General features: G+C 43.8%; 149 protein-coding genes, 3 tRNA genes and 3 pseudogenes. 101 read left to right on the plus strand and 54 right to left on the minus strand.

Annotated features, from left to right (window positions below; translation table 11 throughout):
- Positions 1–108 precede the first annotated feature (108 nt).
- From ACYRYG_RS03355 to ACYRYG_RS03365, 3 genes and pseudogenes are all read left to right on the plus strand, one after another.
- Positions 109–390, plus strand: a pseudogene (locus tag ACYRYG_RS03355) (lysophospholipid acyltransferase family protein); the annotation flags it as partial.
- A gap of 97 nt (positions 391–487) precedes the next feature.
- A complete protein-coding gene (locus ACYRYG_RS03360) occupies positions 488–1,483 on the plus strand; it encodes a GNAT family N-acetyltransferase (protein ID WP_293419330.1) in 996 nt (331 codons plus the stop codon).
- A 38-nt stretch (positions 1,484–1,521) separates the two neighbouring features.
- Positions 1,522–1,965, plus strand: a complete 444-nt coding sequence (locus ACYRYG_RS03365) for a hypothetical protein (RefSeq protein ID WP_293425737.1) — start codon at positions 1,522–1,524, stop codon at positions 1,963–1,965.
- Positions 1,966–2,450: 485 nt separating this feature from the next.
- Here the strand turns inward: ACYRYG_RS03365 and ACYRYG_RS03370 are convergent, their stop codons facing one another.
- The gene (locus ACYRYG_RS03370; RefSeq protein ID WP_293431959.1) at positions 2,451–3,467 is read right to left on the minus strand and encodes a TQO small subunit DoxD; all 1,017 of its coding nucleotides are present in this window, start codon (positions 3,465–3,467) and stop codon (positions 2,451–2,453) included.
- A gap of 590 nt (positions 3,468–4,057) precedes the next feature.
- Entirely contained in the window at positions 4,058–5,395 is a 1,338-nt protein-coding gene (gene dgt / locus ACYRYG_RS03375) for a dGTP triphosphohydrolase (RefSeq protein ID WP_293418208.1), read from the minus strand.
- 110 nt (positions 5,396–5,505) lie between these two features.
- Between dgt and dut the strand changes: the two genes are divergently transcribed.
- The 4 genes from dut (at position 5,506) to ACYRYG_RS03395 (ending at position 10,534) form a co-directional block, all read left to right on the plus strand.
- Positions 5,506–5,943 (plus strand): dUTP diphosphatase, encoded by a 438-nt coding sequence (gene dut, locus ACYRYG_RS03380; protein ID WP_293418210.1) that lies wholly within the window; start codon positions 5,506–5,508, stop codon positions 5,941–5,943.
- A gap of 38 nt (positions 5,944–5,981) precedes the next feature.
- Positions 5,982–7,763 carry a tetratricopeptide repeat protein gene (locus ACYRYG_RS03385; protein ID WP_460197613.1) on the plus strand — a complete coding sequence of 594 codons (1,782 nt, stop codon included), beginning with the start codon at positions 5,982–5,984 and terminating at the stop codon, positions 7,761–7,763.
- Entirely contained in the window at positions 7,741–8,661 is a 921-nt protein-coding gene (lolB1, locus tag ACYRYG_RS03390) for a lipoprotein insertase outer membrane protein LolB1 (protein WP_460197614.1), read from the plus strand. Before ACYRYG_RS03385 ends, lolB1 begins: the two co-directional genes overlap by 23 nt.
- Positions 8,662–8,722: 61 nt before the next feature.
- A complete protein-coding gene (locus ACYRYG_RS03395) occupies positions 8,723–10,534 on the plus strand; it encodes a murein hydrolase activator EnvC family protein (protein ID WP_460197615.1) in 1,812 nt (603 codons plus the stop codon).
- Between the two features lie 24 nt (positions 10,535–10,558).
- Here ACYRYG_RS03395 and ACYRYG_RS03400 read toward each other — a convergent pair whose 3' ends face one another.
- Positions 10,559–11,620, minus strand: a complete 1,062-nt coding sequence (locus ACYRYG_RS03400; RefSeq protein WP_460197616.1) for a M20 family metallo-hydrolase — start codon at positions 11,618–11,620, stop codon at positions 10,559–10,561.
- Positions 11,621–11,852: 232 nt separating this feature from the next.
- Between ACYRYG_RS03400 and ACYRYG_RS03405 the strand changes: the two genes are divergently transcribed.
- The 5 genes from ACYRYG_RS03405 to ACYRYG_RS03425 all read left to right on the plus strand — a co-directional run bounded on the left by ACYRYG_RS03405 (position 11,853) and on the right by ACYRYG_RS03425 (position 18,086).
- Positions 11,853–13,661, plus strand: a complete 1,809-nt coding sequence (locus tag ACYRYG_RS03405) for an AMP-dependent synthetase/ligase (protein ID WP_293418220.1) — start codon at positions 11,853–11,855, stop codon at positions 13,659–13,661.
- Between the two features lie 71 nt (positions 13,662–13,732).
- Positions 13,733–14,854, plus strand: a complete 1,122-nt coding sequence (gene prfB, locus ACYRYG_RS03410) for a peptide chain release factor 2 (RefSeq protein WP_460197618.1) — start codon at positions 13,733–13,735, stop codon at positions 14,852–14,854.
- A gap of 30 nt (positions 14,855–14,884) precedes the next feature.
- Positions 14,885–15,034 carry a hypothetical protein gene (locus ACYRYG_RS03415; RefSeq protein ID WP_293418224.1) on the plus strand — a complete coding sequence of 50 codons (150 nt, stop codon included), beginning with the start codon at positions 14,885–14,887 and terminating at the stop codon, positions 15,032–15,034.
- Positions 15,034–15,537, plus strand: coding sequence for a CYTH domain-containing protein (locus ACYRYG_RS03420; protein WP_293418226.1), 504 nt, complete (start codon positions 15,034–15,036; stop codon positions 15,535–15,537). The genes ACYRYG_RS03415 and ACYRYG_RS03420 overlap by 1 nt, the downstream gene beginning before the upstream one ends.
- Before the next feature lie 302 nt (positions 15,538–15,839).
- Positions 15,840–18,086 carry an inorganic phosphate transporter gene (locus ACYRYG_RS03425; RefSeq protein WP_460197620.1) on the plus strand — a complete coding sequence of 749 codons (2,247 nt, stop codon included), beginning with the start codon at positions 15,840–15,842 and terminating at the stop codon, positions 18,084–18,086.
- Positions 18,087–18,144: 58 nt separating this feature from the next.
- Here ACYRYG_RS03425 and ACYRYG_RS03430 read toward each other — a convergent pair whose 3' ends face one another.
- The 3 genes from ACYRYG_RS03430 to ACYRYG_RS03440 form a co-directional block, all read right to left on the minus strand.
- Positions 18,145–19,557 (minus strand): sensor histidine kinase, encoded by a 1,413-nt coding sequence (locus ACYRYG_RS03430; RefSeq protein WP_460197622.1) that lies wholly within the window; start codon positions 19,555–19,557, stop codon positions 18,145–18,147.
- Between the two features lie 103 nt (positions 19,558–19,660).
- On the minus strand, positions 19,661–20,353 hold the full coding sequence (locus ACYRYG_RS03435) for a response regulator (protein ID WP_293424736.1): 693 nt from the start codon (positions 20,351–20,353) through the stop codon (positions 19,661–19,663).
- An 80-nt stretch (positions 20,354–20,433) separates the two neighbouring features.
- Entirely contained in the window at positions 20,434–20,649 is a 216-nt protein-coding gene (locus ACYRYG_RS03440) for a hypothetical protein (RefSeq protein WP_293418234.1), read from the minus strand.
- A 495-nt stretch (positions 20,650–21,144) separates the two neighbouring features.
- On the opposite strand from ACYRYG_RS03440, the gene ACYRYG_RS03445 reads away from it, so the two are divergent.
- The 3 genes from ACYRYG_RS03445 to ACYRYG_RS03455 all read left to right on the plus strand — a co-directional run bounded on the left by ACYRYG_RS03445 (position 21,145) and on the right by ACYRYG_RS03455 (position 25,143).
- Positions 21,145–22,506 (plus strand): sodium-dependent transporter, encoded by a 1,362-nt coding sequence (locus ACYRYG_RS03445; RefSeq protein WP_293418236.1) that lies wholly within the window; start codon positions 21,145–21,147, stop codon positions 22,504–22,506.
- Positions 22,507–22,630: 124 nt separating this feature from the next.
- Entirely contained in the window at positions 22,631–23,983 is a 1,353-nt protein-coding gene (locus ACYRYG_RS03450) for a sodium-dependent transporter (protein ID WP_293418238.1), read from the plus strand.
- A gap of 230 nt (positions 23,984–24,213) precedes the next feature.
- Entirely contained in the window at positions 24,214–25,143 is a 930-nt protein-coding gene (locus tag ACYRYG_RS03455) for a ComEA family DNA-binding protein (protein WP_293418240.1), read from the plus strand.
- A 19-nt stretch (positions 25,144–25,162) separates the two neighbouring features.
- Here the strand turns inward: ACYRYG_RS03455 and metE are convergent, their stop codons facing one another.
- On the minus strand, positions 25,163–27,493 hold the full coding sequence (metE, locus tag ACYRYG_RS03460) for a 5-methyltetrahydropteroyltriglutamate--homocysteine S-methyltransferase (RefSeq protein ID WP_460197625.1): 2,331 nt from the start codon (positions 27,491–27,493) through the stop codon (positions 25,163–25,165).
- A gap of 205 nt (positions 27,494–27,698) precedes the next feature.
- Between metE and ACYRYG_RS03465 the strand changes: the two genes are divergently transcribed.
- Positions 27,699–28,178, plus strand: a complete 480-nt coding sequence (locus ACYRYG_RS03465; protein WP_293418244.1) for an Lrp/AsnC family transcriptional regulator — start codon at positions 27,699–27,701, stop codon at positions 28,176–28,178.
- Between the two features lie 149 nt (positions 28,179–28,327).
- Here ACYRYG_RS03465 and ACYRYG_RS03470 read toward each other — a convergent pair.
- Together ACYRYG_RS03470 and ACYRYG_RS03475 are read right to left on the minus strand one after the other, a co-directional pair.
- Positions 28,328–28,400, minus strand: a tRNA-Pro gene (locus ACYRYG_RS03470).
- Between the two features lie 131 nt (positions 28,401–28,531).
- Positions 28,532–29,860, minus strand: a complete 1,329-nt coding sequence (locus tag ACYRYG_RS03475) for a UDP-N-acetylmuramoyl-tripeptide--D-alanyl-D-alanine ligase (protein ID WP_293427283.1) — start codon at positions 29,858–29,860, stop codon at positions 28,532–28,534.
- A 178-nt stretch (positions 29,861–30,038) separates the two neighbouring features.
- On the opposite strand from ACYRYG_RS03475, the gene folP reads away from it, so the two are divergent.
- From folP to ACYRYG_RS03500, 5 genes are all read left to right on the plus strand, one after another.
- On the plus strand, positions 30,039–30,875 hold the full coding sequence (gene folP, locus ACYRYG_RS03480; RefSeq protein WP_293424742.1) for a dihydropteroate synthase: 837 nt from the start codon (positions 30,039–30,041) through the stop codon (positions 30,873–30,875).
- Positions 30,876–31,024: 149 nt separating this feature from the next.
- The gene (gene cdaA / locus ACYRYG_RS03485) at positions 31,025–31,804 is read left to right on the plus strand and encodes a diadenylate cyclase CdaA (protein WP_293424744.1); all 780 of its coding nucleotides are present in this window, start codon (positions 31,025–31,027) and stop codon (positions 31,802–31,804) included.
- A gap of 302 nt (positions 31,805–32,106) precedes the next feature.
- A complete protein-coding gene (pta, locus tag ACYRYG_RS03490) occupies positions 32,107–33,156 on the plus strand; it encodes a phosphate acetyltransferase (protein ID WP_293427237.1) in 1,050 nt (349 codons plus the stop codon).
- 45 nt (positions 33,157–33,201) lie between these two features.
- Positions 33,202–34,416 (plus strand): acetate kinase, encoded by a 1,215-nt coding sequence (locus ACYRYG_RS03495; RefSeq protein WP_293424748.1) that lies wholly within the window; start codon positions 33,202–33,204, stop codon positions 34,414–34,416.
- Positions 34,417–34,641: 225 nt separating this feature from the next.
- Positions 34,642–35,691 (plus strand): sugar kinase, encoded by a 1,050-nt coding sequence (locus tag ACYRYG_RS03500; protein WP_460197626.1) that lies wholly within the window; start codon positions 34,642–34,644, stop codon positions 35,689–35,691.
- 117 nt (positions 35,692–35,808) lie between these two features.
- Here ACYRYG_RS03500 and ACYRYG_RS03505 read toward each other — a convergent pair whose 3' ends face one another.
- The 4 genes from ACYRYG_RS03505 to ACYRYG_RS03520 all read right to left on the minus strand — a co-directional run bounded on the left by ACYRYG_RS03505 (position 35,809) and on the right by ACYRYG_RS03520 (position 40,035).
- A complete protein-coding gene (locus ACYRYG_RS03505) occupies positions 35,809–36,594 on the minus strand; it encodes a hypothetical protein (protein WP_460197627.1) in 786 nt (261 codons plus the stop codon).
- Between the two features lie 7 nt (positions 36,595–36,601).
- Positions 36,602–37,531 carry a hypothetical protein gene (locus tag ACYRYG_RS03510; protein ID WP_460197628.1) on the minus strand — a complete coding sequence of 310 codons (930 nt, stop codon included), beginning with the start codon at positions 37,529–37,531 and terminating at the stop codon, positions 36,602–36,604.
- 428 nt (positions 37,532–37,959) lie between these two features.
- Positions 37,960–38,787: a hypothetical protein gene (locus ACYRYG_RS03515; RefSeq protein ID WP_460197630.1), complete on the minus strand. Its 828-nt coding sequence runs from the start codon at positions 38,785–38,787 to the stop codon at positions 37,960–37,962.
- A 294-nt stretch (positions 38,788–39,081) separates the two neighbouring features.
- Positions 39,082–40,035, minus strand: coding sequence for a hypothetical protein (locus ACYRYG_RS03520; RefSeq protein WP_293427249.1), 954 nt, complete (start codon positions 40,033–40,035; stop codon positions 39,082–39,084).
- A gap of 1,394 nt (positions 40,036–41,429) precedes the next feature.
- On the opposite strand from ACYRYG_RS03520, the gene ACYRYG_RS03525 reads away from it, so the two are divergent.
- Entirely contained in the window at positions 41,430–41,573 is a 144-nt protein-coding gene (locus ACYRYG_RS03525; RefSeq protein WP_460197632.1) for a BsuBI/PstI family type II restriction endonuclease, read from the plus strand.
- A gap of 150 nt (positions 41,574–41,723) precedes the next feature.
- Positions 41,724–42,380 carry a hypothetical protein gene (locus ACYRYG_RS03530; RefSeq protein WP_460197633.1) on the plus strand — a complete coding sequence of 219 codons (657 nt, stop codon included), beginning with the start codon at positions 41,724–41,726 and terminating at the stop codon, positions 42,378–42,380.
- 432 nt (positions 42,381–42,812) lie between these two features.
- On the opposite strand, the gene ACYRYG_RS03535 is transcribed toward ACYRYG_RS03530, so the two are convergent.
- From ACYRYG_RS03535 to ACYRYG_RS03545, 3 genes are all read right to left on the minus strand, one after another.
- Positions 42,813–44,081: a PDDEXK-like family protein gene (locus ACYRYG_RS03535; protein ID WP_460197634.1), complete on the minus strand. Its 1,269-nt coding sequence runs from the start codon at positions 44,079–44,081 to the stop codon at positions 42,813–42,815.
- A 232-nt stretch (positions 44,082–44,313) separates the two neighbouring features.
- Positions 44,314–44,592, minus strand: coding sequence for a hypothetical protein (locus ACYRYG_RS03540; protein WP_460197635.1), 279 nt, complete (start codon positions 44,590–44,592; stop codon positions 44,314–44,316).
- A 476-nt stretch (positions 44,593–45,068) separates the two neighbouring features.
- The gene (locus ACYRYG_RS03545; protein ID WP_460197637.1) at positions 45,069–46,037 is read right to left on the minus strand and encodes a hypothetical protein; all 969 of its coding nucleotides are present in this window, start codon (positions 46,035–46,037) and stop codon (positions 45,069–45,071) included.
- A 762-nt stretch (positions 46,038–46,799) separates the two neighbouring features.
- Between ACYRYG_RS03545 and ACYRYG_RS03550 the strand changes: the two genes are divergently transcribed.
- The gene (locus tag ACYRYG_RS03550) at positions 46,800–47,228 is read left to right on the plus strand and encodes a coiled-coil domain-containing protein (RefSeq protein WP_460197638.1); all 429 of its coding nucleotides are present in this window, start codon (positions 46,800–46,802) and stop codon (positions 47,226–47,228) included.
- Positions 47,229–47,719: 491 nt separating this feature from the next.
- Positions 47,720–49,150: a hypothetical protein gene (locus ACYRYG_RS03555; RefSeq protein ID WP_460197640.1), complete on the plus strand. Its 1,431-nt coding sequence runs from the start codon at positions 47,720–47,722 to the stop codon at positions 49,148–49,150.
- Between the two features lie 50 nt (positions 49,151–49,200).
- Here ACYRYG_RS03555 and ACYRYG_RS03560 read toward each other — a convergent pair whose 3' ends face one another.
- Positions 49,201–49,626, minus strand: coding sequence for a DUF6398 domain-containing protein (locus ACYRYG_RS03560; RefSeq protein ID WP_460197642.1), 426 nt, complete (start codon positions 49,624–49,626; stop codon positions 49,201–49,203).
- A 280-nt stretch (positions 49,627–49,906) separates the two neighbouring features.
- Between ACYRYG_RS03560 and ACYRYG_RS03565 the strand changes: the two genes are divergently transcribed.
- Entirely contained in the window at positions 49,907–51,043 is a 1,137-nt protein-coding gene (locus ACYRYG_RS03565; protein WP_293432381.1) for an AAA family ATPase, read from the plus strand.
- Positions 51,044–51,533: 490 nt separating this feature from the next.
- Entirely contained in the window at positions 51,534–52,523 is a 990-nt protein-coding gene (locus tag ACYRYG_RS03570; protein ID WP_460197644.1) for a redoxin domain-containing protein, read from the plus strand.
- On the opposite strand, the gene ACYRYG_RS03575 is transcribed toward ACYRYG_RS03570, so the two are convergent.
- Positions 52,518–53,777 carry an oligogalacturonate lyase family protein gene (locus ACYRYG_RS03575; RefSeq protein ID WP_460197646.1) on the minus strand — a complete coding sequence of 420 codons (1,260 nt, stop codon included), beginning with the start codon at positions 53,775–53,777 and terminating at the stop codon, positions 52,518–52,520. The genes ACYRYG_RS03570 and ACYRYG_RS03575 overlap by 6 nt on opposite strands.
- A 439-nt stretch (positions 53,778–54,216) precedes the next feature.
- On the opposite strand from ACYRYG_RS03575, the gene ACYRYG_RS03580 reads away from it, so the two are divergent.
- From ACYRYG_RS03580 to ACYRYG_RS03600, 5 genes are all read left to right on the plus strand, one after another.
- Positions 54,217–57,144, plus strand: a complete 2,928-nt coding sequence (locus ACYRYG_RS03580; RefSeq protein ID WP_460197648.1) for a DUF4450 domain-containing protein — start codon at positions 54,217–54,219, stop codon at positions 57,142–57,144.
- Positions 57,145–57,474: 330 nt separating this feature from the next.
- A complete protein-coding gene (locus ACYRYG_RS03585; protein WP_460197649.1) occupies positions 57,475–58,914 on the plus strand; it encodes a sulfatase-like hydrolase/transferase in 1,440 nt (479 codons plus the stop codon).
- A 260-nt stretch (positions 58,915–59,174) separates the two neighbouring features.
- Positions 59,175–61,238 (plus strand): glycoside hydrolase family 127 protein, encoded by a 2,064-nt coding sequence (locus tag ACYRYG_RS03590; RefSeq protein ID WP_460197651.1) that lies wholly within the window; start codon positions 59,175–59,177, stop codon positions 61,236–61,238.
- Between the two features lie 45 nt (positions 61,239–61,283).
- Positions 61,284–63,113, plus strand: coding sequence for a right-handed parallel beta-helix repeat-containing protein (locus tag ACYRYG_RS03595; protein WP_460197653.1), 1,830 nt, complete (start codon positions 61,284–61,286; stop codon positions 63,111–63,113).
- 48 nt (positions 63,114–63,161) lie between these two features.
- Positions 63,162–65,336 (plus strand): alpha-L-rhamnosidase-related protein, encoded by a 2,175-nt coding sequence (locus ACYRYG_RS03600; RefSeq protein ID WP_460197655.1) that lies wholly within the window; start codon positions 63,162–63,164, stop codon positions 65,334–65,336.
- Between the two features lie 91 nt (positions 65,337–65,427).
- Here the strand turns inward: ACYRYG_RS03600 and clpB are convergent, their stop codons facing one another.
- Positions 65,428–68,019 carry an ATP-dependent chaperone ClpB gene (gene clpB / locus ACYRYG_RS03605; RefSeq protein WP_460197656.1) on the minus strand — a complete coding sequence of 864 codons (2,592 nt, stop codon included), beginning with the start codon at positions 68,017–68,019 and terminating at the stop codon, positions 65,428–65,430.
- Positions 68,020–68,323: 304 nt separating this feature from the next.
- Between clpB and ACYRYG_RS03610 the strand changes: the two genes are divergently transcribed.
- The 3 genes from ACYRYG_RS03610 to ACYRYG_RS03620 all read left to right on the plus strand — a co-directional run bounded on the left by ACYRYG_RS03610 (position 68,324) and on the right by ACYRYG_RS03620 (position 75,942).
- A complete protein-coding gene (locus ACYRYG_RS03610; protein ID WP_460197657.1) occupies positions 68,324–73,882 on the plus strand; it encodes an alpha-2-macroglobulin family protein in 5,559 nt (1,852 codons plus the stop codon).
- Between the two features lie 80 nt (positions 73,883–73,962).
- A complete protein-coding gene (locus tag ACYRYG_RS03615) occupies positions 73,963–75,033 on the plus strand; it encodes a DUF1573 domain-containing protein (RefSeq protein ID WP_460197659.1) in 1,071 nt (356 codons plus the stop codon).
- Positions 75,034–75,057: 24 nt separating this feature from the next.
- The gene (locus ACYRYG_RS03620) at positions 75,058–75,942 is read left to right on the plus strand and encodes a 4-hydroxy-3-methylbut-2-enyl diphosphate reductase (protein ID WP_293416459.1); all 885 of its coding nucleotides are present in this window, start codon (positions 75,058–75,060) and stop codon (positions 75,940–75,942) included.
- 11 nt (positions 75,943–75,953) lie between these two features.
- On the opposite strand, the gene cmk is transcribed toward ACYRYG_RS03620, so the two are convergent.
- Entirely contained in the window at positions 75,954–76,646 is a 693-nt protein-coding gene (gene cmk / locus ACYRYG_RS03625) for a (d)CMP kinase (protein ID WP_460197661.1), read from the minus strand.
- Between the two features lie 284 nt (positions 76,647–76,930).
- On the opposite strand from cmk, the gene ACYRYG_RS03630 reads away from it, so the two are divergent.
- From ACYRYG_RS03630 to ACYRYG_RS03645, 4 genes are all read left to right on the plus strand, one after another.
- Positions 76,931–77,905 (plus strand): polyprenyl synthetase family protein, encoded by a 975-nt coding sequence (locus ACYRYG_RS03630; RefSeq protein ID WP_293416408.1) that lies wholly within the window; start codon positions 76,931–76,933, stop codon positions 77,903–77,905.
- Between the two features lie 9 nt (positions 77,906–77,914).
- The gene (locus ACYRYG_RS03635; RefSeq protein ID WP_460197663.1) at positions 77,915–78,715 is read left to right on the plus strand and encodes a TatD family hydrolase; all 801 of its coding nucleotides are present in this window, start codon (positions 77,915–77,917) and stop codon (positions 78,713–78,715) included.
- Positions 78,716–78,851: 136 nt separating this feature from the next.
- Positions 78,852–78,939, plus strand: a tRNA-Ser gene (locus ACYRYG_RS03640).
- Between the two features lie 257 nt (positions 78,940–79,196).
- On the plus strand, positions 79,197–79,703 hold the full coding sequence (locus ACYRYG_RS03645) for an Lrp/AsnC family transcriptional regulator (protein WP_293416410.1): 507 nt from the start codon (positions 79,197–79,199) through the stop codon (positions 79,701–79,703).
- A 115-nt stretch (positions 79,704–79,818) separates the two neighbouring features.
- Here ACYRYG_RS03645 and ACYRYG_RS03650 read toward each other — a convergent pair whose 3' ends face one another.
- From ACYRYG_RS03650 to ACYRYG_RS03660, 3 genes are all read right to left on the minus strand, one after another.
- Positions 79,819–80,301, minus strand: a complete 483-nt coding sequence (locus ACYRYG_RS03650) for a dihydrofolate reductase (RefSeq protein WP_293421826.1) — start codon at positions 80,299–80,301, stop codon at positions 79,819–79,821.
- 66 nt (positions 80,302–80,367) lie between these two features.
- Positions 80,368–81,162: a thymidylate synthase gene (locus ACYRYG_RS03655; RefSeq protein ID WP_293416413.1), complete on the minus strand. Its 795-nt coding sequence runs from the start codon at positions 81,160–81,162 to the stop codon at positions 80,368–80,370.
- Positions 81,159–82,454: a methyltransferase RsmF C-terminal domain-like protein gene (locus ACYRYG_RS03660; RefSeq protein WP_293427495.1), complete on the minus strand. Its 1,296-nt coding sequence runs from the start codon at positions 82,452–82,454 to the stop codon at positions 81,159–81,161. Before ACYRYG_RS03660 ends, ACYRYG_RS03655 begins: the two co-directional genes overlap by 4 nt.
- A 100-nt stretch (positions 82,455–82,554) precedes the next feature.
- Here ACYRYG_RS03660 and ACYRYG_RS03665 point away from each other — a divergent pair, with 100 nt between their 5' ends.
- The 3 genes from ACYRYG_RS03665 to ACYRYG_RS03675 are packed head-to-tail and all read left to right on the plus strand — an operon-like array spanning position 82,555 to position 84,414.
- Entirely contained in the window at positions 82,555–83,436 is an 882-nt protein-coding gene (locus ACYRYG_RS03665; RefSeq protein ID WP_293427498.1) for a DUF6249 domain-containing protein, read from the plus strand.
- Positions 83,437–83,480: 44 nt separating this feature from the next.
- Positions 83,481–84,026, plus strand: a complete 546-nt coding sequence (locus ACYRYG_RS03670; RefSeq protein ID WP_293416419.1) for an RNA polymerase sigma factor — start codon at positions 83,481–83,483, stop codon at positions 84,024–84,026.
- Entirely contained in the window at positions 84,010–84,414 is a 405-nt protein-coding gene (locus tag ACYRYG_RS03675; protein WP_293421832.1) for a DUF5056 domain-containing protein, read from the plus strand. The genes ACYRYG_RS03670 and ACYRYG_RS03675 overlap by 17 nt, the downstream gene beginning before the upstream one ends.
- Before the next feature lie 60 nt (positions 84,415–84,474).
- Here the strand turns inward: ACYRYG_RS03675 and ACYRYG_RS03680 are convergent, their stop codons facing one another.
- The 8 genes from ACYRYG_RS03680 to ACYRYG_RS03715 form a co-directional block, all read right to left on the minus strand.
- Positions 84,475–85,488, minus strand: a complete 1,014-nt coding sequence (locus ACYRYG_RS03680) for a hypothetical protein (protein ID WP_293416422.1) — start codon at positions 85,486–85,488, stop codon at positions 84,475–84,477.
- 4 nt (positions 85,489–85,492) lie between these two features.
- On the minus strand, positions 85,493–86,866 hold the full coding sequence (locus ACYRYG_RS03685; protein ID WP_460197666.1) for an MBOAT family O-acyltransferase: 1,374 nt from the start codon (positions 86,864–86,866) through the stop codon (positions 85,493–85,495).
- Between the two features lie 8 nt (positions 86,867–86,874).
- Positions 86,875–87,117, minus strand: coding sequence for an acyl carrier protein (locus ACYRYG_RS03690; RefSeq protein WP_293416425.1), 243 nt, complete (start codon positions 87,115–87,117; stop codon positions 86,875–86,877).
- A 576-nt stretch (positions 87,118–87,693) separates the two neighbouring features.
- A complete protein-coding gene (locus tag ACYRYG_RS03695; RefSeq protein ID WP_460197667.1) occupies positions 87,694–90,030 on the minus strand; it encodes a TonB-dependent receptor in 2,337 nt (778 codons plus the stop codon).
- A 34-nt stretch (positions 90,031–90,064) separates the two neighbouring features.
- Positions 90,065–90,400, minus strand: coding sequence for a hypothetical protein (locus tag ACYRYG_RS03700; RefSeq protein WP_460197669.1), 336 nt, complete (start codon positions 90,398–90,400; stop codon positions 90,065–90,067).
- A 213-nt stretch (positions 90,401–90,613) separates the two neighbouring features.
- The gene (locus ACYRYG_RS03705; protein WP_460197670.1) at positions 90,614–92,746 is read right to left on the minus strand and encodes a DNA topoisomerase 3; all 2,133 of its coding nucleotides are present in this window, start codon (positions 92,744–92,746) and stop codon (positions 90,614–90,616) included.
- A gap of 183 nt (positions 92,747–92,929) precedes the next feature.
- Positions 92,930–94,138 carry a nicotinate phosphoribosyltransferase gene (gene pncB, locus ACYRYG_RS03710; protein WP_294732053.1) on the minus strand — a complete coding sequence of 403 codons (1,209 nt, stop codon included), beginning with the start codon at positions 94,136–94,138 and terminating at the stop codon, positions 92,930–92,932.
- 121 nt (positions 94,139–94,259) lie between these two features.
- Complete coding sequence (locus ACYRYG_RS03715; RefSeq protein ID WP_293416433.1) at positions 94,260–94,814, minus strand: isochorismatase family protein; 555 nt, start codon at positions 94,812–94,814, stop codon at positions 94,260–94,262.
- 447 nt (positions 94,815–95,261) lie between these two features.
- On the opposite strand from ACYRYG_RS03715, the gene ACYRYG_RS03720 reads away from it, so the two are divergent.
- Genes ACYRYG_RS03720 through ACYRYG_RS03730 form a run of 3 tightly spaced genes read left to right on the plus strand, consistent with a single transcriptional unit; the run spans position 95,262 to position 97,959 of the window.
- A complete protein-coding gene (locus ACYRYG_RS03720) occupies positions 95,262–95,990 on the plus strand; it encodes a (Fe-S)-binding protein (RefSeq protein ID WP_293416435.1) in 729 nt (242 codons plus the stop codon).
- The gene (locus ACYRYG_RS03725; RefSeq protein ID WP_460197672.1) at positions 95,987–97,387 is read left to right on the plus strand and encodes a lactate utilization protein B; all 1,401 of its coding nucleotides are present in this window, start codon (positions 95,987–95,989) and stop codon (positions 97,385–97,387) included. The genes ACYRYG_RS03720 and ACYRYG_RS03725 overlap by 4 nt, the downstream gene beginning before the upstream one ends.
- Positions 97,384–97,959 carry a LutC/YkgG family protein gene (locus ACYRYG_RS03730; protein WP_293416439.1) on the plus strand — a complete coding sequence of 192 codons (576 nt, stop codon included), beginning with the start codon at positions 97,384–97,386 and terminating at the stop codon, positions 97,957–97,959. The genes ACYRYG_RS03725 and ACYRYG_RS03730 overlap by 4 nt, the downstream gene beginning before the upstream one ends.
- 96 nt (positions 97,960–98,055) lie before the next feature.
- Here the strand turns inward: ACYRYG_RS03730 and purT are convergent, their stop codons facing one another.
- From purT to ACYRYG_RS03765, 7 genes are all read right to left on the minus strand, one after another.
- Entirely contained in the window at positions 98,056–99,240 is a 1,185-nt protein-coding gene (purT, locus tag ACYRYG_RS03735; protein WP_293416441.1) for a formate-dependent phosphoribosylglycinamide formyltransferase, read from the minus strand.
- A 20-nt stretch (positions 99,241–99,260) separates the two neighbouring features.
- Positions 99,261–99,572, minus strand: coding sequence for a hypothetical protein (locus ACYRYG_RS03740; protein ID WP_293416443.1), 312 nt, complete (start codon positions 99,570–99,572; stop codon positions 99,261–99,263).
- A complete protein-coding gene (gene rfbB, locus ACYRYG_RS03745) occupies positions 99,556–100,719 on the minus strand; it encodes a dTDP-glucose 4,6-dehydratase (RefSeq protein ID WP_293416445.1) in 1,164 nt (387 codons plus the stop codon). The genes ACYRYG_RS03740 and rfbB overlap by 17 nt, the downstream gene beginning before the upstream one ends.
- 37 nt (positions 100,720–100,756) lie before the next feature.
- Entirely contained in the window at positions 100,757–101,266 is a 510-nt protein-coding gene (locus ACYRYG_RS03750; protein WP_460197674.1) for a metallophosphoesterase family protein, read from the minus strand.
- Complete coding sequence (locus ACYRYG_RS03755) at positions 101,263–101,928, minus strand: cytidylate kinase-like family protein (RefSeq protein ID WP_460197675.1); 666 nt, start codon at positions 101,926–101,928, stop codon at positions 101,263–101,265. Before ACYRYG_RS03755 ends, ACYRYG_RS03750 begins: the two co-directional genes overlap by 4 nt.
- Before the next feature lie 17 nt (positions 101,929–101,945).
- Positions 101,946–103,364, minus strand: coding sequence for an MATE family efflux transporter (locus ACYRYG_RS03760; protein WP_293416451.1), 1,419 nt, complete (start codon positions 103,362–103,364; stop codon positions 101,946–101,948).
- Between the two features lie 186 nt (positions 103,365–103,550).
- Positions 103,551–104,906 (minus strand): MATE family efflux transporter, encoded by a 1,356-nt coding sequence (locus ACYRYG_RS03765; protein WP_293416453.1) that lies wholly within the window; start codon positions 104,904–104,906, stop codon positions 103,551–103,553.
- A gap of 275 nt (positions 104,907–105,181) precedes the next feature.
- Between ACYRYG_RS03765 and ACYRYG_RS03770 the strand changes: the two genes are divergently transcribed.
- From ACYRYG_RS03770 to trmB, 5 genes are all read left to right on the plus strand, one after another.
- Complete coding sequence (locus ACYRYG_RS03770; RefSeq protein WP_293425666.1) at positions 105,182–106,588, plus strand: S8 family peptidase; 1,407 nt, start codon at positions 105,182–105,184, stop codon at positions 106,586–106,588.
- Between the two features lie 71 nt (positions 106,589–106,659).
- Positions 106,660–107,958 carry an exodeoxyribonuclease VII large subunit gene (gene xseA, locus ACYRYG_RS03775; RefSeq protein WP_294077082.1) on the plus strand — a complete coding sequence of 433 codons (1,299 nt, stop codon included), beginning with the start codon at positions 106,660–106,662 and terminating at the stop codon, positions 107,956–107,958.
- A gap of 52 nt (positions 107,959–108,010) precedes the next feature.
- A complete protein-coding gene (gene xseB, locus ACYRYG_RS03780; protein ID WP_293419874.1) occupies positions 108,011–108,217 on the plus strand; it encodes an exodeoxyribonuclease VII small subunit in 207 nt (68 codons plus the stop codon).
- A 180-nt stretch (positions 108,218–108,397) separates the two neighbouring features.
- Entirely contained in the window at positions 108,398–109,414 is a 1,017-nt protein-coding gene (locus ACYRYG_RS03785; RefSeq protein WP_293419871.1) for a branched-chain amino acid aminotransferase, read from the plus strand.
- A gap of 118 nt (positions 109,415–109,532) precedes the next feature.
- Positions 109,533–110,303, plus strand: coding sequence for a tRNA (guanosine(46)-N7)-methyltransferase TrmB (gene trmB, locus ACYRYG_RS03790; RefSeq protein ID WP_293419868.1), 771 nt, complete (start codon positions 109,533–109,535; stop codon positions 110,301–110,303).
- Positions 110,304–110,337: 34 nt separating this feature from the next.
- On the opposite strand, the gene ACYRYG_RS03795 is transcribed toward trmB, so the two are convergent.
- On the minus strand, positions 110,338–112,227 hold the full coding sequence (locus ACYRYG_RS03795) for a glycosyl hydrolase 115 family protein (protein ID WP_460197678.1): 1,890 nt from the start codon (positions 112,225–112,227) through the stop codon (positions 110,338–110,340).
- 380 nt (positions 112,228–112,607) lie between these two features.
- On the opposite strand from ACYRYG_RS03795, the gene ACYRYG_RS03800 reads away from it, so the two are divergent.
- The 6 genes from ACYRYG_RS03800 to ACYRYG_RS03825 all read left to right on the plus strand — a co-directional run bounded on the left by ACYRYG_RS03800 (position 112,608) and on the right by ACYRYG_RS03825 (position 122,792).
- The gene (locus tag ACYRYG_RS03800; protein ID WP_293419859.1) at positions 112,608–113,711 is read left to right on the plus strand and encodes an Mrp/NBP35 family ATP-binding protein; all 1,104 of its coding nucleotides are present in this window, start codon (positions 112,608–112,610) and stop codon (positions 113,709–113,711) included.
- 57 nt (positions 113,712–113,768) lie between these two features.
- Positions 113,769–114,362 carry an RNA polymerase sigma-70 factor gene (locus ACYRYG_RS03805; protein WP_460197679.1) on the plus strand — a complete coding sequence of 198 codons (594 nt, stop codon included), beginning with the start codon at positions 113,769–113,771 and terminating at the stop codon, positions 114,360–114,362.
- A 69-nt stretch (positions 114,363–114,431) separates the two neighbouring features.
- Positions 114,432–115,436, plus strand: coding sequence for a FecR family protein (locus ACYRYG_RS03810; protein WP_293419853.1), 1,005 nt, complete (start codon positions 114,432–114,434; stop codon positions 115,434–115,436).
- Between the two features lie 228 nt (positions 115,437–115,664).
- Positions 115,665–118,871 (plus strand): SusC/RagA family TonB-linked outer membrane protein, encoded by a 3,207-nt coding sequence (locus ACYRYG_RS03815; RefSeq protein ID WP_460197680.1) that lies wholly within the window; start codon positions 115,665–115,667, stop codon positions 118,869–118,871.
- A 12-nt stretch (positions 118,872–118,883) separates the two neighbouring features.
- Positions 118,884–120,596 carry a RagB/SusD family nutrient uptake outer membrane protein gene (locus tag ACYRYG_RS03820; RefSeq protein WP_460197682.1) on the plus strand — a complete coding sequence of 571 codons (1,713 nt, stop codon included), beginning with the start codon at positions 118,884–118,886 and terminating at the stop codon, positions 120,594–120,596.
- A gap of 498 nt (positions 120,597–121,094) precedes the next feature.
- Positions 121,095–122,792, plus strand: coding sequence for an alpha-amylase family glycosyl hydrolase (locus tag ACYRYG_RS03825; RefSeq protein WP_460197684.1), 1,698 nt, complete (start codon positions 121,095–121,097; stop codon positions 122,790–122,792).
- 25 nt (positions 122,793–122,817) lie between these two features.
- Here ACYRYG_RS03825 and ACYRYG_RS03830 read toward each other — a convergent pair whose 3' ends face one another.
- A complete protein-coding gene (locus ACYRYG_RS03830) occupies positions 122,818–123,330 on the minus strand; it encodes a hypothetical protein (RefSeq protein ID WP_460197685.1) in 513 nt (170 codons plus the stop codon).
- Between ACYRYG_RS03830 and ACYRYG_RS03835 the strand changes: the two genes are divergently transcribed.
- The 13 genes from ACYRYG_RS03835 (at position 123,316) to ACYRYG_RS03895 (ending at position 144,120) form a co-directional block, all read left to right on the plus strand.
- Entirely contained in the window at positions 123,316–123,522 is a 207-nt protein-coding gene (locus ACYRYG_RS03835; RefSeq protein WP_460197686.1) for a hypothetical protein, read from the plus strand. The two genes, ACYRYG_RS03830 and ACYRYG_RS03835, sit on opposite strands and share 15 nt — an antisense overlap.
- 131 nt (positions 123,523–123,653) lie before the next feature.
- Positions 123,654–124,589, plus strand: coding sequence for a tyrosine-type recombinase/integrase (locus tag ACYRYG_RS03840; RefSeq protein ID WP_252761874.1), 936 nt, complete (start codon positions 123,654–123,656; stop codon positions 124,587–124,589).
- A gap of 890 nt (positions 124,590–125,479) precedes the next feature.
- Positions 125,480–126,664 (plus strand): purple acid phosphatase family protein, encoded by a 1,185-nt coding sequence (locus tag ACYRYG_RS03845; RefSeq protein ID WP_252761981.1) that lies wholly within the window; start codon positions 125,480–125,482, stop codon positions 126,662–126,664.
- A 53-nt stretch (positions 126,665–126,717) separates the two neighbouring features.
- The gene (locus ACYRYG_RS03850; RefSeq protein WP_460197687.1) at positions 126,718–130,029 is read left to right on the plus strand and encodes a SusC/RagA family TonB-linked outer membrane protein; all 3,312 of its coding nucleotides are present in this window, start codon (positions 126,718–126,720) and stop codon (positions 130,027–130,029) included.
- 15 nt (positions 130,030–130,044) lie between these two features.
- Positions 130,045–131,820, plus strand: coding sequence for a RagB/SusD family nutrient uptake outer membrane protein (locus ACYRYG_RS03855; protein WP_293429963.1), 1,776 nt, complete (start codon positions 130,045–130,047; stop codon positions 131,818–131,820).
- Positions 131,821–131,917: 97 nt separating this feature from the next.
- A complete protein-coding gene (locus ACYRYG_RS03860) occupies positions 131,918–132,919 on the plus strand; it encodes a family 43 glycosylhydrolase (protein WP_293429966.1) in 1,002 nt (333 codons plus the stop codon).
- An 81-nt stretch (positions 132,920–133,000) separates the two neighbouring features.
- Positions 133,001–134,512 (plus strand): alpha-N-arabinofuranosidase, encoded by a 1,512-nt coding sequence (locus ACYRYG_RS03865; protein WP_460197688.1) that lies wholly within the window; start codon positions 133,001–133,003, stop codon positions 134,510–134,512.
- Between the two features lie 29 nt (positions 134,513–134,541).
- The gene (locus ACYRYG_RS03870) at positions 134,542–135,564 is read left to right on the plus strand and encodes a glycoside hydrolase family 43 protein (protein ID WP_293443205.1); all 1,023 of its coding nucleotides are present in this window, start codon (positions 134,542–134,544) and stop codon (positions 135,562–135,564) included.
- Between the two features lie 36 nt (positions 135,565–135,600).
- The gene (locus tag ACYRYG_RS03875) at positions 135,601–137,391 is read left to right on the plus strand and encodes a DUF6057 family protein (RefSeq protein WP_293429975.1); all 1,791 of its coding nucleotides are present in this window, start codon (positions 135,601–135,603) and stop codon (positions 137,389–137,391) included.
- A gap of 12 nt (positions 137,392–137,403) precedes the next feature.
- Positions 137,404–138,873 (plus strand): TolB-like translocation protein, encoded by a 1,470-nt coding sequence (locus ACYRYG_RS03880; RefSeq protein ID WP_293429978.1) that lies wholly within the window; start codon positions 137,404–137,406, stop codon positions 138,871–138,873.
- Positions 138,874–139,304: 431 nt separating this feature from the next.
- Entirely contained in the window at positions 139,305–140,372 is a 1,068-nt protein-coding gene (locus ACYRYG_RS03885) for a glycoside hydrolase family 2 TIM barrel-domain containing protein (protein WP_293443202.1), read from the plus strand.
- A 101-nt stretch (positions 140,373–140,473) separates the two neighbouring features.
- Positions 140,474–141,613 carry an aldose epimerase family protein gene (locus tag ACYRYG_RS03890; RefSeq protein WP_460197690.1) on the plus strand — a complete coding sequence of 380 codons (1,140 nt, stop codon included), beginning with the start codon at positions 140,474–140,476 and terminating at the stop codon, positions 141,611–141,613.
- Positions 141,614–141,921: 308 nt separating this feature from the next.
- Positions 141,922–144,120, plus strand: a complete 2,199-nt coding sequence (locus ACYRYG_RS03895; protein WP_460197691.1) for an alpha-N-acetylglucosaminidase — start codon at positions 141,922–141,924, stop codon at positions 144,118–144,120.
- Here the strand turns inward: ACYRYG_RS03895 and ACYRYG_RS03900 are convergent.
- Positions 144,104–145,564, minus strand: a complete 1,461-nt coding sequence (locus ACYRYG_RS03900) for a hypothetical protein (RefSeq protein ID WP_460197693.1) — start codon at positions 145,562–145,564, stop codon at positions 144,104–144,106. The genes ACYRYG_RS03895 and ACYRYG_RS03900 overlap by 17 nt on opposite strands.
- A 218-nt stretch (positions 145,565–145,782) precedes the next feature.
- Here ACYRYG_RS03900 and ACYRYG_RS03905 point away from each other — a divergent pair.
- The 4 genes and pseudogenes from ACYRYG_RS03905 to ACYRYG_RS03920 form a co-directional block, all read left to right on the plus strand.
- A pseudogene (locus ACYRYG_RS03905) lies at positions 145,783–146,124 on the plus strand (thrombospondin type 3 repeat-containing protein); the annotation flags it as partial.
- An 81-nt stretch (positions 146,125–146,205) separates the two neighbouring features.
- Positions 146,206–146,811, plus strand: a complete 606-nt coding sequence (locus ACYRYG_RS03910; RefSeq protein WP_460197694.1) for a DUF3826 domain-containing protein — start codon at positions 146,206–146,208, stop codon at positions 146,809–146,811.
- Positions 146,808–149,828 carry a DUF6298 domain-containing protein gene (locus tag ACYRYG_RS03915; protein WP_460197696.1) on the plus strand — a complete coding sequence of 1,007 codons (3,021 nt, stop codon included), beginning with the start codon at positions 146,808–146,810 and terminating at the stop codon, positions 149,826–149,828. The genes ACYRYG_RS03910 and ACYRYG_RS03915 overlap by 4 nt, the downstream gene beginning before the upstream one ends.
- Positions 149,829–150,108: 280 nt before the next feature.
- Complete coding sequence (locus ACYRYG_RS03920; RefSeq protein WP_460197697.1) at positions 150,109–150,672, plus strand: RNA polymerase sigma factor; 564 nt, start codon at positions 150,109–150,111, stop codon at positions 150,670–150,672.
- 488 nt (positions 150,673–151,160) lie between these two features.
- Here the strand turns inward: ACYRYG_RS03920 and ACYRYG_RS03925 are convergent, their stop codons facing one another.
- The 4 genes from ACYRYG_RS03925 to ACYRYG_RS03940 all read right to left on the minus strand — a co-directional run bounded on the left by ACYRYG_RS03925 (position 151,161) and on the right by ACYRYG_RS03940 (position 156,168).
- Positions 151,161–152,123: a M23 family metallopeptidase gene (locus tag ACYRYG_RS03925; protein WP_293418965.1), complete on the minus strand. Its 963-nt coding sequence runs from the start codon at positions 152,121–152,123 to the stop codon at positions 151,161–151,163.
- A gap of 573 nt (positions 152,124–152,696) precedes the next feature.
- The gene (recG, locus tag ACYRYG_RS03930; RefSeq protein ID WP_293418962.1) at positions 152,697–154,799 is read right to left on the minus strand and encodes an ATP-dependent DNA helicase RecG; all 2,103 of its coding nucleotides are present in this window, start codon (positions 154,797–154,799) and stop codon (positions 152,697–152,699) included.
- A 76-nt stretch (positions 154,800–154,875) separates the two neighbouring features.
- Positions 154,876–155,577: a 2-C-methyl-D-erythritol 4-phosphate cytidylyltransferase gene (locus ACYRYG_RS03935; RefSeq protein WP_293418960.1), complete on the minus strand. Its 702-nt coding sequence runs from the start codon at positions 155,575–155,577 to the stop codon at positions 154,876–154,878.
- A gap of 24 nt (positions 155,578–155,601) precedes the next feature.
- On the minus strand, positions 155,602–156,168 hold the full coding sequence (locus ACYRYG_RS03940) for a DJ-1 family glyoxalase III (protein ID WP_293432534.1): 567 nt from the start codon (positions 156,166–156,168) through the stop codon (positions 155,602–155,604).
- Positions 156,169–156,255: 87 nt separating this feature from the next.
- Here ACYRYG_RS03940 and ACYRYG_RS03945 point away from each other — a divergent pair, with 87 nt between their 5' ends.
- The 10 genes from ACYRYG_RS03945 (at position 156,256) to ACYRYG_RS03990 (ending at position 175,130) form a co-directional block, all read left to right on the plus strand.
- Positions 156,256–157,089 (plus strand): NAD kinase, encoded by an 834-nt coding sequence (locus tag ACYRYG_RS03945; protein WP_293418954.1) that lies wholly within the window; start codon positions 156,256–156,258, stop codon positions 157,087–157,089.
- A gap of 31 nt (positions 157,090–157,120) precedes the next feature.
- The gene (locus ACYRYG_RS03950) at positions 157,121–158,806 is read left to right on the plus strand and encodes an ABC transporter ATP-binding protein (protein WP_298671887.1); all 1,686 of its coding nucleotides are present in this window, start codon (positions 157,121–157,123) and stop codon (positions 158,804–158,806) included.
- A 139-nt stretch (positions 158,807–158,945) separates the two neighbouring features.
- A complete protein-coding gene (locus tag ACYRYG_RS03955) occupies positions 158,946–159,971 on the plus strand; it encodes a LacI family DNA-binding transcriptional regulator (protein WP_293418948.1) in 1,026 nt (341 codons plus the stop codon).
- A gap of 78 nt (positions 159,972–160,049) precedes the next feature.
- Entirely contained in the window at positions 160,050–161,366 is a 1,317-nt protein-coding gene (locus ACYRYG_RS03960) for an MFS transporter (protein ID WP_293418945.1), read from the plus strand.
- Between the two features lie 117 nt (positions 161,367–161,483).
- Entirely contained in the window at positions 161,484–164,159 is a 2,676-nt protein-coding gene (locus tag ACYRYG_RS03965; RefSeq protein ID WP_460197699.1) for a 4-alpha-glucanotransferase, read from the plus strand.
- Between the two features lie 131 nt (positions 164,160–164,290).
- Positions 164,291–166,204, plus strand: a complete 1,914-nt coding sequence (pulA, locus tag ACYRYG_RS03970; RefSeq protein ID WP_460197700.1) for a type I pullulanase — start codon at positions 164,291–164,293, stop codon at positions 166,202–166,204.
- 42 nt (positions 166,205–166,246) lie between these two features.
- Complete coding sequence (locus ACYRYG_RS03975) at positions 166,247–168,124, plus strand: glycoside hydrolase family 13 protein (RefSeq protein WP_293418939.1); 1,878 nt, start codon at positions 166,247–166,249, stop codon at positions 168,122–168,124.
- Between the two features lie 229 nt (positions 168,125–168,353).
- Positions 168,354–171,320, plus strand: coding sequence for a two-component regulator propeller domain-containing protein (locus ACYRYG_RS03980; RefSeq protein ID WP_460197701.1), 2,967 nt, complete (start codon positions 168,354–168,356; stop codon positions 171,318–171,320).
- Between the two features lie 257 nt (positions 171,321–171,577).
- Positions 171,578–173,773: a SusC/RagA family TonB-linked outer membrane protein gene (locus tag ACYRYG_RS03985; protein ID WP_293421902.1), complete on the plus strand. Its 2,196-nt coding sequence runs from the start codon at positions 171,578–171,580 to the stop codon at positions 173,771–173,773.
- Entirely contained in the window at positions 173,745–175,130 is a 1,386-nt protein-coding gene (locus ACYRYG_RS03990; RefSeq protein WP_294728936.1) for an arabinan endo-1,5-alpha-L-arabinosidase, read from the plus strand. The genes ACYRYG_RS03985 and ACYRYG_RS03990 overlap by 29 nt, the downstream gene beginning before the upstream one ends.
- An 848-nt stretch (positions 175,131–175,978) precedes the next feature.
- Here the strand turns inward: ACYRYG_RS03990 and ACYRYG_RS03995 are convergent.
- From ACYRYG_RS03995 to purL, 3 genes are all read right to left on the minus strand, one after another.
- Positions 175,979–176,551 carry a chromate transporter gene (locus ACYRYG_RS03995; protein ID WP_460197702.1) on the minus strand — a complete coding sequence of 191 codons (573 nt, stop codon included), beginning with the start codon at positions 176,549–176,551 and terminating at the stop codon, positions 175,979–175,981.
- Positions 176,552–176,624: 73 nt separating this feature from the next.
- Positions 176,625–177,173 (minus strand): chromate transporter, encoded by a 549-nt coding sequence (locus ACYRYG_RS04000; RefSeq protein ID WP_293420137.1) that lies wholly within the window; start codon positions 177,171–177,173, stop codon positions 176,625–176,627.
- Between the two features lie 166 nt (positions 177,174–177,339).
- On the minus strand, positions 177,340–181,101 hold the full coding sequence (gene purL / locus ACYRYG_RS04005) for a phosphoribosylformylglycinamidine synthase (protein WP_293420140.1): 3,762 nt from the start codon (positions 181,099–181,101) through the stop codon (positions 177,340–177,342).
- Positions 181,102–181,552: 451 nt separating this feature from the next.
- Between purL and msrB the strand changes: the two genes are divergently transcribed.
- Positions 181,553–182,542 carry a peptide-methionine (R)-S-oxide reductase MsrB gene (gene msrB, locus ACYRYG_RS04010; RefSeq protein WP_293427549.1) on the plus strand — a complete coding sequence of 330 codons (990 nt, stop codon included), beginning with the start codon at positions 181,553–181,555 and terminating at the stop codon, positions 182,540–182,542.
- 71 nt (positions 182,543–182,613) lie between these two features.
- On the opposite strand, the gene ACYRYG_RS04015 is transcribed toward msrB, so the two are convergent.
- Positions 182,614–182,688: transfer RNA gene (locus tag ACYRYG_RS04015), tRNA-Val, on the minus strand.
- Between the two features lie 221 nt (positions 182,689–182,909).
- On the opposite strand from ACYRYG_RS04015, the gene ACYRYG_RS04020 reads away from it, so the two are divergent.
- The 7 genes from ACYRYG_RS04020 (at position 182,910) to ACYRYG_RS04050 (ending at position 189,837) form a co-directional block, all read left to right on the plus strand.
- Entirely contained in the window at positions 182,910–183,767 is an 858-nt protein-coding gene (locus ACYRYG_RS04020; RefSeq protein ID WP_460197704.1) for an OmpA/MotB family protein, read from the plus strand.
- Between the two features lie 224 nt (positions 183,768–183,991).
- Positions 183,992–186,028: a Sec-dependent nitrous-oxide reductase gene (gene nosZ, locus ACYRYG_RS04025; protein WP_460197705.1), complete on the plus strand. Its 2,037-nt coding sequence runs from the start codon at positions 183,992–183,994 to the stop codon at positions 186,026–186,028.
- An 8-nt stretch (positions 186,029–186,036) separates the two neighbouring features.
- The gene (locus tag ACYRYG_RS04030; protein ID WP_460197706.1) at positions 186,037–186,660 is read left to right on the plus strand and encodes a hypothetical protein; all 624 of its coding nucleotides are present in this window, start codon (positions 186,037–186,039) and stop codon (positions 186,658–186,660) included.
- Positions 186,661–187,104 carry a nitrous oxide reductase accessory protein NosL gene (locus tag ACYRYG_RS04035; protein WP_460197707.1) on the plus strand — a complete coding sequence of 148 codons (444 nt, stop codon included), beginning with the start codon at positions 186,661–186,663 and terminating at the stop codon, positions 187,102–187,104. It abuts the gene before it with no gap.
- On the plus strand, positions 187,077–188,351 hold the full coding sequence (nosD, locus tag ACYRYG_RS04040; protein ID WP_460197708.1) for a nitrous oxide reductase family maturation protein NosD: 1,275 nt from the start codon (positions 187,077–187,079) through the stop codon (positions 188,349–188,351). The genes ACYRYG_RS04035 and nosD overlap by 28 nt, the downstream gene beginning before the upstream one ends.
- Positions 188,352–188,377: 26 nt before the next feature.
- Positions 188,378–189,082: an ABC transporter ATP-binding protein gene (locus tag ACYRYG_RS04045; RefSeq protein ID WP_460197709.1), complete on the plus strand. Its 705-nt coding sequence runs from the start codon at positions 188,378–188,380 to the stop codon at positions 189,080–189,082.
- Complete coding sequence (locus ACYRYG_RS04050) at positions 189,070–189,837, plus strand: ABC transporter permease subunit (RefSeq protein WP_460197710.1); 768 nt, start codon at positions 189,070–189,072, stop codon at positions 189,835–189,837. The genes ACYRYG_RS04045 and ACYRYG_RS04050 overlap by 13 nt, the downstream gene beginning before the upstream one ends.
- A 32-nt stretch (positions 189,838–189,869) precedes the next feature.
- Here the strand turns inward: ACYRYG_RS04050 and ACYRYG_RS04055 are convergent.
- The 3 genes and pseudogenes from ACYRYG_RS04055 to ACYRYG_RS04065 all read right to left on the minus strand — a co-directional run.
- Positions 189,870–190,370, minus strand: a pseudogene (locus tag ACYRYG_RS04055) (YitT family protein); the annotation flags it as partial.
- A 405-nt stretch (positions 190,371–190,775) separates the two neighbouring features.
- On the minus strand, positions 190,776–191,372 hold the full coding sequence (locus ACYRYG_RS04060) for an L-2-amino-thiazoline-4-carboxylic acid hydrolase (protein ID WP_460197711.1): 597 nt from the start codon (positions 191,370–191,372) through the stop codon (positions 190,776–190,778).
- 19 nt (positions 191,373–191,391) lie between these two features.
- Positions 191,392–191,604 carry a 4Fe-4S binding protein gene (locus ACYRYG_RS04065; protein ID WP_294075484.1) on the minus strand — a complete coding sequence of 71 codons (213 nt, stop codon included), beginning with the start codon at positions 191,602–191,604 and terminating at the stop codon, positions 191,392–191,394.
- 436 nt (positions 191,605–192,040) lie between these two features.
- Here ACYRYG_RS04065 and ACYRYG_RS04070 point away from each other — a divergent pair, with 436 nt between their 5' ends.
- The 8 genes from ACYRYG_RS04070 to ACYRYG_RS04105 all read left to right on the plus strand — a co-directional run bounded on the left by ACYRYG_RS04070 (position 192,041) and on the right by ACYRYG_RS04105 (position 200,156).
- Positions 192,041–193,249, plus strand: coding sequence for an NADP-dependent isocitrate dehydrogenase (locus ACYRYG_RS04070; protein WP_293429286.1), 1,209 nt, complete (start codon positions 192,041–192,043; stop codon positions 193,247–193,249).
- 268 nt (positions 193,250–193,517) lie between these two features.
- Positions 193,518–194,219 (plus strand): leucine-rich repeat domain-containing protein, encoded by a 702-nt coding sequence (locus tag ACYRYG_RS04075; RefSeq protein WP_460197712.1) that lies wholly within the window; start codon positions 193,518–193,520, stop codon positions 194,217–194,219.
- A gap of 85 nt (positions 194,220–194,304) precedes the next feature.
- Positions 194,305–196,362, plus strand: a complete 2,058-nt coding sequence (locus ACYRYG_RS04080; protein WP_460197713.1) for an RNA degradosome polyphosphate kinase — start codon at positions 194,305–194,307, stop codon at positions 196,360–196,362.
- 23 nt (positions 196,363–196,385) lie between these two features.
- Positions 196,386–197,336, plus strand: coding sequence for a Ppx/GppA phosphatase family protein (locus ACYRYG_RS04085; RefSeq protein ID WP_293424753.1), 951 nt, complete (start codon positions 196,386–196,388; stop codon positions 197,334–197,336).
- Positions 197,337–197,538: 202 nt separating this feature from the next.
- On the plus strand, positions 197,539–198,093 hold the full coding sequence (locus ACYRYG_RS04090; RefSeq protein ID WP_293421935.1) for a sigma-70 family RNA polymerase sigma factor: 555 nt from the start codon (positions 197,539–197,541) through the stop codon (positions 198,091–198,093).
- Positions 198,090–198,599 carry a hypothetical protein gene (locus tag ACYRYG_RS04095; protein ID WP_460197715.1) on the plus strand — a complete coding sequence of 170 codons (510 nt, stop codon included), beginning with the start codon at positions 198,090–198,092 and terminating at the stop codon, positions 198,597–198,599. Before ACYRYG_RS04090 ends, ACYRYG_RS04095 begins: the two co-directional genes overlap by 4 nt.
- A 50-nt stretch (positions 198,600–198,649) precedes the next feature.
- Entirely contained in the window at positions 198,650–199,120 is a 471-nt protein-coding gene (locus tag ACYRYG_RS04100) for a Spy/CpxP family protein refolding chaperone (RefSeq protein WP_293421941.1), read from the plus strand.
- Positions 199,121–199,385: 265 nt separating this feature from the next.
- Positions 199,386–200,156 carry a hypothetical protein gene (locus ACYRYG_RS04105; RefSeq protein WP_460197716.1) on the plus strand — a complete coding sequence of 257 codons (771 nt, stop codon included), beginning with the start codon at positions 199,386–199,388 and terminating at the stop codon, positions 200,154–200,156.
- Between the two features lie 47 nt (positions 200,157–200,203).
- On the opposite strand, the gene ACYRYG_RS04110 is transcribed toward ACYRYG_RS04105, so the two are convergent.
- Positions 200,204–201,379, minus strand: a complete 1,176-nt coding sequence (locus tag ACYRYG_RS04110; RefSeq protein ID WP_460197717.1) for an aspartyl protease — start codon at positions 201,377–201,379, stop codon at positions 200,204–200,206.
- A 246-nt stretch (positions 201,380–201,625) separates the two neighbouring features.
- Between ACYRYG_RS04110 and ACYRYG_RS04115 the strand changes: the two genes are divergently transcribed.
- Both ACYRYG_RS04115 and ACYRYG_RS04120 read left to right on the plus strand, forming a co-directional pair.
- Entirely contained in the window at positions 201,626–202,186 is a 561-nt protein-coding gene (locus tag ACYRYG_RS04115) for a sugar O-acetyltransferase (RefSeq protein WP_293421951.1), read from the plus strand.
- Between the two features lie 276 nt (positions 202,187–202,462).
- Positions 202,463–202,594 carry a hypothetical protein gene (locus ACYRYG_RS04120; protein WP_293421954.1) on the plus strand — a complete coding sequence of 44 codons (132 nt, stop codon included), beginning with the start codon at positions 202,463–202,465 and terminating at the stop codon, positions 202,592–202,594.
- A gap of 606 nt (positions 202,595–203,200) precedes the next feature.
- On the opposite strand, the gene ACYRYG_RS04125 is transcribed toward ACYRYG_RS04120, so the two are convergent.
- Positions 203,201–203,384, minus strand: a 184-nt coding sequence (locus ACYRYG_RS04125) for a hypothetical protein (RefSeq protein ID WP_460197718.1), incomplete at its 5' end; no start/stop codon positions are given.

Consider the following 203,384-nt stretch of genomic DNA (forward strand, 5'->3'; position numbering starts at 1 on the left):
GCCTAAGCCAATAGCCGCAGACAGCATACCGCAGCCTGCTTATTCTTTTATTGTGTCAAAACAAATAAGTTAAACCTGAATAGCCGATTTATAGGCTGTTCGCAATAAAAACATTTTCGAATGAAAAGTGTAAAATACCATAGGGACGTGGTGCCAATTCATTTTAGCGGACAGAATTCCAAAAAAATCTACCGGATAGCAGAAGTCTGTAGCTTTTTGCATCTCAAATTTAATTTTGCAATGCTGTTCCTCGTAGATGAAATGTATAAAAATGTTGGAAAGACTTTTCACATCTCCATTGGGAAGCCGATCCCTTGGCAAACTTTCGACAAGAGCAAAACTCCCAAACAGTGGGCTAAATATGTAGAAGATGTTGTATATCGACTCTGATGATACCAACCTTCGGTATGGTATACAAAATCATAAGTTCAGACGCTGAAGGCTCATGTTCCTTGAGCACCGGGAAATCTTTAAATAATAACCAATAATGGAAGAACAGATTATTCAACCGATCAGTAGAGAAGTTCTTAAAAGCGAGTTGACTCCGGATAAGAAACTTCGCACAACCAATAAAAGCCATAATGATATCTATATCATTACGGCCAATGATTCTCCTCATGTCATGATGGAGATTGGGCGATTGAGGGAAATCGCATTTCGAACTGCTGGCGGTGGAACGGGGAAGTCAATGGATATTGATGAATATGATGTAGGGGACAACTGCTATAAACAATTGATAGTCTGGAATCCGAAATCCGATGAGATTATCGGTGGCTACCGCTATCTTGCCGGTAAGAACTGGAAACTGGATAGTAAGGGACAGCCGAAAGTGGCCACCAGCCACATGTTCCATTTCTCTCAGAAGTTCCTGGAAGAATATATGCCGTGTACGGTAGAGCTGGGGCGTTCTTTTGTGTCTTTGGATTATCAGAATGTGCGTAAAAATACGAAAAGTATTTTTGCCCTTGACAATCTCTGGGACGGGCTGGGAGCTTTGACGGTTGTCATCCCGGATTTGAAGTATTTCTTCGGAAAGATGACCATGTACCCTTCTTTCAGCAAGAAAGGCCGTGATCTGATTCTCTATTTTCTCAAAAAGCATTTTGAAGACAAGGATAAGTTGATCGTCCCTTATTCTCCTTTGGAAGGCGTGACTCCGGAAAGTGAGTTGAAAGCAGTTTTAACGGCAGATAACTTTAAAGAAGACTATCGCAATCTCAATCATGCTGTCCGTGGCTTGGGATATAATATTCCACCTTTGGTGAATGCTTATATGGGATTGAGCCCTACTATGAAAGTGTTCGGGACGGCCATCAATCATGAGTTTGGTGAGGTTGAAGAAACAGGAATTCTCATTGCTGTAGATGAGATCCTTCAGGAGAAACGGGTGCGGCATATCAATAGTTATATCAAGGAGCATCCTGAAGCCTTGGATCTCTCAAAAGGAAGAAACTCAATGTTCTTCCTCCATAAGGAAAAATAAAAGGAATAGATAATCCTTTAATGATAGGAGAATAGATTATGGATAAGATTAAATTGGCTATATTCACGTTGTTGGCTCTTCCAATGAGCGTTTCAGCGCAGTCGACGTATGAGCATATCAGTGCTCTGCCTCAAGATACGATTATCTCCTCTCCGAATACGGTCAGTGCTTCTGAGTTGGAATCAGCAGCTGGACTGACCCCTGAGGAGAAGGCATATCGGGATAGATTCATCTCTGATTTGCAGACAACGGGGCAGAAAATCAATGAGAATGCGGAGGTGTGGCAACAGGAAACTGCTAAGCGGGGTTACCCGAAGAAGAAAACGGTTCAGGAGAAGGCCCGGCTCGTGGACCATTATATTTTCTTGCTGAGTACCCAACTTTCGGATTCCCGTCTGAACCGGTTTATTGATAAACAAAAGGTTCAGGACAAAATCACGTATTGGCAGAACTACCGTCAGGCATTGAATAAATTGATGTAAATCGATAATGCTCTGTGGGTAATTCTAAAGTCCTTGACTTTGACGCCTGATTCCGGGCGGTATAGTCATGGAGGAGCAATATGCACCATTTTGGGGGGTCAAAATGCACCATATCGGTCACAATTGACTATCGTCGTAAGAATCAGTGACTATGATACTTTCTTATCGTTAAAAACCAACAATATAATTTGAACTTAATTCTTATTGGTCTTGATGAAAGGAATAAGGGTGGATCTTTTTGCAACCTGTCTCACGATAGCTTGCAAAAAGAGAGCCACCAAATTTAATCTAATACTATAAAAACACGTTGGCAAATATATGAATTTTGTTTTATATTTGCAAGTTCTTCAACGATATTTTGAAAATTTCAAACTTGACCGATGATTTAGTTTCCTCTTTCAGGAGCGGAGTATTCTGATATGGGTAGGAGCCTGTGCTCTGCCTTCATGCTGTCTTTCCCAAAAAGGGCTCAAGAGGATGTTTAATCAGTAGGTGATGGACTGGGACCATTTGATCCCGCTTATGTCTGTGAGAACCAATTTGTAAGTTCCTCTTTTCAGGCTTGATAGTTCATGACTTTTTAGTGTCAATAGGGCCTTTCCTCCTAAAGGAATAACCAGACTATGCTTCCCTGGTTTTACTTGTGCCAGATAGTAATTGTCAATATCCTCTTTGGGAAAATGGGACAGTTCCTGACCATCCTTGCTGAGGAGAATATGGCCAGCTGCATCCTGTAGTTGGATGCCGATGAGAAAAGCACCGTAGACGTCTACTCCTTCGACCCTAAATACTGTAAATGAAAGTTGGTGGCTGTTCAGTCGGGCGTCGGATATTTCTACTACTGGTTTGACCGATTTGTTATGGAGCTTTCCCCATACGCCATTATGAAAGTATTGGTTGGTAAACAGGGTCATTGAAAAAATGATAACTGTTCCCCAGATAGTGATATATTGAAGAGCCTTACCTTCAATGGGGAGTACTCCTGAACCCAGCCAACTGAATAGTCTGGACTGTGTTGCCGGAAAATGGTTCTGCAAAAACGTATCTAAGGAATATTTGCCTCCTCCGGTGAAGAATAAAGTAAACCCGGAAGCCATTCCGAGGATGCCGATCTGCCATTCATCCAGACAGGTCGTGCCCAACCATCCGGCTCCCAGTAATATCCCTGTAGCCAGAAGGAATACTCCGACACTCATGAGACGGGTCATGAAGCCGAGCATCATGCTCAGTCCCACGATAGCTTCAATAAGGGTGAAGATAATCATTGCCCAGAACAGAACATTGGGTGTGGATACCAGATATTCGATGATGGGCTTGATCCCCAGTGCATTTGGCAGGAAATGATTGAATTTCTCTCCGATATAACCGGCGGTTTGAGGGTCTAATTTGTTTTCTAAAACGAGTCTTCGCCAGAAAGCTGAAAAATAAGTCCATCCGATGACTAGTCTTAAGGCCAGGGTGAACGTTCCCGAAAGGGAATATAATTGTGATAATTGTTTCATGAAAATTGAATTGTTAATGTAAAAATGATTGCAGAATAAATGGGGAGAGGTAATGATTACCTTTCCTGATAAGTCATGGAATGGACTTTAAATAATTATCTTTCGGAAGAGTAGAAAGAACGGAACATTTTCTGAAGTGTTCCCGGGGAATGAATAAAGGCGCGGGGAAAGTCCTTCTGCGCCCGATAGCACCATGAGAGGTTGTGAATGCAAGAAACAATGATCGGCTGAAAACTTATGCTGTTGACTTGTTCCCTTATTGGAAAAAGCGACCAGGCATGTTCTCGAACTTTTGTAGTTATCAGTTTGATCTGTGGTATTTACAGGAATATTCAGGAATACCTTCATCTGGCGCTTCATCGGGCAGGAGAGGCATACCAATAAAGCTATTGGCAACAAGATCAGACGTGAGATAATCCTTTTATGCATGAGGTGAGAACTTGAAAAGTTCATATCAATCATTATGATTTACAAATATAGTGCTTTTTCAATGGACTCCAAAATTTTATCGGATAAAAAAGACTTTAAACGTATTCTGCCTGTAACTAGCAAACGAGAGGTACGCCATGCCCCGTATGGTAAGGGCAGGGTCAGACAATGGGCAAACTGATTCCGTTCACCTTTTGATAGAGGTCAAGAGCATAAACATCTGTCATGCCACTGATGTAATCAAGAACAGCCATAACCCGTTTTTCTATTTCCTGACTTTCAATGTCATACTGGCTGCTCACCCTCCGAAGGAGCTGGCGGGAGTAGAACTTGTCTGGGTTGACGACTGCACCGATGAAAACACGCATAAGCGTTTCCATGATCTTATAACCGGAGAGCTCAATATCCAGCACGGGTCTGCTGTTATAAATCTTCTGATACGAGATTTCCTGACATTGCTGATAAGCCTGTCTTTGTGGGTTCGGAATATTTTCTATGAGACTCCCCGTGAAAGTGCCTGCGAGCAGTTCGTCTTCATGTTTTACAAAAGTATCTACACAGGCCTTCTCCAGGGTGCCGATGGCGCAGGCCCTCATATAGACTACCTGTTCGTTCTCATCCGTGATCCCTTCCTTTTGGATTCTGAGAAGGATATGCTCACGGGTCTGTGGATCAAAAAAATTCAAGAGGAGATCACGCGTTTCTTCATAGGAAAGAATCTTCAGTTTGTGGGAGTCTTCAATGTCCATGATCTCATAGCAGATGTCATCAGCAGCTTCTACAAGGTAAACGAGCGGATGACGGGCATAGCAGAGCGGATGGGCGGGTTTTGACTTACAGATAATTCCCAGTTCGGTAGCAATTTTCTGATAGGTCTCTTTCTCGAAAGCGAAGAACCCGAATTTGCCGTGCATACCGGCGAGAGAACTCTCAAAGGGATATTTGACGACACTGGCGAGCATAGTGTAGGTCATATCAAAACCACCTGCACGACGGCCGATAAAACGATGCGTGAGGAGTCGGAAAGCATTTGCGTTACCTTCAAAATGAGTAATATCATTCCAGAAAGCAGAGTTTACTACAGACTGTAACTCCTTACCTTCGTTTTCTGTGAAGAAAGTCTGAATGGCTTTCTCCCCGGAGTGTCCGAAGGGGGGATTCCCCATGTCGTGTGCCAGGCAGGCTGCCGAGATGATCGTTCCGATCTCTTCGAAAAGGGTTCCGCTGAGTTCCGGATGCTTCTTTTTCAATTGATGGCACACATCATTTCCCAGCGACTGGCCCAGGCTGGAGACTTCCAGGCTATGGGTCAACCGGTTGTGTACAAATACGGAACCTGGCAAAGGAAAAACCTGTGTCTTGTTTTGCAACCTTCGAAAAGGTGCCGAATAAATCAGGCGGTCGTAGTCACGCTTGAATTCTGAACGATCATCGTGACGTTCGGCGTGTTGGTGCTCCTGCCCAAGTCGCTTGTTGGAAATCAGTTGTGTCCACTTCATGTCGCAAAAGTAATGTAAAAATTCGATAAAAGTTATCTTTTTCACTTGAAAAATGCAGTTATGTGGGGGGAATTCTGTATTTTTGCAACTAAAATGTACTTTAAAGAGGTATGGTAGATATTAAAGTCGTAAACAAAGGGTGCCAGCAGTTGCCGGAATATGCGACGGCATTGAGTGCGGGGATGGATCTTCGCGCGGATATAAGAGAATCAGTTCTACTTCATCCTCTGGAGCGCAGGTTGATCCCTACCGGACTGTTCATCGCCCTTCCTGCCGGATTTGAAGCACAGATCCGCCCGCGTTCGGGATTAGCATTGAAGTATGGCGTCACAGTCTTGAACAGTCCGGGAACAGTGGATGCTGACTATCGGGGAGAGCTGAAAGTGTTACTGGTCAATTTCTCTCATGAGGATTTTGTGATCCATGGAGGTGAGCGCATTGCCCAGATGGTCATCGCACGTCATGAACAGGCTCGTCTCGTAGAAGTGGAAGATTTAGATCAGACAGAGAGGGGTACGGGTGGTTATGGCCATACAGGTGTGCAATAGGGATTATATTAACATAGGGGATAGGTTTGGGCTTGAATATGAAATATCGTTTATTCGTTGTTGTTGCAGCTATGCTGATGGTAGGAGCGACCTTGCAGGCCTCTCCTCGCAGAAATGAAAAAGTGGTTCCGACGGCCGTATCCAGACTTTCCCGGAATGACCAACTTCGTTTCGAGTATTTCTATGTTGAGGCAGCACGCCAACAGTCGGCGGGACACTATGATGCTGCTTTTGACCTGCTCCAGCATGCTTTGTCAATTGATCCTGATGCTTCAGAGGTCTATTTCGGATTGTCGTCTTATTATTCGGCTATGAAAAACGATTCAGTAGGATTAATTTGCCTGGAGAAAGCGGCGAAGTTGAATCCTGCAAATACCACTTATATGGAAAGATTAGGTGAGTATTATATCGGAACGCAGAATTATGATCGGGCTATCCGGACTTATGAGGATCTCTGGTCACATGATCATGATAATACAGATGCACTGAGTATCCTTTCCCAACTTTATCAGCAACAGAAAGATTACCGCAAAGAGTTGGATGTCATCCGTCGTCTCGAACTTGAGGAGGGCACTTCCGAGCGTCTTACCCTTGCCAAGATGAGCGTCTATGATCAGATGAATGATAAAAAACAGGCTTATAAGGAATTAAAATCGCTGGTGACGCACCATCCGAATGATGTGAATTACAAGACGATGCTGGGCAACTGGCTGATGCAGAATAACCGGACGAAGGAAGCTTATGGCCTTTTCATGGATGTGCTGAAAGATGAACCGAATAATAATATGGCCCAGACCTCTTTGTATGATTATTATAATACCACTCATCAGGAAGCACAGGCACAGGTCTATCTTAACCGGCTTCTGATGAATAAGGATACTCCTGCGGAAACGAAGGGATTGCTGATGCGTGCTTACATCCAGAAAAATGAACAGGAAGGGGGAGATTCTACTAAGGTCCTTGCACTGATGGACAGTGTCCTGGCTTACCCTCAGAAGGATGCAACTATTGCCCAGTTGAAAGCTGCTTATATGAGCATTAAGAAGATGCCCGAAGCTCAGGTTACCAAAGCTTTCATGAAGGTTCTGGAGATTGCACCGGATGATGCCTCTGCACGTCTGCAGGTTATCCAGAGCCTTTGGAACAGGAAAGATTATGATGGTGTCATCGCCTTATGCAAGCCAGCCCGGGAATATAATCCTGACGAAATGGCATTTTACTATTTTGACGGTCTTGCCTATTATCAGAAGAAGGATGATGATGCGGCGTTAGATGATTTCCGTCGTGGAGTATCTCAGATCAACTCCCAGAGTAATCCGGATATGGTCTCTGATTTTTATGCTATTATGGGTGATATTCTTAATGCCAAAGGCCAGTATAAGGAAGCTTATGCAGCTTATGACAGTTGCCTGCAGTGGAAACCTGATAATGTTCCGTGTCTGAATAATTATGCTTATTACTTGAGCTTGCGGAAGATAAATTTAAAAAAAGCGGAGGAGATGAGCTATAAGACAGTGAAGGCTGAACCCAAGAATGCTACTTATCTGGATACCTACGCTTATATATTGTTCGTGGAAAAACGCTATTCGGAGGCTAAAATTTACATTGATCAGGCAATGGCTAATATGGATTCAACTTCTACGAGTGAAGTTATTCCGGAACATGCCGGTGATATTTATGCTTTGTCGGGCAATATGGATAAGGCTGAGATGTATTGGAAACAGTCGTTGAAAATGGGGAATAAGAGTAAATGCCTTCAGCGTAAGATAAAATTGAGGAAATATATTAAAGATACAGATGAAAAGAATACTATTCATTAATACATTCGCATTGTGCCTGTTGGTGCCTTTATCTTCTTTCGGGAATACAGAGAGGGTTGCAACCAGAGGGGGAGCTAAGAAAGCAGAGCCCTCTATGCGGATCTCGGATCATTCGGATCAGGACTCAGGGCCGACTTTAGCTGTCAACAAACTTACATTTGTCCAGAAAGTGTCAGATAACCGGGTGTATGCCAGTAATATTGTAGGACACATGTCCTTCCATATCCAGTCTGAAGACAAAGATATTACGGTACCGGGCTATTTGCGTATGCGTAAAAATCAGGTTATCCGTTTGCAATTTTGCCTGCCTTTTATCGGGACTGAGGTTGCCCGGATTGATTTCTATCCGGATTCTGTCTTGATCATAGACCGTTACCATAAGCAATATGTGAAAGCCGGTTATCGCCAGGTTCCCTTTTTGCAAAAACAGGGAATATCCTTTTATTCCCTTCAGGCTTTGTTCTGGAACCAACTCCTCCTGCCGGGCAATCAGGAGGTCTCCGAATCAGATCTGAAAAAGTTTGACGTGAACCTGAATGTGACTTCTGAGAACCTGCCAGTTACGTATCAACGTGGTCGGATGAATTACCGGTGGATGGCTGACCGGATGAACGGCAGGATCAATGAGGTGAATATTGACTATGACGGTCGTCAGGACGGTAAAACCGATTTAGATGTCAAATATGGTAACTTCCAGAGTGTGGGCGTAAAATGGTTCCCGGCAATCCAGAATTATACCATTAATACGAATGCTACCCAGAAGGCTCATACGGTAAAGATGGATATAGAAATGGATGAGGTCACGACAACTGATAAATGGGAGACCAAGACCCCAGTCCCTGACCGTTATAAACAGGTTCCCGCAGATGACGTCTTGAGCAAGATCATGAATATGTAAGGGCGATGATAGGAATAGATCTATTTATCAAACTGAATTGGTATAAAATCATAGAGTTGTAATGAGAAGATTACTGTTGATATTGTTGGTCTTATCGTTTCCTTTGTATCCTTATGCCCAGAACCGGCATCAGAAGACGAAGGAGAAAACAACAGTTACGGTAAAGAGTTCGGCTAAGCGTAAGGTTGTCCGGAAAGGGAGCACGAAGGGGCAACCGGAAAGGAAAAACCATAAGAACAGGCGGAGGGTGATCGTCACTAATGCGTCTATTCGTGGCTTGCAGGGACAGCGTGAAGCTATCCAAAGAAAGATCAAGCAACAGGAAGCAGCTTTGCGGGCTAATCAGAATGCAGTGCATCAACGGTTGCAGAACCTGATGCTCATCAATGGTGAAATCGATCAAAGTCAGCAGAAAATAGAAGGTATTCAGAAAGATATTAACCATATTAATGGAAATATAGGCATTCTCAAGGGACAATTAAGAACCTTGGAACAGCAGCTCCAGGATCGTAAGAATAAATATATCAGGAGTATGCGCTATATGTCCCGTCATCACAGTGTGCAGGACAAGTTGATGTTTATTTTCAGTGCTAAGAATTTTGCGCAGATGTTTCGTCGTTTACAGTTTATCCGGCAGTATTCTGCCTATCAGAAGGCACAGGGTAAAATCGTGGAGGCCAAGCAGCAGGAAGTCAATCAAAAGCATTATCAGTTGGTCAGGGTAAAAGGACATAAGAATGTCCTTTTGTATAAGGGAAAGGTTGAGAAGAGCAACTTACAGGTGAAGCATGGCCAACAGCAAGAGGTGGTAAACAGTTTGCAGAACCAGCAGAAGACGATTCAAGTAATTATCTCCCAGCAGCATAAGAAAGATGCGGTCTTGAATGCTCAGATAGATCGTCTGGTCGCTCAGGAGGTGGCCCGTGAACGGGCCGCCGCTGCTGCCGAAGCCCGCAAGAAAGCTGCTGCCGCTTTAGCTGCAAAGAAAAGGGCACAGATTCTGGCACAGAAGCGCGCCGCTGCAGCGGCTGCAGCGCGGGAGAATGCACTGAGAATAGCCCAGGCGAAGGCTCGGGAGGCTGAATTGAGGGCTCAGGCTGCAGCGGCCGCCCGTGCTGCGGCAGAAGCTCGTGAAGCAGCCGCAGCAGCAGCCCGCAAGAAAGCTGCAGATGATGCTGCCCAGGCGGCGGCTGCCCGTGAGGCTCAGGCTGACGCGGCGAGGAAAGCACAAGCTGCAGCTGCTGCACGGGTTGCGGCAGAAGCTCGTATAACTCAGGCTGCGGCGGCTAAAGAGGCTGCAATGACCGCTGCTCGTAAGGCAGCGGCAGATCAGGCTGCTCGCGAAGCTGAGGCTGCTCGTGTGGCCGCTGAACGTAAGGCTCAGGCTGATGCAGAAAGAAGTAAGAAGGAAATAGCTGTAGTTGCACAACAGGAACAGGATGCAGTTAATCTGACGACAGTTGACCGGATGATGAGCAATGGCTTTGAAGCAAACAGAGGTCGGCTGCCGATGCCGATTACTGGTAATTATCGTATCGTAAGCCATTTTGGACAATATAACGTAGCAGGATTGAAAGGGGTTACCCTTGACAATAAAGGTATTAATATCTTAGGGGGATCAGGGGCGATGGCCCGTTCCATTTATGACGGGGAAGTAAGCTATGTATTCAGTTATGGAGGATCAATGGTCGTGATGGTTCGTCATGGTGCTTACATCTCTGTCTATTGTAATTTGAAGTCTGTTTTTGTCCATAAGGGAGAACGGGTACGTACGCGTCAGCCGTTGGGAGTTATCGGAACGGATCATATCCTTCAGTTTCAGTTGCGTAAAGAGACTGCAAAACTGAATCCTGAACTCTGGTTAGGACGGTGAGGTCTGGCGATAAGGAGGATCAGGTTAAAAGTTTGCCTGGTCCAGTAATCTGACATAAGTGTGAATGGCATCAGATAATTCTTCTGTTGTGATATATTCGTCCGCGGAATGACTACGGGAAGATTGACCGGGGCCAAGTTTAAAAGAGGGGAAGTTCATCAGAGCCTGGTCACTGAGAGTAGGAGAGCCGAAGGGTTTCATTCCCAACGCAACGCATCTCTGGATGATAGGATGCTGGGGATTGATCCGGGAGGATTTTAATCGGAAGGAATGTGCTTTGCATTCACTGCTGAGATGCCGGTCGATAAAGTGGTAAACTTCTTCATTGTCATAAAACTCATTAGTTCGTACGTCAACGAGTGCTGTACAAAGGTCTGGAATAATGTTGTGCTGGGTGCCTGCGTGTAGAACGGTAACGGTCATCTTGGTAGGTCCGAGAAATGGACTGACTTTTTTGAATTGATAGTCGCGTATCCAGACCAGATCATCCAGCATTTTGTAGATGGCATTTACTCCTTCATTTCTGGCTGCATGGCCACTCTTCCCATGGGCAATAATATCCAGGACCATTAGTCCCTTTTCTGCCACTGCCGGCTGCATGCCGGTTGGCTCACCTACGATCGCCAGATCTACAGAAGGCAGGAGAGGGAGGACTAGACTTATTCCCTCTTTGCCGGAAATCTCTTCTTCTGCTGAAGCCAGGTAGATGAGATTATAATTTTGAGGCTTTGCCGATAAGATCCGGAATACTTGTAGAAGAGAGGTCAACCCGCCTCCACAGTCGTTTGCCCCCAAGCCATAGATGCGGTTCCCTTCCACTGTCGGCTTGAAAGGTGGTTTGGTCCATGAATCTACTGGTGTGACAGTGTCTATATGTGCATTGAGAAGAAGAGTAGGACGGCGCTCCTGCCAGTCTGGCGCACAAGCCCATACATTGTTCTTCTTACGATGAGAACTGAAGCCATATTTGTGGAGAGCTTCTTCTATAATACAGGCAGCCTTTTCTTCATCTTTGCTGATGGAAGGCGTAGCAATAAGTTCTTTCAGAAGTTCCAGAGTCTCATGTGTATAATCTTCTGTGTTCATTTGGTAAGAATTAAAATTATCTGCCCTGATGATCTTGTATAGCCTGGCTTAGTCCATCAGATTTTTTATTTATAGGATAAGTGAATGCTATAATTGTCATTTTCATTCTGCAAAGTTAAGAAAAAGAATGGAACTGATTTGTTCGGCTGTGAAGAATTCAGAAAAAAGGAGCTTTTTATTTTGTGTTCTTGCTGATTTCGCTTATCTTTGCATATATAAAGAATAGACTTATATGCAAACAAGATGTCATCTTTCAGTGCTGATTCATAAACAGGCCAAAAAGTATGGGGATCGACCAGCCTTGACTTTTCGGAGTTTTGGGAGTCTGCAATGGAGATCCGTTTCATGGAATCGGTTCTCCCTCAGGGTGAAGCAAGTCAGCAATGCTTTGTTGAATCTGGGTGTGAAACCCCAGGAGAATATTGCTGTTTTCTCACAGAACTGTGTCCAATATCTCTACACTAACTTCGGCGCATACGGTGTACGTGTAGTCACGATACCACTCTATGCCTCGAGCAGTGAGCAGCAACTTCAATATATCATTGATGATGCTCAAGTACGTTTTATTTTTGTAGGTGAGCAAGAACAATATAATAAGGCTCATCGTGTCTTTGCACTTTGTCCCTCGTTGGAGCACATCATCATTTATGATCGTAGCGTAAGAATTTCTACCCATGATCCAAACGCACTTTATTTTGAGGACTTTTTGAAATTGGGCGAGAATCTGCCCCGCCAGTCAGAGGTTGAGGCTTTATGGACTCAAGCTAGTATGGATGATGTTTGTGATATTCTCTATACGAGTGGAACAACGGGTGAAAGTAAGGGAGTGATCTTGACGTATAAGCAGTATGATGCTGCTTGTAAGGCGAATGATGCCTGTGTCCCGATCAGGGATAAAGATCGTGTGATCAATTTCCTGCCATTTACCCATATCTTCGAACGCGGATGGGCCTATTTATGCCTGACAGAAGGTGCCCAGTTGATTATTAATACATATCCTAAAGAGATCCAAGAATCCATGCAGGAGACCCATCCTACCTGTATGTGTTCCGTACCTCGCTTTTGGGAGAAAGTTTATATTGCGGTAAAAGACAGGATGGACCATTCCTCCTCTTTACAGAGGAAGATTTTCCAGTATGCACTGGCTGTGGGGTATAAGCGGAATGTGTCCTGCAAGAGCAGGGGGAAACGTGTGCCGGTCACTTTGGAATTAAAATACAGAGTGCTTGACAGGACAATCCTCAGCCTGGTGCGCAAGCAACTAGGATTGATTCATCCGAATATCTTTCCTACGGCAGGAGCATACGTTTCTCCTGAAGTGGAAGGATTTATCCATGCCATAGGTCTCTTCATGGTGGTAGGATATGGCTTGACAGAGAGTCTGGCTACAGTTTCTTGTATATTCAAGAACAAGCCGTTTACGATTGGTTCTGTAGGACGTCCGATCAATAGTATCCAGATCAAGATAGGTAAGGATAATGAGATCCTTCTCAAGGGGCCGACGATCACCAAAGGCTACTATAAGCGTGATAATATTAATGCTATTGCTTTTGATGAAGAAGGTTTCTTCCATACCGGTGATGCGGGGTATATGAAAAATGGGGAGCTTTTCCTTCAGGAGCGTATCAAGGATCTTTTCAAGACAAGTAATGGTAAGTATATAGCTCCTCAGCAGATAGAAGCGCTTCTGCTGGTAGATAAATTCATTGATCAGGTGGCGATCATCGCTGACCAGAGAAAATTCGTTTCTGCATTGATCGTGCCTGAATTCAGGATTGCAGAAGAGTGGGCCCGTAAACATAAGATCCCATTTGGCTCTCGTGAAGATTTGTGTGCAAATGAGCAGTTTAATGAGATGATGATGGACCGCATCTCAACTCTTCAGCAGACGCTGGCTCCCTATCAGCAGATTAAACATTTTACGCTTCTTCCGCACCATTTTTCAGAAGAATCAGGCGAGCTGACCAGCACGTTGAAATTAAAGCGGCCTGTGATCACAAAGAATTACAAAGCGATTATTGATAAGATGTATGTCAGTTGATATTGCTGGAAAGGTGAACTGGTGAACAGCCGTAAGTGGAATGAGATAAATAAGGATTTGAGGAATAGTAAATGATTACAGTTGATCAACTGAAAGATGTGCAGGAGCGTGTAGATGCTTTGCACCGTTATTTGAATATTGACCAGAAGAAAGTAGAATATGAAGAGGAACAGTTGCGGACTCAGGCTCCTGATTTCTGGAATGATCCCAAACGGGCTCAGGCTCAGATGATCAAAGTCAAGGACATTGAAAAATGGCTGAAGGACTATAGAGAGGTCTGTCAGGATGCAGATGAATTGAAACTGGCTTGTGATTTCTACAAGGAAGAAATGGTTAGTGAAGAGGAAGTTGAAGTTGACTATGCCAAGGCGATTAAGGATATTGAAGCATTAGAGTTGAGGAACATGCTGCGTCAGAAGGAAGATCCGATGAGTGCTGTGATGAAAATCAATTCCGGAGCGGGAGGTACAGAAAGTCAGGATTGGGCTTCAATGCTTATGCGTATGTATATGCGCTGGAGTGAGGCTCATGGCTATAAGGTGAAGATTACCAATGTCCTGGATGGTGACGAAGCGGGCATTAAAAGTGTTGAGATGACCATTGAGGGAGAGTATGCTTATGGTTATTTAAAGAGTGAAAATGGAGTTCATCGTTTGGTCAGGGTCTCTCCATATAATGCCCAGGGGAAACGGATGACAAGTTTTGCCTCCGTATTTGTCTCTCCGTTGGTTGATGATACCATAGAGGTTGATGTCGATCCAGCCAGGGTGTCTTGGGATACGTTCCGTTCCAGTGGAGCAGGTGGACAGAATGTGAATAAGGTCGAATCTGGTGTCCGGCTGAGGTATCAGTATGAAGATCCTGATACAGGTAAAAAGGAAGAAATCCTGATTGAGAATACGGAGACTCGTGACCAACCTAAAAACCGGGCTAAGGCCATGTTGCTTTTGAAGAGTCAGTTGTATGACCGTGCGATGAAGAAGCAAATGGCCGCCAAAGCGAAGATTGAGGCCGGAAAGAAGAAGATTGAGTGGGGGAGCCAGATCCGTAGTTATGTCTTTGATGACCGCAGGGTGAAAGACCATCGCACAGGTTTTCAGACGTCTGATGTGGATTCTGTGATGAACGGGAAGATAGATGGCTTTATCAAAGCGTATTTGATGGAATTTCATGCCACGGAGGGAGAGAACTGATGATAATAATCACCTAAATAATATAAGACTATGAGTAGTAACAAGGCATTAAGAAAATCGAAGCACGAAGCTTATGAGAAGAAGCAGGAAGATAAAGGCAAGTTAGTGATCTACCTTATTTTCGGGGGCCTGATTATCCTGGCCATTATTTTTATGATCGTCACTTTTTCCAATAACTGATGAGTGGACTGGAGATAGAGAGGAAATTCTTGGTTAAGAAGGGCAACGCCTTTCGGCAGGCTGCCCTTTCCAGCAGTCACATCCGCCAAGGTTATATCCCGTCTGAAGGAGCCACAGTGCGCATCCGGATACGGGATGAAAAGGCTTATCTGACCATCAAGGGGAAGTCGGTAAATCATGGAATGACCCGGTATGAATTTGAGAAGGAAATTTCACTTGATGAGGCTGAACATCTGCTGGTACTTTGTCAAGGCGGGATTATAGATAAGCGTCGTTATCTGGTCCCTTCTGGCCATCATACTTTTGAGGTGGATGAGTTTTATGGCGATAATCAAGGGCTGGTCATGGCTGAAGTGGAGTTGGGTTCAGAAGATGAAGCTTATGTAAAACCGGATTTTATCGGTCAGGAAGTGACAGGTGATCCACGTTTCTATAATTCTCACATGCTTCTGCATCCCTTTTCAGAATGGAAAGATACAATCCCTGAGGATTTCCGGCATTGAGCAGATGCTGGTTTTGAAATCCGTTTCATGATTGGAGAATTAGATCATGATCTTTTGTAAGTAGAGCTGACTGTTAGACTGTGGAGATGAATATGGCAGAATATCTTGAGACTGTCTAAGGGTTAGGCTCTTGTGTCTCCTTTTAAGGGGTTCTGTTGGGTATTCAGGTTGGTTACGATTATCGTTTTTTGCTTTGCCTTAGGGGTAGACATTGCTTATTGTAACATGATTGTAACTTATGTTTAAACGTCTTGTCATATTTATGACATACCTTTGTAACGTCAAACAGTAATAAGATTAGTATGAATATTTATTTGTGCATCTTGATCTTTCTGCTTTGCCTGGCAGTTTTTGATCTTCTTGCAGGTGTGAGTAATGATGCGGTCAACTTTCTTCAACCGGCCGTGGGAGCACGGGTCGCCAAGTTTCGCACGATTCTCCTTACCGCTTCTTGCGGCGTGATCATAGGAGCTTTTATGTCTTCTGGAATGATGGATGTAGCCAGACATGGAGTAATGATGCCTGACCATTATTCCTTTAATGAGGTGATGACTATCTTCCTTGCCATGATGGTGACAGACGTCATGGTCTTGAATGCTTTTAATTCTCTGGGATTACCCACATCTACCACTGTATCAATGGTATTTGAACTTTTAGGCGGGACTTTTGCACTGGCAACAGTGAAAATAGCTCATAACCATTCCCTCTCTTATGGTGTCCTGTTGAATTCTGATAAGGCTTTGAGCATGATCATAGCCATTTTCCTGTCTGTGGCTATTGCTTTCTTTTTTGGGGCTGTGGTCATGTGGATTACGAGGATTTTCTTTACCTTTAGTTATAAAAAGCATTTAAAGCATCTGATTGCTGTTTTTGGCGGGATAGCTTTTACCGCCCTTGCCTATTTTATTTTCATGAAAGGACTGAGTTCAAGTCCTTATCTGTCTGACCCGGTGAGAGACTATATCAATGGAAATATCAAGTTAATTCTGTTTTGTACTCTCATTATATCCACAATTGCCATGGAGATCCTCTATCTCTTGCATGTGAATATATTCAAAGTTATCGTACTGATGGGTACTTTCTCGCTCGCAATGGCTTATGCTAAAAATGACTTGGTAAGTCTGATAGGGGTGCCTCTTGCCGGCCTGAGTTCTTATCAGGACTATATAGCTCATGCACACGGCATAGCTCCGACAGCTTATATGATGAAATCTTTGATGTCCAGTGCAGCACCTCCTCTTATTTATCTTTTGATCGCAGGTGTGATCATGATTATCGTTTTGGGGACATCTAAGAAGGCCAAGCGTGTCATTAAAACTTCTGTAGACTTGTCGCGTCAGGATGAGGGTGAAGAGATGTTCGGAAGTTCAAGGGTAGCACGTTCACTGGTGCGTTTTGCGCAGAATACAAGTAATTTTATGAAAAAGATCTTACCCCCTAAGGTCCTTTCCTGGATTGATTCGCGTTTTGACAAGAAAGATGTGATTTTGACTGATGATAAAGCTGCATTTGACCTGGTACGGGCTTCCATTAATCTGGTGTTGAGTGCCATGTTGATTACGATCAGCACGAATCACAAACTTCCGCTTTCTACTACTTATGTTACCTTTATGGTGGCCATGGGCTCTTCTTTGGCAGACAGGGCCTGGAGCCGGGAGAGTGCGGTGTTCCGTGTGACAGGAGTCTTGAGCGTGATCGGGGGATGGTTTATTACTGCCGGGGTGGCATTTATTACTGCTGCGGTGGTATGCCTGATCATGTATTATGGGGGCTTCCCGGTGCAGTTGATGTTTATGTGTCTCGTCATTTTCCTGTTGATTCATACCAATCGCAAAAATGCGCAAAAGGCAAAGAGGCAGGCTGAGGAAGATGATTCTTTTCGTCTGATGATGCGTACCAGAGATCCGGAACTGGTTTGGGATCTCTTGAAGAAACAGGTCAGCCATACTCAGAGTTTTGAGAATCGTTTTGCATTAAAGGAATACAATCAGATACTCAACGGATTGACGAATGAGGATGTGAGGAGCTTTCATCATGCAAACAAAGAGTTGAAGGCAGAACAGAATAATCTGAAGAAATATCGCCGGCAGGAGATGTTGGGACTGAAGAAGAGTCCGCCAAACATAGCTATAGAACGGAATACATGGTTTCATCTAGGCGCTAATGCGAGTCAGCAGTTTCTCTATAGTCTTCGACGTATGCTGGATCCTATCAGAGAGCATGTAGCCAATAATTTCAGTCCATTGCCTGACAGTTATGTCAAGGAATTCCAACCTATGCAACAGCATATCAATAGTCTGATGAGAAGTACGGAAAAGGAAATCTCCTCAGGTCATTATGACAATTATCGTGAGATTCTGGCTGAGGCGGATGATTGTAAGGATAAACTGTCTGTTCTCCGGAAGAGGCACCTTTATCGTATGCAGGAAGGCAATGAAAGTCAGATGCAGATCAACCTGCTGTATCTTAATGTGCTCCAGGAAAGTCAGGAATTCCTAAGTGTGATGAGGCACCAACTCAGAGCTACAAAGAAATTTATGGAAAACTGATCCTCATAAGGGGTATGGCCAGAGGCGTTCCCTCCGTTGATTTCCCTTTTCTCAAAAACTATATCTTTAGCGAAAAATCAAATCGAAGGCCTCCTTCCGGATTATTTCTTACCCTGATCGTTCCATCATGCAAGAGTACGGCGTTTTTAACAATAGCCAGTCCTAATCCTGTCCCTCCCATCTTCCGGCTGCGGCCTTTGTCTACGCGATAGAAACGTTCAAATAGGCGGGGAAGGTGTTCCGGAGCCACGCCGACTCCGTTGTCCTTAAAAGTGAAGTGCCATTTGTTGCCTTGTAATTCACTCTCCAGTAGGATAGTCGTATTCTCACCGGCGTATGAGATCGCATTATCGGTGAGGTTGCGGAAGATGCTATAGAGTAGTGAGCGGTTGCCCTGGACTTTGACATTATCGGGAAGTTGATCAATGAAAGTCATGTTTCGTTTCTCTAATGATAAGGCTGTTTCTTTCTGAATATCCTTGATCATCTGGGAGATGTCTACCGTTTCGAAATCAAACATTTCGGTTGAGGCATCGTCCAACCGGTTCAGCGTAGAAATATCATGCAGAAGACTCGTCAACCGTTGGCTCTGGGCATAACAGCGTCTGAGGAATTGATCTTTCATAGGAGCGTCAATTTTAGGATTATCCAGAATCGTTTCCAGATAACCTTGAATACTCGCCACTGGCGTCTTCAGTTCATGCGCAACATTTTGTGTCAGCTGACGTTTCAATATACCCTGTTCCTTACGTGTGTTGCGTAGATTCTTATACATTTTGATGATCCTTTCTGCGATTTCGCCAAGTTCATCATCAGGGAAAGCTGCCAGGTCTTCGACATCCAGGCTCTCATTATGTTCCGCCCGGTAGGCAAAGGTGCGGAGTTTATCTACATTTGAATTCAGGCGGTTCATGAATCGATAGAGAAAAGTCGTCAGGATGACAAGAATACCAAGTGCAAACCAGAGATAAAGTCGGTTAGTCCTTAGTGATTTGGACAGTTCATTATTGTGAGGAAGGGCACTGCGGATGATCAGATGTTCCCTGGGGAAATAAGTCGCTGAATAGAAATAATCATGCTGAAGGGTCTTGCTCTTTCTTTCTACTGTTATGCTTGCCCCCTTGGCTAAGGCCTGTCGGACTTCCGCGCGATTGGAATGGTTCCCCATCTTCCGGTAATTTTTATTCACATTGTCAAAGATTACTTTTCCCTTATCTGTAATCAACGTGACCCTCAAATCTTTTATCGGGTGAGTGTGGACATAGTCGGAAACGCTTTTTTCTGAATGGTTGCCGATATATTTTAATGCTTCATTCATGCGCCCGTTATAGTCTTGCAGTCGTTGATTCAAATAGGCTATCTTGTACTGTTTCTCGCGCACTTGCTGGAACGCGATGAATGCAGCAGCAAAAGCGAGAAATATTGCTAATACGCTATAGAATAATTTTTTCCCAAGAGATAGTTTGTGCATGAGCAAGAATATTAAAGGTAGGGATTTCCCGATAATGGATCAACAATGGTTGATGTTACAGGGGAAATACGATTAACTGGAAATGTATCTTGAAGGTTCGGCGTTATGCATCAAAATAGTAACCGAATCCCAGGCGTGTTACGATATATTTGGCATAAGGACCAACCTTCTTTCTCAGCCGGGTGATATTGACATCCACTGTTCTGTCAAGTACCATTACGTCTCTGGGCCAAACACGATTGATCAGTTCCTGCCGGGAAAACACTTTTCCTCTTTCATTCAGCAAGAGATGCAACAGCTCAAATTCGGTCTTTGTAAAAGGTACATTCTTACCCTCTATAGAAACGGTCTTTTTGTCCAGATTCATCAATAGCCCCTGATAACTGAGGAGTTGGGACTCATCTGTTTTCCCCTTTTCCCTGGTCCTGCGGAGGACGGCACGGATTCTGACCAGTACTTCACGGATGGAGAAAGGTTTGGAAATGTAGTCGTCAGCCCCCAGATTAAAACCTGTAACCGTGTCATTTTCGGCATCTTTCGCAGTTAAGAAGATAATGGGTATATGGGCTGTCTCCGGATCCTCTTTCAGTTGTTTGGCCATAGCGAACCCAGACATTCCACCCATCATTACGTCCAGTAAAAGGAGCTGAAAAGACGAGAGGTTCTTGTCTAAAGCTTCTTCTGCTGAATTAGCTGTTTCCACTTCGTAACCTTCTGTCTCCAGATTGAACTTGAGTATTTCACACAAGTCTTCTTCGTCATCTACAACGAGTATTCGAGCTTTATTATCATCCATCAAAATACTTATTATTATCTGTATGCAAAGATACAATTATTTTTTCTAAGACACCTGCTTTTTTAACGGGTATCATTTATTTAAAGTAATGAGAGGAGCCGGGCTGCAGCAAAATTTTCGGAAGGATCAACCCTTCTCTGATTCCGGTACTTTACAGGCTGTGCTCCTCGATACATTCCATCTTTCTTGCCTGAATACCTCTTTTCAGATAAAAACGGAATAATTTCCATAATGATACACATTTGTCTGGAAAATGCTGCATCTGATAATGCTATTGCTGACTCTTCCTTATACATTTTTTGTTCCTTTAAATGCAAAAATAGAGATGAGATGTGAAGTCTGTGTAAAGAAAGTGTTACAATTTGATGACATTCAATAATAATCCTTTTTTGTCATCTGAATGTAACGGATTCTAAAAATTACTGTAATAGGACAAGACCCTTTCCTTGAAAAATGAGATAGAAAATGAATCATTGAAGTAATAGTTTGTTTTCAAAATAAAAGAGAATTTGAAAAAGAGAACTTAAAATGAACGGATTTTATGCTAAAGTTCCCTTTTCTTTTTCAGAATCTTCTTTTCCCTATTAAAAAGTGCGAATCTGTCAGTATTTTGCCGATTTCTTTTAATATGCTGATAATGAGAACTTTGGCATTTCCATAAAACTCCTGAAAGCTTGAATTTTAACTTTAATTCTAATAGAGAAGACACTTTTGCTTTCTATTTGCTTGAAAAATGAGATATTTTTTGTAATTTTGCAGTGTTTTGACAAAATTAATTGATAGATTGAAAAATGCCTAAAGAAGAGAGAGCAAGTTTCGGAAGTAAATTGGGAGCCATTTTGGCTACGGCAGGTTCTGCTGTGGGCTTAGGGAATATATGGCGATTTCCTTACATGACGGGTAAGGATGGTGGTGCTGCCTTTATACTGGGTTATATCGTTTGTGTAGTTATCCTGGGAGTACCTTGTATTATCAGTGAGTTTATTATCGGTCGTCATGGTGCTGCGAATACAGCCCGGGCCTACAGTAACTTGTCTCATGGTACTTCCTGGAAACTCGTTGGGTATTTCCAGGCATTGACGGGCTATCTCATAACCGGTTATTATGCAGTGGTAGCAGGCTGGTGCCTGAATTATCTATATGCATCCTTTATGGGGCAGTTGAAAGGTGATCCGACTTTTGTCGTAAATTATTTTAAGGTTTTCTGTGCCAATCCTGTCCGTCCAATATTCTGGACGGTGATTACCTTTCTGATCACTCATTTTGTCATCGTACATGGCGTCAGAAATGGTATCGAAAAGGCTTCTAAAGTGATGATGCCTATGCTGTTCATCCTTTTACTGGTAGTGGTTGTCATATCTTGCCTGCTGCCAGGAGCTGAAAAGGGGATCAGTTTTCTCTTCAAACCTGATTTTGCTAAGATGAACGGTAATGTCTTTTTGGATGCAGTGGGGCAGTCCTTCTATTCATTAAGTATAGCGATGGGCTGTCTTTGCACTTATGCATCTTATTTTAGCCGACAGACCAATCTGACAAAATCGGCAGGACAGATCGCTTTCATTGATACTGCCGTAGCTATTCTTGCCGGACTGATGATTTTCCCTGCGGCGTTTTCTGTGGGAATCAGTCCGGATAGTGGTCCTTCTCTGATATTTATTACTTTGCCGAATGTTTTCAACGAGGCTTTTTCCGGGGCGCCTTTTTTAAGATGGCTTATCTCGTTGTTTTTCTATGGCTTGCTGTTCCTTGCAGCCTTAACGTCTTTAATTTCTCTTCATGAAGCCAATACGGCTTTTGTATATGAAGAACTTCATATTTCCAGAAAGAAGGGGGCAATGCTGGTTACCATCAGTTGTTGTATAATTGGTGCCCTTTGTTCTTTGTCTCTGGGCAAATCAACGGCTCTGACTTTTGGCGGAAAACCATTATTTGATTGGTTTGATTTTGTTACCGGGAATATTATGCTGCCTGTAGGTGGATTCCTGATGTGTCTTTTCCTGGGCTGGTACCTCCCCAAAAAAGTTGTTAAGGATGAATTTACGAACTGGGGGACTCTGTCTTCCCGTTTCTTTAATGTTTATCTGATCGCTGTTCGTTTCATTTGCCCATTATTGATTTTAGCAATCTTCCTGCATCAGTTTAAGGTGTTCTGATAGAAAAAGTATGAACCATAATGGGGAAATCATTATCGACTGACTAATAATACTTCGTTGAAGTGAGAGTTGGTGGAATATTCGGAATAAGGTGAGCATATAACCTGATAAATTGTAATACAACATGGAACGAGAAAAATTTGGAAGTAAGATAGGAATGATCCTGGCTACAGCCGGTTCGGCTGTAGGATTAGGTAATATATGGCGATTTCCTTATATGACAGGACATGATGGCGGGGCAGCCTTCATCCTGACTTATATTGGTTGCGTACTTGTTTTAGGTATACCGGGGATTATCAGTGAATTTGTTGTCGGCAGGCATTCTGCTGCAAATGCTGCCAGGGCTTATCGCAAGATGTCGCATGGAGGTCCGGGGGGGATCATCGGATATATAGGTATTTTTACTTCTATGATGATTCTGGGCTTTTATGCAGTAGTGGCCGGTTGGTGCCTGCAATATCTTTTTGCTTCCATTTTAGGCCAGATTCATGGGAATGCACAAGAGGTGAATACTTATTTCCAGAGTTTTACTGCTAATCCTTTACGGCCTGTGTTCTGGACGATAGCATTTCTTTTGCTAACGCATTTTGTCGTAGTCAAAGGAGTGCGTAAAGGCTTGGAAAAGGCTTCCAGCATCATGATGCCTCTACTGTTTCTCATGTTGATCCTGATCGTGATCGTCTCCTGTTTGCTGCCACACGCCTCCCGGGGTATTCTGTTCCTTTTCAAACCGGATTTTTCAAAGTTGACTCCTCATGTCATCTTTGATGCCTTGGGACAGGCTTTTTTCTCGTTGAGTTTGGGATCGGCATGTCTTTGTACGTATGCTTCTTATTTTAACCGTCAGTCTAAATTGGCTACTTCCGCTTCTCAGATCGCATTGATTGATACCGGAGTTGCTATTCTGGCCGGACTGATGATCTTTCCTGCAGCTTTCTCTGTAGGGATTAATCCGGATAGTGGTCCCGCCTTGATTTTCCTCACTCTGCCCAACGTGTTCCAACAAGCTTTTGGATCCGTTCCGGTGATCGGATATATAGTCGCGGTCTTATTTTATGCGTTACTAGCACTAGCTGCCCTTACCTCTACAATCTCTATGCATGAGATCGGGACGTCCTTTTTCTATGAGGAATTTCATCTGACCAGGAAGAAGGGGGCTTGGATAGAGACGATTATCTGCTGTATCATCGGTGTCTTATGTTCTTTGTCAAGTGGAGCGGTGCCGAGCCTTAAATTGTTTGGAATGTCTTTCTTTGATTTTTGTAATAATCTGACTTCTGACATTCTATTGCCTTTAGGTTCTTTCTTAACGTGTATCCTTATCGGGTGGTTCGTACCTAAGAAAATCGTGAAGGATGAATATACTAACTGGGGAACACTCAAGGGCCGAACGTTCAATCTCTATTATTTTGCTGTACGCATATTATGCCCGTTGTGCATCCTGATTATCTTTTTGCACCAACTTGGTATACTATAGTCTTTTCTCCTGCGTTATTCCTATAGTATCCTTCACGGCCATGACTGTTGGAAGGAGCACGCTCGAGGGATGATAACTGTAGAACCTTAAATCTGATACTATGATTTGCAAATTTTTCTGTGTTGTTTTTTCGAAAGTATTTGATCCATATTGTGTAAGTTGGATCTTTCAGGTTAGCAACCAACAACCGCTTTCCACTTTTAGTCTTTAACCTTTAATGGCGGGGAATATTGTTCTTAGGCCGTTTTTTCTATCTTCAGCGGAGTGACCGGCTGGCTATAGTCGTGATCCTGATAGTTGTCGTGATAGCTTTGTCTGCCGTATTCTTTATCGGAGGGCGGAACAAGCAGTCTCTGACTTCTTCGGATTCACTTGGACAGTCGCAACGGTATGCCGGATCCTTAGGCTCCAGCAGGAGCTTTTCTGATGAAGGATATGAGCGTCTTCCCTTGGGAAAGTTGCGCCTGGCCTCCTTTGATCCGAATACGGCAGATAGTGACCAACTGTTACATCTGGGGCTGGCACCATGGCAGGTGAGAAGCATCTATCATTACCGTGCTAAAGGGGGAATCTTCCGTAAACCGTCAGATTTTGCACGATTATATGGATTGACGAAGAAGCAGTATCGCGTCTTGAAACCTTATATACATATTTCAGATGATTATGCTCCAGCCTCATCCCTTTATTCGTCGGTAGAGAATGGCTTCCCAGAAAAGAGCGGCCGAAAGGATACCACACACTTCAGCTATCCTGTCAAGTTACATCCAGGGCAGCAGATCTCCCTGAATACCTCGGATACGGCCTCCTTTCAGAAAATACCAGGTATAGGGAGTGGCTATGCACGGGCTATAGTCAATTATCGTGACCGGCTGGGTGGTTTTTACAGTGTCAGGCAGATAGAGGAGATCGGGGGCGTTCCTCCTGAGGCCGAGAAGTTCCTCAAGGTTTCACCCTCCGAAGTTCATAAACTGAAGATCAATCAGTTGACCGTTAACCAGCTCCGCCGTCATCCGTACATTAATTTCTATCAGGCTCGTGCTATCTATGATTTCCGACGTTTGCACGGCCCGATAAAAAGTTTACGCCAATTGTCAAATGACCGTGATTTTCCTCCTGCTGAAATAGCCCGACTGGAACCTTATATGGATTATGGAATGTAAGACGAGGGCTGCCTTGATATCACCCTTTTCTCGTCTCCCGGGAATAGATTGTCCGCATTTGCTTGGCTGCGTTGATCATGTGACAGAGTGATGGCCGGGTCTCTTCCCATCCACGGGTTTTCAACCCACAGTCAGGGTTCACCCAGAGGTATTGAGGATCAATGAGTACTGCGGCCTTCTTGAGCAGATGGACAATTTCTTCTACGGATGGGATCCTGGCGGAGTGAATATCGTATACTCCCGGACCGATCTCGTTGGGATAATGAAAATCGCGGAAGACATCCAGCAGTTCCATTTGTGACCGTGAACATTCTATCGTAATGACATCTGCATCCATACGGGCGATGTCCGTGATGATGTCATTAAATTCTGAATAGCACATGTGCGTATGGATCTGTGTCTCGTCTTTTACTCCACTAGAGGCGAGTCTGAAAGAGTCTATGGCCCATTTCAAGTGCACAGGCCATTCCTTTTTCTGTAAGGGTAGACCCTCGCGGATGGCCGGTTCATCAATCTGGATAATCCCGATGCCGGCCTTTTCCAGGTCACAGACTTCGTCCCTGATGGCCAGTGCAATCTGTTTGCAGGTCTCTGATCGGGGCTGATCATTACGGACAAATGACCACTCCAGGATGGTGACAGGACCGGTAAGCATTCCTTTTATCGGCTTTGTAGTCTGGGACTGGGCAAAGGTGATCCAGTCGACTGTCATCGGGTGTGGCCGGGAGACATCGCCATAGATAATCGGTGGTTTGACACATCGTGAACCATAACTCTGCACCCATCCGTTTTGAGTAAATGCAAATCCGGAGAGTTGTTCTCCGAAGTACTCCACCATGTCATTGCGTTCAAATTCGCCATGTACAAGTACGTCCAGTCCGATCTTTTCTTGCCAATGAATGCATCGTGTCATCTCTTCTTTCAGAAATTCCCGGTAAGCTTCGGCTGAAACTTCACCCTTGCGGTATCTGGAACGCCAGTTTCTTACTTCCTTTGTCTGAGGGAATGATCCTATTGTCGTGGTAGGGAAGAGCGGCAGGTTCAGTTTTTCGTTCTGGATCTTCCTCCGTACCGTGTATGGATGCTGGCGATGATAATCTTCATCTGTAATTTTGCTGAGTCTGTCTTTCACATTCGCATCATGCACCTTTGCTGACTCTTCTCTTTCCTTCAGATCTCTGTTTTGAGCCACGTAATGTTTGACGGCCTCTGTATCATTGTTGATGTAGTCTTTCAATGTGGTCAGTTCGTCTGTCTTTTGAAGGGTGAAGGCCATCCATTTCTTGATTTCAAGAGGCAGGATCTTTTCGTTATTCTCCAGTTCCAGATCGTATGGGATATGAAGGAAAGAGCAGGATGGGGAGATGAATACCCGGTCATAACCCAGCAAACTTGCTGCTTCACGGATCGATGACAGCGACTGAGAAAGATCGTCTTTCCAGATGTTCCGCCCATCAATGACGCCCAATGAGACAATCTTATCTGCAGGCATCTGACGGAGCAGCCGGATTTGTTTTGGGCCTCTCACTAAGTCTATATGAATGGCTGTCACAGGCAGGGATAATGCGAGGTCTGCATGTTCCTCCAGATCTCCGAAATAAGTATTCAGAATGATCTTCAGTTGGGTAGATTCTTGTATTTTTTGAAAGGCATGACGGTATGCTTCTGAAACCTTTTCAGGAAAATCAGTGACCAGAAAGGGTTCTTCAATCTGAACCCATTCAGCGCCGGCATTCTCAAGGGTAGTCAACAGTCGGATATAGGCAGGCAGGAGATGATCCAGGAGGTCTAATCGCTCAAAGGATTCTCCCTTTTCTTTGCCGGATAATAGAAAAGTAATGGGACCGATGAGTACGGGAACAGTCTGAATGCCCATATCACGGGCTTCGGCATATTCACGTACTGCCTTGTCGTCAAAGAGGTCGAACGACTGGTCTTTAGTGAATTCCGGCACGATATAATGATAATTGGTGTCCCACCATTTGGTCATCTCCATGGCAATGACATCTTCGCCGCTTTTCTGTAGACCGTGTGCCATCGCAAAGTACAGTGTGGTTTTCTGGTCTTTCAGATCTTCATACCTTTGGGGTATGGCATTCATCATCAGACACATATCCAGTACTTGGTCATAGAAAGAGAAATCGTTACTAGGAATCAGGTCTATTCCCTTGTTCTTTTGAACTAACCAGTTTGTACGTCTGATCTGACGTCCGGTATCTTGCAGTTCTTGTTCCGTGATCCGGCCTTTCCAAAAGGCTTCACAAGCTTTCTTCAGTTCCCTGTGAGCTCCTATGCGGGGGTATCCCAGCACTTGGGTCTTTAATTTTGAAGGTCCTATTACTTTTTTCATTGTCTTTTCATTTTTGTTTTTATTGATGACCTCTTCTCTTTTCCTGAGATGAGGAGGCAAATAGAATATTTCGGGAACAAAGTTAGAAATAAATTATAAAATAGACAAATGATCTTCTTCTTTCGGAAATATTCTCTATATTTGCAATTATTATGGAATAAATCAGAATAATATTCTTGATTTTAAACTAAAAGAAGAACGGAAAATGGATAAGCTCGATGATATTGATGTGAAGATTCTGAAAGAATTGCAGAACAATTCCAAGTTGGCTACGAAAGAACTGGCAGCGAGGGTTAATCTTTCACCGACTCCTACTTTTGAACGTCAGAAACGTTTGGAGCGTGAGGGGTATATTGAAAGGTATATGGCGGTAGTGAATCCTGAAAAGGTCGGAAACGGACTGACCATCCTCTGTGGCATTGAGCTGAAGCAGCATGGCAAGCGATGGGGGGATGAGTTTATGGCTGCAATCAAGGATATAGATGAAATTGTGGAATGCTGGAACACTTCAGGTAATTATGATTTCCTCATGAAAATCTATGTGAAGGATATGAAGCATTATCAGGATTTCGTGTTGAACACTTTAGGAGTCATTGATAGTATCGGGAGGTTGCATAGTAATTTCGTGATTGGGGTGGTGAAGTCTAATCATGGTATTCCTATCCCTGAACCTGCGGATAAGTGAAACTCGTCTAACTAACGATATTATTTGAGCTGTTCAAATGGGCACGACTATTAAAATAAGAGGGGTCCGTGCTGTCCGACTTTTGTCCGACCGTTTACCCCTTAAAAGCATATAAGGAACTGATAATCAGTTCCTTATAATTACTTTTGTCGGGATTAGGCGACTCGAACGCCCGACCCCTACGTCCCGAACGTAGTGCGCTACCAACTGCGCTAAATCCCGATAAGCAAGTGCAAAGATACTGTAAAATTCTGAAACGCGTGCATTTTCTTTAAGAAAAATGGTGATCGGCTGGGAAATTTATAGTATGCCGGAATCGAGATTCATGCTGTAACGGACTTGCTTCGGATTTCTTATAAGAGATGAGGCAATTCAAAAAGCCGGATACCATTACTGCCTTTGATCAAAATATAATGGCCTTGTGGCTGTTGACGGGCAATTTCAACTTTGACCTCCTCTACATCCTGAAATTTTCGGAATTCTGATTGTGTCTTTTCAAATTCAGGACCTACCAGCCAGACATTTGTGATCCCGGCTCTGTGGAGCTCGTCTATGATTTTCTGGTGCTCTTCTCCGGATACGGTACCGAGTTCGAGCATGTCTCCGAGGATCGCCATTTTCCCGGGCACATCCATGAGTTGGAAAGCTTCTATGGCTGCTTTCATGCTGGAAGGATTGGCATTGTAGGCATCAATGACCAGATGATTGTGAGGGGTAACCGTCAACTGGGAGCGATTGTTCGTGGGAACATAGTTAGTCAGGGCTTCGTCAATCTTTTCGTCACTCACGCCGAAATGTCTTCCTATCGTGATAGCTGCAAGCATATTATCAAGATTGTAGGCACCGATCAACTTGGTCTGGACCGTGTGTGTCTTTTTTGCCGGCTGGCCCTCGAAAGCCTTACCTGTGGTCCAGGTAAACTTCAGGAAAGGAGCACAACTGACCACAGAACCTTGCACAGCCAATGCCTCATCCTCTTTTTGCCCATAATCGACCATTTGGGTAAGGTGACGTTCCTTGGCCATCTGCATCAGATAAGGGTTGTCGTGGTTGATAAATACCAGTCCATGATGTGATTTCATGAAATCATACAATTCGCCTTTTGTCTTCATGACTCCCTCGAAACTTCCGAAACCTTGCAGGTGGGCCCTTCCCACATTAGTGATCATTCCACAGGTAGGCTCGGCATATTCTATCAGTTTCTTGATGTCACCGGGATGGCTTGCTCCCATTTCAATGACGGCGATTTCGTCTTTGCCCGTAAGGCGGAGCAGCGTCTTAGGTACTCCTACATCATTGTTGAAATTACCCTCAGTGTGCATGACCCGGTATTTCTTCTGGAGTACGGTGGAGATCAGTTCCTTTGTTGTGGTTTTGCCATTGGTGCCCGTGATTCCGATGACCGGAATATGGAATTGGCGGCGGTGTTCGCGGGCAAGCTCCTTGTATGTGCCCAGACAGTTGTCTGTCAGGATATACCGGTTGTCATCTTTCCTGGCGTAAGCCGGCTCGTCCACAATGGCATAACTGCATCCCTTTTCCAATGCCATTGCTGCAAAACGGTTGCCGTCGAAGGAGGTTCCCCTGAGGGCTATAAAAATACTGCCTTCCGGACAGTTGCGGCTGTCCGTCGTGATGGCCGGATGCTGCTGGTAGATCTTGTATAAGTCGGAGATTTTCATCATTTTATCTTTAAACCCTTGCAAAGTTACTGCAATTTTCTTAAAAAGTAGTGCCGATTTTCCTAAAAAGAGGTGGTTTTCTCAATTAATATGATTATTTTTGCAAAGCAACGCAAGTGTTTAAGCAGGCCTTCAGGATCAGGCACTTGGATATTTACATTGAAAAGAGAGTTTGTAAATGGAAAAAACGAATTTTACATTGAATATACGTGGCCAATTGGTAGATTTATCTATTCCTCAGGTCATGGGTATCCTTAATGTTACTCCGGATAGTTTCTATGCCGGGAGCAGGAAGCAAACGGAAAAAGAGATCGCTGACAGGGCTAATCAAATTATCGCTGAAGGGGGAAGGATGATCGACGTAGGCGCTTTTTCTACACGCCCCGGGGCTGATGAGGTAGGAGACGAAGAGGAGGCCCGTCGGTTGAAGAACGCGTTGGGTATTGTCCGCCGTGAACAGCCTGATGCTGTGGTTTCAGTGGATACTTACCGTCCTGGTATTGCACGACGTTGCATTGAAGAATGGGGCGCAGACCTCATCAATGATGTTTCTGAAGGCGGGTTGACCGGTATCGTTAATACGCCTATTCATGAGCGTGAACGGATGTTTGATGTGGTGGGAGACCTGAAGGTGCCTTACATCCTGATGTCTGTAAAGTCTGATCTTCATGACATGCTGATTGCTTTCTCCCGGGAGGTGCAGGAATTGCGTGATCTGGGGGCCCGTGATATTATCCTGGATCCGGGTTTTGGATTTGGAAAAACACTTGAGGATAACTACCGTATCTTTCAGAATGCGGAGGAACTGAAAGCGCTGGACCTTCCGGTCCTGGTCGGTATTTCCCGGAAAAGTATGATATTCAAATTGATAGGCGGTGATCCGACCACTTCGCTCAATGGGACTACAGTTCTCAATACGATTGCGTTGATGAAAGGGGCTTCGATCCTTCGCGTACATGATGTGAAACCTGCCGTCGAAGCCGTGAAGATGGTGGAAAAAATGAGAAAGGCTTGAATGAGAATGCAGCAGAAGGGAGTTGTCACAAGGTATGCCTGCAGTGGCGTCTATGACGTGGTTTCATTATGGACTTCCGCTGGTCTGCGTTTAAAGGACTGTACACAACTCTTCTGTTGGAGAAATAATAATATGATAAGATAATAACCATGCCATTTGAATTTGGGATCAAAGACATCATCGATATTTTCTTGGTCGCTTTGATGTTGTACTATATCTACAAACTGATGAAGGCGAGCCGGTCGCTCAACATCTTCGTCGGCATCATGGTCTTTATCTTGATGTGGCTGTTTGTCAGCCGTGTTCTGGAAATGAAACTTCTGGGGGCCATACTGGATAAACTGGTCAGCGTAGGGGTAATCGCCTTGATTGTCATCTTTCAGGAAGATGTGCGGAAATTCCTTTATGAGTTGGGGTCTCAGAAGGGCATCCGGCGCCTGGTCAGACTCTTTAAGCGTTCTTCTAAGAGTGGTAACGAGCGTGAGGTGGACAAGGAAGCAATCATGCCGATAGTCCTTGCATGCATGAGCATGAGCAAAAAATTTGTAGGGGCACTCATTGTCATAGAGCGTTCTGTTCCTCTTGATGATATAGTGGATACGGGCGATGTCATTGATGCTCGTATCAACCAGCGGTTGATAGAAAATATTTTTTTCAAGAATTCTCCTCTGCATGATGGAGCCATGGTCATTTCAAAGAAACGGATCAAGGCTGCAGGATGCATCCTGCCGGTCTCTCATAATCTGGATATTCCTAAAGAACTGGGTCTTAGGCACCGTGCAGCCATGGGCATATCGCAGAATAGTGATGCCATCGCAATCGTCGTTTCTGAAGAAACGGGGAAAATATCGGTGGCGATCAAGGGGACTTTCCGATTGAGACTTTCGGCAGAAGAGTTAGAAAGCATACTGACAAAGGAAATGGTTTAGGCGTTTGGTTTTAGGATATAAACAGGACGTCCGGAATGGCTTTTCTTTATATGTTTTCTTGTTGGTTGGGAGGATGAATGTGGTGTTAACTAGGCCTTTCTTTCAAATCAACATGGGGGAATAGATAATGTATTTTATTTAGCAAAATTTATCTCATTATCCCCTTCTTTATAGATATATTTTGCTATATTTGCAATATCGAAATAACAATTTTGAAAGTCGTGAACTTTTGATGGGCGAGGATGATTATTCTTCCTATATCGAACAGAAAATATATCAATAAGAACTATTAAATACAAACTATGGACTTATTAAATCAGATCGTTGCACGCGCTAAGGCGGACAAGCAGCGTATTGTGCTCCCAGAAGCTGAAGAGGAGCGTACCTTGAAGGCTGCCGACAAGGCTTTAGCCGATGACCTTGCGGACTTGATTCTCATTGGCAATCCTGAACATATTAAAAGTTTGGCTCATCAGTGGGGACTGAAGAATATTTCTAAAGCCCAGATCGTTGACCCGCTTCATAACCCTAAAATGGGGGAATATGCTTCTTTGTTAGCGGAGCTTCGTAAGAAAAAGGGGATGACCATCGAGCAGGCTCGTGACCTGGTACTACATAACAACCTCTATCTGGGTTGTATGATTATTAAGACGGAAGGTGCTGACGGCCAGATCTCCGGCGCCCTGAGCACAACGGGTGATACGCTCCGTCCTGCTCTGCAAATTATCAAATGTGCTCCTGGTATCACTTGCGTCTCCGGGGCGATGATGCTGATCACTACCCAGAAGCAATATGGTGAGAATGGCGTGGTCTTGATGAGTGATGTGGCCGTGACGCCTGATCCTACTGCTGAGCAACTTGCTCAGATTGCTTATACTACGGCCCAGACGGCTACTCGTGTAGCCGGATTCAAAGAGCCTCGTATTGCCATGTTGAGTTTCTCTACTAAAGGAAGTGCTAAGGATGCGAAAGACAAGAAGACGGGTAAGAGCGTTTACATTATTGATAAGGTGATTGATGCAACCAGACTTGCTCATGAGAAGTATCCTGACTTACAAGTGGATGGTGAGATGCAGGTAGATGCTGCTCTTGATCCGTCTGTTGGTGCTCGTAAGGCCCCGGGTAGCAAGATTGCCGGCAGGGCTAATATTCTTGTCGTACCTAATCTTGACGTTGGCAATATTGGTTGTAAACTCGTTCAGCGTCTGGGCGGAGCTCTCTCTATCGGCCCGATCCTGCAGGGTATCGCCCGCCCTGTCAATGATCTTTCCCGTGGCTGTTCGGTAGATGATATTTATTATATGATTGCCGTCACTTCCTGCCAGGCTCAGGATGCAAAGAAAAAGGCTTGATCGCTTGACCGGGGATAATTCAGAATTTCAAAGAATAGATAGACAATGAAAATATTAGTATTAAACTGTGGCAGTTCTTCCATTAAGTATAAACTGTACAATATGGATCATGAGTCTGTTCTGGCTCAGGGAGGTGTGGAACGTATCGGGATGGACGGTGCTTTTATCAAGGTAAAACTTCCTAATGGTACGAAAAAGACGATCATGCATGATATGCCGGATCATAGAGAGGGGGTCAATATGGTGTTCAAGGCATTGCTTGATCCCCAGTTGGGTGCCCTCAAGAGCCTGGATGAGATTGATGCCGTCGGCCATCGTATCGTGCAGGGGGGCGACCTGTTTGAGAAGAGTTGTATTGTTAATAAGCAGGTTGAGGCAGGCATTGAAAGCCTTTGTGACCTCGCCCCGGTACATAATGCCGGTCATTTGAAGGGAATTCGTGCCGTGGATGCCTTGATGCCGAACACACCTCAGGTTACGGTCTTTGATAATGCCTTTCATAGCACGATGCCGGATTATGCTTATCTGTATGCTGTACCTTATGATCTCTATACGAAATATCACATACGCCGTTATGGCTTCCACGGGACGAGCCATCGTTATGTCTCTCATCGCGCCTGTGAGGTGCTCGGTGTGAATATCAAGGATCAGAAGATTATTTCTTGCCATATCGGTAATGGCGCTTCCGTTGCAGCTATTAAAAATGGGAAAGTGATGGACACTTCTATGGGACTGACCCCTCTGGCTGGCTTAATGATGGGCAGCCGCTCGGGTGACATAGATCCGTCGGCCGTGACTTATATCATGGAAAAGTTGCATAAGAAACCACAGGAGATGGCTGATTACCTTAATAAAGAGTGTGGCGTACTGGGGATTTCGGGTGTCTCTTCTGATATGCGTGATGTGGATGCCGCTGCCAAGGAGGGGAACAAGCGTGCACAGTTGGCTTTAAAGATGTATGCTTATCGTATTAAGAAATATATTGGTGCATACGCTGCTGCAATGGGCGGTGTAGATACGATTATCTTTACGGCAGGAGTCGGAGAGAATCAGACGGACTTGCGTCAGGCTGCCTGTGAGGGACTGGAATTCCTCGGGGTCAAGTTTGATGAGGAACGGAATGAGAAGATGGTGCTTGGCAAAGAGGGGCCTATTTCTGCTGCTGATTCGAAGGTGAATGTCCTGGTTATTCCTACGGACGAGGAGATCGTGATTGCACGGGATACGATGGAACTTGTAAAGGCTACTAAAAAAAGTTGATCATCCTGGTCTCCATTGCTTGATCCATCTGATCTTTTCAGGAGAGGTAAAGGCAATAGGGGATCGATATATAGGGGCAAGGGCCCAGTTTCTTTATAAGAGATTGGGCCCTTGTCTTATCCAGGAGAGGAGAGACTGGGTTTGGTAATGGTTACGGGTACTGAAGGGTTGGAAAATGGAATTGTGAATATTCGATTTAATACGTCAAATTTAAATGATAATTATATGAAGCAAACAAAGATCGTAACATTTGGAGAGATTATGCTGAGGCTTTCAAAGCCTGGCTATCTCCGACTGACAGAAGGGCATCTTTTTGAGGGCCATTATGGGGGGAGTGAGGCGAATGTAGCCGTTTCGCTTGCTATACTTGGAGATGATGTGGAATATGTCACGCGTGTTCCTCAGAATCCCATAGGTGATGCAGCCTTGATGCACCTGCGCCAGTTTGGACTTGATGTGAGTCATGTCGTACGGGGTGGCGATCGTTTGGGAACGTATTATTTTGAGAGAGGGGCTGCCATGCGTAATTCTATGGTCGTGTATGATCGGAAAGGTTCTTCGTTTTATTCTCTTGAACGTGGGATGATCCCCTGGGATAAGATTTTTCAGGGTGCTGCATTTTTCCATTGTTCGGGTATTACTTGTGCTATCAGCCGCGATGCGATGGATACTACTTTTGATGCGCTGAGAAAAGCAAAGGAATTAGGGGTACATATCACCGCGGATATTAATTATCGGACTAATCTTTGGAAGTTTGGGCTGGATCCTCGTGATGTGCTCTACAGGATGCTGCAATACAGTGAAATGATCTTTGGTGACCAGAATGAATGGGAGGTGGCAAGTGGCGTGCCGCAGATTCCGTTCACAGCTAAAGATAGTCATTTTAAAATTGACAGGAATGCTTATACGGAGTATTTCCATAAGATGCACCAACTTTTCCCGCGTTGCAAGAAAATGGTCCTTGCATTGCGGAATCAACTGAGCAGTCGTCATCATATCCTGACGGGATTGCTTTATGATGTGGAGCAAGATCATCTTTATACTTCTCGTATTTATGACATTCAGCCGATCATTGATCCAATGGGAGTAGGGGATGCTTTTGTGGCGGCTTATCTCCATGCTTTCGTGAAGTGTTCAGGAGATAATCAGCGGGATCTGGACTTCTCCCTCTCTGCCAGTGCGTTGAAGAATACGATTACCGGAGATCAGAATCTGGTGAGCGAGCAGGAAATCCTGGACAATATTACAAGTGCTGGGGGCAGGATTCAGCGATAACTGATCCTTGCTGTCCAGAATGGATCGTTAATATTTGCATCTTTCCGGCTCTTTCTTGTGAATGCCGGAAAGATGTTCCCGGAAAGGTTATTCTGTGAAGGAACTATAGAAAGATTTTTAATTATCATCAATGATGTATTGGTAAATGTTGTTAGGGGAGATTTGTTCTCGTATGCCCTTATAGTTCGTTGATCTGTTTATAGCTATATTTGTTGTGGTGGTAGAACTAAGACTTCTAATATAGCAATAATACCATTGTCCACTTAATACAAAATCAGTATTTCCATTATTGTCATGTGGAGGTTGTAAAATGTAATTATTATTGTAAATGCATACAGCGGCATAATAATTTTCCATTTTTACTTCACCACTAAGGATATTATTGTTTAATTGAAGATTTTTACTTGTTCCGAAAAGATATAACGTCGTAGAACTTTGTGGCAACTGAGAAGTTGCATCAGACCATGTATACCAATCTTTAGAATTTTGAGAATAATTAGTTACGTAAACTCGGTAATTAACTTGATGGTTTGGGGCTTGTATTGTAACATAATTACTACCGGTATGTACTTCGGCTGTATATTCCTGAATGATCCATCCATCATTATTAATGTCTGATGCCACAATATATGCTGTAAAAGTGTTTGGTACTTCAGGTACAAAATTAGTAACATTAGCTACGGCTCTTGTAGAAAGGAGAGTCTTTCCGCTTTCGAATTTCTTGACACTGCTATTATATGCAGAGGATGTGCTGCCACCTGAAAGGGTGAGTGTCGTATCTGCTCCTATCTGTAGGTTGATCGTGACATACTTAGCCGTAGCTTGAGTACTGCTATCTTCAGAGCATGAAGCGAAGGTGAACGCAGTGATGATAGAAATAAATAAGAAAACGATTTTTTTCATTGTTTTTTTAATTATCCTTAACCAAGTTTCCGTTTGAATCTACATGATAATGTATGGTAGTCGGCGTGACTCCATCAAAGGCATTTACGGTGATGATCAGGCCACCTTTTTCATTTACAGTGTACTGATAGATATTGTCTGCCGTGATATCTTCACTGAAAGTATATTCTTTTCCGTCAGGAATATTCGAAAAATCCTTTACCTTAATGGTAAGGTCGGTAGAGGTCGTGCCGCTGGAAGGTGCCTTGACATACATATAGTACCATGTACCTTCGCTGTTGAGTTGGTAAGCATCACCCTGGGCGCTGCTGGTTCCTTCGTTTACACTTTCCACATGGGTGCTTGCCACACATACGGCAGCATAATGGTTAGTCATCGATACCGTGGCATTGGCTGTTGAAGTCGTGGAACTGAAGTCTGCATCGCTTTCCCCGTAGAGATAGAGGGTGGTAGAATTCTGAGGCAGATTGTCTTCTAAAGCTTTTACTGCACTTTCCTGATTGCTGCTCTTGTCAGCTATGGGGGCATCAGCCGGATCATAGTTGGTCACGTAGATGTGATACTTGATGGCGGGTACAGAAATGTTGTTATTTCCAGTCGTTACGGTTACTTTCCTTACAATAGCCCCTTCAGCATATTCGCTTGTTGCTTCAGCGGCTACGAAATAGGCTGTAAACTGAGATGGTAGTTCTGCACTGAAATTAGCGGGGGTAGTTGCAACGGAACGTGTGCTTACATCCGTAGCCGAATGATTGGTGAAGGTGCTGCTGTCTTCAGAAATGTCAATACCGGAATTGATGTTCAAACTTATTTCCGTTATACTGGAAACATTTTTTGAATTTGCTATATTGGTGCTAAGTTCTGGATCGTCAGAGCAGGAACTCATGATCATAAGAATGGTAATGACAGCTGCTAGACTGAGAAATATTTTTTTCATGTATATTTTGAACGTATCTTGAAATTCTTTTACCTTTTTACGGGCATCTTTTGCTTACACTTTTGATTAGTGCCTTTGGTATTCTTTGTTGTTCAGACCTTTTATATACGTTGTGGAGATACCTCCAAAGGTCCCTTACAACCTATCTTCCTGAAAATCGTTGCAAAGTTATACATTTTTCTTGAAATACAATTGTAATTTCTGTAAAAAATGCTTGTAATTAAATTAGTTTAACGATTCTTTGATTAAGGTAAGAAACTGTTGATAATGATCAAGTTAGGTATGCTTTTGGTCTGGCTATAGTGTAGCCTTGAGATAACTATCAGCCTTTGCCTCCCTTCTGTCAGGAGAGCAAAGGCTGAAAACATAACATGGAAAATAAAAACTATGGTATTGAGTGTATCTGTCTTTTCTGTCAGTTAGCTATTTTAGAGGTTGATGGTAGAATTATAGGTGTTGGAAAATCCATTCACGGTAATATTCAGTGATCCTTCCGTAGAAGTTGTACTTTTTGAAAGTGTGTACTGATAGACATGTTTTGGTGAGATGTCTTTTTCTAATGCGTAGGTACTCGTTCCATTTCCTGCAATACTAACAGGTATCTTTGTGCTGGTTTCCGAATTGCGGATATAAAGGTAGTACCAGTTACCGGTGGAACTGTATGTGCTGCTGTCCTTATAGATTGGAGCACTGGATATACAGTTGTTCTTGTAGATGGCTACAGCTGCATACGGTTCGGTCAGTGCTATATCTACTATAATACCGCTACTGTCCAGGTCTTTTTCATCGCTTCCATAATAGTATAGAATAGATGAACTTTCCGGTAATGATGCTTCAACGTCAGAGTTGTTCTGAATATTATCTATGTCATAATTAGTTACATAGATTTTATATTTCATGGCAGGTACGGTGATATCATTGGTTCCGTCATTGACGACTACAGTCTTTACCATGCTTCCTGCCTGATATTGCCCTTTATTCTCTGCAGCCACGAAATAGGCTTTAAAGGTTGATGGGAGAGTAGGTGTGAATATACTGTCTGAAGAGGTTTCGCCCGCACGTGTGAAGATTTTACCGGTATTTGTCTTTTCAAAAGAACTGATATGTTCCGTAACTTCCGGTTCTGCTCTTAACTGTATAGTTACATTGTTGTTATTTGTACTGTTTTCAAGTAGACCAGTAGCTTCATCTTCTCCTGAACAGGAGAAAGTTGTCAAAATCGGAAGTACAATAAAAGTTAACATAAATTTTTTCATAGGACCTCCTATTTCTATATTGGTTATTCATTTACGTAAAGTTATTAATTTTTTGTGAAATAACCTTTCGAAGTCGGTAAAAAAACTTACTGTTTTAATATAATGTAACTCTTATTTGCTTAAAATTAACTTTCGAAAGATAATGAAACTGCTTTCACCTTATTATAAAAAAACAAAATTCGAAAGAATATTTTTCATAATGTTAAATACCCCTGGAACTTATACTAATAAAATGTAGTAATGGTTCCGGGGATTGATTATAAAGGAGAATAGTTTATGAAATGGTTTGGTCGATTATTCAAAAATATTGATGACACTGCTGGATGTTCCGGAAAAACCGTTTGCGATAATGTTTATTCCTGTATTAACATCACTGGTACTCGAGTGAAAAGTATAGGTGTATACATTATTGGCGGTAATCTGCTTATCCAGTAAATATTCTTTGTCTGTGTATTCCGGTACACCGATAAGTTTAACTTCTGTATTGGTGGAAGTGCTTGTCGTCCCGTCTGACGGGCAGAGAATATACAGGTAGTACCATGTGGCCGTAGAATCGGGTTTATAATAGTAATAGGTATCCTCTTTGGCATTTGTTTTCATAAATTCTGGAACTGGAGTGTCTGAAACTGGGGAGGCATCCCGGATGCAAACTGCAGCGTATGGGTTAATGATATTGATGTTAGCTGTCTTTGTAGCGGAGAAGTCGACATCATCATTACTTTCCCCGTAGAGATATAAATCCTGGGAAGCATCGGGTAGGCTGCTGATAGAGGTGTTGAAGTAATGATAAAGAGTCTCTTTTATCGCATGATAGTTCGTTACATAGATTTTACACTTCATTGCAGGAACGGAGTCTGTCGCGGTGTAGGATGTTTGCCGGATACCATTAGTGGTTGTAACTTCCTTGTTTTTCAAGACTATGGTGTCTACTATTTCCCCTTGCGCATATTGTCCTTTAGTTTCATCTGCTACAAGATAGGCAGTCAGAGAATCCGGCATGGATGTGATTTCTGAAGAGACATTAACCGTGTCGTCAGTATTGGTGCTATTTGTTGTAGATCGTGTGACCATACTGTTGAGTGTATGCTCACTTCCTGATGCGGTTACATTTGTAATAGCGCCTAAAGTGATTTGTACGTTACGAACTTTTGAGTCCGTAATTATTTCATATTTGTTTGTACGATAGGAGCAGGAATTCAATGCCATTAAAAGAGAAAGCATTGTGAACCACAGATATACTCTTTTCATTTTCTTTCTTGTCGTTTTTGTGTTGGAAAAAGAAGATTCCCTTCGCCAATGAACCCTTTTCTGGATTAGTCAATGGGCCTGACTTTCTATTACATCCTCTTTCCTGAATTTGTAAAAATAAATTTATTGAAAGTGATTTTTATTTTGACAGATTCCGATGGATCTGTCATACGAATTTATAGTTCTTCAGATAATCAGCTATTGAGTGCCTGTAAGATAGGTTTACAACAGTTGAGGGCCGCATAGCTTTTATTTTCAACTTCGTTTTTGCCTTGCTGCCGGTAAAGTGGAAATCACAGGTTAGGAATTGTCCTGTACGTTACCATTAAAGTTGATAAACTGAAATAGTTTTTTTCCATTTCTTTAAACTGGACTATATTTCGTGAATGACAACATGATAAAGGTCTGTTGCTGGCCCAAAAGTGTTTCCCACTGGATATTGTCTTTGTGGGTGTTCTCTAAAGTCCTTATAGACGGACTTTCTACAAATCGTGTTCCCCTGTCCTTCTAGCAAAATTCATGTTTGCTGTGTTATCCATTTTTATACAGTGGGCGAAAAGCTCTGTGGCCCTCTTCCGGTCATCGTGGCTCCTCCTTATGGGACTACCCTCGAACTTTAGGGGTTGTAGTCAGTTTCTCTTATTCTGCATGAAGTATGAAAGACTATCTAAAGGTCTCGTTCAATTTCTTTTAATCGAAATGCAGATTCATATATTAATCACCAAGAATGCAATGATTAATTATTATACAAGACAATTCTTTCGTCAATAAACTCTGATCTGTAAGGTTCCTCACTTTACTTTCTCCCTTTTTCTTTCAAGTTGTGTCCTACAGATATATTGACTTGTGCTTTTTTGTGGCTGTTTTCTGAGGGTAGTTAAAACAGCATTACCTTAACTCTTTTCTGCTCATAATTACTTTTACTTTTATACCTCTTTGTCCTTGTTTTCTTACCCAAATCCGTATCATGCATGAAAAGCGGATGCGGGGTTATTAGTGTGCAAAATTACGATAAAAAATTCTTATCTTGAAGGAAATAAGAATAAAATGTATTGATTTTGTAATTTGTTAACACGGATATTCTGCTCACATCATTATGCGTTTTCGATTATATATACAAGTTTTATAACATGGTAGAGAGACAATCGCCCAGTTTATGGTAAGAAAATGATAGAAGTTGATCTTAATGGAATAATCCGTCCCATTTGTCAAATTCAGATGAGTTTATGCTGTTTTCTTTCCCCAGTATTTATGCATTTCATATCTGTCAAGTTTTTGTTTTCCGACCATTTGCAAGGACTTTTAATTACAAATATAGGAAAACTTTTTGTATATCCTGTCATGTCTTTGGAATATTTCGGATAGAGAGGAAGGAATTTTGATCCTTCTCTTATATGCTGGATGTATCATCCCGAATAAATTTGGATATAGAGCATTTTGCTGCTTCTTTAGCATGGGAAACAGAGGTCTGGATTGCAGAGATGCCAGATCATACGGTTCATTTGAACGGTGATAAGTTTCTCGGTCCGCAGTCGTGAGGCATTATATCTAAATAGATTAATCAGGAGGCCACGAGATTTTTTTGTTTTATTGAGTTGTTATTCGGAAATTTTATCTAAATTTGTTATTAGAATAATTCTCAACTTGGAAAATCTGAACAGAGTTTAACTTTAAATGTAAATAAAGATATGGGATTACAACAGAAACTGGAAAATTTCACCTTGAATGAGGACACCCGAAAGAAACTTCTTTCTGGTAGTAAAGATGCGCCTGTTGAATTTGAAGATATCGCACGGATAGCATTAGCAGGTTATTTCTTGGTGACTAGTGGAAAAGAAGAAATTAAAGTTTACCCTACATGTGTGGAATTTTATTATCATGAAGAGGAAAAGAATGGCATCAAGGATCCGGTTGTATACCATAAAAATCCTAAGGATGCCAGAAAAAACAAGCCGGTCTTCCCTTTTGGATTTTTAAACAATCATGTGTCTGGCATTGACATTACTTTCGAAAAAGGTAATTGCCCGAAGAAAGCAGTGAGGGCGTCTATGCTTATTCGTGAGTTTGAAGTTGATGGGAAACCGGAAAGCCGATCCACAATGATGTATGAGGCATTATATCAACAAGCGTCTGTTTTTGATGGCTTTTCCATAAAATGGGTTGACGGTGAGAAAGAAGTAGCAGTAGAAGCCTTTGTTCGGAAAAATGTCGCAGAATACAATGATAAGGGTGAGAAAAAATTACTGAAAGATTTTCCTGAAGCTGTTTCTACTTCGAATAAGAAATATGTTCAAGACTTACGTTGTTGGCAATTTAAAAAAATAGTAGATTCTGATAAGAATTAGTCTATTGTTATCAGAAATTGAGGAGAAGATTTTACTTTTCTCGCTTGTCTCTAAATAGCTTTGGGAGTGGGGGAATCGCAAAATGCAAAGCATGAGGCTTTTATTAATCCTCTTAATGGCATATCTTGTGAAGATTGCTGGGAGAATATCTGGAAAAACTGACGGATTTCCCTGATAAGGTTCCGTATCTTATGAACAAAATCCGAGGATGTAGTGAACATCCCCGGATTGATTAAGGAGAGTAGCGAAGTTATAGCAGCTCCGGCTTACCCTATAGTAAACTCTGTAGTTATACAGTCATATCTTCTGAAATGGAAATATCCCCCAAGGATTGGGTGATGACTGCGATGTTTGCTTCTGTGCCATAGTCGCCGTTCATTGTATACACGTGTCACTTCTGTGGGAGCAATCCGTTCTAGAGGAGTAAATGGACTATTTCATTCTGATTCCTTTTACCTTAATTTCTTTGAGGATGTTCTCAACCATCTCTTTTATATGTTCCGTAAATTCGCCATTAATAATAGCTGCCGCCGTTTCATGATCAAAGGATGTATAATCTTGGTCGTAGCACCATCCGTATGGATTCCACTTCTTCCATTCCGGAGGCAGCTTCCCATCAAACTGTTCGAGTTGCTTAGCATTATTAAAATCATCTCCTAAAATATCCTCCGGAGTTCGTTGATCAGATATGTTCGGAACGTTGCGGATGGTCCACCAAATTTTTTGCTTGTTATCATCATCGTCTTCCATCCTGATTCCGAGTTTCCAATCATCTTTTGAAAAACAAATGCCGACAAATGAACCGTCTTTAGGGATTTCAGTGAAGAGTAGTTCGTTTTTTAATGCAAAATCCTTTAGGATGGGTTCTGCTTTTTTTTGAAAAATATAAATGCAAAAATCTCTACTATTAAATGCACTTGATATTGCTTCTGCTGAATCAAAATGTTCAGCTATGGCATTATACATTGGTTTTAAATTTTCTTTTTCCATGATTCCTAATTGTAAATTGATGAATTGAATATATTGTTTAATGGTTTCCCGGATAAGTGGGTATTCTGCAGCGATTTGTACACAATGTTTCAGCCATGCTACGATACTGGGATGACCTCCTCTTTCGCAATAGCTCAGGCTAAAGTAGTTGGTCGTGTCTCCCGTTGAGTACGATGATGCAGGAAGGCCTTGAGGTGTTAAATAAATCAGGATGAACTGTCTTTTGTATTCTTCTTCACCATAAAGGGAATATCGCTTAAGCTGATCTTTCTGGTCTTCTGCCTGTCCTCCATATTTGTTGAATTTGTTTTCAATGATAATGGCATGTTTCTGATCATCGTGCAGAAAAATATCAATTTTTCCATAGATTTGGGGATTAACGGCATTTGATATATAATGATCGCTTTTATCAATGTGGCTCTTCTTGACATTGTAGGTGAATTTCTCATTATGAGGAAGCTTTCTTACGATATCATCCATGAAAGCCTGAAGGAATGCATCCTTTAAGCCATGCTCTCCATTGATATCAAGAAGTTCACGTAGAAAAGGAGTATGAATATGTTCTTCATGCTGATTGCTGATCAATACTCGAAAAATCGTGAAGTTTTCTCCCCGTTCTTTTTTCTCTCTCTGCTTTTCTTCGTTCTTTTTTACGATAGGAGTGACTTGATTCAAAAGTTCTTCTACCTCTTTCTCTTTTTCTGTGTCCATTATTTATTGCTTATGATTGATTAATCGGATAATTTTATCTTGTTTTTCTTTTTTGTCAGGCACATTTAAAATATGTGAGTAACATCTTCCTCTCTATGATCCAGGTTTACCGGGATTACCTTTTTCTAAATGAGCGTAAACTTTTTCTTTGGATTTTTCGTATGACATAGTCTTATTGGTATTTTGTGATTGGAATAATAATTTATTCATCCTTTTTCCCTTGGGGCGTGTGCTATTGTCCCTTATGTGCGATTTTTACTTTTGCTGCAATATTCTGATCCCATACGATTTGGTAAAACGATGAGTTAGGAATGATATTGAAGTGAATGGAATCGGTATAACTGGGTAAATCCTTGGCGCTGATGTCGTAGGTTCGTATTTCATTCTTGTAACTACAGATGATTTCAAGCACGTCAAATGGAGTTTGATCGGTTTTATTTTTCTTGAATCTTACTCGATAACGATTTGTCTTTCTGTTAAAATTGATGTTACGGTGTACAGTTTTTATCATATTTTTGAGTTTTATAGATAGGGTAGATGCAACTAATTTACTTTTGAGTATATGGTGAATCTGATCATCGGTCGGATATCCTGGTTAGGGACAGCAATTCTATTATGACAGAAGATAACCTGTTCGAAATGCTTTGCCTGCTGTTCTTCTAAATTGTATTAGTTTCAATTTGTCGTTTTAGCAATGGCATAAGAGATGATAGTAAAGGTAAGCAAAATATTTGAAACAAATGTCTTTCTGATGATTTTTCTTCTATGTTTTAAATTGGTTTTAATTAAATTTATTAGATGCAAGGTCTTTAAGAATATGGTTTTGTAGTCTTTCTGTTAGCTTAAATAGTAAATTAATCGGTAGTGCCTTTTTATTCTCATGGATTATCTTGTCAGTTTTTTGAACAAATAAAAACGAGGATGAATTTACACCCTCGCTTTCTGTGATTTACTATTTTGTAAATTTATAATATATTCTTATCTGATTTAGTATACACTCAGATCTTCTGTTATAGCTTCCTTAAATGGAGTAATACTAATTGTCAAACCATTTTCGTTACCACTCGTACCTCCAGTGAAATTATCATTAATTGTATATTGGTAAACGTTACCAGCTAAAATATCTTTGCTAAGTGTATATGAGTTGATGTTATTGATATTATGTATGGTAAGAGTAGAGTTTGTGTTTTTTTTATCGTTGCTATTTGCGCGGATATATAGGTAATACCATTTACCTGAGCCACTATTGTCATTAGTTCCATCGGAGTATGCGTCATTATCAACGTTATACTTTGCGGCACTAACAAAGTTGTTATGAGCCACACATACTGCTGCATAGTCGTTACCCAAAGTTACGTTAGCGTTTACAACAGCAGTAGCACTTGCCGATAAATCATTTATCTGTTGACCGTATAAGTATAAAGTAGTAGAACTTGTAGGCAATGAAGCCTCGAAGTCAGCCCATGTTCCACCTGCTGCAGGAGCAGTACCCAGTGTGTAGTTTGTTACAATAATGTTATACTTGAGAGCAGGTACGGTGATTTTTGTATTAGTAACAACGTTTGGATTGTCTTTTGTTGGTTGTGCTGCATTATTAATTGTTACAACTCTGACAATTTCTTTATCCGTATAACCGTTTTGAGCTCCATCTGCTACGAAATAGGCAGTATAAGAAGTTGGATAGGTTGGCGCAAAGTCTGTAGTTGGGTTGTTTACACCTGCTGTACCATCTGCTCTTGTAGAGATACCTGCCCTTGTTGAAGTTTCTGATTTAGCAGTTTGATTGTTTAATGAACTACTGGATTCTGATACATCAATTCCTGAATTGACATTCAGGCTTACGGTTACATTACCTACACTTTCTGCCGTTTTGTTAGTCAAGTCTGAATCCTGTGAGCAAGAGCCCATTACTACGATTGCAGCCAGAGCTGCGATGCTGAAAATTAACTTTTTCATTTCTTAATTAAACTATATTTTTTGGTTTTTTGTAATTACAACATTATTATAAAGACCTGTTGTCGGCCCTAAAAGTACCTCCCACGGGATGATGCTCTTGTGGGGAATCCTCTAAGTCCTTGTCACCGGACTTCTTTCAAATCACGCTTCTTGGTTTTTTGTTAATGAAGTAATGATTATCGTGTTATCCATTATGCTTCCTGAACGGAAGGATACCTTCCTGGTCATCTCTTGACCTTAATCTTGATTCTTCTTCTAAAATTACCTTCGTGCTTTAGCATCTGAAGTCAATTCTTCTCCTGTTTTGATGAAAGACTATTTGAAGTCTCGTTCAATCTTTTTGGCTATCTTATAGAGCCTTTCACTAATCATTGTCATATACAATAATCAATGATGGTAATAAAACAAATGGTCAGTCAATATGTCACTTGGTATAGCATGTGATGTGAAGTGCATGGTTTGTCACTTTTTCTCCCTTTCCCTTTTGCAAGTATACTAATGAGTATAATGACTTGTGCTTTTGTGTGGCTGTTTCCTGCGGGCAGATCAAACAGCATCCCTTTTTACTCTTTTCTGCTCATGATTACCTTTTACTTTTATCTTCGTTTTCTTTGTCATCTCACCCAAAATCCGTAAATTTGTATTGTTAGAAAACGGACCGGGTTGTTAATTACCTGCAAAAATACGATAATAAATTCTTATCAACAAGAAAATAAGAATAAAACGTATTGTTTTTATAATTTGTTAACTATAATATGACTTGTGGAAAGAAAAGATAGGCTAAAGACTGCATTTGACTTTCTTCGTGCTCACGGTAAGGTTCATACGCAAATTGACGTTGCAAATGCAATTGGAGCCTCACGATCTAACGTGTCAAGCGCATTCAACGGGGATGAGAAATGTCTGACAGACAGATTCTTGTATCGGTTTAATAATGCTTTCTGTGGCATCTTTAATCTGGACTGGTTGATGAATGGAGAAGGTGACATGCTTTCCAAATCAGCGGATAAGGACAAAAATGCTGGAATAGATAATGAAGAGAGAAAATTTTATCAGGAACAAATCAAAACGCTTATGGATCAGATCAAAGACTTGACTGAACGGAATGTGCACCTGGAGAATATCCTGGTTGAACTTTTGAAAAAAGATGTGCGGCTGGTGGTAAACCGAAAACGCAAAAATGTAGGATAATCAGGATGAAACGACGGGGGAAGTAAGACGGGTTCTTTACCGGATTCCCGACAATCTGGACGTACTGCCGGTCCTGCCCGTTTAATTGCTATATAGGGGAGAATGGTAGATGTGTGTCTTATTGGTGTCTTACTTATGTCTTCTGTTTGTCTTATTTTGGACGTACTCTTTTAAGTAGGTCGGGCATCAGAAATGGACATCTGTGGGTTGAAAGTCCTTTCCTGGGATAGGATGATGGAGAAATACCTTTCAAAGCAATTTATTAAAGAGTTTGCCGTTATTATAAGGAGATGTCTCCTTCTTATCAGGGATTAGTTATTCCTGAATACTCCTGAGATGGAGCATCTGTGAGGTTGAAATCTTTTTTCTGGAATATCTATGGATAATGATTGCATTATGGATTTCTAGTGGGGAAATGGGAAACTTCCTGTCGGTTAAATTGGCGGATATAGATTATAAATAGGAGTAATATCCTGTGAGGATTATAACAAATGAAGGCAATACAAGATTTGAATAAGATGCTTCAGATTGCGAAGCGTAAAGACCTGATCGCTTTTACCCTTGACTATGCTGAGGAAAATGCAAGTTTCAAAAAAGATTTAATGGCTTATCTTGGTAAGAAATACATCGGCAACAAAAAGACCATAAAGGAATATCGTAAGGAAATGTCTGTCGCTTTCTCTCAGGCTAAGGATGTTGGCAATCGATGGAGTGGTCTCGAAATTGCAGATTGGGATTCTATCTTGAAAAAGGCTGGCAGTTTGCTGGATGAAGGGCAGAAGCTGCTGGATTTGGGGAATGCGGATGCAGCAGCCAGTATGGCCGTCGAATATTTTGTCTCGTTCCATAAAGTATTTGATGAAGATACCTTCTTTGACGAGAATGATTATGAGGATTTTGATACAGGAGGCTCCTGTGAAAGTGCCGAGGATTTACTTCTTGATGCTATAGCGCATCCCTCTATTACCCTTTCGGTGCAAAAAGAATTAGTAGGTGAATTGAGAAATCTGTCGAAAACGGATTTTGCTTACAATCTCAATAATTATGGCATCTTCGATTTTGATGATATGCTTTTACAAGTCAACATAAACACCCAAACGCCTGAAGATACCTTGCAAATGCTTGATGTTCAGATTGACCAGCATAAGGAACAATACGACGAGTATGTTTATGTGGAGAGAAAGATCGACTTACTCCAAAAGATACATCGCTTATCTGATGCTGAAAAGGTGGAGCAGAAGTATATTGATATTCCTGAAATCAGGCACCGGGTAATAGACGGCTTGATTAGCCGGAAAGAGTTTGAAGATGCGGTAAAATGCTTGCATGAGGGTATAGATGCTGCCCTGAAAGAAAAACATCCAGGGATCGTGGACCAGTGGAAGAAACTGGAACTTGAGATTTATGAAAAGCTGGGAGATAAACTTGAGCAAATTAGTATGTGCCGAGAACTCTTTATCAGTGCCAGAGGATCAATGGAATACTATCATAAATTGAAATTACTTGTTCCAAAAGGTGACTGGAAAGGGTATTTGAAGAATCTTCTTGAGGATGCGAAAATTAAAAATAATGTTATTTTCGGCTCAAGCATACTTGCTGACATCTTCGTTGAGGAGAAAGACTCAGAAAGTCTGTATCAATTCATCAGGAAACAAACTTATGACCAACTGATCATGCTGGATCACTATTCCAGATTTGTCAATGATGATCATGCTGAAGAATTGCTTGCCCTTTATACTTGCCGGTTGAAGAACGAGGCCGAACAAAACGTTAATAGTAGGGCTTACCGACGAATGGCCAATTCAATGGAAAATATGAAAAAATTGAAAAACGGCAATTCTGCAGTACATCAACTTGCAGAATATTTTCGTAAAACCTATTATCGCAGACCATCTATGATGGCTGAGATGAAGAAATTCTGATGAGTTTCTTCTCTCTGCCGTTTTCTTCAGCCGGTTCATCTAATGGGCTCTTATTCGTTGAGAAAGAACAATCCGTTTAGCATACTCATGTTATTCAAAGGATTGTTCTCCAGCATATAATTGGTGGAAAAGTCTTTATCCCAAAAAGGCCTTAACTTGAGCATTTTCCGGATTAGTGCAGCCTTCTGGGTGACACTTGATTGCTTTGTTCCGAAATAGTCATGGATAGCACTTGATGGAATATAAGGCTCAAAAGACTTGTCGAACAAGAAGTTCATGGTAGCCACCGTATAAACCGTTGCAGCTGCCCATATCTCAATCCGGCCACGTTCAAGAGGTTTTGTTCGTTTCCGCCCAAGTTTTCTCACCATTTTTTCACATAATGTCGCATATTCCTTGTCAATATGAGTCTGGCAGAAGGTGGTTACCATTTCTGCTATCCGGTTTTCTCTGTCCTTTAATTCGGCTTTTTCCATGATTGTAATTTTTATTTAAGATGATGTACTGTAAAGTGGTTGAATATAGCTGCTTACTATAGAATGTCGTATTGAGAGACGCTGGAACACCTTTATCGGGTAATAACTCTTAGGATACAAAAGTAGGTGATTTTATCAAAATAAGCAAATATCCGGAAGTTTAATTGAAAAGAAGAGGTGGATTTACGGGAATATCTTTGGAGGGTATTGAAAGATTTCCTATCTTTGCAATGCAATATTAACGTTACATAAATGTTGTAACAAGTATTATGCAATGCGTATGAAGACTAAACAACGGAAACTGAAGAATCCTTTTGTATACCAGGGTTATGAGAGTCCTGAGTATTTCTGTGACCGGGAGAAAGAAATGGCTCTGCTGAAATCTCATTTGCAGAATGGGCGGAACGTGACCCTGGTGTCTCCGAGGAGGATCGGCAAGACTGGACTGATCAAGAATACTTTTTACAAGATCCGGGAGGAGGATCCTCATGCGGTCTGCCTTTATCTGGATATTTATTCGACCAAGGACCTGCATGACTTTGTACAATTACTGGGATCGGTAGTACTGGGCGGACTGGTCAGTAAGGAAGCGGACTTCCTGGGTAAGGCTGCGGCCTTTTTCAGTGCGTTGCGTCCGGTCGTGAGCATGGATCCGCTGACCGGAGCGCCGAAGGTCTCGATAACTGTAGAACCCCAGCAGGAAGAGCTTTCGATGAAGAGTGTGTTCAGTTATCTCAGTAAGACAGACAAGGAGGTGTATCTGGCTGTTGATGAATTTCAGCAAATCAAGGAATATCCGGAAAAAGGGGTGGAGGCCCTGCTCCGTTCCTATATCCAGTTTACCCAGCATGTACATTTTATCTTTTCAGGAAGTAAGTTTCATCTGATGGCTGAGATCTTCAGCTCCCCGAAGCATCCGTTTTACCAGAGTACGGAAATGATGAATCTCACTCCTCTTGATCCGGACGTCTATTACCGGTTCTGCCGAAACTTCTTCAAGGGAAAAGGTGGCGATCTGAGCAAGGATGTTTTCCGGTATATTTATGATAAGTTTGAAGGCCATACCTGGTATGTCCAGTGCTTGATGAACCGCCTCTATGAAACTTGTACATTTGTCGACGGGAGACAGCAGGTCCAGAAGGCGATGGCATCTGTCCTTGAAGGCCGTTCGGCACAATATGAGGATCTGGTACAGTTCTTCACTTCCAACCAGTATGATCTGCTCAAGGCAATTGCCCAGGAGGGATTGGTGGAGCAACCGATGAGTGGCAAATTTATCAGGGAGCATAACCTGAGCGGGGCCAGCAGCGTCAAGGCCGCCCTGAAGGTCCTGCTGGACAAGGAACTGGTATACCGTAAACCTCAGGGATATGTCATCTATGACCGTTTCATGGATCTGTGGCTGAAGCGGCAGTAAGTCAACTTCAGTGAATCGCAACCATTTGTCTCTCCTTCGGATTCTGCCAAAGTCTTGATGCACTATAGGTGGAGGCTGGATGCACCATTCAGAGGTCCTGTATGCACCATTGAGCATGTCTCTATGCACCATACAGGGCATCCCAATGCACCATCCGTGAAACGGCTATGTTCCATGGCTTGCTTCTTCGATCAAAATAGCAGTTGTTATCAAAGAGGTTAACTGCTGTTTATTCTTGGGAGTGGACGAGGGTGGGGGGCTAAACTCAATTATGGTCTTTTTCCAATTTTTCAAATGGTATAGGTCTATTGTTCTTCAGAAAGGATAATTTGTTGTAGATAGAGGAAGAAACAATCCCTGGACGGAGAAAATTACCGGGCTGCCGTTAAGCAACAGGGAGAGGACGGGCTGACCACTCGCCTTTGGTTTGATGTAACGGATAAAAAAAGATAAAATAAAAACGGCAGTTGAAACGTTAATAATAAAAAAGATGATGAAACGTCTGATGATTTTTATGTTGTCGGTGGGCACATTGCTTTTTCCGGCTCCTGCTCTGGCTGGCAGGTATCACATTGAAGGCCGGTTACAGAATAGTACTCAGAATAAGATCTATCTGAGCCAGTATACGGATAAGGCATTTGTCCTTGAAGATTCTGCGATTGTCCGGAATGGACAGTTCTCCTTTGACGGGAATCTGACTTCTCCCTTGTTATATGGCCTGAGTACAGACCGGACAGATGCTCATCCGCTGGCCTTCTTCCTGGAGGACGGCGCTATCAAGGTCCGTTTGGATGAACAGGAGGCAAAGATCAGTGTCAGCGGCTCCCGGGCAGACAGCCTCTATCGCCATGAACTCCTTTTGGCTGACCGGAAAGGGTACCGTATTGACAGTTTGATAGACGCGCATCCGGAATCTGTTGTACCCGCTTACCTCCTGATTCGTAATTTTGCCTGGAGCCTTAACCTGCAACAGTTGCAGGCTTTCCGGTCGAAATTCTCTCCTGTGCTGGATCATACCCTGTACGTGAAACAGATAGATGCCTTGATCGGAGATCTGAGAAGAGTGGATGTCGGGCAACAGGCTCCTGTTTTTACCCTTCCTGATGTGGGAGGCAGCCCCGTGAGCCTGAACCGTTTCCGTGGCAGGTATGTGCTGGTTGAGTTCTGGGCTTCCTGGTGTGGTGATTGCCGGAGGGAGATGCTGCTCATCAAGTCTCTTCATGCAAAGTATAAAGACCTGGCTGTTCTGGGAGTTTCTTTTGACCGGAACAGGGCCTCTTGGTTGAATGCCATACGGCAATATCAGTTGGCGTGGACTCAGGTATCTGACTTGAAGGGATGGGAGAGCAGTTTGACATCTCTCTATGCTGTGCGCTGGATTCCTACGGTCTACCTGATTGGACCGGAGGGGAAGATCCTCTATAAGGCTCTCACCCTGGTGGGAATGGATCACGTGCTGGAATCTTATTTCAAATTATAACTCGACGGCATACACATCCGTATGGCCCTCGAAATTGGCACGGAAGATCACCCAGCGGTCATCGGGGGAGACATGCACGTTGGGTTCCAGTTTATAATAGTTATGGTGTTTCATGTTGACAAGCCGTTCGACTTTGAAATGATCCCCATCGTAGGTAAACTTATCTATCCACTGGTCTTCAGGTGAGTGAGCCACGGAGGTAGGGGAGCCTCCATCACCCACGAGGAACCGTTCATCCCATGAGGTGTTATAGTGCACGGACCACGCTGACCTGGGGAGTTCTGTATCCTGCTCCGCGCCTGTCCGCACATCTACCTTGCCGACATAGAACTTTACGCTGCGGGGTTTCTGCAGATCGAAATAGATGTATCGGCCACTGGCTCCGAACCATTCATGTCCGGCGATCTCACGGTACATCGTGCGTTTGTGTATCAGCTTCGGAGCTTGATGATCCCGTACATTAATGGTCCAGATACGGTCTACATCTTGCCATGGTCCTTCATGGCAGAACATGAGGAGGCTGGGATCGGTGGGAGAGAACTGCAGATGGTTGAGCCATGCACGGTCACTGAAGATCGTATCCATGACCCCTGTCTTCGTATCCAGGATAAACAGTGTTCTTTTCAGTTTTGCTGCGTAGATGGCATCAAAACTCGTTTTCCCCGGGTGCTTCCTGGCGATATTCTCTTCCGCAGGATCATCCAGTTTACCGGCCAGGAGCGTGCCATTGCAGTTGACACAGTTGATGGCTCCTCTCATCGGTAGCACGCTGACGATACGGCGCCGGGAGTTGTCGATATTTATGGAGAATACGGTATCGGCCCTCTGGAAGAACAGCTCATGAGTGGCAGGACAGACGATTTCCGTATTGACGGGATAACGCTCATCCGTGATCTGCCGGATCTTCAGGGTGTTCAGGTCTATGGCAAACATCTGCCGCCATGGCCCTTTACGGTCATTGTCCCACCAGTTCCAGGCTGCTTTTTTGCTTTTGCTCCCGCCAAAGATCATTTCATCGCCCACGAAAGGATTATTGTTGAAATAGAAACTCTTGTTGTTACCACTCCTTCGTGTCAGCCGGATGATGCGGTGTCCCGTATCTTTGTCGATCCATTCGTCCGGCATCTTTTGTCCGCCCGTTTCCATAACCGGTAATTGGACCTTTGGTTTGGGGTTCCCCATTTTCAGTGGGGTGGTTGACCAGGCGGCTGTTGCCAACAGTAATGTGGCAATCGTACATAATAGTCTTTTCATCGTTTTGGCAATTGTTTTATGAGTTGTTTGTTGCCTGCAAATATCGACTTTATTTTTGGAAAAAACAAATATTATCCATGAAAACAATGGAAGTTGGTGGCTATCGGTACAGAGGGAAGAACCACAGGCCGCTTTCATTAGACTTTAGTAAGGGTAGGATATTTCTGAAAAGATCAGGGAGAAAGTTTTCTGGGACCGCTGCTGCAACATGGATATTTGATTTTCTACTTTGTTTTTTGATAAAATACTGAGAAAGATGCCCGGAAGTGATGACAGGAGAACTTTTTGATTTATCTTTGTCAGCAGATTATTCGTGTTTTGACACGAAAAGAAAACTACTTAAGGATTAATTTAATACCGGAATCAGAAGTGCTTATTCCTTGATGGAGACAGACTGAATGAATTCAGTCAGGAATATGCTGAATCAAGAGACCATTGTATGCAAAAATGGAAGTTTTTTGTCGTTATCGCGACCTTGATGGTATCTTCGTACTTGCAGGCGTCGGAACGGATCCAGGTCTATTTCCCGGATGGAAGGGATATTGTATGCATAAATGGAAACCACCGTTATACCCGGGCGCTCTATGGCACTCATACCCTTTTCCGACTTGAAACCAGTGATCGTCCGGTCTTTGCTACATTTGATAAGAGCAGAAGCCGGAATATCCGTTTTATCCTTACGATGGATGGTCAGGACTATGCGTTGGACAGTACCTCTTATTGTGAATCTCGTTATCAGGGAGGAAAGAGGGAATATATACTGAAGGATCATCGTTGGGGGAAGGGCGTGCTGCATGTGACGGCATGGGCTTCGTTCTTTGAAGAAGGGGCTTTATGGGAGTTTTCCGGCCAGGATTTTTCTTCACCTTTCTCCCTTACCGTGAGAATCTGTGCAGTAAGGAATCTCAAGATGAAGCAAAATGGAGAACTGGGCATTGAGCCCAGGAGTAGCTTTGAGGCTTCACGGCCTGAACAGGATCTTTTGCAAAAGGAATGGACCGGAAAAGGAGCTACCGTCCTGCGTTTTGATAATCCAGACCGGATCACAGTTCTTGACTTACAGGAGGGCCGTGCTCTGATTCTTCGGGAGGAAGAAGCTCGAAAGCAATGCGTTGACCGTTTGGAAATCAACACTCCCGATCCTTATCTGAACACGCTTGGCGCTAATCTGGCAGCCGCCGCTGATGGCCTTTGGGACGGGCATACGTGGCTTCATGGCTGCATTGGCTGGCGTACTCCATACGCAGGTTGGAGAGCAGGATATCTGGGGGATGTCCTGGGTTGGAATGATAGGGCTGTATCACATTTTAATGCATACGCTAACAGTATGCTGACAGCCGTGCCTCCAGTTTATCCTCAGCCTCAGCAGGATCCTGATCAAAACCTGTCAAGGGGAGCCATGAAATGGGGTACACCTATTTATAGTAACGGTTATATCTGTAAATTGCCTGACCGGAAAGATGTCATATCTCATTATGATATGAATCTGAATTATGTTGATGAACTCCTTTGGCATTTTTGTTACGATGCCGATACTACTTATATGCGCAGGATGTGGCCGGTGTTGAAATCTCATCTTGCTTGGGAGAAGCGTAATTTTGATCCAGATGATGATCACCTTTATGATGCTTACTGTTGTATTTGGGCCAGCGATGGCTTATATTATAGTGGTGGTGCGGTGACCCATTCTTCTGCTTATAATTATCGTGGAAACCTCCTGGCAGCGCGTATCGCAGAAATGATCGGAGAGGATCCTGTCCCTTATCGTCAGGAAGCAGAAGCGATCAGAAAGGCAATGGATGCTTATCTGTGGTTAGATAATGAAGGACATTGGGCTGAATATCGGGATCTCATGGGCTTGAAGAGGTTGCACAAGGATGCTGCCATTTGGAGTATCTATACTCCGATAGATTGTGGGGTTTGCACACCCGAACAGGCGTATCGCTCCACTCTCTATGTGGATAATTGTATCCCTCATTTTACAGTTGCTGACAGTTGCCAGACCGTGTCTACCTCTGACTGGATGCCCTACGAATGGAGTATCAATAATGTTGCTCATGAGGAAGTGATGAACATGGCGCTGGCTTATTTTGAAGCCGGGCGTTGTAATGCCGGTTATCGTCTTTTTAAAGCTGATGTCCTGGACGGAATGTATCTGGGCCAGTGTCCGGGTAATTTCGGCCAGATCAGCTATTATGACCGTGCAAGGGGTGAGGCTTACCGTGATTTTGGTGACGATATAGGAATATCTGCGCGTGCACTGATCAATGGACTTTTTGGTATCCGCCCTGATGCTTTATATGATCGCTGTCTCATCCAGCCCTCTTTCCCGGATCAGTGGGATAGTGCAAGCATTCGTACGCCATATCTTTCGTATTCCTTCCATCGGAGGGGCGGGAAGAGGATCTATAAGATACATCAGCATTTTTCCCGGCCTCTTCAGTTGGTTCTGCGCATTTCCTTAGGGGAAGGCAGATTTAAGGACATTATTGGGGATAGCAGAGACAACCAGACCTTTGTCGTCGGACCATTCTCTCGGATTGCCACGAATCGGAAAATATCTGACTCTTCTTGTAAAAGAGTAGACACGAATAATCCTGTTTATCTGAACCAGATGGGACTCTCCGGACCGATTCAAGGACAAGTAAAATATCGTCTTGTCGACCTTTCCGGGGCCTATAATGCAAATGTAGATGATATTTTCAGACAGAAATATCTTTCACCGCGTCCGCCTTATACAACTCTGGAAATGCCGGTTCAAGGTATTGGTGACTGGTGTACACCTGACCGGACGGCAGATATTGATGATTCGGGATTACGTTCAGCAATCCATAAAGGAATATTCGATACGGGTACGGGCATCCGGTTCCGCTTGCCAAAGAAGGGGCACAACATTGTGTATACATCACTTTGGGATAACTATCCGGATAGCATAGTAGTGAAAGTTTCCGGGAAAGCAAAGGCTGCCTGGTTGATGATGGCAGGTTCTACGAATCCGATGCAGAGCAGAATAGACAATGGTTTGGTTATTGCTACCTATCGTGATGGTAGTACTGATACTTTGCATCTTGAGAATCCAGTCAACTGGTGTCCGATAGAAGCAGATTACCGTGATGATGGTCCTGCCTTTCATACCGCAAGGCTCAGGCCTTACAGGATTCATCTTGGATCCGGCTTTACTTCTTGTGATATGTCATCAAAATTGATCTTGCATCCTGTGAAGGATTATTACCGCACTATCAAAGATGGAGCCGCAGAAATGTTGAGGATGCCTCTCAGTCCCGGAAAATACTTGAAATCTATAACACTTCACACGCTTTCCAATGATGTGGTTATCGGCCTGATGGGAATGACGCTGGAAGAATAAAAATGCTATGGAGGTGAAGGTTATTTGAGGAGATTTATTTTAATTGTTGTTTGAAGATAAAAATATTGGTTATTTTATCTTTATCTTCGATTGTAGTATGCTTTGGTTAAAATTAATTTATCAATACTGAGCATAAAATCAATAAGAAATCCTTGAATTTTTGCTTAAGAAAGAAAATTTGTCTATTTTTGTTTTTGCAAAGGAATATCTCCTGTTTTGGGCAATTGATCCAAAAGTTGAAGATGACATCGGTTAAGGGTGATCATTCCTTTAGCGGTAGTTATATACCGGAGATTATTTACAAACGCTTAAAATAATTATATTAAGACAATGAACAGAATGAATTTAACAGGAATGGGATTGATGGCTGCTGCTATTTTGCCAGGAAAAGCTTTGGCCCAGCAGACTGGTCAGACCGTGACGCCGGAAAGACCGAATATCGTGTTTATCCTGGCTGATGACCTGGGTTATGGTGATCTGCACTGCTATGGTAATGATTACATCAAAACACCGAATATCGATCGATTAGCTGCTCAAGGAACTGTTTTTGAACAGGCATACGCAGGGAGTGGGATCAGTTCCCCGTCCCGTTGCTCTCTGATGACGGGTAAGTTTACCGGTAAGACGCGCATCCGTGATAATATGTGTCCGGTAGGAGGCATCAGAGGAATCAAAATAGATACAGACGGGGATACAACTTATGTCCGTCGTGCCAATCTGCTGCCTCAGGATTCAACCATCGGAACGGTTTTGCATACGGCAGGATACCGGAGTTGTGTGGTCAATAAGTGGCATCTGGATGGTTATGATCCGAAGGCTACGCCGAATCATCGTGGGTTCGATGAATTCTATGGCTGGACAATCTCTACACCGATCAGTAATGGCCCGTATTATTACTATCCTTATTATCGTTTTCATGGCGACAGCCTGGTCCATATTTCTGCCAATGCCCATGATGCCCATGTGAGACACAATACGGAGATCTCTACTGATGATGCCATCTCTTTCATCAACCGGGAGAAAGATCATCCGTTCTTTCTTTACTTGGCGTACGATGCGCCTCATGAACCCTATCATATAGATGATACTTCGTGGTATGATGATAAGGGAAAATGGAGTGACAAGACTAAACGATATGCAGCTCTCGTGACGCACATGGACTATAATATTGGCAGGGTCCTGGGGGCCATTGATGCCCTTGGACTTCGAAAAAATACCCTGATTATCTTTGCCAGTGATAACGGTGCTGCCGTGATGGCTCCTGTGAAAACTCTCAACTGTGGTGGAGGTTTGAAAGGACATAAAGGCCAACTCTATGAGGGTGGTATCAAAGTGCCCTTGATCGTCAACCAACCAGGAATGGTCCCTGTGCAGAGATTGAAGGATATTGTGTGTTTTGCCGATTTTATGCCTACGTTGGCAGCGATTACCGGAAGTACGAAGGCATTGCCACATGATATCGATGGCATGGATATTTCTCCGCTTTTCTATGGAAAGAAGGTAGATACTGATCACCGTTATATTTATTGGGAATTTCCGGGGAAACAGCGTGCTATACGTTATGCTGACTGGAAAGCGGAGTCGATAGGGCGTAATCATCCTATAGAACTTTACAATATCACAAAGGATCCTTTTGAGAAAAACAATTTGGCTGCGGAATATCCCCAGAAGGTGAAAGAGTTGGATAAGATGATGAAAAAGATGCATCATCCTTCTGCTGACTGGCCATTACCGGGAGAACCTGGATATGTGAAGCCGGTGAAGAAATAAGATTGTAATGGGAAGTAGCAGTTTCGGTGGTTTGCTGTGCAGTGGCCATCTTGCTGCTCTTCCTATACTGTGCATACAACCAACTTAATAGAATTCTTAACCACCACAATGCACCATTTTGGTCAGCCTGAGATACAGGCGTGACTATGACTGGCTATGACTCATAGCTAACGGATTGTATTTACTTTTTTAGTCTAATATCAGCCTGATTTGATTACATCCCTGTGCTTTCTTCGTCTTCTAACTACCTATATATAGCTATGAAGAAAACTGTTTTTATATTTCTGGCTTTCAGTATGGTTTCACTGAACATTTCTGCTCAGGAGAATGGACTTACTGATATGCGGAACAGCAAGTATGCCATACAAGTAAATACTCCCATGGGATCGGTACATTGGACGAATGGTTTCTGGGGTAATCGTTTTAAGATGGTTGCAGATACTGCGCTATGGTCAATGTGGAAGATCTGGAATGATCCGAAGGTCTCACATGGTTTTCGCAATTTTGAAATTGCAGCAGGAGATGCTAAGGGCAGCCATGTCGGTGCTCCGTTTCTTGACGGAGATATGTATAAGTGGCTGGAAGCCTGTGCCGCAGTTTATGCGGTTACAAAGAATCCGAAGTTGAATCATCTTATGGATCACTTCATTCATGAGATAGCCAAGGCTCAGCGTGCAGATGGCTATATCCATACTCCGGTGCTGATAGAGGAACGTAATGAAGGTCTTGGTGATTCTGGCATGGATACTACTGTCATCGGTATTAAAACCGGAAGCGGCCATCAGAAGGGAGCTCTCGCGAACAGGTTGAACTTTGAAACATACAATCTGGGTCATCTGATGACGGCCGGTATAATCCATAAAAGGGCTACAGGAGAGAATACGCTATTCCGGTGTGCAAAGAAATCGGCCGATTTTCTTTGTGACTTACTCCAGAACTCTCGTGGCATGCTGGCGCGTAATGCCATCTGTCCGTCCCATTATATGGGGGTTGCTGAGATGTACCGTGAAACGGGAGATACTCGTTATCTGCGCCTTCTGGAAGAACTTGTTAATATTCGTGATTCGGTAAAGAACGGTGAGGACCATAATCAGGATCGTATACCTTTCCGCCAACAGTATGAGGCAACGGGCCATGCTGTACGAGCTAATTACCTTTATGCTGGTGTGGCTGACCTTTATGCTGAGACAGGTGAAAAACAACTGGAGAAGAATCTGACGAGTATCTGGAATGATATTGCCAGTCATAAGATATATATTACAGGTGGCTGTGGTGCCTTGTATGATGGGGTTTCCCCTGATGGTACCAGTTATGACCAATCATTGATCCAGCAAGTTCATCAGGCCTATGGGAGAAAATACCAGTTGCCTAATGAGACTTCACATAATGAAACCTGTGCGCAAGTTGGACAACTCCTGTTTTCCTGGCGTATGTTTGAGGTTACCGGGCAGGGGAAATATCTGGACATGTTGGAGAATGAATTGTATAATGGTATCCTTCCCGGCATTTCTCTTGATGGCAAGCGCTATTTTTATACACAGGCACTTCGGAAAGATAAGAATTTCCCCTATACCTTACGTTGGCCGAAAGAGCGCCAGAGTTGGATATCCTGTTTCTGTTGTCCTCCGAATACCGTCCGGACTCTAGCTGAAGCCCAGGAATATGCCTATTCCGTAAATAAGGATGGAACAGAACTTTCTGTCACTCTTTATGGAGCAAATGAATTGAAAACCAAAGATCTGTACATCGAACAGACTACCTGTTACCCATGGGATGGGAAGATTGTCCTGACTTTAAAGAGCACACCGAAGAGATTGAAGACGATCCGTTTGCATATTCCCGGTTGGGCTCACGGCTATTCCGTGACCGTCAATCAGTCGAGGCAACCGTCTGCAGGTGATTGGGCAGTACTTACCCGTAACTGGAAGAAAGGTGATCAGATCGAACTGGATCTGCCGATGGATGTCGTGTTCATGGAAGCTAATCCGTTGGTGGAAGAGGATAAGAATCAAGTGGCCGTAAAACGCGGGCCGATTGTCTATTGTCTGGAAGGTTGTGATATAGAGGGCCGGAAGAATATCAATGACGTCATTATTCCCACCGACATGAAACTTAATGTCTCCCAGACCACTATCGCTGGAGTTCCGATGGATGTCCTTGATGGTGAGGCGATCCTGAGCAGTCAACCGGAATGGAACTCAGAGGAGCTTTATCGTCTAGTTTCTTCTCAGTTGAAAAGGGTTCATGTCCGTTTGATTCCTTACTATGCCTGGGGCAATCGTGGCAATGAGGATATGACGGTCTGGATGAACGTTGAGAAATAGTACTCTTTGTTGAATTGAGAATTAAACCGAATCTTTTCGATAGATATGAATTTTAAAGATTTAAAGGCCATATTTGTTTTGACTTTGCTGTTTCTCCTGAAGGGAATCACTTCTGTAATGGCAGCAGATACGATTATCTATGTATCACCGACTTCTCCAGAGTGTATCTCCAAGGCTATCCGGCAAGCCAGGGAATTCCGACGTGTTCATGTCGGGGCTCAGGAATATCTGCAACTTAATAATAAATCAACTTATCCAAAGGCTACTATCGTTCTTTCTCCCGGTACATACCGGTTGTATGAACCGATCTGCCTCAGACCGGAAGACAGTAATCTGGAGATTAGAGGTACCGGGAATGTAGTAATCTCAGGAGGAATAAAGATAACAAACTGGAAAAAATCCGGGAAACTCTGGGTGGCGGATGTTCCCGATTTTAACGGTCGTCCGTTCGATTTCCGGCAGTTGTGGATAAATGGGCATAAAGCCATCCGGGCCCGTAGTGTCAGTGATTTTGAGGAGATGCCCCGTATTGTCAATTATGATCGTCATAACCGGATATTGTGGGTGCCGACTTCTGCTGTCAGTGCGTATAAATTGAGTAAAAGCAATTCTCCGTACCTGGAAATGATCTTGCATGAGATGTGGTGCGTTTCTGTTCTTCGGGTAAGCAGCATTACTGTCCATGGTGACAGTACCGCTATCCGGTTCCAGAATCCGGAGGCTCGGATACAGTTTGAACACCCCTGGCCTTCTCCGATGTATCAGTCGAAGCATGATTCTCCCTTCTTCTTTACTAATTCCTTGGCTCTGTTGGACAAACCCGGTGAATGGTATCACGATATTCGAAGTGGAAAACTCTATTATATGCCTGAAAAGGGTGAGAATATGCGTGATGCTGACGTTGAAGTCCCGGCCTCGGAAATGCTTGTCGATGTATCCGGAACATCAGATCGGAAAGTCGATAACGTGACTTTCTCATCTGTTTGGTTTTCCTATACTTCATGGATGCGTCCTTCTTTTCAGGGACATGTCCCTCTTCAGGCGGGGATGTACCTGACTGAGGCTTATCGGTTGAAACCGAAAATAGACCGTCCCAATAATCATAAACTCGATAATCAGGGTTGGCTTGGACGGGCTGCTGCTGCCGTGGAGGTGCATGATGCTGATGGTATCAACTTTGAAGGTTGCCGGTTTGAGCATTTAGGTGGTTCCGGACTGGATTATGTCATTGGCTGCAATGGCGGGACGACACGAAACTGTACTTTTCGCGATATTGCCATGAACGGATATGTCTCGGGCAGTTTTTCAACGGACGGATTAGAAACTCATCTTCCTTACTTCCCTGCTGACCAGCGTGAAGTGTGCCGTAACCAACAGGTTGTCAATAATCTTTTTACGGATGTTTCCGATGAAGACTGGGGATGTGTGGGTATCGCTGCCGGTTATGTGAGTGACATCAATATCGCGCACAATACCATTCATCATGTTTCTTATACAGGAATCAGTCTGGGGTGGGGCTGGAACAGAGACAGTACTTGCATGAAGAACAACCGGGTGTATGCGAATCTGGTGTATGATTATGCCCGGCATGTCTACGACTGTGCCGGAATCTATACTTTGGGCAATCAGCCGGGGACAATAATTTCTGAGAATGTCATCCGGGATATAGCCCATCCTTCTTATGTGCATGATCCGGAACATTGGTTTTATCTCTACACTGATGAGGGGAGCAGTCATATCATACTGAAAGACAACTGGACACCAACGGACAAATATCTGAAAAATGCTACGGGTCCTGATGACAGATGGATTGATAATGGCCCTCAGGTTTCTGAAGAGATAAAGGACAGGGCCGGGTGTTCTTTGCCCCGATAAAGAATAATAAGAACAATTGATAACAATGAATCGATAAAATAAATTGAAGTGATGAAAAAACTCTTTCTTATTCTTGCTTTCTCCTGTCTCTGTGAGTTGTCTTATTCACAAACATGGATATGGTATCCGGGCGATTATGAGATATGGCTGGGGAACCGGATGAATAATCGCCGTACGGATCGTGGGGCCTTTTTCCCGCCGTTCTGGAAATCAGACAGTCATTATGTCACCGTGGAATTTTCCAAGGCTTTGGATTTAAAAGAGCCTGAGACCGTCAAGATTGCCGTAGAAGGAATGTACAATATAAAGATTGACGGGAAGATGCTATTTGGCATGCCGGATGTTTTTACCCTTTCTGCAGGGAAGCATCATCTGAATGTCAAGGTATGGAACCAGACTACTCCCCCGGCTATCTTTGTCAACGGTAAAACGATCAAGAGTGATGATACCTGGAAAGTAACGAATGAGGACAAAGAGTGGATTGATGCTTCCGGTAAGGCCAGTGATACGAGTGCAAGTGTTTACATGGATGCCGGTTCGTGGAATTTTAATACTCCTGAGCAGCGTCCTTCTCTGTTTCATCTGAATTGCCAGCCTCAGGATGTGGTATCTGCGAAGAAAACTCCTCAAGGTGGAATCTTGTATGATTTCGGGAAGGAGACTTTTGGCTATCTGGTTTTCCACGATCTTTCCGGAAAGGGGAATATCCGTGTTTATTATGGGGAGAGTGCAGAGGAAGCGCAGGATAAGGAACATTGTGAGACACTGGATGAGTTTATGGCTTCTCCTCAGCGTATGGTAGATTTATCGAACCATAGAGACCTGAAAAAGGAGGGCTCTGCCTTTGCCACCTCAGACAGTAAGGCTTTCCGGTATGTCTATGTGGAAACGGATCCTGCTGTCCACTTCCAGAGTATGAGCATGCTGTATGAATATGCTCAGGAAACGGACCGTGCTTCATTTGAATGTAATGATGATGAAATCAACCGGATGTGGAAGATAGGAGAGTATACCCTTCGCCTTACTACCCGGGAGTTCTTCATTGACGGTATCAAACGTGACCGCTGGACATGGGGAGGAGATGCCTGCCAGAGTTATCTGATGAATGACTATCTTTTCTTTGACAGTGATTGTGTCAAGCGCACCACCTGGCTTCTTCGGGGCAAGGATCCGGTGACCTCGCATATCAATACGATCATGGACTATACCTTCTACTGGTTTCTTGGTATCTATGATTATTATCTATATTCAGGTGATCGGCATTTTGTAAGTCAGATCTATCCGCAGATGAAAACACTGATGGATTACGTACTGAGCCGTACTGACAAGAAGGGTATGGTTGAGGGACTTTCCGGGGACTGGGTATTTGTTGACTGGTCTCCAAAACCGATGGACAAGCATGGGGAGTTATCCTTCGAACAGATACTTTTCTGCAAGAGTCTGGAAGATATGTCTCTCTGTGCCGGTCTGACTCACCATCCGGCTGAGCAGCAGAAATATGAACAACTCGCGGAGCAGTTACGTGGTAGAATCCTGTCAACATTCTGGGATAATGATCGTCATGCATTTGTGCATAATGTCATTCCTTCAGAAGAGAATTCCACATTACTTACCCGCCCGATAACCCGTTATGCAAATATCTTTGCCATCTTGTTTGGTTATCTCAATCAGCAACAGAAAGAGGAAGTTGCAAAAGGGGTTCTGTTTAATGACAAGATTATGCCGATTACCACACCTTATATGCGCTTTTATGAAATGGATGCACTCTGTAAGATGGGCAAGCAACGGGATGTACTGCGTCAGATGAAGGATTACTGGGGTGGGATGATGCGTCATGGCTGTACCACTTTCTGGGAATCCTATGATCCGAGTTTGGATAAAGGCAAACTGGCATCGTTGTCCGAGCACTTGTCTATGTATGGCCGTCCGTATGGAAAAAGTCTTTGTCATGCCTGGGGTGCAAGTCCGATTTATCTTTTAGGAAAGTATTTCCTGGGTGTTGTCCCTTCCGAGGCTGGCTATAAGGAATATCAGGTCACTCCTGCATTGGGAGGGCTGAAATGGATAAAGGGGAGTGTGCCTACTCCTCATGGTGAGGTTAGTGTCTATATGGATCGTCATCAGGTGAAGGTGAAGTCGACGGAAGGTACAGGCTGGCTGAACTTGCCGGGCAAGTCGCCTGTGAAGATACCTGCAGGACAAGAGATAACCGTACGCTATTAAAATACCGTTTTAGATACAGAAATAAAAAGACCGGGCGAAATTCAAACTTCGTCCAGTCTTTTCAAAATACAATGATTGGTCAGATCAATGATTACTTGTTGCGGAAGATCAGTCCGTTGCCAAAGTAGTCAATGATGATTGGTTGACTGCGGTTTACCTTTCCGGCCAGGAGTTGTTTGCTCAGGTCATTGAGCACATAGTCCTGGACAGCCCGCTTTACAGGCCGGGCACCGAATTCGGGATCATACCCTACTTCCGTCAGATAGTTGACGGCTGAATCTGTCCACTTGAGAGTGAATCCCTGATCTGCTAATCTCTTGGCGACATGGTTCAATTGCAGGCGGACAATCTGTCCAACCTGAGGTTTCGTTAACGGCAGGAACATGATGGTTTCATCAATACGATTGAGGAACTCCGGACGAATGGTCTTTTTCAACATCTCCAGAATCTCTTCTTTCGTACTATTGATGACACTCTCACGGTTGGCATCAGTCATCGTCTCCAGTTTCTCGCGTATCAAATCACTTCCCAGATTACTGGTCATGATGATGATCGTATTCTTGAAGTTCACGACGCGTCCCTTGTTATCCGTCAGCCGGCCGTCATCCAATACCTGAAGCAGGATATTGAATACATCCGGATGAGCCTTTTCGATCTCGTCGAAAAGCACCACACTGTAAGGCTTACGCCGGACGGCTTCCGTGAGTTGACCGCCTTCATCATAGCCTACGTACCCCGGGGGTGCACCGATCAGACGAGAGACACTGAACTTTTCCTGATACTCACTCATATCAATACGCGTCATCATCGACTCATCATTGAAAAGATAGTCAGCTAAAGTCTTGGCCAATTCTGTCTTGCCGACTCCCGTAGTACCAATAAAGAGGAATGATGCGATGGGACGGTTCGGATCCTGCAGCCCCGCCCTGCTTCTGCGGACCGCATCAGAAACGGCCTTGATGGCCTCATCCTGTCCGATGACCCTCTTATGAAGTTCATCCTCCATGTGAAGGAGTTTTTCACGTTCACTCTGCATCATCCGGGTTACGGGTATTCCCGTCCAACGGCTGACCACCTCGGCAATATCGTCAGGGGTAACCTCTTCCCTTACGAGAGCAGCGCCCCCCTGAGTCGTTTTCAACTGTGCCTGAATTTTCTTGATGTCATCATTCAGTTGGTTGAGTCTGGAATAACGGATTTCTGCGACACGTTCATAATTGCCTTCCCGTTCAGCCTTTTCAGCCTCATATTTGAGTTGTTCGATTTGCTGTTTGTCCTGTTGGATCTTATTGACGAGATTCTTCTCGCTTTCCCATTTAGCCCGATAAGCCTTATCCTTATCTTTCAGGTCAGCAAGTTCCTTGTCAAGATGTTCAATCTTCGGCTGGTCATTTTCCCTCTTGATCGCCTCCCGTTCAATTTCCAGTTGTTTGATGTGATGGTCAATGTCATCCAACTCTTCAGGGACAGAGTCACGCTCCAGGCGGAGTTTGGCAGCAGCCTCATCCATCAGGTCAATGGCCTTGTCCGGAAGATACCGGTCATTAATATAACGTTCCGAGAGTTTTACGGCAGCGATGCAGGCATCATCCTGAATGCGGACCTTATGGTGATTTTCATAACGTTCCTTCAGGCCCCGCAGGATAGAGATGGCATCCATCTCACTCGGTTCATCGACCATGACTGTCTGGAAACGGCGTTCCAGAGCCTTATCTTTCTCAAAGTATTTCTGATATTCATTCAACGTAGTCGCGCCGATCGTCCGCAATTCCCCACGTGAGAGCGCCGGTTTCAAGATGTTGGCGGCATCCATAGCTCCCTCACCACCACCGGCACCTACGAGGGTATGGATTTCATCAATGAAGAGAATGATGTCCCCATTGGCATGTTCCACCTCTTTGATGACGCTTTTCAGGCGTTCCTCAAATTCCCCCTTATACTTGGCACCTGCGATCAGAGCCCCCATGTCGAGCGAATAAACCTGTTTATTTTTCAGGTTTTCCGGTACATCACCACGGACGATACGTTCAGCGAGACCTTCCACGATGGCCGTCTTGCCGACACCAGGTTCACCTATTAAGATAGGATTGTTTTTAGTCCGGCGTGAGAGGATGGTGAGTACACGGCGGATCTCTTCATCACGGCCGATGACCGGATCAAGTTTTCCTGCACGGGCCTGCACGATGAGGTTCTTGGCATATTTAGAAAGAGCCTGATAGTTCTCATCACCACTCTGCGACTTTACCTGTTGTCCCTCACGGAGTTCCTTGATTGCCGTCAGCATCTCCTTTTCAGTGCATCCTGCGTCTTTCAGGATACGGCCTGCTGCGGAGCTGGACTCAAAGAGGGCAACCAGCATCGGTTCGATACTTACGAATTCATCTCCCATTTTCTGAGAAAGATCCATAGTCTTCTGAAGGATATTATTGCTATCATTACTCAGATAAGGTTCTCCTCCAGAGACTTTCGGCAGATGCAGGATCTCCTGTTGCACAGAGTTTTCAATCATCTGACCGTTAGCTCCGAGTTTTTGAAAGATATAGTTAGTTACATCTTTCCCTTTTCTGAGGACACCTTCCAGAAGATGAACAGGTTCGATGGCCTGTTGCCCGTTCTGCCGGGCAATATTTACGGCCTCCTGTATGGCTTCTTGAGCCTTAATGGTAAATTTATCGAATGTCATATATTATTTTCCTTTCTTGTTTTTCTGATTCTATTAAGGCGACTACTCAAATCCTGTGCCGGGGACAGTGGCGCTGACATAATGTCTGCACCTGCTGACAATCTGGCTCCTGGGCATTTCCAAATCAATGAGAGAGGTTTATTTTGTCGTATTCCCCATTTTTGCAGTTTAAAATCTATTAAGGTTTCCGTCTCTTTCTTCCCATGGTAATGTTGCAAAAATATAAAAAGAAATTGTATCAAGCAAGGAATTTGGATAAAAATCATTATCTTTGCGTATACAACAATATCTTGACCACTAAAATATGAAAAAGAAGATTCTATCTCTGGCATTATTCTCCATGTTGCCACTGGCAGTGATGGCCGACAGTTACCATTCTCTATGGAAACAATTTGCCAAGGCCCGGAACAAAGATCTGCCCAAGACTGAATTGAATATCTTGAGACAGATTTCCTTGAAATCTGAGAAGGATCATAGCTATGGTCATTTACTTTCAGCCGAGTTGATGACGGTTTCTCTAAAATCGAATATTTCACCCGACTCCCTTTCCGTTGGAATTGATCACTTGAAAGCGAAAGCGCGGAAGGCAGAGTCATCAGATCCAGTGCTGGCCGCCATTTATGAGTCGGCGCTAGGCCGGTTCTATGCAGAGAACCCGTCGTTAGGTACTGATTACCGTCTTCAGAGCCGTCAGTACTATGCACTTTCCATGAAGCATCCTGATTTGCTGGCAAAACAGAAAGCATCGGAATATGATCCGTTATTTACAAGAGGGATTGACAGTGATGTCTTTGGAAATGACCTCCTGCATGTCATCGGTTTGCAGGCGCAAGATTACAAGACCCTGCACCGTTATTATCAGGAAACAGGCAATCGGGCGGCAGCCTGTGTGATCGCCTCGAAACGGGTGGATGCTACACAGAAAATAGATGTGCTGGATGCGTGTAAGTCGAAATATCTCCAGTGCATAGATTCTTTACTCCATGTCTATGGAGACCTTCCTGCCGCTGGTGAACTGGCCCTGGCACGTTACCGCTTCATGCAGCGTGCAAAGGATGTGACCATAGCCGACCGTATCCATTATATTGATTATGCGTTGTCTCAATGGGGGAGCTGGCCGGGGATGAGTGTTCTCCGCAATGAAAGGAAGGCGCTTACGAATCCGTCTTTCTCGGCTTCTATCGGACGTCTGGTGATGATTCCTGACCAGCCTTTCCGGATATATGCAGATCAGATCCGTCATATTCCGAGTTTGCTGATGACTATCCAGCGGGTGAAGGTAGACAGAGATCAACTCGCAGCCCTGACCGGCGGCCGGGAGGGGACAACGGTCAATGACCGTCAATATGAACAATTGAAAAAGCATTTGTCCGTTACTCCTCTGATCACACAGGAGAAGCAATATGGAGTCAATGAGCCCTATGAGGTCGTCAGGGATTCCTTTAATGTCAGCGGGCTGCCTGCAGGGATTTATCTCTTGAAGATGTCAGCAGGTGACAAGCATATCGCTGTACAAAGGGTGCTCTTCTTCGTTTCGGATGTGGCCCTTTTGGAAGAGGGGCTGCCAGGGAAGGATATAAGATATGCGGTGGTCAGCGCAACGACTGGACGACCTTTACGGAATGCCTCGCTCCGATTGACCTTTCCTGATGGTAACGCAACCGCCTCTTCAAGCCTTTCCGGCAAGACAGCCGTCACACTTCATTGCGATGATAACGGGGAAGTGGTCTACCACTCTGCCGGCCGGTACCCGGTGATCTATGCCTTTACTCCCGAAGACCGTTATTGCCCGGAGATGGATACGTGGGGGAATTATACTTATTATACCCCTCGTGAGGAAACAGACGGTATGAAGTTGTTCACTGACCGCAAAATATACCGTCCGGGCCAGACCGTCCATGTGGCTGCCATTCATTTCATCCTGAAGGATGGAGTGGAGGCAAAGGTGGCCTCAGAAAGACAAGTCAAACTGATCCTCAGGGATGCAAATGGCAAGATGATTGACGGGAAAGAGTTGACTACAGATGAATATGGCACTGCTTCTACGTCATTCACTCTTCCTTCCGGAGGCTTGACCGGTCGGTTTTCCGTTTATTCGGACGACCAGCGTGGAGGCACAGCAGAAGCATCCTTTAATGTAGAAGAATACAAACGTCCTGCTTTTCAAGTGGCGTTTCCTGAACCCCACCTGGTCTATCATGCCGGTGATACCATCATGGTGAAGGCAGCTGCCAGGAGTTATACAGGAGTTCCTGTACAGGGAGCTCAAGTGAAATATGAAGTGGTGCGCCGGCCGGTTCTCTGGTGGAGATCGTTTGGAAAGGACGATAGTCAGAAAGATGTTTATTCTGATACTACAGTTACGGACAATCGCGGCGAATTTACCGTTCGTGTGCCCATGGTCATAGACGGAGCAGAAGAGGGGCCTGCGCGTTTTTATGATTTTGAAGTCAATGCGGCGGTGACAGACCTTGGCGGCGAGACGGAATCAGGCAAACTGACCTTGCCTCTGGGGACACAGGCAACGGCTTTCAGTTGTGATCTTCCTGAAAAGGCAGAATCGGATAGTCTTCAGACGATTACCTTCGAATATAGAAATGCGGCAGGTGCAGATATACCTGCTACAGTCAACTATCATTTTGACCAGGGGGCCGGACAGACAGCCCGCACGAATGAGAAGGTCAGGCTGGTGGGAGTGCCGGGACTGACTTCCGGGATTCATCAACTGTGGGCCGTCTGTGGCACGGATACCCTGAGGCAGTCTGTCGTGCTCTTCAGGATGACGGATAAACAACCCGCAACCGCTACGCATGACTGGTTCTACCAGTCCTCTGAAGAATTTCATAGGGATGGCCGGCCGGTCTATGTCCAGGTGGGAAGTAGTGACCCGGACCAGCATATCTTGTATACAGTCTTTTCTGGCAATAAAGTCCTGGAGAGCGGGCATATAGACCAGAGCCGGGTTCTCCATACCCGTGCGTTTACCTATCGTCCTGAATATGGGGATGGCATCCGCCTGACCTATGCGTGGATGAAGAATGGCGTAGCCTATACCCATACGACAACCATTGAGAACCCTCTTCCTGATAAGCGCCTGATCCTGCACTGGTCCACTTTCAGGAACCTGCTGATACCTGGACAGAAAGAGACCTGGACATTGAAGGTGACACGTCCTGACGGTACTTCTGTCCCTGCTCAACTTCTTTCGGTACTCTATGACGGAAGTCTGGATCAGATCCTGAGGCACAACTGGAACTTCTCTCTGGGACTGAACCGGAGTCTGCCGGCAACGTTCTGGCAGTCTGTAAGGGATCAGTTCCCCTTCCTGAATGTTGATGGTAGTGCAACATATAAAACTTATGAAACCCGTTCCCTGGAATTCAGTACCTTTAACCCGATGTACTTTGATACAGGCAGTAGCTTTGGTCCTATTTTCCCCGGCGTAAGGGCCTTGGGTGGATCGAAACGCATTGTATCCGGAGGAATAGCCTATGATCATGCACCGGTGGTCCTGATGGCAGAACAGAAGGTGTCGGCAAATTATGCAGATGCAGGCGTTCAGTCCTCTGCCCGTACTTCTACTGGCGGACTTCGGGAAAATTTAAATGAGACGGCATTCTTCTATCCTGCTCTGACGACTGACCAGCAGGGGAATATTGTCATCAGGTTTACTCTTCCGGAGAGTGTGACGACTTGGCACTTCCTGGCTTTTGCCCATGATAAGAGCATGAACTTCGGTTTGTTGTCTGATACGGCAGTTGCCCGTAAGACAGTGATGGTCCGTCCTAATATTCCTCGTTTCGTCCGTGACGGTGATCGAGCCAATATGACCGGTCAACTCCTGAATACCTCTTCTAAAACAGTGAGTGGAACGGCCCGGATGGAGTTGCTGAATCCTGAAACCGAAAAAATCGTTTATTCAGAATCCCGTCATTTTACCATCCGTCCGGTAGGTACGGCCGTAGTCGGTTTCAGTATCGATCTGACCGATGGCTCAGACCTGGCTCGTCAACTGGCAGATCTGAACCATAGTCTGCTGATCTGCCGTATGGTTGCGGAGGGAAGTGGCTATAGTGATGGTGAGCAGCATTATCTGCCGGTCTTACCGGAGCAGGAATCCGTAACCAACACCTTGGCTTTTACTCAGAATGAACCGGGACGGAAGACGATAGATCTGACGACATTGTTCCCTGTAAAAGCCACGAATAAAAAATTGACTGTGGAATATACGAGTCATCCCTCCTGGTTATTGATCCAGTCCTTGCCTTCCCTCGCAATCCCCGATCAGTATAATGCGGTAAGTCTTGCGGCTGCTTACTATGCCAATGGTGTCGCCGCTTATCTGATGCACCGGAATCCTGTGTTGAAAAGGGTGGTGAGTCTTTGGAAACAGGAGGATGCGGGGGAATCTACCTTGAGGAGCCAACTAGACCAGAACCCGGATCTGAAGAATCTTGTGCTGAACGAAACACCTTGGGTGCTGGAAGCCGACCGACAGGCTGACCAGAAGCAAAAACTCAGTGAGCTGTTTGATGAAAATCTGGTCCAGTCCAGAAGAAGTGAAGCCTTGAGCAAGTTACTCCGGCTCCAGACGGCAGAGGGTGCCTGGGCATGGTGTCCTGGCATGCAGGGTAATATCTATATGACTGAGGCCGTGAGTGAGATGCTGGTGCGCTTGAATGCCATGACCGGACACCAGCAGGAGACGACAATGATGCTGGACCGGGCCTTCAACTGGATGGCGGGGAAAATGCATGAAGAGGTGATCCGTCTAAAGGATGAACAGAACCATGGTGCAAAGACTGTCCTGCCTTCCGAGGAGGCTGTGCATTTCTTATATATGGATGCAATTGACGGTCGCAGGTTGTCTGCCCAGGGAGAGGCAGATAAGATTTATCTGGTAAACTTGATTGCAGATCGTGGAACGGACATGACGATTTATGGAAAAGCCAGGACAGCAGTTATTCTGGCGAAAAATCACCGTACCGGGAAAGCAAAGGAGTTTTTGCAGAGTGTGAAGGAATATTCCGTTTACAGGGAGGAGACCGGTCGTTATTTTGATACGGATAAGGCCCGGTATCACTGGTGTGATGATCAGATCCCTACAGAGGTAGCCGCTATTGAGGGACTGCGTTGCCTGGATCCGGCATCCCAGGCTATCGATGAGATGAGGCGATGGCTGCTCCAGGAAAAACGTACAACATCGTGGAATACCCCTGTCAATGCAGTGGATGCGGTCTATGCTTTCGGCGTGGACAGTATGGCTATACAGAAGGAAGAAACCCTTCCGTTAATGCGTGTGGACGGGAGAGCATTGGCGGTCTCCCAGGCGACGGCAGGACTGGGCTATGTCCAGTCCTCTGTGGAGGAGAATCATGCCAGAGTACTTACCATAGACAAGACGGAGAAGGGCATCAGCTGGGGAGCTGTCTATGCCCAGTTTATGGAGAAGGGTTCGAATATTCAGAATGCCAGATCAGGTATGACGGTGACCAGGGAGATCCTATCCCCTTCGGGTATCCGTGTTGATGAAAGTTCTCTGCAGGTCGGAGAGCGTGTCAAGGTCCGTCTGACGGTCACTTGTGACCGTGATTATGATTTCGTGCAGGTGAAAGACCAGCGTCCTGCCTGTTTTGAACCTGTCTTCCAATTGAGTGGTTATCACGGGAACTACTACTATGCTCCGAAAGATGAGGCTACGGATTATTTCTTTGACCACCTTTCAAAGGGCAGGCATATTATGGAAACGGAATATATGGTTGATCGTACCGGAAGTTATCAGAGTGGCACTTGCACGGTACAATGTGCCTATAATCCATCCTATGGAGCTCGCCTGGCGGCCCAGACTTATATCGTGAAATGACTTTACGGTGTGTCTTGTGACGGAGAGACAGTTTATGGAGTAGAGGATGTTAAATTAAATATACATCGAATTAATTGAGAATGAGTTACAGAAGATTAGTTTTAGCAGTACTATTACTGTCCGGGACAATGGTTGTGTCGGCGCAGCAGATCAGTGTCAGTCAATCGACAGTGGAATGTGGTGAAGTCATCTACAAGCATCCGGTTACGGCAGTGTTCCAGTTGAGAAATGCAAGCCGGCATAGTTTGACTATAGCGGAAGTACGTACCAGTTGTGGCTGCGTAGACGCCCATTATCCGGATAGACGGATAGATAGGGAAAAAAAGTTTGAAATTTCGGTTACTTATGATGCAAGACTGTTGGGACATTTCCGAAAGGCAGTCGAAGTTTATGCTCAAGGAGACAAAGAGCCGGTGACCCTTTGGATGCAGGGTATCGTCGTAAGGGATACGATCCGTGATTTCAACGGCCATTACCCCTATCAGGCAGGAGTAATGAAAGTGGATAAGAATGATGTGGAATTTGAAGTTCATAAAGGGAACCGTCAGGTGCAGAAAATTTATCTCTTTAATCCTAGTCAGTATGTGGTTGAGCCTGTCATGCTGCATTTGCCTGATTATCTTTCTGCGATCTTCTCACCTTCAAAGCTCTCTCCGGGACATGCAGGAATTGCTCTTCTGACAGTAGATTCTCATCAGTTGCATGATTTTGGGTTGACCCAGACCAGCATCTTCCTGGGTACTTCTCCAGGTGACCAGGTCTCTCCGGATAAGGAAATAACGGTCTCTGCGGTCTTGCTTCCCCCTGAACGCAATGGTCAGGGCCAGAAGGATGCATCAGCACCTGTCATAGATCTTTCCTCTTCATCACTTGATCTGGGATCGTTTGGGCGGAAAGAAAAACTTAAGGGAAGTATCAGAATTACAAATAAGGGCAGGCAGACACTGGAGATCCGTTCTCTTCAGATGTTTACCCTTGGATTAAAGGTCTCGTTGAATAAGACGAAAATAGAACCTGGGGAAGAGGCCAGGCTCAAGGTCACGGCCTTTAAATCGGAATTGAAGAAATCCCGGAGCAAGCCCCGTATTCTGATGATTACCAATGCACCGAATCACGAAGAAGTGGAGATTCCCATCCTGGTCAGACTTTGACCTGCACCTTGTAAATTCATGAGTATGATACCAGTAGAAATAGATAAGAGCAGCGGCTTCTGCTTTGGCGTTACCAGAGCCATTACGAAGGCTGAAGAGGAACTGGCTGCCGGTGGTACATTGTATTGTCTGGGGGATATTGTCCATAACAGTATGGAAGTGGATCGCCTGCACCGGGAGGGGTTGATCACGATTGATCACCAGCAGTTGAAACAGTTGCATGATGTGAAAGTTCTGCTCCGCGCACATGGTGAGCCACCGGAAACTTATGAAGTGGCAAGGCGGAACCATATTGAAATCATTGATGCAACTTGTCCTGTCGTCCTCCAGTTGCATAAACGCATCAAGAAGCAATATGTGAGTAATCCGGATGCCCAGATCGTTATCTTCGGGAAAAACGGCCATGCTGAAGTGCTGGGGTTAGTAGGGCAGACCCAGAGTCAGGCGATTGTCGTTGAGAATATTGAGGATGTGAAGAAACTGGATTTCACACGTGATACCTATCTCTATTCCCAGACTACAAAAAATCTTGATGAATTCCATCGCATTATCGAATATATCCAGGGGCATATTGCTCCCGGAGCCATTTTCAAGAGTTTTGATACGATTTGCCGGCAGGTGGCTAACCGGATGCCCCATATCGCGGAATTTGCCTCACGACATGATCTGGTACTTTTTGTCAGTGGCCGTAAGAGTTCTAATGGGAAGGTGCTATTTCATGAATGCCTGCGCGTGAATCCCAAGAGTTATCTTATCGACAGACCGGAGGATATTCAGAAAATTTGTCTGAAAGGGGTGCATTCCATTGGCATCTGTGGAGCCACCAGTACGCCGAAATGGCTGATGGAAAAATGCGCGGATTATGTGCGTTCGCATACGCAGAATATTCCATCCTCTCCGGTGGAGTAGCCGGATGCTTTTTACAGATGGGCTGCAGCACGGAAATGCTCCAGAAGCCAGTCTTTCTGTTCCGTGATGGTCATGTCACTGTTATCTAGTTCTATTGCATCTTCAGCCTTGCGGAGCGGACTGACGGTGCGGTGCGAGTCAATGAAGTCACGTTGCTGGATGTTCTTGAAGATCGCATCATAGTCTGCTGACATATCCTTGGCTTGCAACTCCTCGTAACGCCGCCGGGCACGAACGTCGGCACGGGCAGTGACAAATATTTTCAGTTCGGCATGGGGAAAGACCACTGTGCCGATGTCTCTGCCGTCCATCACGATGCCCTTGTCTTTTCCCATTTCCTGTTGTTGCGCAACCAGGGCCTTACGGACAAAAGGGAGTGCTGCGACAGGACTGACGTGTGAAGAGACCGCCAGTGACCGGATTTCCTGTTCCACATTCTTCCCGTTGAGAAATGTTAGTGGCAGACCGGTTCCCGGATCACGTCGGAAACAAATATGAATATCAGAGATCTGGCTTTCCAGGTCTTCCCCTCTGATCCTTCCGTCCTCATTGAATATATGGTGCTGCATGGCATAGAGGGTTACAGCCCGGTACATGGCTCCTGTATCTATGTAGATATACCCGATTTCACGGGCCAGGTCTTTGGCCATGGTGCTCTTCCCGCAGGAAGAATAGCCATCAATGGCAATGATGATTTTTTCCATTTTTATGAGTGCTTGATGATTCTTTTACCGTGGATGAATCCTCGGACTGCCTGACTGTCCGGAATCCGGATAAGCCTGAAGCGCCTCAAAGGTCCGGCTGTTGCTGGAGAACGGGAAGAGGAGACTGCAATAAGGAGAGTCCGGATAACTTTTTTCGTCAGATTCTTTTATTTATTGAGCAAAGATACGGCTTTTTTCAAATATTTAGGTAAATTTGCCATAGATTCCGTTTGTAAAATGGAAGGAAATATTAAAATATACCATTCTGGTAAATGAATTAGATTATGTATACCTCAGAAGAACTTCTACAGAAAATCAATACTTGCCTCGCCCGTCTTCCCTATAGCCGGCAGCCGGCGTCTCTTTATACCCCTGTGCAGTATGTGCTGTCCATGGGGGGAAAACGAATCCGTCCCACGCTGATGTTGCTTGCCTATAATCTTTATAAGGAAGATGTGGATCATATCCTGATGAATGCCATTGCCCTGGAAACCTATCATAACTATACTCTTCTGCATGATGACCTGATGGATCATGCAGATATGCGCCGGGGGCAGATGACAGTTCATAAGAAGTGGAACGCCAATACTGCAATCCTTTCCGGTGATTCGATGCTGGTGCTCGCTTACGAGCGGATGGCAAAATGTGATGATGCTTATCTGAGACCAGTCCTGGATCTGTTTACAGAAACGGCTTTGGAGATTGGTGAAGGGCAGCAGTATGATATTGACTTTGAAACCCGGGATGACGTTACGGAAGAGGAGTATATCGAAATGATCCGCTTGAAGACCAGTGTGCTTTTGGCCTGTGCCTTGAAGATCGGCGCTATCCTGGCGGATGCTCCTGAATCTGACCAGCAGAATCTATACCTCTTCGGCGAGCGCCTGGGCCTGACGTTCCAGTTGCAGGATGATTATCTGGACGTTTATGGTAATCCGAAAATTTTCGGTAAGGCGATCGGGGGGGATATTGTTTCCAATAAGAAAACCTATATGCTGATCAACGCTTTCAACAGGGCTGACAAGAGACAACACAAACAACTTGATTATTGGGTTCAGGCCAAGACCTTTGACCGTGCGGAGAAAGTGGCAGCCATCACCCACCTGTATAATGAAATGGGGATCGACCAGCTGGCCTTGGAGAAAATTGACTATTATTTTGAGGACAGTAAACAGTATCTTGATGCTGTAAATTTGCCGGATAGCAGGAAGCAGATCCTTGCAGATTATGCTCGGCGGATGATGCATCGTAATCATTGATCAGTCAGAATGCCGCAATCTTTTATTTGTATAGATACACACGCCCACCTGAATGGTGAAGAGTTTAAGGACGACCTGCCGGAAGTCATCGCGAGAGCGAAGGATGCAGGGGTAGTGAAAATTTTCCTGCCTGCGGTAGACTGGCCTAGTGTCGCCGGTGTGCTGAAAGTTTCTCGGGACTATCCCGGTTATGCTTATCCGATGATCGGCCTCCAGCCGGAGGAGGTCAGGGAGGACTGGAAGGTGGTGTTGCAGAGGATGAGGCAGATGCTGACGGATCATTCTCCTTTTATCGCCATTGGTGAATGTGGGTTAGATTTCTATTGGTCACGTGAACAGGAAAAAGCACAATTGGCTGCTTTCGAGGAGCAGGTATGCTGGTCTGTAGAGACACGATTGCCCTTGGAAATTCATTGCAGGAAGGCTCAGAATGAACTTCTGCATATTATGAAACCGTATGAGAAAGAACTCCCCGGCGGGGTCTTCCATTGCTTTACTGGGAATCAGAGAGAGGCAGAGGAATACCTTCGGTTCTCCCGTTTCTCCTTAGGGATAGGAGGCGTGTCAACTTTCAAAAGCAGTCATCTGCGTGAGGACCTGCCAGCTTCTGTACCTCTTTCCCGTATCGTCCTGGAGACAGACAGCCCTTATATGGCTCCTGTTCCTCATCGTGGAACCCGTAATGAGAGTTCGTATGTTGTAGAAGTGCTGAAAACACTGGCTTTGAGTTATGGCAAGAGCGTGGAAGAGGTGGCTGACATCACGAATGAAAATGTAAGACGGATTTTCGGAATCACCGTAAAGGTATGACGAAAATCCTGAAAGATTGTGCCGTTTGCTGACAATAATAAAGCAAGAGCCTGTCGGAAACATTTAAAGAAGTTTAAAATTGTGTTTCGAATGCCGTTTTTTGGCTTAAAAACTGTACTTTTGCATCGATTTAACGGGAAAGTTGCTCGAGTGGTTGAAGAGGCACGCCTGGAAAGCGTGTAAACGCCTAAAGCGTTTCATAGGTTCGAATCCTATACTTTCCGCTTCTTTTCAGAGGTTTTCAGGTGAAAATGGAAAGATTTTTTCATTGATGATGCTAATTCATGAATCACTCGTTCCAATTCAGATTCACTTTTTCGGTTTGAAACTTATTACGGTAAGAGAGTATTCTCCGCGTCCGTCTTTCATCATGGCATTTCTCACGGAAAAGAATAAAAAACTATCAAATTAAAGCAATTTTTACTCGTTTAGTTGTAACTCTCAATTATTTACAGTATCTTTGCAGCAAATAAAATAAATAATGGCACATCATAATTTAGATTCATTAGACAAGAAAATTCTGAAACTGATTGCTTCCAATGCACGGATTCCATTTCTGGAAGTAGCCCGCGCTTGCAATGTCAGCGGAGCGGCAATCCATCAGCGGATTCAGAAACTGACCTCACTGGGTGTGTTGAAAGGTTCCCAGTTTATTATTGATCCGGAAAAGATTGGTTATGAGACTTGTGCTTACATCTCTCTCTACTTGAAAGATCCTTCTTCTTTTGAGAATGTGGTAGAGGCTTTGAAGAAAATACCTGAGGTTGTAGAATGTCATTCTACAACCGGTGATATGGATCTTTTTATCAAGATGTATGCGAAGAATAACCGGGATCTGATGTCTATCATCCACGATAAGCTCCAGCCGTTGGGACTGTCGCGGAGTGAGACGATTATCTCTTTCAATACTTCCTTTAACCGTCAGTTGCCGATCGATAAAATCACGGTAGAAGAAGATCATGTCCGCGAAGATGAGGACGATGCCTGAGAATAAAGATGCATCGGTTTAAAAGACCGAAGTAGCAAGATTAAATATAGCAATGGAGAGGACTGGCTCGTGGGAGTCGGTCCTCTTTTTGGCTTTCAGAGGGAGCCTGGAACATTCATCTTCTGATATAGTCCACAAAAGAATAGGCTTCCGGATGGTTTTCATCAGCTGGATGGTGCTCCCGTGATTTGACCTGCCAGTTGTCGTATGGAGGGAAAAAAGCATCTGCATGTTCAGGTGTGGCGTCCACTTCCGTGAGACAGAGTCTGTCTGCTTTGCGGATGGATTGCTTATACACACTTGCCCCACCTATAATATAGATGTCTTCACTTTCCGTGCAATGCAGGAGAGCTTCGTCAAGGGAAGGATAAACCTCACAACCGGGCAGGCTTGTCACGGTTGTGCTCAGTACGATATTACGGCGATGGGGGAGAGCTCCCTTGGGGAGTGACTCAAACGTCTTCCGTCCCATGATGACGGTATGGCCCGTAGTCAGATTCTTAAATCTTCTCATGTCTTCGTGTATCGGGTAGATCAACCGGTTATGGTAGCCGATGGCACGATTTCCGGCCACGTTAGCAATAATATTGATTCTCATTGGTCTGGTCTTGAAAGTTGAATACTATAGGGTGGTTTCCTGTCATGAGCTTTTCATGCAGGATGATTATACGGACACTTTAGCAGAGATGTGCGGCCATGGATTATAATCCGTTAACTCGAAATCCTCATATTTGAAGTCAAAGATGCTCTTTACATCAGGGTTGATATGCATGTGCGGTAAGGGACGTGGAGTACGGGTCAATTGTAATCTGGCCTGTTCGATATGATTCAGATACAGGTGTGTGTCACCAGTTGTAATAATCAGGTCCCCGAGTCCCAAGTGGGTTACCTGCGCCGTCATCATAAGAAGCAGAGCGTAAGAAGCGATGTTGAAAGGCAATCCCAGGAAAGTATCTGCCGAACGCTGGTAGAGTTGGAGGCTCAGCCGGCCATCGGCGACATCATACTGGAAAAGGCAGTGACAAGGTGGCAGTGCCATTTGTTCGACATCAGCAGGGTTCCAGGCGGTGACGATGAGCCGCCGTGACTCCGGGTGGTCTTTGATCTGCTGGATGACGCGTGAGATCTGATCAATGGAACCGCCGTGATAATCCGGCCAGGCCCGCCACTGATGGCCGTATACAGGTCCTAAGTCGCCGTTGGGGTCAGCCCATTCGTTCCATATCTTTACTCCATTTTCCTGCAGATAGCGTACATTCGTGTCTCCTTTCAAAAACCAGAGAAGTTCGTAAATAATGGATTTGAGGTGGAGTTTCTTGGTGGTCAGCAGAGGGAATCCATCATCCAGGTGGAATCTCATCTGGTTGCCGAAAATAGAAAGGGTACCAGTGCCGGTACGATCGTCTTTTTGTACTCCTTCCGTCAGAATACGGTGGAGGAGGTCGAGATATTGTTTCATATATTGATTACTTTGTTATTGATGTTCTGGATATGAGTGCTTTTGATCTTCCATTCTTTCGGATAGAGATTGTTGATACGGTGCCCAATATTTTTAGCAAACCCCAAAGGGAAATCTTTGTAGCAGATGAGAACAATCCCCGTGGGGCAACCGGTCACAGGCATCAGAGCTTCTCTCCGCAGATAAGTGATAGCCTGGGAAGCATCGACATTGATCCTGAAATAGTTGTTGTCTGAAAACAGAGATAAAGCTTTTGAGATGTCAGGGATCCTTTCCTTCCCCTTTTGTTCATCCGGGCAGATTCCATGAGAAAGGACCTTCAGATACTTCTCTGTCTTCTTTTCGATGCTTCTCCATGAGGGTGCCCCAGCCGTCAGTGCAGAGACCCCGCGTTTTTTCAGTATTGCGAGGAACAGTCCTTCACCCTTTGTCCTGCCGGGGATGAAGCGATAGACGGGGAGAGCGGCGGAGGCATTTGTGTGAGGGTAAAGAGCACCAGTGATCTTCCATTCCGGCTGTGTAGTAACGGGAATGAAGTCGGCTCCGAGTTCCGAAGCGATCCACATCACGTTCTTTTCATCCTCCTCAGCATTGAAGGTACAGGTAGAGTAGACCATTAAGCCTCCTGGTTTCAGGCAAGGCCAGATGTCGCCTACGATGTCCCGTTGAAGGGTCTGGCAGCGTCCGATGTTGGCGGAACTCCATTCGTGAATGGCCTTCTCATCCTTACGGAACATACCTTCTCCCGAGCACGGTACGTCCGTCAGGATAAGGTCAAAATGAATTCCGCTTTTTTGATAGTCTTTCGCTGCATTATTGGTGACGATAATATCCGGATGCCCGAATTTCAAGATGTTCTCGTTCAGGATCTGTGCACGGTTATGAATAGGCTCATTACTGAAAAGGATGCTCCCCTGAGGCAAGGCGCTCATCGCACAGGTAGTCTTTCCCCCTGGGGCTGCACAGAGATCCAAAGCAGTCACAGGTTGATGAATGACCTGCCGGAGCACATGGTCCAGAAACATGGAAGAGGCTTCCTGCACATAGTAGACCCCTGCATGAAGTAACGGATCGAAGGTGAAGGCCGGCCGGTCTTTCAGGTAGATCCCGTTTCTGCACCACGGGACCATTGAGTCAAGAGAGGGAATATCTTTTACGTTCAGCATATATTTGAAAGGGTTGATCCGGATGCTTACCGGAGAAGGCTGGTCCAGTCCGTCCTTGAACTGACGGTATAGATGCTCCCCCATTAATTCACGGGTATAACTCTCGAATGCCTCTGGTAATTCCATGTTTTGCCGTTTTCCTTGCAAAAATACTATTTTTTTCGTTCCTTTGCAACTAAATCACTACTTGTTGCATCTAACAGTTAGAAAATAAAAATAAAAGGATATGAAAAAATTTTGGATTACGTTTATCATGCTGATGCTTACATTCAGCTTTTCGATAGTTTCGGCTGCCCCCCGGCATCGCCATCATCCCCAGTTGGAGGCGACAGCTCCTGCTCCAAGGCATGCGAGTCCTACCCCGGTAAACAGTAAGGCAAATTCATCTAACCAGTCGATGGATGCTTATTCCGATACGACCTCTGCGGCAGATGCAGATGATGAGGATTCTGTGGAAGAGGCTTCTGATTCGAACCAGAGCAATGATAATCCGAATCATACGATGATTTACTGGTTTGATAAAGTGATGGGAGGCACGGTAGGGGTAGGCGGAATCCTGTTTGCCATGCTTGTGGTCATCCTGGTATTTCTCTTTCTGACTTCCCCGTTAATTGTCATCGCATTGATTGTATGGTGGCTTATCAAGCGAAAAAACAAGCGTATGGACCTGGCGCAGAAAGCCATAGAAAACGGGCGACCTATTCCGGAATCTGAGATACCTGTTGAGAAGCAGTCTGATAAATATCTGTTAAAACGGGGCGCAAGGAATGGGTTCTTAGGCTTGGGCCTGATGATGATGTTCTGGTTCTGGCATGCTCCTTTCCTGGCCGGCATAGCAGCTCTGGTCTTTATCTATGGTGCCGGACAGGCATTCATTGCCTGGGCTTCGATGAAAGATGCGCTCCATTTAGGGGGTGATAAAGAGCAGAAGGCTGGTAATGCATCTCAGAATCCTCAGGATCATACGGAGGCTGAGGGTAAGATGGCAGGTGATCAGGATGACTCTGCGGCATCTGATGCTGATCAGGGTGAGCGACAGGGTGCTCCTGAAGGAGCTGAACCCAATGAGAATGAGCCCATAGAAAAGGAGCCTTCTGAGAAGGACTAAATGCTGAAAGTATATATCTGTGGAAGTTCTGAAACTCACTCATATTGAAAAAGTTTGATGATATCTCTCTCGTCACCAGGGTGGCGGTACTTCATGACAACCGGTCATTTGACCGATTGGTCGTGAAGTACCAATCTCCCGTGAGGCGTTTTTTCTTGAGCCAGACGTTCGGAAATGGCCCGCTGAGTGATGACCTGGCTCAGGAAACCTTTATCAAAGGTTATCTGAATATCCGGAAATTCCGGGGGCTGTCTCATTTCTCCACCTGGCTTTACCGGATTGCTTATAATGTCTGGTATGATTATTGCAGGCGTCATAAGATGACGGATGACCTCGATACCCCACAGGTTAACAGACAGGTGGGAGAAAATGGTGACCGGAACTTGAATATAGATCTTTATAAGGCCCTTCAGATCTTGACGGAAAGGGAACGGCTCTGTATCACTCTCCAGTTGATGGAAGGGCAACCTATAGAAAGAATCTCAGAGATTTCCGGGATGAAACCGAATACGGTTAAGTCTCATCTCTTGAGAGGTAAGGAAAAATTAGCTAACTATTTAAGACAAAATGGATATGACAGAAAAGGATGATCGCTTGGTAAACCGGTTCTTTGCGGAGCATTCTGGACCTGTTTCTGATAAAGGCTTCTCCGAAAGGGTGATGAAAAATCTCCCTGACCGTGCCTGGTGTCTCAGTCGGATATGGGGCGTTTTATGTGTGATGGCCGGTATTATTTTGTTCGTCCGGGTAAGAGGATGGGAAATATTGGGAGCTGTGTTTCAGACTTCTTTTCTCCATGGCTATCATCTGGTGTCGGAAAAGATTGCCCACATCAAACTCATGGAGCTGTTGTCCCGTCTGGACTTGTCCGTGCATACCCTGGTGATGCTCCTGGCAGGTGTCGTCACCGTCACGCTGGTGTTACTTTACAATGTCCTTATGGACGAGAAAGAAAATAAGCGTAAAGGGGTATCCTAATTCATTACGGAGGTAGAGGGCGCAGAGCGTCAGTGATACTTTAATCTGAGAGAGGATCCGTCATCTTTGATGATAGATCTCTCTCATGATTTCCCTGCCGACTGAAATCCGATAATGGTAAGGGTCGTAGAAATTATGGTAATTGTCCATGCGGAGGTGTTTACGGTCAGCATAATTATAAACCACGTTGGGGCCGAAGATAGAATGGAGAATGGCCAGGTCTTTCGGGTTCATCATCTGCTCTTTGAAATTAGGACTGATCACCAATTTCAAGTCGGTATGGTGACGCTGGCAGATAGACTTGATCATTCTGAAGTTATGAATCTGTATAGAAGAGATCATCGGTGGTTCTAAAGTAGGCCGATAGTGCCGGTCCATTGCTTTCTGCCAGAATTTCTGTCTCCAGTAATTTTCCCCACATTGACTGATCCTTTTTTCCTGCGGGAGGATGGCATCATTGGTATACCTGGTACATTCCGGCACATAGTCATTGATGATACCCCTTTCCTGTTCAGTGAATTTTCCGGCTATCAGATATTTAATGTAAGGGATAAGAAACTTAGGTGTGAAGAAACCTTGCAAAAAGGTGGTCTGATAAGTAATCAGACTTTTATGTGAGACATCAGGAGGCATGATGTGCATGAAATCATTCTTGGGTGCATCATTTGCAAACATCGGGACTTCTGTTATGATCAACAGGTGCTTGATGGGCTGTCCGGATTGCTCATTGAGTGCTTCCAGCATCATGCTTAAATCTCCTAATCCTACGGAGTTGCTATACATCCTATAGGGATGCGCATGAATGTACTTGTTCCAGATGTTGCAAGGGAATGCTTTAGTACATGAGGCTCCGATGATAAATGAGTCATAATGCATTTGGTGCCGGTATTCCTTATATTTCATCCATGAAACTTCTCCTTCATTCTGACAGACCGGATCATGGTCATAATCATGGTAGTTTCTGACCACCATGAAGGGATCCTTGACCATGTAGATGATGATAAGCAGAATGAAAGGTGTGGCAAGAGCCAGGCATTTTAGGTAAAAAGCAGCTATATTCTTATTTTTCTTCATGATTTCAGAATTGGATATAAATGAAATTCTCCACGCCGAAGGCTCCGAACAGGAAAATGATCACCGCAATGCCTGCGTAGAGTATCCACCTTACCGGAGCTTTCAGGTGTTCGGTCCAGTTGATGAGGCTGTGGCGGGAATTCAGGTATTCTAATATGAACATGATAACCGTTGCGATGCCGAAGACGATCCAGTAGAAATCTGACATCCCTAGTCTGAGCTCCTTGATGGAATTGTTGAACCCGTCAAACAGATGACGGTAGACATAGAATACATCACTTATTTTTCCGACACGGAAGAAAAGCAGTGACAAGGCGAAGAGCAGGTAAGTGCGGATAATCATGATCAACTTCCATGTCTTTTCACCGATTCGCTTTTTGGCCCGCTGGCGTGCCTTTTTTGTTAATGTCTCATAGATGATGACAATACCCTGGAAGAGTCCGTAAAGAGCAAAAGTCCATCCTGCCCCGTGCCAGACACCGATAGCGATGAACGTGACTAACAAGGAGATGTACAGGCCTTTTTTGCCATACCTTCTCAGGGTGGCATCAAGAGGGGTGAAGACATAATCGCGTACCCAGAAAGAGAGTGTCATGTGCCAGCGCCGCCATAGTTCACCTGTAGACTGGGAAACAAAAGGACGGTTGAAGTTGGGGTGAAACTCGAACCCGGCCATTCTTCCGAATCCTATGGCCATAGCGGTATAACCGGCAAAATCGGCATAGAGTTGAATAGGATACAGGAGAGTAGCCGTCAGGAGTTGCATCCCGGAGGCGATGCGCACGTTGTCCAGCACCATATTAAGGGAGGGAGCGATACGGTCTGCAATGACGAGTTTCAGGAAAACTCCCCAGGCTACGAGTTTCAGTCCCCGTGTAACCTGTCGGTAAGAGAAGGGCTTTGCTGTTTTCAACTGTGGCAGCATGTCACGGCCTCTCTCTATAGGTCCGGAAAGAAATTTCATGAACAGCATCATATATAGTGCGAAGTCCCAGAAGTCATCCTCCGGTTCTTCCTCCTCCCAGAAGATCTCTATCAGGTAAGACAATGCCTGGAAAGTATAGAAAGAGATACCTAAAGGAAATAGTGGAGACCAGTATCGGGCAATCAGCCAGAATCCGGCCAGTGCTATGATACTTGTCCATAGGATGAGAGTGCCTTTTTTAGTGTCTGGATATTTATGTATCCATTTTCCGGCGAAGAAAGTAAACAGGGTAACTCCTGCTGCTACGATCAGATAAGCCAGATGATAATACCCGATGAAAACGGCACTTGCCGCCAGGAGTATACAATGTTGCCAGCGGCGTGAACGACGAAGATAGTAGAGTATAAAAGTGATCGTCATGCATACTGCGAACGGGATAGACAGAAATTCCATGATCGCTGTTATTTCTGTTTCTGGATGATAATGTCACACATATCACCGATGGTTTTCATTCTGATGATGTCTCTCATCTTGAAGTGAATATGAAAATGTTTTTCTGTTTCACTGATGATCATCATGTTGGTCAGGGAGTCCCATCCCTCCACGTCATCGGCCGACATTCCGTAATCGAGTTGGATGCCAGGTCTCTTAAGTACCTTTGCAAGGATGTCCCTTAAGATTTCAAGTACTTCTTTTCGTTCCATTATTATTTTATGATTATTTCTTTTCTTCCAGTTTGCTGTATTGTCTATTTTTTTTACTTGCCATACACTCTCTCTTTGCAGAAGGAGAAGGATATTATGGGTGTTTTCTCCCCTTGGCAGGCGGTTCTCTTGCCCTCTGCCATTCCCTTTTGTTTTTGTGGCAAATATAAATAAAAGTTTTTATAATCAGTAGAAATTATCCCTAAATTGATGGATAAAATCCCTACAATTTAAACGGGCTGCACAAAAGTGGTGAGCGGGAGTTTTGTGAATGTCTGATAACATCATCATTTGAATTGGTTTATAGAGATGACTCTGTTTCTTTCAAAAACCCCTATTCCTTTTTGTTAAAATTTTCTTGTAAAAAGCAGAAAAGCGGATCCGGTCATTTCCAGATCCGCCTTGTGACAGGATTGCTCCCAGTTGGTGCTCTTGAAGAATAAGGGACCTCCGCGAGCAGTTGCCTGTAAAAACTCATTGCTTGATAAGCAAACAGGAGGTCTTTCTTTTTCTGAAAGGTACAGGAATTCCATCTCTTTCAGGTATGAGAGGAATTCCTGTTTGTCGCATTTTCCTTTAGAATCTCATCTTAATGCCAGTATAAAAACTTCTTGGAGAGGCAGGACCGTAAATATAGTTGGAATCACGGTTATAACCTTTGTCGAAATCTTTTTGATAGGCATTAGTAACATTCTGAATTCCCCCGTACAATTGTAACAATGTTGCCCGGAAAAGATGAAAATCATAAGAAAGTTTTACATTGACATCCATAAAGGTTGGTGTCTTTACGGCCAGGTCTACAGGTGTACCCGAACTCTTGACATGTTGTACCAGCATGTGTCCGGTATAGGTGCCTGACAAAGATGCCGAAAAATCTTTGACCGGGGTAAAGGTAGAAGTAAAATAGCCGTATGTATTTGGAGTACGGAACATCTTCCTTTCCGCAGGAGCCGAAGTACTCCACTGTTCAGCATCATTATATTTGCTTTGCTGTAAAGTCATTCCAGCCTGGAGCTGAAACCACTGGGAAAAAGTTGCCTTGCCTTCCATATTTGTGCCCGCAACTCTGGCTCCGGTACCATTGTATCGTTCCAGAATCTTATTACCATCCGGGTCTGGCTGTGGCAAGTACCGTTCAGAAAAGACGTGAGAGAGATCAGTATAAAATCCTTCAATGAGCAGATTCGTCTGGACATTACCAAACTGGTGATAGAGATCAGCAGAGGCACTCAGGCTGTATGACTTTTCCTCCTGTAAATTATGAGCGAGGTAGATTTTGATCCTTTCGCCTCCCGAAACACTGATATGTAGATCTTCATCAAAAGTCTGGGGTGCGCGGAAACCAGTGGACAGACTGAGCCGGAAATTCATGTTATGGCTGGGATTATACCTGATATTGATCCGCGGACTGAAGATGACGTGGTTGACAAGACTGTGCTTGTCAAAGCGGCCACCGAGCAGGAATCCCCACTGGTCAGTTTTCCATTCATTTTGCAAGAGAGCACTGTAAATATTGACATACTGTTTTGTACATGTCCCGTAGCCAAGAGCATGATCTTGCAAGCCATCGAAATTGTATTCAAGTCCAGTAGTTAATACTGAGGGCATGAAAAGCAGTTTGTTGAAGTTAATCGTATACTGGCTGCCACCAATTACGGTAATGTCATGAGTTTTCCCATAAGATTTCAATGCAGTGGCTACACTTTCCGCCGAGCCATCTCCGATACCACCATAATAACTCTTCCTGTCCGTATTCTGAAATGACAGGTAAGTATTCAAATGGTTTTCCGTGACGGGTGAATAGAGGTCGAAATTAAGTCCGCCGCCATTGATGTCGTGATCTATCTGCTCTGTAATGTTCGATTCGTGAGCCGGCAAGGACAGATTATTTCCGCCACGTCGGAACTCTTTGATGTTATCATACTGGAACGAGAGTTTTGAATAGGTGCCCGTCTTGACAAAAGACCTGAAGCCTACGGTCTGCCCGTTGATAAGAGGCATTTCCGTATAGCCGTCATGGTCATAGTCAAAACCAGGCCGGTGATGGCTTTCTCCGTAAATGTAGAGTCCTGTCTTGCGGTCGTCACTGATAACGGAAGCATTCATCGTCGTATTGTTCTGGAAACAGCTCCTGCCATCAATAGACATAATGGAATGGCCGAATTCTGCAAAGTTGCTGACCGGCTCTTTCGTGATGATATTAATGACTCCTCCTATTGCTGAAGCGCCGTACAAAGCAGATCCACCCCCTCTGATGACCTCTACTCTGTCGATCATATTAGCAGGGATTTGCTCCAGGCCATAGACGCCGTTCAATGCAGAAAATACAGGACGGGAGTCAATCAACACTTGTGAATAGTGACCATCAAGACCGTTGATGCGGACTTGTGTGTAACCGCAGTTCTGGCAGTTGTCTTCGGTTCTTACGCCTGGCTGGAAGTTGAGTCCTTGGGCCAGACAGGTAGACTGGGTCGTATCATAAAGTTTTGAACTCAACACATTGACTAGAGCGGGTGACAGACGTTTGATAGTCTCTTCCCGGTTAGCCGAAACCACTACTTCGTCTAGCATAACTTTGTCTTCCTCCATGGAGAGATCACATTTGTTGGAATTTTCCTGAAGCAGGAGAGGTTTGCTGTAGAGCTTGTATCCCACCTTCCTGGCCAGAAGGGTACAGTTTCCAATAGGAATATTCCGTAAAATATAATAACCGGACGTATCGGTTTCCGTATTTAATGTCGTCCCTTTTATGGATATGGCAACATCTGCGATGCCTTTATGGTTTCCTTTTCTTTTTACAAATCCGGAGAGTATTGTCTTTTTAGTTCTCAATAGACTATCTATGTCCTCAGATGCATGGCATAAAATAGAGGACATAAAAAAGACAATGAAAAAACAGATCAGCTTTTTCATGTGATTTTTTTAGTTTTAATTCGTAATTTTTTATCTAATAGTGTTTAAAACTAAAAACCGGAGGACCACGTGAAAAGAAACGATGGATGAAGGGATATATGAAGGAGAAGAAGACACACGGAACCACCAGCCTGGTTATCTTCTCGTAATAAGCGAAGAACACAGTCTCCAATCCCGTTGACAAGAACAAAAAATTGCAGATCGGGCAATTTGACTCATCAGAAGAAAAGGATACTACCTGACTAGAGGTGGCTTCTGAGTGCTTTGCTAATGACAGGTGGTGGACTTCCTGAATCGTAAGAGAAAGGAAGACCAGCATGACGCCAAGCCATGCGAAGATATGTCTTCTCTTTTCCTTCTTACCCTTCATTACCTTAATTGCTAATCGTTTCTTAGACAGGAGCAAAGGTAGATAAAAATAGTGATTTTGGGAATACCCAAAAGTGGGTAATTGTATATATTAAATATTTTTATTGAAAAAACAATTAAATGGAAGACGTAATATGGAATTGAAGACAAACAGATCATCTGTTGCCGTCAAGGCCTTATGAATAAAGATAAACCGCCTCTCAGCGGTAACGGTTTACTGTTTTGGAGGAAAAGGTAGTCTGAACTTACATCCCTTTTTCCAGTTGCTGCATCCGTATGCTGTCTTGCCCTTGATGATATGACCGGTATGGCACAAAGGACAAGCCTTGCCGATGATGCTGTCGTTGACTGGGCCAGTCCAGTCTTTTTGCGTGAAGATAAGGTCACGGGCAGGGGCATGGTGTGATTCCCCCGTGATTGACTGAATCGGGGTATCCGGCTGCGGGGATGTTGCTGATTGTACCGTATTGGCTTTCCTTGCAACCGGTTTTTTCTTCTGTGTTGCCGCCTTTTTTAAATCATCTTCGGTGGTAACCGAGACAGAGCCTTGATTGTCAGCCAGTACATCGTTAACGATTTTTACGATCTGCTCCTTTAGTCCATTGATAAACGCTTCCGGAGCATATTTGCCCTGTTCGATCTCTCGCAATTTCTTTTCCCAGATTCCTGTCAACTCACAACTCTTGAGGAGATCCTCATGGATTGTATCAATCAATTCTATCCCGGTAGGTGTTGCCAGAAGATTCTTCCTTTGCCTGCGGATATAGTGTCTTTTAAATAAAGTCTCAATAATTCCGGCCCTGCTGGAAGGCCTGCCGATCCCGTTTTCCTTCAAGGCGGCGCGCAATGTTTCATCTTCGACAAACTTGCCAGCGGTTTCCATGGCCCGCAGCAGGGTAGCTTCTGTGTAGTATTTCGGAGGTGTGGTCTGCTTTTCTGTCAGGGTGGGCTGATGAGGACCGGATTCTCCCTTGATAAAAGCAGGCAGGAGATGTTCATCTGTATCTTTCTGGTTTTTCTCCTGCTCCCGAGACTGGTAGACGACCCGCCATCCCGGGTCGAGAATTTCCTTACCGTTGACTTTGAATTCTACCGTGGCTGCCTTTCCCATCACAGTTGTGGTTGCAAATTTGCAATCCGGATAAAAGACGGAGATGAACCGAAGGGCAATGAGGTCATACACATTCCTTTCAATGTCCGTGAGTCCCCGCGCCGGTTCTCCTGTAGGGATGATGGCATGGTGATCCGTTACTTTACTGGTGTCAAAAACACGTTTGCTCTTGGGCAGTTTCTTGCCGATACGTGCCGCCAGCGTCTTGATCAGATCCCTGTAGACCAGTTGCCCGTTGACCGTCACTTTGCTGATTCCGTTCAGGATACCGGGGCATTTCGGATAGATGTCGTCAGAAAGGTATTGGGTATCCACACGTGGATAGGTGGTAAACTTTTTCTCATACAGACTCTGCACGGTATTCAAGGTCAATTCAGCTGAATAACTGAATTTCTTATTGCAGTCTACCTGCAGGGATGTCAGGTCATAGAGATGCGGAGGATTTTCTGTGCCCCTCTTTTTCCTGATGTCCGTGACCGTAAATGGCTTTCCTTCGATCAGACCGAATGCTTCTTCCCCATCTTCCTTACAGTCATATTTTCCTTTGGTAGCGGTAAATAAGGTCTCCCGGTAGACCGTTGCCAGGACCCAGTAAGTTTCAGGCTTGAAGTGATCGATCTCTTTCTGGCGGTTGACAATCAAGGCCAGGGTCGGCGTCTGTACCCGGCCGATGCTCAGTACCTGTTTATTATGTCCGTATTTCAAGGTATACAGGCGTGTGCAGTTCATTCCTAAAATCCAGTCACCGATGGCACGTGAGAGTCCGGCGAGATAGAGCTGGTCATATTTTCCTTCTGATCTCAGTGTCTGGAACCCTTCTTTGATTGCCTGATCAGTCATGGAGGATATCCATAGTCGTTTTACATGGCATTTCACCTGGGCTTTTTGCATTACCCAGCGTTGGATGAGTTCTCCTTCTTGTCCGGCATCACCACAATTTATGATTTCATCTGCATGATCATAGAGCTTTTTGATGGTCTTGAATTGTTTGCGTATGCCCTCATCACTGATGAGTTTGATGCCGAATCGTGATGGAATCATAGGCAGTGCAGACAGACTCCAATGCTTCCACATAGGTGTATAGTCATCCGGTTCCTTCAGTTCACAGAGATGACCGAAAGTCCAGGTAACCTGGTAGCCGTTGCCTTCCATATAGCCGTCATGCGACTGAGTGGCACCTAAGATTCTTGCGATGTCTTTGGCTACACTTGGCTTTTCTGCTATGCAAACAATCATATTTAAAAAACGTGTTCGGGTGGCAAAAGTAATAATTTTTAGGGAATAAACAAAGGAAAAGTGGAAGGTAATCTGAAAAGGCGTCCTGATCCTTCCCTGGGGATGAGCGTAAAACGATCAAGCCTGTCCAGAAAATCCCGGACAGGCTTGTGGTGTCAGTTATGTCGGACCTTGGAGGATACGTCAGTCGTTCTCAAAGTGCAATTCCTCCATAAAACGGTTGATGACATCTGCATTGCCGGTATGTTTTCCTAAGTCCTCACTGATCTTGCAGGTATCATTATAGAAGTCCCAGGATTCCGTAATCTTGACAGCTACGAGTTTAATGACAATGTTCATAGGTCGTACTCCGTTGAAATCATTCGTGAAATGGGTGCCGATACCGAAAGAAGGTTGACAGTACTTTTGGGCAAACTCCTGGATCTTTATAGCCCTGTCCGTATCAAGGGCGTTGCTGAAGACGACCTGCTTCGTTCTGGAATCAATGCCGAAGGATTTGTATTTGTCGACGATCTTCATCAGTTCTTCCCGATTATCTCCACTGTCAATGCGGAGACCTTTATAGAGATTGGCGAAATCTTCCGAGAAGTTGAGACTGAAAATATGCCAGCCGAAAGTATCGTAGAGATAGGTTCCCAAGGCTCCACGGAAAGTGTTCCGCCATGCATTCATGGCAATGTGGTTTGCCATCTGCGGGCCATACATTCCACCTATGGCGGAAACAAACTCATGGCCCATTGTACCGATCGGGACCAGATGGTATTTCATGGCCAGGTAGACATTGCTGGTACCTACGAACTGTCCGGGCCACGACTTACTGTTATTGCAGTCCTTCATGGCACGTACCACCGTATCTTCAGCTTTCAGGGATGCACGTCGGCGAGTCCCGAAATCACTGTATATACACCCTGCACCGAGAAGACGGCTGGCTTTCTGATAGGTCTTCTTATAATAGGCATCATAATCAAAGGTCTTGTCCTCTCCGGTCATGATATAGTAAAGTTCAGAGATGATAGCCAGCACTTTTACTTCAAGGAGGATGGTGTTTGCCCAGCTCCCCTCGAAGACAACATGCAGGTGTCCTTCTTCATCTTGCCATGCTTTTACCCATTTGCGGTTATAGCGGAACCCTTTTAAATAGGTGTAAAACCAGTGTGGAAGATAGTAGCATTTCTGCTTCATAAAGTCGATTTCCTTATCTGTGATGGTCACATTTTCAAGAAGGACAATCTGGTGATTCAATTCATCTGCAAATCCTTTAGGATACACCAGGTTGTCCCGGTCTTTGAATCGGTATTTGACCTGAGCCCTGGGGAAATTGTCGATGACAGCGCAGCACATCGTAAACTTATACAGGTCATCGTCTGTAAAGTGTTGAATTATCTGCTTCATGATCATAAAAATTTAATTTTGTATATATTAAAGTATCCGTTAGGATGGGGGATGAATTTTCTGATGCTATCCTAAATCTCGGTAATCTTTTGGAGTGAGCGAGAGTATGATCCCCTGTCGTTTAACCCAGAAGAGTCTGTATCGCTTTTTCAAGTGATGCCCCGCCATCCAGCGAGGGTGCATATTCTTTTAAGACATGGAATGTCTTTGCTCCATAGATCTTAATTCCGTCCCTGAGAGTATTCAGTACGCAGATGTCTCCTGCAAGACCACAGATATCGATCTGTCCTATATTCCTGTCGCGGATCAGAGATCGCAATTTCCCCGCAGAAAGGGAATTCTTGAATATGGAATATTCTTCAGCACCTTCATCTGTACCTTTGTACAGTACGGTTACCGTTCCATGAGTAGTATAAAGAGGTTTGAAAAGAGCTGGGAAAAAGGCGGCGCCAGTTGAATTCTGAACACAATGCATGGGCCATTCTCCCCCGTTTTCCTTGAAGGAGCAATGATGATAAGGATGCCAGTCCGCAGTGACGATCTTGCAGTCATATTCGCCGTCCTGTTGTAGAATATATTTACTCAGAGCATTCAGCGCCTTCGCTGCGCCCGGGACGGGTAAAGCTCCGTTGATAAAGTCAATTTGCGGGTCAATGATCAATAGCATTCGTTTCATACCAGGTATCTCTTTTTGTTGTACGGCAAGTTTATCAGTTGTGATTTCTTGTTTGTTCTTCAGTCCGTGAGAAATTCATTTATTCTCCTTGTCAGTTTCTTCCCCGAATGACCGTTAGCCGAATAGTTTAACTGGGATGAAAGGACATAAGCGTAGAGAAAATGAACGGACTCCAATCGCAAAAATACAGTTTTTATTTTGAACAAGTGCATCATCCGTCTTTTTTTTCATAGTCTTGTTTAAGGTCTTGATATGTTCTTGTTGATTTTTGTAAACTCCACATATCATTATGAAAATGAATTCTTTTCGATCACCATTAATAAGTTTTTTACAGTCGTAAACGAGGATAAAAGTAAAGATTGTATGATGTTTTGTGCGAAAGATTTTTTATATTTGTAAATAATAACTGAGAACCGTTTTTCAGCTAAGTTTTATAAGATAAATGTTATGAAAGTTGGTCTGTTTATTCCTTGCTATGTAGACGCATTGTACCCTCATGTGGGAGTGGCTACGAGCAAGCTCCTTCACTATCTAGGTGTGGATGCCACCTATCCTCATGGACAGACCTGTTGTGGCCAGCCGATGGCTAATGCAGGTTTTGAGAAGATGTCAAGACCTTTGGTCGAGAAATTTGAGAGGACTTTTAAGGATTTTGATTATGTGGTCATTCCATCCGTCTCCTGTGCAGCTTTTGTCCGTTTTAATTATCCTAAGATACTGGAGCATTGCAAAGTGTCGGAGAAAGTCTATGATGTCGTTGAATTCCTTCATGACATCCTGAAAGTAAAGGCATTACCGGGGAAATTTCCTCATGTGGTAAGCGTCCATAATTCTTGTCATGGAGTACGTGAGTTAGGACTCTCGTCTCCGTCTGAACTTCCCGGCCCCAGGTTTAACAAGATCATTGATCTGTTGCATCTGGTCAGCGGCATTACGGTGAAAGAGCCGGAACGCCCCGATGAGTGCTGTGGCTTCGGTGGAATGTTTGCTGTAGAGGAACCGGATGTCTCCAAACGGATGGGAGAAGATAAACTCGCAGAACATATTGCTACGGGGGCTGAATACATTACAGGACCTGACTGTTCGTGTCTGATGCATCTGCAAGGTGTCGCCCGTAAGGAGCATAAAAATATTAAATTTAAGCATGTCGTTGAAATATTAGCAGCTGGATTATGAGTACATTACATGCAAAGAGAGCAAGGGAGTTTTTGAAAGATCCTGCAAAGATCACGCATCATGACCAGACTTTCTGGGGGATGCGGATGTCAAGGGATAAAATGGTCGCCCAAATTCCCGAATGGGAAGAACTTCGTGATAAAGCCAGTGAGATCAAGCGCCACACGATCACTCATCTGGCTGATTATCTGGAGGAGTTTTCGGATCATCTGGAGAAGAATGGTGTTCATGTGCTTTGGGCCAGGGATGCGAAGGAGTTCAATCAGATGGTCTTAAAGATTCTCACGGACCATCATGTCAAGAAGATGGTCAAGTCAAAGTCCATGATGACTGAGGAATGCGGAATGAATGATTTCCTGAAGGTCAGAGGTATCGATGTGGTAGAGACAGATCTGGGTGAGCGTATCTTACAGTTGATGCACTTGAAGCCTGCCCATATTGTGGTGCCGGCCATTCATATTACCCGTCAGCAGGTAGCTCATACCTTTGAGGAAAAGGGAATGTCACATGAAGAGGGCAATGATGATCCTACTTATCTGACCCGTTGTGCGCGCAACAGTCTTCGTAGTGAATTCCTGGAAGCAGGTGCTGGTATGACTGGTTGTTATTTCGGTGTAGCGAAGACTGGTGATGTGGTTGTCTGTACCAATGAAGGGAATGCGGATATGGCTACGTCAATGCCGAAATTGCATATCGTGGCGATGGGCCTGGAGAAGGTGATCCCCGATTATGCTTCGTTGGCTTTCTTCCAGCGTCTGTTATGCCGCAGTGCTACCGGACAACCAACGACTACCTATACTTCTCATTTTCGGAAACCTCGTCCGGGAGGAGAAATGTATGTGATCCTCATTGATAATGGGCGTAGTGACTTTATTGCCAATCCAGACCATTGGGAAACGCTGAAGTGCATCCGCTGTGGAGCCTGCATGAATACTTGCCCGGTGTACCGTCGTTCGACGGGCTATAGTTATAGTTTCTTCATCCCTGGCCCTATCGGCATTGATCTGGGCATGCTCAAAGATCCGAAAGCCAATAGCGGTAACGTCTCGGCCTGTTCTCTCTGTCTGAGTTGTGATGAGGTGTGCCCAGTCCATGTCAATCCTGGAAGTCAGATTTACCTCTGGCGTCAGCAACTGGATCATTTCGGCACAGCAAATTCAGAGAAGAAACTTATGTCATGGGGAATGGCACGGGTTTATAACAATTACTTTATGTATGATACGGCATTGAAAATGGCGCCACTCTTGAATCATGTCCCGGAGTCAATTATCGGGAATCCGAAATGGAGTCCATGGTGTGTGGGACATAAAATGCCTGTATTCGTCAGAAAACCTTTTCATGTTATTGAGAAGGATCTGGAGAAAGAGTACGGAAAGGAGAGCACAACGAAATTATGAAAAAGGAAGAATTATTTGCCAAACTCCGTGCGAATACGCATGATCAGTTTGATATGCCGGATATGCACGTTCAAGCATTAAAATATGCAGATACCTTGCAACAGTTTATCGCGATGACGAAGTCTTCCGGAGGGAAGGCCATTCGCCTGAAGAGAGATGCTGACCTGAATGTGGCTGTTGCGGAAGCCTACCCTGATGCGAAGGTGATAGCCAGCAATCTTCCGGGGATCAAGGCAGACCGTAATCCTGACCTGGTGGAGGATGCACGGGATCTCAACGGTACTGATGTCGGTGTCATCCGTGGAGAAATTGGTGTGGCGGAGAATGCGTGTATCTGGATTCCTCAGACAATGAAAGAAAAGGCTGTGTGTTTCATCTCTGAAAACCTGGTCATTCTGCTTGATGAAGCGGATGTCGTTGACAATATGCACGAGGCATACGCCCGGATCAAAATGACGGATTATGGTTTCGGTACGTTTATCAGTGGTCCGAGCAAGACGGCTGATATTGAACAGGCATTAGTCATGGGTGCACAGGCTGCAAGGTCAGTGACGGTGTTTCTGCTGTCATAGATTTTCAGTTCTTATTGATCTATAAAATATCCCGATCAACTTGAGAACCTTTTAAGGTTGCGGTTGACCGGGATATTGTCTTTTCAGAGAAGAATCTTATTTTTTTATATAGGGATCAGTGCCCAGAACGGCTTGTGCGGCCCTTCTGGCTTTTTCACGCAAGGCATCGACGTCATCCCCCAGGTCTCCGTAACAGAGTGCCACTCCCATTCGTCTGCCGATATGTGCTTCAGGTTTGCCGAAGATACGGATACGTGTGCGGTCTTCTTTCAATGCATCAGTCAGGTTGTATTTTAATGGAGTTTTTGATTCTATCGGAGACAGGATAACAGCACTGCATCCGGTATGCTCCAGATGGATAGCCGGAATCGGCCAGCCCATGATCGCACGCAGATGCAGTTCAAATTCGTTCAGGTTCGTGGAGTGGCTCAGGGTGACCATCCCAGTGTCATGAGGACGGGGACTGAGCTCCGAGAAGACAACTTCTCCTTGTTTGGTCAGGAAGAACTCTACTCCCCAGATGCCATAGCCGGTCAAAGCTTTCGTCACTTTATCTGCCATCTCACGAGCTTTCTGAAGAGCACCTTCCGGAATATCTACGGCCGGCTGCCAACTCTCCCGGTAGTCTCCTCCTTTTTGAATATCTTCAATGGGAGGGCAGAAGAGGGTCGGCCCTTTCTTCTGGGTGATTGTCAGGAGAACGAATTCAAGTTGGAAGTCGATAAATTCTTCGATGATCACTTCTGGAATATCTCCGCGTCCTTCCTCCATGGCATCCCGATAAGCTGCTTCCAGTTCTTCCTCATTATGGACATAACTCTGGCCGTGCCCGGATGAAGACATCAGTGGTTTGACGACGCAAGGGAATCCGATCTTCTCAGCACCTGCCTTGAACTCCTCATACGTTCTGGCATAGACATACCGGGCGGTTCTGACTCCCAGTTCATGAGACGCAAGATCCCTGATGGCGCGGCGGTTCATGGTGTAGTTGACAGCACGTGCAGAAGGGACAACCTGGATACCTTGTTTCTCGAAATCAAAGAGGCACTCGGTCCGGATGGCTTCAATTTCCGGGACAATAATATCCGGATGATACTTCTTGACAGCAGCACGTAAGGCTTTTCCATCCAGCATACTGAACACCTCGTGTTCATCAGCTACCTGCATGGCGGGAGCATTAGCGTACCTGTCACAGGCAATCACGTAAAGGCCTGCCCTCTTTGCTGCGATTGTAAATTCCTTGCCCAGTTCGCCTGAGCCTAAAAGCATGATTCTTTTCATTTGCCAATATTAAATAGGTGTTATGTTTCAGATCCGGTAATCAATGGCTTCAACACCTGCTGCCATTCCGGAGTGACGGCAAGTTTACGGAGGTCTTTCTCAATGATTGTCATCATCGTTTCCGGGCTGATGCCCCGATGGTAAGCAAGATCATCAAGAGGATGAACCTCCGTTCCGAAAAGCCCGTAGTATTCGCGGAAGATCACCTCGTCCTGGGCTGTGAGCAGGTGCAGCAGGTGGTGCATGTAATGTTCCTGCTGCGCGGAAAACTTATCCGAGTTCTGCCCCAGGCGGATGAGGGTATCCTGGAATTCTTTAGAGAACTTGTCCATGTCTGTTCTTTCCGTACATGATATCGTAGTATTTCTGGTAGTCGCCGGAAGTAACCTCTTTTATCCATTTCTGGTTGTCCAGATTCCAGGCGATGGTTTTCTTGATGCCATCGGCAAATCTAGTCTCAGGGTACCAGCCGAGTTCTTTCTTCGCTTTCGTAGGATCAATGGCATAACGGCGGTCATGCCCCAGACGGTCGGTCACATGCTCGATCAGATTATCATTGATCCAGTCCACATTGTCTGTGCCTTGTGTCTTTTTCACGGAGTCATGAAGGATGTTCCGTAGAGAAGGATCCTTAGCCATCAGGTCGTGAACGGTCCTGATGATCAGTTTGACAATGTCGATGTTCCGCATCTCATTATGACCGCCGATGTTATAAGCCTGTCCATCGCGCCCATGGCGGACGACCATATCAATTGCCTTACAATGGTCGTCTACATACAGCCAGTCGCGGATGTTGAGACCTTCACCGTAGACTGGGAGCTTCTTGCCTTCCAGCACATTGTTGATCATCAAGGGGATCAACTTTTCCGGGAACTGGTAAGGCCCGTAGTTGTTGGAACAACGGGTTATCGTGCAGGGCAGGTGAAAGGTGTCATGATAGGCTTTGACTACGAAATCAGCACTGGCTTTGCTGGCCGAATAAGGACTGTGAGGACTGAGGGGTGTCTCTTCCGTGAAATAGCCGGTGGATCCCAGAGAGCCGTAGACCTCATCGGTAGAGACCTGATGGAACCGCTTGCCCGCTTTCCAGGTAGGGTATCCTTGGGCGTCCTTGCCGGTAACCCATGCCTTCCTGGCTGCATCCATCAGGTTCTGGCATCCCAGGATGTTGACGGTAAGGAAAAGTTGAGGATCTTCAATGGACCGGTCGACATGACTTTCGGCTGCAAAGTTGATGACATAGTCGATGTCATTCTCCGTAAACAACTGATCTGCAAGCTTCCGGTCGCAAATGTTTCCCTTGACGAAGAAGCAGCGCTTATTGTCAATATCATCCTTGATGGTGCCTAAGTTTCCCGCATAGGTGAGAGCATCGAGAACAATGATCTTGATCTCATCGTCCTTATATTTCTTCAACAGGTATTTGATAAAGTTTGCTCCGATGAAGCCTGCGGCACCGGTAACTAAGTAAGTTTTCATGTTATTTGTATTTTAGTTCTATGATGATCATTTCCTTTTATAATCTGGACCGGTTCTCTCCCAGGGTGATCACTTCACAGTCAGAGAACTGATGACCTTCAATGGTGAGCCGGACCATTGTCCGTTCCTTTTGCCAACCGGTGATGCCAGCTGCTCCGGGATTGATGTGCAGGAGCCCGAGGGTCTTGTCGTATTTGATTTTCAGGATGTGGGAATGTCCGTCGATAAAGAGTTGGGGCGGACTGGCATAAAGCATCCCTCTCACGCTTCGGTCATAATGTCCGGGGTATCCACCGATATGCTTGATGAGCACATCCACGTCTTCGCATTTGAACTGGAGGATCTCTGGGTATCTCTCCCGGAGTTCATTACCGTCACAATTCCCGTAGACGGCACGGAATACTGGGTGCATGGCTTCAAATTTGTCAGCCAGTTCTAGGGAACCAATGTCTCCGGCATGCCATATCTCGTCACACTGGCCGAAATATTTCTCATAGCGGTCATCCCAGTAGCTGTGGGTGTCACTGATAATTCCAATTTTCTTCATTCTTGTTCTTTTTCTTTTTGGATTGCTCCTTTTTCCCCGGAGCATTTGAATCTTTGTCTGATAAATTCGGCTATGTAGTCTGCCGTGGCTTTTATGCCAAGGACGGAGGAGTCAATGCACAGGTCATAACTAGTGCTGAATCCCCATTTTTTTCCAGTATAAAAATTGTAATACAATGCTCTTCCCCGTTCCTGTTCCTTGATATACTTTCGGGCGTCCCCTGCATCTATGTTCATACGTTGACAAACTCTTTTTACCCGTGCTTCAGGGATAGCAGTAATAAAGATATTGACAATGTCTTTATGGTCCTTTAGCAGATAGTCTGCTGTCCTGCCGACGAATACGCAACTCCCCTTTTCAGCTGCTTTCCGGATAACGTCACTCTGAAACTGATATACCTGTTCCTGAGGGCTCGTACTGTCATAAGTGTTGCCTCCGCTGATAAAGGGGATCTGAAAGTGGGACAGACTGCCGAAAGTGCCTTTGCGCTCATCATTCTCTTCGAAGAATTTTTCACATAACCCACTCTCTCTTGCGGCTAAGTTGAGGATTTCCTTGTCGTAGAAAGTGCAGTGAAACTCGTCTGATAAAATTTTGGCGATGGTCCTTCCACCGCTTCCAATTTGCCTTCCAACCGTTATGATGATTTTTTCATCTTTCATACTGTATGCTCATTATGTTATTTCTTAAGATAACGTTCTGATGATTCTTCTTGACCGGCTTTTGAGCCGGAAGTACTTATGGCCTGTTTATATTTGCGGAGATGAAAAAGGAGTACGCAGGCTGCTGTTATGGTTGCAATGAGGTCTGCGGAAGGAAGTGCAGACCACACACCGTCCAGTCCGAAAAAGGTGGGTAGCACGAATAATAGTGGCAACAGAAACAAGAGCTGTCGTGACAGGGACAGGAAAATGCTGATTTTTACCTTTCCGATGAATTGGAAAAAATTAGTAGTCACCACTTGGAATCCGATAATGGGGAACATGAGCTGGTTGATCTGTATAGCTTTTGCGGACATCTTGATAAGGGTGGGATCCGTAGTGAACATCTGGGCACAGTAATGGGGGAGGAGTTCTCCTATCAGCCATCCCGATGACATGACGGCTGTAGCTCCGTAAATGGAATATCTCAGCACTCTGAATAGCCTGTCAGAGAGCCGGGCTCCGTAGTTATAAGATGCTATGGGTTGCATACCCAAGTTGATTCCGAAAACGATCATGATAAATATGGTAGCGATGCCATTTGCTATTCCGTAGGAGCCCACGGCGAAGTCTCCTCCATAATGTTCAAGTTGTCTATTCATGAAGATTACGATGATGCAGGAACAGACGTTCATCAGAAAAGGGGATATGCCGATGCTGAGGATCAGTCGTACCAGTCTCTTTTTCAACTTGTAGATTCCTTTCTGGAGATGCAGGAGCTCTTTCTTGTTGCAGAGCAGTTTCATCTGCCAGATGAGGGCAAGGGACATGGAAATCAAGGTGGCGCAGGCTGCTCCACGGATGCCGAAATGCAGCCACCAGATAAAGACCATGTCAAGGAAGATATTCATGACTACAGTGAAGAGGGTGGCGAACATTGCCTGTCTGGGTTTACTGGCAGACCGGAGCACGGCGTTCATGCCATAGTACATCTGGAAGATGACGTTGCCTGACAGGATGATTTGCATGAAACTCCTGGCATAGGGGAGGGTGGCATCGCTGGCGCCGAAGAATCGCAAACTAGGATTCAGAAAGACCAGGCAGATGGCGCCGACGGCAATGCCGATGATCAGATTGAGCACCACGGTGTTGCCCAGCAGATTCTCTGCGGTATGATAGTCTTTCTGCCCCAGTTTCATGGAGATAGCAGTAGATGCGCCTATTCCGATGGCTTCGCCGAAAGCTCCGGCAAGGTTCATGAACGGAAAGGTGATGGCAAGGCCGGAGATGGCCAGAGGGCCTACCACCTGACCGATGAAGATCCGGTCAATGATGTTATAGAGCGAGGAGGCTACCATGGCGATGATCCCCGGCATAGCATATCGCCATAATAGTTTCCCTATGGGTTGTGTGCCTAATTCCAGTGTGGCTTTCTTGTTATCGTAAGTTCCTTCCATTCGGTTTTGTCATTTTATCTGTTGGGGATGGCCAGATCACTGCAAAGATAGTGATTTTCTTTCATAATGATGGATAACCTTTATTTTTTATGTTGGTTCCTTGACCCCTGCCCTTTTGCAAGTAGGGTACACCTGTTATCTGGAGACTGTGCCACAAGTTTATTTCTGCCGGTCTTTATGGGTCGATCAGATAGCTTTTTGCTTTTTGTATCTCCGGATAAAGTGTGCCAGCATACAGGCAGAGAGCGTAGCAGAAGAGAAGTCGGCTCCGGGTAAAGAATACCATACACCGTCAAACCCAAAGATTGTCGGGAGTATGGCTAGCAGTGGCAGGAGAAAGAGCATCTGGCGGGTCATGGAGAGAAATATGCTGATCTTGACTTTACCGATACACTGGAAGAAATTGACGGTTACAAATTGTAGTCCTAATAGTGGGAACATGGTCAGGTTTATTCGGATGGCCTTGATGGACAGATTGATCAGTTGTTCATCAGAAGTGAACATTCTGGCACAATAGTAGGGGAAGAACTCGCCGAGGATCCAGCCACAGGTCATCGCTGCTGTAGCGACAAGAATAGATAATTTAAGTACTTTGAAAACTCGGTCAGGTTGCCTTGCACCATAGTTGTATCCGGCAATGGGCTGCATTCCTTGGTTGATGCCCATGACGACCATTCCGAATACGGTCGCGATACTGTTGGCAATGCCGTATGAACCGACGGCAAGGTCACCGCCGTATTTGACCAGTTGATGGTTCATGATGATGACGACGATGCACATGAAGACATTCATCAGGAAAGGGGAGATCCCTATGGACAGGATCATTTTGACTAATTCCGACTGGAGCCTGTAGATCCCTTTCTTAAGATGTATCAACTCGTTCTTGTTGGCAAATATTTTCATCTGCCAGGCGAGAGCTAGAGCTTGTGAGATCAGTGTGGCAAAGGCTGCTCCACGGATACCGAAATGAAGCCACCAGATAAAGATCATGTCAAGGAAAATGTTCATGACCACCGTGAATATTACGGACTTCATGGCCATCTTGGGTTTCCCGGATGCCCGCAGTACTGCGTTCATGCCGAAATAGGTGTGCGCAAAAACATTCCCCGCCAGGAGAATCTGCATAAAGCTCCGGGCGTAGGGAATGGTGGCATCGCTGGCTCCGAAGAATCTCAGGATGGGATCCAGAAAGATCAGACAGATTATCCCTACGGAAGATCCTATGATGAGGTTAAGCATGAGAGTGTTCCCAAATAGGTTTTCGGCGGTCTGATAGTCCTTCTGACCGAGTTTGAGGGAGATGGAATTAGATGCTCCCACCCCTATTCCTGCCCCGAAGGCTCTGGTCAGGTTCATGAACGGGAAGGTGATGGCTAGACCGGAGATGGCCAGAGGCCCTACTACCTGACCGATGAAGATCCGGTCAATGATGTTATAGAGCGATGAGGCTACCATAGCGATGATTCCCGGTGTAGCATATTGAATGAGGAGCCGGCCTATCGGCTGGGTGCCTAATTCGAGTGCGGCTTTTTTGTTATCCATATTTATGCAAAGGTACAGAATTTTTGTGAGATGGGATCTCATCAGATTCAAACTCTGACAGAATCTGGTTACTTTTTTTAATAAAAGGAGTTGGAGATGGGGATCATCATTCTTGAACAAGAAAGAAAAGAGGTAGTTGAAGAAGTGATATAGATCGTTCTGGACTGTAATTAGGCTTCCTCTTTTACTTGTCTATATTAAAAAAGTTGTATTGTTTGGCGCTTTACAAGATTTATAGTACTTTTGTAACCCACAAGGGAATTATTCTAAGAATCATGAAGAAATATCTGTTTTTGTCTTTCCTGCTGGTCTTTTCCGGTGTCCTGTCATTGGCCACTCCGTTAGGATTGACCAAGGTGGGCTATCCGGGAGGCAAAACTTATCTTTACCGCCTTTACCTGAAGGACAAATGCCATTCTTTCTATTCTCTTAGCCATCCGGAGGCGTATCTTTCCCAGCGTTCCCTGGAACGTCGGCAGAGACAGCACTTGGCTATAGACAGTACAGATCTTCCGGTTTCTCCGGACTACATCGCGGCCCTTCGTGGATGTGGCATAGAAATTGTCGGGAAAAGCAAGTGGAATAATACGGTTTTGATCAGGATTCATTCGCGGAAAGATCTGAAGGCTCTGGTGGGACTTCCTTTTATCCGGAGCGAGAAGAAGGTCTTTACCTCTCCGGACTCTCTTACCTTACGTGCCCGCTCCGGATTTCAGAAAGAATTCAATAGTTGGGAAACGGATACGAAGGATGAATATGGTGCCACGCAGGCCCAGGTAGAGAACCTGGACGGTGTTGCGCTTCATCATGCTGGCTTTCGTGGAAGAGGGGAATTAATAGGGGTTATAGACGGTGGCTATATGAATGTGGATAAAATTCCGGCTTTCAATACAGTACATATTGTGGGGATTGCTGATTTTGTGGTCCCTAAATCAAAGAATCTTTTCAATGAGATCGAGCATGGCACGATGGTCCTTTCTGCTATGGCGGTGGATATTCCTCACTATTATATCGGCACGGCTCCTGATGCTTCCTATCTGTTGCTTCGGAGCGAGGATGCACAGACGGAAAGTCAGGCTGAAGAGGACTACTGGGCGGAGGCAGCCGAATATGCTGACTCTGTAGGAGTGGATGTCATCAATAGCTCTTTGGGCTATCATGATTTTGATGATTCCACACAGAACTATTGTTATGCAGACCAGGATGGGGAGACGGCTTTGATCTCTCGTACCGCTTCTCTACTGGCAGGAAAAGGTATCGTCCTGGTGAACAGTGCGGGGAATGATGGTATGGGGACCTGGAAAAAAATCAGTTTTCCGGCTGATGCGCGTCACATCCTGACGGTGGGTGCGATCAGCTCAAATGGGATTAATGCACCGTTCAGTTCCGTGGGGCCTACTGCTGACGGCAGGATTAAGCCTGATGTCATGGCTTTCGGGAGCCCTACGGAGGTGGTTACAGGACATGGGGTGATCCTTAATGATATGGGAACTTCCTTTGCTTCTCCTCTGATCGCCGGTATGGTGGCTTGTCTCTGGCAGGCATTACCGGATAAAACGGCCTTTCAGATTATGGATTTAGTCAGGGAAAGTGCAGACCGTCATGTTCATCCTGATAATATCTATGGCTATGGTGTTCCGGATTTCTGGAAAGCGTATCAACTTGGAAGGGGGAACGACTGATAAACTCGTTCCTGATGTTGGGGATGGGATGTGTTGTCTTACCGCTGGACCGGACAAAAAAAAACGAGAAGATGAATCAGAAACCATTGACATTATATGAATTGAACTGTATGGTCCGGGACCTCATCAATCTGGACATGCCGGGTGCTTACTGGGTGCAGGCTGAACTGTCACAGGTCCGGGAGGTGAACCATAATTGTTATATGGAGCTTATCCAGAAGGAAGAGACTTCAAATACGCCTGTTGCCCGGGCTTCGGCAAAATGCTGGCGCTCAACATGGCTCCTCCTCAAGCCTGCTTTCGAAAGAGTTACCGGACAGACCTTGCACTCGGGAATGAAAATGCTTTTGCAGGTTCATGCACAGTTTCATGAGAACTATGGATTTTCCTGGATCGTTGAAGATATTGATCCTGATTATACGTTGGGGGATATGGCCCGCAAGCGTCTGGAAATTATCCGCCAGTTGCAGCAGGAGGGGGTGCTGGATCTTCAGAAGGAATTGTCTCTTTGCCTTTTTGCCCAGCGTGTTGCCGTTATTTCCAGTGGGGGTGCGGCAGGATATGGGGATTTCTGCCATCAACTGTTTGAGAATAACTTTGGCTTTCAGTTTACCACAGAACTCTTCCAGACGACGATGCAGGGCGAAGGAGTGGAACGAAGTATGATCAATGCCCTGAATGCTATTTTTGTCCGTCAGGATGATTTTGACGTGGTCGTCATCATCCGCGGCGGAGGTGCAACAAGTGATCTTTCTGGTTTTGATTCGTTGGAACTGGCTGAGAATGTGGCTAACTTCCCCTTGCCTATTATTACTGGAATCGGACATGAACGGGATGAGAGTGTGCTGGATAGGGTATCCCATGCACGGGTAAAGACACCTACTGCTGCTGCTGATTTCCTGGTTGATCATCTGCAGGATACTTATGCGCGGATAGAAAATGCGAGGGAGGAGATCGCAGACCTCGTGCAGCGTCAACTGCAAATGGAAAAGTTACGGCTGAGTCGGCTGGCAGATCAGATTCCGTCTCTTTTCTCATTGGTCAGGACACGCCAGGAGAGCAGGTTGGAGAGTCTGCGGTTGAGGCTCTTTGCTGCTGCTAAACAACTGTCTTCTGAGGAGAAACACAGGATCGGGGACTGGACACAGCGTATACCGGAAATCATCCGGCATAAGATGGAAGGAGAGCAGCATCGCCTTGAACTCCTAAACCAGAGAATCCGGTCGGCGGATCCCCAGCGTCTCTTGAGCCGGGGATATAGTATCACGCTCTATCATGGGAAGAGTGTTCGTGATGCGGCACTCTTAAAAAAGGGTGATGAGGTGGAAACCAGACTGTCCAAGGGAGAGGTCAGGTCGATTATTAAATGAGGAATCTGACAGAAAGGAAACTTAAATAAAGGGTCATAATAGATTTGTAAAGATGGCAAAAAGAACAACAACTATAAAATATGAAGAGGCAGTACATCAGCTAGAAGAGATTGTCCATAAAATGGAAAATGACGAACTGGATATTGACTCCCTGACAGACCAACTTGAAAAGGCTAAAAAACTGATCAAGTTGTGTAAAGATAAGTTGATGAAAACGGATGATGAGATCCATCAGATATTAGACAAAGATGAGTCTTGATCGGGATGGAAGGAGGATGACTTTGACTGATTCAGAACAGGTTACCAATAATAGTGGATTTCTTTCAATCTTTATTTTTGGGGACAGATATCTAATTCTCTCTTGAAAAGTTGCAAATTATTAATTATTTTCGTACTTTTGCAATAAACTACAACATAGAACATTTAAATCAGTGTGATTATGAAAGATTTAGATTGGGCTAATTTGTCGTTTGGTTATATTCCAACCGACTACAATGTCCGTTGCTATTATCGTAACGGGAAATGGGGTGAGATAGAAGTTTGCTCTGATGAGTACATCAGAATGCATATTGCTGCTACTTGCCTGCACTATGGTCAGGAAGCTTTTGAGGGATTGAAAGCTTATCGTTGCCCGGACGGGAAGGTCCGCATCTTTCGTGTGAAGGATAATGCGGCGCGCCTGCAGAGTACTTGTGATGGAATCGTGATGCCGAAGGTTCCTACAGAGATGTTTACGGAAATGGTCAAGAAAGTTGTCCGCCTAAATCAGGAATATATTCCGCCTTATGAGAGTGGGGCAACATTGTATATCCGTCCATTGCTGATTGGCATCAGCCCGCAGGTAGGGGTTCATCCTTCTAAGGATTATCTTTTCTTGATCTTTGTTACTCCGGTAGGACCTTATTTCAAGGGTGGTTTCGTCAGTAATAAGTATGCCATTGTCCGTGATTATGACCGCGCCGCTCCTCTGGGTACAGGTATTTATAAAGTGGGTGGAAATTATGCTGCCTCTCTTCGTGCGCACATGTTTGCTGCGAATAAGGGCTATGGTAGTGAGTTTTATCTTGATTCCAAGGAGAAGAAATATGTTGATGAATGTGGCGCTGCTAATTTCTTCGGCATCAAGAATAATACGTATGTTACTCCGAAGAGTACCTCTATTCTTCCTTCTATCACTAATAAAAGTCTGATTCAGATCGCTGAAGACTTAGGGCTGAAGGTTGAGCGCCGGCCTGTCCCTGTGGAGGAGTTGGATACTTTCGATGAGGCAGGGGCTTGTGGAACGGCTGCTGTCATCTCTCCGATTTCAGAACTCGATGATCTGGATACTGGCAAGAAGTATAAGTTTGGTGATCAACCGGGACCGTGGTCTACCAAACTCTATAATACTCTTCGTGGTATCCAGTATGGTACGATTCCTGATAAGCACAATTGGACCCTTGTGGTGATTGACTGATCGGAACGTAGCATAGCATAAGTTTGATATTCTATAGAATGCCTGCCAGATTTTTTGGTGGGCATTTTTTGTCAAACTCATTTTAAATATCTACCTTTGTACGCAGAAAATTGATATAATGGGGAAAGGTAAATTAGCAAAATTTGCGGAAATGGAGACGTTCAAGAACGTCTTCCAGTATCCTTATTCAGTTGTTGAGAATATGCCTTTTGATATGAATGGACATTGGCGGGACAGGTATTTTCATAATGACTGTCCTATCATCCTGGAACTGGGTTGTGGAAAGGGGGAATATACGGTGGAAATGGGACGGCTGTTTCCACAGGTTAATTTCATCGGCGTGGATATTAAGGGTGCACGGATGTGGACTGGTGCCCGGGAGGCTCTTGACGAAGGACTGGCTAATGTGGCCTTTCTCAGAACGAATATCGAGATCATTGACCGTTTCTTTGAACGGGATGAGGTCCAGGAAATCTGGTTGACCTTCAGTGATCCGCAGATGAAAAATGCTCGAAAACGACTGTCTGGTACTTCTTTCCTAAATCGCTACCGGCATTTCCTGACGGATGATGGACTTATTCATCTGAAGACGGATTCTAATTTCCTTTTTACGTATACACAGGAATTAGTAAAAGTAAACCATTTGGCATTGCTCTTTTCCTCTCAGGATCTTTATCATGAAAGGGGGCTTGATGAAGCTACGCGGAAGATTCTGGGTATCCATACCTATTATGAGAATATGTGGATCGAACGGGGTATACCTATCAAATATATGAAATTCCAACTGCCTCGAGAGGGAGAGCTTTTGGAACCTGAGGTGGAAATACCTCTAGATGATTATCGGAGCTACCGGCGTGACAAGCGCAGCACCTTGGATTTCGGTAAGTGAGGATGTGTGGAAGGGAGTGAATCTTTCTAAAGGATCAGTAGGTTACTGGAAATACGTAAAAGATGCGGTCCTCGTCATCATCATACATCCATTGATCGAAGAGAACGTTTGGGGATAAAGCTTTCAGTCTGAGTGTATGCTCTCCAGAGGGAAGATAAACCGGGATCGTCGTAACGGTCTGTCCGCGGAGTTTGTCTGCCACTGTGGGCTGAGTGGTAACATACCTGATGACCTGGCCATCTATATTTATGGAATAGGAATAACTTCCTTCAGGAATCGTGGCAATTTTGACCACTCCTGAGTCTTCTGAAACATTATCGTTCATGAAATTATAGGTCAGTTCTCCGTTTAGGGGGACTTTTACCACTTCATTGCTGTGTCCTAAGAGAGGGATATTTGTGGTGCCATACGTCGTGTTCGTGTATGAACTGGCATTCAGCGCGACCACGTGATCCAATTCACCAGCCAGAGGCTCCAGTTCTTCGTCTTGTTCCGTGTAATATTTCTGAATCTGCTTGTCTGTCAGTTTCCCAGGCAGCGAGGGTGTGGGGACGGTTGGAAGATCTGGATATTCATCATTCAGTTTTAGGATTTGCTCATAGGCTTTCATGCTGTTGGCGGCAGCTTCCAGTGCTTCCGTATCCTGGTAAAACAGTCCGGGACGGGCAATGTTCCGTGCTTCCTGTGCTTCCAGATGCATTTTTGTAGTATAGGCGGAGGCAAGGACAGGATATTTGATGCTTGAGAAATAGGCTTTTTTGTCCTCTGGACGTACCAGATAGTCTTCACTTTCCAGGCGCTTTGCCAGATTCTCCCAGGTGGCGATGTACCGGCCCAGTTCATTTCCGAATTCTGCTGAATTAAAATCAGCTTTAGCCTGAAACTCTGGTTTGCTAATTCCGGAAAGGCGATAGTATTCCGTCATGAGTGGCAGAAGTTTGCCTCCTAATAGATTTCCGAACTGCCCGGATAACCATTGCTGGTAATTGTCGGTCAGATGGCTTGCATCAGTATAGTCGGGATTCCACGCCAGATGGAAGAAAAGGCTGATGTCATAATCTGCTGCATGGGGAATATGAATGGCAGCTACCCAGGCATCCTTATCCTCGCTCTGGCTGAGTTTTTCCAGAACATATCCCGGTTGTCTTTTGGTGAGGCTCAAAGGGTGATCTGGATCTTGTATATAGGCGAGTGGAAGAATCGTGGGGCGTTTCAGACTTTTCAAGGGCTCTATGGAGATGCCATATCTGGCAGCCAGATTATGGAAAGATTTATTCGTTAGCAGATGTCTGTGGTGCCCGTCATGGGTCACGATCATATCACCCTTCAGACGAAGAAGCAGTTTGAGAGTATTCTCATAGTCTTTGTTGTCTGATATGGATTGCCCCTGGTCTACGATGGATAGTCCGCGATGTGTTATTCCGGGAGTTTGTATCGTCTGGAACCCTGATTTGAGGATCAGATATTTTCGCTTTTCAGGTACGATGCCTGTAATGTCCTCCCACGGCGATACTCCTGCCATCTGTGATAACTCGAGGATGCCGTAAGCTGTTCCTAGACCGTCACTTCCTGCAATTATCACTTTGTCGCCCCGGCTGCCAATGTAGAAACTTTCCTTGCGGGCAATGAAATTCTTGATGGGAACTAACTCTTGTCCCAGGCTCTTGAACTCTTTATTGGAGGATTTGTCGAGTTGATAAATTTCGATGGTAGCATTGTTCTTCCTTTCTGCCCTATGACCGGTGACAGCTTTCATATCCTGGCTGAAAAGTTCCATCGCAGTCAAGACCACGGGGGAGACTTTCTTCTGAAGGTTGTAACTTACGGCCTGTCTTCCATTGAACCAAACTACGTCTTGTGCTTTCATGGAAGTACGAGGTAAGGAAGAGATGAGGAGTATAGAAAGAATATATTTTATTTTCATCAATGATTCTCGAATGTCTTTTTTGAGTAGGACAAAGGTAGGCAAATTTAAATGGTTTCTGAAATATTTTAGTTTTTATTTGTATTTTACACCTTTTATTGATAATTTTGCATGATCAGAAAAAGGTAAATCTGCAAGATTCCATTTCATGGAGAGCCTTTTGTCTTTTTGTTTCTATCCATTGGAAAACTGTTACGGGTCAAGGATTTATCTATCATTGGTGGCCGGCAGGGTCAGGTATGGCGACAATGCTCAGTTGGGATAAGAAATGATAGCCGGTCAACCCCTTGGTGTGGTTCCGCGCAGTCATCTGTATAGTAAGTAGAACCTCATGATGAAAAATGTTCAAAAGATTTTTTAAATGCAAAAGAATTAAAAGTATGACTTTATATCCTAAATTAATCAAAGATGCTCTGGCTACAGTGATCTATCCGGGTACGAAGAAGAACCTCGTAGATAGTGATATGGTAGCTGATAATATTCGTATTGATGGAATGACGGTATCCTTCTCTCTTGTCTTCCCCAGGGAAACAGATCCCTTCCTCAAGTCTACCGTGAAGGCAGCTGAGTCTGCAATCCATTATTCGATCTCTCCTGATGTCCAGGTTACGATTACGACACAGTTCTTGTCTAAGAAAGCTCCTGAGCCTGGAAAATTCCTGCCTGATGTAAAGAATGTCATTGCGGTGAGTTCTGGCAAGGGGGGAGTGGGCAAGTCGACGATAGCAGTGAATCTGGCCCTTGCTCTGTCTAAGTTAGGTTTTAAAGTCGGGATACTGGATTGCGATATCTTCGGCCCTTCGATTCCCAAAATGCTGGGACTTGAGGAAGCCCGTCCTTACGGGATCAAGAAAGATGGCAGGGATCTGATTGAACCGATAGAAAAATATGGGATTAAGATCCTTTCCATCGGCTTCTTTGTTAATCCTGATACTGCTACACTTTGGCGTGGGATGATGGCTTCTAACGCGCTCACTCAGTTGATCAGGGATGCGGACTGGGGTGACCTGGACTATTTTATTCTGGATACTCCTCCTGGGACGAGTGATATTCATCTGACGCTCCTTCAGTCTCTGGCTATTACGGGCGCCATTATTGTCAGTACTCCTCAGAAAGTGGCTTTGGCTGATGCCCGTAAGGGGATTGATATGTACCGTAATGATAAGGTTAATGTTCCTATTCTCGGACTGGTTGAGAATATGGCGTGGTTCACTCCGGCTGAACTTCCAAAAAACAAGTATTATATCTTTGGTAAAGAGGGATGTAAGGATCTGGCTAAGGAGATGGGGGTGCCTCTGCTGGCTCAAATTCCTCTTGTCCAGAGTATCTGTGACAGTGGCGATGCCGGGAAGCCGGCTGCTCTGAACGTAGATTCCATCACCGGCCGTGCGTTCATTACTTTTGCCCAGGCTGTCGTGACGGTTACAAATCGTCGTAATGAAGACATGAAACCTACGAAGGTGGTTCAGGTCAAGAGAAAGTAAATTCATAGGTTCATTTGAGAATTCTCTATTGTATATGAGGACATTTCGTGTTTTGATATGGATAGGACGGAATCTCTTATTATCGAACAGTTAAGACTGGGGAATGAGGAGGCATACAGATATTTGTATGATAAGCATTACCCGGTCTTATGCCATGTTGCCTGTCAGTATGTTCATGATGACTTTCTGTCAGAGACCATTGCCGGTGATGTGATTTTCCATATTTGGGAAATCAGGGCAGATCTTAATATCCGGACAACTATTCGCAGCTATCTGGTCAGTTGTGTCAGAAACCGGTGCAAGGACTATCTGAAATCACAATACCACCTTCGTGAGGTCCGGATACCGGAAGATTCATCTGTGAGTGTTCCTGACACAAATTATCTGGAGGATGACGACTATCCTTTAGGACGATTACTGGAAAGGGAACTGGAGGAACGGATCAGACAGGCAATTGACCGGCTGCCGTCACAATGCCGACAGGTATTTAAAATGAGCCGCTTTGAGGGGAAGCATAATCCGGAAATAGCTGAACAACTTGGGATCAGTGTCAATACGGTGAAATATCATCTGCGATATGCTTTGTCCTTTCTGAGAAAAGATTTGCAAAAATACCTTTTGTTGATCATCCTATTCTTTTTTAATCATTAATTTTAAAATAAAGTGAGATTCCACCTACCCCGGAATCTTTTTTTTTCGTCATTCAATCGTAATGTGCCAATGAAAACCGAAAACGATCATATTGAAGATTTGATGATCCGCCTTTTTGAGAATGACTTGGATGTCTCCGGGCGGAAGGAATTGGAAGAATGGATTTCCCTTTCTCCCGAGAATCGGAAGTGCTTTGAAGAGGAGCAGGAGATCTGGTTTTCCGCTGAGGATAATGAAATCCTTTCCAGATATGATAAGGAGAAAGCATTTGAAGTATTCCGCCAGCGTGTGGCTGCGTCTTCTGCATCAAACAGGCACTGGCGTCATCTTCGTGTCTGGATGAGATATGCAGCAGGATTAGTGATCATTGGTGTACTGGTGCTTACTGCATTTTTCTATAGCAGGAACAGGATGGCTTCTCGTTTCGTGGATGTTGTAATAGAGGCTCCACGTGGAGGATTGGCAAAGTTGAGCTTACCTGATGGCAGTCAGGTGTGGCTGAATTCCAATTCCAAGATTATTTATTCTCAAGGATTCGGTATTACAGATAGAAAACTCCGTCTAATAGGTGAAGGTTATTTTAAAGTAAAGAGGAATCAGAAGTTGCCTTTCAGCATCAGCTCAGGCAACTTGCTGATTCATGATCTGGGTACTCAGTTTAATGTCCGGAATTATTCCTCTGATGCGGAAGCCGAGATAACTTTGACAGAAGGTAAAGTGTCGTTCCAGGACTTACGGAACATAAAGACCGTATATTATCTGCAGCCTAACCAGAAGGCAGTGATTGCCAAGGCTAGTGGCATTGTCAAACTTAAAAATTGTGATGCAGTTGCGAATAGTCAGTGGACCACAGGCCAACTTATATTTGATGGACAGTCGATGCAATATCTGATCCAGACCTTGGAGCGGAGCTATAATGTTAAGATAAATGTTATGAATCCTGCCGTGATGAGATGTCATTTTTACGGTGATTTCTTGAGGCATGATCAAAGTCTGAATGAAGTCTTGAGGGCCTTGTCCTCAACTGGAAAGTTCAGATATCGTATACAAGGGAATCAGGTGACAATATACTGATAGTATCTATATTAATTATTTAAATGATTAAAACCATGAAAAAAAGAAAAAGATGATTATTGAATAAAGGAGACAAAAATAGGAATGAGAAGATGTTACGGATCTTCCCATTCGGTATCTCTAAACATTCTATGGATGATGGAATGGCTTGAGAATAATGCAAAGATAACATTTTTCTCATACCCTTTCTGATACTGTAAATAATTTAAATATTAATTTTAATTTATTATGAATTACAAACACAAAGTGTTATTATTATTAGCTACCTTGTCGATTAGTATAGGAGCCTTTTCTCAGAATCTAAATCTAAGGTTCCAAAATATTACAGTTCGCAAGGCGATAATAGAACTTAAACAGAAAACAGGATATTCCTTTGTTTATGAAAGGGCAGATTTGGATACAAAGAAAAAGGTTACCGTCAATGCCCAATCTATAAATGAGGCAGTAAGACAAATTTTACAAGGACAGAACGCGACCTATGAAATTCAAGGAAAGTCAATTATTGTGAGGCATCGAATGTCTGTATTTACACAACCAAGGAAAGAAGATGTTCAACAGCAGAAATCCACTATTAAGGCTTCTGGTCGGGTAACTGACGAGAAGGGTGAACCGATTATTGGTGCAACAGTGATGGAAAATCGGACCAAAAATGGTACTGTGACTGATATCAATGGGCATTATTCTTTAGATGTTTCTGCCGGGAATGATTTGTTAATTTCTTATATTGGGTATAGGACAAAGCAGGTTAGGCCAAATACAAATGAAAAAATAGTATTGAATGAGGATTATAAAGCTCTGAACGAAGTTGTCGTGGTTGGATATGGAAGTATGCAGAAGAGAGAAGTGACCAGTTCTATTACTTCCGTAAAGGGAGATGAGTTAATTCCCGGTATCGGAGGATCTACCATTGCAACTGCTCTTCAAGGTAAAGTATCTGGTTTAACTATTTCCGGTACATCCAGTCCTAATAGCAGCAATGGGTTCCAGTTAAGAGGTGTTGCTTCTGTAAATGCTGGGAAGGGTCCACTGGTGGTTATTGACGGAATTCCGGGTGGAGATCTGAGAGCTTTAAATCAGGAAGATATTGCTTCTATTGATGTGCTGAAAGATGCTTCTGCCGGAGCTATTTATGGAACTCGTGCTGCCGGAGGGGTTATATTGGTAACCACTAAACACGCTAAAAAGGGCAAAGTCAATGTCTCTTATACAATTGAACTATCCAAAGAAGTTGTAAGGAAAAAACCGGAGCTTCTTTCTGCCTCTGAATATGTGGCTGATGGGATCGGACAAAATTATGGTTCGCGCACAAACTGGTATGATGCTTTGATTCACAAAGGGAATTTCTCTAATCGACATGTCTTAAATTTCTCAGGTGGAAGTGATAAATTGTTACTGTATACTACTTTGACCTATCAGAATCAAGAGGGGATAGTAATCGGGGATAATCGTAAGGATTATTCCGGTCGCATGAACGCCCAGTATAATATGTTTGACGGAAAGGTGAAATTCATTGGGAACGTGGAATACCGTGAGGCCATTCGTGATCAACGTAATTCAAGTGAACTGTTTAATATGGCCATGACCTTAAATCCTACTTCACCTTTATATGATTCTAATGATCCTTCTGGATATAACTTGGAATCAGACGGTATATCAGGAACAGATTTTAATCCTGTTGCAGATGTTATGCTGCGAACAGTTAAGGCAACGGACCAGTGGCTTTTGGCTAACGCAACCTTAAAAATTGATATTACCAATGACTTAAATGTGCAAGGTACTTTAGGTTACCAGAAGTCACAATGGGAGAATACGTCATGGGTGTCTGCCAATCATCGGGAATCATTGGATAATACTAGAGCTGGAGAAGCATATCAGGCTTATAGTAAAGATGATTATGTTTCAGCTGAGGCTTATGCTACTTATCGAAAGATTTTTGGAGAAAATCATTCAATTCAGGCTGTTGGGGGTTGGAGTTTTTGGGAATCAAATGGTGAAAACTTCAATATGACTAACTATAATTTTCCTGTAGAAGGTGTTGGACCTTGGGATATGGCTTCCGGAAGTTATTTAACAGATGGACGTGCAAATATGAATTCTGCAAAAGATCCACGTGAACGCTTGCTAGCTTTTTTTGTCCGTGCTAATTATTCATATGCAGATAAATATATACTAATGGCGAGTATTCGTCATGAGGGGTCTTCTAAATTTGGTCCGGATCATCGTTGGGGAAACTTTTGGGCAGTCTCTGGAGGATGGCGCATTAGCAGTGAAAAGTTCATGCAAAATTTTAAGTGGATTAATGACCTAAAGCTGAGAGTTGGTTATGGAATTACTGGGAACAATGATTTTGGTAGTGGCTATACGGTCAAGATGTATAAATCCAATGATATGTGGCCTATTCTTGGTACGTGGACCCCTGCATATGGACAACAGCGTAATATTAATCCTGATTTAAAATGGGAACAAAATGGTGAATGGAATATCGGGTTGGATTATTCGATTTTAAATAACCGTATTTATGGTAAATTCGATTGGTATTATCGTAGGGTTAAGGATTTACTTTATGAGGTGAATGCACCAGTGCCTCCGATGTCTTATACGACAATTATGAAGAACATTGGAAATTTGATGAACCGAGGCTGGGAGTTTGAAGTGGGTGCTGATGTAATTCGAAACAAAGATTTTAAGTATTCCTCAACACTTCGATTTTCACATAATACAACGAAATTGCTGAATATTGGTTTAGGAGAAGGTCAGTATATCGAACAGGAAACTTTTCCTTCACCGGGAAATCCAGGTTCTGCAATACGTTTGATGAATAATCAGGTCATTGGTAAGTATTTCTTGTTCAAAAATGCGGGTGTTGACAAGGATGGAAAATGGTTGATTTATGATAAGGATAATCAGGTTGTTCAAGCGAATGACAAGACTTTGATATCCGCAAACAAACACTTTACGGGGAATGCAATTCCAAAGCTGATCTTATCGTGGGACAATACCGTTTCTTATAAAAATTGGGACTTTGGAATTTATTTGCGTAGTTGGTTGGATTTTGATGCTTTTAGTCAACCGAATATGTATTACGGATTAAAGACCAACTCTCAATCTAATGTCTTAAAGAAGATTTACGAAAAGAATAAAAACGTCACTCAGGACAAGATACTAAGCGATTATTGGTTGGACAATGCTTCATTTTTGAAGATTGATGCTATTACAGTAGGTTATAAGTTTAATACGGAAAAGGCACTTAAATATATAGATAATATTCGAGTATATTGTACGGCGCGTAATGTAGCTACTATAACAGGATATAATGGCTTAAATCCAGAAGTAGATATTAATGGATTAGCTCCAGGTTTCGAGAGAATAAAAACCATAGATGGAACTTATCCTCAAACGATTCATTTTACATTAGGAGTACAAGTAAATCTATAAAAATAAATAAGTATGAATTGTATATATCATTATAAAAAACAGAATTTATTACTAGGAATTCTGACCAGTCTCATATTATTTACCAGTTGTAACCTGGATGAGAAATTTTATTCGGAAGTTACCCCTGATAATTTTTTTACTTCACCGAAGAGTGCGTATGAAATATTGGCTCGCCCTTTTACACATTGGAAATGGTATATAGGTGCTGATCGCTGGTATTTGCAAGAATTGACGACAGATGAAATGGTATGTCCTCAACGAGGAGCCGATTGGTATAACGGGGGCGAATATTTTCGGTTGCATTATCATACTTGGTCTGCAGAGGATCGCTTTATTGTTAATACTTATAATGGATGGGGTCAAGGAATCTCCAAGATTCTAGCAGCACGGGAAGATTTGGAAAATGTAGACTACAAGAAAATTGGATTATCAGATTCTGTCAAGGCTGATCATTTGGCTCAGTTGGATGCTCTCCAAGCTTACTTTTATTTAAGTGGTTTGGATTATTTCGGAGGACTTCCTATTTACAACAGGAGTGATGATCCGTTAAAGGCAAGAAGTACGGATAAGGAGACTTTTACTTATATTGAGGGACTTCTGAAGAATTCAATTCCTAAGCTGTATCCTAAGAAGAAATTGGGGCAATCCGAGGACGGTTATATAAAACAGGCTGCAGCTGCAGCTCTGCTGGCACGTTTGTATTTTAATGCTGAAGCTTATGTTAAGGAGGACCATTTTGCCGAATGTGCTACCATTTGTCAGGATATTATCAATGGTAAATATGGTACATACCAATTAGATTCTACTTGGTGGGGACCTCATGGATTTGATAATGATAAATCACCGGAAGCCATCTGGAATGTACCGTCAGAATATGTAAAGATGCAATGGGACTGGTATTTTCAGTATTTCTATCACATGAATAGTTATAAATATTTTGGTTCTGAGACAAAAGGGTATAATGGTTTTATGTTATCTCCTTCCTTAAATCCGCAGGGAGAGAACTATAATGATAAGTTAGGATGCCCATATTCTAAATTTGAGGATACTGATTTACGCAAACAACCTTATGAATACGAAGGTAACGGTAAATATACCGGTATGTTTTTAGTGGGGAAACAGACAAGTAAATATGGTTCTTGTATAGGACAGAAAGAGTATAAAGGAAAAGTCATAACTTTAGTCGATCAAGTTGCTCATTTTTCAGATGTTGGTTCGGGTAAAAAATATGCTTCAATAGACCAGCTTCCATCCACTATGGCAGATGGTGAGGAAAATTCTGGGATTAGACTAGTAAAAGCCCCACAACCAGATGAGACTGACATCAATCTCCGTTATAATCCCGATTGCCCTGTAATCCGCCTCACAGAAATATACTATATGTTAGCTGAATGTAAGTTGAGAGCCGGCGACAAACAAGGGGCTGCCAAATTGATCAATCAGGTTAGGGCACGTAATTTCAAGAATGGAGTGGATTCCAACCCAGTTACTGCTGCCAATTTGGATGAATTTCGCATGTTGGATGAATGGATGATAGAATTTCTTGGAGAAGGTCCAGGAAGGCGTCGTACTGACTTAATTCGCTGGGGAGAATTTACCAAGGGTACATGGTGGGACCACAAAGCAGATAATGATGAAAACAAAAATCGTTTTCCTCTTCCGAATTCTGCCATTTCGGCAAATCCTCTTTTAAAGCAAAATCTCGGCTATGATGGAAACAACTAATAACTTGAGCCCACTTTAAAAAGTGAGCTCATAGTTCGATTTGTTTTATATTATAGTTGTTTGCTTTATATTTGTATCCATTTAACAAATAGGAGAAAAACTTCTTATTTTGTGTTTAGCGTATGCTACAGATCGTAGGTCCGATGTGATTATTGGAAAACCGGATCCGCATAAGCTTTACTGCATCATAGAATAGTTTAATTTATGCGTAGAAGAAGTGGCAATGATAGGTGATAGAATATATAGATGTAAAGACTGCACTGAATGCAAAAGTCCTAGCATATTGCCCCTGTCGAGAAAAACTATGATGGATGCCGTTCGGTAATCTGTGGAGAAATTGACTCTAATTGCACAAGATCATAGTGAAGTAGAAAAATGGCTTTCTATGATGCATCAATAGATTTTGTGATAAAATAGATTTTTTCAATATAAAAAATGATATAATATGTTGTCAAAAGTCATTGGTGCTTTTGAAAGCAGATTTAACAAATAACTTAAATGAATAAAATAATAAAGAAAATCGCGCTGTTGCTTTTGGCAGTTTGTTTTCACGTGAATGCTGCTTTTGCGCAGGAAAAGGTAACCGGATTGCTTCCGCCAGCTTGGTTGAACGATGCCGTGTTTTATGAAATATACCCTCAGAGCTATTATGATACCGACGGCGATGGAATAGGTGATATAAAAGGTATCATACAAAAACTGGATTATGTAAAGTCGCTTGGGGTAAATGCTCTATGGTTGAATCCTCTTTTCGATTCTCCTTTTAATGATGCCGGTTATGATATTCGTAACTATTATTTGGTAGCTCCACGATATGGAACTAATGATGATCTGGTCAGATTATTCAAGGAAGCTCATAAGAGGGGGATACGTGTCTGTTTGGATTTGGTTCCGGGACATACGTCGCTAGATTGTGAGTGGTTTAAGCAATCGGCGAAAAAAGAACATAACGAATATTCGGATCGCTATATATGGACTCCTGCAGATTCGATTAAACCGAATAATAAGTTTGTAAGCAACAACTATGAACGCCCCGGTTGTTATATGCGTAATTTCTTCGCTTCTCAGCCGGCTTTGAACTATGGCTTTGGGAAACCTGATCCCAATCATCCGTGGGAGCAACCTGTAACAGCAGAAGGTCCTCTTCGTAATCGGCAGGAATTATTTAAAATAATAGACTTTTGGATGAGTCGTGGTGCAGACGGTTTTAGAGTTGATATGGCGCCTTCCCTTATTAAAAATGATCCTGAATATATAGAAACGGATAAACTTTGGAACGAAATCCGTTATAAACTACAAAAGAAATATCCGAATGGAATACTTCTTTCTGAATGGGGGAAACCAAATCTTTCTATTAAAGCCGGATTTACGATGGATTTTATGTTACCGACGCGAAGTACTGGATTTAACCAAATGTTTTTTAATTTCGAAGGTAATAAAATCATAGATAATTGCTATTTTGACTTGAGAGGTAATGGTGATCCAACTATTTACACAAACAATTTAGTGAAGTATCTTCACGATATCGGTACGAAAGGATATATTTGTACCCCAACAGGAAACCACGATCGACAACGCATGCATGTAGGACCGCGGGATACTTATGGGCAGTTGAAACTTCCGTTCGTATTTCTATTTACACTTCCAACAGTTCCTCTCATTTATTACGGAGACGAAATAGGGATGCGATATATTTGGGGATTACCTGTTGTTGAAGGTAGTCAAACTGTAATCAATCGAGCAGGATCACGTACCCCGATGCAATGGAACAATTCGAAGAATGCTGGTTTTTCAACTGCAGATGCTTCTAAACTTTATTTACCCATTGATAGAGAAGCATGCATACCGACGGTTTCAAATGAAGAAAAAGACCCCTCTTCCCTACTATCTTTCGTCAAACAAATAGTCAATCTTAAAAAGACCCATTCTGCTTTAAAGCCGAATGCAAACATCCGTTTTCTTCTTTCAGAAAAAGGGGTCTACCCTTTGGTATACGAACGATTTTCTGGCGATGAACATATTATAGTTATAATAAATCCTTCGGCTAAGGCACAAACCTTGTGTATTCCTTATCCTACGAATTTTCATTCTATTATTCCATTACTGGTAAGCCCTCAAACACAATTGGAAGAAAAAGATAAAACTCTAAAAATAACTTCACCTGCCATCTCTTATGGAATATATCAGGTAAAGTAAGTTTGGATAGAACGTTGAGGGTGTGTCAAAGTGACACATCCTCTATATTTTTCACGAAGTAGCATGCGCGAACCCATAAAGCTTCCGTATCAGCGCGTTTTGCCCTGTATATCTGCTTGCCCGTTCCAAAGACTGCCTCCACTTCATTCCTTTCACCGACGTTCCGTGCCATAAGGTCGTGATATTCTTTCGTGTTCTGCTCCTTTGACGGCCTGCCTAAAGGTTTCCCGCCTATTTCTATTCTAAGCAGACGGAGAATCTGACGGTTCCGTCTGTTCATGTAGATCTTGTCCGCTTCCACCTTGGCAGGAAGATTTCCGAACCTTTTCTTATATGCTCTCAGATGAAGCACGAGATCGTCGCATTCATTATAGGCATCCCAGCTATGGTGGTCGATAAAGGTGTATCCCTTCACAACGCTTACGCCTATCTTTGCCCCGAACTCTGTCTTTGCCTTGCCCTTGACTATCGGTCTTACGAAGGGCTGGTACAGGCTGATGATCCGGTCCTTGCATACATAGACATGATTGACAAACATTTCCTTCTGCTGTTTCCACATCTTTATCGTGGTGAAGAACAGGCTGCGGTCACGCGGCTTAAGCGTGAAGAAGTAGTTGCTGTCAACCCTTCCGAAGATTTCAAGGGCCGTGTTGATATTCCTTCTAAGGCGGGGCCTGCATGTATTCCATACATTCCCGGACTTTTCCCCTGGGCTTTTTCCGAAACTTAAAATACCTATATAATGTACACAGGTGAGTTGTTTAATATTCCTAATTAGGTATTCCCGGAGGCTGTCACTGGAGAGAATGTCAGGATAAAACGTTAAATTTGCATCCTATTAATTCATTTAAGTTTTATTCTATGGAATCTACTATCACATTCTCATCATTTACTACTCAGTGTATTATCCATTCAGAACAGAATGGCCGCTACGCTACGGCCCGCCTGTATAAGAATGCCCTCCATTCCTATACGATCTTCCTCAGTTCCCCATCGGTATCCTTCCCGGAGATCAACCGTGATAACCTTAAATCCTATGAGCAGTGGCTGACGGATCGAGGGAAGTCCCCGAATACAATATCCACTTACCTCCGTATGCTCCGGAGCCTCTACAACAAGGGTGTGGATCATGGCTATGCTCGGTATGTCCGTGGCCTCTTTCACGATGTCTATACCGGTGTAGACATCAGGCATAAGAAAGCATTGCCAAGAGAGGATCTCCGGACCTTACTGTTCAAGGACCCGGGCACGGAGGACTTACGGCGGACGCAGTACACCGCCCGCCTTTCTTATGAGTTGTGCGGAATGCCCTTCGTGGACCTTACACATATCCGCAAGTCTGACATTTCTGATGGAACGCTCGAATATCACCGGATGAAGACGGGCACTACGGTAAGGGTCCGCCTCCTCAGGCCTGCTCTCCAGACTTTGTCCTGGCTGCGAAGGAATACTGGGAGGACAGACGGGCGGAAAGATTCCGGCTTGTTGCACCTGTTCAGTTGTTCTCATAGCTTCCGGAGCAGTAAAGGCTATATGGAATATCAGTCCGCTCTTCGCCGTTATAATGCCCATCTCAAGAAACTGGGCAGGAAACTGGGAATCAAGGAAGACGTTTCATCCTATACGCTGCGTCATTCCTGGGCCACGGCAGCTAAGAAAACGGGAGCTCCAGTAGAGATGATCAGCGAGTTGCTCGGTCATAAATCCATCAAGACGACTCAGATATATCTTTCCGCCTTTGACGATAATGAACTTGCAATGGTAAACCGTAGAGTGTACAGATATACCCATCAATAACGATAAAGTTTTAAGGATAAAGATATTGTTACTTATCAAGTAACACGTAATTTTCGACTACAAAGATAATTGATATATTTGAAAAGGCCTTTTTATTTTACATATTTTAACTTAATAATCATAGACAAAATAAAACATCTGCATGGACAAATAACTGATGTATTGAGTATGTTCATGTACAGATATTATAAATATTTCTATTGTATTTATATTTTCGGATTCTGTTTTCTTTTTTTAAAAAAAGAGGAAATATAGCGCTTAATCAGGATTTTTACGTGTTACTTGATAAGTAATTTACTTTGATATTTCACGCAGTACATTAGTCAGGTGGAGTTATGCATCCCTTTTTTTAGAAGGAGTTAGGCCCATGATATTAAACACTTCTTAAGTTAATAATAGAAATACCGTGACAGTAGCATCTTTATAGATCGTGCCTATATCTGTAAAACCATATAATTGAATTTGCTCAAGACGGCCAATATCGGATCAGAGACTCTATATAGGTTATACTTAAAGGACAGGAAACCATACTTTAATCCTATTCGTAAGGAAATCTATTGGGAACAGACTAAGTTGATTTCATCCATGAGTAAAGAATTGAATAATCAATAGAAAGGAGGTAATTTTTTTAAAATAGAAGAAATCTAATATCTCGTAATTGTTATAAGAAAAATGCGGACGGTCATTCTAACTTTGAAATATAGAGAATATAGTTGTCTGTCCGCAGGGAATAAACTGTTTGATAAGTAAATTATGGTCGTTAAAAAGATGGATGACCATACTCTTACCTGAAAAATTAATTTAATATCTATCTAATGTTGCAGTATGAAATATATCAACTTTAAAATAACACGATAAAAAAATTCTCCTATTTCCATAATTGTCAAAAAATGAAACAATATCAAATTAATTGTTTTCTTATTACTATTTTAGTAAGCTTTTATACTATTTTAGGATCAGCAATAACAATATCCCATGGTCCATATTTGCAAAATGTCTATGAAAGAGAGGCTACTATTGTATGGATTTCAGACAAACCTTCCATCGGATGGGTTGAACTTGCTCCAAATGACAGTACTAATTTTTATGCTATTAGCAGGCAGAAATTTTATGATACAACAATTGGAATCAAACGTACATCTTGTATACATTCAGTTCGGTTGACAGGGCTAACGTCTGGTACGACTTATCGCTACCGGGTTTATGCCAAGGAAGTTTTCGCTCATAAAGATTTCGGTGGCCGATATGGAGACATTGCCGCGACGAATGTTTTCACGGAAAAGCCGTTAACTTTTACGACCTGTGACCAAAATAAACCGGAGACATCTTTTGCTATTCTAAATGATGTGCATGAACGTGCTAACATCATGGAGCCTTTGCTGAATTATGCAAATTATAAAGATAAAGATATGATCATTTTCAATGGTGACATGATAAATTCTTTTCCTAATGATTCCGTAATATATAAAGGATTTTTGGACACAGCAGTCAGACTCTTTGCTCAAGAAAAGCCTTTATATTATGTACGTGGCAACCACGAGACACGTGGCAAGTATGCAGAGAAATTTCAAGAATATTTTTGCCCACGGCAACCTCATCTTTACTTTACATGGCGACAAGGACCAATATTTTTTATTGCATTAGATACAGGAGAAGATAAGCCCGATGATGATATAGAATATTATGGTTTTAATAACTTTGATCAATATCGTACTGAAGAAGCAAACTGGCTTGAGAAAGTTGTCCAATCTGCAGAATATCGTCAAGCCCGTTTCCATGTAGTCATCGGCCATATTCCACCGGCCATCAGTCCAAGTGCCTGGCATGGAGAAATAGAGGTAAGAAACAAATTTGTACCTATTCTCAATAAGGTGGGGATAGACATAATGCTTTGTGGTCACCTCCATAGATTTCGTTATACTCCATCTTCAAATTCTATACATTTCCCTATTCTGGTCAATTCTAATAACTCCTGTCTTTTCGGTGAAGTAAATAATGATGAACTAAAGTTGCAGATTGTTGACATAAAAGGACATGAAATTTTCAATAAATCTATTTATGTAAAAAGAAATTAATCATTTCTTTCAATAAATCAATATCATCTAAACAATTAACAAATAATAATCAAATGCGAAACGATAATTTGCCTAAGATTTTAACGATAGCATTATCAGTGATAATGCTATTAACCCAATCCATTTATTCCTATGGAAAGTCTGATAGGAATCCTGAAAAAATTCTTCAACAATCCTCTTCTAAGATCATTCGAGGAGTAGTAATTGACCAAAAAGGTGAGCCTATTGTAGGTGCTACAGTTAAGTTAGAGGGCTCATCTCAAGGGACCGTAACAGACTTGGACGGGAAATTTTCTATTACTGCAGTAAATAATTCTATTCTAAATATTTCTTATATTGGTTATAATTCTCAGAATATAAAGGTTAATGGGCAGGCCAATCTCTCTATTGTGATGAAAGAAAATTCGAAAAATCTGGATGAAGTAGTAGTTGTTGGTTATGGCTCTCAGAAAAAAGTGAATCTTACGGGATCTGTTTCTTCAGTAACTTTCGATAAGGAAACTCTTTCCCGTCCGATTACATCTGCAGCAGCTGCCCTTGAAGGTGCGAGTGCCGGACTGGAGGTCCTGCAGAGTTCCGGAAAACCAAACAGTGAAAATTTCGGTATGAATGTCCGTGGTATCGGAACGATCAATTCATCAGGCCCTCTTGTCCTCGTTGATGGAATGGAAATGAGTTTATCTGACGTTGATGTCAATAATATTGCGAGTATCTCGATCTTGAAGGATGCTGCATCCTGTGCCATTTATGGTAATCGTGGTGCTAATGGAGTGATTCTGGTAACCACTAAAATGGGGAACAAGGATCAAACTCGTATTACTTACAATATGAAACTTTCATGGAACTCTCCGACAAGACTTGTGAAATTTATCAGTGATTATGCAGATTATATGGGCTTTGTTAATGAAGCTGCTATCAATGTTGGCATTTCGAGTATCTATTCTAATGAAACAATTGCAAAATGGCGTGCAGCAGAAAAAAATCCGAATGGCATTGCAGATTCCGGGTATCCTAACTATGTGGCTTATCCGAATACGAATTGGTATGACTGGATTTATAAGACGAAGATGATGCAGGAACATTCTGTATCAGTCTTAGGCAATGCAGGCCATACAGATTTCAATATTACTGGCACCTATTTGGATAATCCGGGAATGATCGTTAACTCTGGAGTAAAGAAGTATAATCTAAATGTTAATATCAATACAGATATTACGAATTGGCTTCAGGTAGGTGCTCATGTGTGGGGCTTCCATGATGACCAGGATCGTAATGATGTAGATAATTTGACTTCTTGGGGATTTCTTAAAACTGTCCCGGGAATCTATCCGTATTATGATGGTAAGTATGGAGGGATAGAAGCTACGGAGGAAGATCCAGCAGCAGGTAATGCATTGCTAGATTTGAATGGTAGTGGTGATGCTTATTATAAACATAACCATTTTTATACAACAACGCATGCACAAGTTAAATTTCTTAATGATTTTACTTTTAAGACGATTTTTGGGTATGATTATTTTGAAGAGCAACATAAGTATTCTTGGGTAGGGCAAAACACATACAGTTTTAGCCGTAAACAATACGTCGGTAGTGCCGGAGATCTGAACACAGATGACGTGTATATGTACAATCATGGCTACTATAACTGGAAATGGACTAATACTTTGAATTGGGCACATTCTTTCGGAAAACATGACGTCAGTGCCTTAGCCGGATTCGAGGAGGGGAAATATCATAATAATTCTACTGATGTGGAGAAAGAGGGAATCATCGACCCTTCCTTGACAGATCTTTCTCTGGTGACTAACATGAAATATATCAAGGGCGGTCAGGATGAAAATACGTTCCGTTCTTATTTCGGCCGTGTCAATTATGCATACGATTCCAAATATCTTTTTGAAGGCGACTTTCGATATGATGGTTCTTCAAGATTTTCCAAGGATCACCGGTGGGGATTCTTCCCGTCAGCTTCCGCAGCCTGGAGAATTTCAGAAGAGAATTTTGCGCAGAATTCTTTTTTACACGTATTCGATAATTTGAAAATCCGTGCATCTGTGGGTAAATTAGGCAACAGTGCAGTGGATGAGTATGCATATCAAAGTGTGTATGACTATGCTTATACAATCATGAACGGGAACAAAGTGGGGCGTCTTTATGATGCTACTTTGCCTAATGAGGATATTTCCTGGGAGAAGACAACTACTTATGATCTGGGCCTGGATTTTGGGGTGCTGGGTAATCGGCTGACGGGTACTGTGGACTATTATGACAAGCTAACCAGTGGCATACTGTACCGTCCGTCGATTTTCCTGACGTTGGGAGAGAAAAATGCGCCTTTGCAAAATCTTGCATCTATTGATAATAAAGGCTTGGAGATGACGGTTGGATGGAATGATCATATTCGAGATTTCTATTATGGAGTAAGTGGTAATATTTCGTTCAACAGAAACCGTGTAACCAAATATAAGGGTAATCTGGTACGCGGATGGAAGACAGACGCAAATGGTAACTCTTATTATTATTCGAATATAGGTGATGTCTCAACAGGGGGAAACAACCGACTTCTCAAAGGTCACCAGCTCAATGAATTCTATCTTTATCAGACCTATTCCGGAAGTGGCAAGTATTTCAAGTCTGATGGATCCGTGGATCCTAAGGGCGGGCCCAAAACCGGTATGATTCGCACAGAAAATGATATGAAGTGGCTGAAAGCTATGATTGCAGCAGGATATACCTTCTTGCCGAACAGAAATGTGGCAAAGAATGGGATATGGTATGGTGATTACATCTTTGCCGACAAGAACGGTGATGGCGTTTATGGAGATAGCAATGATCAGGATTTTACCGGCTGTTCACCAGATCCAAAGGTGAATTTTGGTATCCAAATGCATGCAGAGTGGAAAGGATTTGACATTTCTATGGCGTGGGCAGGAGCAACGGGCTTTAAAACATTCTGGCGGGAGATAGGGCAAAATTCAAGTTGTGTTGTCTTTGGTCTGGAACTGCCTAAGACACAGGCCTACGATCATTACTTTTATGATCCCGATAATCCTACGGATCCACGTACGAACTTAACCTCTAAATATCCTCGTTTGACAATGAATAATCCCAGCCAGAGTGATGCGTTTGCAAGTAATATCAATCTTTATAATTGCAACTATATGAAATTGAGAAATCTGACATTTGGCTATACCTTACCCAAATATATTTCCAGGAGATTTTATGTGGAGAATCTTCGTGTCTATGTTTCTGGTGAGAATCTGCTGACGATCACTCCATTCCCGGGACTTGATCCGGAGATGCGGGCAGGTGCAGGCTATTCTATTCCACGTACGATGTCATTCGGTCTAAGTATAACATTTTAAGGGAGGAATATTAATATGAAAAATATTATAAAAGAAGGAGCGCTGTGCATTCTTGCTATTGCTGGATTTACTATTCCGACAGGGTGTAGTTCTGATTTTTTGGATACTGTACCGACGGGTGAGGTGAGTTCTGCAAGTGTCTGGAAAAGTGAGAATCTGGCTACGAAAGCGCTTAATGGTGTATATGAACGTCTGTATTATGAAGATCGTGCTAATCCATGGTATACTTTATGGGATGCCTATACTGAAGTCATGGATGAAGATGTGAACTGGGTGAGTGGTAATGCCCCGATTTTATTAGGCAGTGCCACTGCAAGCAGTGGGGGATTCTCACAATGGTGGCAATGCTTCTACGAAGGTATTAGTCGTGCTAATGACGTGATTGCAAACGTTGATAAGGTTCCGGATATGTCAGATGCGGAAAAAAGCCGTTATCAATCGGAATGCAAGTTTATTAGGGCTTATGAATATTATCGTTTAAATGTTTTATATCGTGGTGTTCCAATATATACAGAACCGGTTGCTCCGGATAAATGCACGAAAGGCCGCAGTACAGAAAATGAGGTCTGGCAACAGGTGATTTCTGATTGTTCAGATGTTATCAATGATCCGAATGTTCCTGACAAGCATTCTGTAGGTGATCCTAATTGGGGGCATATCACAAAGGGAGCTGCTTATATGTTACGTGCAAAAACCTATATGTGGCTCAAGGATTATGCTAAGGCTGAGGCGGATTTCAAAACGATTACGACTTTAGGTTACAGTTTGTTCCCTAATTATAAGACTCTTTTCAAAGAGGCCAATGAGAAAAACGATGAATTTATATTCGTTTATCAATATTCTGAAGATACGGATTGTGGCCAGTTCTTTAGTTGGACATACGGAAACCGTAATAGTCGTGGTTACTCATGGAATAACTATATTCCCAACCCTGCTTTCGTAGATTCGTATGAATGTGCAAATGGAAAAGCATTCAATATTGATGATATTCTGCCGGGCTATTCTTCCATGACTCCTAAGCAACGTATCGTGTTCTATCTTCGTGATGGTTTAACTGATGCAGAAAAGACAATAGAACAAAATGTGGGAGTTGATATGTCAAAGTATTTAAATTCTGGTAATGAAGCACGTATTAAAATGGTTTATGAGAATCGTGATCCAAGAATGACAGAAAATTTTATCACTCCATATTCTACTTATTTAGGAGGGTGTACAGGTACAGATATATCTTATACTTTGCGTTGGCCGTACAGAGGGTATGATGATGCTGCTCCTTATGATTTACGTACTGATACTAATGATCGCTTTTATTATCTTTGGCGTAAATGGGTAGCAGAAGGGACGAGTGAAATAGTTAATCAGGATACAGGTCCAACGGATATTCCAATATTCCGATACGCAGAAGCCTTACTCGGTTTGGCGGAAGCTCTAAATGAACAGGGTAAAACGGATGAAGCTATCAAGTATGTAAATATGGTACGTGCTCGTGCTGGTGTTGCACTTCTTAATAGTAATGAATATACGAAAGTGACTGGTCAAGATGATCTCCGTCAACGTATCCGTAATGAGTATGCTTGGGAACTGGCAGGAGAAAATCACATGTATTTTGAGGAATTACGCTGGGATACCTGGCATCAACAGAAATTCGTGAATGGAAACGGTATGACTGAAATATGGGGCTCTAAAAAGTATACGAATACTTATATGGGCGATTATAGTAAGATATGGCCGATTCCGCAGGCTGAAATTGAACGGAACTCTAATTTAAAGCAAAATCCAGGTTGGTATTAATGATTGAAAATGGGCCGGGCGGGAATTTATCTTATAGGATATTCCTGGTCGGCCTTAACTAAAAACAAATATTATGGTTAATCATTCAAGATTTTTTATGTATTGTCTTCTTGTCTTTTTGATTTGCTCCTGCTCTTCGACCAAAAGTTCTGCAGGCGGGGATAATGGTGTTACAAAGGATACAATACAGAATTATTATAATCCGATTATTGATTATGACACGCCTGATCCGACAGTCATGGAAATTGATGGTAAATTCTATCTCTTTGCTACGGAAAACAACCATGTGACCCCGGTATGGATCTCAACGGATCTGGTCCACTGGACTAAAAAAGACGGGAGTGCCTTCGCATCCCGACCTTCATTCGTTCCAGACGGAGGTGTATGGGCACCTGACGCACACTATATTGATGGGCAATATGTCCTGTATTATGCCATGTCTACCTGGGGTGGAGAGTGGAAATGCGGTATTGGTGTTGGTGTTTCCAAATATCCTGACGGACCATATAATGATTTAGGTAAGATGTTCACTAGTGAGGAAATTGGTGTCCAAAACAGTATAGATGAATTTTTTATTCAGGATAATGGCCACAACTATCTTTTCTGGGGGAGCTTTCATGGTATTTATGGAATAGAACTTACCCCAGACGGCCTTCATATTAAAGAAGGAGCACAGAAAGTGAAAATAGCCGGGGACTTTATGGAAGCTACGTATATTCATAAACGGAATGGTTATTATTATCTTTTCGGTTCTAATGGAACTTGTTGCGAGGGGGATAATAGCACTTATCAGATCGTGTATGGGCGCTCGAAAAGCCTTTTCGGACCGTATGTGACCAAGGAAGGCGGAAGACTCCTTGATGGCAATTTTGATGTTCTCCTGCATGGAAATAATAAATTTGTTGGTCCTGGACATAATGCAGAGTTTATGACTGATGATGCGGGACAAGATTGGATTATCTATCATTCCTATTTGAGAGGCAAATCTGATTTAGGAAGAGTTGCAATGCTTGATCCAATCAATTGGGCCGATGATTGGCCTGTTATAGTAAATAACTCTCCTTCCACTTTTCATAAAATTCCTTTCTTTAAAAAGTAGTGTACAAAAGGATTTTATACTTTTAATAGTTTATGAGTGCAAGAGAAATACTTTTAATAATGTTTTGTCAAAATAAAGATCATGAAAAAAATATGGGTATGTAGTTTGCTGTTTTTAGTCTGTATGTCTTCTCTGGCTCAGACGGCAACGATTAAGATTGATGTTGACCGCCCGATAGGGCAGATTGATCCATTGATTTATAGTAATTTTACAGAACATTTAGGCCATTGTGTCTATCAGGGTATCTATGATCCTTCTTCTTCATGTTCCGATCAAGATGGGTTTCGGACTGATGTCTTAGAAGGTGTAAATAAACTCAATGTACCATTGGTGCGTTGGCCGGGAGGTAATTTCGCTTCGGGCTACCATTGGGAAGACGGTATTGGACCAAAGGCTGAGCGACCGGTATGTATTGATTTAGCATGGGGAGCCCGGGAAGATAATTCTTTTGGGACGGATGAGTTTATGAAATGGTGCAGGAAAGCTGACGTCCAGCCTTATCTTTGTGTCAATTTGGGGACGGGGACTCCGGAAGAAGCGGCTCACTGGGTAGAATACTGTAATTGTCCGACAGGGACGAAATATGCTGATCTGCGTTCGAAGTATGGGCACCCTTCACCTTATCATGTTACCTATTGGGGATTAGGAAATGAGGTGGATGGACCATGGCAGATTGGTCATAAAAACGCAGCAGATTATAGTAAGATCGCCTTGGAAACGGCCAAACTGATGAAATGGACGGATAAGAATATCCGGCTGATTGCGGCAGGTAGTAGTAATTATGGGGCTGACTGGATCAACTGGAACAGGACGGTTATCAATACTTTGGCGGATCACGCGGATTTTATCTCTCTTCATAATTATGAGGGGAACACGAATGACGATTATTATGCCTTTATGGCTTCTACGGAGTTTTGTGACAAGGTGATCCGGATCACGGAAGATCTTATAGAACAGGCTAAGATAGAGGGAAAATTGCACCATCCGATGTATATCGCTTTTGATGAATACAATGCCTCATATAATTCTAAAGGTGATAATGCAGCCAAGAATACATTTAATATGGAAGATGCCCTGGTTGTGGCCCAGTTTCTGAATACCTTTGTCCGTCATGCGGATGTCGTGAAGATGGCTAACATGGCTCAACTGGTTAATCTGTTAGGGCCTATGATGACCACGAAGGATGGAATCTGGTATCAGACGATATTTTTCCCATTAGAGTTGTTTGCCAATCATTGTTTTGGAATTTCACTTTCTCCCACTGTCCTGTCACCGACATTCAGAGCCAATGGTCTGGAGCATCCTGATCTTGATGTTTCTGCATCTTATGATCCTTCTAAAAAGGTAATGGTGATCAATGTGGTCAACCGCTGTAAGGATAAGGCTATAACAACGTGCATCATTGACCAGAGTAATATCTGGGGGAGATCAGCCGCAGCCAGTACAGTGAATGGGGACTCTCCGAAATCCATGAATTCACTGGATCGGCAAGAGGTAAAGGTCGTAGAACAATCCTTGAAAATTAAAGGTCATGAGCTTATCTATCATTTTGAGCCACATTCCTTTACTCAAGTAAGAATTTCAACAAAATGATCTTTGATAGTTAATATAATACAATAAAAATGAAAAATAGCTTACTTTTAATTATCCTTTCTTCACTTCCTTTATTTTCTTGTAGTAGTAGCGGCAGTGGACATAGTGATATTATTTCGCCATCTAATCCAGATACAAGTATAGTTAGTGGTTCACCAATATATCTTGCTGATCCGACTATCTTCCATGATGTTGATAGTAGTACTTATTATCTATATGGTACAAGTTCTGATGAAGGTTTTATTACTTATAAATCGAAGGATTTGAAAGTATGGAAAGGGCCATGTGGACAAATAGATGGGGGGTATGTACTTACTAAAAATACTTCTTTTGGTGTATCTTGTTTTTGGGCTCCGCAGGTCTTTAAATTCCGAAGTAAATATTATATAGTATACTGCGCAGCTAGAGATTTAAGTACTGCTTCTCAGCAAATAGCTATTGCTGAGAGTGATTCTCCCGAAGGACCTTTCTCTCAGGTAAATAAAACGTGTATTCCTGCAAATTGCCAAGAAATTGATCCCTTCGTTTTTTTTGATGATAACGGAAAAACATACTTGTATTATGTGAAAGAAATTGATCGTAATGCAATTTATGTTTCGCAAATGAATGATTCTATGGATTCCTTGGATGAAAAAACTACTACTTTATGCATTAAATCTGCTTCTAGTGGTTGGGAAAATGTAAAAGGTAATAGTTGGTCTGTTGCAGAAGGACCGACAGTAATCAAAAAGGATGGAGTATATTTTCTTTTTTATTCTGCTAATGATTATACTTATCCTCAATATGCTGTGGGCTATGCAACGGCAAATTCGCCTTTGGGACCATGGACTAAGCATTCAGGGGCTATCCTTGATCATACAATAATTAATGCTAATGGTACAGGACATGGCGATATCTTTAGTGATACGAATGGTAATATGTGGTATGTGTTTCATACTCATAATAGTCTTACACAGGTAAGTCCACGTCGTACAGCGATCATTCAGCTTCAATATTTGAATGGGGATTTTTCTGTTATTCCTAATACTTTTCGTTATTTGTACAGTAAATGAGCTCAGAAGTTTTCTTTATAAAATAGAATGTTAATAATGAAAATAAAAGAATTTTTGCCAGTAGTATTAATAGTATCTATGGTAACCCTATGGGTATATTTGTTAAATGCTAATCAGGAATTTTTCTTTTATTATCGTGAACAGCAACAGATTTTCATTTATGACTATTCTTCCTTTTGTGATCGCTATTTTTCTTTTGGCGGACTATCTTTATTACTAAGTCAGTTTCTTGTACAATTTTTTTGCCTCCATTGGACTGGCCCAATAATTACAGCAGTTCTTGGTGGAATAACTACATGGTTGATATGGCACTCATTATACCGTCTTTACCCTGAGACAAGAGGTATATATCTTGTCCCCTTCTGCTTCATGCCAGTTATTTTGCAATTGAATGCACTATCTGACTTTTATTATAACTATGATGGATTTGTAGCATTTGTGCTAATGATAGTCTCTTTTGCACTGTATACTTGGATAACAGAGCAAAGAACAGTTTTATGGAGAGTGATTATAGGGAGTTTGTTTTCTCTGATTTTATACTTTTTAGCGGGACCTGTAGCAATTCCATTTTCTGTTTCTATTCTATTTTATGATCTCTTAATGAAAAGGAAAAGTGCCTTCTGGCAAATAATATCAGTAGGTCTTATTCTTATTACTGGTTTCTTATGTATACATTTAGGAATAATTGTCAATACACGCTTTGCCTTTACTAACGATTTTTATTATGAACCATTATTAAAACCGCGTTTTGGCTTGCTCATGTCATGGATAGCATTTGTTATACTTCCTCCTGTTCTTTGGATAACTCATTTACTGAGGAAATTGAGAACAGCAACATGGATAATAATTTCTTCTCTTCTTTTAATTTTTGATGTTGGTTATAGTGTATATTTGCTATCTTCGAGCAAAGATTCAAAGTTTAATGTGTTTTTTAGGCTGCAACGAGATGTTGTGATAGGCAATTGGAATGATATTCTTGGAGAATATGATGCTATACAAGATAGAAGGAATTATTTACTTATGAATTATGTTAATCTTGCTCTTTCATACAAAGGAGAACTGATAGAGAATCTTTTTAGCTATCACCAGCAAGATCCTTTTTCACTAATGGTTGGTGGAAATGCTAGAAGGATCCCTGAAGTGATTACTTTGTTAAGTTATATCTATTATAGAATAGGTAATATCTCGGCAGCACAAGATAAAGCTTTTGATTCATTTGTCAGTTGCCGTTATGGAAATCCCTCAATGTTGAAAATGTTGATTAAAACGAATCTTATTTATCGTAATTATGCGGTAGCAGAAAAATACATTTCTATTTTAGAGAAAACCTGGTACTATCGAAAATGGGCAATAAAACAGAGATGTTTTCTTTATAATGACAAAGCGGTAGCACATGATAGGGAATTTGGCAGTAAGCAACGGGATTTACCTCGTAATGATCATTTTACGATGAAAGATGATCCTTATGAAGATTTAAAAGATATTCTTCAGGCAAATTCTTACAATAAAGTTGCCTGTAATTATACTATAGCTTATTTGCTCCTGTTAAAGAATAAAAATCAAATTGATGATTTTGTGCAAAGGTATTATAGGACACCTGTGCTGTATCATGTTCCTGAATTGTTCCAACAGGCGTTAGTTGCTTTTCATGAGAATGATCTGAGTTTTTGCTTGCAACATGGGGTGACAAAAAACACGATTAGACAATATCAAATTTTTAAAAGTCTTTATATAGAAGCTCGTAATGCAGGGCAGGACCCAAGATCTTTACTTGATGCAGATTTTAGTAGATCTTATTGGTATTATTTCTTGTTTAATATATTTTAGAATATGATTTCCATGAAACAAACAATATATATTCTTTCTCTATTACTATTAGGGCTTACCTCTTGTTCTAAAAACATACGGGTAGCTGGATCGTTACATATAGGAGCTAAAATATTCCCTGATTATAAGTCAGTAGTATTGCCTGTAAATATTGCTCCATTAGATTTTTCTGTTCTTAATGCCGGGAATTTTCCTACTTGTCTTTTAATCGAAGGAGGAGGAGAGATAATAGAAGTGAAAGGTGAACAAGGTAATTTTGAAATACCAACAGGCAAATGGAAAGACTTATTGGAGCGGCAGAAAGGCCATAAGATTAAATTTATCATTGTCAAGCAAATGAATCATAAATGGTATTCTTATACTCCTTTTACTATGATGGTAGCACCGGATTCCATTGATAGGTATGTTGCTTACCGTTTGATTCCTCCAGGGTATGAACTTTGGCGTAAGATGGGGATTTACCAGCGCTGTTTAGAGAATTATAATCAAAGCCCTATTTATGAGAATAGGTTTTCCAATAATAATTGTGTTAATTGTCATTCCTTTCCAATGCAAAATCCTAACAAGATGGTATTCCATATGCGTTCTTTTAGTTCTGGAACAGTGCTGCTAGATAATGGAAAGATAGAGAAACTCAACACGAAAACACCACAGACAATTTCTGCCTTTGTGTATCCTTCTTGGCATCCATCGGGTCGTTATATTGCTTTTTCGACTAATACGACAAGACAGATGTTTTTTATGAATCAAAGGAATCGTATTGAAGTATATGATTCCGCTTCTGATATTGTTGTGTATGATATTAAGACACATGTAGTACTTGGAACTCCGCTATTAATGTCAAGTAATGCTTTCGAAACTTTTCCAACATTTTCACCAGATGGAAAAACTTTATATTTTTGCCGGGCTAAGGCTATAAGCCCGATGCCAGATAGGTATAAAGATGTTCACTATAATCTTTGTAGTATATCTTTTGATCCTGTAAAAAGACAATTTGGGAAAAATATTCGAGTTCTCTATAATGCAGAAAAATATTCAAAAAGTGTTTCATTTCCACGGGTGTCTCCCGATGGGAAATATTTGGTCTTTACTCGGCAGAAATTTGGTAATTTCTCGATTTGGCATAAGGATGCAGATTTATTTATGTTGACTCTTAGAACAGGTAAAGTAGTTCCAATGACAATTGTTAATAGTAAAGATGTTGAGAGCTATCATTCTTGGAGCCATGATAGTAGATGGCTAATATTTAGTAGTCGACGTCTAGATGGTTTATATACAAGACTATTTATTACGTACATAGATAAGAATGGCAAAACTTATAAGCCATTTTTGTTACCTCAAAAGGACCCATATCAATACTATCATAACTTAATGTATTCCTATAATATTCCAGAATTCCTTGTAGGTAAAGTTAAATTAGATCAGGAAAAAGTCGCAAGAATTATGAGAAATTCACCAGGAATAAATGTTTCTTTTAGGTAGCATTAAGAAAAAAAGAAAATTGAGTAAAGTCAGTTGAATTTATTTTTTGATTATCAGTAAAATGAATAATAAATTATTTGGTCAATTAATGAAAAATTAATAACTTTGAGTGTTGAATATAATAGACTATAAATGATCTAATGGTAATTTTTGGAAAATACTGACTGATTTTTAAAGTAAATAATAATAGCATGAAACTTCCTAACCGTAGTTTGTTCGTACTTGGAAGAAGCAAAATCAAATTCTTTCAACTCTTTATGTCCTTTAAATTATCTTTATGTCCTTTAAATTATTAGAACGATCCTTGAAAAACTATTTTTTTAGATATTAACGTTAGGTGTCTGGGGGATTATACTTTTTGCTGATAAGCATAAATTAGATGAAGACAATTATAAATTCATGTATATTCATAACTTCTTATATCAATTAAAATGAAAAAGAGAATAATTTCATTACTTTTTGTGGCTTCTTTCTTGTTGTGTTTCTCTGTGACTGTCAGTGCGGAAACTGGCAGGCAATGGACTGTTTCTAAGGTTGACAAATGGTATTCCGCCCAGCCTTGGCTGGCAGGTTGCTGTTATATTCCGGCAACAGCCATTAACCAGATAGAGATGTGGAGTGCAGATACATACGATGCTCCCCAGATCAACAAGGAACTCGGATGGGCACAAAACCTTGGTTTTAATACGCTCCGGGTATTCCTCAGCAGTGTGGTGTGGCAGCATGATCCTGTGGGTTTTAAAAACCGCATGAATAATTTCCTGAACATCTGCAAGAGGCACAAGATACGTCCTTTCTTTGTGTTCTTTGATGATTGCTGGGATCCGGTCTCTTATTATGGCCGTCAGCCTGCGCCAAAACCAGGGGTTCATAATTCCGGATGGGTCCAGGATCCGATGAAGAGTCTTCGGGCTGACACGACCGTCTTGTATCCTTTCATGAAGGCATACGTCCAGGACATCCTCAAGACTTTTAAAAATGATAAGCGGGTGCTGATGTGGGATCTGTATAATGAGCCTGGGAATTCTGGTTATGGGGACGGTTCATTGCCCCGGCTGGAAAAGGTCTTTGAGTATGCCCGTGAGGTGAATCCTTCTCAACCGTTGACTGCCGGGATATGGATTGACAGTCCGAAGATCAATCATTTTATCAGCACTCATTCGGATGTCATCACATTCCATTGCTATGCAAAGCCTGCGGTCCTCCAGCATGTGATAGACACTTTGCGACAGTTTAAGCGCCCGCTGATCTGTTCTGAATATATGGCTCGGCCTCAAGGCAGTACTTTCCAGAAGAACATGCCGGTATTGAAGGAAAATCATGTCGGCGCAATCAACTGGGGTTTTGTGTCTGGGAAGACAAATACCATTTTTGCCTGGAACACTCCTTTGCCTGATGTCAAGGAACCGAAGGTGTGGTTCCATGATATTTTCCGGCAAGATGGTACGCCTTATGACCCTAAGGAGATAAAAGCGATTAAGAGTCTGACCCGCCGTTGATATGGTGTTGACGTATGGTCGAAGGACTTAACGGCTGGAATCAGATGGCACCATCCTAAGGTGTCCTTTAAAGGTGTAGAAAACAAATAAATGAGAATGAGATGAAAAAAATATTAGGAGGTTTGATCGTATTGATGGTCCTGTTTAGCCAATATTCTTGTGCGCACAGAAGCGATGTGGGGTTATTCAATGAGAACAAGTTTGATACCACTCTGGTGGGGAGAAAGGTAGGGCTATATACCCTGCATTCCGAAAAATCCGGGATCTATGTTCAGATCACCAATTTTGGAGCGAGGGTCGTTTCCTTATGGACTCCCGATAAGGCTGGGAAATATGCTGACATCGTGCTTGGATATGACAATATCGAAAGTTATATCCATAATAAAGGCGAGAGATTCCTGGGGCCTATTGTTGGGCGCTATGCCAACCGGATAGCCAAAGGGGCTTTTACCCTGGATGGAAAGACCTATCATTTGCCGATCAACAACAATGGCCAGACCCTGCACGGGGGGCTGAAAGGACTGGATCTGGTGGTCTGGCATGTGGATTCCGTCAACGATCGTTCTATCGTGATGTCTTATCTTTCTAAAGACGGAGAAGAAGGATTCCCCGGCAATCTGAAGGTGAGAGTGAAGTATGATGTCAATGATGATGAGATGACAATCAATTATTGGGCAACGACAGATAAGCCTACGGTCGTCAATTTAAGCAGTCATGTCCTGTATAATCTGAAAGGTGAAGGCAACGGGACGATTCTGGATAACCTGTTGACGATCCGGGCTGATTCCACTACGCCTATCGACCAATATATGATTCCGACCGGAAAAATACAGACGGTTGACGGATCTGTATTTGATTTCAGAAAGCCTAAAGTGATCGGACGAGATATTAACCGGCTTGACCAGCAGTTGACGTTTGCTCATGGATATGATCATAACTGGGTCTTGCATAAGCGTAAAAAAGGAGCCATAGAACTTGCGGTACGGGTAGCTGATCCCCTTACTGGAAGGGTGATGGAGATCTTTACAGATCAACCTGGTATGCAATTTTATAGTGGCAACTTTATGAATGGCAAGGTGAAATGCAGTAATGGAAAATTCATGAAATATAGGGAGAGTTTTGCTTTTGAACCTCAGAAGTATCCTGACAGCCCTAATCATAAGAATTTCCCAAGTACTGTGTTGAAACCTGGTGACGTTTATCGTCAGACTTCCCTTTATAAATTTTCCGTAGAGAAATAAACTTGATGGATCAGAGGAGCGACGGACTTAGCCGTGGCTCCTCTGTATAAATATCATGAATATGCTCCCCGTTGAGCGCAATGCACCATTGAGCCTATCTCTATGTACCATTGGGATCATCTCAATGCACCATATTAGTGATAATTGATTGTGATCAAGACTTCAACTGTATATTGAGGGATGAACAGGGAAAGATAAGATTTTCCTGTCAACTTTTCTTTAGGTATACGTGTTTCTTAAATAAATTCTGTAATTTTGTATCTGTAGGCTGATGCAGCCGTATGCGGCTAATTAATAACCATACCAGTATGAAGAAAATATCCTGTTTGTTCTTCTTTTTTTTATTTCTTGACGTACAGACCTTTGCAACTAACGAGAGTGCAGCCGTCATGCGAGGGATGGTGAACCGTCTGTTCCCCAAATATGCCCGTTCATTTGTGTTTGTGGTAAAAGGGGATTCCGGAAAAGATTGCTTCTCTTTGAGAAGTGAACGAAATAAGATCGTCATTTCAGGGAATGATGCTAATTCCATGGCCGTGGGGCTCAACTATTATCTGAAGAATTTCTGCAGGACGACGGTGACGTGGTTCAAAGATGATCCTGTAGAGATGCCGGAGACCCTTCCTGAGGTAACAGGAATCGTCCAGTCCTCGGCTAAGGTCCCTGACCGTTTCTTCCTGAACTACTGTACCTTCGGGTATACCATGCCCTGGTGGAAATGGAGCGACTGGGAACATTTCATCGACTGGATGGCACTGAACGGGATCAACATGCCCCTTGCCATTACGGGACAGGAAGCTATATGGTATCAGGTCTGGAGAAAGTTGGGCCTGACAGATAAGGAGATTCGTTCTTATTTTACCGGACCAGCTCATTTGCCGTGGCACCGTATGTGTAATATAGACGGATGGCAGGGACCGCTTCCTATGGATTGGATCAAAGAGCAGAAAGTATTGCAAAAGCTCATCGTCACAAGGGAACGGGAGTTCAATATGCGTCCTGTCCTCCCTGCGTTCTCCGGTCATATTCCGGCAGCTCTGAAGCGAATCTATCCCCATCTCAGATGTACGCCGGTGAGCCAGTGGGGCGGATTCTCGGACGATTATCGCTGTACGTTTCTGGATCCCGGTGATTCCCTTTATAGGGTCATCCAGAAAGCCTACTTGAACGAACAGACCCGGATTTATGGTACTGATCATATTTATGGTATCGATCCCTTCAATGAGGTCAATCCTCCTTCATGGGATGAAAAAGTGCTGAGTACCTATGCCCGGCAAATTTACAGGTCGCTGTCCTCGGTTGACCCCAAGGCGGTATGGCTCCAGATGGGGTGGCTGTTTTATAACGACCAGAAGCACTGGACGCCTTCCCGCATCCGTGCTTACCTGCGTGGTGTTCCACAGGACAGGCTTATCCTTCTGGACTATTTCTGTGACTTCAAGGAAGTGTGGAAGGGTACAGATCGCTTTTATGGCCAGCCGTATATCTGGTGTTACCTCGGCAATTTCGGCGGAAACAGTATGCTTGCCGGGAACATGAAGGATGTAAGTTGGAAGGTCGATGACGTGATGAGGAATGGAGGGGATAACTTCAAGGGAATCGGCTCTACGCTCGAAGGTTTTGACATGAATGAGTTCATGTATGAATATTTGTTCAGTAAGGCATGGGATCCAGGACAAGGGGATGATGCTTATATCCGGCAACTGGCTGACAGCAGGACGGGCAGGATCTCACCGGCAGCCCGCCAGGCATGGAGCATCCTTTGTAATAAGGTCTATGTGCAGCCTGCTTCCTGTTGCCAGTCTACACTGGTCAATGCCCGTCCTTGTCTCACCGGATACGGATCCTGGAAGACAGATACCCGTGTGTCCTATGCTCAAGCCGATCTGTTGTCGGCTTGGAGATTATTGCTCTCGGTAAAAGGGTGCAACCGTAATACTCTGGCATTTGATGATGTCAATATTGGCCGGCAGGTTCTCGGAAATTATTTCCAGACCGTGCGCGATGAGTTCTCGAAGGCTTACCGGGCAGGAGACCTGTCAATGCTTCAGAATAGGGGCGCCAAGATGAAGGCGATCCTTTCTGACATGGAGCGTCTGCTAGACTGTCATCCTTCGTTCTCTCTGAAGAAATGGATAAGTGGTGCCCGTGATATGGGCAAGAATCCTGAAGAAAAAGATTATTATGAAAGAAATGCGCGGACACTGATCACGGTATGGGGTGATTCCCCGTCTTTGACCGATTATGCGAACCGGGCGTGGGCAGAGTTGACGGATCAGTATTATGCCGTACGGTGGAATCATTTTATAGATGAAGTTATTGATGCCGTACGGGCAGGCCAGCCTTTTGATGAAAAGAAATTCCTTAACTGGTCCCTGTCTTTTGAGAGGCAATGGATAGAACCTTCTCATGTCCTCAAATATCATGAAGGAGGAAATGGAATAACTGTTGCCAGGGAAATCTATGCGAAGTATGCCCATGAAATAAATCCTATTCGTCTGAATTGAAATTTGATACATAGATGTTGAGGGTTCTTGTAAGAGATCCCCATCCATCCTTGTCAGTGCCTGTAACTTTTATGCTGTGGAATCCTGTAAGTTGGCCTACATAAAAAGTGTATTGTGTACCGTTGACTTTATAGGGCAGGTCGCTGTCTGTAGTTATTTTAAAAGACGGGTGATGGTTGTAACCGGCAAAATATTTCGCCATGTCTACGGTCAGTTTCTTACCTGTTGGAATGAAGAAATGTGGAGCGGCCATCCAGTTGAGGTAATCTTCTAAGTTGGTATAACCGTCTCCGTCAGGATCTTCATTATTGTCTGCAACATCAGGATTCAGACCTTTTGCTTTTTCCCACCAGTCCGGCATGCCATCACCGTCGGTATCGTATCCTGCTGGCCTTGTGGCTGTATAGACGTCTAAGCCTGAGAATCCTTCGCAACCGTTATCCTCTTCAGAATCAATCAGCCCGGCCTTTCCAGAGCGACTTCCTGTCGTCGTCGTTGTGCCGGCGAGTGTTTCTTTGATCATTCGCTCGTCATGGTTATCCAGTGAAGGTTCATTACATCCTACATCACTAAGTACATTCTTGAAGGCGGCTTTTGCCGTCTCTATTTTGGCAAGGGACGGAAAGAAGGGATGGTCAGTGAAAGGTTCCCAGTTGAGTACCTGGCCATGTGTGAGTTCGTACCGGTAGGTGACCCCGTATTTGTCCATGGTGAGCTGGCCATTATCCCTCTCTTGACGGATATTACCATATACATAAGCACTTTGTGTGCCTGTACCTGTACCCTCAAGTTGCAGGCGAAGCAAGAATGGCTGTGTCGTAGCAGGCCCCATCTTATAGAAATTATTGACAAAGTTGATTTCATGGCTTCCTCCGTCACATGCCCTGCTTCCCCAATTGTATACGACGTTGTTGAAAATATCGTGGTGACCGTCATAAGCACCGTCACCGTCTAGTCCTCCACTGATACTCCAGTTGCGTCCTTCACAGTCAGCTAATAAATTATGATGAAAACTGCCGGCCTTCAAGGTTCTTGAATTTTCACCCCCACCGATCGTAGCGGCAAAGCCATGAGCCATTCCAGAAGGATAATTAGGATGACCGGCCACATTTAATGCTTCAGAAATTAATGTATGTTGGAGTGTCATACTTTTTGCATTTCGCGAGGAGAATGCTTCATCGATAGTCCAACTGATAGAGCAATGGTCCATAATAGCGTTATCATTTCCCGCCATTCCCATTCCGTCTAATCCTTTATTATTATGAGATGCCTTTCCATTGACCATTGGTTTATGTCCTAACCGCATACGGATAAAACGAGTGATACCTTCGCTGGCAACGCCAAGAGGACAGTCACGGAACATGATTCCATTGCCTGGAGCCGTTTGTCCGGCTATTGTAACGTACGGATCTGCACAGGTCAGGCGATCCTTTAAGGCAATCACACCTCCTACGTCAAAAACAATGGTATGGGGTCCATGGACTTTCGAAATGCCATAGCGGAAAGTGCCGGGCTGAGGATGTAAGGGGTCATCCTGAAGGGAGGTAACATGGTAGACGATTCCTCCTCGTCCTCCTGTTGCGTATTTCCCATAGCCTTCAGCTCCCGGAAAGGCTAAATGACGCGGGCGGAAGGTCCAGGTTTCCCCTTTAGAGATGCGTCCTTTCTCCGAAATCCCAGGCTAAGGATGGTACTTTCAAATATCGTCGTTTAGGTAATGATTCTTATAAAGAGGGTATTATCACCGATATTCGTCAGATGGGAGGCTATCCTCAGTATAAAGGCCAACCTTATAAGGATTCAGATGGTGATGGTATGCCCGATGACTGGGAAATCGCCAACGGCTTGAATCCGCATGATCCGAGTGATGCCAATAAAGACTGTACTGGTGATGGCTATACGAATATAGAAAAGTACATTAACGAAATCAGCACGAAGGTAAAGACTGACTGGACTGATATGAGAAATAATCATGATACTTTGACAGGTCCTTTGATGTATTAATCTTTTAATACAAGATCGTTGGGGATCACTTGCTCTTTTGAATCTTGAAATTTCCTGATGAGTTCATATAAAGGTGCAGCAATGACAAAAAAGTTATTAGTTCTCTGTTTCCTCCTATCTCTGGTACTGGCAGCAAAAGCGCAGGCAGTATTGGATAGTGCAGGTAGAGATCCAGGATATGTCAAAACGATTCTGGCTCGTTCTCGGAAAATCGTGGATGGATTGAACTTAAGTAATCGTTCTTCCCCCAATGATGTGGCAAATATTGTCGCCAACCGGTATTTTGAATTAAACGATATTGATAAAAAGTATGGAACGGATAAAGCGGCATATTACGCAGAACTCTATATTCATCATTTTGAGTTTGCTGCCATGTTGGGTAATTATCTGATTGCTGATCAGATTGAGAAAATCAAGGACGGCATGACTTATGGTGTCGTTCCTAAAACTTACGAAGCTTATCTGGAGATGATACCGTCATTGAAGAATAATGAAAAACTCCAGATACTGAACTGGCTGAAGGAAGCGCGTGAATTTGCTATCGATGCCGGCAGTGCGCAAGCCAAGCATGCATGGTTTGGCAAATATAAGGGTCGTATCAACAATTGGCTATCTAAGAGAGGATATAATCTAACTGCTGAACGTCAGGAATGGATGAAACGGATAGAAAATCAAAAGGAGAAATGAAGAGGTTATTATTTTTAATCGTTGTAATTATGGGGGTTGTACGGATTTCCGCACAACCCTTCCCGTTAGATTATTCATTCGCAGGTTATCGGATGTCGGAGCAGTCAATACCTGATGCTCCTGTTAAAGTCTTTGTGCCTTTTCACCCTGGCGATAATTATCAGCGCATTCAACGGGCATTGGATTTTGTATCATCACTGAAAATGAATGGCAAGACCGGATTAAGGGGAGCGGTACTTCTTGACAGGGGAAGGTTTGAAATTTCCCAACCTTTGAGAATTTCTGCTTCCGGCGTCGTCCTTAGGGGTGTTGACAGGACCCGGACGGTTATCCTGAAGAAGGGTTATGCTCGTGGTGCTATTGTATATGTCGAAGGTAAAAATGATTTGCACATTGAAGATACCCTTCGTATCATTTCTTCTAAAGTTCCTCTCAATAGTTGTACACTTTCTGTAAATGGCAGATTGGCTCCTGGAGATGAGATACTTGTCTATCGTCCTTCTACTCAGCGTTGGATAAATGCTCTTGGATGCAGTAGCTTTGGTGGTGGCAAACAGTTAAGTTACTGGGGATGGCACCCCGGTGAAATTGATCTGTATTGGGATCGGTCCGTGAAGGCAGTGAAAGGTAATCTTATTACAATGGATGCACCTTTAAGCATGGCTCTTGATGCTGATGATGCGCATTCTGAAGTATTGAAATTTTCCTGGAAAGGACGAATCAACAATTCCGGTGTGGAGTATCTGACACTTCAGTCGGATGTAGACCCTGAACGTCCGAAAGATGAAGATCATGCCTGGCAGGGGGTGTACCTGACTCAGGCCAAGGACTGTTGGGTGCGTCAGGTGATCTTCCGGCATCTTGCCGGTTCAGCCGTGGATATACAGCGAACCGGTTCACAGATTACCGTTGAGGACTGCCAGTCTTATCAACCAGTATCGGAAATCGGTGGCTTGCGTCGACGTACTTTTTTTACTTTAGGGGAGAAATGTCTCTTTCAAAGATGCTATTCCGAAGAAGGAATCAATGATTTCTCTGCAGGATTCTGTGCTGCCGGTCCGAATGCTTTTGTGCAATGTGACAGTAAAGGATCACTGGGATTCAGTGGATCTGTCTCTTCATGGGCAACAGGACTTCTTTTCGATAATGTGAATATAGATGGCAATGATATTAAATTTACCAATTTAGGTCTTGAAAAATATGGAGCGGGTTGGAACACGGCTAATAGTTTAATATATCAGAGTACTGCTTCCGGCATCTGGGCCGACAGTATACCGACAGGCGCGAATAATTATGTTTATGGCTGTTGGGGGGAGTTTAATGGTAACGGGCATTTTGATGAATGTAATAATCACGTGAACCCCTGGAGCATCTTCGAATACATGTTAGGTAAGCGATTAAACAAGGATGTTTCTGTTCAGTGCCGTACATTGGTCAGAGATGTCAAGGAGGCTACAAGCCCTACGATCCAGCAGGCTCAGGTGATGTCCGCACAGGCTCATCGACCACGTCTGACTATGGAGATGTGGATAGATAGTGCGAAGTTTACAGCTTCAGTATCTCCATACCATGTTCGTGTCGTAGATCGTATTGCCACGCCACGCCAGACAACACAGAATGGGAAATATCAGTATGCCGTGGCTGGCGGCAAACTGGTTATGAATGGGCAACTACTGGTTGGGGGCCGTCATGATACCCCTTGGTGGAACGGGCGTACCCGGTATCCGTCTATTCAAAAAGCCACTTATGCACTTACCCGTTTTGTCCCGGGGCAAGAGGGGCAGGGAGTCACTGATCGCATTGATTCGGTCATAACTTGTATGCAGAAAGAAAAGATGCTGGTTTTCAAGCAGAACTATGGCTTATGGTATGATCGCCGTCGTGATGACCATGAGCGTGTCCGTCGTCGTGACGGGGAGGTATGGGCACCCTTTTATGAGCAGCCATTTGCTCGTAGTGGCAAAGGGACAGCTTGGGATGGACTGAGCCAATATGATCTGACACGGCCGAACAATTGGTATTTCTATCGTCTGAAAAGTTTTGCGCAAAAGGGAATGAGCAAAGGACTTCTCCTGTTAAATGAGCATTATTTCCAGCATAATATTCTGGAAGCCGGAGCTCACTGGGTAGATTGCCCCTGGCGTACTGCCAATAATATCAATCATACAAGTTTCCCTGAACCTGTACCCTTTACAGGAGATAAGAGGATATTCATGGCTTCTTATTTCTATAATATAAAAGATCCTGTATTGAGATCACTTCATAAAGCCTATATTGAACACATGCTGGATGCTTTTGCAGAACAACCTAATGTCATTCATTCTATCGGTGAAGAGTTTACCGGGCCTTATGATTTCGTGAAATTCTGGTTGGAGACGATTAAAGAGTGGGAACAGAAAAAGAACAGGAAGGTTCTCGTGTCTTTAGCTGTAAATAAAGATGTTCAGGATTCCGTGCTTCATCATCCAGCACTTTCTTCTGTCGTGAATATCATTACTATTGAGCAATGGTTTTATAATAGTAAAGGACTTTATGCTCCGGATGGTGGACAGAATATGTCTCCAAGGCAGTATTTACGTAAAATAAAGACTGGTGTTGCACGTTTTGAGGATGTGTATCGTAGTGTTCTGGAATATCGTAAAACTTATCCGGATAAAGCGGTTATCTATTATGCGCAGAAATTTCCGGAATTAGCCTGGGCTTCCTTGATGGCAGGTGGTTCCTGTCCGGATATTCCTGTTACCAATTCTGCTTTCCTTAAAGATGTTGCGACAATGAGCCCTTGCTGTAGTGAAAAGAATATATATCAGATGAAAAATATTGCTGGTGACAGACTGGTTTATATTGATGGAAGTCACCTGGCAAAGATTTCATTGGAAGGTGGGACTTACCGGTTGTATCAAGTGAATATCAAAACGGGTGTCGTGTTAAGAAGGTCACGAATTCATCTTTCAGTCTCAAATCCTGTTTTATGTTTAAAGGAATCTGGTGTTTTCTGGCTGAGAAAAATACAATAGTTTTTTATATATTATCACTTCTGGATAGTCTGTTAGGGATGGACATTGGTCCTTTCCAACTTTTAGATTATGGCCTGATTTTTAAGGTTGAGGACATTCTTTCCAAAATACTTATGGTAAGAAGTGACAGATAGATGGAACCTCTATGGGAGGGTAAATGGGAAAAATTGGTGAAATACCATTTTTTCCCATTTATTTATCTGATATTCCATAATCTCGAGTAGCTTTTTAAATACCTTTGCTTCATCTACTTAAAACTTATAGAATTAAAATTTACCTAATGAAGAATGCAATTATATCTAAAGATGATCGGGCGTCTCAATTGTTACATGCTTATCAAAATGGAGATAATCATGCGTTTGCCCTTTTGTATCAGATGTATATCCAGATGATGTTAAACTATGGCCGGTGTATGACTCCTAACCTTGAACTCATTAAAGATTGTAGTCACGACGTTTTCATGAAGTTGTTAGATAAAAAGAATCCTCCTCATATTACGCGTATGAGTTCTTATCTGATGATTTCTTTACGTAACAAACTTATTGATGAGTTTCGTAGAAATACTTTTACGACAGAGATACCGGTTGATGAGATCCGCCATCTTGGGGCTATTGGAAATAATGTTGAAGAATCCTATCTGTATCGAGAAACCAAGTATACAGAAAAGACAATGGTTTCAGATTTAATGTCCTGCCTGACGCCGCGTCAGCGGCAAGCCTTTGATCTATATTATCTTCAGGAATATAAATACGATGAGATCTGCCGCATTATGAATATGAATTACCATTCTGTCCGCAACCTTGTGCATCGCGGCATGTTGAGGCTACGTTCCGTGGCCATATAGATTATTGCTTTTTGATCGACCTTAAGCTTTGTGAAACAAATATACTGGACACTCTGCAGGGTAGTCTTGATCATTCATATCATAATCGGTTCAAATAATATTGTTGTTTCTTTAGCAATAAGTCAGAATCATAGTCACTGATTCTCACGACGATAGTCAATTGTGGCCGATATAGTGCATTTTGGCCCTCCGAAATGGTGCATTATGGCCACCCATAATAGTGCATATTGCTCCTCCCTGACTATACCGCCCGGAATCTGGTGTCAAGGTCAGCGACTTTAAGGCCTTAAAATCACATATATACTGCAAAAAACAATCCTATTATTTGAGTCACTTTATTCTTCGAACATCATAAGATGGTTAAAAGCCCAACTTTATAAAATGATCCTCATAATTGGCAGTGGCTCAATTTAAAATAAAATACCCGTTGACCATCAATAGATCAGCGGGTATTTTATATGATTTTTAATCGTTTATCTTACATGAGATCAAGAATATCTGAGAATCATTCCCGGGCGAATATTTGCATTCTTCGTCAGATGGTTAAGTTTGCAAATCTGATCCACAGAAACACCTCTGCTGCGTGCGATCGATTCGAGGGTTTCTCCACTCTTTACCTTATGGTACATGTTCTGCCCTCCGAATTCATTCTCAAGTTTTTCTTCCTGACTAGTTGAAGCTGTCTCGCTGTTTCCATAGACATCGGACTGGCTATAACCACCATTGCCTCGTTTACCCCGTAATCGCGTAGCTTCAGCAGATTCTGTTTCATAGGTATCTCGGTCATAGGTATAGTAATCAGCGACAACATCTTGATTTCGGAAATCAAACATTAATGCAGGATTAAGGGCTACTCCACATAATCGCGTCTCAAAATGAAGGTGAGAGCCCGTGCTTCGCCCTGTATTGCCTCCTAAGCCGATAGGATCTCCTGCCCTGACGTACTCATTTTCTGAAACTAATTGCTTGGAAAGGTGGCCATAAACGGTCTCTAATCCATTATTATGCCGGATAACCACATAATTTCCATAACCTTTAGGTTCATACTTTACTACCCGGACTTTGCCTGCGAAAGCAGCGCGTATGGTATCGCCAATGTAAACCTTCACGTCAAGCCCCTTGTGCATTCTGCCCCATCGATAACCAAAATTGGAAGTAATGACTCGACTTTTTGTAGGCATACAGAACCCTCTCAAATCTATTTTGAAATGGTCGGGTAATGGAGTTGCTTTGTGAGCATATTTATCAGAAAAGTCTGCATACAGATCTGCTGCAGGATTTTCACGATTCTCTTTGATGATATAATATCTGGTTGCAACTGTGTCGACAGCTCTCATTTTTCGGTCTATTGGTGCCTCTCTGGCTAAAAGGTCTTGCCCGCAGGCTGGAATTGCTGTGAGGACTAACAAAGCTGCTATAGTTGATTTCTTTAATGTTGCTTTTAAATTCATGCGGTGAGTGATGTAGGTTTAAGTTTTTCAATGGAAACTAAATAGCTCCCTTAGAGAATAAACTGTCATTATATAAACGTGATTTTTATAATTGACATTGCAAATATAACGAAAATATTGCAAAATGCCAACATCGTTAACAGATTTTATTGCGGTTTAACAAGTTTGATTTTTGTGTTTCTCCTCTTTTAATTTGTTTATTAATAGTTTTTATGTTCTTATTTTCAAGAGGTCTTAAAGATTTAAAGTTGAATTTTTTATTACAACATTTATGTAAGTTTTTGCAGTTGATCTATATCAATTATATGCTTATACACTGTTTCTCTTGAGAAAGTTTGAAAAATGTTTTATTGTCGGATTTCTTCATTACTTACATTTGAAATTACATTTTTGATTTCTTGAAAAGACCCTTTTTCCTGTTCCGACTTTTTAATTTAAGGTTTTAAGTCTATTTCTGTTTTAACTTAAAAATAGTGAAAAAGAGGGTTTGCTTTATAGATACGGGCCCAATCGGAAAAGAATCAAATGTCGATTCCGGGTGATGAGACGCTTTGAAGATAATTCCGGTAAGGCTTATGATATTGCTGCCCAGTTGACATGAGTCTTCCTGAGTTGTCTCAAGCGGTTCCAAAGGATTTCATTCTCATTTTTATCACATTGAGGATCATTGTCTATTATTTTCTGCGCTTGTTCCCTGGCCAGTTGTACGATTTGTCCGTCTTGAGCTATATTTGCCAGTTTAAGATCAAAAGCAATGCCACTTTGCTGAGTCCCCTCCAGATCTCCGGGGCCCCTGAGTTTGAGATCAGCTTCTGCAATACGGAATCCATCATTTGTCTCACACATGATATTGATACGTTTGCGTGTAATCTCATTGAGTTGGTGAGTGGTAACCAGCAGGCAGAAACTCTGGTCCCCGCCACGTCCCACGCGGCCTCGCAGCTGGTGCAACTGTGAAAGTCCGAAACGTTGCGCGTCAAGGATGACCATAACAGTTGCATTAGGAATATTTACACCTACTTCAATCACTGTTGTGGCCACCAATATTTGAGTTTTACCATTTACGAATTTCTGCATTTCAGCCTCTTTGTCAGATGATTTCATCTTTCCATGAACTTTGCTGAGTTTAAATTCCGGAAAGATATCCTTGAGAGCTTCAAATCCTTCTTCAAGATTCTTGAGATCAGATTTCTCACTTTCTTTGATGAGCGGAAAGACGATATAGGCTTGTCGTCCAAGAAGAATTTGCTTACGAATATTTTCATATAGGCTGGTGGTCTGATCATCATAATAATGCCGTGTAATGATGGGCTTTCGCCCCGGCGGGAGCTCATCGATGACACTGACGTCAAGGTCGCCATAAATGGTCATGGCAAGGGTGCGGGGGATAGGCGTGGCCGTCATGACAAGAATATGAGGAGGGCGTTCCCCCTTCAGCCATAATTTTGCTCTTTGCTTGACCCCGAACCGATGCTGTTCATCAATTACGGCCAATCCAAGATGTAGGAACACGACCGGGTCTTCGATGATGGAATGCGTCCCGACCAGGATCTGTATTTCTCCACCGGACAGTCCTTGTAGTATTTTCTGCCGTTTTTTCCCCTTGACCAGGCCGGTGAGGAGTTCCACCCGTACATTCATGCCTTTAAGAAAGTTACGGATTGTTGTGAGATGCTGCTCGGCGAGAATCTCCGTTGGTGCCATGATGCAAGTCTGATAGCCGTTATCTATAGCGATGAGCATTGACATGAGAGCCACCAGCGTCTTTCCCGAACCGACGTCACCCTGCAGGAGTCTGTTCATCTGCTTGCCGGTTTTCATGTCATCCCTTATTTCGTGCATGACTCTTTTTTGAGCGCCGGTGAGAGAGAAGGGCAAATTATGGTCATAGAAATAGAGGAATTGGCGTCCTATGTGCTGGAAGGTATATCCTTGGTATTTCCTCCTCCGCTCGTTTGCATAGCGAAGAATATTCAACTGTACATAGAAAAGTTCCTCGAATTTGATACGCAAGCGTGCCTGTTGCATTTCTTTCGTGTCGTGTGGATAATGAATCCATCGGAAGGCTAGATCGCGCGAAATCAAATGGAGAGGCTGGACGATGAATGCCGGCAGTGTTTCCGGCAGCCGCTGACAGGAGATCTTCTCTAACAGTGTTTGAGTCAGTTTTTCTATGGACCTGGACGTAAGCCCCATCTTTTTCATCCGGTCTGTTGTCATGTAATAAGGCTGCATGCCCATAGAAGACAACTCAATTTTATCAGCAGGGTCTATGTCCGGATGAGTAAACTGGAAGCGTCCTCCAAAAATGGTAGGCTTCCCGAAGATGATATATTCCGTATTGACCTTATAGTTCTTGTAAATGTACTGAGTCCCATGAAACCATACTAAGTCCACGACACCATGGCCGTCTGAGAAATGAGCAACGATACGTTTTTGCCTTATCCCCATGGCATATTCATCGAAACTCAGGATCTTGCCCTTCAGCTGGACGAAAGGCATATCACTTGAGAGTTCGTCAATATGATAGATCTTACTTCGGTCGACATATTTATAAGGATAGTATTCCAACAAGTCACCATAGGTCTTGATACCGAGTTCCTTACTCAGTATCTCTTTTCTTCTTGGGCCTACACCTGGTAAATACTTAATGTCCTGATCGAGAATAGGATTCAATATCTGATGTCTTTTCGATTGACTGTATGACAGAAAATGATTATGACAGAAGGCTGAAAGACTTTGGCAGTCGTCATCAGGAAGCCTTTATGTCCGGCAGGCTTGCTATGCCCTTATTGATGAATACTTCAGCAATATCCATGTCGAAGGGTGTTGTAAGTTTGATGTTTTCCCGATTGCCTTTGATGAGTGTGACGTTCTCACCTAAAGCCTCTACTACGGATGCATCATCCGTAAAGTTCTCACTGAAGGGCTGCAGGTAAGCCCTTTTGATAAGAGATATATCAAAACATTGTGGGGTCTGGACCAATCGGTAATCACTGCGCAGGACATTTCTGCTCTCCTTCAGGCTTCTTAATGTTTCCTCTACAGGGATCACCGGAATTGCAGCTTTCGTAGACCTGGCTGTTTGGTAACATTGGCTGATGACGCTGATGGAAGGGAAGGGACGTACACCATCATGGATACCCACTACCCCTTCTGCCTGGTCAGGGATCAATGACAATCCCCGTGAGATGGAATGAAAGCGAGTCTTTCCCCCCGCAACAATTTGGTGTGGAATCTGAAATTGATATTGTTGGCAAAGCCGGGACCAGTATTTTATCTGATCCTCAGGGAGAACAAGGATGATGCTCAGTTTCCTGGAATACTCCCAGAAGCGCCGGATCGTCCGCATCAGGACAGGCTGGCCGCCTATCGCTAAAAATTGTTTAGGGATCACAGAACCCATCCGTGTCCCCTTTCCTCCCGCGGTAATGATAATATAGTCCTGGTTCATGAAACGGATAGTTCTTTTGCGGAATTACTCTTTCTCCATCAGATGTGCATATTGCATCTTTACTTCAAGCTCCTGAACCGCTTCTTCGCCTATAAAATAACTGAGAATGCGGTAGGCATAGGGGAGAGTAGCCGTAGGACCTTCTCCTGTGATGATCTTCCCTGCTTCCTGATAGAGTGCACCCGTATATTCTGCACCGGTGAGATATTTCTGGAATCCAGGTGAACAGGTCGCCTTTTTCCCCTTTAATAGTCCCAGGCTGCCCAAGACCATTGGAGCTGCGCAGATGGCTCCAATTCTTTTTCCGGCATGATATTGGGTCATGAGGGCGTCGCGGACACCCTGGTGAGCGTTCAGATTAGTTGCTCCGGGCATCCCTCCCGGCATCATCAGCATGTCAGCGTCTTTGAAGTCAGCATCCTCAAACTTCAGGTCTGCTTTTATGGTTACGCCATGAGAGGTCTGAACCCATTCTGAGCCCGTTATACTTACAGTCTTGATGTCCACTCCACCTCTACGGAAAATATCTACTGGGGCCATACCTTCGATCTCTTCGAAGCCGTTGGCAAGAAATTCATATACTTTTGCCATAATTATGTATATTGTTAATAATACTTCTCGAAAATTTTCGCTATTTTTGCAAATGTAATAATAAATTCTGAAACGGCAAAATAATATATGTTTGATGAGAAGCTGAAATTTGTCATCTTTGGTAATGATCACCGGAGGGATGATATTGATCCTTGTATCCAGCGCATAGAACAGTATCTGGGTCAGCGCCATGCCTTGTTCGAAGTGGAGCCGACTGATCTGGATGAGGCCGATTATGCCATTTCCATAGGTGGGGACGGAACTTTTCTGAAAGCTGCCAGAAGGGTGGGCGAACTTCAGATACCTATTATCGGGGTGAATATGGGGCGTCTCGGTTTTCTGGCTGATGTTCTTCCTTCAGAGATTGAAGAAGCATTGGACGATATCTATGCAGGCAACTATTTTCTGGAAAATCATACGGTTATCCAGGTTGAAACGGATGGTGAGCATTTAGTGGGCTATCCTTGTGCATTGAATGAGGTGGCTGTCTCTAAAATGGATACAGCATCCATGATCAGTATCCGTACCTATATTGATGATGAATTCCTGGTGAACTATCAGGCAGATGGCTTGATTGTAACCACGCCTACGGGGAGCACGGCCTATAGCCTGTCCAATGGTGGCCCTATTATTATTCCGCAGAGTAGAAGTCTCTGCCTCACTCCCGTGGCCCCTCACAGCTTGAACATGCGCCCGATCGTCATTACCGATACGAGTGTGATCAAACTTGAAGTAGAATCCCGTTCACACAACTTTCTGGTGGCCATGGATGGGCGCTCTGAAAAACTTGTAGGAGGAACACAACTGACCATTCGGAAAGCCCCTTATTCTATTCATGTTGTCAAGCTCATGAACAGACGGTATTTCTCGACCTTACGTGAAAAACTGATGTGGGGGGCCGATGAAAGGTTGAGAAAATAAGTTGGCCGGACGGGAATTATGGAGATAAGGCATGGGGTTAAAATTACTTCTTAAACTGCCCAGGACCGAGTATGATACCCGGGCGATCCTGCGATGGCTCTGGAGAGCATGGAGAGGTAACCGGTTGCAAGCTATCCTCAATGCCACTGTAGGACTGCTGGGAGTCGTCGTCAGTCTTGCCCAGGTGACGGCGGTGAAGCATGCCATTGATGTCGCCTCAGGAACCATGAGCGGGAACGTCCTGAGGGCTGTCGGCTGGATGGCTGTCCTTGTGCTTCTCGATTTTGGCCTTAATATTTCAAGTATATGGATTAAGAATATCCTGGGCATTAAAGCCCAGAACAGGATGCAACAACAGATTGTAGACCGGCTCCTGCGTTCAGAATGGAAGGGGAAGGAAAAGCGGCATTCAGGTGATGTCCTCAATAGACTTGAATTTGATGTGGAAACGGTGGTCAGTTTCTTGACTGAAACCATTCCTTCTGCGATCAGTATACTGGCGATGTTTTTAGGTGCCTTCTTTTATCTCTTTTCCATGGATCATCTGCTGGCTGTTATTACGGTGGCTGTTTTTCCCCTCTTCCTCCTGGTCAGCAAGATCTATGTCAGACAGATGAGGCGGCTTAACCGGCAGGTACGCAACTATGACAGTAAGGTCCAGAGTGTGCTTCAGGAAACCATCCAGCATCGTGCACTAATTAAGACCCTTGAGAGTGATGACATCATGATAGGACGGTTGGAACACACACAAGGTCATCTCCGGCATCGTGTCGTAAGACGCACGAAATTCAGGGTATTCAGTAATCTGATCCTTAATACAGGTTTTACCTTCGGCTATCTGCTGGCTTTTCTCTGGGCTGCTATCAGGATGTCCCGTCATACCCTTACGTTTGGTGGTATGACGGCTTTTCTGCAATTGGTAAATCGCATCCAGGGCCCCGCCCGCGATTTGGCGAAGCTGGTCCCCGCTTATGTCGGCGTCTATACTGCTGCGGAAAGACTGATGGAACTGGAAGACGATCCTATGGAAAAACAGGGTGATCCGATAGAGCTGGATCCTCCTTGCGGCATCAGGATGAAGGGCGTTACTTTTGAGTATGATTCTGCTGATGGAGATGTGATCAGAAATCTTTCTTTTGATTTCACCCCTGGATCCTCTACGGCTATATTGGGGGAGACCGGTGCGGGCAAGACAACACTTATTCGACTCCTGTTCGCTTTCCTGCATCCTCAGGAGGGCAGTATTGAAATTTATAATGAGGAGGGAGCTCAGCCACTGACTCCACTGCATCGTTGTAATTTCGTCTATGTACCACAAGGAAACACTTTGATGAGTGGAACGATCCGTGAAAATCTGTGTCTGGGGAAACTTAATGCCACGGATGAGGAGATGAAAGAAGCTCTCCGGAAAAGTTGTGCCGAATTTGTCTTTGACTTGCCTGATGGATTAGCTACCGTGTGCAGTGAGCAGGGCGGGGGCTTGAGTGAGGGGCAGGCTCAGCGTATTTCCATAGCGCGGAGTCTTCTTCGTAATCGCAGTATCATGATTTTTGATGAGGCTACGAGTGCCCTTGATCCAGAGACCGAGCATCGTCTGTTGCAGAATCTTCTCTCGGCCCATGATAAGACCATATTGTTTATCACACATCGGCCAGCGGTTGTAGCCTATTGTGACCAGTCATTGAGAATCAATAAGATCAAGGAGCCAACTCATTAGAAAGAAGCATTTTAAAGTCATTTTCCCTCTATTCTTGTTTTGAGCAAACGTTTGCACAGCGTTTCGGTAAATAAATGTTGATAATTATATAAAAGGTTGGGGTTTTTAACTATCTTTGTGCTCTTGAGATAGAATGGGCATGAAAGAACAAGAATCGATTACTATGAAGGATATTGCACGTCGTTTAGGCGTGTCTATAGCTACAGTATCCAGAGCTTTGCAGGATAGTCCGCGCATTAGCGCCAGGCAAAGGGCTCGCATTCAGATCTATGCCAAAGAGCATCATTTTTATCCCAATATTATTGGCGCAGCTCTTCGCCATAGCAGGATGATCCCCATGAAGATTATCGGCGTTATTATACCACAGTTTGTCCATTATTATTTTGCCTCTGTCCTGACGGGAATTGAGGAGGAAGCGAGAAACCGGGGGTACCGCATAATGGTGGCCTTGAGTGATGAGCGTTATGTCAGGGAAGTGGAGATATGTGAAGATTTCTTCAAGGACAAGGTGTGTGGCATCATCGTTTCTCAGGCCAAGGATACCATAAAGTATGACCATTTCCAAAAGTTGATTGATAATGGCGTCCCCTTAGTCTTTTATGACCGGATCTGTACAGGGGTCAACTCTTCTCGTGTGGTGGTGGATGATTATGCCGGGGCTTACACGGCTGTAACGCATCTCATCGATACGGGATGCAGACGCATTGCTTATTATGGATCGTCTATGACACTGGAGATTTCCAAGAACAGATATAATGGTTATAAGGATGCCTTGCTCAAACATGGTTTAAAGGTGGATGAGAGTATTATCCGTTTATGTGATAATCGTTCAGAAGCTGAGGCGATAACCCCATCATTGCTGAGCATGAAGGATCGTCCGGACGCATTTTTCGCCGTTAATGACGATACGGCTATCGGAGCCCTTTATACAGCAAAAAGAATGGGCTTTGATATACCTGGAGAAATCAGTATCTGCGGGTTTACTAATGGTAACCGGGCTGTCACCTGTGATCCGATGCTGACGACCGTTGAACAGCATGGCAGACAGGTAGGAGAGGAAGCTGCAAATATCCTGATCGGTCAGGTTGAAGGCACTATCCCAATGGATAAGGTGGAGAAGAGGATTGTCCGGACGCGGTTGATCGTCCGGGGCTCAACCCGCTGACTACCTGTGAGGAGGGCTGCATGAAATTCCGAGTAGTATAAAAAGGCAAGATTATAAAAAAGGGAAGGACTATATATCATGAAGGAAAGACCTGATTTAAGTTTCTGGAAACTCTGGAATTTGAGTTTTGGATTCTTTGGAGTTCAAATAGCTTATGCTTTACAGAGTGCCAACATTTCACGCATCTTTGCTACGCTTGGTGCTGATCCGCATCATCTGAGCTATTTCTGGATACTCCCTCCGCTGATGGGTATTATTGTCCAGCCTATAGTAGGTACTTGTTCCGACAAGACCTGGTGCCGGTTTGGGAGGCGGATCCCATATCTGATGATCGGGGCAGTTATTGCTGTGCTGGTCATGTGTTTGCTGCCGAATGCCGGATCCTTAGGGATGTCGGTAAGTGCAGCCATGGCATTCGGGCTGATTGCCCTGATGTTTCTCGATACCAGCATTAATATGGCGATGCAACCGTTTAAGATGCTGGTAGGAGACATGGTGAATGAGAAGCAGAAAGGATTGGCTTATTCCATCCAGAGTTTCCTTTGTAATGCCGGATCTTTAGTAGGGTACGTGTTCCCTTTCCTGTTTACGGCACTTGGCATTGCCAATACGGCTGCCCCGGGAGTCATTCCTGATTCCGTTATCTACAGCTTTTATATCGGCGCGGCAATCTTGATCCTTTGTGTTATTTACACTTCGGTTAAAGTAAAGGAAATGCCACCCAAGGAGTATGCTGAATATCATGGGCTGAAGAAAACGGACAATGAAGGACATACCAATTGGTTCAAGTTGCTGCAGCACGCTCCTGTTACGTTCTGGAAAGTAGGGCTGGTACAGTTTTTCTGCTGGTTTGCATTTATGTATATGTGGACATATACTAATGGGACAGTGGCTTCCAATTGTTGGAATGTAGACATGTCCTCGGCAGTAGCTACAAGTACTAAAGGTTATCAGGAAGCCGGCAACTGGGTGGGCATTCTCTTTGCCGTACAGGCTGTTGGCAGCGTGATATGGGCAGTCATACTCCCCTTGTTCAGACACCGGAAGGTCGCTTATGGCTTGAGTCTCATATTGGGTGGTCTGGGGTTCGTGATGACGGCTTTCATACAGGATCAATATCTGCTTTTCCTGCCTTTCCTTCTTATCGGTTGCGCATGGGCGGCGATGCTGGCGATGCCTTTCACTTTTGTAACGAATGCGTTGGAAGGCTATGGCCACATGGGTGCTTATCTAGGACTTTTCAACGGCACCATTTGTATCCCTCAAATTGTTGCCGCAGCTGTCGGCGGTGCCTTGCTCACACTGACTGGCTCTGTCCAAAGTCACATGATGCTCGTAGCAGGAATAGCTTTAGGATTAGGAGCCCTTTCTGTAACCATGATAAAGGAAAAATAAGAATCCACAGGAGCGATGCAAACGTTTGCATGGATTGTTGGAGATTTTATGGAACACCGTTATGGTGTCATGGGCGATTTTTATTAATTTAGCATCGAAAATACTAATCACACATCTATGAAATTTGAATTCAATATAGAGTATAAGACCGCTTTTGGTGAAGAGGTCGTCCTTTATCTGATAAGGGATCATAAACTTTCACGTTATGAGATGGAAACGGAGGATGGATTGGAATGGCATTGCCGGTTCTCCATCACGCGTATTCCGGATGCCCTGACCTATATATATAAGGTGGAAAGAGACGGCGTTCCTTGCACATGCGAATGGTCATTAATGAAGCATCTCCTGGAGATCACGAGTCAGAAAGCTGATCATTATATTCTGTATGACAGGTGGCAGGGTATTCCTGAGGATTCTTATCTGTATAGTTCTGCCTTTACAGATTGCATTAATAATCGGAAGTTGGGTCAGGTCCGGCCTTCTTGTTTCGCAAGGACAATCCGCCTGAAAGTGAGAGCTCCTCAACTTCGTGAGGGTGAACGGCTGGCTGTAGTCGGTTCGGGTAAGGCCTTGAGGGAGTGGGATGCAACTCGTGCCATTGAGATGGTTGAGCATAATTATAATGAATGGATAGTTGATCTGGATGCGAACGATTTTCCTGACCGTCGGATAGAATTCAAATTTGTCGTTTTGAATGCAGACAAGGGGATTTCTCCGTTATGGGAAACCGGAATGAACAGAATGATCGAATGCCCTCTGGTGGAGGAGGGTACGGTGGTTGTATGTGAACAGGATCAGTCTTTCCTCGAACGTTGTAATCGCAAATTAGCCGGGACATTAGTGCCGGTATTCTCTTTGAGGAGTAAAAACAGTTTTGGAATCGGTGATTTTGGTGATCTGAAAAAAATGATCGACTGGATCTCTATGGTCGGCCAGCGGATCTTGCAGGTGTTGCCGGTCAATGATACGACTACCACACATACCTGGACAGATTCTTATCCTTACAGTTGTATCAGCATTTTCGCTCTTCATCCTCAATATGCTGACTTGAATGCCTTGCCGTTATTGAAAGACGATGCCCGTCGGGAATACTATCATCAATTGCAGGAAGAACTGAACGCCCTTCCTCAAATAGATTACGAACGTGTAAATTCTGCCAAACTCGAATATCTGCATGATCTTTTTGATCAGGAGGGTGAAAAGATATTGAAAAGTACAGACTTTCAGGTTTTTTTCAAGGAAACAGAATATTGGCTTGTCCCCTATGCCCAGTACTGCGTCTTGAGAGATGAGAATGGAACGGCTGATTTTTCCAAGTGGACTGGCCATGTCGTCTGGAATGAAGGTGACCGCAGACGTCTCTCGACACCAGGTACCAAAATATATTCAAAGGTGGCTTTCTGGTATTTTGTCCAGTTCATCCTCAATCTTCAAATGATAGAGGTCCACCGCTATGCTCGTAGTAAAGGAGTAGTCCTCAAAGGAGATATTCCGATTGGGGTAAGCCGTCATGGATGTGATGTCTGGATGGAACCTGATTATTTTAATCTTAACGGGCAGGCTGGCGCTCCTCCTGATGCCTTTTCTGTCAATGGGCAGAATTGGGGATTCCCTACTTATAATTGGAAGGTGATGCTTAAGGATGGTTGTAAGTGGTGGGTTCACCGCTTTCAGAATATGGCCCGGTTTTTTGACGCCTATCGTATAGACCATATCTTAGGTTTCTTTCGTATCTGGGAGATACCGGTAAATGCTGTACAGGGACTTCTCGGACAGTTCTCTCCTGCATTGGGGATGACGGTGGAGGAGATCCGTGGTTATGGACTTAATTTCCAGGAGGCACGATTTACGGAACCTTTCATTACTGACTGGATACTTGAACGGGTATTCCATGATCGTGCTGAGGAGGTAAGAGAAAAATATCTTGAGAGGATTGACGGGGAGCGTTATCGGATGAAACCGGAATATGCTACGCAGCGCAAAGTGGAGAAGGTCTTTGAAGGATCTGACCAGGAAGACAGGGAACTGCGTAATGGCTTGTACACGCTGATCGGTGATGTCCTCTTTGTCCGTGACTATAAAGATTATGGTAAATTCCATCCCAGGATTTCTGCCCAATTCAATTTCGTTTATGAGAGCCTGTATGATAAGGACAAGACAGCCTTTAACAAGTTGTATGATGATTATTTTTACCGTCGCAACAATGAATTTTGGAAGGAACAGGCGATGAAGAAATTGCCGAAATTGGTTCAGGCTACTCGTATGTTGGTATGTGCAGAAGATTTAGGTATGGTTCCTAAGTGTGTCCCTGCCGTGATCAACAATTTGAAGATCCTGAGCCTTGAGATTCAGAGTATGCCGAAAGATTCAGACGTGCGTTTCAGCTATCTGGACAGAAACCCATACCGGTCCGTTTGCATGATTTCAAGTCATGATATGCCAACATTGAGGCAGTGGTGGGATGAAGATCTTCCCCGTGCCCAGGATTATTACTATTCGGTGCTGAACCGTCAGGGACCTGCTCCTCATCCGTTGCCTGGATGGCTGGCTAAGGAGATCATTTCCTGTCATTTGAAATCCCCTTCGATGCTCTGTATCCTGAGTATTCAGGACTGGATGGCCATGGATGAGAATATCCGCCTGCCGGATGAGAATGGTGAGCGGATTAATATTCCGGCTGATTCAAGTCATTACTGGCGTTACCGGATGCATCTGAATATTGAAGACTTGATGACTAACCGTGATTTCTCGGCTACGGTCGCAGAATTAATCCGGCAGACAGGAAGGAGATGACAGTATAGATAGTATCCTTCTTGCTGAGGGAATGCACAACTTGCTCTATGTGCCTGAGGACGGTATGATCACCTCTGATGCAAGGGGTTTTACGCAGGGGTTGTGATCTGGAATATAATAAAAGAATCGGAATGAAACTTCATGGTATGATAATGGCTGGTTTACTGGCTCTGTTCTCCTTTCATGGCTTGCATGGACAAACTTTCCGGGAGGTGTCCTATACTCCCCGGAAGACGGTCTTTAGTCTTTTTGCACCGGATACGGCAAAAGGTGTCTTGGTGAGAATCTATGGAAAAGGCATCGGGGGACAGGTGTTGAGAACCTTGTACTTGAAGAGGACGGGTGACTGTAAATGGTCTGGATCAATAGATGGAAACCTGAAGGGACTTTTCTATACTTTTGATACGGGTTATGGCGAGACTCCCGGTATTTTTGCCAAGGCGGTAGGGGTCAATGGCAGGCGTGGGGCAATTATAGATCTTAAATCGACTGATCCGGAGGGCTGGAATAAGGACCGGCGGCCTGTGGTCAAATCACCGGCAGATTTAGTCATTTATGAATTGCATTTCCGTGATTTCTCCATAGCTCCTTCTTCCGGCTTTATCCATAAAGGAAAGTTTCTCGCTTTGACGGAACCAAAGGCCATCAGCTATCTGCGTACCCTGGGGGTGAATGCCATTCATATCCTGCCTTCCTTTGACTTCGCATCTGTTGATGAAACGAAACTGGATGTGCCTCAGTATAACTGGGGCTATGATCCTTTAAATTATAATGTCCCTGAGGGTTCCTATTCCACTGATCCGTATGATCCTTCAGTACGTATCCGGGAATTCAAGGAAATGGTGCAGGCTCTTCACCAGGCCGGCATCCGGGTGTTCCTGGATGTGGTCTTTAATCATACCTATCGTATAAAGGGGAGTAACTTTCAACTTACTTATCCTGATTATTTCTATCGAAAGACCAAAGATGGAAAATATTCTGATGGTACGGGGTGTGGCAATGAGACTGCTTCCGAGAGACCGATGATGCGGAAATTCATGATCGCAAGCATCAAATACTGGATTCGTGAATATCATATCGATGGTTTCCGTTTTGATCTGATGGGGGTTCATGATATAAAAACGATGAACGCGATCCGGGCTGAAGTGAATAAGATTGATCCGTCGATCTTTATTTATGGTGAAGGATGGAGTGCCGGTACTTGTGCTTATCCGCGGGACCAACTGGCTCTGAAGATGAACCTTAAGAGGATGCCGGGTATTGCCGCTTTCTCGGACGACATGCGTGATGCCCTTATCGGTCCGTTTTCTGATGAGCATAAGGGCGCTTTTCTGGCTGGTGTACCCGGCGAGGAGGAGAGCCTGAAATTTGGTATCGTCGGAGCGATCGCCCATCCGCAGGTAGACATGGCAAAGGTGAATTATGATAAGACTCCTTGGGCTTTGCAGCCTACCCAGCAAATCAGTTATGTAAGTTGTCATGATGATAGATGTCTGGCTGACCGTCTGAGGGCGGAAATTCCGGGTATTAAAACTGATGAGTTAATCCGGCTCGATGAACTTGCTCAGACCGCTGTGTTTACTTCTCAAGGTGTTCCCTTTATACTTTGTGGAGAAGAATTATTGAGAAGCAAGCATGACGTGCAAAATAGTTTTGATTCTCCTGACAGTATCAATCGCTTGGATTGGACTCACCTGAAACTTTATCCGCAGGTCTTTGAGTATTACAGGAATTTGATACGGCTGCGTAAGGATCATCCGGCTTTTCGTCTGGGAAGGGCAGATAGGGTAAGGAAATATCTGTCATTCTTACCCTCACAAGAGGCGATGGTCGCATTCGTGTTAAAAGATCATGCAGGAGGAGACCCATGGAAAAATATCATCGTGGTGCTGAATGGCAGCAAGAGCATACGGACGGTGACGGTGCCGCCAGGAAACTACACAATCGTCTGTGAGAAGGGACGGATAGCTGAGGGTGGATTGGGATCCGTTAACTCTGGCCGAATATCTGTTGATCCTCAGTCTGCCCTTATCGTCCATGACTGAGGTGATGAATACTATGGAGATTTTTTAAAAAGGATTTGAGAAATGAAGAAAAAATGGCTATTTTTGTTCGGCTGTTTATTGACCGTTGTGCAAATGAACGCAGTGAATATTGACCGTATTGACCCGACTGATTGGTTTGTGGGGATGAAAAACCCTTCGTTGCAGTTGATGGTATATGGCAAGGGAATCAGAAATGCAGACGTTTCTGTGGACTATCCTGGCGTAAAGATTGATTCGATCGTACGTTTGGATTCTCCGGACTATTTGTTCGTATATTTGAATCTCAAGGATGCCCGGGCGGGCCATCTTATACTGAATTTCTCTCAAGGCAGAAAGACAAAGAAAGTAAGTTATGAGTTGAGAAACCGTGCGATGGCGGGGGATCGTCGTTTGGGGTTTACAAATGCCGATGTCTTGTATATGCTGATGCCTGATCGTTTTGCCCAGGGGCCTCATCATAAAAGTCATATCAAGGGTATGAATGCTTATCGCGAAGACCGCTCACAGCCGAGTCTTCGCCATGGTGGTGACCTGGAGGGAATTATGGACCATCTTGACTATTTCAAACAGTTAGGGGTTACGGCGCTCTGGCTTACGCCCGTACTTGAGAATAATTCTCCTGACCGTGATGGCGCCAGTACTTATCATGGTTATGCGACAACAGATTATTACCGGATAGATCCTCGCCTGGGTACAAACGGAGAATACGAGCAACTTGTCCGTGCTGCTCATGAAAAGGGATTGAAAGTAGTTATGGATATGATTTTCAATCACTGTGGCTTTGAACATCCCTGGGTGAAAGATATGCCTTCTAAGGATTGGTTCAATTCGCCTGAATGGCTTTCCGGTGGCAAAGAGGCAAAAAGCAAATACAAGCAAACTTCATACAAGTTGACGACTATATTGGATCCTTATGCTTCCCAGATAGATATAAATGAAACGGTGAATGGCTGGTTCGTTCCTACTATGCCTGATCTGAACCAGAGGAATCCTTATGTCATGAAATATCTTATCCAAAACAGTGAATGGTGGATAGAGACTGTCGGCATTGATGGCATTCGTATGGACACTTACCCTTATGCTGATCGCCGGGCAATGTCTGACTGGATGAAAACGCTCACTCTGGAATATCCTCATTTTAATGTGGTAGGTGAGACATGGGTTACTGAACCGGCTTATACGGCTGCATGGCAGAAAGATTCTAAACTGTCAAAGATTAATAGTTATTTGCCCACGGTCATGGACTTCAGCTTTTATGATAAAATCAATAAGGGCAAGTCTGAAGAGACAGACAATGAGGAGAAGGGATTGAACCGCGTGTATAACAGTCTGTGCTATGATTACCTCTATGAGAATCCTTCTTCGGTAATGGCCTTTATCGAGAATCATGATACGGATCGTTTCCTTGGCAATGGAAAGGATACCTTGGCATTGAAACAGGCGTTGGGATTGCTGCTGACCATTGACCGCATTCCCCAACTTTATTATGGTACTGAAGTGTTGATGAATGGTACGAAAGAAGTGACGGACGGGAATGTCCGGAAGGATTTTCCTGGTGGCTTCCCGGGCGACAGGCATAATTGTTTTACACCGGAAGGCCGCACGAAAGCAGAGAACAGTATGTTTGACTGGTTGAGCAGACTCTTGCATTGGCGTCAGGGTAATGACTTGATTACAAAGGGTAAGCAAACGCAGTTCTGCCCTTATAATGGGGTATATGTGATCGCCCGCCAGTATAAGGGGAAAACCTCTATGACAATTCTGAATGGCACAAGCAAGAGGGCTGTGGCTGATATGAAACGCTATGCGGAGATTATTGGCAGTCATGTTTCTGCGGAAAATGTGATCACTGGACAGACGGTCAGACTGGATGGAAATCTGAACTTGACACCACGTCAGACAATGATTGTTGAATTCTGAAGTGACAGAAGTATGAATTAAGAGGTTACAAATTTCTTCTGATGTCTTAATAGAAGAAGTTTGGATGTTTTCGGGATAGGGGGAAATAAGCATAGGTGTTTATTTCCCCCTCTTTTTCTATGGGGGAAGCGATGGGGAAAAGATGATTGTTTTTTACGGGACCATTTTCTTTTATGGAGATTATTTGTTACTTTTGCAACTGCCGGTTATCGTAAATAAAAATATATTCATGAAAAGCATCTGTTGCACAATCTTTTTGCTTGTTATCGTTTCTTACCAATGTCTTTCCCAGAACACTTTGGTGGAGCGGTACAATTGTTCAATATTGAATATGTCTTGTGGGCTGCCGAATAATTTCGTGGATGACATCTATATGGATCATAATGGTTTTATTTGGATCTCTACGCGTGGCGGGGGACTGGTCCGTTATGATGGTTATGATTACCAGTATTTTGGCGTGGGTAATCAGGGGATAAGTTTAAGGAGTAATAGTTGCCGGAATGTCTATGAGGATGGTTTCCATAGACTCTGGATTGCCTTTGAAGAAGGAATTGAAGTTCTTGATCTTGAAACCCTGGAACCGGTTCAGTTGAAATGTACGACTAGTACCCTTGCCAGAGAAATGAATGCTTTAATGAAAGAAAATGGTATTCGGGTTTACAAGGATTCAAAGGGTTCAATATGGTTCCTGACCAGAGCACATTTCTGCAGAGTGCGTTTTGACAGGAATGGCAATGTCTGTGATTTGAAGTTTTGCAGGTATAGTACTACTGCTCCTGACGTGGCAATAAAAGATCTGGATTCAGATGGAAGGGTGCTGGTCGGATGTGATGGCAGGGTTGACAGGATGATCGTAAGGAGGGGGGAACTGGTCATGGCTCCTCTTTGGAACATGCCTTCGGATCATCCTGGCTCTTTTGTGACAGATTTGGTTCGCTACCGCCATCATGTCTGGGTGGCTACAAATGCAGGATTATATTGCTTGGGCAGGAAAGTGAGGGAGTATTCTCATACAGGAGGACTTGCTGGCCTCTCACATGATTTCGTTTCTTCCTTGGCTGTATCTGCTGATCATCTGCTTTTAATTGGAACTCTGGGAGGGCTGGATATTCTTGACGGGCGAAATGGAAGGATGGAACATTGGAATGTTACAAGTAAAATTAATCCCTTAAGCAGTAATTTCATTAATTGCATTTATGCCTGTCACAGACAGATTTGGATAGGAACAGAAACTGGGGGCATTGTAAAACTGGTGCCGCGATATTTAGAACTGATTAATTATGTCCATACCAAAGACCCTTCGTCTTTATCTCCTAATGCTGTTAATGCGATGTATGCCGAACCTGGGGGGACTTTATGGGTAGGGACCGTCGAGGGAGGACTGAACCGGCGTGTTGCAGGGACTGATGTATTCCTTCATTATACAACGGCTAATTCTGGACTGACCCATAATAGTGTATCTACTCTTGTGGCAGATCGTCAGGGAAGGTTATGGATTGGCACATGGGGCGCGGGGGTCTGTGTCATGAATCTGAAAACTCCAGGCCTGATTGTTCCTCTTACTGTTAACCGAAGGTATACCTCTTCGTTTATGTTTGTCGGTGCTTTGGCTTTTGACCGTTGGAATGACGGAATGTGGATTGGAACAAATGCCGGACTGTATTTCTATGACTTAAAAAGACATCAGGTGGAGAATCCTTTCCCCGGATGTGGAAATATCACGGGATGTATCGGGAGTCTGGTGACGCGTAACGGACTTCTTTTGGTAGGATGTGGAAAAGGATTTGTGGTGGTCTCTTTAAAATCAAGACCTTCTGGAAAGGGCTTTTTCAAGATGAGACAGTTTAAATATAAACTTGATGCACCGGGGAGTGGGATCATTGATGAGATTACCTCTTTTTGTCAATCTCGAGAGGGTACGATTTGGATGGGAAGTAATGGGTATGGACTGTACCGTATGACTTTCAACGGCAAAAAAATGGTTGTCAGGTCTTTCACAATGAAGCAGGGATTAGCTAATAATGCCGTGAAAGGTATCGTGGAAGACCGGAAAGGTCTATTGTGGATCACCACTGATCATGGACTGTCTCTGTTTGATCCCAAGACGGGCGAGTTTACTAATTATATGGAGGGAGATGGCTTGCTTAGTTCTCAGTTTTATTATAATTCTGCTATCCGTTCCGTCAATGGACATTTGTTTTTTGGTACGGACAAAGGATTGATTGAGCTGACGGGAGAGCATATACCTTATATATATACCGGAAGACTTCATTTTACTCGTCTCTTTGTGGGCTCTCAGGAAATACATGCGCATACACGTTATCTGGATAAAGATATTTCCATTGCAAGGCACATAAACCTGCGTGAAAGTGACCGATCCTTTACGATAGAGTTTTCTTCCCTTAGTTATGGAAGTCAACCCCAGGGTACTTACAGCTATCGGATGAAGGGCTTTGAGGATAAGTGGATGTGTCTGCCTCCCGGTCAGCATAGTGTCCGTTATTCTACTTTACCTTCCGGCCATTATGATTTTGAGGTGAGGTACATCTCTTCTATAAACAGGGATACTTATAACCCTGTAATTTCTATTGGCATTCATGTCACTCCTTATTTTTGGAAAAGTTGGTGGTTTATTACTTTGCTGTTGGTCTCCTTGGCCGTATTGCTCTATTTTCTTTATAAGCGTCATTTGCAAGAGATGAGAAAGTTTGAGGCTGAACAACTTTATCGTCCTATTGAAGTCGTCTTGGAGAAGAGTGATGATCCTGCGATTTTGCAACAGCGTATCCAGACGATTCTCAATAATCAGGAACTGTATGATAGCAGTAACCGTAAAAGCGTTATGGCTGACAAGGAAGAAACAGTGAAAACGAAGAAACCGTTTATGGAGAGGATTATGGAACTTCTGGAATCCAACTATGCTGATTCTTCCTTTGGCATTACGGAACTTTGTGATCAGATGCACGTTAACAAGAGTACCTTAGGCGTAAGGTTAAAACTGGAAACAGGGGTATCTACAATACAGTTTATCAGGGATTATCGTCTTGATATAGCTAAAAGGCTTCTGGAAGAGAACCGCGCTAACCGTAATATTGCGGAAATCGCCTATCGGGTAGGTTTTAATGATCCTAAGTATTTTACCCGTTGTTTCACCAAGAAATATGGGATTTCTCCGTCTTCATACTATAAAGGGTAGATTTTATTTTCTAAAAAGGGTCCTTTTTGTCGCACAATAAAAGGGACTTGTATAATAAGTGTTTGATTCACATTCAAAATACGTTTTGTCCACCTAAAACAGTATTTTGTCCACCTTCTTATTTTCATTATTAACTACATTTGCTACGATAATTTACCAAAAAACATAAGTAATCTAAACATTAAAGTATCATGAAGATTCTATTTTACTCCTAACGGATGGGGCATGTATAATAATTAAAATCTAAAAAAATGCACATGTTAAGTATCATCATTAAAACCGAAGGGTCAATACAATCTTTTGGTAATTCTTACAAACGAGCCTTAACGCTGCTATGTCTGTTTACCTTGATATTTACTTATACCATGGCACAGAACATAACTGTAAAAGGTAAAGTCGTGAGTGATAAATCCGAACCTGTTATTGGTGCTACCATAGCGGTAGAAGGCAATAGCACAGGTACTGTAACAGATTTGGACGGTAATTATGTCCTAGCTAATGTATCTCCAAATGCTACATTGGTGTTCTCTTATGTGGGGATGACAACTCAGAAAATTGCTGTTAAGAAACGTTCTACTATTAATGTTGTGATGAAAGATAATGCTGTCCTGTTGAATGAGACAGTAGTTATAGGTTATGGTTCTATTAAAAAATCAGATTTAACGGGTGCTGTATCTATAGTGAAACCGGCTGATTTTAAAAATCGTTCTGTCACATCCATAGGTGATGCGCTTCAGGGGGAGGCTGCGGGAGTTACTGTACGTTCAGGAGGTCTATTAGGTGACCTTCCCTCTATCCAAATTCGGGGTACAGGTAATTTAACGAATACTGATCCTTTATATGTTATTGATGGCGTACCTACTGATAATAATATTGGATTCAATGTCAATGATATTGAATCCATTCAAGTACTGAAAGATGCATCTTCTGCAGCAATTTACGGTTCGCGTGCGGCTAATGGAGTGATTATTATCACTACTAAAAAAGGTCAGCAAGGTAAGCCTCGTGTGGAATACTCTACACAAATTTCTATCCAGAATATGAAAAAACTTGATTTGATTAATGGTGACCAATGGCGTTCTATGATGACACAAGTTTACCAGAATGGTATAGATAAAGGTTCAACTACTGAGTCTATTCCTGAGTTTTGGAAGAATAATACTAATTGGCAGGATGAATTCCTGAAGACTGGCGTTCAGCAGGAGCATAATCTTGCTATTAGTGGTGGTGGGCAAGGTTCGAGATTCCGTGTCTCTTTTGGTTATTTGAATAATCCTGGTTATACTATTGCCAGAGATATGCATCGTTTTACAACAAGTATTACATCTGAATTTCACTTTGGTATTTTTAAGGTTGGTGAATCTATTCAATTGTCTAAAATTAATTTGCACTATCACGATTTCGGCCCAGACTCTACAAATGGCTTGGATCAGGTCCTTGGCCTTATTCCTGTTATTCCAGTGAAAGACGATGTATATGGTAAAAATGGTTGGGGATATGGTAATCGGCAATATGCTTATACCAATGCGTACAATGTAGTAGCACAGAGTGATGATAACAATAATTATGAGAAGGTTGAGGATATATATATGAGAGCATCTTCTTATGCAGAAGCTACTATATTTCCATGGTTGACTTATAAGCTGAATTTAGGTTCCACATTGTATGATTCTGATCTTCATGGATGGGACAGCGGTACTGCCTATGCTTATGGATTTACGGATACTTCTTCCTCTGCTTCAGCCTCTGCAAGTAGAACATGGAATTATTTGATTGAAAACACGCTTTCTTTTAATAAAAAATTCGGGGAACATAATATTATGGGTGTTGTCGGCATGTCTTATCAAGACACACCCACAAGATCTTTGGGGTCTGGAACTCAAGATCTGATCGAAACGGCAGGTGGATATTATTTAAAGAATGTCAGTAATGGAAAGACTCTGTCTTCTGCAACGGGTGCAAATTCGGAGAGTCGTCTGATTTCCTATTTTGGTCGCATCAACTACAATTATGCAGATCGTTATTTGTTTCAGGCTACTGTACGTCATGATGGGACTTCTCGTTTCGCTAAAGGCAATCAGTGGGGAACCTTTCCTTCTGTATCTTTTGGCTGGCATATCAGCAATGAACCTTTTTATAAGATTAAATGGATGAATAGTTTGAAGTTCCGTATCAATTATGGGCAATTAGGCAGCCAAAATGTAGGAGATTATGATTATCAATCTTTGATTTACAGTTATGCTGGATATGCCTTTAATGGTGGTACTACATTGTCGAATGGCCAAGCTATAGTAAATGTTGCAAACTCCAACATTACGTGGGAAAAGAAGAAAACATTGAATATCGGTTTGGATATGAACTTTTTCAATAATCGTTTGCAGAGTTCTATAGAATATTATGATTCTAAATCACAACATGTACTTTATGAACCAGACGGATGCCAGTTATGGTAATGTGCATGAGGGACATGGACACTTTTTCTGCCGAAGGAGTAAGAATCTGGTGGATTGGGAGTTTATGGGGGCTACGATGTCTGAGGCTCCTGCATGGGTTAAGGATAGCTTGAATTCCATCAGGTCTCGTGAAGGCTTGTCACCTGTTGATCATCCTTCCTATGGCTTTTGGGCTCCTTGTGTTCGTAAAATCAATGATCATCTTTATCGTATGTATTATGCCATTGCAGTAAATAATTATATTAAGAGTGGGGAACCTGTAACTTCCCCTTTTGATGGCTCCTGGACAGAGCATTCTTTTATTGGCATGATGGAAACGAATGATCCTTCCTCTAATCAGTGGCAGGATAAAGGCTTTGTCATCTGCTCTTCTTCTGACAGAGGTAAAGACTGGTATCGTGCTTCTGAGAATGACTGGGATGCTTATTTCAAGTTTAATGCGATAGATCCTTCGCTGATGGTCACCCCTGAAGGGCAGCATTGGCTGATTTATGGATCCTGGCATAGTGGCATAGCTGCTGTTCAGTTGGATCCGGAATCGGGGAAGACGATGGAAAAACTTCCGGAATCTTTTGGATCTGAACAGAGTATTGCTCCTTATGGAAAACTGATTTTCACGCGTACGAAAGGTAGTCGCTGGCAAGGTGCTGAAGCTCCCGAGGTGATCTATCATGATGGATATTATTATCTTTTCCTGGCCTATGATGCTTTGGATGTTCCTTATAATACCCGTGTGCTTCGGTCAAAGTGCATTACAGGACCATACATGACCTATAATGGTGCTGTAACGGATGCTTCCCAAGGAGCAGGTGATAATCCAGTTGTCTTGACACATCCCTATAAGTTCAGTGAGGGTTATGGCTGGGTTGGCATCAGTCACTGTGCTGTATTTGATGACAGCCAGGGAAATTGGTTCTATGCTTCTCAACAACGTTTTCCCGAAGATGTTGGCGGTAATCCTTATAGTAATGCGATCATGATGGGGGGCATTCGCAGCATTAAATGGACCTCAAGTGGGTGGCCGGTAGTTATGCCAGAGCGTTATGGTGATGTACCTCAGGCTCCAATTGCCGACACAGAGTTGGTCGGTAATTGGGAACATATTGATCTTGGCTATTCTTATGGTCATCAAAAGCAATCTTCCATAATGACTTTTGGTGCTGATCATACTATAATATCAGGCGCCTGGAAAGGGGCTAAATGGAATTTTGACCCTTCCACAAACACCTTAAATGTTAATGGCATTGAATTGGAAGTACAGCGTGAGGTGGACTGGGAGGCTGACCCTCGCAGAGCTACAATAGTTTATGCGGGCCTGGATGGTTCTAAATCTTATTGGGGCAAGAAGGTAGAGTGAATAACTTGCCAAATCTTGATCATATGTTTACCAGGCGATGGAAAGGGTGTTACCAATACTTGGTAATGAGCTTACCAAGCCGTGGAGATGATCTTACCAAGGCTTGGAGATGTGCTTACCAAGGCTTGGTATGTTGCAGGGGTGATATACACTAAGCCTGTGGACAGTTCTCGCTGTTCAATTGCTCTTTAGTTGACAGCCTAATTTATTAACTACAAATTAGGCTGTCAGCTATTTCTGTAAAGTGCTTCCTGGGTTGATAGTTGCCTTGCAGGTGTTGATGACCGAAGGTAAATTCCAGGTGTTAATGACTATTGTCATCAATATGACCGGGAGTGTGGTTAGGGCAAAAAAAGGTAAACAGGAATAGGTCATTATTGCATTTTCGATTTATTTATAAAAATGATATTAATATTTGATAAAATAATATTATGAGTTTTATTTTTTTTTCATTATATTTGCAACAGAAAAGTGATCATCATAAGTAAAATGTTTTAAGCTCCAGATATTCTGGAAAGTAATGTAGAAATTAGGAATCAACAGTTTTTAGCAACTGAAGGAGTTGATTTGTTGATAGATTTCAGGAGATGGGTAATCTTTTGCTTCTTTGTGAAGTCTCACCCGTTCATGTCAAATGTTTGTTATTAAAAAAAGATTACCGTTCATTAGAACTCTCTATGATGATACAAGGCGTGTATTAAACTAAATGAGATACTCTTAAATGTCTGAATGTTTTTAGGATAATACATGGGGAAAGTTAGCAGTGACTGTTATACTTTCCCTTCTTTTACAGGATAGTTTTGTCAGAAAAAGATCTGTTTTCTTCCGTAAGATCATTCCGTTTCTTCTCAGTAAAGGAGCAATAATCCGGCTAAGGCGTCATAGCCGATCATCTGGATCGGGTGGATTTTAAAGGTTTTAGTTCCTATGATGGTAGCAATAAAGAGGAAAATGCTGATCCAGAATTGCCAGGGATGGTCGGGGGTGGAAAAATTATCACTGGAACAGAGTAATAAGATAGTAGCTGCCAGTAATCCGAGGATAGCCGGCCGGAGTCCCATGAGGATACTTTTCACAGCGGTGGTATATAGATATTTCATGAACACTCTGCATACCAGGATCATAATGATCAGTGAAGGAAGGATCAGTGCCAGTATAGCGGTAGCCGAGCCCAATGTAGACATGATATTACCGAATCCTGCATTGTGAACGATTGAAAATCCGCAATAGATTGTAGAATTCACCTCAACAGGTCCAGGGGCCATCTGAGAGAGAGCTAACATATCTGTAAATTCCCCCATAGTCATCCAGTTGAAGTGGTTGACCACCTGCCCTTGGATCAGTGCCAGTATGGTATATCCTCCTCCAAATCCGAATAGTCCGATCTCAAAGAATACAATGAAAAGATATAGAAAAATCATTTGTTATACTCCCGTTTATCTTAAGTTATCTGTTTTATGAGCTCCATAAGTTCTTGGTCTGCATTTCCGAGTACTATTTTTCAGTAGGCTGAATGAATTTACCATAAATAAAGCCACCGATGCCTGCTGCAATGATTATCCATATCGGGTTGACGCCTAAGATCCAGATCAGCAAGGCGCCACCAGCAGGAATCCAGCAGTTTGCCCATGTAATATGGGCGCTTTTGGCTAAGTTAAATGTAGGGATCACCAGCAGGGCTACTATTGCCGGCCGGATACCTCGGAACATTGCTGTGATCATGCGGTTATGGTCAAATAGATGATAGATCAAGGCAAAGACCAGCATGAAAAGGAATGAGGGAAGGAGGGCACCCAGTACAGCAGTCAAGCTCCCCTTTGTTTTCCGGAGACGGTAGCCGATAAGAATGCTCGCATTGATGATCATGGCTCCCGGGCAACTTCCGGCGATGGTGATCAGTTCATTGAACTGTCTCCTGTCCATCCATCTGTACCTGGTGACGACATTACTCTTGATGATGGGAATCAAGGCATGCCCTCCACCGAATGTCGTCAGACCAATCTTGAAAAATGTCCTGAATAAGATGCTATAGCTTTTTTCCATTCCCTTTCATTCTAATCAGTAAATATGCAGATATTTCTATCAGGAACCCTGAAGTGTCGTTGATGAAGGATGGCTGATTTGACCGTTCAAATGATCATGGTTTCCATCAGACGTAAGATGAAAAGAGGGAGCCTGAAAAAGCTCCCTCTTTTTCAGTCCTGAAGATTCATTCCGTTTTTTCTTCGATCCACTTCCTGGCATTTACGAAAGCTTCTATCCAGGGCGTGATTTCGTCTTCTCTTCGGTCAGCAGGATAGAAGGCATTCTGCCAGGGGAAAATGGCACGCTCCGGGTGGGGCATCATGGCCAGGTGCCGTCCGTCAGCAGACACAATACCCGCTACGTTATAATCACTGCCATTTGGATTACCCGGATATTCGGCGTAGTTATATTTTGCTACGATATGGTAGTGGTCTTCCGGTTCAGGGAGGTAGAAACGCCCTTCACCATGGGCTACCCAGATGCCGAGTTTGCTTCCTGCCAGACTTTTCAGCATGACACTGTTGTTACGTGGAATACTTACCCCAAGGAATGCACTTTCAAATTTCTGTGAGCGGTTTGGGCGGAGATGCGCACGATGCTCATGTTGAGGATTGATGAGGTTGAGTTCGACCATTAGCTGGCACCCGTTGCAGATTCCCAGGCTCAGCGTATCCTCCCTTGCATAGAATCGTTCCAGTGCACTTTTTGCCTTAGGATTATAAAGGAATGCGCCGGCCCATCCTTTGGCTGAACCGAGAACATCAGAATTAGAGAAACCACCGCAGAACACGATGAAATTGACATCTTCCAATGTCTCTCTGCCACTGATCAGATCGGTCATCATGACATCCTTGACATCGAACCCTGCCAGGTACAAAGTGTAAGCCATCTCCCGATCACCGTTGGTCCCCTTTTCACGTATGATGGCTGCTTTTACACCCGAACATTCGCGTCGTTCCGGACTCAGATCATACTGGGAAAGTTTACCGGTAAAGTGTGGATTGACCTTGATTTCTATAGGCTGTTTCTTGTAATTGGTATAACGCTTCTTGGCCATTCCCTCCAGACTTTGATCCCGGTCAAGCAGATAGGAAGTCTTGTACCAGACCGTCCGGAGTGCATCTATATCAAATTCGTGCTTGAACTGGTTCTTAATGATAACCAGTTTCCGATGGTCTGGAGTCGGGTATCCGATTTTGGCGAAACCGATGCCGGCAGCATCCAGGAATTCCTTCAATTCATGCTTATGCTCATCGCTGACCTGGATGACGACGCCCGGATTTTCTGCAAATAATATCTTGACCATGTCATCTCCGGCAATATCATACAGATTGATGTGCATTCCCCCGTTAAGGTTGGCAAAAGTCATTTCCAGCAGGGTAGTGATGAGGCCGCCGGCTGAGATGTCGTGACCGGACAAGATCCAGCCCCGGTGTACAAGTTCCTGGATCGCATTGAAGCAGTCTACGAAATAGTCAGGATTCTTCACCGTCGGGACATCATCTCCCACCTTGTTGAGGCTCTGAGCGAAAGCACTGCCGCCAAGGCGTTGCTCATCGTAGCTGAAGTCGATATGGTAGAGAGAGGAATTCTTGTCGTTGACAAGCACTGGGCTGACGGTTTTCTTTACATCACTTACTTGTCCTCCTGCCGTGACGATGACTGTTCCCGGAGAAATGATCTTTTCCCCGTTGGGGTAATCCTGACTCAGAGAGAGGGAATCTTTTCCGGTCGGGACATTTACGTGAATGGCGCAGCAGAAATCCGACAAAGCCTTTACCGCCGTATACAGACGAGTATTCTCACCCTCCTGGCTACGGCACGGCCACATCCAGTTGGCAGATAAAGAGACATAGCTCAATGGTCTGTCAGCCTCTTTTCCGGCATGACCGGTCTCTTTGTCTCCTAAGGGTGCCCATACGAGATTCGTCAGTGACTCAGCTACAGAAAGTACGCTGCCTGCCTGTGGATCGGCCAGTCCTGCCTGTGGCGCATGCCCCAGGGCAGTGGCTATGCCTTTTTTCCCACGATAGTCAAGGGCGACCACCCCGCAATCACTCAATGGCAGTTGGATCTCTCCCTGCCCTTGCTGGCGGGCGACCTTTCCGGTTACGGAACGGTCGACTTTGTTCGTCAGCCAGTCTTTGCAGGCCACGGCCTCCAGTTGCAAGACCCTATTAAGATATTCGTCCAGCTGATCCTGACTATAGGTCACGTTCTCATAATGACGCACCACGGTCTTGTCGGCCATAACGGTTTTGGGGGAATGTCCGAACATCTGGGCTACGTCCAGGTCAAACGGCTTCTTACCATCGCCTTGTATAAAACTGAAGTGAGCATCACCGGTTGTCTCACCGACGACGTACATAGGAGCACGTTCACGGTCGGCAATTTTCCGGACATGATCCAGATACTTCTGGTCAATCAGCAGTCCCATACGCTCCTGGCTCTCGTTGCAGATGATCTCCTTGGCGCTGAGAGTCTTGTCCCCGATCGGCAACTTGGTCATGTCAATTTGCCCGCCACAATCCTCTACCAGTTCTGAGAGGCAATTCAAATGCCCTGCGGAACCATGGTCATGGACGCTGATGACAGGGTTAGCATCATCTTCTACCAAGGCACGGATTAAATTATAATCCCTTTTCTGCATTTCCGGGTTGGCTCTCTGTACGGCATTCAACTCAATGCCATTACTATATCTGCCGGTGTCTACGGAACTCACGGAACCTCCTCCGAGGCCGATGCGGTAATTATCTCCGCCGACAACGACGATCTCGTTTCCTTTCTGAGGCTCCTTTTTCAGACAGTCTCGTTTTTTTCCATAACCTACACCACCGGCAAGCATGATCACTTTGTCATAAGCATATTTCTCGTTGTTTTCCGTATGCTCAAAGGTAAGCAGGGAACCTGTGATAAGCGGCTGACCAAATTTGTTGCCGAAGTCACTGGCTCCATTGGAGGCTTTGATCAGAATTTCTTCAGGAGACTGGTAGAGCCATTTCCTGACCGGCAGTATGTCCTCCCAACTGCGTTCCGGATCGGCTTTTCCACTATCATCTTTCAGACGGGGATAAGCCGTCATGTAAACGGCTGTACCCGCAATAGGCCAGGAGCCTGTCCCGCCTCCCATGCGGTCACGTATCTCACCTCCTGTTCCTGTAGCTGCACCGTTAAAGGGCTCTACAGTTGTAGGAAAATTGTGCGTTTCTGCTTTCAGTGAGATGACACTCTCAATATCCTTGACTTTGAAAAAGTCTGCGGTGGTCTGGTCAGATGGGGCAAACTGCTCAATGACCGGCCCCTGGGCGAAAGCGACATTATCCTTATAGGCAGAAAGGATCCTGCCGGGATTTTCTTTTGTCGTCTTTTTGATCATGGCAAAAAGAGAACTTTCCATCTTCTGCCCGTCAATGACAAATTCTCCGCCGAAGATCTTGTGACGGCAGTGTTCTGAATTCACCTGTGCAAAACCGAAGATTTCTGAGTCAGTCAAAGACCGGCCGTTTTCCTTGGCCACCTTGCGGAGATAGTCCATTTCCTCCGGAGACAGGGCCAGACCCTCCTCTTCGTTGTATTTCTCTATGTCGTCAATGTAACGGATGGGCTCCGGCTGACGGTCCACGGTAAATACATCTTGCCCGATACCGTCATACATGCGTTGCAGCATCTTGTCATGCTGGGCATCTTCAGTGTTTACGGGGAAGTATTCCTCAATACGAGAAATGCCGTGGAGATTCATGTTCTGGGTAATCTCTACGGCATTCGTACTCCACGGAGTAACCATTTCTCGGCGTGGGCCAATGAAGAAACCTTTGAGTTCCGTGGAGTCTTCTGCTTTGGCGTCACCATAAAGCCAACTAAGTTCTTTGATCTCTTCCTCATTCGGCTGATGGTCGATTTCGGTTGCAATCACACTTTTGGATGGAGTTCTGAAAAAAAGAATCATAATCCTATTTTATTAGACACGTGTTACTTTTGCTTGCAAAGATAACGCTTTTATGTGAGAAAGGAAGGGTAAGGTTGAGATTTTTGTTTCTGAAATAAAAAATAAATGGATTTATTTTCGGACACTTGCTTGGAGGGTCTTCTGGTAAGGTCTTGGGAAAGGAATGAGATTTCTTGTCTTTTTATAAGTAATAAGTGTTTAAGTATTGACGGATAAGTTGCATCCTTTCAGAATTTGTTGTATATTTGCCAATGTTTGTCAGAATGAGGACATCGCATTTACGACCGTTGACGTTGGCGTGGGATGACTCTTCCTGACAGTAGAGCGAAGGGTGAATATCTTGAATTAAAAGTTATTTAGAGTGTAATTAATAATAGGTTAAACCATCATACTCTACTTGCAGTTGTTAAAGGTACAGGTAGTGGCATGAATCAATAAAGGAGGTACAAACATGAATAGTCAGGCTGAAATCTATTTGGCAGGTGGATGCTTCTGGGGTATGGAGCATTTCCTGAAGCAAATCAATGGCGTTCTCCATACGGAAGTAGGATATGCCAACGGACATGGGGGAAAACCTACTTATCAGGAGGTCTGTACTGATGCGACCGGCTTTGCAGAGACCGTTCATCTTTTTTATGATCCTCAGGTGCTGTCTCTGACTCTGCTTTTGCAGTTGTATTTCAGGGCAGTCGACCCGGTAACTCTCAACAGGCAGGGGAATGATTGCGGGACGCAATACCGTACGGGTATCTATTACTCTGATCCGGCAGATTTCCCCGTCATCAAAGCGGAACTGTATAAACTTCAGAAGGCAACTCCTGCACCGGTGGTCATTGAGGTGGCGAAACTGGAAAACTTTTATAAGGCTGAGGAGAATCACCAGGACTACCTGAATAAGAATCCGGACGGTTATTGTCATCTTCCACAGGATCTGTTCAGTATGGCTCGTCTTGCTAACCGGAATAGGAGATCATTGGACTATGACCGGAAAATTGATGATGCCCAACTGAGGGAACGTCTTACGGAGGAACAATACGACGTGACCCAACATGCAGCTACGGAAATGCCATTTCAAAATGCTTATTTCGATAATTTCAAACGAGGTATCTATGTAGATGTCATTACCGGTGAACCACTGTTCCTTTCTACAGATCAGTTTGATTCTGGATGCGGATGGCCTGCTTTTTCTAAACCAATAGACAATCATCTCCTGACGGAAAAGACGGATACTTCTCATGGCATGACGCGGAAGGAGGTATGCTCTGTTCATAGTCATTCCCACCTGGGTCATGTCTTCAAGGATGGCCCTGAGGAAAGAGGATCCCTACGTTACTGTATCAACAGTGCATCGCTCAAATTTGTCCCTGAAGAAAGAATGGAGGAAGCCGGTTATGGAGCATTTGTGAAACTACTGTCACCTGTCCGAATGATCCATCCCTGAAAGATCTCTACGGCATAAAATCTGTTTCCTGTTCCTTGTTCAGGGGAAACCAGATAGAAAAAATAAAAAAGTGGGGACGAACAGGCTCGAACTGTTGACCTCTGCAATGTGACTGCAGCGCTCTAAACCAACTGGGCTACGCCCCCCTTCTGATTTGCGTTTGCAAAGGTAATGTTTTTATTCTAATTGCAATCGTTAAGACTCAGTAATTTCTTTTCCAGGAAGTTAAAAATATATAAACAGTTTGACTTTTTATGTGATTTTGTCGTCTTATTCATAACTTTGCATACAGCATATTTCTAATAATATGATGAATAAAAGAGAGCTAAAAGAAACAATCAATAACTAAAAAACGAAGGATATAAGTATGAAGAAAAACGTATTGTTTTTAAGCCTTATTGTTGGCACACTTCTGGTTTCAAGTTGTGCCAGTAAAAAGGCTCTTGAGAATTGCCAGACTGAGAACCAGCAGCTTTCTACTGATTATCAGAATACTAAGGAACAACTTTCTGCAGCTAATGCCCGTGTTGCTTCTTTGGAAGATCAGACGGCTCAGCAGAAGAATGATTATGATGCCTTGCAGCATTCTTTAAACCAGAGTTTGACAAATGCCAATTCGACGAATATCAATATCTCAAAACTGGTAGATCAGATCAATGAGTCCAACCAGTATATTCGTCATCTCGTGGAAGTGAAGAGCAAGAGCGATTCCCTGAACTTGGTCCTGACCAATAACTTGACCCGCTCCTTGAGCAAGGATGAGTTACAAGAAGTGAATGTGAAGGTTCTTAAGGGTGTGGTTTACATTTCTCTGGCTGATAACATGCTCTATAAGAGCGGTTCTTATCTTGTAAATGACCGTGCTCAGGAAACACTGGGTAAGATTGCCAAGATTATTATGGACTACAAGAACTATGATATTCTGATCGAAGGTAACACGGATGATGTGCCGGTCAGCAAGAGTAGTCCTTTAATGAAGAATATCCGTAACAACTGGGATCTTTCTGCATTACGTGCTACTTCCGTAGCCCAGTATTTGCAGGATCATTTTGGCGTAGATCCTAAGCGGATAACCGCAGGGGGCCGTGGTGAGTATAACCCGATTGTCAGCAATGATACGGAATTGGGCAAGCAGCGTAACCGCCGTACGGAGATTATCATTACTCCGAAACTTGACCAGTTCATGGACCTCATCGACAAGGCACCGGAGGAGAGCAACAAATAACGGTTGCCGGTAAGACCGTCCACATTATAGTAAATAGGGTTCACCGCCATTGCAACGGAATGTCATTCCTATGTAAGGGCGGTTTCACCTCTCAACTGTCAAACAATTTATCCTTATTTAACCCAATGGGATAACATTTGTTACCCATCAGAAATGAGATCATTGCGTAATTTTGTAAATTACATACGACAATCAGTAGAACTTTAACTGTTAAATCATAAGCTATGAACAAAAATCTCACTGTCGCGCTGGCGTGCATGCTGGCGATAGGGACCTCACTCTCTTCCTGCAAGATGAAGAAGGGCGGGCACATCGCAGTCGATGACGACGCTGCCAAGAAAGTGTATGTGGCTCCGGGCCACTACGATGAGTACTACGATTTTGTCTCGGGAGGCTTCTCCGGGCAGCTCGCCGTGTACGGCATTCCCTCAGGTCGCCTGCTGAAGGTCATCCCGGTCTTCTCTCAGTGCGCCGAAGACGGCTATGGCTACAATGAGAATACCAAGCCGTTGCTGATGACGTCCTTTGGCTTCGTGCCATGGGGTGACTCCCATCACACCCAGCTTTCAGAGACTGACGCCATGTATGACGGGCGTTGGGCCTTCATCAACGAGAACAACACGCCGCGTATCGCACGTATCGACCTCAAGCGTTTCCAGACGGCTGAGATCATTGAGATTCCTAACACGGGCGGCAATCATGCCTCACCCTTCATCACGTGCAACACGGAGTATGTCGTGGCCGGCTCACGCTTCTCGGTACCTTTCGACTTTGAGAACGGCGATGTAGCTATCAAGGACTATAAGAAAGACTTCCGTGGCACTGTCTCTTATATTAAGGTGGACAAGAACACTGGCCACATGAGCCTCGACTTCCAGCTTGCGCTGCCTCCGTTCGATTATGACCTGAGCCACAGTGGAAAAGGTCCGTCGGCCGACTGGAGCTTCTTCACCTGCTATAACACGGAGATGGCACACTCCCTGTTGGAGGTTAACGCCAGTCAGAACGACAAGGACTACATCCTCGCCATTAACTGGAAGAAAGCCGCGGAGCACGCTGCCAAGGGCGATTTTGTCTGGAAGAACGCAAAGTACGCCCACAACGTCATGGATTTCGCCAAGAACCAGGCCACCTCAGAGATTCTGAACAAGGTGAAGATGATCGATACGAAGAAGTTCCACGACTTCCTCTATTTCATTCCTTGCCCGAAGTCGCCTCACGGTGTCGATGTTGACCCGACGGGCGAGTATATCGTCGGTAACGGCAAGCTCTCCGCCAACCTTCCCGTGTTCAGCTTCTCCAAGATTCAGGAAGCTATCAAGAACAAACAGTTTGACGGCGAAGTCAACGGCATCCCCGTTATTAAGTATGAGGCTGCGCTTCACGGCGAGGTCCAGTCACCTGGCCTCGGCTCGCTCCACACGGAGTTTGACGCTGACGGCAATGCCTATACCAGCTTCTTTATCTCTTCAGAAATCGTAAAATGGAACCTCAAAACCCTGCAGATCGAAGACCGCGTACCCACCTATTACAGTGTGGGGCACCTCTCTGTCTTAGGCGCCGACACCAAGAAGCCTTACGGCAAGTACATGGTCGCCTACAATAAGATCACAAAGGACTGCTTCCTTCCCACAGGCCCCGAGCTTTGCCAGGCTGCCCAGCTCTATGACATCAGCGGCAAGAAGATGAAACTCATCCTTGAGTTCCCGTTGATAGGCGAGCCACACTATGCTTCTGCCATTGCCGCAGATATGTTGAAGCCCAACTCTATCCAGTTCACCCGCCTGTCGGAGAATAAGAATCCGTATAAGATCAGTTCCGCTCAGGAGGCCCGCGTAGAGCGTCATGGCAAACGCGTTGATGTCTACATCGCCGCCATCCGCAGCCGCCTGGTGCCCGACAACATCGAGGGCATCAAGATGGGTGATGAAGTCTACTTCCACGTCACCAACATCGAGCAGGAATGGGACATCCCCCATGGCTTCGCCATCAAGGGCATGAACAACGGCGAGCTCCTCGTCATGCCGGGTGAGACCTGCACGCTGAAATACGTTCCCAACCGTGTAGGCATCCTTCCGATGTACTGCACCGACTTCTGCAGTGCGCTCCACCAGGAGATGCAAGGCTACATCCGCGTCAGCCATGCAGGCAGCAACGTACCCCTGAAATTCACGATCGACGACAAACTGCCAAAGGATTTCGAGGTCTCCAAGCCCACAACACAGGCTGGGGCACCTAAGACCGGCCACAACAGAAAATAACAACCATCATGAAACTGAATTTTAAAGGAAAAATAAGCAGGATGAGTGCAGTCCTGCTCATCGTGGCAGCCATCCTGACGGGTGTCGCTGCATTCACCTCACTGTGGCGCATCGATATCGCGGCACCGCAGTATCCGGAGGGCATGTCGATGTTCATCGGAGGTCTCAAGGGTGTTAACGGCGGCGACGACGGCATCGACTTAGAGAAGATCAACGAGCTGAACCACTATGTCGGCATGGCGCAGATCCATCCGGGTGACTTCTGGGAGTTCTCCGCACTGCCCATTGTCCTCATCGCCTTTGCGGTATTCTTCATTGTAGCTGCCGTCATCCGAAAGAAGGGCTTGTCCATCAGCGCGCTGATCGCGTTCGGCATCTTCGGCGTGTTGGGCTTCATCGACTTCTATCACTGGACTTATGTCTACGGCCACAACTTGGATCCGACAGCTCCCATCAGGGTGCCGGGCATGGCCTATCAGCCACCGATCATCGGCGTGAAGCAGTTGTTGAACATGACCGTGATGTCACAACCCGACGTGGGCGGTTATCTGCTTTTTGTCGCCGGTCTGCTTCTCGCCTTCGTAGTGTTCAAGGAGATTGGCATCCTGGGCAGTAAAAAGAAGGGAGTCTGAATGAAGAAGACGATTCTCTGCAGCATCGTCCTGTCAGTAATGATGCTTGCGGCTTGTTCGGTCAACGACAAGCCGCAGGCTATCCAAGCCGGTAAAGACAACTGCGACAAATGCGGGATGAGTATCGAAAAGAAGCAATTCTCCTGCGAGTTCATCACCGACAAGGGGAAGTGCTTCAAGTTCGATGACGCCACTTGTCTCTTCCACTATTTGCACGACAACCAGATTGGAGACTCGACGGTTGCCAAGATCTATGTGGCCGACTACGACCAGCCCGACTCATTGATAGACATCCGGAGGGCATCACTGGTGCTGGGCGAGTTCCAGACACCTATGAACGGCGGTGTGGCAGCGTTTAGAAACCATACCCACGCCGTGAAGTTCGCAAAGGATAACAATGCCATTCTCTTAGATTCATGGGAAAGACTCAAAATATCTCATTAAGGATTCCACCTCTTATCTCATTGAGTTTCTTTCTGCTGACCCTTCTCTTCCCCGCTCAGAGCAGCGCGCGCGTGCTCAAAGTAGGGAAGAGATTGCCGTTCACGACCATCAATGCGGCGCTCAAACACGCGAGGCCGCACGACACCATCAGGGTTGTCGGCGGAGCGACTTATCGTGAGCGTCTCGTCATCCGCAAACCGTTGACGCTTCAGGGCATCAATTGGCCGGTAATAGACGGCTGCTACAAAGGCCATGTCGTGGAGGTACGGGCCAGTGACGTCAGCGTCTCCGGACTGAAGATAACGCACAGCAACCGCTCGTCGCGCTTAGACTATGCCGGCATCTTCGCGGAGAATGTAAGCAATGTCTCCATCACACACAACCTATTGAAAGACAATATGTTCTCCATCATGTTACAATCCACGTCACACTGCGCCGTGGAGCACAACCGTGTGGAGAGCAACATCACCCAGAACCCCATCATGGGCAGTGGCATTCACTGCTGGAAAGGATCCGGGCTGCGCATCACCGACAATACCGTCGGGCACCACCGCGACGGCATCTATCTGGAATTTTGTGAGCATTCCTTCATCGCACGCAATACCATCAGTGATTGCGAGCGATATGGGCTTCACTTCATGTTCTCACATTACAATACATACATGCGCAACACTTTTCGCCGCAATAGGGCCGGGGTGGCAGTGATGTACACCCACAACGTCACCATGCTCAACAATGTCTTTGAAGACAACCAAGGCACCAGCAGCTACGGACTGCTCATCAAGGAACTGCAATATGCCCGCATCCAGGGCAACGTGTTCAGGCGCAACACCGTCGGCCTGATGATCGACGGAGGACAGGATCTGCTCGTCAAGCGTAATGAGGTGCGCGACTGCGGCTGGGGCATCCGACTGGTATCGGGAAGCAGCAACGACACTATTGTGCGCAACAATTTTATCGGCAACACGTTTGACATGACAACCAACAAGAGCTACAATGGCAACATCGTGGAAAACAACTACTGGGACAAGTACGACGGCTACGACCTCAACCACGACGGTAAGGGCGACGTGCCTTACCGCCCACTGAGCCTCTTCTCTTCTTTGGCGGAGCAGAACAGCGATGTCCTGCTCTTCTTCCGCAGCTTCCTGATGAACCTGTTGGAGCAGACCGAGAAAATCATCCCTACTGTGACGCCTGACACTTATCAGGACCACACGCCCAGCATGCGGCGCTGGGCGGTCTGACTCACAGGCGCAACGAAAACAACACCATGATAGAAATCAATCATCTCAACAAATACTACGGTCGCCAGCATGTGCTGAAAGACATCAACCTCCGGCTCGACCAAGGTCAGTGTGTTGCCTTCGTCGGGCCGAACGGCTGCGGCAAGACTACACTGATGAAAAGCATCCTCGGCCTCGTCACGCCGCAGAGCGGTGAAGTGCTGGTCAATGGCAAGAATGCAGCCCGCTGCCCCGAATCGCGTGCTGTGATGGGCTTCATGCAACAGAACAGCAACTTCCCTGAGAACATGAGTGTGCGCGATGTCTTCAAAACGCTGATCGACGTGCGCGGATACCACGGTGAGCTGGACAAAGACTTATACAATGCCTACAATATTGAACAGTTTGCCGACAAGCGCACCGGCGCCCTCTCCGGAGGCATGAGGCAGAAAGTGAACGCCGCCCTGGCCTTCCTGTTCAACCCTGACATCCTGATCCTCGACGAGCCGACAGCCTCACTCGACCCGCTTTCCGCCAACATTCTCAAGGAGAAGATACGCAAGGAGAGTGGCAAGTTAGTGTTCATCACCAGCCATATCCTCAGTGAACTCAACGGCTTGGCTACACATATTATATTTATGGATGAGGGAAAAATACTGTTTTACAAGCCTGTACATGAACTACTCCATGACACAGGCAAGACAAACACACACGATGCCGTCATTGAATTACTGAACAAATGGGGAAAATAACAAAGATAATCCTTCTCGACAACTTGAAAAACAAGGTTGTCATTGCCTATTTTGTCCTGCTCGCGCTCATATCGTGGACGAGCATGATGCTTCAGGACAACGAGACCAAAGGCGCCCTCACCATTCTCAATGTGGTGCTGTTCATCGCGCCGCTCATGTCGATGGTCTACACGGTCATCTATCTCTACGACAGCCGCGACTTCCTCACCATGCTGCTCTGCCAGCCACTCCGTCGCCGCGATGTGTGGCAGAGCCTGTATGTAGGCTGCAGTGTCAGCCTGCTGTCCGCCTTTCTCTTGGGTGCCGGCATCCCCATCATCCTCTACGGCGACGTTGTCACATCGGCAGTGCAGCTGCTCATGGGGTGCGCGGTGACACTTATTTTCACCTCGCTGGCTTTCCTGATCGCCATGCTCATAAGCGAGAAGACCCGCGGCATCGGCGCCAGTCTGCTTCTCTGGCTGCTCTTCACCATGATCTACGATGCTGTTCTTCTCTTTCTGGTCTTTATGTTCAGCGATTATCCCATCGAACAGCCCCTGATGGGCTTGCTGATGCTCAATCCGCTCGACCTTGCACGCTTCCAGGTTGTTTTGAAGATGGATGTAGCGGCGATGATGGGTTACAGCGGTGCGCTGTTCAAGGATTTCTTAGGCGACACATGGGGTATGGTCGTATCGTCTGTTCTCTTGCTGGCCTGGATCATCCTGCCCTATGCCTGCTCGCAAAGGCTATTCAGCAGGAAGGACCTGTAGTATGAAGCAACCATCATTTTTATTTAGTCTGATCATAGCTCCGCCAGTTTCTCAGCCGGTATAGGACGTTCATGCTTCCTGGGCATCTTTACTTTAAACTTGTCAAAACCTTCGCCATAGACCCCGATAACGTTTGTCTCCGTGACGAAAGCCTTGGGATCTATCTCGTTGATGATACGGAAGATGGTGGTGCTCTCGCGCCGCTTGGCCATGATGAACAGCATTTTCACCTCGTGGCCGGTGTAGAAGCCGTACGCCTCAATGACTGTAGCGCCACGATGCGGGAAGACAGCGATACGCGAGGCTATCTCCTGATATTTGTCGGAGATAATGAAGAACTGCACGCTGCGGTGCAAGACGTTCACTACCTGGTCTATACAATAGGCGGTGATGAGCAGCACTACATAACCGTAGATGACTTGCTCGAAGTTATGAAAAACGAGATAAGACGAAGAAATGATGACGATATCACACATCATGATGACACGTCCGAGGGATATGTCACGGTATTTGTGCACGATGTCAGCAATGATACGGAATTGGGCAAGCAGCGTAACCGCCGTACGGAGATTATCATTACTCCGAAACTTGACCAGTTCATGGACTTGATTGATGAAGCTCCTGCAGAGCAGAGTAAAACAAACAATAATTAAAGAATGGATGTCTCCCGGTGAAAATTTCATCGGGAGATATTTTGTTTAGATTCGAATGGTTGTTAAATATTGCTATGTTTACCAACGATAGAATTGTAGAAAGTTAGTGTCTTGCAGTTGGTTGTTACAAATCTTTCCTTTTTCTTTGATGATGTATATCCATACCTTTGTATGTCTATTCTTTTGATTTGATTCTTTGTTCGAAAGATGTCTCCTCCGTTTATATATTTCCTTTCCGTTGATTGTCGTTTTTGTAAATTGCAATAAACCTTTTTAAAATCTATATTAGGCTTTTTTAAAGCAAAAGTCGCATTTTGCTGCACCTTTGCCCATTGTTTGTGAGCGAATAAACTTGAAACCCTTCATCGATCCGTAGATAATGTGATCGCAGTCACAGAATATCCGGGTAAGTTCTGGACATTTGTGTACGCGGAAGAAGTCGCAATAAAAGCAACTGTTCATATTGAATTTTATTTCGTGTTTGTCTTTTTTTATCCATTGGATGTCCCAACCTCTGCTAGGGAAATTCTTTATGACGAAACTCGGTATCCGTTTCCATATCTGATTGAATATCCATGGAAATGAGCTAAGGGAACAGATTACTTTTATCCTTCTTCTCGCAGGCTCCATGGAATTGAAAACGGTTCTCTTAATTACGTCATACGCTTCTTTTTCGGACATTCCGTTCTTAATCAATACTTTGTAAGCGGCTGCCGACGGTATCAATGAATGCAACAAGTATTTTTTCAGAGGCCCGGTTTCACATATATTCTCCATCATTTGTCGGGCCTGGATACAAGTTTCATCCTTAGTATCGGCGTTCATATTTGCCCAAAGTTTACCGATACAGCTTTTCTTCATGATTTTCTCAATATCTTTCATTGTATGTTTGAAATTAATTCTATTCAATTTTTGTAATGAGTATTGCGTGTGTCGGGCAGTTATCCTCGCATATTCTGCAACCAATGCATGATGCTTCGTTGATTACGTTTATGAATCTGCACATGCCATTATCGACAATTTTCAATACATCGTTCTTGCACTTCTTCAGGCATCTTCCGCAACCTGTACAGTCAAAAGAGAAAAGCCTTATTTCAAAATCTTTTGTTTTCATCTTGATTCTTATTTTAAGTAAGAAGGCAAACAATTATAATAAGTATTTGTCGTCCTCTTATTTTTTGTTATTGCAAAGTTAATAAACAATCGAACTTTATGCAATACTAAATCGGTGAATGATGTGTTCTTTTCGGTATATTGATACATGGACCAGACGAAATGACTTGTTTGCAGATATGATTACTATTGCTGATTGGGGCTTATCTTTTGAGTGACTCCCTTACTGGATTTTTTTAAGTTGATTGTTCGGGTTGGTTGAAAAATGCAGTTTTATTCATTCCTGGTGTTTTTTTAAGTGCTTTTGTGAAAAACTATATTTGTTTTTTGGGGGAATCGCATAAATCTGTTATTTTTGTAAGGAAGTGATATGGGACAACGAAAAATTATGAATGGATTCAATTTGCCTGATGCAGATGAATCACAAAACAAATAATATGGATAAGATCAAGATGGTTACTCCTATCGTGGAGATGGACGGGGATGAGATGACTCGGGTATTGTGGAAATGGATTAAAGAGGAACTCATCCTGCCCTTTGTAGATTTGAAATCGGAATATTATGATTTAGGGCTGCCTAACCGGGATAAGACACAGGATAAGGTAACGATTGATGCAGCGCATGCGGCATTGAAATATGGTGTGGCCGTGAAGTGTGCTACGATCACACCCAATGCCCAGCGGATGACAGAGTATCACCTGCATGAGATGTGGAAAAGTCCGAATGGGACTATCCGGAGTATCATGGACGGTACGGTCTTTCGTGCACCTATTACCATTCCTTCTATCCACCCGTTAGTAAAGGGCTGGGAACAACCGATCACAATCGCTCGTCATGCATACGGGGATGTCTATAAGAATGTGGAGATCCGTGCGGATGAGCCTGGAACAGCAATGCTGGTTTTCCAGGGAGAAAGTGGAAAAAGACAAGAACAGATCATCCATGACTTTTCCGGACCCGGGGTCATCCAGGGGATGCATAATACGGACAAGAGTATCCATTCCTTTGCAGAAAGTTGCTTCAAGTTTGCTGTTGAAACGAAACAAGATCTGTGGTTCGCAACCAAGGACACCATTTCCAAGACGTATGATGCTCTTTTCCGTGAGATCTTTAATGAAGTCTATAAAGAGTACGAAGAGATCTTTAAAAAACTCGGAATTACTTATTTTTATACGTTGATTGATGATGCCGTGGCACGTGTCATCCGTAGTAAGGGCGGATTTATCTGGGCTTGCAAAAATTATGACGGTGACGTGATGAGCGATATGCTCTCTACGGCTTTTGGATCTTTGGCGATGATGACTTCTGTGCTGGTCAACCCGGATGGAAAATATGAATATGAAGCAGCTCATGGTACCGTGACTCGTCATTATTATCGTTACCTGAAAGGTGAGGCAACTTCAACGAATCCTATAGCTACTATTTTCGCCTGGAGTGGAGCACTTCGTAAGCGGGGTGAGTTGGACCATCTTGTAGCATTGCAGAATTTTGGGGATCAATTGGAAGGTGCGTGCCTTGATACCTTGAATGCGGGGATTACTACCAAGGATCTTGTGCATCTTATGGAAGGTGTTGAGACGAGACAAGTGAATTCTGAAGATTTCATCGCTGCGATTAAGTCTCATCTGGAAAAACGACTATCCTGAACGGGCAGGCCCGCCTTTTTGCCGGATGTGGAAATGTGTCATATATGCTTTGGTTTGTCCGGAGAAATAGAAATGCAAGTTAACGGAAAACGATCAAGTGGTGGAAAATTCTTGTGGAGGAAAATTCTTAAAGAGATAAATATCTGATGACTCGGTCAAAAAATCGTTTTGTAACGTTATTTTCATAGAATAGTAACATATAATACATTGTGGTTTCGGCGGATTCAGCTTATATTTGCAGAATAGAAACATCAATTACATAAATTGAATGAAAGAAAATAAGAAGGCTATTCTTGAAATTCTCCAGAAGAATTCCAAAAAAAACAGTAAATTTGATGAACTAGTCCTTAATTTAGCATTACAAAAGATTTCAGGTGAACATTTTGAATATGATGACCAGGCGGTTTATTCTGCTGACCACAAACGGATGATCTATTGTCTTTATGAAGGTGAAAATTTTGAAATTCCTGAAGGTGTCGAAATCATTGGTCAGAAAGCTTTTTATAAAAAGAAAAATCTCAGGCACGTAACGATCCCTTCTTCGGTAATATCCATTGAGAAAGATGCTTTTACAGGATGCGATTCTCTGGAGATGGTTAATCTTCCAGCTTCAGTTGAACGGATAGAGAGTTTCGCTTTTTCAGATTGTGGTACTCTTAAGACTGTTAATTTTGAGGGTGTTCCTAAACATCTCAGCCGTCATTCTTTCGAAGAGAGTGAGCGCTTGGCGAATATTATTGTCCCTAGTGGAACAGTGAAAAAATTTCGCAAGGCCCTTCATTTTGATGATGGGGATATGGATTATATCGTAGTAGACCGTGATATTGTGGAAGCTGATGCAGCCGATGGACTCAAAAAGAAAGCTGACAGGGCAAAGTTGAATAAAGAGGATCATCTGAAATCCTCTGATGAGAAAGAGAAGTCACTGGGCAATCTGTCTGGTAAGAAAAAGAAAAAAGGGAAGGATTAAACGGAAAAGTGGATGATTGAAATCACCTGTTACCGGAAGATGGATCTCTGCTCCCTGAATGTATGATGTATCAAAATGGTAGCTAATGAAAAATGACATAAAGTTCAAGGATGCTTATGTACCCCGGGATGTAAGTTGGATGTATTTTAATCATCGTATCCTCCAGGAAGCTGAGAAAGAATATGTCCCTCTCCTGGAACGACTTTCTTTTCTGGGTATCTACTCCAATAACCTTGATGAATTTTTCCGCGTCAGAGTGGCTGCATTGAGCCGTCTGATGGATGACAGGGAGTTGAGTAAGTCGATGCGTGAGACGATCAAGCATAGTCTGAGGACAATAAATCAACTCAACAAGTCGCATTCCCAGGAATATACGGAATGTACGAAACGGGTATTTAAAGAACTTGAAACGCATAAGATACGCCTGGTTGATGAGAATCAATTGAATGACGAGCAAAAGAAATTCTTGACGGATTTCTTTTATCAGAAACTGAATGGAAGTATTAACCCTATCTGGATCTCACAGATTCCTAATCTGACTTCCCTGGAGGATAATCGTATTTATCTGCTGGTTGAGCGTACGGAAGTGGAATCCGGGAAGGTCCGTTATGTCGTCGTGAAAGTCCCTGACCGATATTATGGGCGTTGGGTTCATATTCCTTCCAGTGAAGGCTTTGATAATATCATGTACCTGGATGATGTGGTCAGATATTGTCTGCCCCTGGTGTTCATCGGTCTGAAAGAGAGTGTCTACCATGCCTATTCCTTTAAGTTTACTAAGGATGCGGAAATGGAGATGGATAACTATTCCGATTACGGTATGATGGAAAAGATTGCTGCCGGCGTCAATTCCCGCAAGAAGGGAGAGGCCGTACGCGTGATCTATGATCAGAATATGCCCAGAAACATGATCAAGGAAATCCGGAAGCGACTGGATATGAAAGAACTGGACACATCTCTTGCCGGTGGCCGCTATCAGAATCATAAGGATTTGATGTCTTTCCCGGATTGCGGGCATACCGAACTGAAATATAAAAAATGGCCTCAGATCATGAAGCCTGAATTTCTCTCGCGGAGATCTATCTTGGATCTGATCCGCTTAAAGGACAGGTTTATACATGTTCCTTATCATAGTTTTGATGGCTATATCCGGGTCCTTCAGGAAGCGGCCATCAAACCGGAAGTTAAGGGGATTAAGACTACCCTTTATCGCTTGGCCAAAGACTCAAAGGTGGTTAAGGCGCTGATTAATGCAGCACATAACGGCAAGAAAGTCACGGTAGTGATTGAACTCCTGGCGCGCTTCGACGAGGAGAGCAATATCAAGTGGAGTAAACGAATGCAGGAAGAAGGGGTAAATGTCATTTTTGGAGTAGAAGGGTTGAAAATACATTCTAAACTCCTTCTCATTGAATCTAAAAAAGGTAATATAGCCTGTGTCGGAACAGGTAATTTCCATGAAAATAATGCAAAGGTGTATACGGACTATTTCATGATGACGGCACGTCCGGGGATCGTCAATGATGTCGCTCGTGTCTTTGAATTCATTAAACGTCCATTCTCCCAGGTTCGTTTTCATGATCTGCTGGTCTCTCCCAATGCGATGAAAAGCCGTATCCTCCGCATGATGGATACGGAAATCAGGAATGCCCAGGCGGGTAAAGAGGCTTGGATAAAAATTAAAATCAATCATGTCACGGACCATGATATGGTGAAAAAACTCTATCAGGCTTCGGATGCGGGGGTGAAGATCGGACTATTGATACGGGGAAACTGTTCTTTGGTCCCCGGTATTCCAGGGTGCAGCTCTAATATTCATGCCGTGGGGATTATTGATCGCTATCTGGAGCATTCTCGTATCCTGATCTTTTGTAATGGGGGTAAAAATCGTTATTATCTCGGGAGTGCAGACTGGATGCCGCGTAATCTGATCAGCCGCATAGAAGTAATGGCTCCTGTTTATGATGAAGATCTGAAGAGGGACTTGCTCCGGACGGTGGACTATGGCCTGAAGGATACGACGAACGGAAGGATAGTGAATGGTACGGGCACGAATGAGATACAACCGGTAAGAGAGGGGGATCAGCCTTTCCGTTCACAATATGAATTGTTTAAAGCATACCATCAAGAAACTGACCTGTAATTGTAGGTCTAAAACAGATAATGATGAAAAAATCGGCATTTAATCTTGCAGCCATAGATATAGGCTCTAATGGAGCCCGTCTTCTTATCAAACGTTTTGACGAGAGTGCACAGATAGAAGAAGAGCGTGACAAAAGAATCATGTTCATCCGCGTCCCCTTGCGTTTAGGCAAGGACGTGTTCTCTCTTGGCAGAATATCCAAGGAGCGGGAATACATGATGATTCACATGCTGAGGGGTTTCAAGGAATTCATGAAATTGAATGATGTGAAAACTTATCGGGCTTGTGCAACTTCTGCTATGAGAGATGCGGAAAATGGAAAGAAGATACTGAAAAGGATTGGCAAGAAGACGGGAATCTGCCTGGAAATTATTCCTGGTGTGGAGGAAGCTCGTCTGCTCTGTAATGATCTGATGGAGGTCGCTGCTTTGCGCTCTTCAGGTCAGTTGGACGAGACAAATGCTTCTGAAGCAGGTAATTTCGTCTATATGGATGTGGGTGGGGGCAGTACGGAGGTCTCTCTTATTCATGACGGCTCACTCGTTGACAGCCATTCTTTCAATATCGGTACCTTGCGCTTGCTTGGAGGAAAGGTGACAAAAGCGGAAAAAATGAACTTTGAGACGGAAATGAAAAATATTGCATCAAGGTTTCCTGATATTTGTATCCTCGGTTCGGGAGGTAATATTAACAAACTCTATAAGTTGATTAAACCTAAAAAGGATCATTGTGAGTTGCCTGTGTCTGATCTTAAACAGATGTATGACACCTTAAAGACCATGAGCATTGAGGAGCGAATCCATACTTTTCAACTTAAAGATGACCGGGCTGATGTGATTGTTCCGGCTGCTGAAATATTCTTGAAGGCTAGTGAATGCCTGCATAGTGAGTCCATCTTGGTGCCGAATATCTCTTTGGCAGATTCCATCATAGATGGGTTGTATCGAAATTATCTGAGAAGTGATCCTGACTGAAGGATCGCTTCTTGTCTTTTCTCTTTCTTGTACGGACCAGGCTAAGATTGTGAATCTCGTGTATTTCGTAGCCTCTTATCCTTATTTTCTGAAAAACACAACTTTTTCCTTTTTTCTTTTTAACTTTTTATTCTTTCCTTCATCTATTAAGTAAGTGGATGATAAGAAAGACTTGCAAGGTCATCGTAAAATTTCAGTTTGTATGGAGGTACCCCAAAATAGTGAGCAACTGTTGAGAATGCTTTCTTCTGAAGATCAGAGGGAACTGGGCTTTCGGATGTTGATGCAGGAATATGGGCATCGCTTGTACTTGTACATTCGCCGGATCGTAGTGGATCACGATGATGCGGAAGATGCCTTGCAAGAGACTTGTATTCAAGTGTATCGTAAAATTGATCAGCTTCAAGATAAGGATCAGTTGGTGCCTTGGATTTATAAGATTGCTACCCGGGAATCATTGAATATCCTCAGGCATCATACAGGGCTGTTCCGGAGCATTGACGATATGGGAGGGGTGCTGGAAAGGAAACTTACGGCGGAGTGCTCTCTGGATGCAGATGCTGCAGAACTGCTTTTGCAGCAGGCTTTGCTAAAGTTGCCTACCCAGCAGCGTCTCATATTTTGCATGAGATATTATGATGATTTGAGTTATGAGGAGATTGCTTTGATTACAGGGAAACGGATAGGTACTTTGAAAACCAATTACTCTTACGCTGTCAATAAGGTTAAGTCTTATCTAAAAGCACATGAATTATGAAAGAAATAAAGAATTCACGTAAATCAGATGTCTTCCGGGAGAAGGATGATTATATTGACCATTTGGTAGACCGGGCAGTCGATAAAGCGATAGAAGACCGGAAGCGGCACCTTATCTTCGTCAGGAAGCGGAAGGTGATGCTGCTGGCAGCTGCTACAGTGCTGTTGTTCTTTTCTTTGGGAGCCGGGTATTTTTTCCGGCAGACTCATGACCTTCCTCAACCGCATCCGGCAAGCTCGCCTTCGCCGAATGTGATCGCCCAGGCTTCCACACCTTCACCTTCAACGGATAGGGGAGTTGATGCAAAGGGGAAGCCGAAGGCAGCAAATATGCGGCATCGTCCGGAGCGATGCCCTGATAAAGTCCATCGTTCCGTTCCATGGGGATCCCGTCCTTCAGCCCGTCCCCGCTCAGAGGATGCATTTGATGAAGTCCTTAATTCAATTGATGATCAGGATATGAAGTATATTGATGATTATGAAGTGGAAGATATTCCGGAATATTAAATTATAAATTCAATGACTCGCTGTGAATAACAGCATAAAAAACAAAAACAATGAAAAGGTTATTATTATCATTTGTCTTGGTCCTTTCGGTCCTCTCCTTGTCTGCACAAGACAATAGGACTGACAGCATTAGGGAAAAGGTCTTTGAGAGTAAAGTCAATGAGATGGTCACACGCCTCAAACTGACGGATGAGCAGAGGACTGCCTTTGTGCCGATCTATAAATCCTATAATGAGGATATGAGAGCCGTGATGGGGAAGAGAAAGAAGTGGTCTAAACCTACCAGTAGTAAAGAGGCAGCTGAGTTGATTAAGAATCATCTGGAACGCCAGAAGAAAGCTATTGATGTACGTGAAAAATACATTGATAAGTTGTCTACAGTGCTGGATGCTGGTCAGTTAAGCCGGTTCCTGAGAGTGGAGAATCGTATTCAGTTTCAGATCAGCCAACGTAAATATCATAAGTTCCATAATGGAAAAGGGAGAATGAAAAATGGTCAGATGGAGATGAAAAAATGGTAAAAGGTTGTAGGGATATTAAACCGTTCTGAAGATTATTTTTTGTGTGGACGCCCGGAGGGATTCTTCCGGTCGTTTCTTGTCGGTGGCCTTATGTTCAACGGGACTTATGTAACCTTTGTTCATGGAATGTTTTATTGTTATGATTTCCTAAAACACTACAATTTTAGTTTCTAAGCAGTAAGTTCTGAAAATAAATGTTTAACTTTGAAAACGATCAGTTAAAATAAAGCTGATTACCACGAATTTTAATTCAAAAACACAGAATATGAGAAAAAGCACATCTGTTTTAATGTTATTATTTGCCATCATTCTTATGATGACAAGTTGTTCAAGTAATCCTTTGAAGTCACAGACAAAGAGCATCAGTTCGCAATTGCCATTGAAGTTTGCTGACTGGGCTTCCGTCACGGAGGCCAACTTTGATAAATCCGATAATGCTGTCAATTTGGTCCTGGATATTAAGGATAATGGTCGGATCAACATGGATTTGATCAATCAGGAGAAGGGGGATCTGGCCACAGGCATGGCCTTGTTCTTTTATGGCCCGAAAGGAAGTTTGCAATCTATGGCTTCGTCTTTAGTCAGTAATAAGGGTGCCCTCTCTTTTACCTTCCGGGATGCAAAATCTAAAAAGACCGTAACGACGATTGTGTCTGCAGATCAGGTGACACGGCTCCTGGGTAGTGGACAAGTTCCTCCTCTGGACGAACTGAAAGGTAAAGTGTCTATTGGTAATTTGACGGCACCAAATGATTTCGATGACTTTAATAAATTAGGGCAAATGAAGGTTACCCGGGATAATCTGGAGGTGACTCTGCTGGTTAGTCCTAAGGCCTTTCGGGCTGATCTGGATCCAAAAGCGTTGAAAAATTATATCGCTCAAGATGTGCTGGTGGATATTGATCTGAAACAGTTCACGGCATTGGCAGCTAAAGCGGGAATAGGAGCCATTTTCGATTATACGAATGCAAGTACGGGGAAAAAGTTGACGACAGGTTTTTCAAAGGATGAACTTTTGGAGAATGAAGGGCGGTAAGACGGTCCTGGGGGTATAAAGAACGGATGCGGAAGGGGCAGGGGGAGTCATCGTCGGATCACGATCTCCTTCTTAAAGCCTCTTGCGTCCAATAAAACAAACTGATATTCCTTTCCGTTTTGGAATTTACAACTCAGGAAATCTTGATAGCCGGTTAATTCTTTCCCATCAATACTTATTATCCTGTCCCCTTGTCGCATACCTGCCTTATAGGCATCACTCTTATTCCAGATTAGGGCGACTTGAGGCCGGTCTTCGACATCAATAAAGGCTACTCCAAACTGTTTGTTGCTGACATTCACACTATCGGTGTGGTTATAGGGCTGGAAGGTTATGGTCTTTCTTTTAGGATTAATAATAATATTTCCGTAGTTGAAAATTTGTGCTCCGATCCTGGAATTCCCTTGCGTCGTAATCGTATGGACATTCTTGAAAGAATAATCTGTCCATTTTAACCGGTTGAGATTGAGAAAGACTACTTCAGCAGGCTTCTCAACGCTGTTTGTTCCAACAGTAAAGTTACCGGTAGCCCGACCTTCTACTTGAGTATTTACTTGCTTGCTCTTGTAGGCATGCTGGAGGAAACTTGTATGATTGATCTGATATAACTGCTTTGCACCACTGTCAAAGAGGGCTTGGTCTACATGGCGGATAAAGGGACTGACTAAAACATAGGGGACAAACCATTTCAGTTTGTATTCAAGTGCGAATCCTGGTTCATGATCAAAATATCCTTTAATGTCACTAACAATCAGGATTTTATCTTTAACGTCTATTTTTGCACTGATACCTTTATTAAAGAGATCAAAACCGATTATGCCATCATAATCGTTTGTCGTGAAGGGCGAAGGCTTGACTACGGAGGCTACATATCCTGAAATATTCAATTTACCCATCATAAAAGGAGCGATTTGCACTGCTTTGATCGTGTCGGAGATGTTGTTGGCATCATGAGAGATGACACTCCCGAGGTCTTGAATGATGGGTATTTGACGGTTCTCGTATAGCATCCCTTGACTTGAGCCTGTATCAAGATTGAACCGATGGGACTGACCGTGAATCAGAACGGGTATGTAAATCTGATCGTCTTGGTATTCTATAGGAATGGTATCCACAAAATTCTTCTGTGATAAGGTGAGGTTTGTTTGATAGTGGTGCATTGACTGGGCAAATGCTCCTGAGATGATGCTTGATAAAAAAAGTATAATGTATATCTTCTTCATACAATTGAATTTTCTGATGCTGGTTATGCGTGATGATACGGTGCAAATTTATGAAAAAGTGTCGTGTTTTCCAGTTCTTTTAAAATTTATTTGTTATATTTGTTTCCAAAATGGATGGTGGGGCACTGCCCGAAAGATCGGATAGCTCTTTTCTGCCCCGTCATTCAAATCTGTCGGTGAAGTCCTTTCTTGACCGAAGGGAATGTGTATACGGCAGGCAGTGAGGGTAATCTTTATTTCTGCTTTATGAAAACTGAATTTGAAAAAATGCGAAGCGAGGAATCTTATAATTTTAAAGATCCTGAAATTCTTTCAAGCTTAAACCATAGTAAAAGAGTTTGTCAAATGTTGAATCAAATGACCCTTATTACACCTGGCTATAGGGAAACTCTTGAAAAAGTGATTCCGGATATTCCTGATGATTCTAAAGTGTGTCCTCCTTTTCATTGTGATCATGGAAATGGCATTAAAATAGGACATAATGTATTTGTTAACTATAATTGTTGTTTCCTTGATGGCGCATTTATTTATTTAGGGGATAATGTAAGGATAGGCCCCATGTGCCAACTCTATACAATTTCACATCCCCTTGATCCGATATTACGAAGAAGTACTGTTGAGATAGGCTATCCTATTTCAATCTGTGAAGATACATGGCTTGGCGGAGGGGTCATCGTCTGTCCGGGAGTCACAATTGGCAAACGATGTATTATCGGGGCAGGCTCTGTCGTCGTACATGATATTCCTGATGATTGTATGGCTGCAGGTAATCCGGCAATAATTAAAAAACGATTGAATAACCGGTAAGCCTGAAGGCTTTTTCTCTTGATAATTAAAAGGGACTATTGATAATATAAAAAAGAATAAAATTAACCTTTAATATGATCGACATATTCTTTTTTTTATTATCTTTGAGAGTGAAGAATAAGAGTATTTTTCCTGTTTCTATGGAGGTCATTTCAAGCAATAAGGTCGCTTGATTTTTCCGATAGTGAAATAGATGCAGTACTCAATACCATTATATTAAAGCTTAGAAGGGTAACTGTAATTCAATATTTCAAGAACCTTTAAAGATTTTTTATCATGAAGAGCAAGAAGAGTGAGATGATAGAGCAGATCTTTGTAGACTATACACGTACGGATATAGATAGGGATGGTTCTGAAAACGGCGAAAGGGAGGAACACAAGATCAGTGCAGATATTTGGTATGGGTAAAAGTATATATGACTATTAAATGTAAGAATCATTTGTTGGACCTGCTTCTAATTTTTGATGGTTGATGAAATGAAACTTGTTTTATATGACGGGGTAATTCCAAGAAAATGTGCCCCGTCTTATGATTTAGAATAGACATTCCTGTTTCTTTCGCTGCTTTTAAGAGGTGATTAAAAGGATCAGGTCGGACGGGTTAAAATGAAATGGCTGATTGAGTGTAGTATTGAAGGGAGACTTATTTATTTCGAAGACGCTCTTTTTTTTCTGAAATCATACTTTTATTTGCTCTGTTTGCTATGTAGTTGGTATTGTGTAAAATACATTTCTTTTTCCCGGTTTTATTTTGTCAATAAAGGAGAAATACGTATTATTTATTTTAATTTTTTCCTAAAAAGATTTGGCGGTTACGTATAAAAGCACTACCTTTGCAACCGCTTTCGGATAAAAACCGGGGGCGGAGAAAAAAGAAAGAGTTCTTTGAAAAGATTTCCATAAAACAGACAGGCAGTAACAAGAAAGAGCGGAGGCTGCATCATATATAATATGTATGGCTGTGGCCTCCGGGTAAAGAGAGAAGAGAAGAACCGGCAATTCCCTGTCGCGGGCTTATCCCGCGGCAGGCAGGAATAAACGGAGAGGCACCCTGGACAGAATACAAATGTCCCCCGTGTCCTGTAAGGGATGCGGAGGAGAACCATTATACAATGGAGAGTTTGATCCTGGCTCAGGATGAACGCTAGCTACAGGCTTAACACATGCAAGTCGAGGGGAAACGGGCGCCAAGCTTGCT

This window comes from Segatella asaccharophila (genome assembly GCF_054687055.1).

What these genes read in the sequence shown, in the direction of transcription:
- ACYRYG_RS03360 (WP_293419330.1), top strand. Translation starts at nt 488, where the DNA reads ATGGAAGAACAGATTATTCAACCGATCAGTAGAGAAGTTCTTAAAAGC.
- ACYRYG_RS03365 (WP_293425737.1), top strand. Translation starts at nt 1,522, where the DNA reads ATGGATAAGATTAAATTGGCTATATTCACGTTGTTGGCTCTTCCAATG.
- ACYRYG_RS03370 (WP_293431959.1), bottom strand. Translation starts at nt 3,467, where the DNA reads ATGAAACAATTATCACAATTATATTCCCTTTCGGGAACGTTCACCCTG.
- dgt (WP_293418208.1), bottom strand. Translation starts at nt 5,395, where the DNA reads ATGAAGTGGACACAACTGATTTCCAACAAGCGACTTGGGCAGGAGCAC.
- dut (WP_293418210.1), top strand. Translation starts at nt 5,506, where the DNA reads ATGGTAGATATTAAAGTCGTAAACAAAGGGTGCCAGCAGTTGCCGGAA.
- ACYRYG_RS03385 (WP_460197613.1), top strand. Translation starts at nt 5,982, where the DNA reads ATGAAATATCGTTTATTCGTTGTTGTTGCAGCTATGCTGATGGTAGGA.
- lolB1 (WP_460197614.1), top strand. Translation starts at nt 7,741, where the DNA reads ATGAAAAGAATACTATTCATTAATACATTCGCATTGTGCCTGTTGGTG.
- ACYRYG_RS03395 (WP_460197615.1), top strand. Translation starts at nt 8,723, where the DNA reads ATGAGAAGATTACTGTTGATATTGTTGGTCTTATCGTTTCCTTTGTAT.
- ACYRYG_RS03400 (WP_460197616.1), bottom strand. Translation starts at nt 11,620, where the DNA reads ATGAACACAGAAGATTATACACATGAGACTCTGGAACTTCTGAAAGAA.
- ACYRYG_RS03405 (WP_293418220.1), top strand. Translation starts at nt 11,853, where the DNA reads ATGCAAACAAGATGTCATCTTTCAGTGCTGATTCATAAACAGGCCAAA.
- prfB (WP_460197618.1), top strand. Translation starts at nt 13,733, where the DNA reads ATGATTACAGTTGATCAACTGAAAGATGTGCAGGAGCGTGTAGATGCT.
- ACYRYG_RS03415 (WP_293418224.1), top strand. Translation starts at nt 14,885, where the DNA reads ATGAGTAGTAACAAGGCATTAAGAAAATCGAAGCACGAAGCTTATGAG.
- ACYRYG_RS03420 (WP_293418226.1), top strand. Translation starts at nt 15,034, where the DNA reads ATGAGTGGACTGGAGATAGAGAGGAAATTCTTGGTTAAGAAGGGCAAC.
- ACYRYG_RS03425 (WP_460197620.1), top strand. Translation starts at nt 15,840, where the DNA reads ATGAATATTTATTTGTGCATCTTGATCTTTCTGCTTTGCCTGGCAGTT.
- ACYRYG_RS03430 (WP_460197622.1), bottom strand. Translation starts at nt 19,557, where the DNA reads ATGCACAAACTATCTCTTGGGAAAAAATTATTCTATAGCGTATTAGCA.
- ACYRYG_RS03435 (WP_293424736.1), bottom strand. Translation starts at nt 20,353, where the DNA reads ATGGATGATAATAAAGCTCGAATACTCGTTGTAGATGACGAAGAAGAC.
- ACYRYG_RS03440 (WP_293418234.1), bottom strand. Translation starts at nt 20,649, where the DNA reads ATGTATAAGGAAGAGTCAGCAATAGCATTATCAGATGCAGCATTTTCC.
- ACYRYG_RS03445 (WP_293418236.1), top strand. Translation starts at nt 21,145, where the DNA reads ATGCCTAAAGAAGAGAGAGCAAGTTTCGGAAGTAAATTGGGAGCCATT.
- ACYRYG_RS03450 (WP_293418238.1), top strand. Translation starts at nt 22,631, where the DNA reads ATGGAACGAGAAAAATTTGGAAGTAAGATAGGAATGATCCTGGCTACA.
- metE (WP_460197625.1), bottom strand. Translation starts at nt 27,493, where the DNA reads ATGAAAAAAGTAATAGGACCTTCAAAATTAAAGACCCAAGTGCTGGGA.
- ACYRYG_RS03465 (WP_293418244.1), top strand. Translation starts at nt 27,699, where the DNA reads ATGGATAAGCTCGATGATATTGATGTGAAGATTCTGAAAGAATTGCAG.
- ACYRYG_RS03475 (WP_293427283.1), bottom strand. Translation starts at nt 29,860, where the DNA reads ATGAAAATCTCCGACTTATACAAGATCTACCAGCAGCATCCGGCCATC.
- folP (WP_293424742.1), top strand. Translation starts at nt 30,039, where the DNA reads ATGGAAAAAACGAATTTTACATTGAATATACGTGGCCAATTGGTAGAT.
- cdaA (WP_293424744.1), top strand. Translation starts at nt 31,025, where the DNA reads ATGCCATTTGAATTTGGGATCAAAGACATCATCGATATTTTCTTGGTC.
- pta (WP_293427237.1), top strand. Translation starts at nt 32,107, where the DNA reads ATGGACTTATTAAATCAGATCGTTGCACGCGCTAAGGCGGACAAGCAG.
- ACYRYG_RS03495 (WP_293424748.1), top strand. Translation starts at nt 33,202, where the DNA reads ATGAAAATATTAGTATTAAACTGTGGCAGTTCTTCCATTAAGTATAAA.
- ACYRYG_RS03500 (WP_460197626.1), top strand. Translation starts at nt 34,642, where the DNA reads ATGAAGCAAACAAAGATCGTAACATTTGGAGAGATTATGCTGAGGCTT.
- ACYRYG_RS03505 (WP_460197627.1), bottom strand. Translation starts at nt 36,594, where the DNA reads ATGAAAAAAATCGTTTTCTTATTTATTTCTATCATCACTGCGTTCACC.
- ACYRYG_RS03510 (WP_460197628.1), bottom strand. Translation starts at nt 37,531, where the DNA reads ATGAAAAAAATATTTCTCAGTCTAGCAGCTGTCATTACCATTCTTATG.
- ACYRYG_RS03515 (WP_460197630.1), bottom strand. Translation starts at nt 38,787, where the DNA reads ATGAAAAAATTTATGTTAACTTTTATTGTACTTCCGATTTTGACAACT.
- ACYRYG_RS03520 (WP_293427249.1), bottom strand. Translation starts at nt 40,035, where the DNA reads ATGAAAAGAGTATATCTGTGGTTCACAATGCTTTCTCTTTTAATGGCA.
- ACYRYG_RS03525 (WP_460197632.1), top strand. Translation starts at nt 41,430, where the DNA reads ATGCTGGATGTATCATCCCGAATAAATTTGGATATAGAGCATTTTGCT.
- ACYRYG_RS03530 (WP_460197633.1), top strand. Translation starts at nt 41,724, where the DNA reads ATGGGATTACAACAGAAACTGGAAAATTTCACCTTGAATGAGGACACC.
- ACYRYG_RS03535 (WP_460197634.1), bottom strand. Translation starts at nt 44,081, where the DNA reads ATGGACACAGAAAAAGAGAAAGAGGTAGAAGAACTTTTGAATCAAGTC.
- ACYRYG_RS03540 (WP_460197635.1), bottom strand. Translation starts at nt 44,592, where the DNA reads ATGATAAAAACTGTACACCGTAACATCAATTTTAACAGAAAGACAAAT.
- ACYRYG_RS03545 (WP_460197637.1), bottom strand. Translation starts at nt 46,037, where the DNA reads ATGAAAAAGTTAATTTTCAGCATCGCAGCTCTGGCTGCAATCGTAGTA.
- ACYRYG_RS03555 (WP_460197640.1), top strand. Translation starts at nt 47,720, where the DNA reads ATGAAGGCAATACAAGATTTGAATAAGATGCTTCAGATTGCGAAGCGT.
- ACYRYG_RS03560 (WP_460197642.1), bottom strand. Translation starts at nt 49,626, where the DNA reads ATGGAAAAAGCCGAATTAAAGGACAGAGAAAACCGGATAGCAGAAATG.
- ACYRYG_RS03565 (WP_293432381.1), top strand. Translation starts at nt 49,907, where the DNA reads ATGAAGACTAAACAACGGAAACTGAAGAATCCTTTTGTATACCAGGGT.
- ACYRYG_RS03570 (WP_460197644.1), top strand. Translation starts at nt 51,534, where the DNA reads ATGATGAAACGTCTGATGATTTTTATGTTGTCGGTGGGCACATTGCTT.
- ACYRYG_RS03575 (WP_460197646.1), bottom strand. Translation starts at nt 53,777, where the DNA reads ATGAAAAGACTATTATGTACGATTGCCACATTACTGTTGGCAACAGCC.
- ACYRYG_RS03580 (WP_460197648.1), top strand. Translation starts at nt 54,217, where the DNA reads ATGCAAAAATGGAAGTTTTTTGTCGTTATCGCGACCTTGATGGTATCT.
- ACYRYG_RS03585 (WP_460197649.1), top strand. Translation starts at nt 57,475, where the DNA reads ATGAACAGAATGAATTTAACAGGAATGGGATTGATGGCTGCTGCTATT.
- ACYRYG_RS03590 (WP_460197651.1), top strand. Translation starts at nt 59,175, where the DNA reads ATGAAGAAAACTGTTTTTATATTTCTGGCTTTCAGTATGGTTTCACTG.
- ACYRYG_RS03595 (WP_460197653.1), top strand. Translation starts at nt 61,284, where the DNA reads ATGAATTTTAAAGATTTAAAGGCCATATTTGTTTTGACTTTGCTGTTT.
- clpB (WP_460197656.1), bottom strand. Translation starts at nt 68,019, where the DNA reads ATGACATTCGATAAATTTACCATTAAGGCTCAAGAAGCCATACAGGAG.
- ACYRYG_RS03610 (WP_460197657.1), top strand. Translation starts at nt 68,324, where the DNA reads ATGAAAAAGAAGATTCTATCTCTGGCATTATTCTCCATGTTGCCACTG.
- ACYRYG_RS03615 (WP_460197659.1), top strand. Translation starts at nt 73,963, where the DNA reads ATGAGTTACAGAAGATTAGTTTTAGCAGTACTATTACTGTCCGGGACA.
- ACYRYG_RS03620 (WP_293416459.1), top strand. Translation starts at nt 75,058, where the DNA reads ATGATACCAGTAGAAATAGATAAGAGCAGCGGCTTCTGCTTTGGCGTT.
- cmk (WP_460197661.1), bottom strand. Translation starts at nt 76,646, where the DNA reads ATGGAAAAAATCATCATTGCCATTGATGGCTATTCTTCCTGCGGGAAG.
- ACYRYG_RS03630 (WP_293416408.1), top strand. Translation starts at nt 76,931, where the DNA reads ATGTATACCTCAGAAGAACTTCTACAGAAAATCAATACTTGCCTCGCC.
- ACYRYG_RS03635 (WP_460197663.1), top strand. Translation starts at nt 77,915, where the DNA reads ATGCCGCAATCTTTTATTTGTATAGATACACACGCCCACCTGAATGGT.
- ACYRYG_RS03645 (WP_293416410.1), top strand. Translation starts at nt 79,197, where the DNA reads ATGGCACATCATAATTTAGATTCATTAGACAAGAAAATTCTGAAACTG.
- ACYRYG_RS03650 (WP_293421826.1), bottom strand. Translation starts at nt 80,301, where the DNA reads ATGAGAATCAATATTATTGCTAACGTGGCCGGAAATCGTGCCATCGGC.
- ACYRYG_RS03655 (WP_293416413.1), bottom strand. Translation starts at nt 81,162, where the DNA reads ATGAAACAATATCTCGACCTCCTCCACCGTATTCTGACGGAAGGAGTA.
- ACYRYG_RS03660 (WP_293427495.1), bottom strand. Translation starts at nt 82,454, where the DNA reads ATGGAATTACCAGAGGCATTCGAGAGTTATACCCGTGAATTAATGGGG.
- ACYRYG_RS03665 (WP_293427498.1), top strand. Translation starts at nt 82,555, where the DNA reads ATGAAAAAATTTTGGATTACGTTTATCATGCTGATGCTTACATTCAGC.
- ACYRYG_RS03675 (WP_293421832.1), top strand. Translation starts at nt 84,010, where the DNA reads ATGACAGAAAAGGATGATCGCTTGGTAAACCGGTTCTTTGCGGAGCAT.
- ACYRYG_RS03680 (WP_293416422.1), bottom strand. Translation starts at nt 85,488, where the DNA reads ATGAAGAAAAATAAGAATATAGCTGCTTTTTACCTAAAATGCCTGGCT.
- ACYRYG_RS03685 (WP_460197666.1), bottom strand. Translation starts at nt 86,866, where the DNA reads ATGGAATTTCTGTCTATCCCGTTCGCAGTATGCATGACGATCACTTTT.
- ACYRYG_RS03690 (WP_293416425.1), bottom strand. Translation starts at nt 87,117, where the DNA reads ATGGAACGAAAAGAAGTACTTGAAATCTTAAGGGACATCCTTGCAAAG.
- ACYRYG_RS03695 (WP_460197667.1), bottom strand. Translation starts at nt 90,030, where the DNA reads ATGAAAAAGCTGATCTGTTTTTTCATTGTCTTTTTTATGTCCTCTATT.
- ACYRYG_RS03700 (WP_460197669.1), bottom strand. Translation starts at nt 90,400, where the DNA reads ATGAAGGGTAAGAAGGAAAAGAGAAGACATATCTTCGCATGGCTTGGC.
- ACYRYG_RS03705 (WP_460197670.1), bottom strand. Translation starts at nt 92,746, where the DNA reads ATGATTGTTTGCATAGCAGAAAAGCCAAGTGTAGCCAAAGACATCGCA.
- pncB (WP_294732053.1), bottom strand. Translation starts at nt 94,138, where the DNA reads ATGAAGCAGATAATTCAACACTTTACAGACGATGACCTGTATAAGTTT.
- ACYRYG_RS03715 (WP_293416433.1), bottom strand. Translation starts at nt 94,814, where the DNA reads ATGAAACGAATGCTATTGATCATTGACCCGCAAATTGACTTTATCAAC.
- ACYRYG_RS03720 (WP_293416435.1), top strand. Translation starts at nt 95,262, where the DNA reads ATGAAAGTTGGTCTGTTTATTCCTTGCTATGTAGACGCATTGTACCCT.
- ACYRYG_RS03725 (WP_460197672.1), top strand. Translation starts at nt 95,987, where the DNA reads ATGAGTACATTACATGCAAAGAGAGCAAGGGAGTTTTTGAAAGATCCT.
- ACYRYG_RS03730 (WP_293416439.1), top strand. Translation starts at nt 97,384, where the DNA reads ATGAAAAAGGAAGAATTATTTGCCAAACTCCGTGCGAATACGCATGAT.
- purT (WP_293416441.1), bottom strand. Translation starts at nt 99,240, where the DNA reads ATGAAAAGAATCATGCTTTTAGGCTCAGGCGAACTGGGCAAGGAATTT.
- ACYRYG_RS03740 (WP_293416443.1), bottom strand. Translation starts at nt 99,572, where the DNA reads ATGGACAAGTTCTCTAAAGAATTCCAGGATACCCTCATCCGCCTGGGG.
- rfbB (WP_293416445.1), bottom strand. Translation starts at nt 100,719, where the DNA reads ATGAAAACTTACTTAGTTACCGGTGCCGCAGGCTTCATCGGAGCAAAC.
- ACYRYG_RS03750 (WP_460197674.1), bottom strand. Translation starts at nt 101,266, where the DNA reads ATGAAGAAAATTGGAATTATCAGTGACACCCACAGCTACTGGGATGAC.
- ACYRYG_RS03755 (WP_460197675.1), bottom strand. Translation starts at nt 101,928, where the DNA reads ATGAAAGATGAAAAAATCATCATAACGGTTGGAAGGCAAATTGGAAGC.
- ACYRYG_RS03760 (WP_293416451.1), bottom strand. Translation starts at nt 103,364, where the DNA reads ATGGAAGGAACTTACGATAACAAGAAAGCCACACTGGAATTAGGCACA.
- ACYRYG_RS03765 (WP_293416453.1), bottom strand. Translation starts at nt 104,906, where the DNA reads ATGGATAACAAAAAAGCCGCACTCGAATTAGGCACCCAGCCGATAGGC.
- ACYRYG_RS03770 (WP_293425666.1), top strand. Translation starts at nt 105,182, where the DNA reads ATGAAGAAATATCTGTTTTTGTCTTTCCTGCTGGTCTTTTCCGGTGTC.
- xseA (WP_294077082.1), top strand. Translation starts at nt 106,660, where the DNA reads ATGAATCAGAAACCATTGACATTATATGAATTGAACTGTATGGTCCGG.
- xseB (WP_293419874.1), top strand. Translation starts at nt 108,011, where the DNA reads ATGGCAAAAAGAACAACAACTATAAAATATGAAGAGGCAGTACATCAG.
- ACYRYG_RS03785 (WP_293419871.1), top strand. Translation starts at nt 108,398, where the DNA reads ATGAAAGATTTAGATTGGGCTAATTTGTCGTTTGGTTATATTCCAACC.
- trmB (WP_293419868.1), top strand. Translation starts at nt 109,533, where the DNA reads ATGGGGAAAGGTAAATTAGCAAAATTTGCGGAAATGGAGACGTTCAAG.
- ACYRYG_RS03795 (WP_460197678.1), bottom strand. Translation starts at nt 112,227, where the DNA reads ATGAAAATAAAATATATTCTTTCTATACTCCTCATCTCTTCCTTACCT.
- ACYRYG_RS03800 (WP_293419859.1), top strand. Translation starts at nt 112,608, where the DNA reads ATGACTTTATATCCTAAATTAATCAAAGATGCTCTGGCTACAGTGATC.
- ACYRYG_RS03805 (WP_460197679.1), top strand. Translation starts at nt 113,769, where the DNA reads ATGGATAGGACGGAATCTCTTATTATCGAACAGTTAAGACTGGGGAAT.
- ACYRYG_RS03810 (WP_293419853.1), top strand. Translation starts at nt 114,432, where the DNA reads ATGAAAACCGAAAACGATCATATTGAAGATTTGATGATCCGCCTTTTT.
- ACYRYG_RS03815 (WP_460197680.1), top strand. Translation starts at nt 115,665, where the DNA reads ATGAATTACAAACACAAAGTGTTATTATTATTAGCTACCTTGTCGATT.
- ACYRYG_RS03820 (WP_460197682.1), top strand. Translation starts at nt 118,884, where the DNA reads ATGAATTGTATATATCATTATAAAAAACAGAATTTATTACTAGGAATT.
- ACYRYG_RS03825 (WP_460197684.1), top strand. Translation starts at nt 121,095, where the DNA reads ATGAATAAAATAATAAAGAAAATCGCGCTGTTGCTTTTGGCAGTTTGT.
- ACYRYG_RS03835 (WP_460197686.1), top strand. Translation starts at nt 123,316, where the DNA reads ATGATTGACAAACATTTCCTTCTGCTGTTTCCACATCTTTATCGTGGT.
- ACYRYG_RS03830 (WP_460197685.1), bottom strand. Translation starts at nt 123,330, where the DNA reads ATGTTTGTCAATCATGTCTATGTATGCAAGGACCGGATCATCAGCCTG.
- ACYRYG_RS03840 (WP_252761874.1), top strand. Translation starts at nt 123,654, where the DNA reads ATGGAATCTACTATCACATTCTCATCATTTACTACTCAGTGTATTATC.
- ACYRYG_RS03845 (WP_252761981.1), top strand. Translation starts at nt 125,480, where the DNA reads ATGAAACAATATCAAATTAATTGTTTTCTTATTACTATTTTAGTAAGC.
- ACYRYG_RS03850 (WP_460197687.1), top strand. Translation starts at nt 126,718, where the DNA reads ATGCGAAACGATAATTTGCCTAAGATTTTAACGATAGCATTATCAGTG.
- ACYRYG_RS03855 (WP_293429963.1), top strand. Translation starts at nt 130,045, where the DNA reads ATGAAAAATATTATAAAAGAAGGAGCGCTGTGCATTCTTGCTATTGCT.
- ACYRYG_RS03860 (WP_293429966.1), top strand. Translation starts at nt 131,918, where the DNA reads ATGTATTGTCTTCTTGTCTTTTTGATTTGCTCCTGCTCTTCGACCAAA.
- ACYRYG_RS03865 (WP_460197688.1), top strand. Translation starts at nt 133,001, where the DNA reads ATGAAAAAAATATGGGTATGTAGTTTGCTGTTTTTAGTCTGTATGTCT.
- ACYRYG_RS03870 (WP_293443205.1), top strand. Translation starts at nt 134,542, where the DNA reads ATGAAAAATAGCTTACTTTTAATTATCCTTTCTTCACTTCCTTTATTT.
- ACYRYG_RS03875 (WP_293429975.1), top strand. Translation starts at nt 135,601, where the DNA reads ATGAAAATAAAAGAATTTTTGCCAGTAGTATTAATAGTATCTATGGTA.
- ACYRYG_RS03880 (WP_293429978.1), top strand. Translation starts at nt 137,404, where the DNA reads ATGAAACAAACAATATATATTCTTTCTCTATTACTATTAGGGCTTACC.
- ACYRYG_RS03885 (WP_293443202.1), top strand. Translation starts at nt 139,305, where the DNA reads ATGAAAAAGAGAATAATTTCATTACTTTTTGTGGCTTCTTTCTTGTTG.
- ACYRYG_RS03890 (WP_460197690.1), top strand. Translation starts at nt 140,474, where the DNA reads ATGAAAAAAATATTAGGAGGTTTGATCGTATTGATGGTCCTGTTTAGC.
- ACYRYG_RS03895 (WP_460197691.1), top strand. Translation starts at nt 141,922, where the DNA reads ATGAAGAAAATATCCTGTTTGTTCTTCTTTTTTTTATTTCTTGACGTA.
- ACYRYG_RS03910 (WP_460197694.1), top strand. Translation starts at nt 146,206, where the DNA reads ATGACAAAAAAGTTATTAGTTCTCTGTTTCCTCCTATCTCTGGTACTG.
- ACYRYG_RS03915 (WP_460197696.1), top strand. Translation starts at nt 146,808, where the DNA reads ATGAAGAGGTTATTATTTTTAATCGTTGTAATTATGGGGGTTGTACGG.
- ACYRYG_RS03920 (WP_460197697.1), top strand. Translation starts at nt 150,109, where the DNA reads ATGAAGAATGCAATTATATCTAAAGATGATCGGGCGTCTCAATTGTTA.
- ACYRYG_RS03925 (WP_293418965.1), bottom strand. Translation starts at nt 152,123, where the DNA reads ATGAATTTAAAAGCAACATTAAAGAAATCAACTATAGCAGCTTTGTTA.
- ACYRYG_RS03935 (WP_293418960.1), bottom strand. Translation starts at nt 155,577, where the DNA reads ATGAACCAGGACTATATTATCATTACCGCGGGAGGAAAGGGGACACGG.
- ACYRYG_RS03940 (WP_293432534.1), bottom strand. Translation starts at nt 156,168, where the DNA reads ATGGCAAAAGTATATGAATTTCTTGCCAACGGCTTCGAAGAGATCGAA.
- ACYRYG_RS03945 (WP_293418954.1), top strand. Translation starts at nt 156,256, where the DNA reads ATGTTTGATGAGAAGCTGAAATTTGTCATCTTTGGTAATGATCACCGG.
- ACYRYG_RS03950 (WP_298671887.1), top strand. Translation starts at nt 157,121, where the DNA reads ATGGGGTTAAAATTACTTCTTAAACTGCCCAGGACCGAGTATGATACC.
- ACYRYG_RS03955 (WP_293418948.1), top strand. Translation starts at nt 158,946, where the DNA reads ATGAAAGAACAAGAATCGATTACTATGAAGGATATTGCACGTCGTTTA.
- ACYRYG_RS03960 (WP_293418945.1), top strand. Translation starts at nt 160,050, where the DNA reads ATGAAGGAAAGACCTGATTTAAGTTTCTGGAAACTCTGGAATTTGAGT.
- ACYRYG_RS03965 (WP_460197699.1), top strand. Translation starts at nt 161,484, where the DNA reads ATGAAATTTGAATTCAATATAGAGTATAAGACCGCTTTTGGTGAAGAG.
- pulA (WP_460197700.1), top strand. Translation starts at nt 164,291, where the DNA reads ATGAAACTTCATGGTATGATAATGGCTGGTTTACTGGCTCTGTTCTCC.
- ACYRYG_RS03975 (WP_293418939.1), top strand. Translation starts at nt 166,247, where the DNA reads ATGAAGAAAAAATGGCTATTTTTGTTCGGCTGTTTATTGACCGTTGTG.
- ACYRYG_RS03980 (WP_460197701.1), top strand. Translation starts at nt 168,354, where the DNA reads ATGAAAAGCATCTGTTGCACAATCTTTTTGCTTGTTATCGTTTCTTAC.
- ACYRYG_RS03985 (WP_293421902.1), top strand. Translation starts at nt 171,578, where the DNA reads ATGTTAAGTATCATCATTAAAACCGAAGGGTCAATACAATCTTTTGGT.
- ACYRYG_RS03990 (WP_294728936.1), top strand. Translation starts at nt 173,745, where the DNA reads ATGAACCAGACGGATGCCAGTTATGGTAATGTGCATGAGGGACATGGA.
- ACYRYG_RS03995 (WP_460197702.1), bottom strand. Translation starts at nt 176,551, where the DNA reads ATGATTTTTCTATATCTTTTCATTGTATTCTTTGAGATCGGACTATTC.
- ACYRYG_RS04000 (WP_293420137.1), bottom strand. Translation starts at nt 177,173, where the DNA reads ATGGAAAAAAGCTATAGCATCTTATTCAGGACATTTTTCAAGATTGGT.
- purL (WP_293420140.1), bottom strand. Translation starts at nt 181,101, where the DNA reads ATGATTCTTTTTTTCAGAACTCCATCCAAAAGTGTGATTGCAACCGAA.
- msrB (WP_293427549.1), top strand. Translation starts at nt 181,553, where the DNA reads ATGAATAGTCAGGCTGAAATCTATTTGGCAGGTGGATGCTTCTGGGGT.
- ACYRYG_RS04020 (WP_460197704.1), top strand. Translation starts at nt 182,910, where the DNA reads ATGAAGAAAAACGTATTGTTTTTAAGCCTTATTGTTGGCACACTTCTG.
- nosZ (WP_460197705.1), top strand. Translation starts at nt 183,992, where the DNA reads ATGAACAAAAATCTCACTGTCGCGCTGGCGTGCATGCTGGCGATAGGG.
- ACYRYG_RS04030 (WP_460197706.1), top strand. Translation starts at nt 186,037, where the DNA reads ATGAAACTGAATTTTAAAGGAAAAATAAGCAGGATGAGTGCAGTCCTG.
- ACYRYG_RS04035 (WP_460197707.1), top strand. Translation starts at nt 186,661, where the DNA reads ATGAAGAAGACGATTCTCTGCAGCATCGTCCTGTCAGTAATGATGCTT.
- nosD (WP_460197708.1), top strand. Translation starts at nt 187,077, where the DNA reads ATGGGAAAGACTCAAAATATCTCATTAAGGATTCCACCTCTTATCTCA.
- ACYRYG_RS04045 (WP_460197709.1), top strand. Translation starts at nt 188,378, where the DNA reads ATGATAGAAATCAATCATCTCAACAAATACTACGGTCGCCAGCATGTG.
- ACYRYG_RS04050 (WP_460197710.1), top strand. Translation starts at nt 189,070, where the DNA reads ATGGGGAAAATAACAAAGATAATCCTTCTCGACAACTTGAAAAACAAG.
- ACYRYG_RS04060 (WP_460197711.1), bottom strand. Translation starts at nt 191,372, where the DNA reads ATGAAAGATATTGAGAAAATCATGAAGAAAAGCTGTATCGGTAAACTT.
- ACYRYG_RS04065 (WP_294075484.1), bottom strand. Translation starts at nt 191,604, where the DNA reads ATGAAAACAAAAGATTTTGAAATAAGGCTTTTCTCTTTTGACTGTACA.
- ACYRYG_RS04070 (WP_293429286.1), top strand. Translation starts at nt 192,041, where the DNA reads ATGGATAAGATCAAGATGGTTACTCCTATCGTGGAGATGGACGGGGAT.
- ACYRYG_RS04075 (WP_460197712.1), top strand. Translation starts at nt 193,518, where the DNA reads ATGAAAGAAAATAAGAAGGCTATTCTTGAAATTCTCCAGAAGAATTCC.
- ACYRYG_RS04080 (WP_460197713.1), top strand. Translation starts at nt 194,305, where the DNA reads ATGAAAAATGACATAAAGTTCAAGGATGCTTATGTACCCCGGGATGTA.
- ACYRYG_RS04085 (WP_293424753.1), top strand. Translation starts at nt 196,386, where the DNA reads ATGAAAAAATCGGCATTTAATCTTGCAGCCATAGATATAGGCTCTAAT.
- ACYRYG_RS04090 (WP_293421935.1), top strand. Translation starts at nt 197,539, where the DNA reads ATGGAGGTACCCCAAAATAGTGAGCAACTGTTGAGAATGCTTTCTTCT.
- ACYRYG_RS04095 (WP_460197715.1), top strand. Translation starts at nt 198,090, where the DNA reads ATGAAAGAAATAAAGAATTCACGTAAATCAGATGTCTTCCGGGAGAAG.
- ACYRYG_RS04100 (WP_293421941.1), top strand. Translation starts at nt 198,650, where the DNA reads ATGAAAAGGTTATTATTATCATTTGTCTTGGTCCTTTCGGTCCTCTCC.
- ACYRYG_RS04105 (WP_460197716.1), top strand. Translation starts at nt 199,386, where the DNA reads ATGAGAAAAAGCACATCTGTTTTAATGTTATTATTTGCCATCATTCTT.
- ACYRYG_RS04110 (WP_460197717.1), bottom strand. Translation starts at nt 201,379, where the DNA reads ATGAAGAAGATATACATTATACTTTTTTTATCAAGCATCATCTCAGGA.
- ACYRYG_RS04115 (WP_293421951.1), top strand. Translation starts at nt 201,626, where the DNA reads ATGAAAACTGAATTTGAAAAAATGCGAAGCGAGGAATCTTATAATTTT.
- ACYRYG_RS04120 (WP_293421954.1), top strand. Translation starts at nt 202,463, where the DNA reads ATGAAGAGCAAGAAGAGTGAGATGATAGAGCAGATCTTTGTAGACTAT.